The sequence below is a fragment of the Micromonospora taraxaci genome (genome assembly GCF_007830095.1).
Taxonomy (GTDB): Bacteria; Actinomycetota; Actinomycetes; order Mycobacteriales; family Micromonosporaceae; genus Micromonospora; species Micromonospora taraxaci.
In genome coordinates this window covers 5,422,661-5,651,392 of record NZ_VIWZ01000001.1, presented here as the reverse complement: position 1 = coordinate 5,651,392, position 228,732 = coordinate 5,422,661, and the positions used below count along the sequence as shown (strand labels likewise).

Sequence of the window (228,732 nt, the reverse complement as noted above, 5' to 3'; positions counted from 1 at the left end):
CCGACCGCACCCACCGCGCCGACCGCACCCATCGCGCCGACCGCACCGACCATGCCGTGGGTCAGTCCTCGGGTTGCACCGGCGAGGGTTCGGCGGCGAGCCGGGCCGCTCGCATGGTGAGGTAACGCTGCTCGGGCAGGCTGTTCGTGCGCGCGGCGGCGGCCCGGTAGTCGACGATCGCCCGATCCCGGTCGCCGGCCATCTCGTGCAGGTGTGCGCGGGCGGCGGGCAGTCGGTGGTGTCCGGCGAGCTGGGGGTCGTCGGCCAGCGCGTCGACGGCCGCGAGACCGGCTGCCGGCCCGTGCACCATGGCGGTCGCCACTGCCCGGTTGAGCGCCACCACGGGGCTGCCGGCGAGTCGTTCCAGCACCTTGTAGAGCGCCAGGATCTGCGGCCAGTCGGTCGCCTCGGTGCTCGGCGCCTCGTCGTGCAGCGCGGCGATGGCGGCCTGCACCTGGTACGGGCCGACCGGCCCACGCGGCAGCGCCCGGGTGACCAGCGCGACGCCCTCGGCGATCGCCGCCGCGTCCCAGCGGCTGCGGTCCTGGTCGGACAGGGAGATCAGTTCGCCCGAAGGCCCGGTCCGCGCCGGGCCGCGCGCCTCGGTGAGGAGCATCAACGCCAGCAGCCCGGCCGACTCGCTGTCGTCGGGCAGCAGCGTGTGCAGCGCGCGGGTGAGCCGGATCGCCTCAGCCGCGAGGTCGACGCGGCGCAGGTCCGGGCCGGTGGTGCTGGTGTGCCCCTCGGTGAAGATCAGATAGAGCACCTGCCGGACGGCCGTCAACCGGTCGGCGCGCTCGGCCGGCTCGGGCATCCGGAACGGCAGCCCGGACGCGCGGATCCGCTGCTTGGCCCGGCTGATCCGCTGCGCCATGGTCGCCTCGGGCACCAGGAACGCGCGGGCGATCTCGGCGGTGCTGAGACCGCCGACGGCGCGCAGGGTCAGCGCCACCGCTGACGTCGGGGCGAGCGCAGGATGGCAGCAGAGCATCAGCAGGACCAGGGTGTCGTCCCGCTCGGCGGTCAACTCCTCGTCCGCGGCCGGCGCGTGCCGCTGGTCGTCCGGGTCCCGCCGGGCAACCAGGTCCTCCCGGCGGCGTCGGGCCTGCTCACCGCGGACCAGCTCGATCATCCGGCGGTAGCCGACCTGGATCAGCCAGCCGCGTGGGTTGCCCGGCAGCCCCTCGGCCGGCCACTGGGTAGCGGCGGCCAGCAGTGCCTCCTGCACCGCGTCCTCGGCGGTGGCGAAGTCACCGAAGCGGCGGGCGAGCACGCCGAGGACCTGCGGCGCGAGGTCGCGCAGCAGGTCCTCGACGCGGGAATCGGTGGTCAGCGCTCACAGCTCCTGTGGTGGCGCGGACATCACCGGGTGCACCTCGATCGGCATGTTCAGCGGACGGCCACCCGGGCCGGGCGCGGTGGAGATGTGCGCGGCCAGCTCCACCGCCCGCTGCGGGCTGTCGCAGTCGACGATCCAGAACCCGGCGAGGAACTCCTTCGTCTCGGCGAACGGCCCCTCGGTGACGACCGGCGCACCGCACTCACCGGCGCGGACGATCCGGGCCTGCTGCGGACCGCCGAGACCCTGCCCGTCGACCCACTCCCCGGCGGCGGTGAGCTTCTCGTTGACCTCGCCCATGAACGCGATGTGCGCCTGGACCTCCGCCGGGGTCCAGGTGTCGATGCCCGGGAAGTCGGTCCCCGCGGCGCTGAACTGCATCAGCAGCATGTACTTCATCGTCTCGCTCCTCACACCTGCGCACCACCCTCGGTGCTCTCACCCTGAGGTAGAAGCAGACGGCACCGTTCTCGACACCCCGACCAAAGATCTTTCTAACCGGCCTCGACGACCTCCAGCACCAGGCTCTGCTCCGGGTGCAGCGCGGGCATCTGCAACCCCACCCGGGCCAACGCCGCTCCGGTCAGGACGACACCGTCCGCCAACCAGGCCAGCGTGGACCGGTCGATGGTCGCGGGCAACGGCACGTCCGTCACCGGCCGCACCCGGTAACGGCGCTCCGGGTCCAGGCCGGGCAGCCGGACCGCGCCGGGGGACGGCGTGGCGGAGGTGGCCAGCCGCGCCACCGCGTACACCCCCTGGGTCTTGTCACCGCCGACCACGCCGTGTGCCCAGACGGCCGGGTCCGGGTGGTCGACCCGGACCACCCGGCCGGCGTGCAGCAGCGGGCGCAGCCGTTTGTGCAGTGCGACCCAGGCGGCCAGTTCGGTCTGCTCGGCGGCGCTGATCGAGGCGATGTCCCACTCGATGCCGTGGTGGCCGAAGAGCGCGGTGGCGGCCCGGAAGCCGAGGTCGTGCACCCGGTTGGTGGTGTGCGAGCGCTGCGGGCCGATGTGTGTGCCGACGAGTTCCGGCGGCAGTAGCAGCCCGGTCCAGCGTTGGATGCTGAGCCGCTCCAGGGCGTCGTTGCAGTCGCTGGCCCAGACCCGGTCGGTGCGGGCCAGGATGGCCAGGTCCACCCGGGCCCCGCCGGACGAGCAGCTCTCGATCTCCACGCTGGGATGACGGCTGCGCAGCTGGTCGAAGAGCCGGTACACCGCCAGGGTCTGCCCGTGCACACCGGGCCGGCCGTGGTGCCCGGCCTCGGTGAGGTCCCGGTTCTGGTCCCACTTGAGGTAGCTGATGCCGGGGTGTTCGGTGAGCAGGGCGTCGAGACGTTCCAGCACATAGGCGTACGCCTCGGGGCGGCCCAGGTCGAGCACCTGCTGGTTGCGCCACGCCGGAGGCAGCCGCTCCGGTACGGCCAACAGCCAGTCCGGGTGCGCGCGGAACAGGTCGGAGTCGGGGTTGACCATCTCCGGCTCCACCCAGAGACCGAACTGAAGGCCCTGGCCGGTCACGTGGTCGATGAGCGGTTGCAGACCATCGGGCCAGACACCCTCGTCGACGTACCAGTCGCCGAGGCCGGCGGTGTCGTCGCGCCGACCGCGGAACCAGCCGTCGTCGAGCACGAACCGCTCCACGCCGATCTGCGCGGCCCGGTCGGCGAGGGTCCGCAGCCGGTCCAGGTCGTGGTCGAAGTAGACCGCCTCCCAGACGTTGAGGGTCACCGGGCGGGGGGAGCGCGGGTGTCCGGGTCGGGCCCGCAGGTGCGAGTGGAGTACGTCGCTGAGCCCGTCCAGCCCGACGTCGGACCAGACGGCGTAGAGCAGGGGAGTCTCGTACGACTCGCCGGGGCCGAGCCGGATCTCACCGGGGGCCAGCAGCTCGCCGCCTCCGAGGGTCGACTCGCCGGTGGGCCGGCGCTCGGCGACTGTGACGTGGTCGCCGCTCCACGCGGTGTGCACCGCCCACACCTCGCCGTGGCCGAAGCCGAACCCGGCGGTGCCGGCCACCAGCAGCAGCGTGGCGTCGTGCCCGGTCCGCCCGTGTCGACCCTCACGGACCCAGGCGCCCTGCTGCCACGGGTGCCGTTGCGGGGACCGTTCCCGGCACCAGCGGCCGGTGAGGTCGAGCAGTTCGGTGGCGACCGGGGGCACCGGCAGCACGGGGGTCAGCTCCCGCAGCTCGTACGCGCTGTCGCCGTCGTTGTGCAGCCGGTGCCGAACGGTCAGCAGGCCGTACGGGTCGAGCGTGATCTCGATGGTCAGGGTCAGCCCGGCGGCGGGGTCCGCCGCCCGCACCGTCACCCGGGCCGCACCGTCGGCGGGCTGGTCGACGTCCAGGTCGTCGAGGCGGAACGCGGTGGACCAGTCCCGTCCGTCGCGGTGCCCGGCCAGACCCGGGCGACCGCCCCAGCCGGCGCTCGCCTCCGGCAGCAGGGACAGCACGGGCGGCTCGTCGAAGCTGCTCGGCACCACCGGCGGCACTGTCGCGTCGGTGAGCTGGTGCAGGCCGTCGTCGTCGAGGTCGCCGACGTCGCCACCCCAGTGCACGACCCGGGGCAGCCCCGGGCCGCGCGCGTCGAGCACCAGGCTGGTCCGCGCGCGGCGCAGGTGCAGGATCGTCATCCCTTTGAGGCTCCCAAGGTCAGGCCCCGAACGAAGTGTCGCTGGAGCATGAAGAAGATCACGAGCGTGGGGATCGCGACGAGGACGCTGCCCGCCGAGACCAGGTTGTTGTCGGTGAAGAACTCGCCGCGCAGGTTGTTCAGCGAGCTGGTCACCGGGAACTTGTCGCCGGTGCGCATCAGGACGGTGGCCCAGAAGAACTCGTTGTAGATCCAGGTCACCTCCAGCGTTGCCAGCGCGGCCAGGGCGGGTCGGCACAGCGGCATGGTGACCTGCCAGTACTGCCGCCAGATGCTCGCCCCGTCGACCATCGCCGCCTCGTACAGGTCGCGGGGGAGCGCCTTCATGTAGTTGCTGAGCACGAAGACGCAGAACCCGCACTGGAAGGCGACGTTGATCAGGATCAGGCCCCAGTAGCTGTCGTAGAGCAACTCGGAGTCGCTCATGAACTCCGGCAGCGGCACCTCGGTGAACAACCGGAACAGCGGGATGAGCAACGCCTGTTGGGGCAGCAGGTTCGCCGCGGTGAACACCCCGAGCAGGACGATGTTGAGCTTCCAACTGAAGCGGGCGATCACGAACGCCACGCAGGACGCGAGGAAGAGGGTCAGCAGCACCGCAGGCACTGTGATGTACAGCGAGTTGAGGAAGTGCTGGCCGAACTCCGCCGTCCGCCAGGCGGTGACGTAGTTGTCGAAGGTCCAGCCGCCGAACGACACGTAACCGTTGGCGGCGGTGTAGTCGTACGAGCGCAGTGAGGTCAGCACCGCCCAGGCGATCGGGAAGAGCCAGGCCAGCGAGACGGCGATGAGGAAACCGTGCAGCAGCAGCCGCTGCGGGGTCAGCTTGCGCCGACGTACAGGAGTGTCGACGCTCATTCCCGGTTCTCCCTCATCACGGTAGCGAGGTAGACGGTGATGAAGACCAGCGATACGACCAGCATGATCGTCGCCAGTGCCGAGCCGAACCCGATCCGGCTCGCCTCACCCACCACGTTCTGGGTGACCAGCGCGGAGAGCAGCTCCAACCCGTTGCGGCCCTTGTTGACCACCCAGACCAGGTCGAACGCGCGCAGCGACTCGATCACGGTCACCACCAGCACGATGATGTTGATCGGCCGCAGCACCGGGAAGACCACCCGGAAGAAGGTGCGGGTCTCGGAGGCGCCGTCGACCGCCGCGGCTTCCCGCAGCGAAGGGTCGACGCCCTTCAGCCCGGCCAGGTAGAGCAGCATGATGTACCCGACGTGCCGCCAGCCGGAGGCGACCAGGACCGCCCAGATGTTGACGTTCGAGTCGCCGTACCAGTCGACGTTGCTGTTGAACGCAGCGTTGATCAGGCCCTGGTCGCGGGAGTACAGCAGCTGCCAGACGAAGCCGATCAGCGCCAGCGAGAGCACCACCGGCAGGTAGAGCGCGGTCTGGTAGAAGCGACTGCCGCGCAGTTCCTTGTCGAGCAGGACGGCCAGGAACATGCCGAAGGGCGTGGCGACCACGAACAGCGCCGCCAACCAGAGCAGGTTGTTCTGGACCGCCGGCACGAACGGCGGGTAGATGTTCACCACGTCGTCGTAGTTGCGCGCGCCGACGAACTCGATCTCGTTGAGTGGGCCGATGCCGTCCCAGTTGGTGCCGGACAGCAGCACGGTGGCTGCCGCCGGTAGCCAGACGAAGCCGGTGACGAGTAGCAGCGGCACGAGCACCATCAGCGTGATGACCACGCGGTCGGTGCGGGACAGGAGCCGTAGCCGCCGGCGGCGACCACCCGTGGGGGTGGTCGTCGCCGGCGGCGGCACGGCGCGATCCGCTTGGATCAGGGGCTGGTCGGACACGATGTCCTCCCCTTTCCGCCGTCAGTCAGTGAAGATCGACTTCTTCTGGTTCTCGATGGACGAGGTGAGCCCGTTGATGTCCTTCGGGTTCTTGATGAACTGCTGGATCGCCGGAATGATCACCGTGGAGGCGAAGTCCGGCCGGGTGTCCCGGTCGAGGAACTGGGCGATCTCGGTGGCCGACCCGACCAGCTCGGCTGCCTTCTTCTGCAGCGCGGTGTAGCCGCCGACGTTCGCGCCGCTGTTGGCGACGAGGATGGCCGGGTCGTTCTTCAACGTGATGTCCGCGGACTCCTTGCCGCCGAAGTACTCCAGCAGCTTGCGCGCGTTGTCCTCGTTCTTCGGCTTGCGGGCCATCATGTAGCCGTCGATCGGGGCGTCCAGCGCCTTGGCGCCGATCGACGGGTCGATCTCCGGGAAGGTGAAGAAGTCGAGGTCGTCCTGCTCCTCGTTGCTGAACTGCTGGCCGACGAAGAGGCCGAGCAGGTACATGCCGCTCTTCTTCTGCTGCAACGACTGGGCGGCTTCCTGCCAGGTGCGCCCGAGGCTGTCCGGCTGGTGCAGCGGGAGCAGGCCGGCCCAGGTGTCGAAGACCTTCTTGACCTTGTCGGAGGTCCAGGCCTCCTTGCCAGCCATCAGGTCGATGTGGAACTGGTAGCCGTTGATCCGCAGGTTGAGGATGTCGAAGGTGCCCATCGCCGGCCAGCCGTCCTTGTCGGCGAAGGCGATCGGGATCAGCCCGTCCTTCTTCATCTGCGCACCGAGGTTGGTGAAGTCGGTGATGGTCTTCGGCACCTGGTAGCCGTACTGCTGCCAGACCGACTTGCGGTAGAAGACCGCCCACGGGTAGTACGTCGCCGGGACGAAGTACTGCTTGCCGTCGTCGCCGGTGGACGCCTTCTTGAACGCGTCGGAGTAGCCGGAGAGCTTGCTCCACACGTCGCTGATGTCGCTGGCCAGGCCCTTCTGGGCGAAGAAGCGCATCCGGTAGCCGGCGAACCAGGTGAACACGTCGTCCGGCTTGCCCTGGAGGTAGTTGTTGATGTTCTCCTGGAACGTGTTGTGGTCGACCGTGTTGATTCCAACCTGGACCCCGGACGAGGTCTTGAACCCGTCGGTGACCTTGACCAGGACGTCCTTGGGCTTCGGGTCGGACTGGTTCGAGCCCAGCGACACGTCCTTCGAGGACCCGCCGGAGCCGGAGTCGTCGCCGCAGCCGGCGAGCAGACCGGTGCCGAGCAGCGCTCCCGTGCCGGCCGCGCCGGCCAGCAGCGAGCGTCGGTTGATGCCGGCGACGGAGGGCGGTACGAGCCGAGCCAGGTACTCGGCCTGGGATTGGGGACGGGACATCTGTGCCTCCTGCGGATGAAGAGGTGCTAGTCCAAGGGCCATCAGGGGGTGGTGAAGGCGAATGCGTCGTCGCGATCACACATCGGGATCCACCGAGAATCCACATTGGCGAACACGAACGGCCATTGGGGCATCAAGCTACCCGCCCGCAGGCCACTGTCAAGAGGGGTGTTCGCCTCTGATAACCCAGTCGTGACATGGCCGTTACGAGGTAAACGTTGGAAAGAAAGTCGATGTTGGAACCTGTTGACTTGCGTGCTCCACCCGGTGCACCCTCAGCTGTCATGCGGCGATGGCAGGGTGACGGCATCTATTTCGGCGGCGACTACAACCCCGAGCAGTGGCCCGAGCAGACCTGGTCGGAAGACGTCGAGTTGATGCGCCGGGCCGGCGTCAACCTGGTCTCCGTCGGCATCTTCTCCTGGGCGCTGTTGGAACCCACGCCGGGCCGGTTCGAGTTCGGTTGGCTGGACCGGGTGCTGGACCTGCTGCACGACGGCGGCATCCAGGTCGACCTGGCCACCGCCACCGCCAGCCCGCCGCCCTGGCTGGCCCGCGCACACCCGGAGACGCTGCCCCGCCGCGCCGACGGCGCGATCCTCTGGCCGGGTGGCCGACAGGCGTACTGCCCCAGCTCCCCGGTCTTCCGGGAGCGGTCGCTGGAGTTGGTACGGGCGGTCGCCGGCCGGTACGCCGAGCACCCCGCCGTGGTGATGTGGCACGTCTCCAACGAGCTGGGCTGCCACAACGTGCACTGCTACTGCGACGTCAGCGCCGAGGCGTTCCGCGGTTGGCTGCGGGAGCGCTACGGCGACCTGGGCCGGCTCAACGACGCCTGGGGCACCGCGTTCTGGAGCCAGCGCTACGGCGACTGGGCCGAGATCAACCCTCCGCGCACCGCCCCGACCTTCGCCAACCCCACGCAGCAGTTGGATTTCCTGCGCTTCTCCTCCGACGAACAGCGCGCCCAACTGCGCGCCGAACGCGAGGTGCTGAGGACACTGGTCCGCCAGCCGGTCACGACCAACTTCATGATCGGCCTGGGCGTGAAGCACATGGACTACCACTCCTGGGCGCACGACGTGGACCTGGTGTCCAACGACCACTACCTGAACGCGGCCGACCCGCAGGGGCACCTCGGGCTGGCGCTCGCCGCCGACCACACGCGGGGCGTCGCCGACGGCGAGCCGTGGTTGCTCATGGAGCACTCCACCAGCGCCGTCAACTGGCAGCCGCGCAACGTGGCCAAGCTGCCCGGCCAACTGCGCCGCAACAGCCTGGCCCACGTCGCCCGTGGCGCGGACGGGGTGCTGTTCTTCCAGTGGCGCGCCTCCCGGGCCGGCGCCGAGAAGTTCCACTCCGCGCTGGTGCCGCACGCCGGGCCGGACACCAAGGTGTTCCGCGAGGTCTGTCGGCTCGGCGCGGACCTCAAGGCCCTCGCCGAGGTACGCGGCAGTCGGGTGGACGCCGACGTGGCGATCCTGTTCGACTGGGAGGCATGGTGGGGGGTCGAGTTGGATTCGCACCCCAGCGTCGACGTGACCTACGCCGACCGACTCAACGCCCTGTACGGCGCACTGTGGCGGGCCGGCGTGACCGCCGACATCGTGCACCCGTCGACCGACCTCAGCGGCTACCGGCTGGTCCTGGCACCGACCCTCTACCTGGTCCGGGACGCCGACGTCGAGGCCCTGCGCCGCTACGTCGAGGGCGGCGGGATCGCGGCCGTCACCTACTTCAGCGGCATCGTGGACGCCAACGACCACATCCGGCTGGGCGGCTACCCCGGCGCGTTCCGGGAACTGCTCGGCGTACGGACCGAGGAGTTCTTCCCGCTGCGCGAGGGCGAGCAGGTCCGACTGGACGACGGGAGCACCGCCGACGTGTGGACCGAATGGCTGCACACCGAGGGCGCGGAGGTGCTGGCGTCGTACACCGATGGGCCCTTGCCGGGTGTGCCGGCGCTGACCCGGCACCCGGTGGGCGACGGTGCCGCCTGGTACGTCGGCACCCGCCTGGACGAGCCGGCCACCGACCGGCTGGTCGCCCGGCTCGTCGACGAGGCCGGCGTCCGACCGGCCGCGCCGGCGCCGACGGGTGTGGAAGTGGTACGCCGACGCGACGGCGAGCGCACCTGGCTGTTCGTTCTCAACCACACCGACGCGGAGGTACGGCTCCCGGCGACCGGCGTCGAGTTGTTGACCGGCACACCGTGTGCCGGTGAGCTGACGGTGCCGGCCGGTGAGGTGGCAGTCGTCCGAGAGGACCGGGCCGATACCTCCGCTGTGAAGGAGGTTCCCTGAGTTGCTCGCCCAGCAGCGGCAGACCGCCATCCTCGATCTGATCCGCCAACGCGGTGGTGTGCGGGTGAGTCAGCTCGTCAGCCGGTTCGGCGTTTCCGACATGACCATCCGACGCGACCTCGAGGTGCTGGCCGAGCGCGGCCTGGTGGACAAGGTGCACGGCGGCGCGACGCTCGCCGGGCCGGGTTCCGCCGAGGAGCCCGGCTTCGCGGCCAAGTCGATCCGGCAGCAGGCGGAGAAGCGTGCCATCGCCGAGCGGGCCGCGCGGATGGTGGAGCCGGGGATGGCCATCGCGCTCTCCGCCGGCACCACCACCGCCGCGCTGGCGACGCTGCTCTCCGACGTACGCGGACTGACCGTGGTGACCAACTCGATCCCGGTGGCCGACGCGCTCTACCAGAACCCGCGCGCCGATCAGACAGTCGTGTTGACCGGCGGCATCCGCACCCCGTCGGACGCGTTGACCGGGCCGGTCGCCGAGGCGGCGATCAGCGCGCTCAACGTCGACCTGCTCTTCCTCGGCGTGCACGGCCTCAGCCCGCGCACCGGGTTCACCACCCCGAACCTGCTGGAGGCCGGGGTCAACCGATGCCTGATCGGTGCCGCCCGCAGGCTCGTGGTGCTCGCCGACCACACCAAGTGGGAGACCATCGGGATCGCCACCATCGCCCCACTCGAAGCCGCCGATGTCCTGATCGCCGACGCCGGGCTGCCGGCCGAGGCCCGCACCACGATCGGCGAACAGGTCGGCGAACTGGTCGTCGTGGAGGTCGATTAGCCGCCCGACGTTGGGGCCTTGATCGACTCGGTCCGGCCTGAGCCACGCACGGTTGATCGACTCCATGTCGCCGATGTGGCGGTATCCCGCGCGACGGATACCGCCACATCGGCGATCTGGCGCGCGACCGGCGGCGACCTCGCTGAAGGCGTGGCTCAGAGCATGAACAGCAGTGTCTGGTGTTCCACGTCCAGGAACACCACCCGTCCGCCAGACGACGGGAGCGTCTCGTCGTAGGCCTGGCTGTGCAGCCACCGGGACTCGGCCGGGAGGAACGGTACGAGGCCCGGCCAGGCGTCCGCAGGCGTGCGCGAGTGCAGCAACTCAGCCGGCTTGTCGGCGGAGAACGGCACGAACTCGAACTGCTCGGCCAACGTGCGTGCGTCCTGCGGGCGCAGGACGGCAACGCCCTGGTACTCCCAGTCGGTCGGGCCCGGAACCAGGGAACACGGGTTGCCCAGGGCGCGCGCCTGCCAGTGGATCTCCGAATACTCACCGATATGCGGGAGGTCCTCCGGCGACCCCCAGCGGCTGACGCGGACCTTCGCCTCGTCGGCCTGTCGTTGCTCCTGGCATCCGCGCGTCTCGACCACCACTGCCGTGACGCAGCCGACCACCGCCAGCAGCACGACCACCGCACCGAGCACGGCCGCGCGTCGCCGTCTCCCCGTCTTCATCGTCCACGAGGGTAGATGTTGATCTAGGGATCGTCGACAGGCGAGCAGGCGTCGTCGTGGTCGGCCCGCCGCGCGCACCGGCGGCGGTCGGGCATGACCCGGTCGCAGAACACCCAATGTCGTACGTGCTGCGCGTCCTCGGCCGAGACGGTGCTGCCGCCGACGTCGACCTGCGGCATCGAGGCCAGCGCGCGAGCAAGCGTCCGGGCCAGGCTCAAGGCCCCGGCCAGGTCGGCGACCACCACCGGCAGATGAATCACGTACCGGGGCGTCGGCTCCGCCGTTTCGGTGTACGCCTCGACGGCAAAACGTGGCAGCGGCGTGAAGAGCCCGCTGTACTGGTGCTCCCAACCCGGGCTCATGCCTGACGCCGCTCGGACCAGGCGCTCTGCCAGTCGCGCAGCGCCCGCTTGATCCGCGCGTTCTCCTCGCTGAGCCGGGCGACATCGTGGTGCAGCGTCGCCAGTTCCAACGCGACGCGGTGCAGGAACCGCCGTACCTCCCGGGGGTCGAGACCCCGGCGGCCGAAGCCGACGGTGGAGAACTGCCGGTCGCGCACCTGACTCGGGTGCAGTCGCGCCAGCCGCGTGCCGTCGTAGAGCGTGCCTCGGGTCATTCGTCACCTCGCGCGTCGTGAATCGGCGGGCGGGTCAGGGTCGCGGGAGCGCCCTTTCCCGTGGTAGTTATTCGTCAAGTCGGTTCGGAGCCGGGATGGATCCCGACGCTCCAGTTGAGACCCGACGAGAGCCGGTATGCGACTGCCACTCGCGAAGCCGTCTCTCGTCACCTTCTCGGCTGTTGGCACAGCCGCGGTTGCCGTGTTAGCACCGGTTTCCCCGGGGGCCGGCGATCACCCTCACCCGCAGGCCACGTTTCCAGTGGCTTCGGCATTGGTGCAACGACACCAACAAAGTTCGTCATGAGGGTTCGCGAGGAGAGGGAAACTATGCCCGCCAGACGTGAGGCGATCGTTCAGACACTGCGCGCACAGTGGCTCGGTCAGCAGATGCGACAGCTGCGAGAGCGACGCGGCATCACCCTCAAGCAGGCAGCGGAGTTCTTGGAGCGCGACTTCTCGTCCATCGCTCGGTGGGAGCGCGCCGAATGGCCGTTTCGGCGTGGAGTCGTGGTGTCCCTCCTCGATCTGTACGGCGAGCACGACGGGCGTGAGCGGAACCGCTTCATCCAGCTCGCCGAGGACGCCTGGCGGACCGACCGGTGGGACGACGACTATGACGAGTTGGTGGATGCCTCTTTCATCGACTTTCCCTGGCTGGAGACGCGAGCTGAGCAGATTTCTTCCTGGGATGCCTTTCTCATGCCGGGCCTGTTGCAGACGCCTGGCTATGCAGAGGCAGTGATCCGCAACGCCGAGGGGGAGCAGGCGACAGATTTCTCAGTCGCCAAGTGGCTGCAACTGAGGCTTGATCGCCAACGTGTGCTGAGCCGAGAGCCTGCCGTCCGTGTTGCCGCGATCATCGACGAAAGCGTTCTTCGCCGACCGGTGGGCCGTCCTGCCGTGATGCGCGCGCAACTCCAACACCTGGGTGGCCTGATCCAAAGACCCAACATCGACCTTCGCGTGTTGCGGTCGAAGGTTGGCCTGCACGCCGGCCTGGATGGCTCCTTCGTCCTCTTCCGGATGCCCAAGCCTTATCCGGAGGTCGCCTATGCCGAGACTCTGGGCGGGCGCCGCTTCATGGAATCTCCGAAGTCGAAACGCTACGCCCTTGCGTACCATCGGCTCCGAGATGTTGCGCTCGACCAGCGCGAAACGGCCGTGCTGATCTCCAAGATCACGGAGGAACTGCCATGAGCGAGGCTTTGCCGGCGGTGGCCTGGCACATCAGCACGCGAAGCAACAGCAACGGCGGTAGCTGCGTCGAGGCGGGGCCAGTGCTGGATGGGTCTGGTCGGGTGGCGGTACGCGACAGCAAGGATCGCGCGGCGGCCACACTCGTCTACAGCGCCGATCGATGGACCGCGTTCGTCGTCGGGGTGAAGGACGGCGCATTCGCCCGCACCCACCCCTGATCGACTCGGCTTCCTGGAAACCGGGGTGTCCTGGTCGCTCGGACACCGCGGTTTCCAGGAACCCGAGTTGATCACGGCGAAAACGGCCCAGCCGTCGATCACCTGGTGTGGCACCATCCGGCGGTGAAGTCGCACGAGGTGGCGGAGTTGTTCGACCAGGCGGTGCAGCGGCTGCGTGGCGTCGTCGAGTCGGGCGACTCCGACGACGGCGCCACCCCGGCCTGCGCCGCGCCGCCGTCGGGCGACTCCGACGACGGGTCCGACCTGATTCGCCGCGCCGCCGACTCGGGCGCGGAGGCCGTCGGGCTGGCTGTCGGCAAACTCTCGGATCCCGACCGTGTGGTTCGCGCGGCGGCCTGCGACCTGCTTGGCGCGACGAGCAGCCTGCACATGGACGTACGCGAAGAGGTCGCGACCGCCCTGATCCGGTTGGCGGCGCATGAGTCCGACCCCGAGGTGCACTGGTCGATCGCGCGCGCACTCGGCGACACCTTCGACGCCCGAGCCCTGCCGACCCTGGTGGCCCTCGCGGGCAGCCCGGACTCTGACGTGCGTTTCCAGGTCGCGGTGGCGGTGCCGGCGGTGCTCGACGATCCGCCGGTGGCGGCCGGCGAGGCGGTGTTGATCGACCTGTGCACCGACTCCGATCCGCAGGTCCGGGAGTGGGCCACGTTCGGCCTGGGTTTCGTGAGCACCGCCGATGGGGGAGCCGTCCGGCAGGCGCTGTGGGACCGTACCCAGGACACCCGCCCGGCGGTACGCGCGGAGGGCGCGCGGGGTTTGGCGCGGCGGCGGGACCCCCGGGCTCTTCCCCTGGTACGCGACCTGCTCGTCCAGGACGAGGTCCACACGCTCACCTTCCGGGCCGCCGCGTACCTGGGCGACCCGTCGCTGTTGCCACTGCTGGACGGCTTCGATCCCGGCGTGGACGCTGTCGCCGAGGCGCTGCGCGAGTGCGACCCACTGCTGCGCGCCCAGCGTGACGAGTCGGCGTGGTTGCTTCTGGAGGCCGTGCACAGGCGTCGACCCGACCTGGAGGTCGCGGTCTTCGGTGAGCGGTGCGACCTCGGCCTCTACCTCGACGTCACCGACGGAGCGGACCTGTCCGGCCACTGGTGGGTCGACGGGTTGCTCAGGCGAGCCGGGAACGACCCCGAGCGTGCGGCCGACCTGGTGATCGCGGACGTCACCCCGGCGTGAGCCGTGCCCGACGATGATCCACTCCATTTCGCCGATGTGGCGGTGTCCCGTGCGACGGATACCGCCACATCGGCGATCCGGCGCGCGAGGCCCCGCGCGGCGGAAGGCCCCGCGCGGCGCGGGGCTCAGCGCTGGCGCGGGGCTCAGCGCTGGCGCGCGAGGCCCGCCCCGCGCACTTCACAGCCATCTCACAGGGGTTCTGGATAGGGTGCGCGGTGAGTGAACGTCCGACTCCATCCTGGATCGGTCGGCTGTCGCACAGGAGTTCCGATGGTCTTCAAGAAGATGTTGAGCGCGTTCGGCGTGGGCGGTCCCAGCGTGGACACCGTGCTGACCAACCCCAACACCCGGCCCGGCCTGACCCTCGACGGGCAGGTCAACCTCGTCGGTGGCGATGCCGAGGCAGCCATCGAGCAGGTGGTGATCGGCCTGGTCACCCGGGTCGAGGTCGAAGGACACGACGCCGAGTACGCGGGCACCATGGAGTTCCACCGGATGGTGGTCAGCGGCCCGCTCCAGCTCGCCCCGAAGCAGCAGCTGTCGATCCCGTTCCAGCTGCCGATTCCGTGGGAGACCCCGATCACCGACGTGTACGGGCAGCGCCTGCACGGCATGACGATGGGTCTGCGGACCGAGCTGGCCATCGCCCGCGCTGTCGACAAGGGCGACCTGGACCACGTGGCGGTGCACCCGCTGCCGGTGCACGAGCGGATCCTGGAGGCGTTTCAGCGCCTCGGTTTCCGGTTCAAGAGCGCCGACCTGGAGCGCGGTCACATTCGGGGCGTGCAGCAGACGCTGCCGTTCTACCAGGAGATCGAGTTCTTCGCCTCCCCCCAGTACGCGAACACGATCCGTGAGGTCGAGCTGACCTTCGTGACCAGCCAGTACGGCGTCGAGGTCATCCTGGAGTGCGACAAGCGTGGCGGCTTCCTCAGCGCCGGACACGACGCGTTCGGCCGTTACCAGGTGTCGCACGCCGACGTCGACCGGGTCGACTGGGCGCAGGTCGTCGACGGTTGGCTGCGCGAGACCACGTCCCGCTACGGCAGCCTCCGCTCGCAGTACGGCCCGAGTCACGGTCACGGCCACGGCCGGGGCGGCATGGGCATGGGCGGCATGGTGGCCGGCGCGGCCCTCGGCGTCGCGGGCGGCATGATCGCCGGCGAGATGATCGAGGACGCGTTCGAGGGCGACTTCGGCGACTTCGGCGGCGACGAGTAGTCGGTCCACATACGACGACAGTGGCCTCCGGGAGAGTCTCCCGGAGGCCACTGTGAGCTGCGGACCGGTTAGTGCCGGGCCTTACGCTCCTCGCTGCTGCGGTGATTGCTGCCGGCCTTGGCCAGGCCTCGGCTACCGAGGTAGCCCAGCGTCAGCAGGGTGATCAGGAACCAGGCGTTGTCAGCCCGGAAGATGTCCACGCCAGCCGAGTTCTGCCCGACGACCTGCGACGCGCCCAGTACGGCGGCCACCGCGATCAGGTAGATCCAGAACTCGGTGGTCTTGAACGCCTGCTTGGTCTCCGTACCGGGTGCCTGCATGTCGTTGCGGCGCCCGTCATGCATCACCGGCATCTGCTGGGTCTGCATGTCCCGCATCTGAGCGGGATTCTGCGGGTCGTTCATGGGCCGGTTCATCGGCCGGGTGGAAGCAGCCTGCGTGCTCATCTGGTCCTCCTCAGGATGCGATGAGTCGTACCTGCATTCCCTCGCCCCGCTACCGCGTTTCGGCCACGGCACGGTTCGCTTTCGTGGCGGGGACAACCCCCGACTACCCGAGGCCCGGGAGCAGGTAACACCGATCGCCGGCCGGAAAAATCCGGCCGGCGATCGGGTGTCGAGCGGGTCAGCGCAGGCCGTTGCGGATGGCCACGCTCACCAACAGGTCCGGGTCGTCGGTGATGATGCCGTCGACGCCGAGGTCGATGACCCGCTGCATCACCGTGGCGTCATCCACGGTGTACGGGATCACCTTCAGGTCGTCCCGCGTCTGAAGGGTCCGGACGTCCGGTCCGTGGAAGTATGCCGGGTTCTCCCGCAGGTACCAGTCCGCCGAGGCGACGGTGCCCTGCTTCGGGTCGTGCACCTGCCAGTTGGCCGACACCGTGCCGGCGCCGGCGGCCCGGGTCAGCTTGCCCAGGTCCTGGTACTTCCACCAGTCCAGCCCACCGGTCCACGGGCTCTTCACCGACGGGTCGCCGTACGCGGCCTGCAACGAGCACTCGTCGGCGACTGTCGCGCACTCGGCCGGCCCGTACTGCCAGACCAGCGCGACAGTGCCGATCCGCCGGTCGAGCTGGCGGGCGTAGGTGATGGTGCGCCAGTCGAACGACTGGATGGTGGCCCGGTTGGTGAAGCCGGCGCGCTGGATCGCGTCGACCAGCTTGCGGGTGAAGCTGCGGTACGGCTCGGTGTCGTCCACCACCGGGCTGATCTTCGTCTCGATGTTCATCCCGATGTCACTGCGGCCACTGGCCTTCACCAGGGCGAAAACCTCGTCCAAGGTCGGGATCCGGGCACCCGGTGCGGGCACCTGCGCGGGCAGTTCCGGCAGCGTCTTCGTGCCGCAGTCGACGGTCTTGAGCTGGGCGAGGGTCAGTTCGTGCACCGGCTTGCCCACGTACGGGAACATGCGGTCACCGCGGCGCACCGGCTTGGTGTCGACGCAGTGCGACCCGTTGACAGTGCGGTCGTGCAGCACCACGAGCTTGCCGTCGGCGGTCACACCGGTGTCCAGTTCCAGCGTCGAGATGGCCCGGTTGGACAGCGCGTTCGCGAACGCCGGCAGGGTGTTCTCCGGCCGGGTGGCCCGACCGCCCCGGTGCGCCTGGATGTCGAACGGCGACGCGTACGCCTTCGGCAGCCGGTAGCCGCGCTGCGCCAGCAGGCCGCGCAGCCGGTCCGGGTAGTCGGTGATGATGCCGTCCACGCCGTCGTCGATGAGCTTGGCCATGGTCGGCACGTCGTCGACGGTCCACGGGATCACCTTGATCCCGTAGCGGTGCGCCTGGGCGACCATCTCCTTGGTGACGTACGGCTGGTAGCCGGGGTCGGTCACCGTGCCGTTCTGCGGCATGCCGTGCACGGGCGAGAAGGCGCTGGCGCCGAAGCTACGGATCGCCGTGATCGGGTCGCCGCCGAAGTCGTCGATGTCCAGCCCGCCCAGCCACGGCGAGGCACCGGGCTTGCCGGTCTGGAGGAAGTCGTAGTTGGTCAGGGCGACCAGCGGCAGCTTCGGCTCGACCTGACGCATGCGCATCAGCGCGCCCCAGTCGAAGCTCTGAATGGTGACCTGCTTGAGCAGCCCGGCGGCGCGGATCTCGGCCGCGGTGACCCGGACGAACTGCTCGCGGGGCGCGGTCTCGGTGGGCGCTCCGGCCTCGACCTTGGTCTCGACGTTGAGCTTCACGTCCTTCGCCCGGTAGCGGTTGACCAGCGCGAAGACCTCACGCAGCAACGGCATCCGGGCGCCCGGGGCGGCGACCTGCCCCGGCTTGTCCGCGAGGGTCTTCGACCCGCAGTCCAACGTGCGCACCTGGGCGAGGGTGAGCGTGTTGATGTACTTCCCGACGTACGGGAACTCCGCGTCGCCGGCCGTCACCGCTGTGGTGTCGACGCACTTGGCGCCGCTGATCTTCCGGTCGTGGGTGACGACGGCCTGACCGTCCTCGGTGATCTGCACGTCCAGTTCGAGGGTGGTCACCCCGAGCTGGAGGGCGTTGCCGAAGGAGGCGAGGGTGTTCTCCACCCGCAGCCCGAGGCCGCCCCGGTGGGCCTGCACGTCGAATGTCCGGTCCGGTCGCGGCTTCGCCTGGGCGGGCACCGCGAGCCCGGTCGTCACCGTCGCGGCCACCAGGGCCGCGACGGCGGTACGGCGTACTGTGCGCACGCTGTCATCCCCTCCTGCCGGCGGGCATCTCCCACCGGTCGCCGGACAGCATGGACATCTCGCGCGGCGGGAAGGCGGCCAGTGGACGGCGTACCGGTGAACCGCCGTGGACGACCCTTGCCGGTCGCGCCGGGTTTGGCCGGCCGGTGGCCGGGCACGCAGTCAGTTCCACAGCTTCTGCGAGGTGATGGACGTGCGTGAGGACGACATGCGGCAGAACGCCGCCCGCGAGGCCGAGGACCGGATCGCCGGCGGTGTGTACGGCAAGGGCGCCCTCGACGAGGTGACAGTGCCCCGCACCGATGTGGAGAGCCAGATCCAGCGCGACGACCCACTCGACCCGGCGCAGGAACGGATCGACCCGCAGGTGCTGCGCGACGGCGGCCCGGTCGGCGGTCAGGGCGCGGTGACCACCACCGGTGGCACCGCCGGGCCGGCGAGCGTACGCCGGGTGGCCCGCCAGCCCGAGCGGCACCCGGGCAAGGTGGCCCCGACGACCACCGGCGATGCCACCACAGGTGGCCTGAGCACGCCGAGGGGCGGCGGCACCAGCGACCAGTCCACGTCGGCGACCGGCCCGGCGAAGTCCATCCAGGACCGGTCCCCGGACTGACCGGTCGGGCTGCCCCCGTCGACGGACCCGTCGACGGGGGCAGCGCGTACCCGGTCAGTTGGGGCGAAGGACGCCCAGGCGTTGGGTGGCGCGGGTCAGGGCCACGTACAGGTCGCTGCGGCCCCGGGGTGACTCGGCCACCATCCTGTCCGGGTCGACGACCAGCACCGAGTCGAACTCCAGCCCCTTGGCCTGCGCGACGGTCAACACCACCACCCGGCTCTCCAACTCCGGATGCTCGCCGACGGCGGCCTCCGGCAGGGCGGCGGTGACGGCCGAGCCCAACTCGCCCACCCGTCCGGCCGGCACGAGCACGCCGAGCCGACCGTCGGTCAGCCCGGCGGCCTCGCGGGTGGCTTCGGCGACCAGTTCGGCCGCCAACTGCTCGTCGGGCACCGTCCGGTCCCACGGGGGTACGCCGCTCTCGCGCACCGAGCGCGGCGGACGCAGCGCCGGGTCGATCTCGGCCAACACGTCGGCGGCGACCGCCATGATCTCGGCGGGCGTGCGGTAGCTGACGGTCAACTCGGTCAACCGCCACCGCTGCGCGACGTACGGGGCGAGGGCGTCCGCCCAGGAGGGCGTACCGCTGAGCGCGCCGGTCTGCGCGACGTCGCCGACGATCGTCATCGACCGGCTGGGGCAGCGTCGCATCAGCAACCGCCAGGCCATCGGCGACAGCTCCTGCGCCTCGTCCACGATCACGTGGCCGAACGCCCAGGTCCGGTCGGCGGCGGCCCGCTGCGCGGTGGTCAGACGGTCGGCCTCCTCCTGCCGCTCCAGCAGCCGGTCGGCGTCGATCAGGTCGGTCACGCCGAGGATCTCACCGCCCTCGGCCTCGTCCTCGACGTCGATCGACCGGGAACCCCGGGCGATCTCCAGCACACCCTCGGCGTACTCCCGTTCCATCATGCGGATGCGGTCCCGCCGGGCGGCGGCGGCCCGTTCGTCCTCGCCGAGCAGCTCGGCGGCCTCGTCCAGCAGCGGTACGTCGGCCGGCGTCCAGCCACCCGGCTCGCGCCGCAGCAGCGCGCGCTCGTCGTCGGTCAGCATCGGCGCGGCGGCGGCGATCCGGTCCGGGTCGGCGTACAAATCGGCGAGCAGCCGCTGCGGGGTCAGCACCGGCCACAGCCGGTCGAGCGCGGCCTGGATCTCCGACTCCTCCCGCAGCTCCCGCCGGATCTCGGCCCGGTCCGCCTCGTCGAGGAGGTTGTCCCCGCCCAACGGGTCGGCGCCGATCCGTTCAGCCACCTGCTCGGCGAGCGCGTGCACGATCTCCACGTCGAACAGCGCACGGGCCAGGTTGTGCGGCCGGTCGGTCCGGCGTACCCGGTCCCGGGCGGTACGCACCGTCTCCGGGTCCAGGGTCAGCGTCTCCCGCTCGACCTCGATCTCCAGCGGCTCGTCCGGCACCCACTGCCGGTCCCGCACGGCCAGCGCCAGCACCTCGGCCAGCACCGCCCGGCCCTTCAGCGCGGCCGTCTCGGCGGGCTCGGCGCGTTGGGCGCTCACACCCGGAAAGAGATCACCCTGGGTACGCAGCAGCACGCCCGTCTCGGCCAGCGTCGGCAGCACCTGGGAGATGTAGCGCAGGAAGGTCGCGTTCGGGCCGACCAGCAGCACACCCCGGCTGGAGAGTTCCCGGCGGTGCGTGTAGAGCAGGTACGCCGCCCGGTGCAGCGCGACGGCGGTCTTGCCGGTGCCCGGCCCACCCTGGACGACCATCACGCCGGGCAGTTCCGCGCGGATGATCTCGTCCTGTTCGGCCTGGATGGTCTCGACGATGTCGCGCATCCGGCCGGTGCGACCCGCGTTGAGCGCGGCGAGCAGTGAAGCCTCACCGGTCAGCTCCTCGTGGCCACCGGGGGAGGCGGTATCGATGTCGAGCACCTCGTCGTTGATCCCGGTCACCTTGCGCTGCCGGGTGCGCAGGTGCCGGCGTCGGCGTACGCCCTGCGGGTTGGCGGCGGTGGCGAGGTAGAACGGGCGGGCGGCGGGTGCCCGCCAGTCCATCAGCAGCGGGTCGTAGTCGCCACTGGTGTCGAAAATGCCGATCCTGCCGATGTAGTGGCGGGAGTCGTCGTCACCGTCGAGACGGCCGAAGCACAGCCCGTTCTCCACGGCGGAGAACTGTTCGACCTGATCGGCGTACATCGCTACCGAGCTGTCGCGCTGCGAGCGGTCCTGGAGGGTCCCGCCGGTGTTGCGCAGCTCGGCGGTGAGCCGGTCGGCGGCCTGCTCACGCAACCCGTCCAGCCGGTCGTAGAGCATCGAGACGTACTCCTGCTCGCGACCGATCTCGTCGTCGAGCGGCAATTCGCCGGAACCGCCGGAGTGCCTTGACAAGCCGTCTCCCTAAAGATTAGAATCCTTTGCAGGAACGGCTTTTAGCCGTTCTTTTTTGTGCCCTCGAACTGTTGAAGATAGCGCGTCCCGCCGGTTCTCACCAAGCCGGTCGGGCTGGCGCGCCGGCGATCGCGAGGTGGCGGCGGATGATCCTGCGGACCGGTCAACGGGTGGTCTTCATCGGCGACAGCATCACCGATTGTGGTCGACGCGACAACGCCGCGCCCTATGGAAGCGGCTATGTCAGCCTCGTGCGTGCCCTGGTCGACGCACGGCACCCCGAGCTGCGGCTGGAATGGGTCAACCGGGGTGTGAACGGCGACACCGTACGGGACCTGGCCGCCCGCTGGGATGACGACGCCATCGCCGAACGCCCCGACTGGCTCGCGGTGCTGATCGGCATCAACGACATCTGGCGGCGCTACACCGACCGGCCGGACCAGGCCGTCGCCATCGACGAGTACGAAGGCACCCTGCGCGACCTGCTGCGTCGGGCGGTTGCCGCCACCGGCTGCCGGTTGGTCCTCGGCGACCCGTTCCTCATCGAGGCCGACCGCAACGACCCGCAGCGCGCCGACACCGACCGGTACGCGGCGGTGGTGGCCAGGCTGGCCGCCGAGTTCGACGCGGTGCACGTGGCCAACCAGGCGGCGTTCGACCGGGTGTTGGCGGTGAGCCCGGCGAAGCGCTGGGCCGACGACCGCGTACACCCTCACCTGCCCGGCCACGCGGTCCTCGCCGACGCCTACCTCGACGCCCTCGGCGCGACCACCGCCTCCTGACCCGGGCAGCGGAACGCCGGGCCGACCGTCAGGTCGACCCGGCGTTGACACCGCAGGATCAGCTGCGGGCGGCCTCGTACAGCCGCTCCGGAGTGACAGCGCCGGCGAGCACCCGGCCGTCGTCGGTGAGCAGCACGCTGAACAGCTTGCTGGTGAGGAGCCGGCCGCTGCCCCAGTCCCCGTTGACGGCTGTCAGCCCGCCGAGGAACTTCGAGACGTCCACGTCCGGCACCGAGCCAGCGGCCGGCGCCGCCGGCTTCGCCGGGGCCTTCCCATCCGCGAGTGACCCGTCGAGGCGGGCGACCAGCACTGTCGTCCAGCCGGAGCCCACCGCGCGGACCTTCGGGTCGCCCGCCGGGTCGGCGTGACCGGGCTTGCCGGCCGTCGGCGGTACGGCGTGACCCGGCTTGCCGGCGGTCGGCGCCTCGGCCTTCTCCTCGGTGACCGTCACGCCGGGCGGCGGGTTGAAGGTGAACTGGTCGGCGTCCGGGCGACGGTAGTCGACCTCGGTGAAGGCCACCTCGAACGCCGGCCGGTCACTGCCCTTCGCGAGCACCTCGAAGCGCAGCGGCACGTGCCGCTTGGCGTCGATGGCGATCCGCAACTGGTGCACCAGTGATGCCCGGTCCCGCGGTTGGAGCACCAACTCGTACGCGTTTTGGCCGGCGACGGTGGCCGACCGGCCGACGCTGACCTCGGTGCTCGGGTCGACCGCTCCCAACGCCAGGTCGGCGGCCTGCTGCGGGGTTGCCGGGAGGTTGGCTGCCGCCTCGGGAGCCGGTTTCCCGGCCCCGACGTCCCCGCCCAGGGTGCGGTGGGTGGCGGTGTTGGTGCGGCTCTGCCAGGTCCACAGGTCCCGGCCGTTGCGGATCACGTCCTGTTCGCCCAGGGTGTCCAGCAGTGCGACCCGCTGCTGATCCGGGCCGGAGTACCAGACCCGCAGGGTGTGCGTGCCGGTCAGCATGGTGGTCAGCTCGTTGCCGGGGACCAGACCGACGAGGGGCGGCAGGCCGAGGTCGGCGCGCTGCACGACGGTCCCGGACAATCCCTCCAGCCGGGAGGTCTGCAGGTCGACCAGGAGTTGGGCCGCGGTGCGTGGTGGCAGGCTCGGCTCGGCTTCGGCGGCGAACGTACCGACCGCCGCGCCACCGCCGATGACGGCGACGGCTGCGGTGGCCGGGACCAGCCAACGAAGGACGGGACGGCTCCTCAGGACGGACATGGTGACACCTCCTGCGTACATCCTGCCCTCTTGGTCCTGTGAGCGTGCTGAGGAAGCCGGACCGTCACGATTGACCCGGGTGGCACTCTTGGGTGGTGCGCTTGCTGGTGGTGGAGGACGAGGCCCGGTTGGCGGCCGCCCTGCAACGTGGCCTGCAGGCCGAGGGGTTCGCGGTGGACGTGGCGGGGACCGGCCCGGCCGGCCTGGACGCGGCCCGGCACGGCGGCTACGACGCGATGATCCTCGACGTGATGTTGCCCGGCCTTTCCGGCTACGAGCTGGTCCGACGGCTGCGGGCGGAGCAGCACTGGTTGCCGGTGCTGATGCTCTCCGCCAAGGACGGTGAGTACGACCAGGCCGACGGCCTCGACTGCGGCGCCGACGACTACCTGACCAAACCCTTCTCGTACGTGGTGCTGCTGGCCCGGCTGCGGGCGCTGCTGCGTCGGGGCGCGCCGGAACGTCCGACGGTGCTGGCCGTCGGTGACCTGCGACTGGACCCGGCCCGTCGACAGGTGACCCGGGCCGACGCCGAAGTGGCCCTGACCGGGCGGGAGTTCGCGCTGCTGGACTACCTGATGCGCCGACCCGGCCAGGTCGTGTCCAAGACCGAGTTGCTGGACCACGTCTGGGACGCGAGCGTGGAGACCGCGCCGAACGCCGTCGAGGTGTACATCGGCTACCTGCGCCGCAAGCTCGGCCGCGATCGGCTGGAGACGATCCGGGGTGCCGGCTACCGGCTGGCGACGTGACCGCGGACGGCCCGGCGGGTGGCCGCCGGGCGGGGAACCGCTGGATGCCGGTGCTCGGTCTGCGGGGCCGTCTCATGGCGCTCGGAGTGCTCGGCCTCACGGTCGGGCTCGCCCTGGGCGGGGTGGTGCTGCTCGGCGCGCTCGGCTTCGTGCTCCAGCGAACTGTCGACACCGAGGCGTTCCGGACCGCCGACGCGGTTGCCCTGCTCGCCGCCGAGGACGCGCTACCCGACCCGCTGCCGGTGGCCGGCGGTCAGGTGCGTGTCCAGGTCGTCGACGCGCAGGGGCGCATCAGGGCCGCCTCGATCGACGCCGACCGGCTGGTGCCGATGGTGCGCCCGGAACGGCTGGACCACGACCGTCGGCAGCGACTGGAGGTGCCGGCGGAGCGGGTCGGGCTGGCCGGTCCGGTCCGGGTGGTCGCCGTACCCGTCGGCACCGCGGCGGACCCGCTCACCGTGCTGGTCGCCCGCTCGATGGCCGACGTGCGGCACAGCACCCACGTGGTCCGGACCATCCTGTTGGTGGCGTTCCCACTGCTGGTTGCGGTGCTGGCCGCGGTGGCCTGGCGGGTGGTCGGCGCGACTCTGCGGCCGGTCGAGGCGCTGCGCCGAGGCGCGGAGGAGATCACCGGACGGGCCGGCGCCGGCCGGTTGCCGGTGCCCGCCTCCGCCGACGAGATCCACCGGTTGGCGGTCACCCTCAACGGCATGCTGGACCGGCTGGAATCCGCCCGGATCCGTCAGCGGGCGTTCGTCTCCGACGCCGCACACGAGCTGCGCAGTCCGTTGACCAACATCCGGACCGAGTTGGAGGTGGCCGAGCGCCTCGCCGACCGGACGGACTGGACGGCGGTGACCGCCAACCTGCTCGCCGACACCGACCGGTTGAGCCGGCTGGTCGACGACCTCCTGCTGCTGGCCCGCCTGGACGAAGCGCCTCCGAGCCGAGGGGTCGGCCCGGTGGAGCTGGGCGTGCTGCTGGCCGAGGTCGCCGCTCGCTATCCGTCGCCACCGGTCCGGGTGGAGTCGCCGCCCGGCCCGCTGTGGACGACCGGCAACGCCGACGAGCTGCGTCGTGTGCTGGCCAACCTGGTCGACAACGCGGTCCGGCACGCGGACAGCGCTGTCGTGCTCGCGACCGAGGCGACCTCGACGGCGGGGCCGGTGGTCGGGCCGGGCGTCGGGGCGTACCACCTGGTGACGGTGACCGACGACGGGCCGGGGATCCCGGTCGCGGACCGGGAGCGGGTCTTCGATCGGTTCACCCGCCTGGACGACGGACGGGCCCGCGACGACGGGGGCGCTGGCCTGGGGCTGGCCATCGTCCGGGAGTTGGTGCGACGTGCGGGCGGCAGCATCGCCCTGACCGACGGGCCCGAGCAGCGTGGGCTGCGGGTGCGCCTGTTGCTGCCGGCGATAGCCACCGAGAACAGCCGTGGGCCACATTCGGACGGGCCGTGACGACATTGACAGTCCGTGACGGCGGCGGCCCCCCCATCCACCCACCGACGACCCTTTGCTGTGCACCCACGGATGCGACAGCTACGTAGTGTGATGCTCGCTGCGCGTGTGCCGCAATGCCCGTCGCGACGTTTCACCTGATCAGGCCTGGTGGTGCGTATTGGTAAGCACAGCAAAGGCGGGTTGAGGCGTGCGATGGGGTGCGCTGGATGCTACTGGGTGTGACCGCGTGTTCGTCGGCAGGCGCGCCACGCTGAGTGAGGGCGGCAGGGTGTGGTCGCAGGGCGCAGCTGGCAGGGCGTCGCTGGCAGGGCCGGCTGGTGGCGGCTCGGCGGCCGGGTCGGAGGCGGCCGGGTCGGCGGCGGGCGGGCGGCGGCGGGCGGTCGGCGGCCGCCGGTAAGTGCGGCGGGGTCAGCGGCGGCGGGTGCAGACCTGCTCGGAGCTCGCGACGGTATCGGTGGACCAAACGACCGCCACGGTGAAGCAGTAGTCGTTGGTGCGGTTGAGCGCGTAGATCACGTAGTTGGTGGTGCCGGCGGGCAGGGTCGCGAAGACGTTGCGGTCCTGGCCGGTGCGGCCACCCGCGATGACCACCGGGCCTTCGCTGCCGGCGGGGTACGTCCAGTTCAGGACGATGCTGTCCCGGCTGTCGCGCAACGTCACAGTGCCGGGTGGACTGCCGATCGGTGCCGCGGCGGCGCCTGACGTGGGCGGGGTGACGGTCGGGGCGGGTGCGGTGCTGGCCGGTGGAGCGGCGGTGGGGGAGCCGGTGGCCGGCGGCGGGCTCGGCTCGTCGTCGCCACCGACCCGGGCCACCCCGGCGATCACCGCAGCCGCGCCGAGCAGCACCACGACCACGCCGGCCACCAACACCGGCACCAGCCGGTTGCGCTGCGTCGACGGCGCGCGGTGCACCGGCACCGGGAGCAGCCGGGACGGCGTGTACGGCTCCAGTGGCGCGTACGGGTCGGCTGGCGCGGGCGGTCGGCGCAGCCGGTACACCCCGGACTGCTCCTCGGTGCCGCCGGCCAGCCCGACCACCGACGGGGGCACCGGGGCGTCCGTGGGGTACGGCGTGGGCTCGTTCGCCGGCTCCGGTGGCCACTCCGCCGACCCGAAGGGTTCGTCAGCTGGTGTTCGGGGGTTCGGCACGGCCCCGCCGGCCGCCACCGTCGCGGCGTGGTGTGGCGGAGGCGTTGGCGGATGACCGGACTCGGCCGGGCCGTCGTCGTGGGGTGGGACGCGGGCGGCCGGCACGATCGGAGTGTCCCGGGCGGTCGGTGGGTTGTCGGTGCACACGTGGTCGGGATTGGCCGCAGCGCGGGCCAGGGCCGCCACCTGCGCCGCCAGCGGGTCATCGGCCGGGAGGTGCTGCCGGCACAGCTCGCGGGCCAGCGCCAGGTTGTCGTGTGCCTCGGTGAACTGCCCGCAGTCACGCTGCATCGCCCCGAGCCGCGCCAGCATCTTGATGCCGCTGGGATGCCCGTCGCCGTACACCTCGCGGTGCAGTTCCCAGGCGTCCTGGAGCCGGTCACGGGCCACCGTGCACTGGCCGCGCGCGTACTCCACGGTGGCCAGGTCGGCGTGCGCGGCGAGCACCCGCAGGGATTCGGGGCCGTCCTGTGCGGTCAGCTCGATGATGACTTCCTGGTAGAGCCGGGCAGCTCGGGAGTGGCTGCCGACCCGGTGCAGCACGGCCGCCAGGGTCGCCGCGGCGGCCACCGTGCGCGGGTCGGAGCGGCCGTGCAGCCGGGTCGTGGCCGCGTACGCGAAGGCGGCCCAGCCCCGGGCGGCGTGCGGCTCACCGAGGGCGACCAACACCCGCGCCTGGAGGCTGGCGGCCTCGGCCAGCTCGGTGGTGGCGTTGGCCGGGCGGGGGTCGGCGTCGGTGAGCGCGTCGGAGAGGAGCTGCTGCGCGCCGGCCAGATCGCCAGCCGACACGAGGTCGTGCGCCTGATCAGTCAGTTCACCGAAGCCGGAAGACACGCCCCATCGTGCTCATCCGACGACGGTAAGTACAAGACCCGCGCCGGTGTCGATTGGTCAGGATCCGGTCAGGTGCTCGGCCAATGTCTCGCTGATTCGCCGCAGTTGGTCCACCTGGGCGGGGCTCAACGCGTCGAACAGGTGTCGGCGTACCCCCTCGACGTGGCCAGGGGCGGCGGCCGCGAGGGTGGCGAAACCCTCGTCGGTGAGCATCGCGATCTGCCCGCGCCGGTCGGTGGGGCAGTCCTCCCGGCGCACCCAGCCGGCGGTCTCCAGTCGGGCCACGGCGTGCGAGAGCCGGCTGCGTGACGACCCGGCGGCCTGGGCCAGCTCGCTCATCCGTAGTTGCCGACCGGGCGCTTCGGAGAGTCGGACCAGGATCTCGTAGTAGGCGTGCGGCATGCCCGCGTCACGTTGCAGCTCTCGGTCGAGAGTGTCCATCAGCGCCCGCGACGCGGTGAGGTACGCGCGCCACGTGCGCTGCTCGTCGGGGTCCAGCCAGCGCGTCATGACCGCCATCATACCCCCGATAGTTGAACGCTCAACAAAACCGCGCTAGCATCGGGTCATGGGTATTCACCGGCTCAACCACGCGGTCCTCTACGTCAGTGACCTCGCCCGCAGCGTCGCGTTCTACCGCGACGTGCTGGGCTTCCGTGCGGTGGCGATGACCCCGGACGGCTTCCGCGGCGCCACCTTCCTCCAGGCGCCCGACTCCACCAACGACCACGACCTCGGCCTGTTCGAGATCGGGGCCGGCGCCGGGCGGTCCACCGCCGGCCGGTCCACCGTCGGCCTCTACCACCTCGCCTGGGAGGTGGACACCCTCGACGAGCTGGCCGCCACCGCCGAGCGGCTCGCCGCCGCCGGCGCACTGGTCGGCACATCCGACCACGGCACCACCAAGAGCCTCTACGGCAAGGACCCGGACGGTCTGGAGTTCGAGATCGTCTGGCTGATCCCCGCCGACCTGCTCGACGACAGCGCCCTCGCTGCCCGCAAGCAGATCACCCGGCTCGACCTGGACGCCGAGCGGCAGCGCTACGGCGGGCAGACCAAGGGTGGGGTGGGGATCTCCGTCCCGGCGTGATCGGTCGTGAGGTAGAACGGACCGATGTCGACCGACCGCACCACTGACTTCCTCCGCGAGCTGCTGGTCCGCCAGCTGACGACCTGGCTGCCCGCGGCCCTGCACCGCTCCCGGCGGGCGACCGTCGCGATCGCGGGCACGGACGCGGGCAGCGCGGAGGCGGCGCTGCGGCTGGTCGCCGCGCACGGTGACCAGGTGCGCGGCCGACAGGTGACAGTGCTGGTGCTGGCCGACAGCGCGGCCCTGCCGGCCCGACTCGGCCCGATCGAGGCGGAGTTGCCCGCCGAGGTCACCGTGCACCTGCTCACCGGTGACCCTTACCGGCTTCCGGTCGCGGTGAAGGCCGCCGGGGCGGCCGGGGCCCCGCTGTTTTCGTTCGTGGAGCTGCCCGGCGCGGTGACGCCGAAGCTCCTCGCCGCCGCGGCCAACGGCCGGGCCGGGGAGCTGCTGCTGCACACCGGTGACAGCGCTCGCGACGCGCTCGTCTCCGCCGGCTTCCCCCTGGTCGCCGAGGTGGCACCGGTGCTGCCCGACGGCGAAGCCGCCGGTGTGATCGCGTTCGGCAGCCGCTCCGACCGGAGCCTGGAGGCCGTCCGCGACGCGCTCTGGGCGGTCGGCGCGGATCTCGACGTGCGCTACCGCGACCCGCAGGACCCGATGGGCGTCACTGTCGGTGTGGTCGGCGATCCCGAACTCGAACCGCTGGCCCGCGAGCTGTTGGAAGAGCTGCGCCGGGGCGGTTCACGGCCGGTCACCGAGCTGCGGCGGCACACGCTCACCGCCACCGTCTACCGTGCCGCCGACGCCAACCGGGCACTCACGGGTCTGCTCGACGCGGGCGACGTACGCCGTGACCGCGAGGCGGGCAGGCTGGCCGGCGACGAGATCATCACGCTGGCGCGCTGAGCGCGACGCCAGCCCGGTCCAGACGCCGAGCGGGGTGCCGGTGAATCACCGGCACCCCGCTCGACTCCCGGGATGCTACGACCGGGCCTTGTCCTGCTTCCACGACAGCGGACCCGGCAGGTCGACCCGGTGCGCCCGCGCCTTGGAGTTCCAGGACCAGCGCCCGATCTTGATGCTCCACGAGGAGAAGCCGTTCTCGGTGAAGTTCAGGATGATCGGTCCGTACTTCTTGCGCTTGCGAAACATGAGGCCCATCGGAGGTCTCCCCTCGTCACCGTTCCCTGCCGTGTCGAGATTGAACATTCCCGGACCGGCGACCTTTGAAACCCTCTCGCTGTCCGTCCTGGACAGTGCCGGCCACACACTCGCAATCCCTATCCAACAGATAGGTGTTTCGGTGCGGTAAACGCTGTTGAAGGCGCTTCGCAACATCGGCGGCGATCCAAGTCTCATCTTCTGGAAGGGCGTTGACCGCTCGGTCTCGGCCCCGGCAGCATGAGGTCATGTCGCAGCGGGATGAGCTTCTCCTCACCGCTCGTGTGCACGTCGACCTGGTCCGGCACGCGAGCGCGCTCTGTTGAGCTGACCGGTCCATCCGGCTCGGTTCCAGCGCCGCACTCCCACCGCCCGCCCGCTCAACGCGGAGCAGCGTGCCTTCGCGCCCTCATCCGGGCGTCCTCGTTGCCATCGTGGACAGATCAGGAGACTCCTCATGTCCCCACCCCGTCGCGCGATCCTGCGCGCCCTCGCCACCGTCACCACGCTGACCCTGCTCACCGGCGCGACCGGCTGCGGTGGTGACGCCACGGCCGGCGGCAAGCAGACCACGGAGCTGCGCTACCAGGGCTCCGTCGGTCAGGTCACGCTGCCCGAACTCGCCGCCGACCTCGGCTACCTCGGCGACGTCACGCTCAACTGGATCGGCAACGTCACCGGCGGCCCGCAGGACATCCAGGCCACCGCCACCGGACAGAGCGACTTCGGCGGCGCGTTCAACGGCGCCATCGTCAAACTCGCCGCCGCCAACGCGCCGATCACCGCCGTGGTCAGCTACTACGGTTCCGACGCGCAGACCTTCCAGGGCTACTACGTGCTGGACGACAGCCCGATCCGCAATCCTCGCGACCTGATCGGCAGGAAGGTCGGCATGAACACCCTCGGCGCGCACGCCGAGGCCGTGCTCAAGACCTGGCTGGCCCGGGGTGGCCTGAGCCCCGCCGAGGTCAAGCAGGTCGAGTTGGTCGCCCTGCCCCCGGTCAACACCGAACAATCGCTGCGGCAGAAGCAGATCGACGTCGCGGTGCTCGGCGGGGTGATCCGGGACAAGGCGGTGGCCGGCGGCGGCATCCGCACCATCTTCACCGACTACGCGCTGCTCGGCGCGTTCAGCGGCGGCACATACGTCTTCCGCGACGACTTCGTCAAACGCAACCCGGAGACCGTCAAGGCGTTCGTCACCGGTGTCGGCAAGGCCATCGAGTGGGCCCGCACCCAACCCCGGGAGACGGTGGTCGCCCGGATGCGGGACATCATCGGCAAGCGGGGCCGCAACGAGGACCCGTCGCTCGTCGCGTACTGGAAGAGCAGCGGCGTCGCCGGCCGGGGTGGCGTGATCAGCGAGCAGGAGTTCGGCACCTGGATCGACTGGCTCGCCGCCGAGGGCGAGCTCAGGGGCGACCGGCCCAAGCCCGCCGACATCTACACCAACCGGTTCAACCCCTTCGTGGACGGGGGCGGCGCGTGACCACCGACAAGATCCTTTTCGACCGCGTGAGCAAGACCTTCGGAGTCCGCGCCACCCGGCGTGGCGGCGCCGGCGCGGTCACCGCGCTGGACCAGGTGACCCTCGGGGTACGCCCCGGCGAGTTCCTGGTCGTCGTCGGCCCCAGCGGCTGCGGCAAGTCCACCCTGCTCGACCTGCTGGGCGGGCTCACCCAGCCCACCTCGGGGCAGGTCCTCGTCGACGGTCGGCCCGTCACCGGCCCCGGGCTGGACCGGGGCATCGTCTTCCAGCAGTACGCGTTGCTGCCCTGGCGTACCGCAGCCGGCAACGTCGCGTTCGGACTGGAGGCCAAGGGCGTGCCCCGGGCCGAGCGGCAGGCCCTGATCGAACACCACCTGGACCTGGTCGGCCTGCGCGGCTTCGCCGACCGCTACCCGCACGAGTTGTCCGGCGGGATGAAACAGCGGGTCGCCATCGCCCGCAGCCTCGCGTACGACCCGGACGTGCTGTTGATGGACGAGCCGTTCGCCGCCCTGGACGCGCAGACCCGTGACTCGTTGCAGGACGAGTTGGTGCGGATCTGGGCCCGCACCGGCAAGACCGTCGTCTTCATCACCCACGGCATCGACGAGGCTGTCTACCTCGGTCAGCGGGTGGCGGTGCTGACCTCCCGACCGGGACGGCTCAAACAGGTCATCGACATCGACCTCGGTGACCGGGACGCGGTCGAGGACGTCCGCTCCACCGACGCGTTCCGGCACCACCGGCACCAGATCTGGACCCTGCTGCGCGACGAGGTGCGGGCCGCCCAGGCGGCCGAGGGCACCGGCGTACGCCACACCGAGGAGGCCCGCGTTGGTTGACATCGCCGAACGTCCCGCCCGACTGGTGAGCGCGGCCCCCGTACCCGACCATGTCGTTCCTGGGCGGGCGGGCCGGTTGCTCGGCGTCGGCGCGAAGGTGCTGCACCGCAGCGTCGCGATCGCCGCGCTCGCCGCGATCTGGGAGGGGGCACCCCGGCTGGGGCTGGTGGACCGGGTCTTCCTGCCCCCGCTGTCCGAGGTGCTGGTGGCCTGGTGGGAGTTGCTGCGCAGCGGGCAGCTCGCCGAGCACGTCGGGGCGAGCCTCACCCGGTCCCTGGCCGGGCTCGGCCTGGCGGTGCTCACCGCCATCCCGCTCGGGCTGCTGATCGGCTGGTACCGGCCGCTCGCGGAGCTGCTCAGCCCGCTGCTGGAGGTGTTCCGCAACACCGCCGCCTTGGCCCTGCTGCCGGTGTTCGTGCTCATCCTCGGGCTGGGGGAGACCTCGAAGATCGCCCTGGTGCTGTACGCGTGCTCCTGGCCGATCCTGCTGAACACCATCGCCGGGGTGAAGGGCGTCGACCCGCTGCTGATCCGGTCGGCCCGCTCGATGGGGCTGAACCACCTGCGGTTGTTCCAGAAGGTGATCCTGCCGGCGGCGGTGCCGACCATCTTCACCGGCGTACGACTGGCCGGGGCGTACTCGATCCTCGTGCTCGTCGCGGCCGAGATGGTCGGCGCGAAGGCCGGCCTGGGCTACCTCATCAACTACGCGCAGTACAACTTCGCCATCGCCGACATGTACTCCGGGATCATCACGATCTCCGCGATCGGCCTGGTCGTCAACCAACTCCTCGTCGCCCTCGAACGTCGCTTCTCCACGTGGCGCGTCGACGTCTCCGCCGGATAGGACGGACACCAATGACCCGTACCCTGCACCTCAACGCGTTTCTGATGGGCGTCGGCCACCACGAGGCCGCCTGGCGGCACCCCCGCACCGATCCACGGCGGGTCACCGACGTGCGGCACTTCCAGGAGCTGGCCCGCATCGCCGAACGCGGCACCCTCGACTCGCTGTTCCTCGCCGACGGGTTGTCGGTCGGGCCGAACCCCCGACACAACATCCAGGCCGTCTTCGAACCGTTGACGCTGCTCGCGTCGCTCGCCGCGGTGACCGAGCACGTCGGTCTCATCGCCACGGTCTCCACCACCTACAACGAGCCGTTCCACACCGCCCGCAAGTTCGCGTCGCTGGACCATCTCAGCGGCGGCCGGGTCGGCTGGAACATCGTCACCTCAGCCCAGGAACGGGAGGCGGTCAACTTCAACCGGGACACCCACCCCGCGCACGCCGACCGGTACCGGCGGGCCGCCGAGTTCGTCGACGTCGCGATCAAGCTCTGGGACAGCTGGGAGGACGACGCTCTGGTCTTCGACACCACGGCCGGGGTGTTCGCCGACACCGACCGGGTGCACGAGGTGGCCCATCGAGGGCCGGAGTTCCAGGTCCGCGGCCCGCTGAACATCCCCCGCGGGCCGCAGGGTCGACCGCTGCTGGTGCAGGCCGGCTCGTCACCGGACGGCATCGCCTTCGCCGCCCGCTACGCCGAGGCGGTCTTCACCGCCCAGCAGACCCTCGCCGACGGGCAGGGCTTCTACGCGGAGCTGCGCCGGCAGGTCACCGCCGCTGGCCGGAACCCGGACCTGGTGAAGGTCCTGCCCGGCATCGCACCGGTCATCGGCGGCACCGAGGCCGAGGCGCGGGCGCTGGCCGCCGAGTTGGAGGAGCTGATCGTCCCCGACTACGCCCTCGCCCAGCTCTCCGGGATCCTCGGCGTCGACCTCACCGGCCTGCCGTTGGACGGGCCGCTGCCGGAGCTGCCCGACACCGACAGTGTGCAGGCCCACCAGAGCCGCTACCAGCTCGTCACCGACCTGGCCCGCCGGGAGCGGCTCACCATCCGCCAGCTGATCGGCCGGCTCGGCGGCGGCCGGGGCCACCGGGTGGTCGCCGGCACCCCCGAGCAGATCGCCGACCAGATCGAGCTGTGGTTCACCAAGGGCGCCGCCGACGGGTTCAACATCATGCCGCCGCACCTGCCCGGCGGGCTCGCCGACTTCGTCGACCACGTGGTGCCGGTGCTGCGCGCCCGCGGCCTGTTCCGCACCGAGTACACCGGCCGGACGCTGCGCGAGCACTACGGCCTGCCCCGGCCGGTCAGCGCGTACGCGGCGTCGACACTGGTGTCGGCATGACCACCGTGGAGCATCCCGGGACAGGCGTGGCCGAGCCGCGAGCGCTGCGCGCGCCGGACCTGCTCGCGTTGGACCGGGCCGCCCAGGATCTGCTGTTCCGGGAGGCCCGAACAGCAGACACGTTCACCGACGAGCCGGTCACCGACGCGCAGGTCGCGGCGATCCACGACCTCATCCGGTACGGGCCGACCGCGTACAACGGTCAGCCGCTGCGCGTGCTGCTGCTGCGCTCGCCGGAGTCCCGGGCCCGGCTGCTGCCGTACCTGTCCAGCGGCAACCGGGCCAAGACGGCCAGCGCCCCGCTGACCGCGATCCTCGCCGCCGACGTGGACTTCCACCAGCGGCTGTCGGAGCTCTATCCGTACCGCCCGCAGGCCCGGGACTGGCTCGCGGACCGGGCGGCGCGCGTCGAGCAGGCCCGATTCAACGCGACCCTGCAGATCGGCTACCTGATCGTCGGGGTCCGCGCGGCGGGGCTGGCCGCCGGCCCGATGGCCGGGTTCGATGCCACCGGTGTGACAGGGGAGTTCTTTCCCGACGGGCGGCACGAGGCGATGCTGATCATGAACGTGGGCCGTTCCGGCCCGGACCCGTCAGGTGACCGGCTGCCCCGGCTCAGCACCCCGGAGGTGGTACGGACGTTGTGACGCGACGGTCAACGAGGCTCCCACGCGTCGGGCATCGCGGTGAGCTTGCGGACGTGGGCGGGCAGTCGACCGCTGACGATCTCGGCGAGGCTCACCTCGTCGACGACCCGCCGCACGGCGGCACGCACCGCCACCCACAGGCCGGGCAGGTTCTCCGCCGAGCCCTCGTAGCGGGTCTCCTCGGGGCGCAGCCCGCGTACCCCGGCCAACGGCCCCTCCACCGCGCGCAGCACCGCGCCGACGGTCACCTCGCGCGGCGGACGGGCCAGGGTGTAGCCGCCCTCGGCGCCGCGCTGGGCACGCACGATGCCGGCCCGGCGCAGGTCCGCCAGGACCGCCTCCAGGAACTTGCGGGGCATGTCCTGCTCCGCCGCGATGGCCTGGGTGGACAGCAGCGAGGGGTACGCGGTGGCGAGGCTCAGCGCTGCCCGTACCGCGTAGTCGCCGCGCGCGGAGATCTGCACAGTGCCATCATGCCCGGCCGGTGTCGCCCGTCGGTGCGCTGGGCGACCCGCGTCGCGTGGCGTGGCCGCCGTTCGTCGTGCCGACGGCGCGGAACCTGCCGCCGTTGGCGCCGCTGGGCTCGGCCGGAGGCCGGGGCCGGACCACCCGGGCGGCGGGCTGATCCCTGGCGGCGCGGAACGCGCCGGGGCTGACCCCGACCTCCCGGGTGAAGAAGCGGCCGAAGTTCGTGGGTTCGGAGAAGCCGAGGTGCCGACCGATCTGGGCGATCGGCTGGTCGGTCGCGGCGAGTAGCCGGCCGGCCTGCAACGCGACCCGCTCGTCGATGACCTGCTTGGCGCTGCGACCTGTGACGGCCAGGCAGGCCCGGGTCAGGGTCCGCACCGAGCAGCGGAGGCTGGCCGCGTAGTCCTCCACCCGCCGGGTGTGCGGGTAGCCGTGCTCCACCTCCCGCCGGAACCTGTGGAACGTCTCGTCCTCGGGTCGGGGCGTCGACCGGTCGGCGTTCGCCAGGGCCAGCCGCAGCAGCAGCACGGCCAGTTGGTGACGGAGCAGCGCGCGGGCGGTGAGGCTGTCGGGGTGTCGTTGACAGTCCACAGCCAGTTGGCTCACCTCGCTGATCACCGCGTCCTCGTCCTCACCGGCCAACTGCCGCCAGGTCACCGGTGTGTCCAGTTCGACGCCGAAACCGCGCAACGCCTCGGGTGCCCACGCGACCACTGTGGCGTCGAACTGCCGGCCGGCGCAGCGCAGCACCTGGCCGGCGCGGACCCGCAGCAGCGTGCCGGGCCGACAGGGGAGCAGGTGGAAGTCGAGTTCGGCGTCGCCGTGCCCACGCGTGGTGAGGATCAGCAGTTCCCGTTCGACGATCACCGGTCGACGCCAGCCCGGGGAACCGGAGAGGTCGGCCAGCGCGAACGTGGCAATCTCGTCGGGCACGGGTGACGCCGTTCCGATCGATGACGCGGGGGCGGGATCGGTGGAGACCATCGCCTGCGACGGTAGCCCGAACCGCAGGTCATCGCATCCCGGTCGGTCTGCGCGCCGGAGTCAACGCGTCGGCGCGGGCTTGTCGTGGTCCCGTGACCGGGCTACGTTACCCGGCGGTAGCGCTGTTTGGTCCGACGGTCCGGCCGACGCACCGTCGGTCGACCGACCGGCCGGCGGCCCCGCCGACACGCGATGGGATGGGCATGACTCAACTGTTCTCGGTCGAAGGCAAGACGGTCCTGGTCACCGGCGGGTCGCGGGGGATCGGCCTGATGATCGCCCAGGGCTTCGTCCGTGCCGGCGCGCACGTCGTCATCTCGTCCCGCAAGGCCGACGTGTGCGAGGCGGTCGCCAAGGAACTCTCCGCCGAGGGTCGCTGCGAGGCCATCCCCGCCGACCTGAGCGACGACACCGGCGCCGAGACGCTCGCCGCCGCCGTGCGTGAACGCTTCGACCGGCTCGACGTGCTGGTCAACAACGCGGGTGCCACCTGGGGTGCGCCGCTGGAGAACTACCCGGAGGCCGCGTTCGACAAGCTCTGGGCGGTCAACGTCAAGGCCGTCTTCCGGCTCACCACCGCGCTGCTGCCGGCGCTCCGCGCCGCCGCCAACGCCGACGACCCGGCCCGCGTGATCAACATCGGGTCGATCGACGGCATCCGGGTGCCGTGGATGGAGGTGTACGCGTACTCGGCCACCAAGGCCGCCGTACACATGCTCACCCGCAGCCTGGCCCACCAACTGGCCGGCGAGCAGATCACCGTCAACGCGATCGCGCCCGGCCCGTTCGAGAGCAAGATGATGGCGTTCGCGCTCGACGACCCGGAGAGCCGGGCCGCCATCGAGCAGCAGGTGCCGCTGGGCCGCATCGGCCGCCCGGAGGACATGGCCGGCGCCGCCATCTACCTCGCCTCGCGCGCCGGCGCGTACCTCACCGGCGCGGTCATTCCCGTCGACGGAGGCATCACCACGCACGGCTGAGCACCGGCTGGCCCGGGTGAGGCTGTCCGCGTACCCCCAGGTGTGCCAGGGCCGCGCGGACTCGGCAGATCCGCGCGGCCCCGGGTTGGCCGGTGTTGCTCTTTCGGGCGGTCAGCGACCGGCGAGCAGCCGGGTCACCGCCGTGTCGACGTCCAGGTGCTCGGCCTCACGGCCGCGCGGGACGACGACGTACGTCCGTCGAAGGAAACGCACCAGGACGCTGCGCGGCACCTCGAAGAGGGCGTTGCCGTCCGGTGACGAGAGGGCCAGCGCGACGAAATCGCCGCGCGGTGTGGCCCAGGGCCAGACCCGCACATCCCCGATGCCGGCCGGCTCGTCCAGGCCGGTGACCAGAAGTTCGCGAGCGAACGACCAACTCACCGCCTCGCCCCCGGCCGATTCGGCATGGAACAGGACATGGACCGCATACGGGTCAGCAGGGTCGTAACGCAGACTGGCACGCACCGGCAAGGCGGTGGCGTCAGGCGCGACGAGCCTTAGCGACGTCTCGACCTCTACGGTCGTCGGTCGGATGACACTCATGGACGTTCTCCCCCCGGCACCGCTGCGGAACGCGCGTGTCCCGCTTTTCCCATACTCAGGTGCTACTCCTGGCTACGCTCCGCCATACGCTGACTTCACCCAGTGGTGGGAAGGGGGACGGAAAGGCCGCGTGAATGTGAGGATTCATGTAGGATTTCCGGTTCTGCCCAGTGCGTGATCCCGCCCGGCATCGGGTGGCTCAGTCGTCGACTTACTCCGGTAACGTCCAGTCGGGCGTTGCAGTGACGGGCCCGAGCGACACTGGGGGGTGAAATGGTGGCGAAGCGATCCTCAGTGGATCCGGCGACAGCGCCCGGCCCGCCGAACGTCGCGGTCCGAGTAGCCGAAAAGCGGGGGTACGAAGTGCCGATGGAACAGCCCGAACGGGCCGATCGGCCGGGGCTCGATGCCGGCCGTGCCGGTGGGATCCTCGTCGTCGCGGACCGGCCGCGCCGACCACGCTGGCGTGAACGGATCTCGATGACCCTCGACCTCATCCGAGCCAACCCCACCGGCCGCATCGCACTCAAGATCTTCATTGCGATCGCCGGGGCGCTCGTGGTGACCATCGGCATCGCCCTCATCCCGCTACCCGGGCCGGGCTGGCTGCTGGTCATCGCCGGGCTGGGCATCTGGGCCGTCGAATACCACTGGGCGCGCCGGCTGCTCGGCTTCACCCGCCGACACGTCCACGGCTGGACGCAGTGGGTGACGCGACAGTCACTCGGCGTGCGAATCGTGCTCGGCTCCGTCGGCCTCGTCTTCGTCGCCACAGTGGTCTGGCTGTCCCTCAAGTACAGCCTCGGCATCGACGTGATCGCCGAGGCGATGCACTACCTCGCGACGCACTGACCCCGGATTTCCGGTCCGGTTCCACGATCGGGTAGAGTCAGTGTCGCTGAGGGCGATTAGCTCAGTGGGAGAGCGCTTCGTTCACACCGAAGAGGTCGCTGGTTCGATACCAGCATCGCCCACTCTCAGTTTTCGCAGGTCAGAAGCCCGTTACCGGAGTGGTCGGTAACGGGCTTCGCCGTATGTGCGGCTTGCATTGGGAGCAGATTGGGGGCGGCTGCGAAGGTCATGATCAGCTGCCGATCAACGAACCTCGTCCTACACCGTCCATGGATCAGCGGGTGGAACCGCCCAATGAGGAGGACGGGGCGGGCGATTGACGCCATGACGTTCTGGTTGCCGCTGGCGTGCACCCGCGGGCATTCCCCAGCCGCTCGGCTTGGCGAAGTAGGTTCGCGCCGGTGCGGCATCAACGTGCCGTTGACGCCGATCACGGTGTCGGTGACGCTCGCGGCGGTCACCGCCACCGCGATGGTTGCGCGGATCCCTTGCTCATGCCGACTCACCGGCCTGGCTGCGGGTGCGGGTCGTCGAGCACGTCGGCCGCCCGGTGGCGCACATGACGGACGGCACGAGGCTGTGTCCAAGGACACATTGATGTTTGTGCATGCAGGTCACACTGATTCGATCTCTCTCGGTAGCCCTTCGCGCACTTGCTGTTCATGAAATAGCATAGATGTATAACGATTCCTTCGGTAGCTTCACCTCTCGATGGCAGCCGTCGCCGAGCGGCATGAAGACGGCTTCGAGAGCGCCGGAAACGGTTGCTGAACAGGGGGAGTCAGCCGGATGGATTCGTCAACCACAATCCGTTGTCCGAGAAGCCTGAGACGCCTGGGGGCCGCCGCACTGGCTGCGGCCGTCGCAACAATCGCCTTACTCACCGCCCCCGCCGGCGCTCCCGCCGGTGCGGACCCCTCGCCGGCCCGGATCAGCGGCTCCGATCTGAGCACCAGCAGTGCGCCTGCCCCGGTGCGGCTGCCGGGTGACAAAGCGGTGCGCAACTACACGCCCGCACAGTTGAAGTCGTTCGAGCGCACCGGCGGAGACCCCGAGGTGTTGGCGTACTGGACGCCGGAACGGATGAAGGCAGCCAGGTCGCTGGATGCCCCCGGAGATGCGGAATGGGTCGAGAACAAGGCCCGAGCCGTGGCCAGCAAGGCGGCCGAGGTCGCGGCGAAGCCGGTGGCCGCTCGGATCTCGCAGAGTGTGACCAACGCGCCGCCGCCGGTGACGAACTTCTCGATCACCAACGGCAAGTTGTTCATCGGTGGCTACGAAAGTGGCTCGTGGTGCTCGGCGTCAGCGATCAACACGTCGTCCAAGCGGGTGCTGATCACCGCCGGTCACTGTGTCCATGACGGACAAGGCGGCACCTGGCTGCAGAACCTCGTCTTCGTGCCGGGATACAACGCCTTCAACGCCGACCACGACCCGGTCGGCCGCTTCCAGGCGTACTGGCTGCGGACCTTCAACGAGTGGATCAACAACAGCAACCTCAACCGGGACGTCGGCTTCGTGACCACCTACTCCGGCGGCGACTGGAACACGACAGTCGTCAACACCATCGGTGGGCACGGCCTGGTCTACAACGGTGGCACCGAGTTCGACACGTCGATCTTCGGATATCCGAGCAACCGTGACGGCGGCAACGTCATGTGGGCTTGCTGGGGCACTGCCACCGACAACAGCATCTTGGACAACAGGTCCAAGATAACCTGCAACTTCGGAGGTGGCTCCTCGGGCGGACCGTGGACCTGGAATTACGACAACGCCAGCGGACTCGGGTCGGTCCGCTCGGTCATGTCCACCGTGAACAGCGAGGGCGTCAACAAGGGGCCATACTTCGACCAGGCTGTCGTCGACGCGATGAATGCCGCCAACGCTGATTGGTAAGTTGAGTCGATGAGAATGCGGCCACCACTTCCACTGGCTGTCTGGCTGCTGGCTGTGGTGGCCGCACTGAGCGCCTGTGGCTCCGCAGCCGAGCCCGGCAGCGACACGTCGGGCGTCCGAGCGCCGACCGGACCGACACGGCCGAAAGCGTTGCCGACCCGGAGTGACCTGATCGACGCGCAGGTTGTTCAGTGGCGCGACTGGCGCAGTGTCGACGATCGAACCATCGAGGTCACCGTGACGGCCGGACCGGCCGACTGTTACGGCGCCGACCCGGAAGTGACAGAGAGTGAAACGGTGGTGCGCCTCCGGATCCGCGTCGGACTGCTACCCGAGGCGGCCGGCAAGGAATGCCCGGCAATCGCCAAGGAGACGGTGGTCCCGGTGCGACTCACCTCCGCCCTGGGCAACCGCACGGTCGAGCCTCTGAGCTGAGCGCGGGTGTGCCGCTCATCGGTCACGAATCCGCCTTCGAGGCGGGCCTGGCCCTCATCCTCGGCGGTCTCGTCGCCCGAGTGTCGACCACAGGCCGCTGACCGTTGACCGAGTAAAAGGAGCGGGAACGGTCTGCCGGGCCACGGTTCGTCGCGGTAGGGCGGGGTACACCGCCGCCAGTGGCGAGGGGCCCCGGCTGGGTCACCCGGCTTTGCCGCCGAAAATGCTCCGGGAGGGGCCGATGTCGGGTGCATCAGCGCGGTCGAGCGGGCCGGAGATGTCCGACGACGTGGTGGAGCTGCGTGTACACGGGGCTGCCAACACAAGCGCTGGCCAGGTTTTGGAGGTTTCGGAGGTAGAGCAGGTCGCCGGCGACCGCAGCGGGGGTTTTTACCGGCCCCGCCGCCACTGTTCGTGCAGCAGCGGCGAACGGGTGACGGTGGAGGCGTACCGCTGGGCTGATCTGCCCTCCGGAACCGTGGTCCGAACACTCTCGCTGGTGTTCCTACTGCCGTTCATGCTGGCCAACCTGGCGATTTGGATGCGACCGGCGAACCCTGGCTCGGATGCGATAGTCAGATCCCTGTGCCGGTTACTAGCGCTCACAATCACCGCGCTGTATGTGCTCGCCTTTGCCGGCGTCGCGTTGGACCTGGTCGCGTGGAAGTGCATGGGCTCGGCACACTGCCTGGCCGGGCGCACCTGGTTGTCCTGGTTGGGTGGGCAACCAGTGGGCCTGCGCCTCGCGGTGCTCGCGGTGGTTCCGGCCATCGCCATCGGCCTGCTCTGGCGGGCCAGCACGCGACCAGGGAAAATGTTCGACGCGTTCCGCGCTCCCGCGGACGAGGTCTCCGAGCATCGACTCAGCGGGATCGGCCAATGGGACGCCGGGCCACTGGTGGGTCGGCTGCGCTCGATTCACGTCGCGGCGGCGTTCGCGACACTGGACGTCACTCTGCTCGCCGCCCGCGCCGCAACCGGTGCCTCGGCGAGCACCATCGCGCTGGCCGTGGCCGCCGGGACCGTGCTGACCACCTGCGTGGTCCTGCTCTGCGTACCCCCGTTGATCGACCGGGCTGCCTCGAATCAGCGACTGGACCGAATCACCCGCACGGCGCGGACGGTCGCCGTGGCCCTGACCGTTGTGGTGACAGTCCACGTCCTGGCTAGCCCCGCGCCGTGGCATGAGGGGGGCGGATTACCCGGCTACGGCGCCATTCTCACCTCGCTGTTCGTCTCGCAGACGATTCTGCTGGCCATCCTCGGGGCTGTGTTGCTCTGGGGCCGGGACCGGCGGCGGGACGCCATCCCGCTGCTCGGGCTGGGCGCACTAGTGATCGCGGCCAGCGCGGTCAGTCTGGCGGTGGCGGTGTCCGGCGAGCTGGTCTACCGGGTGGCGGATTTCCTGGACCGCGACGCCCCGACCGGAGAGGGCTTGGCCTCCGGTCTGCCACCGGCACTCACCTGGGCGATCTTCGGGTTTTTCCGGACAGTGCTGTTCACGCTGGTAGTAGCCGTTCCGGTAATCCTCATCTCCCGACGCCGCCGACTCCGTGCCGCGGCGGCGGTCGTAGCCTGCGACTACCCGGGCCGCCCGCCCGGAGCAGCGCCCCGACTGCGGCAGGTGCAGAAGGCGATAGCCAGGGCTCGTTTCACGGAGAGACTGATCCCCTTGGCGGTGGTCTACGCCTGTTTGGCCGGGGTCGGTACGGCCACCACCACCCTCGGTCTGCTGGAGTTACTCCCGAACGAATCTGTGCAGCGGTACGCACGGCTGCCCGGCGATCTGATCACCTTCTCCATCGCGTTCGGGAGCTGGGGGATCGCCGCGATCATCCTCGGTCTGATCATCGGCGGAATCTTCGCCTACCGGACAGTCGAATTCAGGCGCCACGTTGGTGTCCTGTGGGACCTGGGCACGTTCTGGCCCCGGGCCGCCCACCCGTTCGCACCACCCTGCTACGCAGAACGAGCCGTGCCGGAGCTGACCCGACGAATCACGTACCTGGTCGGACGCGGCAACCTCGTGCTGCTCACCGCACACAGCCACGGTTCGGTCCTGGCCGCCGCGACAGTGCTCCAGTTACCGCCCCAGGTCAGCAGCGGAGTCGCTCTCCTCACCCATGGGTCACCACTGAGCCGCCTCTACGCGCGACTGTTCCCCGCCTTCGTCGACGACGAGGTGCTGCACGAGATCGGTGCTCGCGTCGGGTGGCGGTGGGTGAACCTGTGGCGCGACACCGACTCGATTGGCGGCTGGATATTCAGCGCCCACCGGAGAGCCGCGCCGGTCACCGCCGGCCAGCCCGCGGCAACAGTGGACCGCCGGCTCCGAGATCCCGCCGATGTGGTGCCGCTGCCTGGCGACAGTGTTCCGCCACCGATTCAGGGACACCGCCCATCTGGATCGGACCGGCGGTACGCCGAGGCCGCCCGCGAGTTGATCGAGCGCCTTCGCCAGCCGATGGGCTCACGGCCGCGCCCGGGCGACCCGCCGACCGGCCATTGACCGACCCGGGGGGGGGGGGGGGGGGGGGTGACGCGGGCGCGCCCGATGTACGTGAGCTCCCTCGGCGAGGTGGGCGCCCCCCGGTTCACAGGGTGGCGAATCCCTTTCGCCAAGAGGGATGGGCCGGTACCCAGCCGACGTGTGTGCGGGCGAACTGGTTGCTCGCTCCCCGCGCCCAGCCGTGCCGCTCGCCCGCCGTCACCGGAGGTGCTGGGACGCCGGCCGCCGCGCAGAACGCGGGCACCCACTGCGAGGCGGCGGCGGGCTCGTCGTCGCAGACGTTGACGACGCCGGCCGGCCACTCCAGTGCCGCGGCCGCGGCAGCGACGGCGTCGTCGACATGCAGCAGGCTGCTCACGTCCGCGTCGGCGGGGACCCTGCCGGCGGCGGCGAACTGGGCCATCAGACCGTCGCGGGCGTACCAGGTGTCAGGGCCGTAGAGGGTGCCGTACCTCAGCACGACCCACTCGGGCACCTCCCGGACGGCGGATTCGAGCGCGGCGACACCGGCCACACTGGTCTGTCGCGGCTCTTCGGCGCCGAGGTCGAGCGGGGTCTCTTCGGTCGCGGGATCGGCGCCCGGCTCGTACGCCCAGGCGATGCTCTGAGCCACGATCCGGCGTACCCCGGCAGCGAGCGCCGCGTCGACCAGATTGCGGGTCCCGTCCCGACGCAGCCGCGCATTGGCGGCGAGGTCGCCCGTGCTCAGACTGGTCAGCTGGTGCATCACGACGTCCGGCCGGGCGTCGCGAACCGCTGCCACCACCGCGTCGCGGTCGAGCACGTCGACAGCGAGCGGGCCGTTGCGGGCCAACCCGATGACCTCATGCCCCTGGGCGGTCAGGAGCGGTTCGAGCCGGCGGCCAATGACGCCGGTCGAACCGGCGAGAACGATACGCATGACTGTGCTTCTCCGTCAGTTCGGCCGGAATGTGCGGCGGTCTTTGCGCTGTTCGAGCTCCTCAGGGCTCACCAGCACCAGCATTTCCCGGCCGGGCGCGCACACCATGACGACCAGGAATTTGCTCACCCGATCGGGCAGGTTGTTGGCGGACCGGTAGTGGATGACGTCGCCGCCAGGCTCCCAGAACGCCTCGCCAGCCTTGATCACCCGTTCGGGCTCGCCCTCCAACTCGAAGATCATCTCGCCCTCGAGCATGTAGCCGAAGACCGGTCCGGAGTGCCGGTGTGGTGGCGTGCCCGGGTCGCCCGGTGGCAGTTCGATCGTCGCTGTCATTACATGCGAGCCCTGGGGCAGTTCCGGCGGCATCGCCGTGCCCAGCAGCACGACCTCGTTGTTCCCGATGTTCATTGTCTGCATGGATCGAACGTATCTCTGACCGGACCAACGGGATGGACCAGTTAGGGAGCAGCCTGTTGGACCAGTTGGCAAAGTCCGGACAGTGCCTCCTGCCACGCATGAGCCGGTGGCGCCGCGTACCCGAGGACCAGGGCCGCCGCCTGCCGCTCATCCACCGGATCGTGCCAGTAGGCGTTGCTGTGCAGGCCGATCAGGTGCAGCCCTCGGCGGCGACCGGCCTGAATCAGCCAGCGCTCCTGTGCCGCGGACGCCAGCGGCAGCAGTGCGTGCATGCCGGCCGCGATGCCCTCCAGTGGGGTCTGCGTCACCTCGGCCAGGCGGCTGGCCAGCTCGGTCCGGCGGCGCCGGTAGGTCAGGCGCATGCGGCGGATGTGCCGGTCGTAGTCGCCGTGCGCGAGCAGGTCGGCCATGGCCAGCTGGTCGATCGCGGAGACGGCGGCACCGGCCTCCAGGATCGTCGTCGTCAGTTCGCGACGCAGAGGCTCGGGCACGACGAACCAGCCCAGGCGGATGCCCGGCGCCAGCGACTTGCTCGTGCTGCCGGCGTACACGATTCGCTCTGGCGCTAACGCCTGCATGGCGCCCACCGGCCGCTGGTCGTAGCGGAACTCGCCGTCGTAGTCGTCCTCGATCAGGATCGCGTCGCGCTCCCGTGCCCAGGCGATGAGCCGGTAGCGGTGGCCGGGAGCGAGAACCACGCCGGTCGGGTGCTGGTGCGCCGGGGTGAGCAGCGCGGCCTGACCCGCCGCGTCGTCGGGGTTGGCGCCGCCTGCGCCGACAGTGAGCGGGGTAACCGTCAGGCCCGCGGCGCGAAGCACCATGCGGTGCGGGGCCAGACCGGGGTTCTCGGTGGCGATGGCGCGTACGCCGCGGCGGTGCAGCGTTCGCGCCAGCAGGGAGAGACCCTGGGTGAAGCCCGCCGTGATCACCACCGCGTCCGGGTCGCAGAGAACTCCACGGGTGCGCGCGAGATAACCGGCCACCGCCATCCGCAACTCCGGCAGCCCCGTCGGCTCGGGGTAGTCCAGCGTGCCGCGGGAAGCCGTTGTCAGCGCCCGGCGGACACTGTCCGCCCAAGCCGTTCGAGGGAACGAACCGAGATCGGGAATGCCCGGCCGCAACTCGATCATCGGGCCGGGCGTGGGCGACGGCCGCGGTTGCCCGCGCGAGACGGGCGGGTCATGGAGCACGTCCGCGACCCGGGTGCCCGAGCCGGGTGCCGCCACCAGCCACCCTTCCGCCACCAACTGCGCGTACGCCTGCACCACAGTGCCCCGGGCCAAGCCCAGGTCTGCGGCTAGGCTCCGGCTCCCCGGTAGACGCGACCCGGCCCGCAGCCGGCCGGTCCGAATGCTCTCCCGTAACGCGCTTTCCAGCGAACGACCCGGGAAACCCGCACCCCGATCGAACTCCAGATGTAGGTCAAGCGACTTCGCCACGAAGCAACGATCTCACCGTCCTACTCGATGGTGCGTTCGGTCAGCGCTGGAACTGGGTTAGTTTCTGTGGGTTGAGGATGATGAACAGTCGTTCGATTCCGGCGGGGGATGCCTCGATGGTGACCAACGCAATCGCTGTTCCGCGCCGTGAGGCGAGGAGCGCGGCCTGGCCGTTGGATTCGACGATCTCCAGTGAGACACCGTCGCCGAACTTCCGCATCAGTCCCAGGACGTAACGCGCGACGTTGTCACGTCCGACGATGGGCACCTGGGCCGCCCGCACGAAGCCGCCGCCGTCGGCGTAGGAGGTGGCTGTTTCGGCGAGCAGTTCCTCAAGCCGGGTCAGCTCACCGGAGCGGGCGGCGGCAAGAATGGCCCGCAGCAGTCGATCGTGGTCAGCGCGCGCGACCCGAACGCGCCGCTGCTGGACCAGGTGCGTGCGGGCGCGTCGACCGAGTTGCCGTGCGTACGCCTCGCTGACGTCGAGCACCTCCCCGATGCGCCGAAACGGGTAGTCGAACGCCTCGCGCAGCACGTACACCGCTCGCTCGGTCGGGGTGAGCCGTTCCAACAGGAGCAGCACGGCGAGTTCGAGTGACTCGGTGCGTTCGGCCTGCAGCGTTGGGTCGGCGGCGGTGTCGACGGGCTCGGGTAGCCACGGTCCGGGATACAGCTCGCGTCGGGCGTGAGCCGAGGTCGCAGCGTTCAGAGCGAGCCGGGAAGTCGTCGTTACCAGGAACCCGACAGGGTCCCGTACCTGGCTGCGATCGGTCTGTTGCCACCGAAGCCAGGCCTCCTGCACGACGTCCTCGGCCTCTGCGACACTTCCGAGCATCCGGTAGGCGATGCCGAAGAGCCGCGGACGGACCGCGCCGAACACCTCCAACGCACCGACCAGCGCCCCATCTGTCCCTTGCCCCACCATGACCGCCCGCCTCGTCGCTTCTGTCCCTGAACATGCAGGTGAGCTCGAACCGAATCCGCTGTTGCCGCTGCCGTTGGGCACCAGCGCAGACGGATACCCCTGCGGCGCCGGACTACAGCATCGGCGCATCGCGCCAGTTACCCCACCGCTGAGGCGTAGGGTCCGCGACACGGGGGCGGCCCGCTGGATCAGCGGTGGGGCCACCGGCTCGGGGCGGCGACGATTCGAGCAGACCGACACAGACCCGAACGAGCGTGCCGACGAGCCAGGTGAAAGGGTTGTCGATGCGATCCCTTTGGTCCTCCGGCATCGTGTACCAACCGGTATACGTCTCTCTCACCGCCTGTTCGGCGGCGCCGACCGAACCGACCAGGTGAAATGCGAGGTTCTTGAGGAGGCGTCGTTCGGCCACGACGACGCAGAACGCACTGGGTAGAGCGTTCGACCGGAATTGCCGGCGATTTTCGGACATCATCGTTCTCCAGTGGTCGACGGCCCGGCTCAGCGCACGGCCCGAGCCGGGGCAGAACCCCGCCGGACCGCTCCGCGGTCACGCAGCACCGTCAGCAGGATGATCAGCAGGCCGGCGAGCGCCACGGCCGCGTTTGCGGTGGTGAGGAGGATCGCCTCGCCTACGGTTGCCCCCACCATGTTCGTCAGGTGGTAGAAGAAGTGCGGCAACGCGAAGACCGAATAGGCGCCAGCGGCCGGGATGACGAAATGGGCCTTGGGTTTGACCGCCGCGATGCCCAACAGCAGGGCGATCGCCAATGATGCCGTGCCGAAGTCCCGCGCGTAGTGCTCGCTGAACGGTGGCGTGAGATCCACCGTCGGGAAGTTCGCGTAGAAGCTGGCCGGCCAGATCGCGTTCCACGCCCCGACCACGAAGTTGTCGACGAACAAGATCGCCAGCGCGATACGGATGCTGAAGGTCATGGATCGGTACTCCTTGCGCTCTGCCGGCTCGGCGTCCAGGTGTCGCCCGCGATGCGCCAGCCGATGTAGCTGCAGACCCTGGATGCCCGCCGTGGTGGACGAGTTTCACCAGTACGGACCAGGCGCGGCTCCGATTCGTGACAGCTGGCTCAGCGGCCAGCTCCGCTGTCACGAATCGGAGGGCCGCTCGGTCCAGTTCGCAGATGCCCCAGTGGTTGGCAACGGAGGAGGCACGCCATGAAGAAGGACGCTCCGGCGCGCGTGACCGGCGACTCAGACAACCGCCGGCTGCCTCGCGCTCGTCGTGCCGGTGCGGCGCTCGCGACAGCGCCCGCCCGGGTCGAGGTGGTGTTCGCCGCCGAGATCACGTCCGGCAGCACGGTCACGATCAGGGACCACACGGGGAAGGACCGGGTACGCGGTCGGCCCGAGGGCTTCACCCATTAGGGCCTCCCGCCCAGTTTGAACCCCGTGAGAAGTGTCGGAGAGGTAGAACCACAGTGACATCACAGCGGTTGACATCCCATTCAACCCGCCGCCCGGGCCGGGCGACGCACCCCAGCGGCGTTACGGCGGACGCGAATCGGGAGGCAGTTCAGTGCGCATCGCGGTAGCCGGCGGGACCGGCTGGGTCGGACGTCTCGTCGTCGACGCCGTACGGGCTGCCGGCCACGAGCCGGTCACACTCGCCCGCTCCACAGGCGTGGACCTGATCAGTGGTTCCGGGTTGGACCAGGCGCTGACGGCCATACCGGTCGTGATCGACGTCAGCAACGTGTCGACGATCAACCGGAGGAGATCGGAAGAATTCTTCGGCACGGCGACAGATAACCTGCTCGCCGCGGGCCAGCGCGCCGGGGTGCGGCACCACGTCGCGCTGTCGGTTGTCGGCGTCGACCGGGTGAACTGGGGTTACTACGCGGGCAAGCGACGCCAGGAGAGGCTCGTCCTGGACGGTACCGTCCCCGCGACGGTGCTTCGCTCGACGCAGTTCTACGAGTTGGCCGCGCAGATGCTCGCCTCCATTCCCGGCCCGGTCGCAGTGGTGCCCCAGATGCGCATCCAGCCGATCGCAGCCCACGAAGTCGCTCGCTGTCTCGTCGACCTAGCCCTGGCAGACCCGGCCGGCCGCGCACCCGACATCGCCGGCCCGCAACAGCTGCGCATGTCGGACATGGCCCGCCGTCTGTTGCGTAGCCGCGGAAGTCACCGCGTTGTCCTGCCCGTCCGCCTTCCGGGAGCGACCGGTCGAGCCATGGCCGGAGACGGGCTGCTGCCCACCGCCCCGGGTCCCCGGGGCAACCAGACCTTCGACCAGTGGCTGGGCAGCCCGGCAGCGCAAAAGACCACCGGTCGAACCCGATGAACGTAGGCCAGTCACCCGTCCCCGCCGCACCACACGCAGCGTCATCAGACGGGCGGGGGTCTGGGCTGACCGTGCTGATCCGGATCGCCCTGGCGGTCCTCTTCGCCGACGAACTCGTCGTCGGGTTCTGGAACCAGGTCTTTCCCGAGAGCTTCTACAACAACTTCCCGACCGTCGCCCTTACTCCGCCGCTCAGCGAGCACTACGCGCGGGACTTCGGCGGCGCCACCCTCGGCCTGGCCGTCGTCCTCGGCATAGCGCTCGTCGCACCACGAGCCGCATTCGCCATCCCCGCAGCGGCGGCATTCTCCACCTTCGCCATCCCGCACTTCTTCTTCCACCTGACCCACCTCGGCCACGCCAGCCTCGGCGAGGCAGTGTTTCTCACGACGGCCAATGCCGTCGTCGCACTGCTCGGCCTTCTCGTCATCGCCCTGACGCTGGTCCGAGACGCCAGACATCGCCGGCATCCGGGCGACACCGCCAGCGGGTGATGGACTGATAGCAGTGCCGGCTGGACGTCCCGGGTCGCGCCGATCCTCGGTGTCCTCTCGTACCTGGCGTACCAGCAGAGCGCGCCATGAGCTGTCCCGAGTTGTTGTCGAACGACGGCTACATCAGCCGGGATCTGGCTTTGTCTAGAGAACGGCGTGATGCTCGACCGGGTGTCCGACTGACTCGTCGTACTCCGTGAGAGCGATGCGGTGATGGCCGTCAGTGGGGTGCACGGTTACGTCGACAGTGCTTCCGTCTTCAAACCGCAGCACGAAGACGGGATCGAGATCGCACAGGAATGCGGACCCCTCGCGCTCATCGTCGTCGTCGCTCAACAGCCGGCCATGCGCGGCCCAACCGGTGCCAGCAGTGACGATCACGACGAACACTTCCTCGCTAACGAGCAACGTGATGGGGTTCGCCCACCAGTCCAGCCAGCAGCGGCCCTCGAAGCGATCCATTCCGTCATCCTTGCAGGCATCGCCAGGGCCTTCTGCGGTGTCGAGTCTCAGGACCTGCGTGACAGGCCGGTTCAAGACCACCGTTGACGCTCCAGCTAGGCGCTCTTGGTTGTCCCTTGTCTTCGGCTACTGGTGCTCAGTCCCAGAAGTTGAACAGCAGTTCCCCGGCTGTGGTCGGCTTCCAGTAGGTGATCTGGTCGTGCTCGTACGGGGTGAGGGCGCGCAGGTCGACCTGTGACAGGGGGGTTTGTAGCTGTGCGGCGGTGAGGGCCTGGGCGTCGGTCAGGGTGGTCAGGGCGGCGGCGAGGCCGGGGCTGTCGAGGAACGTCACCGTGACATCGCTGTTGGTGCGGGGGCGGGCGAAAGCGATGAACGGCAGGGTGGTGTGCCGCACCACTGCGATGCGGTGATGGGCGTCGCCGATATCGACCGTGTGGAAGTTCGGCGTGACGCCGGCGACGGTGGCGCCGATGGTGCGGGCGGCGTGGTGACAAACGGCGGTGAAGGCCCTGACGTCCGCTTGGCTGCCGGGTCGCGGGTTGAAGCCGGTCGCGCCGGGCGGCAGTTTCATGGTCGGGCTCCGTGGTCGTCGCGGTCGGTGCAGGCTATCCGACGCTTTTGCCGTGGATCAGGCTTGCGAACGTTGAACCGGGCGATGGGCTTGATGGTCGTGCGAGGAACTTCGTGAGGAGTTGGCCGCCGTCGTGGACGCGGACGGTGATGTCGACGTCTTCGACGATGTGGTTCCTTCGGGACGAAGCGGTGGCGTCGTCGCTCCGGTGTCCGTCCTCGCCTGATCGATCGAGGCGACCACCAGGCATCTGTGCTTCGATGCGCTCGTGACTCGTTCAAGGTTGGTTCGGTGGGCGACCCCTGGAAGGACAGAGTAGGTTCTGCTTCTACTCGCCGCGTTCGCTGGCTGGCTGGTGTGGAAGGCGGGTGCACCCAAGGGGGCGGGTTTGGTCCTGGCGCTCGGCGTCGCCCTGCTGGTCCGTTCGATGCGGCAACGAGGGCACATCGAACGCGCTCTCGTCCGGTGGCTCTACCGTCGCGAGGGACCGTCCGCGTCTTGATGTGCATTGCGTGCCCGTCTCGTGCCCGCCGGGGCGGGCAACAAGGGGCAACCCGCGTAGGTTCAAGGGCGATTTCACCAGAGCCCGTAGCCGGGACATGGGTGAGACCGCCGAAGGGCTGCATAGATCAATACAGTTCCGACGCTGGCAGGGTCACGGCAGACTGTCGGTGGACCGGTGGCAGAGCTTGGTGATTGCAGCGCTGAAGTGCGGGGTGCCGCGCACACGCGGCGGCGCGAAGGCGTGTGGGGCCACTGGTGTGCCATGCCCCACCGGGGGTTCGAATCCCCTCCGGTCCGTTCGTGGTCTCCCGGCCGGGGGATTCGTGCTGGCAGCGCAACGGCTTCGGCGCCACAGGTCAGCAACCCCGTTGGTCCCCTGGGGCCGACAGTTCACACTGCCGCAGGCCGTACGGACATGCGAATCGGCGGTGACCCTCAGGGTGAGGGTCACCGCCGATTACGTGGTCGAACCGATCAGGCGGCCGAGCAGGCGGTGTCCAGTTCCTTGATGGCGGCTTCGAGGGCCTTCTTGCTGGGCTTGGCGTCGGCGGACTTGTTGTACGCGTCGCTCAGGGCCATCATCTCGTTCTGGATCTTTTCGGAGGCGGCGGTGACTGCCTCGTTGGCGGCCATGGAGTGCGCCAGGATCGCGACCGAGCCGGCGGCCCACTGGGCACTGACCGCGAAGTGGCCGGCCGGCGGGCCGATCTTCTCGGCCTTGGCGATCTTAGTCGCGTTGTCCTTGATGTCCTTCTTGATGTCAGCGCAGGCCTTCACTGTGGCCGCGTCGCTGGCTGCGGTGCTGGCTGCGGTGCTAGCCGCAGTGCTGGTCGGGGCGGCGCTCGAGGCCGCCGGGGACGGCGAGGTTGCGGTGCCCTCAGATTCGGGCTGCGGATCGCAGCCGGACATTGCGATCGCCGCCGCAACGGCCAAGCCAGTCAGGACGAGTCGAGTTCGGTTCATCGATGTTTCCCCCGTGATCTTCATGTTCGGCGCACGCTATCAGCGTTGGTCGAACGGGTGGGGTCAGTTATTGGGGCCGACGAGCACCGAACCCGGGGTCTGGAGCTGGATGCGGGGCGCGCCGTCACTGTGGACGCCGGGTGCCGCGCGGTGCTCGCAGGTGCCGATCCGCGGGCGGCGGAGATTGGTCCGCGTTGGGTACGTCCGCGACCGGACCCGCTCCTGTCAGGGGTAGCCCACGCGATACCGGTCGGTCTACACGGCCGTGGCGACCAACTCCTGTTCGCGAAGGAGGATCCGTACCACTCCTACGAGATGGACGAGTACTGCGAGACCAGCCCAATGCAACGAAGGCTTCCGCAACATTGTGGCTGTGCGGTGTCGGAAATCGGAGCCGCACAGTCACCGGTAGGGCACTTCCGGTGGTGACGTCGGCATGCTTCGGTGAACACATCGCCACCGCACGTCACTGGGAGTAGAGATGACCCGGATCGCTCGGAACAGATTCTTGGTCGTTCTGACCGCTGGCGCTCTCACCGCAACGCTGGGCCTGCCCGGCGTCGCCACGGCCGAGCCGAAGCACCGGACCCTCCCGGTCTGTGCGCTACGACCACTGCCCCTGCCGGCTGACATGAATGGTCGAGCTTTGGCGGTCGACCCGACTGGTCGGTTCATCGCCGGTACCGGCTACCGAATCGATGACGACGACTGGCAGCCGCTACTGCTGCTCTGGGCCGGAACGCCAGGCCGGCCTGGGCATGAGGTGCGGACCGAACCTCGCCTCACTGTCGTCGCCATAGGAGGAGGGCTGCAGGTCGAGGACATAAACCGGTACGGCGTTGCCGTCGGCAATGCCTTCGTCGACAACGTCAACCGCCCCTGGCGCTACCGCAACGGGCGCGTGGAGTGGTTACCCGTTCCGCCAGTGGTCTCCAACACTTGGGCGACGGGTATCAACTCGCGCGGCGACATCGTCGGCCGGGGCGCCGTTGAGCAGACCGAGACGTCCCTGCCGCTGCTCTGGCCCGCCGACCGGCCGGGCACCGTCGAGGTGATCGATGCCCCCTCCGACGCTAGCGCGACGGAGATCCTCGACGACGGCACTATCATCGGCACCGCCGGCAACTCCGGCTGGGTACGCCATCCCGACGCAAGGACCGACCGGCTCACCGCCCCCGGCGCTCGGTGGTCGGGGATTTCCGCGGCCCGGGGCAACTGGGCAGTTGGCCTCATCGGCACCGGCAGTGAGGACGAGGACCGCACCCTGGTGCGCTGGGATCTGCGGACTGGCGTGGCGGCCGCCGTGAACCCCGCGCTGGTGTCAACGCAGGACGTCAACAGTCGAGGCACAGTGCTCGGCGACCGAGCCGTCGAACACGGCGACCGGCTCGTCGCCTAGGTGGCGCCATCCCCGGTGTCCGCGACCCCTTCGGCTGGGCAATCGCCGATAACGGCCTCGTCGTGGGCTCCATCAACGGCTCACGCCTGCGCCCAGCACGCTGGATCAACTGTTGAAGAGGCGGCGGGTCCTCAAGCACCGGCAGCCACGGAGGCGGCTCCAGTAACCGCCGGCTCTACAGTCATGCACGGCACACGACGGCGTCGATCGGCGCTCAACTGCACCCACCCCTACCTACGGCTTCACGTTTCGGGCGAAGGGCATCACTCGCTGTCGGCAGGCTGCATCGCACCTTGCCGGACGGGGAGATGTCCGGCTCTGTTGTTACCTTGCCGTCCGTGAACGATCAACTGACGTGGATCGACCGAATCATCGATGTGACCGGATGGCACCAGGAAATCGAGGATGGCGCGGGCTGGGAGCAGGTCGAGGCAGAGATTGGCGTTGCGTTCCCGTCGGACTTCAAGGACCTGTGCAGACGCTTCGTCCCAGGATCGTTCTACGCATACCTGCAGCTGCTCCGGTCGACTCGCGAACGTGAGCCCGGGGACCTCCTTCGAATGTGGGCCTACTGTCGGAGTGAGTCGTTCGCGGCGGTGTACGCCCCTTATGGGATCTACGGATCCGACAAGGGATCAGGGCTGATCCAGTGGGGCGCCGACCAGGTCGAGGGGCGGTACTACTGGCTGGCGGACCGCACGGTGGAGCCCGAGCGATGGCCTGTGGCTGCTCAGAAGGGCGGCGGCGACCCGTGGCACCTGTTCGACATGTCGACGACGGAGTTCATCTACCGGATGATCGCGGACCCGGAGTTCGAGCCGTTCACGGTGGCTGACCGATCGCGGCGGGCGTTCTACCTGCCGCATGGGCAGACGATCTCCAGTGCTGCGGAGTGGGATGCTCTGACGAACCCAAGCCGCGACAGCTAGAGAGTCTGGTCGACAACCCCTGATGTGCCGCCTGTGTCGCTAGCTTGGCTCTTCGACGTCGCCAACACGGGAGTGCACATGCCCAACGTGGCCCTCATCGCGGGGCCGGTAGTCGAACTGGCCTCCGCTGCGTCGGCTCTGGCAGCCACCACCGGCCTACAGGTCGTCAGCGCAGGCAACGTCTTCCGCGAACACGTGCACCAGCAGACTCCGCTGGGCGAAGAGGCGAACGGCCATATGCAGGCCGGACATCTTGTCCCGGATGAGTTGATGGTCAAGGCCGTCGCCGAAGCCCTGGCCCACGTCGACGGCGGCTGGGTGCTGTACGGCTTCCCTCGCAAGATCCGTCAGGCCGAACTGCTGACGCAGAGCGGTCACGTCCCCGACACAGTGATCGAACTCGTCCTGACTGAGGACCAACTTCGCCTGGCCGTTCACCGCCGGGTGGAACGACGGATAGAACTCGACTCCCAGCAAGCTGGGCGACGCGAGGAACTCCTGCTGATGTACACGCATTCACAGGAGAACCACCATGAGCAGATCGAGCCGCTGCGCGCCTACTACCGCACCCATGGCCTGTTGCAAACCGTCAGCGGGTTCGGCAACTTTGACGACGTGGCAGCCAGACTGATTCCAGTCGCCTCCGATGGCCAACGCCGCCCGTGAGATCGGGCAGGTAGGGCAGTCCGAACCGCGTGACGCTTCAGCGGAAGGCGGCGATGTTGCGCGTTGCCCAGGCGGCGAAGGGGCGTGGTGGTCGACCCAGGACCTCGGCAACGTCTGGGCTGATCCGCTGTTCAGAGTTGGTGGGCGTACCGAGGATCGCCAGCGTGCCCTCGACCACCGGTGGGGGCATGAACAGCAGCATCTGCTCGCGGGCTTCGTCGGGTGTCTGGTTCACGAAGCCGATCGGCTCGCCGAGCGCGGCGGCGAGGTCGGCGACCCGTTCGCGTGGCGTGCTCAGGGCCGGGCCGGTCAGTTCGTAGGTGCGGCCGTCGTGCGAGCGGTCGAGCAGGGCGGCGGCCGCCACTTCGGCGATGTCGGCCGGGTCGACCACGGGCAGGCCGACGTCGCCGAACGGCGCGGACACCATCCGCGAGCCCCGGATGGGGTCGGCCCAGGCAAAGGCGTTGGAGGCGAAGCCGCCGGGGCGCAGGATCGTCCAGCCGAGGCCGGATCGGCGGACGAGGTCCTCGATGGCGTGCAGGGGCGCGTGTGACGGCGAGTCCGGCCGTGTGACGACCGCCTGCGAGGACTGAAGCACGATGCGCTTCACGCCACAGGCTGCGGCGACCCGCAGGATCTCGCGCATGTCGAGATGGGCTCCGGCGCCCTCCACGAGCAGGTACAGCGCCTCGGCGTCGGTGAGCGCCGGGCTCAGGCTCTCCGGCCGTTCGAGGTCCGCGCGGTGGTGGCGGATCCCGTCTGGCAGGGCGATCGGGCGTCGTCCCCGGGATACCGCCGTCACAGCGGAACCCGAGGCCGCGAGAAGTGACGAGAGCGTACTGCCGACATTTCCGGTGGCTCCTACCACGACAAACATCTCTGTGTCTCCAGTTCGACCGCGTCGTTCGCGCGGTTGAAGGAGACGCTAGTGGCGCCGATATAGTAGGTACCTAGAGGATAGTAATGCGTTTGTGACGGAGGGCACGTGCAGCAATCGACGGATCCCGAGCTGGCGTGCCCGGTCGCGCCGGTCGTCGACATCGTGTTCAGCCGGTGGACCACACCGATCCTGTGGGCCTTGCACGAATACGGTCGGCAGCGCTTTGTGGAGCTGGAGCGCCGACTGACCAGCATCACGCCCAAGGTGCTCACGCAGCGGCTCCGCCAACTCGAACGCGACGGACTCGTGACGCGCACCTACCACGCCGAGGTGCCCCCTCGAGTCGAGTACGAGATCACCGAATTGGGTGCCAGCCTCGGCCCGCTCTTCGCGCACCTGGCCACGTGGGCCGACGCCAGCCTCGGAGAGGTGGAACGAGCGCGGCGTGCATACGACGCTGGGCGATGAAGCCGCGCCGACCTGTTCGGGACCTGCGGCAACGCCATCATGGTGCCGCCAGCCGACGCGTCAGCGGTCATCCCGGTTTCCTACCGAGATCGGTTCGGGAGGGTCAGGTGTAGCGGCCATGCTGAGAAGGGCGCGTTCGGCAGCCCGGCACAGTCTTCGGGCACCGGCTCCAGCACCGTGGGTGTGAGGACGTTGACGTCTTCCCAGAGCCGGGCCAGGTGGTAGTCGACGAAGGGATGCCTGCGCACCTGCCGGGGGCGGCGCAGCAGCTCCTGCCCGCCTGCTTCGAGCCAGTACCAGCCGTCGGTGAGCCCGAACCAGTGGAGCGTCGGCCGGTCACCACCCCATGGCGACACCTCGTCCAGTGGGTACAGCTCGAACCGGAACCTGATCATCGAGGCAGTGTCCCGGTGACCTCCGGGCTGGCGTTGACGTTGGCGACCATCGGGGACGGCAGCGGGTAGGCGTGTTCGACAGGCAGGTGAGCCGCTGCCTGCTGTTCGTCGCCGCTACGCAGAAGGTCCCGGACGCGGTGCACGGTGGGGGTGATGTCCGTGACGGTCACCGTCCAGTCGTCGACGTACCGATCGACTGCCTCGCCGGACAACCCGACCTGCAACGACCGGTACGGCAGTGCCTTGAGATGCAGCGATCGTTCCGGATCCCACTGGACCCGTACGGGGCTGGTCTTCAGTTGCCGTGACCAGGTCGCCTTGTCGCCGTGCAGGTCTCGGTCGTAGTGGCTCAGGCAGCCTCGCGCCAGCGCCCACTCGAATCCCTCCCGCGTGATGTCGATGGACAGCACACGCTCCTGCCCTGGCTTGGTGGCCCAGCCGCAGCGGTACATCATCCACAGGAACGACGGTTTGATCCACGTCATCCGGTCCCGCTTGAAGGGGGCCACGAGACGGTTGGCTGCCACCGCCGGCAACGCGATCCGCGCAGGGTACGCCTGGTAGACGGTGATGGTGTCGGCCGAGTATCGGCCGCGGACCTGGCGGGTGGGTACGGACACAGCTTGATCGTCACCGATCGGGACTCGACTGCTCAACCGTGATTCCGCGTCGCCAGGCTCTAGGCTTCCGACGTGGCGGCGCTGATTGAGATCGTGTCTGTCATCGGCGCTGCTCCGACCGTGGTGTTCGACCTGGAACGTGATGTGGATGTTCATGCCGCGTCGCTGCACGGTAGCCAGGAGACGGCCACTACCAGCACAGGTCGGCGCCGACTCGCGCTCGGGGACGAGGTCACTTTCCGCGCTCGGCATCTCGGTCTGCGCTGGCGCATGACCAGCCGTATCACCGTCTACGAACGCCCGTACCGCTTCGTCGACGAGCAGACACAGGGGCCCTTCAGCGCCCTCCGTCACGAACACCTCTTTCGAGACGTCGATAGCGGGACGCAGATGATCGACCGACTGACCGTCACCGCACCTCTGGGGCCGTTGGGAGCGGTGGTGACCCGCACGCTCGTCGCGCCGTATCTGCGACGGCTGCTCAAGCAGCGGGCAGCCCACATCAAGCACGTGGCGGAGGCCCCATGCGGTCGGCCCAATCGATGAGTCGTGCGGTGCGAAGTGCAAGCATCGCACTCAGCGCTAGATCTCCAGCCGGAGCCCGGCCCACCGCTCGCGCCATCCCTTGGCCTTGACGCGGCGCTCGACCGTTGCGCGCCCGGCTGCGTTGTCGAAGGCCGGTGAGGGGCGGACCACCATTCCCACCAGGTCAGTCAGGCCGTGGCAGGCCACCAGGCGAACCGAGTCGCCCCGCAGGGTCACCGCGACGCAGGTCGCCGTTTCGGGCCAACGCGATATCGCGTCCAGGGTGGACGTGTAGGGCTCCTCGCCGTTGCGCAGGTGCATCCGGGCCTGGTTGCGAATCTCCCACGGCATCTCGGGCAGGGCCATTGCTGCTCGGGCTTCGGCGCGGGCGTCCTCGCCTGGGTCGAGCCTCGCCGGGTCGAAGTAGGCGACATCCACGTCGCGCTCCGGCGAGACCGGGAGGTTGCTGATGGCGTCCCAGACGCGGTTGCGTACGAAGCCGGCACCGATCCACCAGTCCGGTAGCCCAAGGCTGGCCGCAGCCCGAAGGACTCTCATCGCTGCGGGGTCTGACTCGACCACGCCCACAACGTCCCGCGCGCTCATGACCATCTTCGTCCCTTCGAGACACGCGTCAGCCGCGGAGCAACTGCTTCTCAGGCGCCTCGGCGACCTGGCGGGCCACGCGTACGAAGGCCGCCACCGCGGGTGAGCGTGACTCGGCTGGCCAGGCCACCTTCAGCGTCACCGGATCGAGTTCCGGCACGGGGCGGAAGGCGGTGCCCGGCCGGGAGTACCGCCGAGCCACCCATTCCGGCAGGAACCACACGGCGGTGCCCACCTCGACCAGGTTGAAGATCTGCGCGAGGTCCAGCGGCCGCCGGTTGCCCACCATGCGGGCCGCCTCGGCCGGTGACCCGTCCGGGAGCCGACGACCGGCCAGGTCGGCCAGTCGGATGGTCGTCCGCGCGGCCAGCGGGTCGGCGGCCGGCAGCGCCACCACGCTCGGCCCGGTCAGCAACAGCTCGCTGTCCAGCCCGTCCTCGTCTTCGAGCGCCGGGATCAGCGCCACGTCGGCACGCCCGTCGCGCAGCGCCGGCACCTGCTCGCCGCGTCCGCCGAGCAGCAGCTCGACCGGCATGACGTCGTACGCCTCCAGGATCAGCGGCAGCAGCCCGCCGTCGTAGTCGGCCTTGAGCGCCAGCCGCAGGGCCGGCGTCTCCTGCCCGGCCCGGCGGGCCCGGCGCTGGGCCGCGCCGATCGCGTCCAGCGCCACCTTGGCGTCGGCCAGCAGGGTCTCGCCGGCCGGGGTCAACGCCACCTGCCGCGTGGTGCGGATCAGAAGCTGGACGCCGAGCTGCCGTTCCAGGTTGCGGATGGCACGCGACAGCGGCGGCTGGGCCATGCCGAGCCGATCGGCGGCCCGCCCGAAGTGCCGCTCCTCGGCGACCGCCACGAAGTAGCGGAGCTGCCGCGTCTCCAGATCACTCATATCGCCACGGTATCAATCCAGAGGGAGACGGTCTTTCCGCTCTGCGGCAGATCCGCGTTGACTGGCTACGTCAGTTTCCCCACCGAACAGGGATGAAAGCCATGATTGTGGTAACCGCTCCGACCGGCAACATCGGCGGCCGTCTGGTCCAGGATCTGCTCGACGTCGGCGCGCCCGTGCGGGTGGTGGCCCGTGACCCCGCGCGGCTGGCGCCGGGCGTCGTCGAGAAGGTCGAGGTCGTCCGGGGTTCGCACGGCGACCCGGCAGTCGCGGCCGAGGCGTTCGCCGGTGCCGCCGCCGTCTTCTGGCTGGTGCTGGCCGACCCGCTGTCGACAAGCCTTGACGAGGCGTACTCCGGCTTCACCCGCCCGGTGCTCGACGCGCTGGCCGCCGTCCCGCGCGTGGTCGGCATCTCGGCGCTGGGCCGCGGCACGCCGTTTGCCGGGCAGGCCGGGCACGTCACCGCGACGCTCGCGATGGACGACCTGGTCGCCGCGACCGGCGTGCCGTACCGGGCCCTGACCATGCCGTCCTTCATGGACAACGTGCTGTGGCAGCTCGCCCCGATCACCCGGCAGGGCGTCCTGTACGGCCCCACCGCGCCGGACCTGTCGGCGCCCACTGTCGCCGCCAGGGACATCGCCGCGACGGCCGCCCGCCTACTGCGCGACGACACGTGGACCGGCTTCGAGGAGGTGCCCGTTCTCGGTCCGGAGGACCTCACCCAGAACGAGATGGCCGCCGTCATCGCCGACGTACTCGGCCGTCCCGTCCGCTACCAGCAGGTCCCCGGGGAGGCCTACAAGGAGGACATGCTGCGGGCCGGCCGCTCCGAGGCCATCGCGCAGGGCTTGCTCGACATGGCCGTGGCCAAGAACGAGGGCCTGGACAACGGCGTGGCCCGTACCCCTGAGTGGAGTACGCCGACCACCTTCCGCCAGTGGTGCCTCGACGTGCTGAAGCCCGCCGCCGACGCCTGACAGGTCGGCTGCCGGCCTGTCAGGCGTCGCAGCGCGGCCTGACAAACAATCGTCGGCGCGTAGCTGGTCTTCAGTGCCACCCACTGCGTACCTCGGATGACGCCGTAGGGCCCGCGCTCGACCTCGCCCGGGTGGCGGGTCGCTCCGAGCGCGGGCCGAGGGCACCCACCCCGGCGGTCATCTCCTCCGTCGGTATCGGGCCGGTCCTGACGTTCGTTCGCGCGTCAGGAGCGACCGCGCGCGGACCGCCGCGTGATGCAGCCACGGGCGGGGCCAGCGATGCTCTCGCCCCAACGGCGGCCGACGACCCGAGGATCTGCCGGAGTGGCCCCTCACGAGGATTGGGTGCGCATGCTGGCCCGAAAAGCTGGCGGCGTAGGCGACCAAGGGCCTGGTGTGGACGAGTTCGCCGTCGGTCGTGACGCGGAACGGCCGGTCGTCGATGCCGGAATCGCAGTGGACGCAGCCGAGTGCGAGCAGCGGGAGCCCTGTGCGCCCGGCGGGCCAGGGAAGCGCGGTATGAGGACGCGTAGACATGATCTCTCCAAAGACCTGACGGAAGGCATGGGAACGAACCGACGGCGACGTCGGCAACCCAGGCGCGGGGAACGTGTCAGGTCTAGAGAGCAGGCGGTGTCACGCGGGGTGAGGTCCTCTCGTGAATGCGTCGGAGGTGGATACCTTGTTGCACGGTAGGCCGGAACGGATCGGCGAGGCCATCCATTTTGGTGCGGTGGTGAGGCAATCGTGCGGGGAAATCGGCGAAACGTCGGCATTGGCGCGTGGTGAACGACGGGTATCCCAGATGGTGGTCGTGCGCCGATCATTGCCCGGAGATTGATATGAGTCATTCTCACCTCCGGGTGGATCGCCCGGGCGCGGAGGGCGAGACGTCGGCACCGTAGCCGGGCGATACCGAACGGCCCTGCTCCGCGTCCCCCGGAGGATCGCCATGCCCCGTACCGCTCTCCGTAACCGGCTCGCGGCGTTCACCGCCGCCACAGTGACCGCGAGCGTCCTGACGGTGATCCCGCCGTCACCCGCGCTGGCCGCCACCACGTTCGCCGCCAACGACTACTGCCTCGGCCAGTGCGCCGACATCCTGCCCCCCGGGCAGAACGGCAACGCCACGCTTGTCGCCATCCTGGCGCACCAGGCGCTCGGCACCCGCCCGGCGCACTCCAGCGACCAGCTCGACGAGTACGCGAACCTGGTCTACAACTACGCCGGGCTGACCGACGAGCAGATCGCCCACTTCTACAACGACGCCTCGTTCGGCGTCCCGGCCGCCCAGGTGGAGAGCACCGTCTCGCCGCGCGCGGACGTCACCATCGTGCGGGACAAGGCCACCGGCGTCCCACACATCACCGGCACCACCCGCGGTGGCACGATGTTCGGCGCCGGTTACGCCGGAGCCCAGGACCGGCTCTGGGTGATGGACCTGCTGCGACACGTCGGTCGCGGCAACGTCACCTCGTTCGCCGGCGGCGCACCGGGCAACCGTGAGCTGGAGCAGAGCGTCTGGGCCAACTCGCCGTACACCGAGGCGGACCTCCAGGCCCAGGTGGAGGCACTGCGCACCAAGGGCGCGCGGGGCCAGCAGCTCTACACCGACGTGGTCGACTACATCGCCGGCATCAACGCCTACATCGACAAGTCGATCGCCGAGGACAACTACCCGGGCGAGTACGTGCTCGCCGGCGCCGGCAAGCCGAAGCACTTCACCATGACCGACCTGATCGCCACCGCCGGCGTGATCGGCGGCCTCTTCGGCGGGGGCGGCGGCAGCGAAATCCAGTCCGCCCTGGTCCGGGTCGCCGCCCGAGCCAAGTACGGCACCACCGAGGGCGACCGGGTCTGGCAGGCGTTCCGCTCGCAGAACGACCCGGAGACCGTGCTCACCCTGCACGACGGGCAGAGCTTCCCGTACGGGGCGACGCCACCGGGTGCGACCAGCGCGGTGCTCCCCGACGCCGGGACGGTGGTCGCCGAGCCCCTCGCCTACGACCAGACCGGCGGGGCAGCCTCCCGAGCCGGGGCCAGCGCCGCCACGAAGGAGCTGCTCGGCGGCCTGTCCAACCTTCGCGCGCACGGCATGTCCAACGCCGTGGTGGTCTCCGGGCGGCACACCACCACCGGCAACCCGGTCGCCGTGTTCGGCCCGCAGACCGGCTACTTCGCCCCGCAACTGCTCATGCTCCAGGAGTTGCAGGGGCCCGGGATCAGCGCGCGCGGCGCGGCGTTCGCCGGGTTGAACCTCTACGTGCTGCTCGGCCGGGGTCAGGACTACGCGTGGAGCGCCACGTCCGCCTCGCAGGACCTCACCGACACGTACGCGGTGCCGCTGTGCACCACCGACGGCAGCGCCCCGACGCTGCGCACCAACCGCTACCTCTACCGCGGGCAGTGCCTCGCCATGGAGGCGCTGGAGCAGCGCAACTCCTGGTCCCCGACGATTGCCGACTCCACCCCGGCCGGGTCGTACACGCTGCGTGCGTTGCGCACCAAGTACGGCTTGGTGGCCTATCGGGGCCTGGTGAACGGGCAGCCGACAGCGTTCACCAAGCTGCGCTCCACCTACCGGCACGAGGCGGACTCAGCGATCGGCTTCCAGGCGTTCAACGACCCGTCGGCGATGGGCAGCGCGGCGGCCTTCCAGGGGTCCGCGGCCAGCGTCGGGTACGCGTTCAACTGGTTCTACGTCAACTCGACCGAGGCGGCGTACTACAACTCCGGCTCGAACCCGGTCCGTCCGGCCACCGCCGACCCGAACCTGCCCACGAAGGCCGAGGCGGCGTACGAGTGGTCCGGCTGGAACCCGGACACCAACGACGCCACCTACACCCCGGCGTCGGCGCATCCGCAGTCGGTCAACCAGGACTACTACGTCAGCTGGAACAACAAGCAGGCGCGGGACTTCGGGGCTGCCGACGGCAACTTCAGCTTCGGCTCCGTACACCGTGGTCAGTTGCTCGACGGCCCGGTGCGCGCCGCGATCGCCCAGCGCAAGCTCGGCCGCGCCGACGTCGTGAAGATCATGGCGGACGCGGCGGTGACCGACCTGCGCGGCCAGCAGGTGCTCGGCGACCTGCTGCGGGTGCTGGACAGCACACCGGTCACCGATCCGGCGCTGGCCGACGCCGTGGGCAAGTTGCGGGCCTGGCAGCAGGCCGGCGCCCGCCGGGTGGAGACCGCGCCCGGCTCCAAGGTCTACCAGCACGCCGACGCCATCCGGATCTTCGACGCCTGGTGGCCGCTGCTGGCCTCGGCGCAGTTCCGCCCCGGTCTCGGGCCGGACCTCTACGCCGCGCTGGTCGACGCCATCGAGGTGAACGAGGCGCCGTCGGGCGGCCAGAACGGCGGGCGCGACGGCACCGCGAACTGGGCGTTGCAGGGCCAGGCGCACAAGGGCTCGTCGTTCCAGCACGGCTGGTGGGGCTACGTCGACAAGGACCTGCGCGGCGTGCTCGGCGACCCGGTGGCCGGAGGGCTGGGCCGCTCGTACTGCGGCAACGGCAACCTCGGCGCGTGCCGGCAGGCCCTGCTCGACACGCTCGGCCAGGCCGCCGCGGTGCCGGCGACCACTGTCTACCCGGGCGACAAGTCCTGCGGGGCCGGCGACCAGTGGTGCGCCGACTCGATCGCCCACTCCGGGCTCGGCGGCATCACCCACCCGGTGATCGCCTGGCAGAACCGACCCACCTACCAGCAGGTGGTCTCGTTCCCGGCGCGTCGGGGTGACGACGTCACCAACCTGGCCCAGGGCCGCCCGGCCACCGCGTCGAGCACCCAGTTCCTGACCAGCAACACGCCGGACAAGGCGGTCGACGGCAGCCTGAGCAGCCGGTGGGCCAGCAGCTACAACGACAACCAGTGGCTCCGGGTCGACCTCGGTGCGGCCCGCAGTGTCAGCCGGGCGGTGCTGCGCTGGGAGGCCGCCTACGGCACCTCGTACCGCATCGAGGTCTCCGGCGACGGCAGCTCCTGGACGCCGGTGTTCACCACCACCACCGGCAACGGCGGCGTCGACAACGCCACGTTCGCCCCGGTCACCGCCCGCTACGTGCGGGTGTACGGAGTCAAACGCGCCACCTCGTACGGGTTCTCGCTCTACGAGTTCGAGCTGTACGGACGGTGACGCACCCGGAGGGTCGGGGGGCATCGCTCGCCGACCCTCCGTGGTGTGCGGAAAGTGCTTGTCGGTAGGGGCTCGGCCTGCCTAGCCTGCTGGCTGTGGACGCCTTTGAATTTTCCCTTCACCTGGTGCGCCGGTGAGCGGTCGTCTCCGTGAGATCGCTCGGCAGACGGTGGCGATCGCCGAGTCGGGGCGTTATCGCAACGGCAGCGGTGCTGAGGTCGTCATCGGCGAAGCGGTACGCGCCGCAATCGCCGGCACCCGTCATCACCTGCCCGACGAGGTCCTCGCGGTGCGGGACGCCGAGCCCGGCGTCGCCACGGTGGAGGTGACACACGAGTCGACGTTGCAGGCGGCCCACCGGCTGGGGCCAGATGCCGCGTGTCTGGTGTTCGCGTCGGCGAAGAACCCGGGTGGCGGGTTCCTGGGCGGGGCGAAGGCGCAGGAGGAGAGCATCGCCCGTGCATCGGCGCTCTACCCGTGTCTCCTTGCCGCGCCGGAGTTCTACGCCTTCCACCGGGAGCAGGGGGATCTGCGCTACAGCGACCGGGTCATCTACTCCCCGCTCGTGCCGGTGTTTCGCGATGACAGGGGCAACCTGCTCGACCAGTCGTACCCGACGTCGTTTCTGACCGCCGCGGCGCCGAACCTCGGCGCGATCGTCCGCAACCAGCCCACGCACGCTACGGACGTGCCTGCTGTGCTGGCCCGACGCGCCCGGCGGGTGCTGGAGGTCGCGGCGACGTACGGGCACCGGACGATCGTGCTGGGAGCGTGGGGGTGCGGCGTGTTCCGCAACGATCCCGCCACCGTGGCCGGCGCGTTCGCCGAAGCGCTGCGGGTGGTCGACCGATTCGACCACGTGGTGTTCGCCATCCATGACGGTCTGCCGGGCACGCCGGTGTACCGCACGTTCGTGGAACGCTTCCCGGTAACCGGCGTGGACTCGCCGCCAGCCTGATCCCCGCCGGTCTGCCGGTGGAAGCGGCGGGCCGGCATTCGCGATGACGCCGAGCCCGATCCTCTGGCCCGGGCGCGGAGTCTCAGAGGCGGTGTCAGGTCGCACTGGCGAATCGGATTGCCTCGGTCTCGTCGTGCCTGCCAGGATCCCCGTCATGTCGATCGCCGAGATGTCCGCCGAGGAAGCGCTGGTCGCGCTGCACGGGTCGCTGGATGAGCGGCGTCGGCCGGAAGAGGTCGCGCACCTGGTGCTGCGGGTCGTCGGCGGCCAGTTGGGGCTCCGCGAGCGGATGACGGTGGGGCGGGTGGCTCGTGCGGCGGCGCGGTGGAACGGCTGGAGTTCCATGTCGACGGACTTCGCGCGGCCGGTCGGTGCCGCTCGTCAGGTCGACGCGGCGGTGCGGTTGTTCGAGCTTCGGGACGGCGGCGTCGACCCGGACGACCCGGCTTCGCTGTTGGATTTCTCGGCCCGTCTGAGCGAATCACTGGGCGCCGTCGATCCGGTGCGGTTGGACTTCCTGCGCGATCGGCTGAACCGCGAGGCCCGCGCCGCGGTGGGGATCGAGCTGTCGAAGCGGCAGTACAACAGGCGGTTCCGGGTGACGCAGCGACTCTCGGCGAAGGCCGACCGGCTGGGGGTCGAGCAGACCAAGCGGCAGTTGACGATGGTCGCTCGGGCCGGATTCGCGGCCAGCATCGACCGGAGCGCGTTCCTGGCCGATCCGTGGGCGGCGTGCTTCGTGGCGTACCTGACCGCCAAGCGCAAGCTGCGGCGGGAGTTCACGCTGGCGGGGCGGGACAACCCGTACGACGACGTGGCCGATCTGCTCTTCAAGCGCTGCGCCGCCGAACCGGCGACCGACTGGTGGATGATCGCGCAGGCCTATCCGACGCCGTCCGTTCTGGCCCGGCTGACCGACGCCCAGCGTGGTGAGCTGCTGGGCCGATGGTGGAGCACCATGCGTCAGGTCGCCGCCCTGCTCAAGCGGGTGTGGTCGGCCAGCGAGTTCGACCAGGCGACCATGGTCGTACGGCGGGGTAACGACTCGTCCACGTGGAACCTGTTGTGCGGCGCGTACAACACCGCGAGGGCGGCGTGGATCGCGACGCTCGACGCAGCAGGGAGCCTCGCGCTGCTGGACGCTTCCTGCCCGGGTAAGTCGATGATGCTGATCGCGGCGGACCTGGCGGCGTGGCATCGGTCGACCGGTGGCGGCCTGCACCCCGACGTCGGCGTGTGGGCGCGGCTGCCGCTGCCGTGGGACGTGCTCGACGGCACGGCCGCCTGCACCCGTGGCGACGTGGAGGCAGCATGCGCCGACAGTGGCGTTGACCCGGTCACGTCGGGTTGGTCGGGGCCGCGGGCGCAAGGTGCCGTCGGGACGTTCCGGCCGACACCCGAGTTGGTGCACGGGGTCTCGATCGCGGACCCGGCGTGGGCGTCCATCCTGCGGGCCGCCGGTGCGTTCTCCGGGAGGAAGATCAAGGGTGGCCTGGAGTCGTCACTGGTCCCGGCGGATGTCGTGGTCAGCGACCTACCCGAACCGGGTGGACACTCCAGACCGTGATCGGGCAGCATGACCGGTGTCGTCGTAGCTCAGTGGTAGAGCGCCCGGCTCTTATCCGGGTGGACGCTGGTTCGAGCCCAGTCGTCGGCGCACGTGGAGATCCGTTGTAGCTCAGTGGTAGAGCACCCGGCTAGGGACCGGGAGGACGCCGGTTCGAGCCCGGTCAACGGATCTCCCGCCGCGACCACCCGGTGCTTAGCATTGACCCGTGATCGAGGACTTCGCGAGTCGGCTCCTGCGCGACATGGCTGGCCTCGACCCGTGCGCGGCGGTCGTCGAGGCTGGCGAGAAGGACATCGACGGGCTTACCGACTACGGCCCGGAGGGCCACCAGGCCCGCGCCGACCTCGCAGCCCGCGCCCTTCGCGAGCTCGATCTCCTGGGCGACGCACTGCCAGCCGAGACCCCGCTGCACGCTCACCTCGTCGAGCGGCTGCATAGCCGTGTCGCGTTTCACGACGCAGGGGAGGACCTGCGCGAACTGCACGCGGCGGCCACCGGTCCGCTCCAGCTCATTCGCCAGGCCGTCGAGGCCGCGGTCCCCGGCCGTGACGCCGAGGGCGCGGCCTTCGAGGAGGGCTGGGCTCGTGTCGGCGCACGCCTGGCCGCGATCCCCGCGGCCCTGGACGGGTACGCGCGCAGCCTCCTCCTCGCCGCCGAGCGCGGCAATGGGCCGGCGCGGCGTCAGGTGGAGCTCGTCACGCAGCGCTGCCGCACCTGGATCGACGACGATGTCGCCCTGGTGGATCGCTACGGCGAGGGGCCTCAGCGGGCGTCGTTGCAAGCTGCGGCGACGGGCGCGGGAAAGGCGTACCGGAAACTGGCCGAGATGCTGACCGCGGACCTGGCACCGCGGGCCGTCGAGGAGGAAGCGTTCGGCCAGCAGCGGTACGCACTCTGGGTGCGCACGTTTCTCGCGGCCCAGCCCGACCTGCGCGAGCTGTACGACTGGGGCTGGGACGAGTTCCGAGCGACAGAGGCAGCGCTGGTCGCGGAAGCGAAGGCCCTGGGTGGAAGCGTGCCAGAGGTGCTCACCTGGCTCGGCAGCCCCGACGCACCCGGAACGCTGCACAGCAGGGAGGCGTTCGGCGCGTGGCTGCAGGAGTTGCTTGAGGCCACCACCGAGCGACTGGACGGCGTGTACTTCGACATCCCCGCCCCGCTGCGGCGCATCGAGTCGCGGTTGACCACGTCGTCCGGCATCGCCTACACCGGGCCGTCGCGGGACCTGACCCGGCCGGGCCGGGTCTCGTGGTCCATCCCCGAGCAGGCAACCAGTTTCCCCACCTGGTACGCCTACAGCACCGCCTATCACGAGGGCGTTCCCGGCCACCACCTCCACCTCGGCTCTGAGGTTTGCCGGGGAGGCCTCGGGCAGCGGCTGAACCTGCTCGGCGGCCTCTCCGGCAGCCAGGAGGGCTGGGCACTGTACGCCGAGAGGCTGATGGACGAGCTCGGGTTCTACGAACAGCCGGGTGCTCGACTGGGGTATCTCTACATGCAGCTCCTGCGGGCGGCCCGGGTCGTGCTCGACATCGGCCTGCACCTGCGACTGCCGAATCCGTCGGCTGACGGAGCACTGTGGACGGCGGACGCCGCGCTGGAGCTGCTGCGGGACCGCTGTCACCAGGGGCCGTACGCGTCCGCCGAGCTCGCGCGTTACCTGGGCCGGCCAGGGCAGGCGCTGGCCTACAAGGTGGGTGAGCGCGTGTGGCTGGCAGGCCGCTCGTCCTTCCCCAGCGATCGGCGCGCATTCCATCGACAGGCGCTGGAGCTGGGTTCGCTGGGCTTGGATCAGTTGACTGCCGCCCTCCAGGGGTGAACGCGCAGAAACACCTGGGCGGGCGCCCCTGACCCGCCAGAGGGAGGCGGGATCACCCTGGCGAGGGAGGCTGTGCACCCGATGGCGGTGCGATCGTCGGGTCACGACCGATGGTCGCCGCAGGGCGAGGACGACGTCGGGCTGTGGCCGTGCAGGAGGCTGGGGTGACGATGACGAAGCATGCTGTCCGGGCGGAACGAGTGTTCGACGGCGAGCGGCTCGTGGATGGCGGGGTGCTGGTCCTGCTCGACGGCGGGCGCATCGCTGATGTGCGCCGGGGTCGGGCCGAGGCGCCGGAGGGTTGGCCGGTGCGCGAGGCCCCGGACGGCACGCTGCTGCCCGGGCTGGTCGACGCTCACGTACACCTGTGCGCCGACGCCGGACCCGACGCGCTCGGCCGGCTCGCGGACCGCGCCGAGACGGACCTCGACGCTGTCGTCGAGGCGTCACTGCGCGCGCACCTGACGGCCGGCATCACGACGGTACGGGACCTGGGCGACCGACGTGACGCGGTGCTCCGATGGCGGGACCGGGGCGTGCGTGACGACCTGCCGTCGGTTGTGGCGGCGGGTGCGCCGGTCACCAGCATCGGCGGGCACTGCTGGGCGCTGGGGGGCGAGGCGAGCGGTGTCGACGGTGTGCGGGAGGCCGTGCGGCTGCGGGCGGCGGCCGGCGCCGACCTGGTGAAGATCATGGCCAGCGGCGGGGTGTTCACCCCCGGTACGGACACCACCCGGCCGCAGTTCACCGACCAGGAGTTGGCCGCCGCCCTGAACCAGGCGCACGATGTGGGCCTGCCGGTGACCGCTCACGCGCACGCGCTCAGCGCTGTCGAGCAGGCGCTGCGCGTCGGGGTCGACGGCATCGAACACTGCACGTGTGTGACCACGACCGGGGCGCGCGTACCCGAGGAACTCGCGGACCGGCTGGCCGCGTCCGGAATCGCTGTCTGCGCCACGCTCGGCACCGATCCGGCCGTGGTCACGCCGCCGGAGGTGGTGGAGATGGCGGCACGGGCCGGGCTCAGCGAGGCCGCGCTGAGAGCCGACACTGCCACCCTGCACCGGGCCGGGGTCCGTCTGGTGGCCGGTTCGGACGCGGGCCTCGGCCCCGCGAAGCCGCACGGAATCCTGCCGGAAACGCTCATCGAGTACGTGGCCTGCGGCATTCCCGCCACCGCAGCCCTGACCGCGGCCACCTCGGTCGGCGCCGAAGTGTGTGGCCTGGGCGGACGCAAGGGCCGCGTCCGCCCAGGCTTCGAGGCCGACCTCCTGATCGTGGACGGCGACCCGACGAGCGACATCACTGTGCTGCGCCGCCCTCTCGCCGTCTACCGTGCCGGTGACCTGGTGAGCTGAGGTGGGCGTGGCCGGATCACCGACGGCGGCGGGCCATCCACTGCCAGATGTGGGTGCCGTTGAGGCTCGGGTCGTTGCGCGCCACGTAGATCCAGGACCAGTGACCGGGGAACTGGTACCCGTCCCACACCACGTTGTCGTACAGGCTCATCAGTGATCCCGGGATGAGGTCGTGGGCGTGGACCGTGTTGGTCTCGGGCGGCACTGTGTCGTCGTCGCGCGAGGTGACCAGCCAGGTCGGGGTGCGGATACCTGCCAGCTCCGCGTCGGTGATCAGCGGCGGGCCGTCCCCGCCGAGCGGCTCGACGACACCGCAGATCGGCACGGACGCGGCGAACAGGCCGGGGTAGGCGACAGTCATCTCCAGGGACATGTAACCGCCGTTGCTGCAACCGGCCACGTAGATCCGGTCGGGGTCGACACGCTTGCGGCGTACGAGGTCCTGGACGATCTCGCGGATCAGCGGGGCGAAGCGGGGGCCGTCCTCCATCCAGTACGAGGTGCTCTGCGGAGCGACGACGTACGCGCCGGAGAAGATCCGCTGAGCCTCCGGGGTGGCGAAGCCCAGCGCCCCGCGGTTGGCGCGCAGCGTGGTCTCGTTGTCGTAGTAGTCGTCGGGCAGTGACGCACCCTCGCCGCCACCGTGCAGCCAGAGGATCAGTGGCCGACGACCGTGGTGGGGGGAACGCTCGGGGGAGTACAACCGGTACTTCATGCCCGAGCCCGAAACGTGGTGGCTGAAGGCGTCCACCTCGGGGTTCGAGAGCCGCCCCTGCACGAAGCGCGTGATGGTGAGCGGCGAACCGCTGCGCCGGACGAGCGGGGTGTTCTGCGTGATGGTGTAGACGAGGTCCAGCTGGACGTTACGGCCCCTGCTCAGGATGTAGCCGAGGGTGCCACCACCGGGTTGACCTTCGGCGTGGCTCAACTCCAGCACGATGTTTCCGCGTCGGTCGAGCCGGGCCGCGGTCACCGTGCGGTCCAGGTCGTACTCGCTGAAGATCAGATCGCCGGGAGCGATCGGGATCGGGCTGGTGGCCTTGGCGTGCACGCTGAACGTGCCGGGGGTGAGCCCGGCGGGGTCGATCGGCCCGAGCCGGCCGGTGTCGAGGGTGACCGAGGTGACCTGCTCACCGCCGTCGAGCGTTCTCGCGTCCAGGGTGAAGCGCACGCTGGTGGAATGGTGACCACCGGCCTGGGCGGCGGAGCCGGGCAGCGCCAGGCCGATGGCGGCGCCGGCGCCACCGGCCAGGACGGTGCGGCGAGTGACAGACGCGGACATGCGGCCCCCGACCTTGCGATGTCGATGTTCATCGATGGCATTTCAACCTAGCGCCGCAAAGATCCGCTGGCAACCGGCACTGCCGGCCGCCGGCGCGGATCATGAAATGCCGTTGTGTTTGTGTCGCGTCCCCACGAGGGTGGTGGACGTGACGGATGTGCTGAGGGTCCAGGACCTCCGCCGGGTTTGCGGCAAGCTGCTGGATGTCGTGGAGGAGCAGTTCGGCGGGGAGATCGACCTTGAACGCATCGATGTGGATTTCTACTGGAGCATCGATCTGCGGTCGGCGTTCGACCTGTACGGCGCTCCGGAGGCGGGGATCGACCTCGGGCAGAGCAGTGACGACGTGGCGGAGTTGCATGCGCTCCTGCGCCGGCCGGCAGACGACGTGCTGGTGCTGTGGCACGACCTGCAGCACCTAGCCGGCGTTCTACGCCTGCTGGCCTACCTCGACCTGCCGAAGCCCGGAGGAGCTGAGACGTCCCCGCAGGCCGGGGCCAGCGGGGACGAACCGTTCGCAGCAACGTGAGATTACTGCTCGGCACCGACAAGGCTGGGCGAGTCGCCCTCTCCCGAGACCTTCGCACTCACCAGTGAGGTGAGCACCGACAGCACCGCAGCACCGGACGCGATGCCACCGGCCGCAGCCCAGTCCGCCTGCCAGGCGTTGAACACGACGTCGGCGCCCCAGTAGAGCAGCAGACCCTGCGCGGCACTCTTCACCGCGCGCTCGGCGGTGGCCTTCCAGAACTTGGTGGTGAACATCGTGGTACCTCCATGGGTAGGTTCCTCGGCTGGTCCATAAGCCAAGAATGCCTGCTCAGGAGGGGTAAGTGCTTGTCGCCTTTCCGGGCTCGCCCCACCGGTGGAGATCCGACGGACGTCACCGCAAGGCGGAGCGCCTACGGTTTGCGGGCGAGGAGACCGACGAAGGTGTGATAGGTGTCGGTCTGCGTCGGAGCGGGTGCATCCGGCTCCGGACGCCACTCGGCCAGCGGCACCAGCCCCGGCTCCAGCACTGTCAGCCCGTCGGCGAACGAGAGGATCTCCTCGTCCGTACGCCAGCGGCCGGTGCCCAACGACTCGTTGAAGACCCGCTCGACCTCGCGGGCCTTGCGGGAGCCCTCCGGGTCTCGCTCAGCCGGGTCACGGAAGTGCGAAATTGCCACGTAGCTGCCGGAGGGGAGCGCGTCGATCAATTCTGCTGCCACCGCTCGCGGGTCCTCGTCGTCGCCGAGGTGGTGCAGGATCGCGAAGAGCAGCAACCCGATCGGCCGGTCGAAGTCGAGGAACCGGCGTACGTCCGGATGGTGGAGGATCTCCTGCGGCGTCCGGATGTCCGCCTGGATCACCGTGGCGGTGCCCTCCGCGGCGAGCAGAGCCCGCCCGTGCGTCAGGACGATCGGATCGTTGTCCACGTACACCACCTGAGCCTTCGGGTTCTGCTCGGTGGCGACCTCGTGCACGTTGCCCTGGGTGGGCAGCCCCGATCCGATGTCGAGGAACTGGTCGATGCCCGCCTCGCTGACGAGGAAGCGGATCACTCGACGCAGAAAGGCCCGGTTGGCCTGGCCGGCTGCCGGCCCGTCAGGCGTGATCCGCAGCGCGTGTTCGGCGACCTTCCGGTCGACCTCGAAGTTGTCCTTGCCACCCAGGAAGAAGTCATAGACCCGTGCCACGCTGGGAATACGGGGGTCGATGCCGGGGGGGACCGCTTTGTCGCGGGTCACAGGCGTCTCCATTCGATTCGGACCAGCGCAGGCTGAGGTCTGTGGGGCAGCGGTGCCGGTGCTGCGGCGAGTGTAGCGATCGGACGGTCTGAATTTTCGCCCCGACTGGTACCGCTCCCAACAAACGTCTTCCCCGCAGCACACTCGTGCCGGACTGACCGTCACGCTCGGGGTGGGGTGAGTTTCGCGGCTATGGCATCGAGCACCCACTCCAAGCCGGTGGCGAAGGACGTCTCGGCATCCACGTCCGTGCCGTCGTACACCGCCCTGGCCAGCGCCGGGAAGCGGCCCGTGGCGAGCATCCTCGTCACATGGGGGCCGGAGGCGCGTTGCCAGTCCTGCTTGGACAGACCCGTGGCGCGCTCGGCCCGAAGGTTCGCGACCTCGCGCCTGATCGCGCCGGTGAAGTAGGCGCTGACGGTCTCCACGGCCCGCATGACGGTGTCGATGTCGGCGAGCCCGTCGAGGGCGGCCAGCGTTGCCTCGGTCACGGCGAGGGCGTTCGGGCCCAGCGCCGGGCGTCCGCCGAGCAGGTCGGCCAGCCAATTGTGTCGAAGGGCGGTCTGCCGCGTGCGGTGCGCGAGGACGCGCAGCGCCTCCCGCCAGTCACCAGGTTGCTCCGCGGGGAGAATCTCGGAGTAGATCTCGTCCACCATCAGATCGAACAACTCGTCCTTGGTGGCGATGTATCCGTACAGCCGCATGGGCCCGGCGCCCAGTCGGGCGGCGACCTTGCGCACGGACACCGCATCGAGGCCGTCCTCGTCGGCCAGCGCGATGGCGGCGGCGACGATCCGCTCCCGATCGAGCGGCACGAGTCGGTTCGGCGGCTCCGGCCGGTCCCACACAGTCATGATCACACCCGTTCTGTTGCCAGGCATCGTATGGCCCGATACGGTGTATCGACATGAGACAGCGTATCGCCGTCGTTGGCGGCGGCCCTGGCGGCCTTGCCTTCGCCCGAGTCCTGCACCGCCACGGTCACCCCGTCGCCGTCTTCGAACGTGATCCCGCCCCCGACGCCCGTCCTCCCGGCGGCACGCTTGACCTGCACGAAGGGCTGGGCCAACTCGCGTTGGACAAGGCGGGGCTGCTGGCGGATTTCCAGGCACTGTCTCGCCCCGAGGGGCAGGCCATGCGCATCCTGGACACCGACGGCACGGTCCTACGCGACTGGCGACCGCGTCCGGACGACCGGGCCAATCCCGAGATCGACCGCAGGCAACTCCGCGATCTGCTGCTCGGCCCACTGGACGTCCAGTGGGGTCGGGGCGTCACCCAGGTGGTGCCAGGGGCCCGGGACGGCGTGCTGGTGCAATTCGCCGACGGACGACAGGAGGCGTTCGACCTCGTTGTCGGCGCTGACGGCGCCTGGTCGCGGGTCCGCCCGGCGGTCTCGTCGGCGACGCCGCACTACACCGGCGTCACCTTTGTCGAGACCTTCCTCGACGACGTCGACACCCGCCACCCCGACCTCGCCCGGCTGATCGGCGACGGGTCCCTGGGTGTGTACGGGGTGAACCGGGCCCTCGTCGCCCAGCGCAACAGCGGCGGCCACGTCAAGGTGTACGCCCAGTTCCGCGTGCCGCTGGACTGGCACACGAACCTGGACCTGGCGGACGTCGAGGCCGTGCGGTCGAGTCTGCTGGCTCTGTTCGACGGCTGGGCCGCTCGCGTACTCGACCTTCTCCGCCACGGGACGGCGTTCGTCAACCGCCCCCTCTACGTCCTTCCCGTGTCCCACACCTGGACCCACACCCCCGGGGTGACGCTGTTGGGCGACGCCGCCCACCTGATGCCCCCGCTGGGGGCCGGCGCGAACCTCGCGATGCTGGAGGGCGCCGAACTCGCCGAGTCCATCGCCGCCGGCGCCGAGGACCTGGACGAGGTCGTCCGCGCTTTCGAGGAGCAGATGTGGGTGCGGGCCGGCCGATGGGCGACGATCACGGCGGCCGGCCTGGAACGCCTCGTGAGCCCGGACCCGGCCGAAGCCCTCGCCCTCTTCGACCAGGTCCAACCGTCCTGACCGCCGCCCGTGCGGACCGGCAGCGCAGGTGGCGGTGCGGGATCAGCAACGGTGCCTCTCCTAAACGCCGCAGGTCACAATGCCGGCATGGGTAGATGGCAGCGCCCGTACTCCCTGGACGCCGCGACCGGCTTCGCGATGATGGGCCTGGTCGGGGTGGTTGGTTTCGCCACGTTCCTGTCGATCATGTACGTACGCGAGCGACCGTTCCCCCTGCCCGTCGCGATCCTGTGCGGGGTGTGGATGGCTGTCTGCATCGCCGTCGCCGTACGGCAGGCGATGCTCGGGGTCTACGTCAGCGCGTTCGGTATCCGGTCCAGGACCCTTCTGCGCACGGCCACGGTGCCCTGGCAGTCGGTGGCGTCCATCGACAGCGGCATCGCCACCATCGCGGGCCTGGACATGGGTCGCTCGGCGATCATCATCGAGCGAACCGACGGCGTGCCGGTCCAGACCGCGCTCCAACGCGGTGACCTGCTGCGGCCGTTCACCTTCCGACCCGAGTTGGGGCGGTTGGCCACCTGGCCGGAGCACTACGACGAGATCCTGGCGACGCTGCGGACTCACCACAGTGACGCGCAGCCCCGGCCTGGCGCACCAATCGGCGGGTCGGCGCTACCTCTCGCTGGCGGTGCCGGACCGACGAGCCCGTCGGCCGGAGTGCGCCGACAGCGCACCGCCAGCGGTGTTCCCGGTACTGATCAGCGGCGGGACATCCACGCGCTGGCTCGGCAACATCAGCGTGGCGCGCTCACCGACGCCGAGTACGCCGCGGCGCTGGCGAAGATCCAGCGCGCAGGCGGTGCGCAGTAGAGGCCTTCGTCAGTCGACGTCGGAGCTACACGTCGGCGAGCTGCGCGGGATCGAGCCGGGCGAGGCGGGCCGCGTCCTGGCCCGGTGGCAGCCCGAACAGTCGACGGTACTCACGGCTGAACTGCGACGCGCTCTCGTAGCCGACCGCGAATCCGACGGCCGCCACGTCGCCGGGCTCGGCGAGCAGCCGAGCCCGTGCCTCCTGTAACCGAATCAGCTTCTGGAACTGGATGGGAGTCATCGTGGTGATCGCCCGAAAGTGGCGGTGCAGGGACGTCACGCTCATGCCGGCGACCCGTGCCACGTCCTCGACCCGGAAAAGGTCGGCGTGATGGTCGCGGATCCAGCGAATCGCCCGCTCGACCTGCACGACGTTGCCGCCGCCCTGCCCGATCTGCCGGACCGTGCCACCCTGGTCGCTGGTCAGCAACCGCCAGACCACCTCGCGCTCCAGGCCCGCCCACAGCACGCGCTGGTCGTGCGGGCGGTCGAGCAGTCGTAGCAGCCGCACCACCGCGTCGAGCAGGTTGTCGTCGGCGGTACTGACCGCGATGCCCGCCGCCGGCTCGCCCCGCACGATGGGCGGTGCGTCCAACAGCAGTTCCGCGATCAGCGGCGGCCGCAGCGTCAGGCCCAGCACCAGGTACGGCTCGTCGGGAGTGGCGCGACTGACGTGGGTGATCACCGGCAGTTCCAGGGACGCGACGACGAACTGCCCAGGCCCGTACGCGAACACGCTCGTTCCCAGGACCGCGCGCTTCGCGCCCTGTGCGACCAGAGCGAAGGTCGGCGCGGTCTGGGCCGGCACCGGCTCGGTGGGGGAGTCGCTGCGGTGCAGGACGAGGCCGCCCGGCGTCGGCCGCCCGGCGTAGCGCTGCACCAGGTCGCGGATCTCGGGCAGGGCGCTCATGGTCCTATCCTGCCGAAATTGGCAGGATCAGGCAACGCGGTGGCAGCATCGATCTACCCGCACGGGCGTCTGCGGGTGTGCACTGGACGCATGCCACTCAACGATTTCGTCACGCTGGGCCGCTCCGGCCTGCGCATCAGCCCGCACACCCTCGGTGCCATGACCTTCGGAGAGGATCATGGATGGGGAGCCTCGGTCGCCGAGTCGGAGGCGATGATCACCGAATACCTGGAACGTGGCGGCAACTCCATCGACACCGCCAACATCTACACCAACGGTCACTCCGAGAAGATCATCGGCGATTACCTGGCTGCTCGGCCGGGGTTGCGCGACCGGATCGTCCTCGGCTCCAAGTTCTTCGGCAACCTGTTCCTCGGCGATCCCAACGGCGGCGGCGCCGGGCGCAAGGCCGTGATGGCCCAGGTGGAGGAGTCGCTGCGCCGGCTGCGCACCGACTACCTGGACATCTACTGGCTGCACAACTGGGACCGGGGTGTACCGGTCGAGGAGACGCTGCGTGCCCTCGACGACCTCGTGACGGCCGGCAAGATCCGATACGTGGGCCTGTCGGATCTGCCCGCGTGGAAGGCCGCCGAGGCGCAGATCGTCGCCCACTTCCGCGGGTGGACGCCGGCGATCGGGTTGCAGCTCGAGTATTCGCTGCTCGAACGGACCGTCGAAGGGGACCTCGTCCCGATGGCGGCCGAGCACGGCCTCGGAGTGCTGCCCTGGAGCCCGCTCAAGAGCGGCTGGCTCTCCGGCAAGTTCGTCCGGGGGAACGACGCCGTCGACACGAAGCGTGGCGCACTGGTGGGCGGTCCGGCGGAGCGTGACTGGCAGGTCATCGACGTGCTGCACCAGGTCGCTGATGACGCCGGAGTGAAACCGGCGGCAGCAGCGCTGGCCTGGGTCGGGGCTCGACCGGGCGTGACCTCGGTGCTGATCGGTGCGCGGCGCCTCGACCAGCTGAAGGCGAACCTGGACGCCGTGGACGTGCGGTTGTCGCCGCAGCAGACGGGGCGACTCGACGAGGTGTCGACGCCCGTGCTGAACTTCCCCGCCGACAACAATCGGCTCCTCGCGCCGGGGCTCGCCTTCGCGGGATCGACAGTGGACGGCCGGCCAAGCAGCGCAATGCCCTGGCTCACCCCCGGCGGCGTCAGGTACTGACACGAACCGACCAATTCGTCGGTGACATGAGGGGTGGATCGGTTTACTCCGACGGGCGAATGGCCTTGCGGATCGTCGGCGCGAGAGGCAGAGCTGGCTGATCGGGGGTCGACGCCGTCCGGCGCTGACGAACGCGTACCAGGTGATGCAGCGCCACCAGGGGAACAACGCCGGCCGGGTACCAGGCCAGGTCGACAGGGTCGAATTGCGCACCCAGCGCCAGCCTCGCGGCCAGGCTCCGCGCCGACAGTTCGGCGGGCACCCCGGTCAGCTGCGCGATCTCGACCGCCCAGCAGAAGACGGTGGCGGCGATACCGGCCGACATCGGTGCCATCTGCGGCCTGACGAACAGCGCCGCGGACCAAACCATCGACGCGTACAGCGCGGTGCCGGAGTATTGCCGCAGAGCCCCGTCGTCGACGGCACGGATCAGCAGTGCGAGACCCAGGAACACCAGCGCGGCCAGCGGCGTGAGCAGCCGTACTCTGCGGGCCGTGATCGGCATTCCGGCAATGCTAGTCACTGCGCCAACTGGAGCGACTCCGCCTGGCGTCGTTCTTCGAGTGCGGCGGGCGTCGGCCGAACGAGTCGTTCGCCGAGGGCCAGCAGCAGAGCGACGACGCCGAGCAGGGCGCCGATCAGGACCGCTGCTCGCACACCGTGGCTCGGTAGGACGAGTCCGCCAACGAACGCGCCGGCGGTGATGCCGACGTTGACCGCGGCGGAGACAGTGGCGGCGGCGAGGTCGGAGCGCCCGGGCGCCACCTGGAGCACGAGGCCGCCGAGCGCCGCGGTGAAAGCGGTGAACGCCAGGCCGGCCAGCGCGATCAGACCGACGGACACCGAGGGTCGTTGACCGAACGCGTACAACCCGAGCAGTGCCGCCGACTGGATCGCGACGGTGATGAGCAACGCGTTCCACGGGCTGCGGTCCAGCAGCGGGCCGATGGCCAGGATGCCGAGCACGCTGGCGATGCCCCGCGCGAACAGGATGGCCCCGACGGACGCGGCGGAGAATCCGCTGACCTCGGTGACGAACAGGGCGACATAGGTGTACGCGGCGATGGCGCCGGCGGTCGCCAGGACAGCCACCGCCACCAGTAGCCAGAAGCGTCGGGCGTCGGGCGCCGCACCTCGGGCGGCGTGCCCCTCTTCCGGCCGTGTCGAGGGCAGCAGCGCGGCCACCACGACGAGCACGACCGCACCGAGCCCGGCCACCGCCAGGAAGGAGGCCCGCCACCCGGCGCGCTCACCCAGCCAGGTGCCCGCGGGCACCCCCAGGGCCAACGCGACGGTGCCGCCGGCGAATACGACAGCGACCACCCGCCCACGTAGCGCGGGCCGGAACAGCTCGGCCGCGGCCGGCACCACCACGGCCCAGAACAGCGCATGCGTCGCCGCGGTGACCATCCTGGCCGCCAGGAGCAGCGTGAAGGTGCTCGTCAGCACCGTGACCGCCGTGCTGAGAACGAAGCCGGCCAGGAGCGCCGACAGCAGCCACCGGCGAGGGACCCGGCGGACCAGGGCCGTCAACGGGACCGAGGCGACCATCACGACCGCGCCGTACGCGGTGACCAGCATGCCCACCTGCGATGGCGAGACGGCCAGGTCCACCGCCATCGGGAGCAGTAACCCGATCGGCAGCGCCTCGGCGGTGGTGTAGAGGAACGTCCCGCCGGACAAGCCGATCAGCGCCCCCACTGCCCGACCACGACCCATCAGACCCTCCCGAAGTTACCGGCTAAACCGTCTACGATGGAAACAGGCTAGTGGCGTCCTTCGATGGTGGTCAACTGGTAAAGTGGGTTTCGATGGAAACACTTGCGGGCGTCACGCGGATGCGCCTGGTGGGCGGCAACCTCGCCCTGGACTTCCTCAACACCCGTGCCGGTCCGCCCGTCGGTCCCCCCGACGACGACGTGCTGACCGGCTACCCGGCGTTGGTCGCCTGGAGCGTGTACGCGGGCGCGCTCAGCGAGCCGGAGGCGAAGGCGCTGCGCCGGCGGTCCCGCGACGATCCGGGTGGCGCTCAGGCCGCCTTCACCCGATCGCTGCGCATCCGCGACGACCTCGACGAGGTGTTCCGGGCCGTGGCTGCCGACCGCGGCCCGAGCACGGCAGTGCTGGCCCGGCTGCGAGACGACGAAGCGGACGCGCTCGGTCATGCACGGCTCGATCGAGGGCGCCTGTTCAGTTGGACCTGGCGAGACGACCAGACGCTCGCCCGGCCGCTGCGGCCGGTGGTGCACGCGGCGGTCCAGCTTCTCACCACCGGCGCACTCGACCGGATCAAGGGATGCGGAGGCTGCCGCTTCCTCTTCCTCGACGAGAGCAAGAACCGCAGTCGCCGCTGGTGCAGCATGGACGACTGCGGAACGTCCGAGAAGATTCGCCGCTACGTCGCCGCCCGGCGCACCCGCGCGTCGGGCTGAGCTGACCCCGTGTCGTCAGGGCGGATGCCCGTTCGACGGAGATCCCGCTGGCGGATCATCGCGAGGGCGTCGCCCATTGTCGGGACCCGAACCGTGCCCGCCCGTGCAAGCCTTACTTTCACGAACTTCGATGCCTCGGGCTCGGCTCGGTGTGGAGCCGCTGTGCGCTGTGGCAGTGACGTTAGGAGGCTCCATGCGCGGACGCAGATGGAAGACCCTGCTGGTGGCGATGGCGCTCGCACTGGGCGGACTGGTCGGAGCCGCCGCCACTCCGGCTGCGGCGGACCCGCCGGGTGGCACGTTGCGGGGCGTCTACTACGACGGCCAGTTCTGCAACAGCTACGGCAGCGAGGGTGCCCGGACCGGCCTGTGGAGCTGGTACTACTGCGAATACCGCCAGTCCGGCCCCACCGGCCCCGGCTTCTACTTCCTCTGGACCTTCACCTACTAGGCAACGCTCCACGCCGGCGCGACGGGCTGCCGGTGGTGTGGAAGCGGACGTACCCCGTCATGGCCGCCTCTGGCGGGCCGCACGCGCCGCCGCCCCGGCGCGTGCCGGCGGCAGCGGCTGACGCTGTGGCGGGCGACGCCTGGCTCAGGCTGGAGCTGCCGGATGGACGCCGCCATGCTTGCCGTTCAGTCGGGCGTCGAGGAATCGAGCCTTGTCGGGCCCCGTTTCGAGGCCGTTGAGCGATTCGTCTTGACGACGGCAACCGTAAGTCGTAGCTTACGTTCGTGGTGACTTACGGAGCGCATCCGGGGTGGGAGGCGCTGGGCGATCCCAGCAGACTCGCCATCGTCCAGCGCCTGGCGGAGCGACCCCTCGCCGTGGGGGAGTTGGCAGACGAGCTGCCGATCAGTCGGCCAGCCGTGTCACAGCACCTCAAGGTGCTCAAGAGCGCCGGCCTGGTCGTCGACCAGGCAAGGGGAACCCGGCGCGTCTACCGGCTCAGTCCGGTGGGATTGGCCGCGCTGCGGGACCAGCTCGACACGTTCTGGCGTCGGGCTCTGGACGGATATCAGGACTTCGTTGAAGAGACCGAGGAGAGCTCATGACGCAATCCGCTACGGCAGTGGTCCGCCGACACGTCGTCGTCAAGGCACCAATCGAGCGGGCCTTCACGGTGTTCACCGAGCGGTTCGGTGACTTCAAACCGCGCGAACACACACTGCTCGCCGTCCCGATCGTCGAGACCGTCTTCGAGCCGCGGGTCGGCGGGTTCATCTGCGACCGAGGCGCCGACGGCAGTGAGTGCCGATGGGCCCGCATCCTCGCGTACGAGCCGCCGACCCGGGTCGTCCTCAGTTGGGACATCGGGCCCACCTGGCAGATCGAAACCAATCTGGACCTCACCAGCGAGGTCGAGGTCACCTTCGTCGCCGAGACGCCGGACCAGACCAGGGTCGAGCTGGAGCACCGGCACATCGACCGGCACGGCCCCGGCTGGGAGTCGGTTCGGGACGGGGTCGACACCGATTCCGGATGGCCTCTCTACCTCGACCGGTATCAATCACTTGTCCTTGGGGCGGCCGACGACGCGTGATCGCTGCTGCGACTCGTTCCCCAGCCGGCGGCAGCGCACACGGTCAGCGGTCTGGACAGCCTCGCGTACTGTTCCCGCCGTGCCAGAACGACCAGGCTCCACGCGCTTTCACTCACCGGCAGTCAACCGTTGAATGTGCTCCAGTCGGGAGCCCAGTCCCGGGCGACGCGCAGGCTGGCCCGGTGGCGGGCGCCGACGAAGACATGGGTGTCATCACCAGGCGTCCCCGCGGTGAGAGCGACCAGTCCGGGTGCGACATGGAGGTACGTCGGGTCGACGGGCACCGCCAGCGGCCGCAGTGGCACCGGAACGAGATGTCGAGTGAAGCGTTCGAGTTGCTCGTCGTCGAGGACGGTGTGTCCGTTCACCGGCGACGTGACCGCCGCCTCCACGAGCGAGAACAACAACAGGTAGGCGCCGAGGGGTTCGCGTTCGGCGACCATCCGACCGTCGCCCGACCCCCGGTAGTAGACAACCGGGTCCGGGTCGTCGCGGTCGACGAGGATCGTCCAGACACCCTGGTTCTCCGCGCCGATGACGATCCGGTCGCCGTCCACGCCACCGATCTCCAACTGGTCCGGCGGGTAGATGGCGTTCTGTTGGCCGAGGACGTCCACGCGCCCAGCGGCAAGGTCGTAGAAGGCTTGCAGCGCGGGCGGGATCCGTACGGCAGGCGGCGGAAACGGCACGGAGGCCGGTACGTCGGCGTACCAGCCGGTCAGGAAGTCCCGCAGCCCGGCACCCGGGTCGGTGGGCAGGTGAGCCAGCCATTCAATGCCTGGCGCCTGTGTGGCCGCCACCGGCCGCGCCCGTTCGAGCAGTTCAGGCGGCAGCTTGGTGTCCCAGGTCAACTCACACCGAAGCCCGTTGCTTCCGAAGGCGGAGAAGCTCTCCGACGCCTCGCCCAACTCCAGGCAGCCCTCGGCGAGGCGTACCCATGCGGAGAGGGGCGGATGCGACCAGCCCGGCGGGCTCAGCCAGTCGAGCACCCCGTCCGGGAACGGCTCGTGCAGCACCATCGCTCGCTCACCGGCGACGGCGTTGCCGTGGGGGCGGTCGCCGGCGTCGACGATGACGACGACAGTGCCGTCCGCGCCCCTGGCGAACGTCACCGCGTCGCCCCGGACGACTTCACGCTCCGCGCCCAACCGGGCAAGAGCCTCGTCCTCCGAGACGACTGTCCACTCGCCACCCACGTCTCGCCCCCTTGGCCGGGGAGGATCCTACGACGCAAGTGTGCCGCTCACCGCCGCGCCTGCGGCGACCCGGTCAGGGCCACCGCAGGCGCGGCCGGCGTCAGAGCCGGGAGGTGAAGGTGGCCAGGAAGCGGTGCGGGGTGACCACACCGGCGTTGTCGAAGCAGATGACGTCGACGTCGGCGTTGGTGGTGTACGTCCAGGGTTGGGTCAGGTGGCAGTAGTTGCTGCCGGCACCCTGCGCCACGACCTGCGCGTGGGTCTCCTTGAGCCCGATCTGCGGGAAGGTCGCCAGGTAACGGCCCGAGGGAGCCAGCGGTGCCACAGTGTTCGCGCCCACGCCGAGCAGAGAGTTGTCGTTGGTTGGACCGCCGACGGCGGTGCCCAGGTAGCCGAAGTACGACGGCGGGCCGAGGGAGCCGATCACCGGCCGCCGACGGTGGTACGAGAGGGCGAAGTCGGTGTTGACGAACGCGCCGGCCTGGTCGAAGCAGAAGACGTACACCTGCACGTCGCTGCCGACCGGGCTCCAAGAGTAGACCTTGCACCGGCGGGGTCCGGCGTTCGGTTGTACGGCGGTCACCTGCACGTTTCCGGCGAGCACACCGGCCAGCCCCACCCCGGGCAGCCGCACCAGGTACTGCCCGACGCCCACCGGCCCGACCGCGTTCACCGCACCCGTGGAGTTGTACGACTGCACCAGCGCTCCGCCGCTCCACTGCGTGTACGCGTGGGAGGTGCCGGCCGGCAGCACACCGGAGCTGGTCGTCCAGAGCACCGTGAACGGGGTGTCGTCGCGCGTGCCGCCAGGCTTGTGGCACTGCACGTCGACGATCTCGTCGGCACCGGACTGGAACCAGCGAACCACCTCGCAGTAGTGCCCGGTCCGGTTCACCGGGGTCACGTGCGGCACGCCACGCGAGCTGGCGCCCACCTGCGGGAAACGAACCTGGAACCGGCCGGGTGCGAGCTTGATGCCGTCGGCCCAGGCGGCCGGGAACGCCGTCTTCCAGCTACCCCACTGCCGGCTGGTGTCCAGCACGGTCCAGACCGCGACGGTCGGGTCCTTGACGTACGCGAACCCCCAGCGGTCGGCGGTGGCCGCCGCGGCCGGTGCCGTTGGCACGAGTGCGCTGGCGGCCAGGACGGCCGCCAGTGTTGCGGTGACGAACGATCGGAGACGCATGTGTTCCTCCATCCCTCGGGAACGTGTCGGGGAGGAGTGTGCTTCGGGTGATGTCACGGTCACAGTCGGCTACCGCGTGAGTCGGTGTCGGGTGTACGCCACGATCGTCCGGACCGTCCTCGGACTCGTAATCGGGGTGACGTGTTCGCCGTGCTCCCCATAGGATCTTGCCCGCGGTGGGCGGCTCCCCGCGGTGCTTCCTTCTCACTTCTCTGGCGAACTAGCGTCGCGACTCTCCGCCCACCGCTTCCCTGGGGAGGACGCGAGCATGGATGCGCTGGCCGTGGTGCTGCTGCGCCGTACCGCCCGGGTCTCGGTGGTGGGCTCGGGCGCCGCTCCCGCGGACGGCGCCGCGTGGGTGGCCTCCCTTGAGGCGGACCTGGCCGATCGTGGCTGGTTGCTGCGGCAGGACCTCCGTGTCGGGGCGACGAGGCTGCCACCGGCGGTGCGGATCCGGTGGGCCGACTGGCTGCTGGCTACCGTCGACGAGCTGGTCGGCGCGGACCGTCCCCTGCTTCCCCTCTACCGTTCGTTCCCCAACACCCCGCAGGACGTCGAAGCGGTCTACGTGCGGCGGTTGCTCACCCACCTGTTCGCCGTGCCCGACGCGCCCTGCGTGCTGTGTGGCCGCGACAACGTGGGCGCGCCCCTCGACCCGTGCGGTCACCTCGTCTGTCCGGCCTGCTTCCCACCGGATCAGGTCACGGGGTGCCCGGTGTGTGGGCGCCGGGTGTCGGCGGACAACACGTACCTCACCATCGTCGAGCCTTCGTCCCCGGTACGCAGCCGCCCGAGGCGGGCCGGCACGCCGACCGAGGACGCGGACGAGCGCACCGTTCGTGACGCGCCGCCGCTCCCGATGCGGATCGCCGGGCTGGAGGTGGACCCGATCGGTGCCGCGATCCGGATCAGGGACCAGCTCGTCGGTCAACCTGCCGCGCTGAGCGACACCGACCGGGCCGACCTGAAGGTGCTCGTCGACGCCACCGCGCCGGGCCGCCTCGACTGGCTGCCCGACGTGGTGCCAGCCCGGGAGACCCTCGCCCAGATCATCGCCTGGGCGCTGCACGCCGCGGCACTCACCCCCGGCTACCGCGACCTGGTCGACGCCGCCGCCCGGCGGTGGTCGACGGCGACGGATGCGGCGCGGACGCTGTGGGCGTACTCCGGTGGGGACCCGGGGCTGGTCCTGCCTCGACGGGACGACGAGCCGCCGGGCGCGATGGGGCGTCCGTCGCGGGAACCGGCCGTGACGGTGCCGGTCGCCCGGGTACGGGCGCTGCCCAGGCCGTTGCGACGCGCAGTTCTCGCACACCTGGACGCGCTCGGTGCCGTGGTCGCGGCCGAGGATCTGCGCCGGCACCCGACGGTGTGGAAGCGCCTCGGCGAGCGGCTGCACCCCTACGAGAACGTCGCCGCGCATCCGGCCGCCGCCGTCGCCTTCGCCACGCTGCGCGGCACCCGCGCCGCCGTGGAGAGCGCCCTCGGCGTCGCGATGGTGACCTCCTGCGCCCGGGCGCCTCGGCACCTCCTTCTCACCGACCATTTTGACGGCACCGCGTCGGTTCGGGTGCGGACCCACGCGTCACTGGTGGAGGAGGCGCTGGCAGCCGGCGACGTGGTCGAGGCCGCGCGGCTGCTCACCGAACGTCCGGGCGAGCTGTGGCGTCGGCTCGACCACCTGCTGCGGGCGGCGGGCGACGACCCGGCGGCGCAGGCGGCCATCGAGGAGGCCGCGCGCAGCACGGCGGCCCGGGTGGCACCAGGTGTGCTCGCCTCGGCGGCAGCCCAGCTTGCCGGCCGCGACGACACGACGAGGGCGACGGACGCTCAGCTCGCGGCGACCGCGCGGGCGCGGGCGGCGGCAGCGCGGGCCCGCGCGTCGGCGAACGCCACCACCGAGTCGGCGGTCGTCGGTGGCCTGGGTGACGCCCTGCGCGCCGCGGCGCTGCGCATACGCGGTGACGGGCCGGCCGTCCTGCGGGAGGTGTTCCGGTCCGGCGTCCGGACGCCCGCCCCGGCCGAGAAGCCAACCGAAGACGATGCCGCCGAGGCGGCAGGCATCGTCGGTGGCCGGCCGGGCCCCGGGATGCCCCGGCGCGTCTTCTTCCCCCGCGGCAGCGTCGCCACGACCTGGACCGAGCCCGAACGGCGGCCGACGCTGCCGACAGCGGCGATCACCGGTGTACGCGACCTCGTCGACAATGAGCTGGCCACCAGGGCCGCCCGACTCGGCCGGTACGACGTGGCAGTGCTCGACGCCGCCCTGGCCGAGGTGCCCGCCCCGATGCGGGAACGGGCCGCCTCGACACAGTTGGCAGGATGGCCCCGGGGCAGCGTGCGGGCGCTGCCCGACGCCGAGGTGCTGCGGTTCTTCCTGCACTGGGAGGAACCTGACGCCACCCGGGTCGACCTCGACCTGTCCTGCGTGTTCTTCGACCAGGACTGGCAACGGGTCGGCCACTGCGACTACACCCAGCTGCGATTCGCCGGTGACGGCGCGATCCACTCCGGCGACCTCACCTCCGCCCCGGCCCCCCTCGGGGCCACCGAATACCTCGACCTCCATCTGACCCGTCTGGTCGAGCACGGCGTCCGCTACGCCGCGCCGACCCTGCTCAGCTACAACGCCGTGCCGTTCGAGAACCTCACCGAGGCGATCGCCGGTGTCATGCTGCCCCTCAGGGGCGGTGAGCAGTTCGACGGTTCCCGGGTGGCGCAGCGGTTCGACCTGCGAGGCAACGCCCGCATGCTGCTGCCGATGGTCGTGGATCTGCGTACCCGACGACTGCTCTGGACCGACCTGACCCTCAACGGCCGTGGCGACAACCACAGCGTCGGTCGGCACGGCGACCAGCTTGCCCGAGCAGCCGCCGACCAGTGGGAGCACTTCTTCGGTGGCCACCGCCCGACGATCCTCGATCTGTTGGCGTGGCACGCGGTCGGACGCGCCGATCGGATCCTGGTCGGCCACGCCGACAACACCTACACCGAGGTGCCGGCGGACGCGGGTGCCATTCGGGCGGCGGCAGTGGCGGAGACGGGAGAGACGCGGCAGCTACCAGACCTGACCGGCCGCACGGTCCTGGCCGGTGTCGTCGATCCGGAGACCCTCGATCGGCTGGTTCCCCGCCTCGGCGGCACGGCTCCGGTGGCGTCCGGCTCGACGGTCGTGACAGTGACCGGCACGCCCGACACATACTGGACGGTGCTACGCGCCGCCGACCTGCTGGGCCAGCTCGGCGCCGGGTGAGGCCGATGCTGGCGGGGGTTGCTGCCAGGGGTCTCCGGATGCCCCGGCGGCCAGGTGTCGCTCGTAGCTGTCCACTTTGCGGTCGATGAGATCGAGGCAGTCGCGCAGGTGCGCGAGCTGCTCGGTGATGCGGTGTTGGTGCTCGCGCAGCAGATCGAGTCGCTCGGCCTCGTTGCCGGCGCCCTCGCGGACGAGCTGGGCCAGGCGGCTGATCGTCGCGAGGGGCATCCCGGAGGTCCGGAACTTCACGCAGTTCGTCAGCCACTCGACGTCCCACTCGCTGTAGACGCGCCTGCCGGAAGCGTCGCGCCGCACCTCACCGGCCAACAGGCCCGCACGCTCGTAGAGCCGAAGGGTGTGCACGCTCAACCCGGTGTGCTGCGCGACCTGCCCGATGCCCAGCCCTTTGCCCGCCATGACATCGACCGTATCTGCTTGACCTAGACCTCGGTCCAGCACCTAGCGTCCGCACCATGACCAGCGACACGACCCACACCATGTTCGGCGCTCACCGCACGACCGGAGACGTCCTCGCCGGAATCGACCTCACCGGCAGGACCGCCGTCGTCACCGGCGGCTACTCCGGCCTCGGTCTCGCCACGACCCTCGCGCTCACCCGGGCCGGGGCCCGGGTCGTCGTCCCGGCCCGCAGGCCGGAGGCGGCGCGGCAGGCGCTCGCCGGCGTCGCCGGGGTCGAGGTCGACCAGCTCGATCTCGCCGACCTCACCTCGGTCCGCGCGTTCGCCGAACGCTTCCTGCACAGCGATTCCGCCCTCGACATCCTGATCGCCAGTGCGGGGATCATGGCCTGCGCGGAGACCCGGGTGGGACCCGGCTGGGAAGCGCAGTTCGCGACCAACCACCTCGGCCACTACGCGCTGGTGAACCTGCTGTGGCCCGCGCTCACCGCGTCCGGCTCGGCTCGCGTCGTCTCGGTCACCTCCGGGCACAACCCGACCTGGCGCATCCGTTGGGACGACGTGCAGTTCGAGCAGGGCTACGACAAGTGGGAGGCCTACACCCAGTCCAAGCTGGCGAACATCCTGTTCGCCCGCCACCTCGACCTGCTCGGCCGACCGCACGGTGTCCGCGCCTTCTCGGTCAACCCGGGCTGGATCCGCACACCCCTGCAACGACACCTTCCCGTCGAGGAGATGGTCGCCGCCGGCTGGATCGACGCGGACGGGACCCCGACGCCAGGTCTGTTCAAGACCGCCGACCAGGGCGCGGCGACCCAGGTCTGGGCCGCCACGTCACCGCACCTCGACGGGAACGGCGGCGACTACTGCGTGGACTGCCGGATCGTCGACGGCAACCCCACCGACAGCAGTGAGGCAGCCCGACTCTGGGCGCTGTCGGCCGACCTGACCGGCGTCGATCTCACTCATTGAGTTCGATCCGACTGGGCTCGTTCATTCCGCCGCACACCTCGCCGAACCTCGTTGCTGTGGCGGTTGCGGACTCGACTGGATCAGCGATCAGTCACGCGAACGGATGCGGGTCGAAGCTGATGCCACCCCGTTCGGCCATCCGGAGCACCCGCCGGCCGTACCTCGGAGGCCTGCGCAGGTGCAGGGTGTAGCGCGACGCCTGGAACCGTAAGTCCATGTCGCGTCCCTCCAGGCGCCAGCAGCGCTCCTCCACGCGCCCGTCGGGCTCCTGGCGCAGGTTGGTCAGCTCCAACGGCAGGCACACCGAGTGCAGGTTTCCGACGAGATCCCACACGTTGTCGAAGATCAACGTGGCCGGCGCGACCCAGTATTCGACGTCCCGCATAGGTTCCGGGTCGCCCCGACCCACGATGTAGTCGATGTCGAGATGCAACCGCAGAGCCGAAGGGGCTGTGGGATCGAGGTCGTCCTGCTCCTGGAACTCCTCCGGGGTCAGCCCTTCAGGCGGACCTTCGTCGTCGGTGACGGCGAGCGCGTGGATCCGGCAGTGATCCCACGAGGTCTCCAGCAACTCCTGATCGGTCAGTGTGGCCTTCCGGAGGCCGGACGCGGGATGCACGACTGTCCCCATCGAACGATTATCGCCACGATGTGCGTCGACAGTCCGAGATGTCAGTCGCAGTTGGCACCCACGGTTCAGCTGCGCACATCCGTCGCGATCCACGCTTGTCGTGGAATTTGTCGAATGTCAGGTCTGGCGTCCGCGAGGTCACGCCGTCAGGCGCTCGCCGGGTGGTCGGCTGCCAGGTCGCGGACGGCCAGTTCCCGTCGGGCCGCCGCGACGAACCGCCGCTCTGCCGCCCAGAGTTCGTCGAAGCGCTCGGCGGGCAACGCATCGGCGTCATGCGTGGCGCGGGCCGCGGCGAGCAGCCGCGCCTGCTGCACCATCGTGCGCGACGCCGCCACGATCTCCGGTCGTCCCGCTATCAGCCGGAGTTCCGTCTTGGTCGCCTCCAACTGCTCCTTGTAGCGGGTGCCCTGCTCGTCGAAGAACGGCATGAGGTCGTGCGGGCTGTGGGGGCGGGGCACGGCGGTGATTCGAGCGGAAGGCAGGAGTACGTAGGCCACGTACTCCCGGAATGCGGTCAGGAACGTGGTGTACGCGGTGAGCCTGATGTCCCGCCACTGCCGCTGATCGTCGCGGCGCCACAGCCGGTCCTGAGCGCGGGTGGTGAGCCAGCCGCCGAGGAGGACGGCGAGCAGCGTCGTCCCGGCGGCGAGACCGGCTTGAGCGAAGTCCACGAAACCTCCCCATCGACGGACTGAGGTTCCTCACTGTCACACGAGGTGCCAAATCGCGAGGGGCCTGGCGCGTGGGACGCGGCCTATTGCGCCGTGCCGGCGAGCAGCCACCGCCGGACGGGGATCTCCAGCAGCACGCGCTCGCCTCCCGGGCTGACCTGCCTGCCGACGTCCCATCCGTCGTACTTGCCGGCGAACGCTTCCACGACCGTGTTCGGGAATCCGTCTCGGTGCACCCGGGCGGTGCCTTCTGCCACCACGGGGGCGTTGCCGCCTTCCAGGGCCAGGGACACCCGTGGGTCGGCCGTGACGTTGCGGACCTTGACGCTGCGGCCGTCGCAACCGATCCACCAGGTGCCGGCGACGTAGACGAACCAGACCGGCGTCAGGTGTGGGGAGCCGTCACGCCGCAACGTGCACAGCCAGACGTTCAACTCCCGGGCCAGGCGTGCCTGGACGTCCGTCGGTGGGGTGGCGAGTGGTTCGGTCACCCCACCAGTCGATCACGACCGGAGTCGGTGGGCCAGCGAAGGTCACGATCGAGGCTGCGGACGCTTGATTGAATAGAGGCCTGTGAATAGATTGGGTGCGGGCACCGCCGGGGTCCGGGTGATCGGGCCGCCGGCGGCTGACAGGTCCAACCCCGAGCCGGGCACTTCGGTCGTACGCGCCGACCAGCCGCTGTGGCGCACCGCTGCGCCGCACCCACGGTGCGTTGCCGCGTCGCGTCCGTCCAGGACGCGCACTGCCGCGCCGCCTTTCCCACAGCTCGATGGCAGAAGGACCTCTCTCATGACGATTCTCCGCGCCCGCCCCGCCCTGACCCTCGCGGTCGTCGCCGGGCTGGCCGCCGCCGTGACCGTGACCGGTTCGGCAGTGTTCACCGGTCCGGCGACGGCCGCCCAGGGCTGCCGGGTCGACTACACGCCCAACCAGTGGCCTGGCGGATTCACCGCCACGGTCAAGATCGCCCCGGGGGACACGGCCGTCTCCAGTTGGACCGCCACCTGGACGTACGCCGGGGACGAGCGCGTCACGAACGGCTGGAACGCCACGGTCAGCCAGTCCGGGTCGACGGTGACCGCCCGCAGCCTGTCGTACAACGGCAGCATCCCGGCCGGTGGCTCGACCGAGTTCGGTGTGCAGGGCACGTACGGCTCCAGCGGCGGCGCGCCGACCGGCTTCACACTGAACGGCGTACCGTGCAACGGCGCCACACCACCCCCGACCACGCCGCCGCCGACGACACCACCCCCGACCACACCACCTCCGACGACGCCGCCCCCGACCACGCCGCCTCCGACGACGCCGCCTCCGGTCGGCTGTGCCGGCGCTGTGCTCTGTGACGGCTTCGAGAACCAGACCGGGTCGACGCCGTCCGGCGACTGGGCCGTGGTGAGCCCGGACTGCTCCGGCACCGGCACGGCCACCATCGACACGGCTACCACGCACAGCGGCAGCCGCGCGGTGCGGATCAACGGCGCGGCGGGCTACTGCAACCACGTCTTCGTCAGGTCCACGAAGAACCTCGGCAGCGTGGGCAGTGTCCGGTACGGCCGGATGTGGATGCGACACACCACCGCCCAGCCCACCGAGCACACCACGATGGTGGCGATGGCGGACTCCGCCGACGGCAACAAGGATCTGCGGCTGGGCGGCCAGAACGGCGCGTTGCAGTGGAACCGCGCGTCCGACGACGCGACCCTGCCCGAGCAGAGCCCCGCCGGGGTGGCACAGAGCCTGCCGCTACCCACCAACCGGTGGGTGTGCGTGGAGTTCATGGTGGACGGCTCGGCCGGTCAGCTCCGTACCTGGGTGGACGGCACCGCCGTCACCGGGCTGACCGCGGACGGCACACCGACGCACGACATCGACGGCCAGTGGTACAACCGCACCTGGCGTCCGCAGCTCACCGACCTGAAGCTGGGCTGGGAGAGTTACGGCGGAGGAGCCGACACCCTCTGGTACGACGACGTCGCGCTCGGGTCCAGCCGCATCGGCTGCTGACCCTCCGCCTCGCACGCTGCTGGGTTCGCCGCCGCTCTGGTGCTGCCCACCGGGTCGATGTGCTGTTGAGCGGTATACCTCAGAGTCATATTCATACCTCTGAGGTATACCGCCCACTACCGCATCCGCCCAGGACGGAGGTGACCGACGGTCACCGCCGGCCGCTGACTGTGCCCACAGCCGCAGCCAGGCTGCCGTCTCGGCGAGGAACCGTGGGTCGTCGTGAGGTGGCTCAAGTGCGAGCGGGTCAGCGTCGTCCGCGATCACCTCGTGGCCGTGCTGGCGGCCGGCACCCAGGGCGCCCGCGACGAGTGGACCAGGTCCGGCTCAGCCGAAGCGGTCCGCCAGCTTCGTCAGCCTGGTGACGTACGCCGGCCAGTCGTAGCCGTCCGGGATGTTGCTGCTGTTCTGCCGTACGCCGATCGCCGCGTCGTGCTGCTCGCGCATGATGTCCATGTGACCCGCGTGGCGGGCGAGGTCGCACGTCACGTGGGTGATGATCCGGTGCAACGTCACGGCCTGTGCGCCAGGCCGCCACCACGACACCAGCCCTGGCGCGTCGAGTGGGAGCTCTTCGATCGTCTGGTCGGCGAACACACCGACCCGGCGATACGTGTCGATGAGGCCGTCCTTCGTCTCGTCGTCGCGCGCGTACCAGTCTGCCTGCGGGTCGTCGTCGAACGCCGCCAAGGGCACGAGCTCCTCGGGCGTCGGGAACTCGCGCCCGAAGGTAGGCCCGAAGTAGAGGGCTTCGACGTTGAGGCAGTGCTTGAGGGCACCCAGCAGATTGTTGCCGGTCGCGGTGCGGGGCAGTCGGGCGTCGCGTTCGCTCAGCCCGTCCAGCTTCCAGATCAGGTCTTCGCGAGTCTCCCGTAGGTAGAGGTGCAGCGCAGCCTTCACATCGCCCAGGTCAACCATGCCGGCCAGTCTTCCCTATGGCACACCAGGTCCGCAGGCCGGTGATCACCGACTCGTTAATGCGGTGGTGTGGTGCCAGAGCGCTGCCTATTGTCCGATGATGCGTACGCAGCTTCTGGCCGTCACCTACGAAGCCCTCGACCCGTTCCGTGCGGCGCGGTTCTGGGCCGCTCTGCTGAATCGGGACGTCATCGAGGATGCCGGCGGCGTGCTCCTGCCCGGCGACGAGACCCAGCTCGGTCTCCGGTTCGTGTCGGGCCGCCCGGGCCAACTCGCCGTGAACCGGATGCACCTGCACCTGACCAGCGCCGATGTCGACGAGCAGCAGCACACGATCGCGACGGCGCTGAAGCTGGGTGGCGACCACCTCGACGTCGGGCAGCTGCCCGAGGAGGGGCACACCGTTCTGGCCGACCCGGCGGGTTACGCGTTCTGCGTGATCGAGCCCGGCAACGCGTACCTCGCCGGCACCGGCTTCCTCGGTGAGCTGACCTGTGAGGGCACCCGGGAGGTTGGCCTGTTCTGGAGCAGGGCGCTGGGTTGGCCGCTGGTGTGGGACCAGGACGAGGAGACGGCGATCCAGTCACCGCACGGCGGCACCAAGATCGCCTGGGGTGGCCCGCCCGTGGCGCCGAAGAACGAGCCGAACCGGGAACGCCTCGAGCTGGTCCCGGCTGCCGACGACCAGCAGGCGGCGGTCGACGAGTTGGTCTCCCTCGGTGCCACCCGACTCGACGTCGCCGAGGACGGCGCGGTCGTGCTGGCAGATCCGGACGGTAACGAGTTCCGCGTGCGGGGTGCCGGTCACCGCCCTGCGTGACAGCGGGTCTGGGCTCAACTGTCTCCCGCGACTGCCGCGAAGGCGGTATGCGGGCGACGGTCGCCCTCCCTGGGCCGTCGGAGGCGTTCGACCTCCACGAAACCGGCGCGGGTGAGTCGTTCGCTGATCTCGTCGACGGGCCAGCGGTAGGCGGTCACGACCTTGTGGTCAAAGGGGCCGACCTCGTCGTGGTCGAACATGCCGAGCACCAACGGTCCGCCCGGGGCCAACGCGCGCCGGAACTCGGCGAGCACCCCGTCGAGTTCCTCGGGCGGCAGGTGGATCAACGAGTACCAGGCGAGGATGCCGTCGACCGAGCCGGCGACGACGTCGAGACTCTCCAGCGATCCGCTGTGAAACTCGACGTCCGGGTGGGCCACCCGCGCGTGGGTGAGGAACTCGGGGACCAGGTCGATTCCCGTCGCGTTGACACCCAGCGAGTGGAGGTAGCCGGTGAGATGGCCGGGGCCGCAGCCCAGGTCGAGCACCGGGCCCGTCCGGGTTGCCAGGTGTCGCCCGATGAAGGCGAGGTCGTCAGGGTCCACCTGCTCGCGCGTGCCGAACAGCCCGATGTACAGATCCGCGACGGAGGCGTACGCCTGCCGAACCTTGTCCCTGTCCACGCCGGCACTATACGAGTCACGCACCGCCTGCTCAGTGTGCCGGGGCCGGTCGGGGTGGTCGATCGGGCGCCGCTGCGGGCCACCAGCGCCGCGACGCCAGCGCGGCCAGCCCCGCCCCGGCGGCGTTGAGCAGCACGTCGTCCACTGACGACACCCGGTCCAGCCGCAGCACGTACTGGGCGGCCTCGACCAGGACCGAACAGGCCGCCGCGAGCAGGAGGATCCGCGGCACCGACGCCAGCGCCGCGAACCGCAGCGGGGCGAAGAAACCCAGCGCCGCGAACACCAGCAGGTTGCCGACCACCTGGACCGTCGCGGTGAGCGGGCCGCCGTCGGCGACGATCGTGAGCAGGTCCCGCAGGGGCACCAGGCTCACCCGGCCGGGGACGACGCCGGCCTGGTCACCCGGCAGCATGATCATCCAGACCCACGGCACCGTGCCGTAGACGATGCCGACCTCGGCCAGCGACATCCGCAACGCCATGCTTCCGGTGGCTCGGCGACGGCGGGCCAGCGCCCACACCACCAGCGCGGCCAACGGCAGTACGGCCATCGTGATGAGGACGACGCCGTTGAACGTACCGAGCCAGCCGTGCCACCCCTTGACCATGCGGATCCCCTTCCCCGACTGGTGAAAGCTACCGGCCCTCGGTCGACATGCGGGCACCGCGCCGGTGAGCCGTTTGCGGGCCCCGCGCGTCGGGCAGAGAAACACCATGACGAATGAACGGGGCAGAGCTGTCGGCGGCTACTTCCTGCGACTTCTCGGTGGTGTGCTGGTCATCCTCGGCATACTGGGGCTCTTCAGCAGTCTGGCCGAGGGCAATCCGGTGGGGCTGATCATCGCCGGCGTCTTCGTCGTCGGCGGAGCGGTCCTGCTCAAGCGTTCCGGCGGGGCCCGCCGACCGGCCTCCACGACACCGGGTACGCGCTGACACCAACGCGGGGAGGATCGTCATGCCGGGACGTACGCAGGTCCTGTTGATCCAGGGCGGCGGTGCCGGCGTGCACGACGACTGGGACGACAAGCTGTTCGACAGCCTGAGTCGGGAGCTCGGGGACGCCTACGAGGTCCGCTACCCGCGTATGCCCGACGAGGACGACCCCGGTTACGCCTCCTGGAGCGTCGTCATCCGGCGGGAGATCGCCGCCCTGGACGACGGGGCGGTGGTCGTGGGCCACTCGGTGGGCGGGACGATCCTCGTCAACATGCTCGCCGAGCGGCCCCCGGAGCGGCGACTCGGCGCGATCGTGCTGGTCGCCGCCCCATTCGTCGGTGCGGGCGGCTGGCCCGGTGGTGAGTTCGAGGCGCCGTACGACCTCGGCGCGAGGCTGCCGCGCGACGTGCCGGTGCACGTCTTCCACGGGCTCCGGGACGAGACCGCTCCACCGTCGCACGCCGACCTGTACGCCGGTGTCATCCCGCAGGCGCGGCTGCACCGACTGCCCGGACGCGACCACCAGCTGAACAACGACCTGAGCGAGGTGGCGACTGTCATCGGGCGCGACGCCCCCGGGGCGACCGACCGGCGTGGTCGCTGACGGCGGCCGATCCCGCCTCAGCCGACCGGCTCGACAGGTGGCGAGCTCACCGTGGATATGCTCGTCGGCAGAGCCTGGTGTGCCCCGCTGTCGGGGCAGGAGCTGATTCGAGGGCGGTCCATGAACATCGGCGAGATCGCCCGCCGGGCGGGAGTGTCCCGCAGCACTGTGTCGTACGTGCTGAGCGGGAAACGGGCCGTGTCGGAGGCGACCCGGCAGCGGATCCAGGCGGTCATCGACGAGCTGGACTACCGGCCGAACGCCAGCGCTCGGGCGTTGAAGGAGGGCCGCACCCGCACCCTGGGGTTGGTGATCCCGCCCGCGAGTCAACGGCTGACCGACATGCAGTTGGGCTTCGTCGCGAGTGTCGTCGAGGCGGCTGCCCGCCACGACCTCGACGTGCTGCTGTCCCCGTCCGGTGGCGACCACGACCGGTCGTTCGAGCGGATCGTCACCGGGCGTCGGGTCGACGGGGTGATCCTGATGGAGATCCGACTGGAGGACGACCGGGTGACCCGGTTGTCCAAGGCCGGGCTGCCGTTCGTCACGATCGGTCGGACGGCCGAGCCGCACGGTATGAGCTGGATCGACATCGACTACGCCGGCCTGATCGCCAGGTGCGTGCACCACCTGGCCGATCTGGGGCACCGGCAGGTGGCACTGGTGAACCGTTCCGCCGAGTTGGTGGCCGCGGGTTACGGCCCCAGCCACCGTGCGCTGGCCGGTTTCCGGGCGGCTGCGGCGGAACGCGGCCTGACCGGTGTCGAGGTCTGCTGCGGCGACGACAGCGCCTCCGGTGAGGCGTGCGTCGAACAGCTGCTCGCGACGCATCCGGACGTGACCGCGGTGGCGACCATCAACGAGGCCGCGCTGCCCGGAATGCAGCGTGCGTTGACCAGCGCCGGGATGTCGGTGCCGGGCGACTTCTCGGTCACCGGGGTCGCCGCCCAGCACTGGGCGGAGGATTTCCGTCCCCCGTTGACCGCCGCCGACGTGCCGATGGTCGAGATGGGTGCCGAGGCGGTGTCGCTGCTGTTGGAGACCATCGCCGAGCGCGGCGCCGTGCCACGGCACCGCCTCTACACCCCGCCCATCTCGTTGCGGTCCAGCACCGGGCCGGTTCCGGCCCGCTGAGTCCGCCCCCTACCCGCCGGTGTCACGCCGTTGCTCCTGGGCGGCCGCCAGGATGAGGTAGCTGCTGGCCGTCCAGGTGTACGCGCGGTCGCGGAGCCCGGCCCCGGTCTCGGCGTCGAAGTTCTCCGCGAACCCGGACTTCTCACACAGGGCGAGGAACCGTCGACTGATCTCGTCGGCGATCCTGGTCTGCCCGGCCCGCCGCAGGCCGTCCTCGACCAGGACGGTGGAGGGTGCCCAGATCGGGCCACGCCAGTAGCCGTCGGCGAGGTAGTGGGCCGAGTCGGTCGGTTCGGTGGCCAGCCCGTGCGTGGTCAGGTGCTTTTCGGCGCCTCGCGCCAGGGCGGCGGCGACCGGCGCGGGCAGGTCGGCGCCGAGGGCGATGGGCATCAGGTCGAGCAGGCTGCGGCTCGCCCGCCGGTGACCGGTGTGCGGGCTGCGGGCCAGGAACCGTTCGCCGTCCCACAGGTCGTGCAGCATGGCCGCGCAGATCCGGTCGGCCTCCCGGGACCACTGCTCGGTGGGCTCGCCCAGTTCGGCGGCGAGGTCGGCCAGGCAGCGGAGCTGCGAGACCAGGAACGCGGCGAGGTCGGCCGTCTGGAGGACCCGGTCGCCGTCGAAGGTGGTCGCGTTGTCCCAGCCGCTGTCGTTGCCGTGCTGGTAGTGGGGCAGGTCCTGACCGGGCGCTCGACGTGCGTCGAGCCAGAACCGGGTCCAGCGGGCCAGCCGGTCGTACGTCTCGGCCAGCGCCGCCCGGTCCGGCGGCTGGGGGAGGAGTCGACGCAGGTGTCGCATCGCCCAGCCGTGGATGGGGGGCTTGACGTAGTTGTGCAGGACCTCGGAGTGGGTGACCGAGTCGGGTAGTGCGCCGGCCTCGTCCTGATGGTCGAAGGGCAGGTGGAACTGGTGCCAGGCCAGTTCCGGTTCGCCGGCGGCCAGGGCGATCGCGTTGAAGCAGTGGTCCCAGCTCCACACCTTGTCCATCCAGTGCTTGGACATCAGGACGGCTGGGCGGGTGACGAAGCCCGCCGGGGCGACGGTCGCCGACCACAGGACGTACGCGGCCAGTTCGGCGGCCGGCGTGTCCGGGCCACGCCACGGCGCGATCGCGTCGACGAAAGCGGTGAACTCCGCCGCCCGGTCGCGGCACAACTGCTCGAACGGAACGGACCCGTCGTACCGGCGGCGGGCTGTCGCGTACTCCTCGATCGCGATTTCCCACTGGCCGTCGGCGGGGAGGTCCACTGACCGGTCGGCGGTGCCGAGCGCCTCCACGCCGTCGGTCCGCTGAAGGGTGCCGGAGAGCACCGTGACCCGGTAGCGGCGACCGGTCTCGTACGAGGTGAAGACGTGTGACCCGTCGAGTGGATCGAGGTACAGGTAGGTGCCGCTGAACGGGGTCAGGGTGCCGGCTGCCGCGGCCACCCGCAGACCGAGCCGTCGGCCCCGGATCCGCAGGGTGTCCGGCCCGTCGTAGACGGCCTCGATTCGGTCGGCGCCGTTGCGCCAGGTCAGCAGCGTGGGTGTGGCGACGATGGTGGTGTCGGCGACGGTGGGGGCGAGACGTAGGACGGGGTGCAGCCCGGTCTGGTGCGAGACCAGGTGCAGATCGTCGGCGTACGTCTTCTCGGCTACCACCGGGGAGATGTTGAACCAGGATCCTCGGTAGCTGAACGGGATGTCCTGGATGGAGAACTCCGGACCGGACGGGGCGACGGTCATGGGTGGCGGGTGCCTTTCTGTGGTGCGGGTGGTCAGTCCTTGACGGCGCCGGCGGTCACGCCCATCGAGACGTAGCGCTGGGCCAGGACCAGCAGCACGGCGGCGGGGATGGAGGCGACGACAGCGGTGGCCATGATGGCGTTCCACTGTTGGTTGTTGTTGCCGATGTAGTGGTAGATGCCGAGGGTGATCGGCTGGTGGTCGCCGCCACCGGTGAGGGTCGAGGCGAAGATGAAGTCCGACCAGGACCACAGGAACGCGAACAGCGACACCGTGACGATCGAGTTGCGGCTGACCGGCAGGACGACGGACCAGAAGGTCCGTAGCCGGCTGGCGCCGTCGACCACTGCGGCCTGGAGCAACTCGTCGGGGATGCCGGACATGAAGGCCGTGAAGATCAGGACGGCGAACGGCACCGCGAGTGTCGTGTCGGCCAGGATCAGCCCGGGCAGTGTGTTCAGGACGCCGAGGCTGAGGTAGATGGCGTAGAAGCCCATCGCCATGATGATTCCCGGGATCATCTGGGCGATCAGCAGCACGAAGCTCAGCGCCGGGCCACCGGGTGGTCGGAGCTTCGCCAGCGCGTACCCGGCGGGGGCGGCCAGCGCCACGGTCAGCGCGACGGTGCCGAGGCCGACCAGGAAGCTGGTGCCGAGGTATGGCAGCTGTTGGTCGAGCACCGCCCGGTAGCCGTCCAGCGTGCCGTTGGTGGGGATCAGGTGCGGGGGACTGGCCCGCATGTCCTGGTCCCGCGTGAACGACACGTTGATCATCCAGTAGACGGGGAAGAGCATCAGCCCGGTCAGCACCAGGCCGACGCCGGTCTTCCACCAGGCCCGCGGCGTGGAGGTGGTCATCGCAGGTGCTGCCTTCGCTCGATTCGGATGTAGACGAGCCCGGCGATCAGGGCCATCACGATGAGCAGGTTGCCGACGGCCGCGCCCGGTCCGAACTCGGGCAGCAGGTTGCCGAAGCCGAGCCGGTACGACCAGGTGGCGAGCGTCGCGGACGAGCCGGTCGGTCCGCCCTTGGTCATGATCCAGATGATGTCGAAGACCTTCAGGGTGTAGATCAACCCGAGCAGCAGCGTGATCGCGGAGACAGGGCGCAGCAACGGGAACGTGATCGACCAGAACCGTTGCCACCCCGTCGCGCCGTCGAGAGCGGACGCCTCGTACACCTCGGCCGGGATCGCCTGTAGGCCGCTGTAGAGCACCACCAGGTTGAACGGGATGCCGATCCAGATGTTCGCGATGATCACCGAGGTGAGCGACCAGCCCGGCGAGGTGAGCCAGTTGACGGGGTCGACGCCCACCACCCCGAGTGCGGAGTTGACCAGGCCCGAGTCGCTGTTGAGCAGCCACGACCAGGTCGACGCCGAGACGATCAACGGCAGCAGCCACGGTACGAGGAACAGCGCGCGCAGTGTGCGCGACAGCGGGAAGTGCTGGTGGAAGAAGAGCGCGAGGGCCATGCCGATGCTGAACTGGAAGGCGAGCGACGCGCCGGTGAAGACCACCGTGTGCGTCAGCGTCGGCACGAAGGCCGGATCGGTCAGCACCGTCCGGTAGTTGTCCAGACCGGCGAAGGGCGCGCCGCCCTGCACGAACGAACGGACGGTGTACTCCCGCAGGCTCAACTCGATGTTGCGGTAGAGCGGGTACGCGTAGAAGGCCGCCAGGTAGAGGGTCACGGGTGCCAGGAAGCCCCAGGCCAGCCACCGGCGCGGCCGGCGAACTCGGGGCGGGGGAGACCCGGGTGGGGCGGTGGTCGCCGCCTCACCCGGGCCCCGTACGTCGGTGGAGGTCTCTGTCGTTTGGGCCATGGGGTCGCTTCGACGCCTTACCTGTTCGTGGCCGCGGCCTGCGCTGCGGTCAGCGCCTCTTGCGGAGACTTCCCGCCGCTGAGGGCCGCCTGCACCGCGGTCCACAGCGACTCGGAGATCTTCGGGTACTTCGTGCCGAGGTTGTCGCCGGTGCGGCCCTTGGCTGCCCGAACCGCCTCGACCCAGACCTTGAGCTTGGGGTCCGCGGTCGCCTGTCGGTCCTGAACGGCGGCGACGGGTGCGACGTAGGAGAGCGTGGTGTCGGTGGTGAGGAGGTTGTCGGCGCTGGTCAGGCAGGTGACGAGCTTCTGCGACGTGTCGTACCGTCCGGTGTTCTTCTGCACCGGGATGGAGACGAACTCACCGCCGGTGGGTGCCGGTGCGGGCCCGCCCGCGCTGGCCGGGATCGCGATGGTGCCGTACGCGAAGCCGAGCTTCTCCGCGTTGGCGAGCTGCCAGGTGCCGTTCTCGGCGAAGGCGTAGTCGCCGGAGGCGAACTCCTGCCAACTCGTGGTCTGGGTGTTGTTGATGACTGAGTTCGGAGCGTGGCCCTGCTTGAGCCAGTCCGTCCAGAGGGTGAGCGCGGCCACCGCCTGCGGGGAGTCCAGACCGGTCAGTTGGGCGCCGGAGCCCCAGAACCAGGGCAGGAACTGGAAGCTGCCCTCCTCGGTGCCGATCGCGGAGAAGGTGATGCCCTTCTTCCCCTTGGCCTTGACCTTGCCCAGCGCCTCGTTCAGCGACGTCCAGTCCTTGACGGCGGTGGGGTCGACACCGGCGGCGGTGAGTACGTCCTTGTTGTAGTAGAGGGCGAGGGTGTTCGCGCCGATCGGCACCCCGTACGTCTTGCCCTCGCTCTGTCCCGCGCCGAGCAGGTTCTTCTCCATGGACGAGACGTCCAGCTTGTTGTCGTCGGTGGTGGTGAGCGCGCCGGCCTCGGCCAGTGTCGAGATGACCGGGTTGTCGACGATCAGCACGTCCGGCGAGTTGCCCTGCTGGGCGGCGAGCAGCGCCTTGTTGGTCAGGTCGGTGGTGTCGTAGCCGGTCCGCTCGACGGTCACGCCCGCCGAGGTGCCGCACTTCTTGAGGAGCGCGACCCACTCGGAGTCGTCGGCGAACTGTGGATAGGGGTCCCAGACGAGGTAGGCGCCGCCGTCGGCGGACTTGTCCGAGGACGACGAGCAGGCGCTGCCGGCCGCTGCGGCGAGGGCTATCACGGCGACGGCGGCCAGGCGCTGCCGACGACTGAGTCCGGTCATGTGGTGCCTCACTTCAAGTCGATCGTCAGGGTGGGTGGTGTGACAGTCGCGGGCCGAGCGGAGCCCGACCATGAGGCGAATCGATTCGACGAATCGGTTCGCACGAAGATAAGACGGTCCGGAAGCGGTGGTCAAGAGATTGACGGCCGAGCGCGGAAACATGGTCTTCATCCGGCTGTCAATTCATTGACACGGTTCAGTGCCCGGTCCTACGATCCGTGCGAATCGATTCGCAAGTGCTGCCCTCCGGAGAGCGTCCCCCACGCCCCACCAAGGAGCCGCCCGTGAAAACCCCGTCCCGCGGCAGGTCAGGACGAGCCGGTGCGATCGTCGCCCGACTCGTGGTCGGCCTGCTCGCCGCCACGACCGCCGTCGCCGTCGCCCCGTCCCCCGCCCAGGCCGCCGACGAGTCGATCAGTGTCAACTTCTCCTCGACCAGCGGTGCGCCGACCTATCGCGCCTCCGGCTGGATCTACGGCATGACCGAGAACGCCAGCGGTCCGGCCGACCACTTCTACCGGGACGTCAAGTTCCAGTACATGCGTGCCGGCGGCGCGCAGCTTCCGGGGAGCGGCTGGGTCGGCGGGACCTACGACCGCCGCTGGAACTCCACACTCGCCCAGGCGCGTCGCACCAACGCCCTCGGTGGGCAGTTCATCATCCTGCCGCACGACCTGTGGGGTGCCGACGGCGCCGGGATCTCCCGCTTCCCCGGTGACAACGGCAACTGGACCGACTACGACAACTTCCTGACCCGCCTGATCGGCGACGTCCGGGCGTCCGGGCTGTCGGTGCAGTGGGACATCTGGAACGAACCCAACATCACCATCTTCTGGAACCGCCCGATCTCCCAGTACCTCGAACTGTGGCGCCGCACCTACCAGCGCATCCGGGCGGAGTTCCCCAGTCAGCTCATCGTCGGGCCGAGCTGTGCCTGCGTACCGTCGACCACGCACACCTTCTGGAACCAGTACCTGGACTTCGTCCGCTCGACCAACACGGTGCCGGACATCGTCAGCTGGCACTCGTTGCCGGGCGACCCGGTAGCCAACGTCGCGGCCGCCAACGCCACCCTCGACCCGCGCGGCATCGCCCACCCGCGTCCGTACCAGATCAACGAGTACGGTGCCCCCGACGAGCAGAACCCGGCCGACGGTGCCTGGTACATCGCGCGCCTGGAGCGGGCCAGGGCGGACGGGCTCCGGGCGAACTGGGCCAGTGGGGGCAGTCTGCACAACGACCTCGGCAACCTGTTGATCCGTAACTCGGCCGGACAGCACCAGCCCAAGGGTGAGTGGTGGAACTACCGCTTCTACGCCTCCCAGACCGGGCAGATCGTCGGGGTGACGCCGAGCCAGTCGTTCGACGCGTACGCCACGAAGGAGACCGGCTCGGCGAAGGTCCTGGTCGGTGGTGGTCGGACCACCGGGAACCTGACCGTCAACCTGCAACGCCTGGACACGACCAGCGGCATCGTGCAGAACAACCAGGTCCGGGTGCTCACCCAGCGCATCCCGCACAACAACGGCGGTGCCGTGCAGGGGCCGGTCACGGTCTCGAGCAGCGTGGTGAACGTGTCCAACAACAACGCCACGGTGACGCTGCCGTACTCCAACCAGACCGACACCTACACGCTCACACTCCTGCCGCCCTCGGAGGGTGGCTTCCAGTCGGTGGCCGTGGCGCAGCACTCCCAGCAGTGCCTGAACAACGCCGGCCTGAGCACCGCCGACGGCAACGTCCAGCAGCAGAACTACTGCGACGGCGGTGACCAGCAACTCTGGAACTTCCGGCCGGTCGCCGGCGTGGCCAACACGTACACGGTGGTCAACCAGCAGAGCGGGAAGTGCCTCGACGTCAGCGGCGTGTCCACCGCCGACGGTGCGGCGGTGCACCAGTGGACCTGCCTGAACAGCTCCAACCAGCAGTTCGCGCTGCGCAAGGTGACCTACTCGGGTAACGACTCGCATGACTACCAACTCGTCGCCCGGCACAGTGGCAAGTGCGTCGATGTCAACGCGGTCTCCACGGCGGCCGGCGCGCTGGTCCACCAGTGGACCTGCCGAGCGGTCAACCAGGGCAGCCCGTTGAACCAGACGTGGCGGCTCCTGGGGCGGTAGATGTCTCGGGGGAGGTGATGCGCTGGCCGCTCGTCCAGCGGTCAGCGCATCTCCCACCGAGCGTATTCATTGACATCAATGAAACAAAGATCCTACCATTCGTTGCGAATCGATTCGCCGACACCACCCTCGCCCGTGGCGCGTCGACCATCCCCCACCTCCGCGACTCCGAGGAGTACCTCGTGCGAACCCCGTCCCCCGGTGGGCCAGGAACGGCCCTCGATCCCATCCCGAGACGCCGCCGCGTGCGACGTCTGACAGTTCTCGCCGCCGCCCTGGTCGGCGTCCTCGTCGGCTACGGCACCACGCCAACCACCTCACCCTTCGCCGCCGAAGCCGCCGCAGCCGTGTCCGCGGCGATCGAGCCCGGGCAGAGCACCACGATCGTCGGCACCCAGTCCGGTCGCTGCCTGGAGGTGCCGAACTCCAGCACCACCAACGGCACCCAGACCCAACTCTGGGACTGCAACGGCAGCGCCGGCCAGACCTGGACCTGGACGTCGAGCAAACAGCTCACGGTGTACGGCAACAAGTGCCTGGACGCCAACGGCCGGGGCACCACCAACGGCACGCAGGTGATCATCTGGGACTGTAACGGCCAGAACAACCAGCAGTGGAACGTCAACAGCAACGGCACCATCACCGGCGTGCAGTCCGGGCTCTGCGTCGACGCCAACGCCGCCGGCACGGCGAACGGCACCAAGCTCATCCTCTGGGCCTGCAACGGCGGCGCCAACCAGCAGTGGACCTCGCCGAGCACCCCGCCGACGACCCCACCGCCGACTACTCCACCGCCGAGCGGCGCGCGCCCGTGCGACATCTACGCCTCCGGCGGCACGCCGTGCATCGCGGCGCACAGCACAACGCGCGCCCTCTACGCGGCGTACACCGGCAACCTCTACCAGGTGCGTCGCTCGTCGGACAACACGACCCGCAACATCGCGGTGTCCGGCGCCGGCGGCACCGCCGTCGCCGCCACACAGGACTCCTTCTGCTCCGGCACGACCTGCGTGATCACCGTCGTCTTCGACCAGTCCGGGCGCGGTAACGATCTCTGGTACCAGGGCTCCAGCGTCGTTCCGGGCTCGCCGCAGAGCAAGCCGGCGATCGCCACGTCGGAGTCGCTGACCGTGGGCGGGGCGAAGGCGTACTCGCTCTACATCAACCCTGGCAACAGCTACTGGCGCGACGGGCACCTCACCGGAGTGCCGACCGGTGCGGCGCCCGAGGGCATGTACATGGTCACCAGCGGCACCCACGTCAACAGCGGCTGCTGCTTCGACTACGGCAACAGCGAGACGACCAGGAAGGCGGACGCCGCCGGCGCGATGGACGCCATCAACTTCAGCAAGCAGTGCTGGTTCGGCGGCTGCTCCGGCTCCGGCCCCTGGGTGCAGGCGGACCTGGAGTGGGGCCTCTTCCCGGGTGGCAGCCAGACCTGGAACCCGAACCAGCGCGCGTTCACCAGCAAGTTCGTCACCGCGACGCTGAAGAACAACGGCACCACCCGCTTCGCCATCAAGGGCAGCGACGCGCAGTCCGGCAGCCTCTACACGCTGTATGACGGCTCGCTCCCGCCGGGATACAGCCCGATGAAGAAGCAGGGCGCGATCATCCTCGGCAGTGGCGGTGACTGCTGCAAGCCCGACGGTGGCGCGAACCTGAGCGCCGGCACCTTCTACGAGGGGGCCATGGTCGCCGGCTACCCGTCCGACGCGACCGAGAACGCGGTGCAGGCCAGCGTGGTGGGCGCCGGTTACCGCTGACCCGGCGACGCCGGAACGAGTCGTGCGCCGGTCACCACGGAGGTGGTGACCGGCGCACGGTTTCGTCGACGCCGGGCCGGTCTCAGGCGACAGTGCAGGACGCGCCGTTGAGGGTGAACGAGGACGGTCGGGCGTTGTTACCGCTGTGGCTGGCCTGGAAGCCGATGGTCACCGAGCCGTTGACGGGGATGCCCCCGTTGTAGGCGACGTTGCGGGCCGTCACCTGCCCGGAATTGGGCGAGTAGGTGGCGTTCCAGCCCGAGGTGATGGTCTGCCCGCTGGGCAGGGTGAAGACCAGGGACCAGCCGTTGACGGCGCTGGTGCCCGTGTTGGTGATGGTGATGTTCTCGGTCAGGCCGTTGTTCCAGGCGTTGACGGCGACGGTCACCCGGCACGCGCCGTTGGTCGGCGGCGGCGTGGTCGGGGGCGGCGTCGTCGGCGGCGGGGTGGTCGGCGGCGGGGTGGTCGGGGGCGGGGTGGTCGGCGGCGGCGTCGTGGGGTTGGTCAGGCCGAAGAACTGCAGGGCAGCGGCGGCCATACCGCCGGACGGCAGGCTGTGCCCGGCTCCCTGGATGCTGTACGCCTCGACCTGGACGGTGCCGCTGCTGTCGGCGTACCGACGCCGGTTCCAGTTGGCCTGGGGTGTGTCGGTGGAGGTGGGGGTCTGGCTCAGGCCGAACACGTTCGTCCACTGCTCGATCGTCTCCTGCAACAGCGAGTACGGCACGAGGGTGTCGTTGGTGCCGTGCCAGAGCTGCACGCGTGGACGAGGCCCGGAGTAGCCGGGGTACGCCTGGCGCACCGCGTCGCCCCACTGTTGCGGCGTGCGGTTCATGTTCCCGCCGGTGCACTGGCTGCTGCCGGGCGGGTAGTCCGCCGCGTTGGCGAAGCAGTTGAACGGCACGCCCATGAACGCGGCGCCGGCCTTGAACACGTCGGGGTAGAGCGCCAGCATGTGGTTGGTCATCATGCCGCCGGACGAGCTGCCGGTGGCGTAGACCCGGTCCGGGTCGGCCGCGTACTGCTGCTGCACGTACCGGATCATGGAGATGATCGAGACCGGGTCACTGCCCCCACCTCGCCGCTTCGCGGCGTCCGACCAGGTGTCGAAGCAGTTGCCGAAGCCGGCCTGCTGGGTGGCGGACGGGTAGATCACGATGTACCCGTAACGGTCGGCGAGGCTGGCGAACTCGCTCCCGGAGTAGAACCCGGGGCCGGATCCGCCGCAGCCGTGCATGGCCACCACTGTCGCCGGCTTGGCCGGGCGGTTGTCCGGCACGTAGACGTGCATACGCATCCGCCCGGGGTTGTCCCCGAAGCTGGTCACCTCGGTCAGCGACGCCGCGTACGCGGGTCGGAGCGTGGGGACCACCAGGCCGGCCGTCACCAGTGGCACGGCGAGCGCGAGCAGCAGTTTTCTCTTGATTGTCAACGGACGACTCCTTCGATTGCCTGTGCGGCTGGGATTGGTAGCGCGATCCGGTGGCGGGTGCGCCCGGTGCCCGCCTGATCACGCCTGCCCGCTACCTGTGGTTTGCCCTGTCCCTGCCCGACTCCGGGCGGCATTGCATGGCAATTAGTGTTCCCCTCGGACCGACAAGTGTCAATCGAAGTCTTTCTATCGTCGATCGATCCCGGGAGCCGGCAGGGCGGTGATCCGTCTACAGTCGTCACACCGTCCCTGAAGAGCACGGAGCGTCTGTGGCAAGCCCGTTCGACATCGACGAGATCTATCCGGACGACGGAGATCATGAGCTCCGGCTGCCCCGGCGGCAGGCGGGCAACTCACCCCAGGGGGTCGCCGTGACCCTGCTGGCGGACTACACCCTGCGGACCCGTGTCTCGCTCCCGTCCGCCGCCATCGTGGCGTTGCTCGGGGAGACCGGCGTGACGACGGCCGGTGCGCGCACCGCGATCAGCCGGCTGGCCCGCCGCGGCGTGCTGGAGGGCAGTCGACTGGGACGCCGCAGCTCGTACCGGCTCAGCCGCGGTGCGGCCGCAAGCCTCTCTGCCGGAGCCCACTGGATCCTCACCTCCACCACCTCAACGGTGCGATGGGACGGGTGCTGGACGGTCGTCGCGTTCTCGCTGCCACAGGAGTTGAGTGGGCAGCGGCGGGCCCTGCGGGCGCAGCTGCGGTGGCTCGGTTACGCGCCGTTGTATGACGGACTGTGGATCTCGCCGCGTGAACTGAACGCCCCGGCTCGTGCCCGTCTCGACCAGCTCACCCTCGGTGCCGTGACGGTGTTCCGCGGGCGGCAGGCCCCCCTCGGTTCGGCCATCCATCGTGCCCCGATCGAGGCCTGGGACATCGACGCGATCAGCCGGAGCTACGACGCTTTCCTCCGGCGCTGGACGCCGCTGCTGCCCGGGGTGGTGTCCGGGGATGTCGACGGCGCCGCCGCGGTGCGGGCCCGTACCGAGGTCATGGACACCTTCCGGCGGTTCCCCGTACTCGATCCGCAGTTGCCCCTGGAACTCCTACCCGAGGGGTGGCTCCGGCGACCGGCGCAGGAGTTGTTCGCGGCCGTCTACGACGGCCTCGCCGCGCCCGCCGAGCGACATGTCCGGGCGGTCGTCGCCCGGTTCGCCGACGGCACGCAGCCCGGCATCCGGGCGCACACCACCGCCGACATGCTTGCCGGGGTACGCGTCGAGGCGAGCCTGGCGGAGCGGGGGCACGGCGGCGCTGCCGGCTGACGGCAGCCTCGCGGGGCACGGCCGCCCGATCGCTGTGAGCGATAACAGAACCACCCTCAGGCGTGTCCTGGTGTCTCGGCGGGCCGGTTCGTCCGCTGCTTTCGCGGCGGGTGCCGGAGATCCCCGCAGGCGGGCGGTAGTGGGCGATACGGGGTGTTCCGGCGCGTCGGCGTGAACGGCTCGTTTCGTCTTGACGAACGGCATGTTATCGCTCACCCTCGATATCGAGGTTTATCGTTTCGTTGGGTTCACCGGGCGAGCCCTGCGGGTCGTACCTCGAATCCGGCGTCCCCTCCGGGCAGGCGGACGTCACCTCAGGGCTCCCGGCAGTGCCGGCGAACGCCTTCCCCAACCGCGTGCGCCGCACCGGGCGGCCGTCCTGATCGACGTGGCACATCACCACCACCGATGCACCCACTGAAAAGGATCGACATGAAATCACGCAGAACGTTGCTGGCGGCGGCGACCCTCGCCGTCGCCCTCACCACCGGCATGACAGTGGCGCTGACTCCCGCAGCCGGCGCCGGCACGACCTTGAAGGCGGCCGCCGCCGAGAAGGGCCGCTACTTCGGCGCGGCTGTCGCCGTCAACAAGCTGTCGACCAGCGCCTACACGACGATTCTGAACCGTGAGTTCAACAGCGTCGTGGCCGAGAACGAGATGAAGTGGAGCTCGACCGAGCCGCAGCAGAACACCTTCACCTACTCCAGTGGCGACCGCCTGGTCAGCCACGCGCAGGCCAACGGCATGAGCGTGCGGGGTCACACGCTGTTGTGGCACGCGCAGCAGCCGGGCTGGGCGCAGGGCATGTCGGGCAGCGCGTTGCGCAGCGCGATGATCAACCACGTCACCCAGGTCGCCACGCACTACCGGGGGAAGATCTACGCCTGGGATGTGGTGAACGAGGCGTTCGCCGACGGTGGTTCGGGTGGGCGGCGTGACTCGAACATGCAGCGGACCGGCAACGACTGGATCGAGGCGGCGTTCCGGGCCGCGCGGGCGGCGGATCCGGGTGCGAAGTTGTGTTACAACGACTACAACACCGACGGGATCAACGCGAAGTCGACCGGGATCTACAACATGGTGCGGGACTTCAAGTCCCGTGGTGTGCCGATCGACTGTGTAGGGTTCCAGTCGCACCTGGGCACGTCGTTGGCGTCTGACTACCAGGCCAACCTGCAGCGGTTCGCCGATCTCGGTGTGGATGTGCAGATCACCGAGCTGGACGTGATGACCGGCGGCAACCAGGCCAACATCTACGGCGCCGTCACCCGCGCCTGCCTGGCTGTCTCACGGTGCACCGGCATCACCACGTGGGGTGTGCGCGACTGCGACTCGTGGCGTGGTTCGGACAACGCGCTGCTGTTCGACTGCAACGGCAACAAGAAGGCCGCGTACACCGCCGTCCTGGACGCCCTCAACGGCGGCTCGACCCCGCCCACCACGCCCCCGCCGGGCTCCGGCGTGGACACCAGCGCCTGGTACGTGTTGCTGAACCGGAACAGCGGCAAGGCGCTGGACCTGTACGCCTCGGCGACCAACGACGGTGCGCGGATCAGCCAGTGGTCGCGGAACAACGGCGTCAACCAGCAGTGGCAGTTCGTGGACTCGGGGAGCGGCTACTACCGGGTGAAGTCCCGGCACTCCAGCAAGGTCCTCGACGTCAGCGGCTTCTCGACCGCCGACGGCGGCGCGATCGTGCAGTGGTCCGACCTCAACGGCACGAACCAACAGTTCCGGATCGCCAATTCGGCCGACGGATACGTGCGTCTGATCAACCGCAACAGCAGTAAGGCGGTCGAGGTGCAGGGCGCGTCCACGGCGGACGGCGGGAACATCGTCCAGTACGCCGACTGGGGTGGCACCAACCAGCAGTGGCAGCTGGTCCGGATCGGATAGCGACCGGACGAGTCAGGTGACAGGACGGCGGCCCGCCCCCACCCGGGGCGGGCCGCTGCTTGTGCCCGCTGGGGAGGTGCCGCTCGCCCGATCGACGCCACCCCATCGTCCATCGACTGTGAGCGATAACAAGAGCTACGTCAAGTCACTGCTCCGTCGCGGTGCGAAGCTCGCAGAGCTGCTACCAGCGCCCATGCTGCCGGCCGTGGAGAAGCTCGTGAAATCGATGCCAATCGTTTGACGTATGACGTGGTTAACGCTAATTTTCACCCGCGGACCACTGGCTGCCCGGAGCCGGATGGGCACCGCGTACCCGGCGCGGGCCTGTTCCACATTCGGTCCGTGGCCTGGGCCACGGTCGCTCGGCGGCGGCCGCATCTCGTCCGCAAACCCCTCAGACGTGCTGACGCCACCACCAGTCGCCGGCACGCACCCCAGGGCACGCGCGTGCGTTCTGCTCGTGGGTTGCCCCGATCGAAGGAGTGGACCATGAAGGTCATCGGTGAGGCCCGTCCCGCCTCCCCACCACGGCATCGCTGGCGATCAGGCCTGGCCGCGGCTGCGGCCGCGGTCATGGCGGCCAGCGCGCTGGTCGCTGTCAACCAGACGCCCGCGGCGGCTGCCACAGTGGACACCAACGCCTGGTACGTCCTGGTCAACCGCAACAGCGGCAAGGCGCTCGACCTCTACGCCTCGGCCACCAACGACGGTGCGCGGGTCAGTCAGTGGACCCGCAACAACGGTGCCAACCAGCAGTGGCAGTTCGTGGACTCCGGGGGCGGCTACTACCGGGTGAAGTCCCGGCACTCCGGCAAGGTCCTCGACGTCAGCGGCTTCTCGACCGCCGACGGCGGCGCGATCGTGCAGTGGTCCGACCTCAACGGGACCAACCAGCAGTTCCGCCTGGCCGACTCGGACGGCGGCTACGTCCGGCTGATCAGCCGGCACAGCAGCAAGGCAGTGGAGGTGCAGGGCGCCTCCACCGCCGACGGCGGCAACATCGTGCAGTACGCCGACTGGAACGGCACCAACCAGCAGTGGCAGCTCGTCCGCACGGACGGCGGCACCACCCCACCACCGACCGGTGGCAGCGGGTGTGGCAAGGCGCCGGCCCTGTCCAGCGGCACGCACACGATCCAGAGCAACGGCAAGAGCCGGACGTTCACCCTGCGGGTGCCGGCCAACTACAACAACAGCAACCCCTACCGGCTGATCTTCGCGTTCCACTGGCGGGGCGGCACCATGCAGGACGTGTCCTCCGGTGGCACGAGCGGAACGCCGTGGTCCTACTACGGGCAGCAGGAGCAGTCGAACAACAGCGCGATCCTGGTCGCGCCCCAGGGCTTCGGCAACGGTTGGGGCAACTCCGGCGGTGAGGACATCGTCTTCGTCGACGACATGATCAGCCGGATCGAGAGCAGCCTCTGTGTCAACCCGCGGCAGCGGTTCGCCCTCGGCTTCAGCTGGGGCGGCGGCATGAGCTACGCCATCGCCTGCGCCCGCGCCACCGTCTTCCGGGCCGTCGCGGTCATCTCCGGCGGGCAGATCAGTGGGTGCAGTGGCGGGACGCAGCCCATCGCGTACTTCGGGCTGCACGGCATCTCGGACAACGTCCTGAGCATCTCCCAGGGCAGGGCGCTGCGCGACACGTTCGTGCGCAACAACGGGTGCACCGCCCAGAACCCGCCCGAGCCGGGGGCAGGCAGCCGCACCCACATCACCACCACCTACTCGGGCTGCCGGTCCGGGTACCCGGTGCAGTGGGCCGCGTACGACAACGGCCACATGCCCGGCCCGGTGGACGGCACCTACGCCGAGAGTGGCATCACGACCTGGACCAAGGGTGAGATCTGGAGGTTCTTCTCGCAGTTCTCCTGATCCCGGTCGCCGGCGAGGCCGGCGCTGACGTCGGCGGCAGCGTCCGCTCCTGTGCCCGGGAGCGTGGCGCTGCCGCTCAGCGTTGCAGTCGAACCGGCTTGCCTGAACCGCTGCGGCGGACCAGCCAGGCCTCGGTGATGTGGGTGAACATCGCCTCGGCGGCGCCCTCGGAATCGTGGGCGGCGATGCGTTCGTAGATCCGCCGGTGACCCTGGTTCGACGCCACGCACAGCGAGCGCTCGGTGCGGCCCATGTAGCTGGCGGTGTTGATGACCTGGCTCTCCAGGGCGCGTACGACGCCGCGAGCGATGCGGTTGCCGGACGCCTGCATGATCGTGTCGTGGAAGGCCCGGTCGTGTTCGTGGTACGTCACGTGGTCGTCGACCAGGTCGTCCATTCCGTCCACCATCTCGCGCAGGCGGTCGATGGTTTCCGCATCGGCGAGCCGGGCGGCGACGTTCGCCATGTCGGACTCGAGCACCCGTCGGGTCACGACCAGATCATCGAGGATCGCGAGGCTGTCGTCCTCGGCGATGGTTGCCGCGAGGACGAGCTCGTCGAGCATGTCCCACTGTGACGGTGGGGTGACCATGGTGCCGGCGCCCTGGCGGACCTGCACCAGCCCCTTCTCCTGAAGGATCTTGACAGCTTCCCGTACGACGGTCCGGCTCACCGAGAAGGTCTCGCAGAGGATCGGCTCCGGGGGCAGGGACGTTCCCGACGGGTGTACGCCACGGACGATGCGCTGCACGAGTTCGGCGGTGACCGCCCGGGCGAGGTTGGTCGGTCGACGGACCCACGCCGGGGTTGCCGGATTGTTCAGGGCTGTCTCCTGAGCTGGCGTCATGTCCCCTCCGAATGACCCGCCGTGGCACGACGTCCTCGCCAGTCTACGGCCGAGTATTGACGTCACACGTCATACGAGTTACTTTCCGATCAACGATGGCAGACGGCACGGCCGTAGGCCACCCCACTTTCAGAGGTGACAACTCATGAGACAGCGCGCAATATGGTCGGCCGTCTTCGTTGTTGGACTGGCCCTGACCGGCTGTGGAAGTGCTAGCGACTCGGGCTCGTCCAAGAAGTCCGACGGCAAGTTGGTGGTGTGGGACTGGAAGTCCGGCGAGCCGTTCGCCAAATCGTATCTGGACAAGGCGAAGGCCGACTTCAAGAAGAAGCACGCGGACGTCGAGGTCGAGTTCGTCGCGCAGCCCTTCGATCAGTACTACACGTTGCTCGGTGCGGCGATCCAGTCCGGCAAGGGACCGGACGTCATGATGTTCAACGGCGGCGGCCAGATTCGCGACCGGGTGGACGCGCTGGTGCCGATCACCGACTACGTGGCCGAGGACAAGCAGCGGCTGGCCGGCTGGGACGCGTTCACCAAGGACGGCAAGGTCTACGGCGGCCCGGTGACGCTGCAGGGCTACCCGATCTACTACAACAAGGACATCTACCGGAAGGCCGGCCTCGACCCGGCCAGCCCGGCCACCACCTGGGACAAGTTCGTCGCGGACTGCGCCGCCGTCACCAAGGCCGGCTCCAGGTGCTTCGCCCTCGGCAACAAGGAGGGTGTCGGCATCCAGTTCTGGCTCTCCAGCATGGGGTCGGTGACCCTCACCGCCGCTGAGTACGACGCCTGGATCACCGGCAAGCGCGACTGGAACTCGCCCAACGTGAAGCGCGTCTTCGAGCTCTGGAAGGAGACCGGGGCCAAGAAGATGAACACGGACGGGGCCAACTCGACAGCGATGTTCAACGACTCCTTCGCGGCCTTCCAGTCCGGCAAGGCCGCCCACGTCATGGGCCTCATGTCGGACGTCGGGCACTGGAAGTCCTTCAACGAGTTCCTCACCCCGGAGAAGCTCGGCGTCATGAAGCCCCCGATCGTCACCGCTGGCACCACGCCGAGCCTGCCGTACGACGGCGGCATCGGCTACGCGGTCGCCAAGTGGACGAAGGACCCGAAGGTGGCCGCCGACCTGGTGCGCTCCCTGACCTCGGCCGAGGCGTTGAAGGCGTTCTACGCCGACGCCGGCGCGATCGCCGCCGACATCACGATCGACGTGTCGCAGGCCGGCCCGGCTGCCTCCACGATCGTCAGCGAGCTGAAGACCGGCAAGCCGGCTCTGCACGTCGCGCTCTCCTCGAAGACGATCGACCTGATGGGGCGCCTCTCCCAGCAGTTGCTCAGCGGTTCGATCACCGTCGACGAGGTGGTGAAGCAGTTGGCCGCTTCCGACCAGGCGGGCTGACCTCGTGCCGATCGGAAACACGCAACCGTCGGTCCGCCTGGCTTCGGCCGGGCGGGCCGGCGGCCCGGCGGTCACACCCTCCGCGCACCGCGGTGGCACCCGTTCCCGTCGCGGCCGCGGCGGCTCGGGGGCCGAGCGCTACGCCCCCTACATCCTGGTCGCTCCGGCCGTCCTGATCATCGTGGCGCTGCGGATCTACCCGCTGATCCTCGGAGTCAACTTCTCCTTCACCGGCGACGGTGACCAGAACGGGAAAGCGGTCGGTTTCGGCAACTACCAGGAGTTGTTCGGGGATCCGCTGTTCCGCACCGCGTTGGGCAACGTCGGTCTGCTGGTGTTGCTGCTCCCGGTGGCGGTGGCGATCCCCGGTCTGCTCGCCACGTTCATCTACCTGCGGGTGCCGGGCCACCGTCTCTACCGCAGCGTCTACTTCTTCCCCGCCGTGCTCTCACCGGTCATCGTCGGAGCGATCTTCAACCTCCTGCTCGCCTTCGACGGCCCCGTCAACGCCGTCCTCGGCTCGGTCGGGGTCGGCCCGGTGGACTGGCTCGGTGACCCGGACATCGCGATGTTCGTGGTGGTGGGCGTACACATCTGGGCCACTTTCGGGATGGCCCTGGTGGTGTTCCTCGCCGGCTTCGCCACGCTCGACGCCGCGCTGCTGGACGCCGCCCGGGTGGACGGGGCGTCACTGCGCCAGGTCGTCTGGCACGTGATCGTCCCGGCCCTGTCGCGGACCATCCAGTTCGTCTTCGTGACCACGATGATCGGGATGCTGACCTCCATGTTCGGGCTGCTGTTCGTCATGACCAGCGGCGGCCCGGAGGGCTCGACGTACCTGCCGGAGTACTACATCTGGATCCAGCAGGGCCAGATGAACCGCCCGGCGCTCGCGTCCGCAGCGTCCACGATCCTCTTCGCGATCATGCTCGTGGTGGGTCTGTTGCAGATCAAACTGCTCGAACGATCGGGAAAGGTGGACTGATGTCCCGCGTCCGACTGGGACGGTGGATGGTCGCCATCCCGATGTCACTGCTCGCGGTGGCGACGATCTACCCCCTGCTCTTCACCGCGAACGTCGCGTTGAAGACCCGCCGGGACTACATCCTGGACCGGTTCTCCCTGACCAGCACCCTGCAATGGGAGAACATCAGCACGGCGTGGACCAGCGCCGGCATGGGCCGCTACTTCGTCAACTCGCTGGTCGTGGTGGCGTCGTCGGTGCTGCTGCTGCTCCTGCTCGGGTCGATGGCCGGCTTCGCGCTGAGCCAGTTGCGGTTCCGTGGCTCGTCGGCGTTGTTCCTGGGCTGCCTCGCGGGGCTCTTCATCCCGTTTCAGGTGATCATGGTGCCGCTCGCGCGGATCATGGCCGACACCGCGTTGATCGACACGTACCCGGGTCTGATCCTCGTCTACGTGGCCCAGTTCCTGCCCTTCACCGTCTTCCTGATGACGAGCTACTACAAGGGCATCCCACCGGAGATCGTCGACGCCGCCCGGATCGACGGCAACACCGTCTACGGCGTGTATCGCCGGATCATGCTGCCCCTGGGCACCCCGGCGCTGCTGTCGGTGGGCATCCTCAACACGCTGTTCTGCTGGAACGACGTCCTCATGGCGCTGGTGATGATGCCCTCGGCCGAGAACCGGACGCTCATGATCGGGGTGACCTCGTTGCGAGGGCAGTACTCCGACAACATCCCGACCTTCGCGTCCGGGGTGCTGATCGCCGCGATACCCGTCCTGTTGGTCTACCTGTTCCTCCAGCGCCAAATTGCCGACGGCGTCGCCGCCGGTTCCACGAAGGGTTGACATGCGGATCACGGGATTTCGGACGCTCACCACGGTCCAGGAATGGGGGCGCCCTGTCGGCGACGCCAACGGCGTGTTCGCCGACGGGGTGGTCCCGATCTCGATCGTCCTCGTCGACACCGACGAGGGCATCACGGGCGTCGGCCTCGGGCCACACGTCGAGATCGAGCGGATCTTCGCTGCGATCGAGGGCGAAGACCCACGTGCGGTGACGACCCTGTACGACCGCATGTTGCGGCACACCTTCAAGGCCGGCCACGCGGGGCCGGTGTTCGGCACCATCGGCGCTCTCGACACCGCGTTGTGGGACATCAAGGCGCAGGCTGCCGGTGAGCCACTGTGGCGGCTGCTGGGCGGACGGGACCGGCGGGTCAACGCCTACGCCTCCGGCCTGGACATCGGGTTGACCGACGACGAACTCGTCGCGGCGTACGAGGTCTACGCCAGCCACGGCCTGCGCGCCGCCAAGCTCAAGGGTGGCCTCGACATCGAGCGGGACCGGCACCGGCTCGGCCTGGTCAGAGACGTCCTCACCGAGGCAGGGCACGGCCGGCGAGCGGGTCTGATGCTCGACGTCAACGAGGCCTGGACCCGAAAGCAGGCCGTGCGGCACGTCGGCGAGATCGAACGCTCCCTCGACCTGATCTGGATCGAGGAGCCCGTCCGGCGGTGGGACGCCGAGGGTCACGCCGCCGTCAGTCGGGGAGTGCGCGCGTCGGTGGCCACCGGGGAGAACCTCACCGGGCTCGAACAGTATCGCCCGCTGATCGCCGCCGGCGCTGTCGACGTCGTCCAGATGGCCGCCGTCTGGGGAGTCACCCACTTCCTGCGGGTGTCCGCCCTGGCCCACGCGCACGACCTGCCGGTCAGCCCGATCGGCAACAGCCCGGTCGGGCTGTTGCACGCCGCGACCTCGGTGCCGAACCACCTGACCAGCGAGCTGCAGGACGTTCACCGACCGGTCGGTGTCTCCATCGACCTGCACGTCGAGGACGGCGCCTTCATCCTCGGCGACTCGCCCGGGCTGGGCGTCCGCGTCGACGAGGAGCTGATCCGGGCCGCCAACCGCCGCCCGCAGGCGCAGACGGCCGACACCCCCAACGTCCGGCCGGAGCTGGCCGGCCGCTGGTTGCTGGCCGGCGTGGACGGTATCGTCGCCGGCCATCCGGTGCCCGTCGTGTCGCTGAACTCGCACAACGAGGTGGCGCCCACCGGGCGGTAGTGAGCTGAGCACCACAGAAGGAGGAGCGTGGGTGCACCGCCGCGGCGGTGCACCCACGACCATGCTCGGTCGGCACGACCGACGTACCGACCGTCGAGACGGAGGATCGATGAAGGTAGTCGTCTACCGGGGGGCGCGTGACCTCGGAATCGAAGACCGCGAACCGGCGCCACCCGGTCCCGGAGAGGTGCGGATCGACGTGGCCTACACCGGAATCTGTGGCACCGACCTGCACATCTACCACGGTGACATGGACGCCCGGGTCGGTGACTCCGCGATCATCGGGCACGAGATGTCCGGGCGTGTCGCGGCGGTCGGCGCTGACGTCGACGGCATGACCGTCGGCCAGCCCGTCACCGTGATGCCGACCCGCCCGTGTGGACAGTGCGCGGCCTGCCGGCGCGGCACCTCGCACATCTGTCACGCCATGAACTTCCTCGGTATCGACTCACCCGGCGCCATGCAGTCCTCCTGGAACGTGCCGGCGGAGCTGGTTCTGCCACTGCCCGAGGACCTACCGCTCGACCACGCCGCGCTCGTGGAGCCGGTCGCGGTCGCCGTGCACGACGTCCGGCGGGGGAAGGTCTCCGCCGACGACCAGGTGGTCGTGGTCGGCGGTGGGCCGGTAGGGGTGCTGATCGCGACCGTCGCGCAGAGCCGAGGCGCGCGGGTGCTGCTGGTCGAGCCGGACCCGTACCGGCGTGAGGTGGCCGGCGGCGTCGGGATCGAGGCCGTCGACCCGGGGTCGACAGACGTCGTGGCTCTCGTCGGCGACCGCACCGACGGAGCGGGCGCCGACATCGCCTTCGAGGTGTCCGGCGCCGCCGCCGGTGTCACCACGGCTGTCGACGTGCTCACCACCCGGGGCCGGTTGGTGATGGTGGCGATCCACCCCAGGCCCCGCGAGGTGAACCTGCACCGGTTCTTCTGGCGCGAACTGGAACTCCTCGGCGCCCGGCTCTACCAGCGGGACGACATGGAGGAGGCGATCCGGCTGGTCGCCTCGGGCGCCATCCCGGCACGACAGCTCATCTCCCGGGTCGAGCCGATCGACGCGGCCGCCGCCGCCTTCACGGCGCTCGAAGGTGGCGGCGTGATGAAGGTGCTGCTCGATCTCCAGGGAGGTAACAAGTGACGGCGCTGTTCGACCTGTCCGGTAAGACCGCAGTAGTGACCGGGGCCCGGCGCGGCATCGGTCTCGCCATGGCCGAGGCCCTGGCCCTGGCCGGTGCTGACATCGTCGGCGTCTCCGCCCAGCTCGAAGCGAGCGGCAGCGAGGTCGAAGCCCGGGTGCAGGCCGCCGGCCGCCGGTTCACCGCGCTGCGGGTCGACCTCGGCGACCGGACCGCCGTGCACGGCTTGGCCCGGGACCTCACCGCTCTCGGGCCCGTCGACATCCTGGTGAACAACGGTGGCACGATCGCCCGTACTCCGGCCGCGGAGCACCCGGACGAGATGTGGGACCAGGTGATCGAGGTGAACCTCAGCAGCCAGTTCGTCCTGAGTCGGGAGATCGGCCGGACGATGGTCGAGCGCGGCCAAGGCAAGATCATATTCACGGCGTCGCTGCTGAGCTTCCAGGGCGGCATCACCGTCCCCGGGTACGCCGCGTCGAAGTCGGGCGTGGCCGGCCTCACCAAGGCGTTGGCCAACGAGTGGGCCGCCCACGGGGTGAACGTCAACGCCATCGCGCCCGGCTACATCGCCACCGACAACACCCAGGCGCTGCGCGACGACCCCGACCGTAACCAGGCGATCCTCGGTCGGATTCCGGCCGCCCGGTGGGGCCGGGCCGACGATCTCGGTGGCGCCACCGTGTTCCTGGCGTCGGCCGCGTCCGACTACGTCAACGGGATCGTGCTGCCCGTCGACGGCGGTTGGCTGGGCCGATGACCGGCGGGCAGGGGCCTCGGCGAGCCGGGATCGTCGACGCACACCACCACCTCTGGGTCCGCGCACGGCACCCCCAGTCGTGGATCGACCCGGTGACGATGGCGGCCATCGACGCCGACTTCGAGCCCGCCGACCTCGCGCCGCTGGCCCAGGCGGCCGGGGTTACCGCGACAGTGGCGGTGCAGTCCATCGCCTCCGAGGCGGAGACGGTGGACCTGCTGGGCATCGCGGCCGGGGACACTCTCGTCCGCGGGGTCGTCGGCTGGGTGGACCTCACCGCCGCCGACGTCGTCGCCCGCATCGACCGCCTGCGGGCGGCACCGGGCGGAGACCGCCTCGTCGGCATCCGTCACCTCGTGCAGAGCGAGACCGACCCGGCGTACCTGGACCGTCCGGACGTCCGTCGGGGGATCGCCGCGGTGGGCGCGGCGGGCCTGGTGTACGACCTGCTGGTCCGCCAGCACCAGCTGCCCATGGCCGCGCGCCTGGCGCACGACCTGCCGGAGGTGGACTTCGTCCTCGACCACCTGGGCAAGCCCGCGCTGGGCCGTCCGGAGATGACGGAGTGGACCCGTGGCCTGCGGGCGCTGGCGGACGCGCCCAACACGACGGCGAAGGTCTCCGGTCTGGTGACCGAGGTCGAGCGGTCGCCCTGGACGACGGGAGACCTCCGACCGGCCGTCGAGGCCGCACTCGACGCGTTCGGGCCGGACCGACTGATGTACGGCTCGGACTGGCCGGTCTGCCTGCTCGCCAGCTCGTACGCGCGGTGGGTCGAGGCGCTGGCGGAGTGGCTGGGCGGCCACGACGAGGCCGACCAGGCGTCAATCTGGGGCGGAACGGCACGCCGCGTCTACGGGCTGGAGGCGTCGTGAGGGCGCGGGCACTGCCGCTCCGTCCGCAGGTACGCCTCACCGAGCTGGGCTTCGGCGCGGCTCAGGGCGGCAACCTGTACCGGACGACGACGGACGAGGAGTTCGCCTCGGCGGTCGACACGGCCTGGGAGGCGGGCGTCCGGTACTACGACACCGCGCCGCACTACGGGCTGGGGCTGTCCGAGCGTCGACTCGGCGCTGCCCTGCGGGAGCGGCCACGTGACGAGTACGTGGTGTCGACGAAGGTGGGGCGACTCCTGGTGCCGTCCCCGCAGGACGCGCACCTGCGGGACTCCGGCGGGTTCGACGTCCCGGCCAGTCACCGGCGGGTCTGGGACTTCAGCCGCGACGGTGTCCTCCGCTCGATCGAGGCCAGCCTGGAGCGGACCGGGCTGGACCGGGTCGACGTCGTGTACCTCCACGACCCGGACGACCACTGGGAGCAGGCCGCACGCGAAGCCGTACCCGCCCTTGTCGAGCTGCGTGACCAGGGCGTCGTGGGCGCGATCGGCGCCGGCATGAACCAGTCGGCGATGCTGGCGCGGTTCGTGCGCGAGACCGACGTCGACGTGCTGATGTGCGCCGGGCGGTACACCCTGCTGGAGCAGGGAGCGGCGGACGACCTGTTGCCGGCCGCCGGAAGGCGGGGCGTGGGCGTGGTCATCGCGGGCGTCTACAACTCGGGGCTGCTGTCGCGGGAGCGGCCACCGGCCGATGCCGTCTACAACTACCAGCAGGCGCCGGTGGAGGTGATCGAACGGGCGCGACGGATCGCGGCGGTCTGCGAGACGTACGGGGTGACCCTGCCGCAGGCGGCGCTCGCCTTCGTGCGCAGGCATCCGGCAGTGGTGTCGACTGTCGTCGGTGTGCGCGACGGCGCGCAGGTGACCGAGACGATGCGGCGGTTCGAGGCCGTCGTACCCGATGAGCTCTGGAACGCGTTGGCGGAGGCGGGGCTGCTCGCCGTACAGCCCGGCCCGGACGAGGCCGCGTAGCGCGGTTGGGAAAAGGGCGTCCCGGCCGGGACCGGCTCCGTTACTCGGATACCGGTCCCGACCGGGACGTCATCTGTTATCGCGACAGCCGCAGGTCAGAGCGCGGTGAACCGCCACTGCTGGTTCGTCGCGTTGGTGCAGTTCCACTGCAACACCCGGGCGCCGTCGGCCGTGGAAGCGCCGTTGACGTCCATGCAGAGCCCGCTCAGCGCACTCTTCACCGTGTACACGCCGGAGGTTCCCGTCGCGGTGGCGGTGAACTTCTGCTGGTTGCCGTTGTTGCAGGTGGCCTGCTGGAGGAAGGCACCCGCCGCGGTCGAGCTACCGATCACCTCGACGCACTTGCCGCTGTGCACGGCCTTGAGGTAGAGCGCGCCGTTACCGGCGTCGACCGCCTGCCACCTCTGGTTGTTGCCACCGGTGGACGCCCACTGGGTGATCTGGGCGCCGTCGGCGGTGGAGACACCGCTGACGTCCAACAGCTTGTTGCTGTGTTGTGCGGCGACCGTGTATGTCTTGCCGGCCAGGCCGGTGCCGGTTCCGGTGCCGGGTGTCCCGACGCCGTTGCCGCCGAAGGTGTGCGAGTCCACATCGAACGAGTTGTTGCTGTTCTTGAACACCATGTAGAGCGTGTGCGTACCGCCGAGGGCGGCGACGTTCACCGGTGTCGTGGACTGGTAGTTGTCCCAGCCACCCGTGCTGGGCACCGTGGTGGTGGCCAGCAGGGTGCCCGTCGGCGAGTCGGCCCGCAGTTCGATCGAGCCGCCGCCGGACGGCGACGACAGCCGGTAGCTGACCGTCGAGATCCCCGACAGGTTCATCGGGTTGAACGCGATCCAGTCGTTCGAGGAGATGTCACCGATGCGCTTGGTGCTCTCCGCGGCCGCCTGGTCGACCACCCGGATGCCGGACTGGCTGCTGAAGTACTCGGACTGCTTGTGCTTCGGTTGCAGGATCGCCTGTGCGGTGCCGGTGAGCGGGGACCCGCCGCCCGAGCCGCCGTTGTCGGTGTACCGCGCGTTCAGCACGTAGAACAGGTTGGCGCCATCGGGGTGCCCACCGAGCAGGTCGGTGGAGATGGTGCCCGAGCAGCCCGGGTACTCGGTGGTCTCGTGGGCGTGGTCGTCGTGACCCAGCGCCGGGTTGAGGAACACCTTCGAGCAGTCGACGGTTCCGCCGTCCGGATCGGTCACGGTGATCTGGTACGACACCTTGTCACCGAAGGTCAGCATGCCGCCGTTGCCCGGTGTGGTGATGGTGACCACCGGGGCGCTGTTGCCGACGGTGATCGGAACGTTGGCGAAGCCGGTCTTGCCGGCGCTGTTGGTGACCTTCAACTGGGCGGTGTAGTTGCCGTTGGAGGTGTACACCTTCGACGGGTTGGCCGCCGTCGAGGTGGTGCCGTCGCCGAACGTCCACAGGTAGCTCAGCGTGTTGCCGTCCGGGTCGGACGTGCCAGCGCTGCTGAACTGGACGGTCAGCGGTGCGCTGCCGCTGGTGGGCGTGCCGGTGGCCTTGACGATCGGTGACCGGCCGCCCTGGTTGTAGTCGATCCGGTAGAGCCCGGAGTCGCTGTTGCCGCCGCCGAAGTTGGTGCCCCACTCCAGCAGGTAGAGCGAGCCGTCCTTGCCGAACTCCATGTCCATCGGCTTGTTGAACCGCACGTTGGGCAGGAACGGGTTGGTGCGGGTGACCGCCGAGGAGGAGTCGAAGTGCACCTCCTTGACGTAGTTGCGCGCCCACTCGTAGAAGAAGTGCACCCCGTCGTAGTAGGGCGGGAACTTCGTCGCGGAGGGGTTCGACGCGTCGTACCGGTAGACCGGGCCACCCATCGGCGCCGAGCCGCCGGAGCCCAACTCTGTGAAGGTCGGCGAGGTGCCGTAGCCATACCAGATATTGGGTGCGACGACCGGCTTCAGGCTGGTCAGACCGGTGTTGTTCGGCGAGTTGTTGACCGGCGAGCTGCAGTTGAACTTGGAGCCGACGACGCCGGTGTCCGGGTTGAACGGCGCGTACGGCTGGTTGTCGCCGTGGCAGAACGGCCAGCCGTAGTTGCCGGCCTGCTTGATGACGTTCAGCTCGACCAGGCCCTCGGGCCCGCGGTTGGTGGTGGGCGGGTTCCGGTCCGGTCCGTAGTCGGCCAGGTAGACCCAGCCGTTGGCCGGGTCGATGGAGAAGCGGAACGGGTTGCGGAAGCCCATCGCGTAGACCTCGGGCTTGGTCTGCGCGGTGCCCTGGGGGTAGAGGTTGCCCGACGGGATGGTGTAGCCACCGTTGGCCGAGGGCCGGATGCGCAGCAGCTTGCCGCGCAGGTCGTTGGTGTTGCCGGCGCTGCGGGCGGCATCCAGGTTGGACTTGCCCGACCGCCAGTCCAGCGGGGCGTAGCCCTGCCAGTTCGGGTCGAGGTTCGGCGGCGTGTCGTCGCCGGTGCCGATGAAGAGGTTGCCGTCGGGACCGAACTTGATGTACCCGCCGGTGTGGCCGGGCTCGGGGAACGTCCGGTCCCGGTACGCCGGGATGTCGATGATCGTCACACCGCTGGACGTGTTCAGCGTGTCACCGCTGACCGTGTAGCGGGAGACCCGGTTGACGTCGGTGCTGCTGCTCGCCGGCGAGTGGTACAGGTAGATGTACCCGTTGGTGGCGAAGTTGGGGTCCAGCGCCATGCCGGTCAGGCCGTCCTCGCCGCCGGTGTAGACGCTGAGCGTGCCAGCGGTGACGGTGCTGTTGGTGGAGGGCTTGAAGATCTTCACCTGGCCGCCGCGCTGGACGTAGAAGACGCGGCCGTCCGGTGCCACACCCAGCGCCATCGGGTCGACGGTGTTGTCGTCGAGGGTGCGCTTCTCGAAGTTGCCCCAGACGGTGCCGCCGCAGTCACCGGCGGCGTTACCGGCCGCCCACTTGATGCCACCGAGCACGTGATTCTGGAAGTTCGCCTCGCTGTAGGAGCCGATCGCGTGGCCCATCGCCGTGGCCCACACTCGCCCGCCACTGGTGTTGCGGCACCAGGAGATCGGATGATCCGGGCCCATCGCCCGGGATCCCGGGTTGTACGTGCGCTCGTCGGCGGTCACCAGCACGTGGACGTTGCCGCGCGGGTTGGCGTCGAAGTTGTACCACTCCTCGCTGCGGGTCCACCGATCCGGCAGGCTGGCCGTCGACGGGTGCTTCTTGTCGGCGACGATGGCGGTGCCCTGGAGCACGCCGGGGGAGTGCTCGGGCATGTGGGCGCCACCGTTGATGGTCTGGTCCCACCACGGGTATTCGCTCTCGATGCCCATGTCGGTGGCATTGTGGATGGCGACGATGCCCTTGCCGCTGGCGAGGTAGCCCTCCACCGCCTGGCGCTGCGCCGTCGAGGTCCAGACCATGCCGGAGGTCTGGAGCATGACGATCACGTCGAAGGTCGCCAGGTTACTGGCGGTGAAGACGCTGGAGTCCTCCGTCGCCACCACCTCGAAGTTGTTCGCGGCGGCCTGCTGTTGGAGCATGCTGATCCCGGCGGGGATCGAGTCGTGCCGGTAGCCGGTGGTCTTGCTGAACACCAGGGCGCGGAAGGCCGGGGCCGCCGACGCGGGTGGGGCGAGTCCGAGCGCCAGCAACAGGCCGGCGATCACTGAGATGAGCAATGTGTTGCGACGCATGCCGTCTCCTAGGTTGGGCGGGCGTGGGGGTGTGACCACGAGCACCACGCAGCGTCAGGTTGTGCCTGGACGCGCGGGTGGGCGCGAGCGTTCTGGTCTGTCCTCATGCCGTTCGCCGCAACGGCAGTCAGACCCGCAGGACATCACCCAGCGTGACGGTCGCCGTGGTTCTCGTCCCGTGGTCCACGAGGTCAGGATGAGCTAGAGATCCATGACTGTCAATTAATGAAGTGACGTCCGACGTTCTGCCCGGTTGACGACGGCCGCCATCCACTTCCCCGCTGCGGCATCGCTGCCGGTCTGGCTGCCGGGCCTGGCAATCGGCCCCGGTCGAGGATTGCGGTCCAGCATCCAAACATCTATCTTCATACGTGTGATGTTTCGTCGATGTCAAGGGAATGTTCGCGATAGAAGAACGTAAGCATCCGCCGCTACCTACGAAAGTTCGATGGCTGGTGCCTCGAAGTCGCCGTAGCGTTTGATCGAACCTTGTTGATGACTACTGTCTGTGAGGGCTTTCGGAATGTCAGACGCACGGCCGGTGCCGTTACTCAACCTCCGGGGCATCGGCAAGTCCTTCCTTGGCGTACGCGTTCTCGACGCTGTCGACCTCGATGTCGCGCCGGGCGAGGTGCACGCCGTCGTCGGCGAGAACGGCGCCGGTAAGTCGACCCTCATGAAGATCGTCTCGGGCGGGTACGCCCCGGACGAGGGCACCGTCGAGTTCGCCGGCGAGCAGCGCACGTTCCGTGGTCCGCGCGACGCGCAGCGGGCCGGCGTCGGGATCATCCACCAGGAGTTCAACCTTCTCCCGGAACGCACCGTCGCGGAGAACGTCTACCTGGGGCACGAGCCGGTCCGCCGCGGGCTGGTCGACCGTCGGGCGATGCTCGACCGCACCACACAGCTGCTCACCTCGATCGGCGAGACCGCGCTGCCGGCGGACGCCCGGGTGGGACAGCTCGGCGTCGCACAGCAACAGGTCGTCGAGATCGCCAAGGCGCTCGCCCTGGACGCCCGCCTGCTCATCATGGACGAGCCGACCGCCTCGCTGGCCGACCACGAGGTGGAGCTGCTCTACGGGTTGGTGCGCCGACTCCAGGAACGAGGCATCGGCCTGCTCTACGTCTCGCACCGGCTCGCCGAGGTCTTCGACCTGTCCAGCCGGATCACCGTCCTCAAGGACGGCCGCCGCGTGACCACCGTGGACACCACGGCCACCAACGCCGACGAGCTGGTGCGCCACATGGTGGGCCGGGAGCTGTCCAGCTACTACCCGGACCGGGCCGCCCCCGAGGACCGCGGCCCGGTGCGGCTCAACCTCCGTGACGCCGGCAACCGCAAGCTGCACGACGTCAACCTCCAGCTGCGCGCCGGTGAGGTGCTCGGCATCGGCGGCCTCCAGGGCTCCGGGCGCTCGGCGCTGGCCCGCGCGATCTTCGGGGTGACCCCGTTCACGACCGGTGACGTCACTGTCGACGACCGACCGGTCCGGCTGCGCTCACCCCGCACCGCGATGCGGGCCGGCATCGCGTACGTCACCGAGGACCGCAAGGGCGAGGGGATCGTGCCCCGGCAGTCGGTGCTCGACAACGCGCTGCTCGCCAGCCGCGCTGTCTTCGCTGCCCGGTCCGGCCGTGCGGCCCGCACGCAACGCCTGCGCGAGCTGCTCGCCGCCGTGGAGGTCCGCTCCGCCGGCGACGACCAGGAGATCCGCTTCCTGTCCGGCGGAAACCAGCAGAAGGTCGTACTGGCCCGCTGGCTCGCGCTCAACCCGCGGATCCTGCTCTTCGACGAACCGACCCGGGGGATCGACGTGGGCGCGAAGTCGGCCATCCACGACCTCGTCCGCAGCCTCGCCCGCGACGGCGCGGCCGTGCTGATGATCTCGTCGGATCTGCCGGAGCTGCTGGGAATGAGCGACCGCATCGTCGTCATGCGGGAAGGGCGCGTCGCGGGCGAGCTGCCCGCCGGCGCGACCGAGGAGGACGTCGTCGCCCTGGCGGTCGGCACCGCACGGGAGGCCGCCGTATGAGTGCCCTGTCGCTCCTTCCGGCCCGCCGTCCCGTGCCGGGCGTCTTCGTGGCCCTGGTCCTCACCCTGGCGATCGGCTGGCTGGTCGTCCTCGTCGACGGCGGTCAGCTGTTCAACCAGTCCACGACGGTGAGTCTGCTGCACGTCGCGGCCGGGCTCGGGCTCGTCGCCGTCGGTCAGACCCTGGTCATCCTGGGCGGCTCGCTCGACCTGTCGGTGGCGTACGTGATCAGCCTCAGCACTCTCGTCGCGGCCGAGACGATGAACGGCAGCGACGGCGCGCTGGTGCCGGCGATCGGCCTGGCGCTCGCCGTGAGCGCGGGCATCGGGCTGCTCAACGGGCTGCTCGTCACCAAGTTCCGGGTCAACGCGTTCATCGCGACGCTCGGCGTCGGGCTGCTGCTCAAGGGATACCTCGACAACGGTTACGACGGCCCGGCCGGCACCACAGCGCCCTCGCTCGTGCAGTCCCTCGGCTACCAGCGCGTCGGTCCGGTGCCGGTGTCGTTCCTGCTGCTGCTCGCCGTGACCGCCGCAGCCTGGTTCGCGCTCTCGCGGACCCGGTTCGGGCACCACCTGGTCGCCGTGGGCGGCGATCCGGAGGTGGCCCGGCTCTCCGGTGTCCGCAACGACCGGATCCTCGTCACCGCCCACATGCTCTGCTCGATGTGCGCCGGGCTGGCCGGCATCTACCTCGCCAGTCGGCTCGGCTCGGGTGCGCCCCGGGTGGGCACCGAGGGCCTCTACGACCTGGAGTCGATCGCCGCCGTGGTGATCGGTGGGACCGCCCTCGCCGGTGGTCGCGGCGGCGTCATCGGCACCGTCGGTGGCGTGCTGCTGCTCGCCAGCATCGACTCCATCTTCAACCAGCTCGAGGTCGACGCCTTCTTCAAGCAGGTGATCCGGGGCGTCATCATCATCGCCGCGGTCGCCGTCTACGCCCGCAGGGCCCTGCGAAAGGCGTCCTAGCCATGCAGACCGTCCAGTCCCGTTCGCTGCCGCTGCGGCTCCCCCGGGTCCGCCCCGGTGGTGTCCTGCCGATCCTCGTGATCCTCGGGGTGCTGTTGGTGCTCGTCGGCATCCGACAGCCCGACTTCCTGGCACCCCCGTCGTTGATGTCCTTCCTCGGCCGTTCGGCGCCGATCATCCTGCTCGCCGCCGGCCAGTACTTCGTGATCGTCTCCGGCGAGTTCGACCTGTCCGTCGGCTCCCTGGTCACCGCGCAGGTGGTGGTCGCCGCCCGGCTGATCGACGGAGACCCGAGCCGTACCTGGCCGGTGGTGCTGCTCCTGCTCGCCTTCGGGGCGTTCGTCGGCCTGGTCAACGGCCTCGTCACGACACGGCTGCGGGTGCCGTCGTTCATCACCACCCTCGGTATGTTCCTGATCCTCTTCGGGGCGGTCTACCTGTGGTCCGACGGCGCCCCGAAGGGTGCGCTCTCCGAGGAGTTCCGTCGGTTCGGCCGGCGGGCCTTCGAGGACGTGCCGCTGCTCGGCCGCGTGCCGTACGCGCTGCTGGTGCTGTTGTTCCTGGCAGTGGTGGCTGTGCTGCTGATGCGCTCCGACTTCGGGCGCACCCTGGTCGCCGTCGGCGACAACCCGCGCACCGCCGAGTTGAGCGGCGTACGCGTCTGGCGTACCCGAACCCTCGCCTTCATCCTCAGCGGCCTCGCGGCGGCGGTGGCGGCGATCCTGCTGGGCGGCTACAGCGGGGTGTCGTTCCAGGCCGGGGCCGGCCTGGAGTTCGGCGCCATCACCGCCGTCGTCCTCGGTGGGGTCGCGTTGGGCGGCGGCCGTGGCGCTGTCGTCGGCGCGATGCTCGGCGCGCTGACCCTCGAGCTGCTGTTCGCCCTGATGAATTTCTACGGCGTCTCCGGCGCCCTCAGGTCGGCCGTCCAGGGCGGGATCATCCTGCTCGCCGTGGCGGTCTCCGCAACGCGTTCTTCGTCGAGATAAAGAGGAGCCATAGTGCGACGTTCCCTAGCGGCGCTGGCCGCTGTCACAGTGCTGTCCCTCACCGCGTGCGCCACCGACGAACCGGCCGCGAGCCCTTCGGGGAGTGCCCCGGCTGCGGGATCGGGCACCGGTGAGCAGTCGAAGTTCTTCGTGCAGGCCGACTACGACGCCGAGCTTGCACTGCTGACCGCCACTGCCACGGGTCCGGCCGACAAGCCGTGGGAGCAGGCGCTCAACCCGAAGATGGTGGACACCGCCAAGTTCAAGAAGAACGGGCCGCACAAGATCTGCTTCTCCAACGCGGCCCTGAACAACCCGTGGCGGCAGGTCGGGTTCAAGACCATGCAGGCCGAGGTCGAGGCGCAGAAGAGCCGCATCAAGGAGTTCGTGCACGTCGACGCCGAGGGCAAGGACCAGAAGCAGATCGCGGACATCAACGACCTGCTCGGCAAGGGCTGCGACGCGCTGATCGTCTCGCCGAACACCACCGCCACGCTCACCCCGGCCGTCGAGGCCGCCTGCAAGGCGGGGCTGCCGGTCGTCGTCTTCGACCGCGGTGTCAACACGAAGTGCCCGGTGACGTTCATCAACCCCATCGGCGGCTACGGGTTCGGCCACGTCGGCGCCGAGTTCGTCAGCCAGAAGATGAAGCCCGGCGGTAAGGTCCTCGCCCTGCGGATCCTGCCGGGCGTGGACGTCCTGGAGACCCGCTGGTCGGCGGCGAAGGTCGCGTTCGACAAGGCGAAGGTCGACGTCGTGGGTGTCGAGTTCACCGACGGCGACCCGGCCAAGACCAAGAAGATCGTCGACGACTACATCCAGCGGTACGGCACGATCGACGGTGTCTGGATGGACGCCGGAGCGACGGCCGTCGCGGCGGTCGAGGCGTTCCAGGACGCGGGCAAGCCCGTTCCGCCGATGAACGGCGAGGACCAGCTCGACTTCCTGAAGATCTGGAAGGACAAGAACCTCACCGCCATCGCACCGACCTATCCGACCTACCAGTGGCGGACGCCGATCCTGGCGGTGCTGCAGATCCTCGACGGCAAGCAGGTGTCCAGCCCATGGAAGCTGCCACAGCCGACCGTCACGCAGGACAACCTCGACACGTACCTCGACCCGAGCATGCCGCCGCTGCACTACGCGATGTGTGGCTGCACCGACCTGCCCGGCTACCCGCAGCGCTGGAAGTAGGTTCCGATGTACGCCATCGGCGTCAACCCGTGGGTGTGGGCCTCGCCGGTCGACGACAAGGCCCTGGCCGAGCTGATCCCACGGATCGCGTCGTTCGGCTTCGACGCGGTCGAGTTGCCGATCGAGCAACCCGGGGACTGGGATCCGGTCCGTACCCGGGACCTGCTGGCCGAGCACGGCCTCGTCGCCGCCGGCGTCTGCGCGGTCACCCCGCCCGGGCGTGACCTGGTGGACGCTCCGCCAGCGGTCGTCGAGTCGACGGTGGCGTACCTCAAGGAGTGCGTGGCGAACGCGGCGGCCGTCGGCGCGGGATGCGTCGGCGGCCCCGTGTACGCCTCGGTCGGTCGGACCTGGCGGATGTCGCCGACGGCTCGCGCCGCCTGCTACGCGGACTTCCGGCGCGCCCTGGCGCCGGTCGCGGAGCAGGCGGGCGAGTGCGGGGTGAGCCTCGGTGTCGAGGCGTTGAACCGCTACGAGACGAGCGTCGTCAACACGATCGAGCAGACGGTCGAGCTGATCGACGGCCTTCCGTCGAGTGTCGGCATCATGATCGACACGTACCACATGAACATCGAGGAGGCCGACCCCTACGCGGCCCTCGCCGTCGCCGGCCGGCACATCAAGCACGTTCAGGTCAGCGGCACCAACCGGGGCGCTCCCGGTGCCGACCACTTCGACTGGCCCCGGTTCTTCACGGTCCTGCGGGAGACCGGTTACCAGGGCGCGATCTGCATCGAGTCGTTCACGGCGGAGAACGAGACCATCGCCACCGCCGCGGCGATCTGGCGTCCGTTGGCCCCCTCGCAGGACCGTCTCGCCACGGACGGCCTGCGCTATCTCCGGGAGATCCTCGAATAACCGCGTGGCACGTGCCCGCCGAGGCACAGCGCCCCACCCACCACCCCCTCACGTCTGGAGTACCCCCGTGTCCTCGTCCCCTCCGCCGTTGCGTCGGCTGCTGGCCGGCGCCGCCGCGACAGCGTTGACCGCGCTGGTCGCGGTCGCCGCCTCGGCGTCCCCGGCCGCCGCGGCCACCACCACCCTCTACGCGTCCCCCGCGGGCACCGGCAGCAGCTGTACGGCCAGCCAGCCGTGTTCGCTGACCGCCGCCCAGGCCGCAGTACGGTCGCAGAACACCTCCATGTCCGGTGACATCGTGGTGGAGTTGGCCAACGGCACCTACCGGCTCACGTCGCCGATGCGACTGACCGCAGCCGACTCGGGCAACAACGGCTACCAGGTGATCTGGCGGGCCGCCGCCTCCGCCCGGCCGACGATCACCGGTGCCCGGGCGGTCACCGGGTGGTCGCAGGTCGACTCCGGGAAGAACATCTGGCGGGCCAACGTCGGCGCCGGGCTCGACGCCCGTCAGCTCTACGTCAACGGGGCCGTCGCCACGCGGGCGCGTACCGCAGTGAACCGGGCCGACTTCACCTTCACCACGAGCGGCATGCGGTTCAGCAACAGCGCGCTCAACTACCTCAACAACCTCGGCAACCAGAACCGGGTCGAGGTGGAGAGCGTCGGCTCGTTCACCGACCGGTACTCGCCGGTGCAGAGCATCAGCGGGAACTTCCTGACCATGCAGCAGCCCGCGTGGAACAACAACACCTTCGGGTTCGACACCCTCTCCAGCCCGCACCGCGCGGGCCCCTTCTACCTGACCAACGCGTACGAGTTCCTGGACTCACCGGGGGAGTGGTACCTCAACCCGAGCAACGGCCAGCTCAACTACATCCCGCTCTCGGGACAGAACATGAGCTCCGTCAGTGTGGAGCTGCCGCAGCTCCAGTCCCTCGTCAACGTCGGCGGCACCTACGACGCGCCGGCCCACCACATCTCGTTCAGCGGGATCACCTTCACCGGCACCAGCTGGCTCGGCCCGAGCAGCAGCAACGGCTTCGCCGATCAGCAGACCGGCGCGCACATCACCGGCACGTGGTCCCGTCCGTCCGACGCGTTGACCTCCTGCCAGGCCGGCTGCCCGCAGTTCGAGGCCACCCGGCCGAACTGGAACCAGATGCCCGCCGCCGTGCAGGTCTCGGCCGCGAACACCATCACCTTCAGCGACTCCCAGTTCGTCAACCTCGGGCAGACGGCCATCGGCATCGGCAACGACGCCAACGCCCACGCCAGCGGCGTCGGCCTGGGCGCCAGCAACATCACGGTGACCCGCTCCGAGATCGCCCGCAACTCCGCCGGGGGCATCGTGGTCGGCGGCGTACGCGCCGACGCCCACCACCCCAGCGACCAACGGATGGTCAACCGCAACATCACCATCAGCAACAACCGCGTGCACGATCTGGGCCTGGAGTACCGGGGTGTGGTCTCGATCCTGACCACCTACGTGAACACCGCGCTGGTCTCGCACAACGAGGTCTACAACATGCCGTACACCGGTCTGTCGGTCGGCTACGGCTGGGGTGCCAACGACGCCGGCGGCAGCCAGCACTACGCGAACCGGGGCCTGTACAACTACCAGCCGCGCTACACGACGGCGACGGTCGCCGCCAACAACCAGGTCATCGGCAACTACGTGCACGACGTCATGCAGCAGATGACCGATGGTGGGTGCATCTACACGCTGTCGGCGAACCCGGGCGGGACCATCAACGAGAACTACTGCCTGCGGACCAACGGCTGGTTCGGGCTCTACTTCGACGAGGGCTCCCGCTACTACACCGCCCGCAACAACGTCTTCTCCAACACCGGCACCTGGGCCACCGCCAACTACTGGTACGCGGAGAACATGGGCAACTTCACCGTCACCAACAACTGGGCGACGAACAACAGCACGAACGTGACCAACGGTGATCGCGGCAACGTGGTCAACGGCAACGTCACGGTCTCCGGAGGCAACTGGCCGTCCGGCGCGCAGACGGTGATCAACGCCGCCGGTGTGCAGAGCGGCGGCAGCACCAACCCGCAGAACGTGCAGATCGTGGGCGTCCAGTCGGGCCGCTGCGCCGAGATCGGCAACTCCAGCACGACCAACGGCACGCAGGCCCAGATCTGGGACTGCATCAGCGGCGCCGCCAACCAGCGGTGGACGCACACCGCCAGCCGGCAGCTGATGGTGTACGGCACCAAGTGCCTGGACGCATCCGGCCAGGGCACCAGCAACGGCACCCAGGTGGTCATCTGGGACTGTAACGGCGGTGCCAACCAGCAGTGGAACATCAACGCCAACGGCACGATCACCGGCGTGCAGTCGGGTCTCTGCCTGGACGCCAACGCCGCCGGAACGGCGAACGGCACGAAGTTGATCCTCTGGTCCTGCAACGGCGGGACCAACCAGCAGTGGCAGCTGCGGAGCTGAGCTGACTGCGAGCTGTTCACGGTCCGGGCTGGGGCGAACGCCTCAGCCCGGATCCGTGTGCGCACCGGTCGGCCTCGCCCCGGTGGCCGGGTCGACGCACTGTGCCGTGTCCGGTCAGGTCGCGGCGAGCGTGCGCGCCGGGTCCAGCACCAGCCCGGTCGAGGCGTCGAACCGTACCGGGATGGGGTCGGTGAGTTCCCCGACGAACGTCTCGTCGACGTGGTCGAGGAAGCCGATGAGTGACCAGTCGTCGGCAGGTCCGGACACCAGTCGCGGTGCGTACAGGTGCGGGTGGGTGAACGGCCGGGCGGACGCGATGTCCCACGGGCCGCGGACGGTCTCGCCGGTCGCCACCCAGATCCGGTGGTCGTCGCGTCGAGCGCTGCTGGTGGCATCGGTGGAGAACAACAGCAGGGGCTGCCCGTCGACGACAGCGACCTGGGGCACCTCCAGGTGACCGAAGCCGGCCGGCGTCGACAGCGGCGGCTGGACGGTCCAGGTGAGGAGGTCGGGGGAGGTGGCGTGGCCGACGACGCCACGGGTGTTCGTCGGTCCCGTGTTGGCGCGCGCGGTGATGAGCATGTGCCAGCCGTCGCCGTCCGGGTCGGGGAACACCCACGGGTCACGCCAGGCCTGCTCGTACCACAGGTCCTTGTCGAGCAGCTCGTACCAGGTCGGGTCGGCCTGTACGACGGGCTCGGTGCCGTGCCGGTGCCAGGTGGTCAGGTCGGTGGAGACGGCGAGGCCGATGCGTTGCACGAGACCGTCCTCGGCGCGGCCGACCCCGGTGTAGAACAGGTACCAGCGTCCGTCCGGGCCGCGGACCGTGCAGCCGGTCCAGGTCGCCAGGTCGTCCCAGGCGGGAGTGTCGGCGGGGACCACGGCGTCGGCGACCAGGTGCCACGAGTGCAGGTCCGACGAGACGGCGTGGCCGATCGTGGCGCGGCGGTGACGGCGGTGCGGGTCGTGCAGGGCACGGGAGGCGCGGAGGAAGAACACGTGCCAGAGGCCGTTGTCGTCCCGCGCGTACCAGCTGTCCCACACCCAGTGGTCGGGTAGACGTAGCATGGCCGAAAACCTAGCACTAAACCGTTTTAGCGTCGGGCTGGGCGGGTTCGGTGCAGCGCTCGGGCGGCCCGCGGCGGGCGCGTGGTCATTCCGCCGGCGGGGCGAGGGACTTTCGGCGACGCAGGGGCATCGGCACGAGCGACGGCTCGGTGTCGGCGCCGTCCAGGAGCAGCTCGACCGCGCGCCGTCCCATCTGTTCGTGCGGCAGCGCCGTGGTGGCCAGGCCGGGGCGCAGCCAGGCGGCGATCGGATCGTCGTCGAACGAGATCACCGAGATGTCCTCGGGGACCGTCAGCCCCGCCTCGCCGAGTGCCTGGTAGGCGCCGAAGGCCAGGCGGTCGTTCATGCAGATGACCGCGCTGGGCCGCTTGGACCGGTTCAGCAGACCGCGCATGGCGGCGTACCCGTGCTCGGGCAGCCACTCGGTGCAGAAGCACTCGGCCAGCAGCGAGACGTCGGCGTCGCCCAGCGCCTGCCGGATGCCGTGCAGACGCGCCCGCGCGGCGAGCGAGACCTCCGGGTCCTCCTCCTTGAGCCGGTTGCGGCCGATCAGCGCGATGGCGTCGTGGTGGCCGAGTTCGAGCAGCGTGTTGGCGGCGGTGCGGCCGGCCCGGTCGTCGTCCGGGAGCACGCTGGGCAGGCCGTCGGAGCTGGTGGCGTTGAGCAGCACCACCGGACCGCCGAGGATGGCCGGAGGCACCGTCAGTCGTCGGGTGGCCATCGCCGCGTAGATCACCCCGTCGACCTGCCGGTCCAGCATCGCCTCGATGGCGTACTGCTCGAACGTGGCGTCGCCCTGCGTCTCGGTGATGAGCAGCACGTGGTCCCGCTCGCGGGCCGCGTCGAGGGCGCCACGGATGAGGTCGCCGGCGAACCGGGTGGTGGCGACGATGTCGGAGACGAACGCGATGGTGGCGGTCTTGCGGGTACGCAGGCTGCGCGCGGCGAGGTTGGGCCGGTAGCCGAGTTCCTCAGCGGCGGCGAACACGCGCTGGTGCGCCTCGGCCGAGAGTCGGGTGCCCTCCCGGCCGTTGAGCACCATCGACGCGGCGGTCTTGGACAGCCCGGCTCTCCGCGCGACGTCGGCGAGTGTTGCTCTGTTGCTGCCCATCAGTCCTCCGAATCAGGCGCGGTGCCCTAGGCGCTGCTCCTGCTCATCATGATGCGTCGCCGCCCAAGATCTCGCGTCGGTCACGCCCGGAGTGGTGTGAACCCGACGTTTCCGCCCTGTTGCCAGGTTGTCCTTGACAGCTTCCCGTGCCACGCGCATGCTCTGCTAAATCAGTTTAGCGACCACTTCTGGTGCATCCAGAGGCGCCTTCGATGGCCGTGCCAGGGCCTCGTGGTGACAGGTGCGGTGTCGTGCTCGATCCACGGGCCGCGACGCGCACGTCGTCGCCGTCACTCCGGCGCGGTGGTTCCGGTGGAGCTGTCGCGCGGTCGTGGGGCCGCGTGGCGGATGAATAGTCGAGGAGTCATGAAATGGCAGAATTGCTGACAAATCTCGCGCGACGGAGAACCGTGCTCCTCGCGTCGCTGCTGTCGGTCGGAATGGCCGCCACGGCGTGCAGCGCGCCAGGGGAGGACCGGTCGTCGGCCCCGAAGTCCGACGCCGCCGTGAAGACCGACCTCGGGACCGCTCCGATCACCCTGGAGATGTACGCGGAGACCGGCTTCCCCCTGGCCAAGGCACTGGCCGACGAGTTCTCCAAGCAGCACTCCAACGTCACGTTCAACATCCGCGAGGACCAGTTCACGGTAATCGTGGAGAACGCGCCACGGGTGATGGCGTCGGACAACTCACCCGACATCATCCGGCTCCCCACAATGGTCGACCTGGTCAAGGACGACCTGCTCAAGAACCTGGACCCGTACTTCACCGCGTACGGGTGGGACAAGTTCCCCGCCTCGCAGCTCATGCAGTTGCGCGTCGGTGAGAACACCCGGGGCACCGGGTCGCTGTACGGCATGGGGCTCGGCTACAGCGTCACCGGCGTCTTCTACAACAAGAAGCTGGCCGCCCAGGTCGGCATGACCCAGCCGCCGGCCACCGTCGCCGACTTCGAGCAGCTGTTGGCGAAGGCGAAGACCGCCGGGGTCCAGCCGATCATGCAGTTCAACAAGAACACGGCGGGCATCAACTTCCCGCACCAGGCGTTGCAGAACCAGTTCGGAGACCCGACCCAGGTCGCCGACTGGATCTTCCAGAAGCCGGGGGCCACGTTCGACACTCCGGCCGCTCTGAAGGCCACCCAGACCATCCAGAAGTGGGCGCAGGCCGGCTACTTCCCCAAGGACGCCAACGCCATCGACTACGCGGGGATGGTGGGGGAGTTCCAGAAGGGCAACGGCCTGTTCATGTTCAACGGCGACTGGGAGTCGGCCAACCTGGACAAGGGGATGCCCGGCAACGTGGGGTTCTTCCTGTTCCCGACGGAGGCCCCCGGCGGCAAGCACGTCGCGATGTCCGCCCCGAACACCTTCGGCGTCTCCGCCAAGGCCAAGAACCCCGACGCCGCAGCCTTCTTCCTGAACTGGGTCCACACCAACGACAAGGCGCGCGAGATCGCGGTGACGGTCGGAGGCTCCAGCCCCGGCGGCCCGAGTGACCTGCCGGTGCCGGCCGCCGCCCCGAACACCGTCCTGGCCGAGACCCTGAAGGCGTCGCAGCAGCTCGGCGCGGAGAACGGCGCGGTGGACTTCACCGCGAACGCCACCGGTGGCATCTTCGCCGCCGCGATCACCCCGGAGATGCAGAAGCTGGTCGCCGGACAGCAGACTCCCGAGGGGTACGTGAAGGCCGTCCAGGCCGAGTACGCGAAGGAACTGTCCCGATGACGTCTGCCCTCGGCAGCGCACCAACCGGGCGGGACGACCAGGTGTCGTCAGCGGATCGTCCCGCCCGTCCCACCCCCACGCGGGCTCACCGACTTCGGTGGGCCCGCGCGGCCGGGACCGGCTGGTTGTACGTCCTGCCCGCCCTGGTGATGTACGCGGTGTTCGTCCTCCGCCCGCTCGTCCTGACGTTCCAGTACTCGCTCTACGACTGGAACGGGATCGGGGTGGCCCGCTGGGCGGGTCTGGACAACTACGTCACCGTGTTCACCGACAGCGACCTGCTCAAAATCATCGGCAACGCCGTCGTCCTGATCGTCTTCTTCAGCTTCATCCCCGTCGCGCTCGGTCTGTTGGTGGCGAGCATGGTTCGGCGGATCACCACCGGCGCGTTCGGGACCGTCGTGCGGACCATCCTGTTCCTGCCGCAGGTCATTCCCCTGGTGGCGGCCGGCATCGCGTGGAGCTGGCTGCTCTCGTCGAACGGTCTGGTCAACCAGGCGCTGCGCGCGGTCGGCCTGGGTGGCGTCGCCCGCGCGTGGCTCGGCGACTTCGACACGGCCCTGCCCGCCGTGGGCGTGATCGGGGCCTGGGTACTGCTCGGCCTCTGCACGATCCTGCTGGTCACCGGCATGAGCAAGATCGATCCCGCGCTCTACGAGGCCGCCCGCCTGGACGGCGCGGGCCCGGTCCGTGAGTTCCTCGCCGTGACCCTGCCCAGCCTGCGCCAGGAGATCGGCGTCTGCCTCACCGTGACGATCATCGCCGCCCTGGCCAGCTTCGACATCGTCTACATCTCCACCAGCGGCGGTCCCGGTCTCCAGACCACCGTTCCGGGACTGGAGATCTACCGGCTGGCCTTCTCGCAGCGTCAGGTCGGGCTCGCCTCTGCGCTCGCCGTCGTCCTCATGCTGCTGGTGCTGGTCTGTGTGCTGCCGATCCAGCGACTGACCCGAGGGGAGAAGCCGTGAACCTGAGCCGTCGTGAACAGGTGACCGGTCGCGTCTTCCTGATCGCCCTGATCCTCGTCACCCTGTTGCCGTTCGTGAGCATGCTCTCGGCGGCGTTGCAGCCACGCGGCACCGTGCCCACCGGTCTGGCCTGGCCGTCCGACCCGCAGTGGGGCAACTTCGCCGACGCCTTCACCGCTGCCAACATGGGCGCTCTGCTGCGCTCCAGCCTGCTCATCGTGGCCGGCGTCGTGCCGGTGTCCGTACTCATCGCCACCATGGCCGGGTTCGGGCTCGGTCAGCTCCGGGTGCCCGGCGGTCGACTCGTCTTCGGCCTGCTCCTGCTCGGCCTGACGTTGCCGTTCGAGGCCGTGGTCACCCCGCTCTACTACCAGATGCAGGACTTCGGCCTGCTCAACACGCGCTGGGCGATCATCCTTCCGCTGATCGGCCTCTACATGCCGTTCGCGGTGTTCTGGATGCGGGCGCACTTCACCAACGTGCCGGTCGAGTTGTCCGAGGCGGCCCGGGTGGACGGCAGCAGCACGTGGCAGATGTTCTGGCGGGTCCAGGTGCCACTGGCCCGGCCGGCCATCGCCTCGTTGACGATCCTGATGTTCCTCTGGACCTGGAACCAGTTCCTCCTCGCCATCGTCCTCGTCGACGACGCCACCAAACGCACCATGGCCGGGGCGCTCGGCGCGTTCCAGGGTCAGTGGGGCACGGACCTGGTGTTGCTGTGCGCCGGATCGCTGCTGATCCTCACGCCCACCCTCATCGTGTTCCTGATCTTCCAGCGACAGTTCATCAAGGCCCTGATCCAGGGGTCAGTGAAGGGGTAGGCAGTGCTCACACAGCCGCAGATCCACGGCCATGCCGACGAGGGCTACGGCCGCGTCGCCGACGTGTTCCGCGACAACTTCGCCACCCAGGGGGAGGTCGGCGCCGCCGCCACCGTCTACGTGCGCGGCCGCAAGGTCGTCGACCTGTACGGCGGGGTGGCCGACACGCGCACCGGACGCCCCTGGGCCGCGCACACGCCGGTCGTCGTCTTCTCCTGCACCAAGGGAATCCTGGCGATCTGCGCCTACCTCCTGGTCCAGCAGGGCAGGCTCGACCTCGACGCTCCGGTGACGCGCTACTGGCCGGAGTTCGGGCAGCACGGCAAGGCGGACATCCCCGTGCGGTGGCTGCTCACCCACCAGGCCGGCGTGCCCGCGTTGGACCGGCCCCTGGCCCTCGATGAGGTTCTGGCGTGGGATCCGGTCATCAAGGCGATCGAGGCGCAGACCCCGTTGTGGCAGCCGGGCACCGCGCACGGCTACCACTCGATGACCTACGGCTGGCTGGTCGGCGAGGTGATCCGCCGCATCACCGGCCAGCTGCCCGGCGCGTACTTCTCCGAGGTCGTCGCGGAGCCGCTCGGTCTGCGTACCTGGCTCGGGCTTCCCGCCGCCGAGAGTGACACCGTCGCCTGGGGCCTGGCGCCACCTCCGGACGCCGACCCGTTCGTCGACCCGGTCGCCGAACGCGGAATCACCATGGGAGGCGCCTTCGCCTTCCCCGCCGACGACGATGGTCTGGTCAGCTTCAACGACCCGGCCATCCGGGCCGCAGGCGTTCCCGGCGCGGGCGCGGTGAGCACCGCGGACGGCCTCGCGCGCCTCTACGCGGCCTGCGTGTCGGACATCCAGCACGGCCGCCTGCTGACGGCCGCGTCGGTGGACGACGCGGTGGTCGTCCGTTCGCGGGGCCAGCAGCGGCACGGCCCGCCGGACACCGGGCAACGCTGGGGGAGCGGCTTCCTGCTGCATTCACCGCCGGCCCGGCCACTGCTGGGCGAGCGTAGCTTCGGCCACGACGGCGCGGGCGGCAACCTGGCCTTCGCCGACGCCCAGCACCAGGTGGGGTTCGGGTACGTGGTCAACCAGATGCGTGGGATGGGCGACGAGCGCGCCAACCGGCTGACCGCCGCCCTCCGCACCTGCCTGAACTGACCCCCGGACCCTCTCCGGCCGGACGCCGGGCGACGCCTCGCGATGATCACCGGGCGCTGGATCAGCGCTGCCGGATCAGCGGCGAGACGTCGCCCGGCTCAGCACCGTCAGTTGCCAGAGGTGGCGGGCTTCGCCTGGCCGAGGAGCCACCGCAGGATGCTGCTGTCCTCGTAGGTCGGGCCGAACGCCGCGTGGTAGTCCGGCAACGAGAACGCTGAGTCGGCGTACTCGGTGTAGCGCACGAGGTCGGCGGCCTGCTCGGGGCTCTTGCCCCGGGCCTCGTACGCCTGCCGCAGCAGCGTCGTGGAGTTGCGCGCGCCCGACACGTTGAGCAGGTGGTCGTGCTCGCCGTGCGTGATCCACACCGGCACCTCGGCCGCGGCGATGGCTGTCGCCTGTGTGGTGTTGACCGGGAAGCCACCGGTCACCAGACCGCCGGCGAACAGGTCCGGCCGCTTGGCGAACGCCGCCCAGAGCAGTTGGGAGCCGTACGAGACAGTGGTCGCGTACACCCGGCGGGTGTCCACCGCGAACTGGCCGACGAACTGGTCGAGCAGTTTGATCAGCAGGTCCGCCTCGGCGGCCCCGCCGACCCGCTGGTGTTGGGGCGCCAGGACGATGACGTCCTCGGAGGTGCCGGTCCACTCCGGCTGCAACCAGGCGGTGGCCGGGATGTCGGCGGCGAGTTGGACACCAAGGTTGTCGCCGTCCCAGCCCATCCCGTGACCGGGCAGGACGACCATCAGCGGGTACGTGCGGCCGGGCTGGTAGTTCTTCGGCAGGTGGTAGTGGTACGGCAGCACCATGCCGCCACTGAGGTATGAGCCGTAGGTGAACTCGTCGACCAGTTGGCTGACCGGCTTCTCGGTCACCGGCCGGGACTCGCGCGGGGTGGCCCGGGCGAGCACCGGGCCCTTGCCGACGCCTCGGCCGGGCTGGGCGTGCACGTCCTTGCGTTGCACGACCCGGGTGGGCAGTTCGGGGTTCACCTTCACGGTGCAGAGGAAGGTCGGGCACTTGGAGACGATGACCGTCGAGCCGCCGGTGTCGGCGGGGTCGAGTTCGACGATGACGTACCTGCCCGGCGCCGACCGGTGGTCGCTGCGCGTGCCGGGCACCCCGTTGGTGTAGGTGCGGGTGACGGTCCGGTCGGCGAGCTTCGGCAGGTCCTCGATGGGGTTGAAGCGGAAGTTGTAGACGGTGTCGCTCACCGAGAACGTGCCGGTGTCGAGGGTGCGGGGATTGACCGTTGCCCCGTACTCGATCGCGACCGCGGAGACCTTCTGGCCGTACGTGTAGACGGTGGTGATCGGGGTGATGCTGCGGATTCCGTCGTCGGCGCCGGGCTTGCCGCTCGCGCTGCCGTACGCCGTGCCGGAGGCGCTGGCCAGCACGAGGGTGGCGGCGAGCGGGATCAGTCCGTTTCGGAGTCTCATGCGAGTCCTTTCTCGGTGGTGGTGCGCTCAGCCAGCGATGTCGGAGAGAGATGAAGACCGTCGCTAAACTGATTTAGCAGAGCATCGATGGCGCGCCCTGCGGTGTCAATACTCGGAGGCGCAGGGCTGGCCGCCCGGGGTTGGGTCAGGCCGGGCCTCCCGGCACTGCAACAAACCTGCAAACGTCAACCCTTGCCTTTGCGGAAACCGCTTTCCTACGATTGCGTTACATCGATGTTTCCGTTAGAGGCCGGGCGGTCAGTGCCGACAGTGGCGCTGCGAACGCCCGGTGAAACCCTGCTTCCACCAGGGCTTATGCGACTTCGATGAATTCTTCTGTGATTCACGTCCGCCTATTCGTAAAGGTGTGGCGGTGTGGTCGCGACGACCGTCGAGGCGACGCCGTGGGCGGAACGAATGCGAAGGTGAGGCGAGATGAGACGACCAGTCGCGTTGCGACTTCAGGCGGCGCTGGCCACGGCAGCCGTGGGGATCGCGGTCGGGGTGGCCCTGCCCACCCCCCAGGCGTCGGCGGCGGTCGGCAGCGCCACCGGTTACGCCACCCAGAACGGCGGGACGACCGGCGGCGCGGGCGGTCAGACCGTGCGGGCCACCACGGGGACGGCGATCCACGCCGCCCTGTGCGGCCGGGCCAGTAGCAGCACCCCGATCGTCATCGAGGTGTCCGGGACGATCAACCACGGCAACACCAGCAAGGTCTCCGGGCCGAGCTGCAACACCGCGGCGGGCGTGATCGAGCTCAAGCAGATCAGCAACGTCACGATCCTCGGTGTCGGCAGCGGGGCCGTCTTCGACCAGCTCGGCATCCACATCCGCGACTCCAGCAACATCATCATCCAGAACGTGACCGTCCGGAACGTCAAGAAGTCGGGCTCACCCACCTCGAACGGCGGGGACGCCATCGGCATGGAGAGCACCGTCCGCAACGTCTGGGTCGACCACGTGACCCTGGAAGCCTCGGGCGGGGAGTCGGAGGGCTACGACGGGCTCTTCGACATGAAGGACAACACCCAGTACGTCACGCTCTCCTACAGCATCCTGCGTAACTCCGGTCGGGGCGGCCTCGTCGGGTCCAGCGAGAGCGACCTGTCGAACGGCTTCATCACCTACCACCACAACCTGTACGAGAACATCGACTCGCGTACGCCGCTGCTACGCGGCGGCACTGCCCACATCTACAACAACCACTACGTGAGCCTGCACGAGTCCGGAATCAACTCCCGGGCCGGCGCCAAGGCCAAGGTGGAGAACAACTACTTCCGCAACTCCAAGGACGTCCTCGGCACCTTCTACACCAGCGAGCGCGGCTACTGGCAGGTCAGCGGCAACATCCTCGACAACGTGACCTGGTCCAGCGCCGGCAGCGAGACCTACCCGGCGGGCCCCAACCTGACGTCCACCACCACCGTCGGCATCCCGTACCCGTACAGCCTCGACGGAGCGAGTTGCGTGCCGGAGATCGTCCGGCAGACGGTGGGCGCCAACACGGGCCTGCGGGTGTCGAACGGCAGCTGCTCTCCGCAGACCCCGCCGCCGACCACGCCTCCGCCGACCACGCCTCCGCCGACCACTCCGCCGCCGACCACGCCTCCGCCCACGACGCCCCCGCCGACCACCCCACCGCCGTCCGGCGGGACCAACCTGAGCCTCGGCGCCGGTGCCGACGGTTCCAGCAAGGCCAGTGGGACGAGCTACGGCAACGTGCGCGACGGCGACATCACCACGTACTGGTCACCGGCCGGATCGACCGGCACCATCTCGATCAAGTGGGGCTCGGCCACCCGGGTGTCCCGGGTGGTCATCCGGGAGCCGTCCGGCACCCAGGGCTCGATCGGGTCCTGGCAACTGGTCAACAACGACAACGGCGCCGTTCTGGCCTCCGGTAGCGGGGCGGGCTCGATCACCTTCTCCGCGACCTCGCTGAGCAAGATCAATTTCAAGATCAACAGCTCCGGTGGTACGCCCCGAGTCGCCGAATTCGAGACGTACGCCAGCTAGTGCGGTGACGCGGGCGGGGGTGGCCTCCGGTGCTGCCCCCGCCGGCGCTCGTCAGGAATCGGCGGACGGCAGGGTGTCCATGAAGGAGCTGACCGAGAAGACGGCTCGGCCGGGCCCCGCCGGGCCGTACCCGGGTGGGCTGGACAGCCCGTGCGCGTCCATCGTCGCCCGGTAGGCCTCCAACAGGCGGACGTGGTATTCGAGCGGTGCGCCTTCCGGGTTGGTCCGCCCGAGCGGTGTGGTGGGCTCCGGGCACCAGGTGGTGAACCTCGGCGTGATCCCGCGCGACATGAAGTACTCAAGCCCTTCGGTGGTGGAGTCGATCGCCTCGCCCACGCTCGTGAAGCCGTGCGGGGCGGCCATCTCGACGCCCGCCACGAAGTTCGGGATCACGTTGCGTGGACCGAACACCTCGGCGGAGTCGAGGATGCGGCGGTGCCACTCCTCCCGGCCGACGTAGCGCTCCTTGCCCGGGCAGTACAACTCGAACAGCCGCTTGTCCCACACCTCGTAGTTGGGGTGGTAGATGCGGATCCCGTAGTCGTGGAAGCGCTGCACGTCGGCTCGGGGCAGCGCCTGGGCGACGACCTTTCCGATCCACCGCCCCGGAAACCGCTCCTCGATCGCCTGCGCGTACCGGCCGTAGAAGTCCGCCTCGGCCAGCCCGTTGACCTGCGAGGTGATGCTGCCGCCGGTCAACGTGTACGCCTGCGAGGCATGTTCGGTGTCGTACCGGTCGATGATCTCCAAGGCTTCCAGCACCTCGTCGACGGGTTTGACACCGGTGTACGGTCGACCGGCCTGTTTGTGCTGCCGCCAGTTGTGGTTGATGTCGCAGTACTGGCACTCCTCCTTCGCGCCGAAGTACTGGCAGACCCGGAACGCGGTGAGATAGATCAGATAGCCCCACTGGATCGTCGGGGCGACCTCCATCACCGACTTTCCGTTGGCGAGCGTGTGGCGGTAGTAGGCCGGCATCGGGGGCAGCCCGACGTCGGCGATCGCCCGCCCGTCCAGGAACAGGCGCAGCCGGCCGTCGCTGTCGGTTCCGACGCGGTACGGCGAGCTGGGGTTGGTGCGGACCGACACGACCGTACGACGAAGCTCGTACGGGCCCCCGGTGAGCACGATCTCCTCGGGCGGTCGGCGCAACGCGGCCGTCCCCAACTCCGGGAGCGTCCGGTGGTCGAAGGAGAAGATGAAGTACGACTTCGGTTTGACGTTGCCGTTCTCGTTGTCGGTCAACGCCGCGTCGTCGAAGGCGAGCCCGCCGCGCAGCAGGTCCTCCTTGATGACCGCCTCTCGCGGCACCTGCGGATGACGGCTCATCAACTCTTCGACGAGATCGGTGCGCGACGCCATGCGGTCCTCCTGAAACGTGGTGCGCCGAACCGGGTGGCCGACGCCACCCGGTTCCGCTGGGTCAGCTCTGCTTGGTCTCCCAGAAGATCTTCGAGATTTCCTCGATCTTGCCGAGGAGTCGCTCGGCGACCTCCGGGTCGGCGGCGCCCTTCGCGCCGCCGGCGCCGGCCAGTTTGGTGGCCTCGTTGAAGAGGTCGTGCAGCTGGGGGTACTTCTCGAAGTGCGGTGCCTTGAAGTAGTCGGTCCAGAGGACCCAGAGGTGGTGCTTGACCAGCTCGGCGCGCTGCTCCTTGATGACCAACGCGCGGGTGCGGAACTCCGGATCGTCGCTGGCCTGGTACTTCTCGGAGATCGCCTTGACCGACTCGGCTTCGATCCGAGCCTGGGCCGGGTCGTAGACGCCGCAGGGCAGGTCGCAGTGTGCGCTCGCGACGGTACGCGGGCGGAGAAGACGTGGCAGGTGCATCAGATTCCCTCCGACAACAGGCTGAGGTGACGGACGGGAGGCTAAGACCTCAACCGTACTTCATGTCAAGCGTCACGTCGTCGCGGTGCGTTGCCTCCGGACGAGGGTCAGCAGGGCGGCGTGGGTCCGCTCGTCGGCGGCGACGATCAGACCGTTCCCACCGGTGTGCAGCGGTTCGCCGTCGAGCCCGGTGACCACGCAACCGGCTGCTTGGCAGAGGGCGATTCCGGCCGCGAAGTGGACGCTGCGGCTCAGGTCGCGGCGGTCCGTCACATAGGCGGCGCGGCGACCGGCGGCGACCCATGCCACGGCCAGGCTGGTGGAGACCACCCGTGGATGGAACTGATCGATGAAGTCGTCGTCGGCGAGCATCCGCGCCGCCAGGAAGACGTCCCTGCTGGGGAACGGCGGGTCGAGGTTGACGTCGACCAGCTTCGACTCGGCCGACGGGACAAGTCGCTCGTCCGTGCCGGCGCAGCGGAGGTACGCGGCGCTGCCGTCGGTCCAGAACACCTCACCGCTGAACGGGTCCGCCGACGCGGCAACGGCGCTGCCCGTCCCGGTGTGCAGCGCGACGTTGACCGAGACCAGCGTGGTGCGGGCGGCGTAGTTCACAGTGCCGCAGAGCGGGTCGACCAGCCAGGTGCGTCCGTTTCCGTCAGTGCCCGTGCGCCCGCTCTCCTCGCCCATCACGACGTCGTGCGGACGCGCCCCGCGTAGGACGTCGAGGATGGCCTTCTCCGCGTCGATGTCCACGGTGGTGGCGAAGTCGTTTCCGATCTTCATGAAGCGCGTGAGCGACGACCCGTATCGAGCACGGACGACCGCGGCGCCGGCTTCCGCCGCCGCGATGGCCAAAGCGTGATCAGTGATCGGCACTCGTCACTCCGGCAGTTCGGTGATCGCGAACCGACTGGCCACCGCCGTCATGATCATCGGGGCGTCGCCGTCGCACTGGTTGACCGAGACCGCGACCCATCGACCATCGGCCGTCGTCGGGCCCCAGACCGCGAGGTCGCCGTAGCAGTCCATGTCGGACAGCGATTGGAAGAGCACCGGCATCGGTGTGCCGGCCTGCTTCCGGAACATGGGTACGTGCATGGACACCCTGCGGTGCGGCCCCCAGCGGCGGTCCAGCTCACCTGTGACGAGGGCCAGGTTCGCCATCGCGGCATCCTCGGCCTCGTTCCAGTCGGCGCCGTACACACCAACGAGGTCGTCGCTCTCCCAGAGCGGAATGATCTGGAAGCCCGCCCCCCGGGTGCCGGCCCACTCCCCGGTGGCCGGGTCTCCCTCACTGACCGGGTCGCCGTCGGTGGGCAGTTCGACGGCGAGCAGCGACTCGATGTCGGACACCGCCCGACCGATGTCGAACGCCTGGCCTGCCTTCGCCGTCACCGAGTGACTCGTCTCGCCGCTCGCCCGCGCCCCGTCGTCCGCACTGTCCGCCTCCCTCAGCTCCGATCTCGATCATCGCTCACCTCAGGCCGGTCGTGCCAGGGCGGTTGCCCCGATGCCCGCAGAGATCAGGAGACCGCAGCCCGCACCAGAGCGGTGATCTTCTTCTCCACCTCGGGGCTCCAGTTCTGCAGCGCGTACGCCACCGGCCACAGGTCCCCGTCGTCGAGGTTGGCAGGGTCCTGGAAGCCGAGCGTCGAGTACCGGTAGTTGAACTTCCCGGAGTCCTGGAAGAAGACGACGATTTTGCCGTCCTCGTTCGCGTAGGCGGGCATGCCGTACCAGGTCTTGGGCGACAGCTCCGGGGCGGCTGCGGTCACCGTCACGTGTACGCGCTCGGCGAGCGCGCGATCTTCCGGCTCCATCTGTGCGATCCGGTCGAGGACTGCCTGCAACCCGTCGGCCTTCTTCGCGCCCTTCCTGCCCTCGGCGCGCAGCTCGGCGGCGCGCTCCTTCATCGCGGCGCGCTCCTCGGCGGTGAAGCCGTCGGAATCGGTGGTGGTGGTCTTCGCGGCCATGCTCGGGCTCCCTCTCGTCGTCCGGCTCGGTGTGCTGCCGGCTGCCTGGAAAAAGGCTAGGCCGGACGTGCGCCCCGGGGCTTCTTGATTCCTGATCGGTGCGGCGCGTTACGAAGTGCCCGGATCGTCACGTTTGCTCACGTAAGAGGTCGCTGGCTAGGTTGGCGTTCTGGCAGGACGACCGTTCGATGGGGGAGACCAGGCATGAGCACCACCGCCGACCGGTTGGCGACCGCGTACTTCGACGCCATCGCGGCCCTCTGCCAGGTGACCCCGAAGGGCTGGTACGCCGAGCGGGGCACCGCTCGCGCGGGGATCACCCACGCCGGCCTCTCGTCGCTCAACGGGGTCTTCGACCTGACCACCGACCCGGATCTTGAGTCGCTCGACGAGTTGGCGACCGAGGTCGCCAGGCACATTCCGCACTGGTCGATCATTGTTCGGGGTGAGGCGGGCGCCGCGGTCGTCGACCTCGCGGCCCGGCACGGGCTGAGGGGACGCAGCGTCATGCCCTTCCTGGCCTGCGCCACGGATGACATCGCGTTCCGGCCTGACCCGCCCCAGCAGCGGACTCCGGTGCGTCGGGTTGGTGCCACCGAGAACGACACGTACACCGACGCCCTCACCGAGAGCTTCGAGGCGCCCGAAGGCGCCTTCGGCTCGTTGATGGGCGGTGCGGTGCTCGACACCGACGGTGTGACCGGCTATCTGGCCGAGGAGTCCGACCGTCCCGTCGGCACCGCCCTCGGGATGATGACCTCCGGCGTGATCGGCGTGTTCAACATCGGCGTCGTACCGTCCGCCCGGGGTCGTGGCCTCGGCCGCACGCTCACCGAAACGGTGCTGCGCGATGGCATCGCGGCCGGCGCGGACGCCGCCTACCTGCACACCAGCCCGATGGGCCGGCCGCTCTACGAGTCGATGGGGTTCGCGCTCGTGGAGAACTGGACGATGTTCGCGACGCAGTGACGGCGCGATCGAACTGTTTCCTGATGGGGGAGAAGGCCATGAGCTTCAGCGAGAACGTACGTTCGGCCTTCCGCCGAGGCGAGACCGACGCCGTGGTGCGCATGAGCGAGGCCGAGATAGAGCGGGCGCAGGCGGCCGGCGACCCGGCAGGTGAGGTAGAGGCCCGCTACAGCCTGGCCCGGGTCGCCATCCGCGGAGGTGACCTGCCGGGCGGGGAGGCCCGCGCGCGGGAGGCCCTGGAGGTGGCGCTGCGCTCCGGTGACCGCAGCCTCGAGGAACGGCCGAGGCACGTGCTGGCCGGCGTCGCGCGGATGTCCGGTGACCTGGTCCGCGCCCGGGACCTGTATCGGGAGAGCATCGCGCTCAACGAGACGCTGGGCCAACCCCAGACGGTCAACTCCGAGTACCACAACCTGGCGTTCTGCGAGCTGGGGCTGGGCAACCTCGAGGTGGCGAGGACACTGTTCGCCGAGAACCGCGAGCGGGTGTTCCGCAACGCCTGGGCCGACTTCGTGCCGTACGTCTGCGTCGCCGGCGCCGCGCTCGCGTCGGCCGAGGGCGACCACGCGCGGACGGCGCGGATGATCGGTGTCACGGACGCGGCGTTCGCGGCGATCGGCCAGGTGCCGGACCCGGACGACGCGGCCGATCTCGCCACGATGCGCGCCGCAGCGACCGAGGCCCTCGGCGCCGCCGCGTTCGACAAGGAGTACGCCGAGGGACAGCGCCTCGACCCGCAAAGGGCCTTCGGGTACGACAACCGCTGACCGAACGCACGCGCCTCGCGCCCAAGATCCGCCCAACTTCATGGATAGTGCTGCCTCCGGAGCTTGGGAGACACCAACATCCCTGATGTTGCGCGGATCGTGTTTGCGCGGATCGTGGCGACGGCCGCCGGGACGGCTAGGACTGTTCTCGGGCGTCGGCGATGATCCGTCCACGCTCCGACTCGGGGAAGCGGTCGAGCATGGCCCGCGCGTCGTCGGCGCTCACGTTCGCGCCGAACAGCTCGCTACCGGGTTCGAGGCGTACCCCCTCGCCCAGCGGGCCGGCGACGACCGGATCGAAGCCGAGTGCGTCCACCAGGGACGCGACGGCGCTGACGTCGGTGGCGTCGTCACCAGCGATCACGATGGCCTTGCGGTCGGTCGTGCCCGCCGGCCGGGCCTCGTCCTCGAGATCGTGGTAGCCCATGTGGTTGAACGCCTTGACGACGCGTGAGCCGGACAGGAAGGCCTGCACTGTCTCACTCGACGAGGTACGCGGGTCGGTGAGGTCGTCGCGGATGCCGTCGATCTCCCACCAGTAGTTCATGGCGTCGACGACGAGCTTGCCGCGGAGTGTGTCAACGGGGACGCTGCGGTACTTGCCCAGTGGCAGGGCGAGGATGACGACGTCGGCGCGTGCCGCAGCGTCGAGGGCCGTTGTGGCCTCCGCCCCCGGGGCGAGGACCTCGACGGTGAGCGCGATCTTCGCCGGGTCGCCGGAGCCGGCTACCAACACCCGGTAGCCGGCGGCGACGGCGAGGCGGGCCAGCACCGTTCCCACCTTGCCGGCCCCGAGGATGCCAAGGGTCGTGGGCCGGCTCCGGTCGTTGTCGTTCATGTCGTCCTCTCGGTGTGACGGGCTGATCAGGCCAGGATGTCGCGGACCATGGGGATCACCCTGGAGCCGTACAGCTCCACGGCGCGCATCCGGGCGCTCGCCGGTTGTGCTCCGGCCGAGTAGATGAGGTCGAACCGGCCGACACCGAGGCTGCGGATCGCACGGGCCATCCGGCGGGCCACGGTCTCCGGGGAACCGATGTAGAGGGAACCGTTCTCCACCTCGGAGTCGAACTCCTGCCGGCGGATCGGCGGCCAACCACGCAGTTTGCCGATGCGGTCCCGCATGACCCGGTAGTGCGGCCAGTAGATCTCCTTGGCCTCCTCGTCGGTGTCGGCGATGAAGCCGGGCGAGTGCATCCCGACCGGGTGCGCGGTCGTGCCGAGCTGGTCGGCCGCCCGGCGGTACAGGTCGATGTAGGGCGCGAACCGCTCGGGGGCGCCACCGATGATGGCGAGCATGAGCGGGAGGCCGTACTGGGCGGTGCGGACGACCGACTGCGGCGAGCCGCCGACGCCGACCCAGGTGCTCAGGTGACCCGACTCGGTCTTCGGGAAGACGTCGGCGTTCTCCAGCGGCGCCCGCAGGGTGCCGCTCCAGGTCACCGGCTTCTCGTCCAGCAGCTTCACGAAGAGTTCGATCTTCTCCTCGAACAGCGTGTCGTAGTCGCGCAGGTCGTAACCGAAGAGGGGGAACGACTCGGTGAACGAGCCGCGACCGAGGATGACCTCGGCCCGACCGTTCGACAGCGCGTCGACGGTGGCGAAGCGCTGGAAAACCCGGACCGGGTCGTCCGAACTCAGCACTGTCACGCCGGAGGCCAGCCGGATCCGGGAGGTACGGGTGGCGATGCCGGCCAGGACCGTCTCCGGCGTCGACACCGAGTACTCCGGCCGGTGGTGCTCGCCCAGGGCGATGACGTCGACGCCGAGTTGGTCGGCGAGCACCGCCTCGTCGACGACCTGCCGGATCGCCGCGGCGTGGGAGACGAGCTTGCCGGAGTCGTCGTTCGGTACGTCGCCGAACGTGTCGAGGCCGAACAGAACGTCAGACATTGGTGGGCTCCTTTGCCAACAACTCGCGGACCCGCGGAGCGACCTCGCTGCCGAGCAGTTCGATGGTGCGCGCGCGTGCGTCGCGGGGGAGGTGCATGATGTCGTACTTCAGGTCGAAGCGGCTCAGCCGCAGGTCGCGGGCGACTCCGGCGATCTTCTGCGCCACCGTCTCGGGCGATCCGACGAAGAGCGCCCCGTGGCCGATTTCCGCCTCGTAGCGTGCGCGGTCCGGTTTGTAGAAGCCACGCTCCTTGGCGAGCGCCGCCGCGACCGGCTGCCAGTACCGCCACCACGTCTCCACCGCCTCCTCGTCGGTGTCGGCGACAAGGCCGAGAGAGTGCTGCCCGATTGGCTGCGGGGTATGCCCGAACTGTTCGAGCGCCTTGGTGTAGAGGTCCACGTGGCCGGCGAACCGCTGGGGTCGCCCGCCGATGATCGCGAGCATGAGCGGGAGGCCGTGCCGGGCGGCGCGGACCACCGAGTTCGGGCTGCCCCCGACGCCGATCCAGGTCGGGATGCCGCCGGGCTGCATCCGGGGGTGCAGGCGCTGGTCGACCAGAGCGCTTCGCACCGTCCCGGACCAGGTGACCGGTTCGTCGCGCTGAAGTCGCAGGAAGAGATCCAGCTTCTCCTCGAACAGTCGCTCGTAGTCGGCCAGGTCGTAACCGAACAGCGGGAACGACTCGGTCGCCGAGGCGCGGCCGAGGACCATCTGGGCGCGGCCGTTCGAGACGGCGTCGAGGGTCGCGAACTCGTGGTACAGGCGTACCGGATCGTTCGTGCTGAGCACCGTGACCGAGGTGCCGAGGCGGATCCGCTCGGTCGCCGTCGCGGCTGCCGCGAGCAACACGGGTGTCGCGGAGTCGTTGTGACCCTCCCGGTAGTGCTCACCCAGGCTGAACACGTCGAGTCCGACCGACTCGGCGAGTCGTGCCTCGGTCACGAGCAGCCGTACGGTCTCGGCGTCGCTCAGGACGCGGTCGCCGTCGGTGGCCACCTCGCCGAACGAGTTGAGCCCCAGCTCGAAGTCTGCAGCTGCCATCGTCTCCTCCTCGGTGCTCTCGCAGCCGGCGATCCACGGAAGTAGACCTACCGGTTGACGTGTCAATGATGCTAACTTGGCGATTGACGCGTCAATTCCCGGGAGAGTGAGATGACGGAGACCACACCCGGCCGGCGGGGCGGCCGCCAACTCCCGACCGCCGAGGAGTTGCGGATCTGGCGGGACTTCATCGAGACGACGGCAGCGCTGAGCTCCCGACTCGAATCCCGTCTCCAGAGCGACTCCTCGCTCTCGACCGGGGACTACGCCGTGCTCCTCGCTCTCAGTGAGGCGGAGGGTCAGTCGATGCGGTCGTCCGAACTCGCCGCACACATCGGCTGGGAGCGCAGCCGCCTGTCGCACCACCTGGGGCGGATGGAGCGACGTGGTCTCATCCGCCGTCAGGAGTGCGCGACAGTGCCCCGAGGGGCGGAGGTGTTGCTCACCACGACCGGTGCCGAGGCGTTCGGAGGGGCCACCTTTCCGCACCTACGCGCCATCCGCGAGCTGTTCGTCGACGCCCTCACGCCGGATCAGATCGTCGCGGCGGGCGAGATCGCCGCAGCGCTGCAGAGGAATCTCGACGTCCTCCGCGAGGGATGACCGACGGTCACCGGGTGAACGGCTCACTGGAAACAGCAGACGTCAATAACTGTCAGTGATCATCAGATTGCCCACAGCAACATTGGGGTGGTCCAATCCTCCAGAAACCCGCCACTCCGACCGCCGACCGGCGGACTGGCGACGGCTGCGCCGCTCGGGAGGTACGCCCATGATCGAGACCGCCACCGCAGGGACCCGACCGACTCCACCAAACCAGCGGGCGGAGTCGGTGCTGCCGGAGTTACGCGAGATGTGGTGGGAGACGGGAGTGCGGGCGCGGGCGGAGGCCGGCGTCTTCGCCGTGTTCGCGGAACTACCCAGGCTCGTCCGGACAGCGCTGGGCATCAGCTGGCGCGCGGACCGACTTCGTACCGGCGTGGTGGCCGCCGCGACGGTCGGCGCGGGGGTGATGGCGGCCTTCGGGTTGTTGGCCACGCAGCGGGTCCTCGTCGAGTTGTTCGCCGGCGGACCGACCGCCGACAAGGTGCGGGCGGCGCTGCCCGCGCTGGCCGTGCTGGCGGCGACGGTTGCGCTCCGCGCCGGCATGGGCATCGCCACCGGGTACGCGCAGAACGGGCTGACGCCCCGGGTGAGCCGCGAGGTGGAGCGGGGGCTGTTCGAGGTGTCGACGGCAGTGCGGTTGGAGGCGTTCGACGCTGACGCGTTCGCCGACGACATGGAACGGGCCTCCCGGGGGACCGAGTCGACGATCGGGTTGGTGCAGGCGTCGATGAACCTGCTCGCCGGACTGGCCGGGCTCCTGGCCGTAGCGGCCGCCGTCGTCATCATCCACCCGTTGCTGCTGCTGGCGCTGGTCGTCGCCACGGTGCCCAACGCCTGGGCGTCGCTGCGGTCCGGGCACCTGCGGTACCGGACGTACACCGCCGGGTCGGTGCGTCGGCGTCGACTGTGGCTGCTGCACAAGCTGATGGCCGAACGCGCCTCAGCGCCGGAGCTGCGCTCGTACGGGCTACGCGGATTCCTGCTCGACCAGTACGACCGGGTGATGCGGGTGGAGACCGACATCCAACTCGCCCTCGCCCGCCGGGTCACCACGACCACCACCGTCGGTGCACTCATCGGCGGTCTCGGCACAGGCACCGTGTACGTCCTGCTCGGGTTGCTGCTCCTGGACGGGCAGATCCCTCTCGCCGCCGCGGCGACCTGCGTCATCGCGGTGCAGTCCGCCCAGCGATCCCTGGCCATCGCCACCTTCCAGGTCGACCACGTCTACACCGAGGGGCAGCACTTCGGTGACTACACGGGCTTCATGGCGCGGGCCGTCGCGTACCTGCCGAAGGCCACCCGACCCGGTGCCGGTGCCGAACGGCTGCGGGAGTTGAGCGTCCGGGGGGTGAGCCTGCGCTACCCCGACCGGGACACCCCTGCCGTGGACGGCGTGACGTTGCGGATCACCGCTGGGCAGACGGTCGCGTTCGTGGGGGAGAACGGCTCGGGCAAGACGACCCTCGCCGCGATGATCGCCGGCCTCCGCGTACCCAGCGACGGCACGATCGAGTGGAACGGCCGACAGTTGTCGGACTGGGACGTCGACGGGCTGCGCGCCCGGATCGCCGTGGTGACGCAGGAGTACCACAAGTGGCCGTTCACCGCCGCCACCAACATCGCCATCGGCGACGTCGAGACCGAGGCCCGGCAGGAGCGCATCGAGGCCGCCGCCGCCCGCGCGGTGGCCCACCACATGATCAACGAGCTGCCCCACGGGTACGAGACACTGCTCGACCGCACCTTCGCTCGTGGCCAGGACCTCTCCGGTGGGCAGTGGCAGCGCATCACCGCAGCCCGTGGCTTCCTGCGTGACGCCGAACTGCTGATCATGGACGAGCCGTCCTCAGCGCTCGACCCCCGCGCCGAGGACGCCCTGTTCCAGGCCATCCGTGACCGGAGAGGTCGAGCCACCACGATCCTCATCACGCACCGGCTCGCGAACGTCCGTCACGCCGACCGGATCTTCGTCCTGCACCACGGCCGGCTGGTCGAGGCCGGCACGCACGACGGCCTCGTCGCCACCGGCGGTCGGTACGCCGAGCTGTTCGCCCTCCAGGCCGCCGGTTACGACACCAGCCCGGCCGGGGATCCTCGGCCGCCCTCGGCCTCCCGCTGACCACCAACGCCGGCGCGGACGGGCCGTTTCATCGGGCTCACCCAGCGGTTAGGCCGTTCTCCGCCGGTCGTGGGGAGGTTAGGCTGCGGTCCATGTCGGTGTCGCGATGGCGTGGTCGACCGGCGGACACAGCCCTGGTGTTCGCCGTCGGTCTGGTCGCCCTCGTCGGCCTGGTGGTGCAGTCGCGGGGCATCGACACCGTCGCCGAATGGGCGGCACTTCCGGTGGTGCTGGCCTCCTCCGCCGCGCTGTCCGTCCGCCGTCGCCACCCGGTGCCGGTGGGCCTCGTGGCGCTTGCCGCCGTCGGCGCGTACGGGGCGTTGCTACACAAGCCCGGCCCGATCATGTTGGTGTTCGTCGTGGCGCTCTACACAGTCGTCGACGAGGGCCATCTCCGGGTCGCCGTCGGTCTCGGTCTCGCCTCGGTGATCGCCTTCGCCGTCGCGGACGGCTACAACCGATCCCCGGACACCATGAACGGGGCGACGCTGCTGCACGCCGGTTGGCTCGTCGCGGTCATCGTCGGGGTCACCCGCAACCGCCGGGCCTACCTTGCCGAGGCGCAGGCCCGGGCAGTGGCAGCCAAGCAGTGGACGGAGGAGGAAGCGCGGCGACGCGCCACCGAGGAGCGACTGCGCATCGCGCGCGACCTGCACGACATCCTCGGCCACCACCTCTCGCTGATCAACGTCCAGGCCAGTGCCGCACTGCACCGACCGGACCCCACCCGGTCCGAGCAGGCGCTCACCGCGATCAAGGAAGCCAGCAAGGAGACGCTGCGTGAGTTGCGAACGACGCTGGGGGCGCTACGGCAGGAGGGCGAGGCGCCGGTCGTGCCCGCGCCGGGCCTGCGCCGCCTCGACGATCTGATCACGACGGTCGGGCGTTCCGAGGTGGACATCCGAACCGAGTTCGCGGAGGTCGGTTCGCTGCCGCCGGAGGTCGACCTGGCGGTGTACCGGATCGTCCAGGAGGCGCTCACCAACGTCACCCGGCACGCCAGGGCCGCCACCGCTGTGGTCCGGGTGCGATCCGACAGTGACGACGTGCTGGTCGAGGTGGAGGACGACGGCACCGGCGCGCCCGGCGCGCCGGGCAGCGGAATACTCGGCATGCACGAGCGGGCCCGCGCGCTCGGCGGCTCACTGACCACTGGTACGCGGCCGGACGGCGGATTCCGGGTCCACGCCCGCCTGCCGCTGCGTCCCCGCCCGGCGCCGACGTCGGAGCCGGCATGATCCGGCTGCTGATCGTCGACGACCAGACCCTGGTGCGCGCGGGCTTCCGTTCCATCCTGGACGGTGAGGACGGCATCGAGGTGGTCGGCGAGGCGGCCGACGGGTCCGAGGCGGTGCGCCTCGCCGCGCAGCTGCGGCCGGACGTCGTCCTCATGGACATTCGGATGCCGGTGCGGGACGGCCTCGCCGCCACCGGGGAGATCGTTGCGAGCACCGAAGCCCGTGTGATCATCCTGACCACGTTCGACCTGGACGAATATGTCTACGGTGCGTTGCGGGCCGGCGCGAGCGGCTTCCTCGTGAAGGACACCGAGCCGGCGGAGCTGATCCACGGGGTCCGGGTGGTCGCCCGGGGCGACGCGCTGATCGCGCCGTCGATCACCCGCCGACTGATCGCCGAGTTCGCCACCCGGGCGACGCATCCGGACCCCAAACCGCGGTTGAGCGTGCTCACCGAGCGGGAGCGTGAGGTGCTGGCCCTGGTCGCCGCGGGCCTGTCCAACGACGAGATCGCCGCACGGCTGGTACTCAGTCCGGCCACCGCCAAGACGCACGTCAGCCGGATCATGACCAAGTCGCAGGTGCGGGACCGGGCCCAGTTGGTGATCCTCGCCTACGAGTCCGGCCTGACCGTGCCCGGTTGGCTCGCCCGCTCCTGACCACGGTCTCCGGCTGGGCGGCAGAGCCACGACCGGCGCCTGCGCCGGAACGGTCAGCCCGTCACCCGGTCAGGCGGCCGGTGCGGCGGGCGCGAACCAGGGCCAGCCCGCCGAGAACCACTCCGACCAGTCCGACTGCCAGAGCAACAAAGGCCCCGCCTCGCCCGTTTCCGGTGCCGATGCCGCTGTCGGAGGTGGCCACCACCAGACCACCGAGCGCCATGCCGACCAGCCCTGTCGCCAGGGCCAAGAGGGCTCCGAGGCGCCCCGAAGCAGCGCCGATGCGACTGGCGGGGCGGGCCAGAGCCAGCCCGCCGACGATGGCGCCGACCAGCCCCAGCAGGACGGCCGCACTGGCGCCGAAACGCCCGGAACTCATGGAGAGAGCAGCGGCGGCGATCGGCTGGGCCGAGACGTGCGCGGCTGCCGGGGCCGCCGGTTCGATGCCCCCCAGCGGGGCGACTACGGCGGCGGCGAGCAGGTGACGGATGGACATCGTGGATCCCCTCGGTCGCGTGACGGGTACGGGTGGCAGCCTAGGAATCAGACCGCTGGTGAGTCGTCATGCCGGAGTTGCCGATAGGCCTACCACCCGGGATGTACGGGCTCGGGGGCGTCGTACCGCAGTGGTTGTCTCCCGGGCTGGTGCGGGCCACCGTCCGGCACCCCTGACTCGCGCACGACGTGGTCTTGAAGAACGCCTCTGACCTGCGGTTTTGTCGGATTCCGGCAGTGGTGTTCGGCGCCCGCAAGTGGTACGACTGATGCATCGACCGGGTGGTGCGGGTCAGTAGGAGGTGGCGTTGATGAGTCTCACGAGCACCATGCATCCACAGTGACAAGCCCGGAGAACACCCCGGAGAAGGCGGCCGCCTACGCGCGTGGTCAGGACGCGGGCCGGATCGAGCAGCGTCTGCAGGGGCATGATGAGCACCTGCGACAGATCAATGGCTCGATCGACTCGATGACGAAAGCACTCGGGTCCCTCACCGAGGAGATACGCGCCAACGCGTCTCTGCTCAGCGCCAACGTGACCTCGAACCGCCGTGACACCAGTGAGCGCGACAAGATCGCGGCGATGCGGGTGGAGGAGGCGGGCATCGTCGAGTCCGAGCGGACGGTCCGGTGGACGGCATGGCAGCGCTGGTTCGCCGTCGTCGGCGCGATCATCCTGGTCGTGAACTTCGGCCTGGGTCTCTATCTGGCGTTCGGCCGTTGACCCGCGGGGCAGCCGGGTGATCTACCGCTGCCAGGCGTCGATGGTGCGTACGCCGTCGCGGACGACCCGGTCCAGGATGGTGGAGTTGCCGCTGGTGCCCTCCCACCCCTGGTCGTTGAAGACCGTCACCGCCTTGCCGACCCGGGCGACGGCGATCTGGCTGGACGCGGTGTCGCCGGTGCGTTCTCCGTTCAGGCTCGTCTCGGCCCAGGTGCGGGTCAGCAGCAGCGCCTCGTCGCCGACGCCGGTCAGCGGCTCGCTCTTGACAGTGACCCGGTTTCCGGACTGGTCGTAGGCGGGGCACGCCTGCACGTCGGTACGCAGACGTCCCAGGTACGCCGACGCGCCGTCGCCGTCGAAGGTGAAGATGACCTGGTGGATCAGGCCCTGCGGCACGTCAGCCTCAGTAGCGCCGGCCTTCTGGTAGGTGTTGGTCATCGCGGCGCTCGCCGTGACCTGCCGACCCCCGGTCCCGAACTCGTTGCCGCACATCGTCGGTAGGGCGTCCGTCACCGGCGTCGTCCGCCGGGGGGACTTCCGCAACTCGGTCGGCAACTCGACGAAGGCCGACGTCGGGATGGTCGCCGGGGTGCTGGCCCCCGGCGTCGGCGCGTCGGTCGGATTCGCTGATGCCGAGGCGACCGTCGGGGCCGCCATCGACGGGGTCGAGCCCGGCGGGTCCTCGGTGGACGTGCAGGCGGCCAGTGCGACGCTTCCCACCAGCGGAATCAACGCAAGGACGCCGCGCGTACGGGCGGTCGACGTCGGTCGGTGTCGGCTCATGATCCTCCCTCGGTTGTCCCGGGCAGTTCCCTGCTACGAGTCGGCCGAAACGACCACACACCGCCATCGGACGGTAACCGGACCTGCCGAAACCGGGGTGCCGCCACACCGGACCAGCCGTTAGGCTGCTGCCATGACCAGCGTGATCGTGCCCTGCACCGGAGCGTCGTGTGACGTCCTGGTTGGTGCGCGACGCCGGCGATCCGTCGCCCGCCCGCGCTGACCTGTTCTCCTGCGACCGGCGGATCGAGCCGCCGGTCACCGACTGGTCGTTCCCGGTCCGCCCGCATCTCCCCGTTGAACGGCTCGCGTGACAGCGCGGGTCCGAGTGAGATCGGCGTACTCATGGATCTTGAAAGGTTGTTGTCCGACCGGCTGGCGCCAGCGTTCGCGGAGGTGGCCGGTGGCCCGGTCGACCCGCTGGTGCGGCGGTCTCCGCGCGCGGACTTCCAGTCAGACGCGGCGCTGGCGCTGGCCCGGCGGCTCGGTCGCCCGCCGCGCGACATCGCCGCCGCGGTGCTGGAGCGCGCGGTGCTCGACGACGTCTGCGCGTCGGCGGAGGTCTCCGGGCCGGGTTTCCTCAATCTGACCGTCGCCGACCGGGCACTGGCCGACCTGGCCGCCGGGCTGGCCGGCGACGCCCGGCTCGGGGTGCCGTCCACGACCGCGCCGCAGACCGTGGTGGTCGACTACTCGGCGCCGAACGTGGCCAAGGAGATGCACGTGGGGCATCTGCGGTCCACGGTCATCGGCGACGCGGCGGTACGGCTGCTGGAGTGGCTCGGGCACCGGGTGGTGCGGGTCAACCACCTGGGTGACTGGGGTACGCCGTTCGGCATGCTCATCGAGCACCTGGCCGACCTCGGCGGGGCGGAGGCGGCGCACGAGCTGTCGATGGGCGACCTGGACACCTTCTATCGGGCGGCCCGGCTGAAGTTCGACGCCGACGAGGCGTTCCGGGAACGGTCGCGGTCACGGGTGGTCGCACTGCAGGGCGGCGACGAGCGGACGTCACGGCTGTGGCGGCTGCTGGTGGAGCAGTCCGAGCGGTACTTCCTGACCGTGTACGACCTGCTCGACGTGACGTTGTCCGAGGGCGACTTCCTGGGCGAGAGCGCCTACAACGACCTGCTCGCCGGTGTCGTCGACGACCTGGACGGGTTGGGGCTGTTGACGCCCAGCGACGGGGCCGACTGCGTGTTCCCGCCTGGGTTCGTCGGTCGCGGCGGGGACCCGTTGCCGCTGATCGTGCGTAAGCGTGACGGCGGGTACGGCTATCCGGCAACCGACCTGGCCGCGTTGCGGCAGCGCACCGGCGAGTTGGGCGCGACCCGGCTGGTGTACGTCGTCGGGCTGCCGCAGCGGCAGCACTTCGCGATGGTGTTCGCCGTCGCCCGGGCCGCCGGTTGGCTGAGTCCGCCGGCTCACGCCGAACATCTGGGCTTCGGTTCGATCCTCGGCGCCGACGGGCGGATGCTGCGCAGCCGGGCCGGTGAGTCGGTGAAGCTGGTCGGGCTCCTGGAGGAGGCGGTGGCCCGCGCCAGCGACCTGGCGCTGAGCCGGAACCCGGAGCTGGACGCCGAGGCCGCCGCCGAGATCGGTCGCGCCGTCGGCATCGGCGCGATCAAGTACGCCGACCTGTCCACCGATCGGACGAAGGACTACGTCCTGGACTGGGAGCGGATGCTCTCGCTGGAGGGCAACACCGCGCCCTACCTCCAGTACGCGTACGCCCGTGTCCGGTCGATGTTCCGGCGGGCCGGCACGGATGCCCGGGTGGACGCGCCCCTCGTGCTCGCCCTGCCGGCAGAGCGGGCCCTGACAGTCGAGCTGCTCGGGTTCGCCGGGGTGGTCACCGAGGTGGAGCGGACCCTCGAATTCCACCAACTCGCCGGTTACCTGCACCGGCTCGCCACGGCGTTCAACGCGTTCTACGAGCACTGCCCCGTGCTACGCGCGCCGGACGACCTGCGGGAGAGTCGGCTGCTGCTGGCCGAGCTGACCGCCCGGACGCTCCGGCAGGGGTTGCACCTGCTCGGCATCCGAACCCTCGATCGAATGTGACGAGGCAGCGCCCGGTCAGCGGGCCTTCTTCGTCGCCCGCTTCCGGGGCGGCGTCAGCAGGTCGGCGATCTGCGCGATGGCGGAGGGCACCAGGCGGTAGTACGCCCAGACCCCGCGCTTGTCGCGCTCCAGCAGGCCGGCCTCGGTGAGGATCCGAAGGTGATGACTCACTGTCGGCTGGGAGAGGTTGAGCGCCCCGGTGAGGTCGCTGACGGAGGCCTCACCGTCCGGCGCCGACTGGATCAGGCTGAGCAGCCGGAGTCGCGCCGGATCGGCGAACGCCTTCAGCACCCCAGCGAGTCGCTCGGCATCGGCCCGCTTGATCGGATCGCCGGTGAGCGGCGAGATGGCAGGCATGGCAGTTTTCGCAGTTCCCACGCCTGCCATAGTGACACCAAAACCATCAATAAACCGGTAGAACCGGCACCAGCACCTCCGATGGCGTCCGGATGGCGGAACGGTCCAGCCGAACGTGAGTCGAACACCGACGTCCGTGGTGACGTAGGGACCGTGTGGGGCTCCGCCGCGCCCCACACGGTCCCTACGCCGACGCACGCGTCGCCGGATCAGCCGGGCCGTCGGGTCAGCGGCGCGGCTTGGGTGCGATCCGAGGCAGCACGTACGGCGGCCCAGCAAAGATCAGGTCGGACTTCAACTCGTTGTACGCCCGCTTGGGCTGGTAGTTCTCGTCGTAGATGGTGGCCAGGCCCTCCGGCGGGTCGTTGAACCAGTCCGGCACCCAGGAGTACTTGTCGCTGAAACCCCAGACCGTGTACGACAGGCAGCTCCGCACGGCGAGGCACGCCTTCATCAGCACGCTGAAGTTGGCGGCCGACGCCTGCAACCGTGGGTTGATCTCCTCCGAGTTGCCGGCCCGGACGGCCTCCGTCATCTGACTACGGACGTCGACCTCGGTGAACGCGGTGGCGACGCCGAGCCCGCTGAACTTCTTCAACGCGGCGGTCACCTGGAGGGTGTCGAAGTTGCCGTACTGGGTGCCCAGGTGGCCCTGGGCGCCGACGCCGTCGATCGGGACACCCTGGGCGCGCAGGCCCTTGGTCATGTCGTAGACGAACTGCGTCTTGTCGTCGGCCGGGTTGCCGGAGCCGAAGGCCTCGATGTTGTAGTCGTTGTAGAACAGCAGGGCCTTGGGGTCGGCCGCCCGCGCCCAGCGGAACGAGTCGGCGATGTAGCCGGGCCCGAGGTTCTGCGCCCAGAAGCCCTTGTAGTGCAGGGTCGACGGGGTGTCCCACGGGTCGCTGACGGCCTCGTTGACCACGTCCCACTGCCAGATCTTGCCCTTGTAGCGGTTGACGACGGTGGTGATGTGCTTGCGCAGCAGCTCGCGCAGCTCCTGCTTGCTGATCGAGCCGTCGGCGACGCCGCTGGTCAACCAGGCGGGCAACTGGTTGTGCCAGACCAGCACGTGACCGCGCACGCTCTGCCGGTTGCGCTTGGCGAACTCCACGAACTGGTCGGCCGCCGCCCAGTTGTAGGTGCCGCGGGTGGGCTCCAGGACCTCCCACTTCATCACGTTCTCGGCGGTGACCGAGGCGAACTCGGAGGAGGCCAGCGCGCGGTACTGCGGGTCGCCGGCGTCGTTGAGAGCATCCATGTTCACCGCGGTGCCGACGTGCAGGCCGTGGCGGAGACCCAGGGCGCCGAGGCTCTGCGCCGTCGGGTCATACGGCCGGCTCGCGGTGGCCGGCACGGTGTTCAACGCCGCGACGGTCGCGACGGCGACCACTCCGACGGTGGTCCACTGTCTCAGCTTCATGTGCCTTCCTTTCCAGACCCTTGATCGACAACTGTCGATCAAGAAGGTGCGGGTCCGGTTATGGCGGATAAGGAGCGGATTCGGGGCGGAGCGGCCGGGTGCGGCCGGAGGGCCGGTAGTTCCGGCCGGTGACCGGAAACCTGCTCGAAACGTTAAGGCCGTCTATGTCCGGGCGTCAACGCTGAAAACTTCCGGAAATTCGTCATATGACCTGCGCGGTCTTGCGCGACAGCACCGCGAAACTTTCGGCGGCCGGGGACACGCTGCTCTCGGCGCGTTATCGGTCGGGTCCGATGCCGTCGCCCACGTGATCGAGTAGCGCAGGCAGGCGTGCCGGCCGGGTGGCCGACACGCCTGGCGTCGCTACGGGAGCTGATCCGCGCAGTCAGCGCAGGCCGGCGAAGAGGTCGTCCTCGGGGGTCGGCGCGCCCGTCCGGTCGCGGACCCGCAGGAAGGTCTCCACGCCCATCAGCTCGGTGAACCGGTCGCGGCCCAGTTGCAGGAAGAAGATGTTCTCGGTCTGACTGGCGTGGGCGGCCAGCGCGTCGAACTTCTGCCCGCCGTAGCTGTTGGCATCGACCCAGGTGGTGATCTCGTCGTCCGGCAGGCCGAGCTGCGGCATCGGCTCCGCCGCCTCGTCCGGCTCGGCCCAGTCGACGCCGAGCTCCCGCATGATGCGGCCGAACTGCTCGAACGCCGTACGCGGCACGGTGGTCCAGTAGACCTTCGCCGGGCTGTCGGTCAGCTCGACGGCCGCCATCGTGATCCGGTGCGCCTGGATGTGGTCCGGGTGGCCGTAGAAGCCGTTCTCGTCGTACGTGACGATGACATCTGGTTGGTACTGCCGGATCAACTCGGCGAGCCGGCCCGCCGCCTCCGCCACCGGCGTCGTCCAGAAGGCGCCGGGCTGGTCGTTGGTCGACCATCCCATCATCCCCGAGTCGGCGTAACCGAGCGTCTCCAGGTGGCTGACCTTCAACACCGCGCAGCTGGCCTCCAACTCGGCCCGACGCATCGCCACGACGGCGGCCGGGTCGTGCCCCGGGTCGCCCGGCTTGACCCCGCCCGGGCCATCACCGCACCGCCCGTCGGTGCAGGTCACGAGCACCGTCGTGATCCCTTCGTCGGCATAGCGGGCCAGCACGCCGCCGGTGCTCGTCGCCTCGTCGTCGGGGTGGGCGTGCACCGCCATCAGGGTCAGAGGTCGCTCAGCCATGCCATCACCCTACGGTCAGGCTCCGACGGCCCGCCGGGACCCTGTCCGACCTCGCCTGGAAGCGGGGCCCGCATCCTACCCAGCCCGGCATCGGCCCAGCGAAGCTTGGGCAATCCGCCGTCCGGCACGGCGCCGGCTCCTACATTCGACAGGACCAGCAGGTCACAACAGCTCGGGACGGGAAAGAGGTCGATGACGGTGGCCGGTGCGGGATCGTTCACCGACGTGAGACAGATCGATGCCGGTGTCCTGAACGTGGGGTACGTGGACGCCGGGCCGCCCGACGGCCCCGCCGCGATCCTGCTGCACGGCTGGCCGTACGACATCCACAGTTTCGTCGACATCGTGCCGCTGCTCACCGCCGCCGGTTACCGGGTCGTCGTGCCGTACCTGCGGGGCTACGGCAGCACCCGCTTCCTCTCCGACGACGCCGTGCGAAACGGCGAACCGGCGGCCATGGGGCTCGATCTCATCGCGCTCATGGACGCCCTGCACATCGACAGCGCGAAGCTGGCCGGGTTCGACTGGGGTGCGCGGACCGCGGACGTCGTGGCCGCGTTGTGGCCCGAGCGTTGCCAGGGCCTGGTCTCGGTGAGCGGTTACCTCATCGCCGGCCAGGAATCGGGCAGGGCGCCGTTGCCGCCAAAGGCGGAACTGGCGTGGTGGTACCAGTACTACTTCGCCACCGAGCGTGGCCGGGAAGGCTACGACAAGAACCGCCGTGACTTCAACAAGCTGATCTGGCACACCGCGTCACCACAGTGGACGTTCGACGACGCGACGTTCGACCGCAGCGCGGCGGCGTTCGACAACCCCGACCACGTCGACATCGTGGTGCACAACTACCGGTGGCGGCTGGCCCTCGCCGACGGCGAGCCACAGTACGACGAGGTGGAGAAGCGCCTGGCCGCGCAACCGAAGATCACTGTACCCAGCATCTCCCTGGAGGGGGACGCCAACGGCGCGCCGCACGTGGAGCCCAGCGTCTACGCCAAGCAGTTCACCGGGCGCTACGAGCACCGGACCATCGGCGGCGGTGTCGGGCACAACCTGCCGCAGGAGGCGCCGCAGGCGTTCGCGGACGCGGTGCTGGAGGTCTGACGGAGCCCGTCAACGCGGGCGGCCCGGCCGCTGCGGCTCCGGACGCTCCACGCGGACGGGATCGCCGCGGACGAGGTCGTCGTGGATGCGCCAGCGGGCGGTGGTGACGGCACGTCGTGCCACCTCGTCGCCATGCTCGACGCGTTGCCGCAGCAGGTCCAGGGCGATTCGCCGATTCAGGCTGAACTGCCGCTCCTCGTCCACGACCACGACGATGCCCGAGGGGCGGTGCGTCGCCCGTACCGCAGTGCTGGCCTTGTTCCGGTGCTGGCCGCCGGGCCCTCCGGTGCGGCAGCCGACGATGTCGACATCCGCCTCCGAGAACATCGTCGGCACCGCGTCGAGGCGGGGTCGCTGGGCGGTGACGTACCAGTTCTTGCGACCGGTGCTCGTCCGGTAGGGGCTGGGGGCCTGCCAGCACAGCGTGCCGGTCCACGAGGCGGCGAACGCCTCCGCGTCGACACCGGAGATCTGGATGAGCACCGACCGGTGGGTGCCGGGCCGATCGCCGGGCACCGCCTGCACCTGCTCGATCGTCACTCCTCGACGGGTGCCCTCCGCGGTCAGGCGGTACAGGAGCTGGGTCAGCGCCCAGGCGCATTCCCGTGGGCCGCGCCCGGCGGACAGCAGCAGGAGCACGCTCACGACCGCCCCCGCCCACCACGGTGGCCCCGCCGGTCGGTCCGGGTCGTCGGCCCGAGGTCGGCCGTCTTGTAGGTGACCAGCGGAATCGTGCTGGCGACCGGCGTGGCCAGTCGGTGCTCGACGAGGTCGGCGATCACCTGCTCGATGCGCTTGTACGCGGTGGGCGCCTCCTCGAAGAGGAGCTGACGGTCACCACACACCACAAGTGAACCCAGCGGCGTGCGGCGTAGCTCCTCGACCGTGTGCTTGGCACGACCCCGCCGCAGCGCGTCGGAGCGCGACATCTTGCGGCCGGCGCCATGTGCGACGGAGAAATTGGCGTCCGGACCGGCATGGGCGGCCACCAGGTAGGACGGTGTTCCCCGGGTGCCGGCGACCAGGACGTCGCGGCCGTCACCCGGTGCTGCGCCCTTGCGGTGCAGGTAGACCCCGTCGCGGATCTCGACCAGGTTGTGGCACTGGTCGACGATCGGATCGGCGGGTTCGGCCCCCAGCGCGTACGCGACCCGGGCGGCCAGGGACCCGGCGGTTGAGCGAACCCCAGCGCACAGCGTCGTCGTGCATCGCCAGGTAGGCGGCGGGATCGGGAGCGGCACCGGCGCCATGGGCCTCGGTGTGCGTCCGCAGGATCCGCTCGCCCAGACCACGGGAACCGCTGTGGACGACGAGCACCAGATCGTCCGCGTCGACCCCGAGACGAGCCGCGTGGCCCGGGTCGAGGACAGGCCCGACCCGGGCCAGCTCGACGAAGTGGTTGCCACGGCCGACCGTCCCGAGACCGTCGAGGTGACCGGCCGGGACGTCGCCCTCGACGACCGCCCAGGCCGGGTCGTCGGCGTCGAGCGTCCGATCGAGGTCGGGGAACCGTGCGGCCAGCCGCTCCGGTACGGCCCGCTTGAGCTTGATGGGGAACACGGCGATGCCGCAGCCGATGTCGGACCCCACCAGGAACGGGTACAGCACCGTCGACGCCATGGCCGCACCGATGGGGGCGCCCTTGCCCGGGTGTAGGTCCGGCATTCCGGCAACGTGAATCATGCCGTCGAGGGCGGCCACCTGCTGGCACTGGGCGAGCGCGTCCGACTCGATCCAGCTCGTGGACGACGCGAACACCGTGACGGTGGCGGGGTTGGACGAGGGCAGAGACTGGTGCTGGATCAAGGAGAGCTCGCTTCTGACCGAGAACGTGGCAACGGACGAGTCACGCCGCCCGGGAAGGTGTCACCGGGGGGCGGAGGGGGAGTGGGTCCGTCAGTACGTCATGGAGGTCACTCTCGCGGAGCGCGCCGCGTACGACAAACGATTTTTCCTCGCGTCGTACGCTGCCGCGATGAGCGCACCGCGTCGCATCCTGATCTACGGGGTGTACGGCTCCGGCAAGTCCACCCTCGCCGCGCGGATGGCCGAACACCTCGGGCTGCCCTGCTATCCGGTGGACGACCTGCTCTGGGAGCCGGGCTGGGTCGAGGTGCCCGTCGCGCAGCAACGTAGCCGGATTGAGGAGATCTGCCGGCGGGACCGCTGGATCGTCGACGGGGCGTACCACGGCTGGCGGGACGTACCGTTGGCCCGCGCCGACCTGGTCGTCGGCCTGGACTACCCCCGGTGGTGCTCGTTCGGGCGGTTGCTGCGGCGCACCGTCCGCCGGGTGCTGACGGGCGAGGAGATCTGCAACGGCAACCGGGAGACGCTGGGCAGCGTGCTGTCCCCGGACTCGATCCTGGTGTGGCACGTGACGGCGTTCGGTCGGGCGCGACGGCGGATGCGCGCCTGGCAGACCGACCCGTCCGCGCCGCCGGTGGTGTTGCTGCGCTCACCGGCGGAGCTGGACGACTGGATGACCAGCCTGCCCCGCCGGTGAAGCCGCGCGAGGGCGTTGATCAGGGCGTCGCCTGACATACTCGCGAGTCTGGGCATCCGGAGGGACCGCACATGAAGTCTGCGGAAGCATCCGTACGCGAGTCGATCGAGAGGTTCCTTCGCGGTTACGCGCGAGCCGTCGAGGCCGGCGACAGCGGCACCATCGCCGCGAGCTACGCCGAGTCGTACATCGAGGGGGACCCGAGCACGTCCGCCGTCGTCACCAACGACGCGGAGTACCGCGCGGCGCTCGACGCGCGCCACACCGCGATGACCGAGCAGTTCGGCCTGACCGGCGCCCGTGTGGTGGTCGACGATGTGCTCGATCTCGCGCCGGGTCACGTTCTCGTCCACACCCGGTGGACGCTGGACTTCGCGCCGTCCGCCGGCAGGGCCGGCAGCGCACAGTTCGCCCAGACCTACGTCGTGCGCGTCGGCGGCGACCGGCCGCAGATCCTGCTCTACCTCTCGCACGAGCGCGAGGACGAAGCTCTTCGCAAGCTGGGGCTCGTCGGCTGACCGTGGGTCCAGGTAGTCGTCGTCGGCCCGCTCCCGTCTGGGAGCGGGCCGACGACGGTGGTGCCCGACGCGGCCCGGCCGGCAGTCAGCTGCCGGCCGGACCACCGATCAGGATTCCTGGCGTCGACGCCGTGCGAGGACGAACGCGAACGCGCCCAGCACGACCATCACACTTCCGACGCCTGTCATGGCCGGGACCACCCCGCCGCCGGTAACCGGCAGGATGGGGACCTTGCCACCCGGGCCGCCGGGTCGACCGGGAGGTCCGGGAGGCCCGGACGGTCCAGGTGCGCCAGGGCTACCGGGTGCGCCAGGTGCGCCAGGGCTACCGGGTGCTCCGGGCGCCCCAGGGCTGCCGGGTGCTCCGGGTGCGCCAGGGCTACCGGGTGCTCCGGGCGCCCCAGGGCTGCCGGGTGCTCCGGGTGCGCCGGGGCTGCCGGGTGCCCCAGGACTGCCGGGTGCGCCGGGGCTGCCGGGTGCCCCAGGACTGCCGGGTGCGCCGGGGCTGCCGGGTGCCCCAGGACTGCCGGGTGCGCCGGGGCTGCCGGGCGCCCCAGGACTGCCGGGCGGGCCGGACGGGCCCGGAGGGCCGGTGGGGCCGGGAGGACCGGTCGGTCCGGGCGGGCCGGTCGGCCCCGCGCACACCGGCGCGGTGATGACGTTGGTGTCGAGGGTGACGGCGGCGGTTCGCGCCAGCGCGCGGCCCTGGAGGGTCGCGCCCGTGGCCATCGTGATCGCCGCCTGAGCCATGATGGTGCCCACGAAGGTGGTGCCGGTGCCGATCGTCGCCGAACTGCCGATCTTCCAGAACACGTTGCAGGCTGAGGCACCGTTGATCAGCACGACGCTGCTGTTCGACGCCGTCGTCAACGAGGAGTCGACCTGGAAGATGAAGACGGCCGACGGGTCGCCCTGGCCGTTGAGGGTCAGCGCCCCGGTCAACTGGGCGGCACCGATCCGATAGACCCCCTCGTTGAGGGTATTGCCGCCGAGCTCCGCAGGAAGATTGGTGAACGGAGTCCGACCGGCGGCGTCGTTGAAGGCGATGGTCAGGTCGCTCTGAGCCTGAAGAGCGACCGCGTCACCGAGGTGCACCTCGCCGCCGATGGTCGCCGTTCCGAAGCCGGCCGCGGTGTTTCCGGGGAACCGCCCGAGGCTCTGGGCCAGGAAACTGGGGCCGGTGTTGGTCGGCTCGGCACCGGCCAGGACGGAGAAGTCCGCCGCCGTCCCGAGGTTGACGGGTGCTTCCTGCGCGTTGGCGGCGGTCGAGCTGAGGAGCAGGCTGACCGACACGGTGACGGCTGCGGCAGCCGCGAGGGCCGGCAACACCACCCGCCGCCGTAGACGAAGTTTGGGTTTAGCTGTCACAGAACATCCTCCGGGTATTCCTCGCAGGAGACGTCTCGTGAGCAGCGTCCTGCGCGATACGGCCGATATGTCGCCGACAAGCGGCGGTGACCACCACATCACGCCAGCCCGGCAAATGCTGTCAAAACGGAATAATGCCCCTGCCCTCCGGGCAAAGTGGATCGGGCCTCGCGTTCGCGTTTGGTGCTCTCGCCGTTTGGCCTGTCCCTCGACTCAGGGCAGGCGACCGGCTGCCGTCCCTATCGGCGGTCCGCCGTCGCCGGCCAGATCGCGCGTCCGTGGACGCAGGGCGAGGAGGGGCTGTTGCTGGTGGCCGGGAAACGGAAGCGGTTTAGTTCCTCGATGACGAACCCTGCGGTCGTGATGGCGGCGACGGTGTCGCGGTTGGTGTGGCACCCGGCGAACAGCTTCGGCCACAGTGTCGCGTCGACCAGTCGCTGGGCTCGGTGCAGACCGCCGGGCTTCTCGGCGGCGACGTGTTCGAAGAACCGCAACTGGCCGCCCGGGCGCAGCACCCGCCCGACCTCGGCCAACGCGCTCGCCTGGTCCGGCACGGTGCACAGCACCAGCGCGACCACGGCGGCGTCGAACTCGTCGTCCCCGGCCGGCAGCCTCTCGGCCAACCCGTCGACGACCGTGACCGGGACCGGCGCGCTCGGTGCCGCGCGTTCGGCGGCGGCCCGCAGACGCCGTTCCGGTTCGACAGCGACGACCTCGGTCACCGACGGCGGGTAGTGCGGGAACATCCGCCCGTTGCCCGCACCGATCTCGACCACCCGGCCGGACAGGCCGGCGACCAGGTCCCGCCGGTAGGCCGCCGTACCGGCCCGGTCCATGGCGACGCTCAACCGTTCGTAGACGCGGGCGAACACCGGGTGCGACACCTCGGCCACGGCCACCTCCAGGTCTCCGTCGAACTGTTCTCCGGCGATTGTCCTGCATCGGTGCACGCTTTCCGTCTTACTGGGTGGCAGCACGACTCAACCCATGCGGAAAGGACGTGGTTCGACCATGAAGATCGTCGTCATCGGGGGCAGCGGCCTCATCGGTTCCAAGCTCGTGGATGACCTCCGCGCCCAGGGCCACGAGGTGGTGCCGGCATCACCGAAGACCGGCGTGAACACCCTGACCGGCGAGGGCGTGGCCGATGCGCTCACCGGTGCCGACGCCGTCGTCGACGTGTCGAACTCGCCGTCGTTCGAGGACAAGGCCGTGCTGGAGTTCTTCGAGACGTCCACCCGGACGCTCCTTGCCGCCGCGTCGGACGCCGGGGTGGGCCACTACGTGGTGCTCTCCATCGTGGGTTGCGACCGGATCCCGGACAGCGGCTACATGCGGGCGAAGGTCGCCCAGGAGAAGCTCGTCGTCGCGTCCGGAACCCCGTACTCGATCGTGCACGCCACCCAGTTCTTCGAGTTCCTCCAGGGGATCGTCGACGCCGGCACGGACGGCGACACCGTGCACCTCGCCCCGGTGCTCATCCAGCCGATGGCCGCCGACGACGTCGCGGCCGCAGTGGCCGAGGTCGTAGTCGGTGCGCCGACGAACGCCGTGGTCGAGATCGCCGGCCCGGAGCAGTTCCGCCTCGACGACCTGGGCCGAGACCTCCTCGCCGCCCAGCAGGACCCTCGGTCGGTGGTGGCCGACCCGGACGCCCGCTACTTCGGCGCGAAGCTCGGCGAACGCTCCCTCGTTCCCGCCGACGGCGCCCGCCTCGCCGGTACGCGTCTCGACGACTGGCGGGCGCGGGCGAAAAGCGGACGGTGACACGGTCCGCTACGTCGCCGTGCCGGGCGGGTCGGCCCGCTCACCGAGGCGCCGCACCAACTCCCGGGCCGCCGCCGTGAACGGCTCTTCGGATTCGCCCAGCCAGTGCCCACGGATGGGTGGGGGGACGCTGTCACTGGGCGGCGTCACCACGTCGCGCGGATCACGGTACCGGCGATCCACCCGGGCGGCCGGGCCGCCGACATCGCCCGGCGCCGGTGTGCGGTGCGCCGAGAAGATCCAGCCGCCGATGGGGTCGGTGTCGCTCCACAGGTTCACCCACCGCCAACCGACCCGGCGGCCGATCTCGTGCAGCGCCACGTCGTCGACGTACGCGGGGAAGAGCCGCGCGTAAAGGCGGTGCAGCGGCGACCCGTGGGTGAGCAGAGCGATTCGGTCGCCGACGTGCGGCGGCAACTGGAGCACCGTCGCGGCGAGCAGGACCGAACCGTGGCTGTGCCCGGTGAGCAGCACGGCGTCCCCGCGCTCGACGAGGTACGTGATGCGACGGGCCAACTCCGGCACGGCCCGCTCGGAGTAGCAGGGCGGAGCGAACGGGTGGGCGGCCCGAGGCCAGAAGGTGCCCAAGTCCCAGAGGACGCCGATGTGCCGGCGGAACGGGACGGTCCGGTAGGCGAAGATCCCCCCGATGATCAGACCGAGGATGACCGCCGCGATCACCCAGCTCCCGAACGCGATGCCGAAGGTGGTCGCGTCCGCCGGCAGCCCGAGGTTCCGTTCGAGGATGTCACTGGGAAACTCACCCAGCAGGCCGATGGTGGTGGTGGCCGTGGTGAGCCCGGCGAGGCACCCGTAGAACACGGCCAGCGGCACCAGCTTCTCGGTGAAGCGGGCCCGGGCTATCGCGTCCCGGACCTGCCGCAGTCGGGGTTCGGCCTCCGCTGGGGCCTGCGGGTAGTCGTGTGCCACGATCGCCGCCGCGGCGCGACGCCGACCGCGACGCGTGAGAAGGACGACGAGGCCGGCGACCACGACTGTGGCCAGCAACGCTCGGATGAAGCCGTAGATCACCCACGTGTACGCCCGGGGCGGGCCGGTGGCGATGCCCTCCCCGGTCGGCACGTCGCGGTCGAGGAAGTCCGCCACCCGGTAGACCAGCTCGGCGGAGTACGCCACGGCCAGGCTGATCCCGGTTGCCGCGATGACGAGGGCACCCAGCCCGAACAGCGGGGTGCCACCGCGTTGCCGGTGGCAGAGCAGGACCACGCCCAGCACGACCAACAACGCCGTCTGTACGGCGAACAGAGCGGCCAGGGTCGTCTCGTACCCGGGAAGCCCGTGTCCGTTGTCCCACCGGCGTGGCCCGGTCAGCAGGTGAGCCAGGACGGCGACGGTCACGACGACGGCGACGGTCCGGAGCGTGCGGGTGACCCGGTCGAGCCGGTGATCGTCGGCGGCCCGGTCGATCAGCGGCGGCGTGCACAGCAGGCCCACGCAGCACGCCAGGATCACACCGGTCGCCACCGTCAGCGTGACCGTGACCCCGGTGGCGCCACTCGCGCTCCGGGCCAGCAGCACTGTGAGGTCCAGTGTCGCGAACGCGGCAGCGACGTGGATGGCGCGCAACCGGCCCACGAGCGGCTCGGCGTCCCACTGGCCGACCGTGCCGAGCCGTGACCCGCCGATCCCCTGATCGGGTGCGCGAAACGCCTCGAACGTCCGCCCTGGGCGGTTGCTGATCCGCCAGATCAGGCCGATCGCGGCGACCGGCGCCAACGCGACCAAGGCCAGTTGCGCCCCGACCGGCCGCCCTCCCAACCAGGACAGCCAGCTGCGCCCCGCGAGACAGCGCGTCGAGGGCAGGCACTTCCAGCCCACCAGATCCAGGGCGACGCCGGCGACGGCGAGCACGTACAGCACGGTGAGGGTGAGCGCCAGCAGTCGGCACAGGGACTTGACCACCGCTTCGGAACCGGGGCTCGCCGGGCGCATCCAGGTCGCGACGTTGACGAGCATGAACGGCAGCAGGAAGACCACGGCGAGGGTGCGGGCGACGGTCCCGGAGGGCAGATCACCCCAGCGGTACGCCTCCAGGGTCACGCCGCGCGGGGCGGTGCTGTCCGGGTCCTGTGGTCGCGGCCGGTAGAAGCCTCCGTTCTGGTCACCCGCCACCTGCGCCGTCTGCTGCAGGTCCAGCACCTGTGCGGCGCTCGCGCCGGAGACTCCGTGCACCCGCAGCTCCACGACGTCGCGGGGACCGTCCGGCCCGCTCAACCGTGCTGATCCATGCGACGTCCCCCCGCAGGCGCTCGGCCGCCGCCCCGACGACGGCGGACGGGTCTACCCGATCCGGACGGGATCAACCGCAGCGGGTGAAGAGGAGTCGCCGCTCACTCGACAGGCCGGCCGGTCGCCGCCGGTTCGCGTCCGCCGGTCTGGGCCGTCCTCGCCACCTCGGTGCGGTAGGCGCGTGGCGAGAAACCGGTGGCGCGTTTGAACGCCACGCTGAGGGCGCTCTCGGAGCCGTAGCCGACAGCCTGGGCGATGCTGGCGACAGTGTCGGAACCGCGCCGGATACGGTCCGCCGCCAGTTCGATCCGCCAGCCGGTCAGGTATTCCAGCGGTCCCACGCCGACGACCCGCTTGAAGCGGGCGGCCAACGTTGACCGGGAGACGGCGGCGGTCCGGGCGATGGCGTCCACCGTCCACGGCTGCGCGGGCCGCGCGTGCAGCGCCCGCAGCGCGGGGGCGATGACCGGGTCGGCAAGGCCGGCCAACCAGCCGGAGGTGAGTTCGGGGTCGCGGGCCAGGTGCAACCGCAGGACCCGGATCAGCAGGACGAGCGCCAGGTGCTCGGCGACGAGCGTGGACCCGAGTCGTGTCTGCCGTAGTTCGGCGTCGATCTCGCTGAGCGCCCACTGGACGGTGGCGGCCTCTGGGGTGTCGGCGGGCACGTGGATGACCGGCGGGAGGCTGTCGAGCAGGAGGCTGCGCGCCCGCTCGCCCAGGGAGAACGCGCCGCCGATGAGGAAGACGTCGTCGCCGTCACCGACGTGCGCCACACCGCCGTCGGCGGCGGCGAAGAGGGGGTACGCGGGCTCGACGGGCACGTCGGGATCGCTGGAGAGGGTGTAGGCCACCGGTCGGGTCAGCAGGAAGCAGTCCCCTTCGCCGAGGCTGATCGACTCGACGTCACCTGCGACCCGCAGGGAGCACCGGCCGCGTCGGACGGCGTTGAACTTGGCCCCGGCCGGTGCGTCGAAGGCGACGGCCCAGCGCCCGCCCGCGACCAGGCCGGCGGAGAGGTGGCTCGTCGCGTCCAGCAACGCCAGGACATCTTCGAGGGGATCCATCCCGACCTCCTGGACGTTCACTAAAGTATGAAGGATCCTAGGCTATAGGCAGTCCGAGTCTGATGTTCCTAGCCTGGGTTTCATGACAGCGAACTCACGCCTCACCACCCCGTTCACCGCCCGCAGCACCGCCGCCGAGATCCTCGACGGTGTCGACCTGACGGGGCGTCGGATGATCGTCACCGGGGGCGCCTCCGGCATCGGTGTCGAGACGGTGCGCGCGCTGGCCAGGGCCGGTGCCGAGGTCACCATCGCGACCCGTGATCCGCGACGCGCCGACGCGCTCGTCGAGGAGTTCGCCTCGGGTGCTACCCGGGGCGTGGTCAGCGCTTCCGCGCTCGACCTCGCCGACCTGGCGTCGGTCGATGCCTTCGTCGCGGGCTGGCAGGGCCCGCTCGACGTGCTGGTCGCCAACGCGGGGATCATGGCGATCCCGACCCGTCAGCTCACCGCCCAGGGCTGGGAGCTTCAGCTCGCGACCAACTACCTCGGCCACTTCGCGCTCGCCCGGGGGCTGCACGACAACCTGCGGGCCGCCGAGGCGGCTCGGGTCGTCGTGGTGAGCTCCGGAGCACACCTGGCCGCGCCGTTGGACTTCGACGACCCGCAGTTCGAGCGGCGCCCGTACGACCCGTGGTCGGCGTACGGCCAGTCGAAGACCGCCGAGGTCCTGCTCGCGGTCGGCATCAGCCGCCGGTGGGCGGAGGACGGGATTACCGCGAACGCCCTCAACCCCGGCTACATCTTCACCAATCTCCAGCGCCACATCGACGACGACACGATGCGGGCGATGGGTGCCATGGACGAGGCGGGGAACCTCATCGAGGCGGACTACTACAAGAAGCCCGACCAGGGCGCGTCGACCACAGTGCTGCTCGCCGGCTCGCCCCTGCTCGACGGCATCGGTGGCCGGTACTTCGACGACAACCAGGAGGCGGAGGTCGTGCCCGGCGGCCCAGACGCCACCGGCGGGGTGGCCGCCCACGCCCTGGACCCGGCCGCCGCCGACCGCCTCTGGGCGTACGCCGAGAAGACGCTCGCCGCGCGCTGAGCGTGGCCGGCGGCGGCAGGATTGATCCGACCAGGGCGGGGTAGGTGCCGCCATGGTCGCTGCCGGTCGGCGCGGGGCGGACGGGGGTGCTCCGGCCCGCGCCGGCGACGACGCCCCGGGTGGTCTGGCGGCCACGATGGCCCGGTTGCGGGGCCGGGCGGCGGCCACGGTGCGGGACCGGTCCCGTCGGGTACGGGCCGTGGGTGGTCTGGCGGTGCAGGCCGGGCTGGCGGCGGCGCTGTCCTGGTTCGTGGCGCACGAGCTGCTGCACATCTCGCAGCCGGTGTTCGCGCCGATCTCCGCCGTCTCGACCCTCGCGGCGTCCGTCGGTCAACGGCTGCGTCGGACCGTCGAGCTGATCCTCGGTGTCACCGTCGGGGTGCTGATCGGCGATCTGCTGCTCGCGGTGATCGGCACCGGGTGGTGGCAACTCTCCCTGATCGTCGTGTTGGCGATCGTGGTCGCCCTGTTCCTCGCCGGCAGTGCCGCGGTGGTGATCCAGGCCGGTGCGACGGCGGTGCTCATCGCCACCCTCAGCCCGTCGATTCGTGACCTGGAGATTCCTCGGTTCGTGGATGCGCTGGTCGGGGGAGGGGTGGCGCTGCTGGTCACCGCCGTGCTCCTGCCGTTGAATCCGCTGCGGGTGCTCAACCGCGCCGCGCGGCCGGTGCTCGACCTCCTGGTCACCCAGCTCGACGCCACCGCCGGCGCGTTGGCCGATCGTGATGCTGCTCGTGCCCGTACCGCCCGCCGTGAGCTGCGGCAGAACAAGGGCCCGCTGAAGGCATTCGTCGAGGCGACCCAGGGCGCCCGGGAGGCCAGCACCCTGTCGCCGGTGCACTGGCACCAGCGGCGCGGGCCGGTGGGTCGCTACGCGCAGGCGGCGGAGCCGATCGACCGCGCGATGCGCAACAGCGGAACGTTGATCCGTCGAGCGGTGACCCTGATCGAGGACGACGAACCGGTTCCGGAGCCGCTGCCGCGGGCGGTGGCCGATCTCGCCGAGGCCGTACGCGTGCTGAAGCGGCAGTTCGCCGCCGGTGCTGAGCCGGACCGGGCGCGGGAGCAGTCACTGCGGGCGGTGCAGATGGCCGGTCGGGCCTACCGGGAGGGCGTCGGCTTCTCCGGTGCGGTAGTGGTGGCACAGATCCGTACCACTGTCAGCGACCTCCTGGTGGCCAGCGGGTTGACCCAGGATGAAGCGAACCTCCTGGTCAGACGCAATTTCGGTGATCTTTGAGGTACGGCTCAGGCCGCTCGTCGAACAGTTTGGCACCGTCCTGAGCCATGAAGGGTTGCACCTTGAGCCAAAGTGGTGCCATGATGGTGCCATGGAGCTGAGGTCATACGTCGAGAACCTGCGTAACGAGTTCGCCGTGGCCGCGGAGGGCGTCGACGCGGACGGCCGAGCGCTGGCCGAGCGGCTCTTCACCCAACTGGAGGCGGCCACCCGTCTCACCCTGCTGGAGGCACTGTCCGACGCGGCCGACGAGATCACCCGTGACCTCGCGCCGGGCTCGGTGCACGTCCGCCTGCGTGGGCGCGAGCCCGACTTCGTGGTGACGCCGGCCAGCCCGCCGATCGACGAGGTGCGCGAGGTCAGCGCCCCGCCGACGCTGCCGGCACCACCGCCGGCGCCCGAGGGCGAGGACGGTGGCACCTCGCGGATCAACCTCCGCCTTCCCGACCACCTGAAGGCCAGCGTCGAGGAGGCCGCCGGGCGCGCCGGGCTCTCGGTCAACGCCTGGCTGGTGCGCGCCGTCGCCGGCGCCGTCGGGGCGGGCGACACCGAACGTCGGCCACCCCGCCGGCCGGAGCCGCGCTCCGGTCAGCACTTCACCGGCTGGGCGCGCTAGCCCCTTCGTACCCCCTTCTTCCTCCGCGCCGCCGACCAGCGGCGACAGTCACCGACCACCTTTCGGGAGACCACCATGCCTGTTTTCGAGACGCCAGAGCCCATCACCGTCCAGATCGAACTGCCCGTCGGGGACGTCTGGATCAGCGCGACCGACCGCACCGACACGGTGGTGACGGTGCGACCCCGGGACCCGTCGAGCAAGGCCGACGTGAGCACCGCCGAACAGGCCGTCGTCCAGTACGACGCCGGAAAGCTGCTGATCAGGGTGCCCAAGACGTGGCGGCGCTACGGCTTCGGGTCCGGACCGTCGGTCGACGTCCTGATCGAGCTACCGACCGGGTCACGGGTGCACGCCGAGTCGTCGTGGGCGGCGTTCCGCTGCGAGGGCCAACTCGGCGAGTGCCGCATCAAGACCGGCAGCGGGATCCGCCTCGACGAGACCGGGCCGCTGGACATCGACAGCAGCCACGGCGAGGTCGCCGTGGAGCGGGTCGCCGGCTCGGCGCGGGTGAAGGCGTCGTCCGGCAAGGTGCGCCTCGGCGCGGTCGACGGACCCGTCGAGATCAAGAACTCCTCCGGCGACTGCTGGATCGGCCGTAGTGGCGGCGACGTCCGGGTCAACACCGCGTACGGCGACATCACCCTCGACGCGACGACGGGCTCGGTGACGGCACGCACCGCATACGGCAACCTCCGGCTGGGTGAGGTCGTCCGGGGGGCGATCGACCTGAACACCTCGTACGGGGCCATCGAGGTCGGCATCCGCCGCGGGACCGCTGCCTGGCTCGACGTCAGTTCCAAGCACGGCCGCGTGCACAACGCCCTGGAGAGCACCGACAGCCCGGCGCAGACCGACGAGACGGTCGAGGTCCGGGCGAACACCTCCTACGGCGACATCATGATCCGCCGCGCCTGACCCGCCACCCACCGACCGCAAAGAGGAGACCATGACCAGCTCCACGAAGCCCGCGATCGTCGCGACCGACCTGCGGAAGTCCTACGGCGACAAGGTCGTGCTGGACGGCATCGACCTGATGATCACCGAGGGAACCATCTTCGCGTTGCTCGGCCCGAACGGCGCCGGCAAGACCACCACCGTGCAGATCCTCTCCACCCTGGTCAACGCCGACGGCGGGCAGGCCCGCGTCTTCGGCCACGACCTGCAGCGGAATCCCGACGCGGTCCGCGAGTTGATCGGCGTCACCGGCCAGTTCTCCGCCGTCGACAACCTGCTCACCGGTCGGGAGAACCTGAACCTGATGGCGGACCTGCGCCACCTGGACAAGGCGTCCGGCCGGCGACGGACCGACGAGCTGCTCGACCAGTTCGACCTGGCCGACGCGGCGGACAAGCCGGTGTCGACGTACTCCGGTGGGATGCGCCGACGGCTCGACCTCGCCATGACCCTGGTCGGTGAGCCCCGCGTCATCTTCCTCGACGAGCCGACCACCGGCCTCGACCCGCGTAGCCGCCGCGCCATGTGGGAGATCATCCGCAACCTCGTCGCCGAGGGCGTCACCATCCTGCTCACCACCCAGTACCTGGAGGAGGCCGACCAACTCGCCGACCGCGTCGCCTTCCTCGACCACGGCCGGCTGATCGCCGAGGGCACGCCGCGTGAGCTCAAGCGGCTCATCCCGGGAGGCCACGTCGTGCTGCAGTTCGCTGACCAGGAAGGGCTCGCCTCGGCCGCCCGTGCGCTGCCGGTCGCCAGCCGGGACGACGCCGCGCTCACCCTCCAGGTGCCGAGCGACGGCGGGGTCGGGGCGCTGCGGTCCCTGCTCGACCAGCTCGACCGCGCCTCGATCACGGTGGCCGGGCTCTCCGTGCACACCCCCGACCTCGACGATGTCTTCCTCACCCTCACCGGTCAGCCCGACACCCGCGCCGGCCGACCCGACCACGAAAGGGCCTCCGCGCGATGAGTACCCTCTCCCTCGCCGTCCGCGACTCGAGCACGATGCTGCGGCGCAACCTCCTGCACATGCGCCGCTACCCGTCGATGACCTTCCTGCTCATGGGCATTCCGGTCATCATCCTGCTGCTCTTCGTCTACGTCTTCGGCGGCACGCTCGGCGCCGGGCTCGGGCCGTCCGGCGGCCGCTCGGAGTACGCCAACTACGTCACCCCGGGCATCCTGCTCATCACGGTGGTCAGCGCGGCGCAGGGCACCGCCATCTCGGTCGCGATGGACATGACCGAGGGCATCATCGCCCGGTTCCGGACGATGGCGATCTTCCGGCCGTCGGTCCTCACCGGTCACGTCCTGGGCAGCCTCGTGCAGACTCTGCTCAGCCTCGCGGCCGTCATCGGTGTGGCGTTGCTCGTCGGGTTCCGACCCACCGCCAACCCGGTCGAGTGGCTGGCCGCGGTCGGTGTCCTCGCCATGGTCACCTTTGCGCTCACCTGGTTGTCGGTCGCTCTCGGCCTGGTCAGTGACAGTGTCGAGACGGCCAGCAACCTGCCCATGCCACTGATCCTCCTGCCCTTCCTGGGCAGCGGGTTCGTCCCGACCGACTCCATGCCCACTGTGGTCCGGTGGTTCGCCGAGTACCAGCCCTTCACTCCCGTCATGGAGACCCTGCGCGGCCTGCTCCTCGGCACCGGGATCGGTGCCAACGGGATCATCGCGGTCGTCTGGTGTGCCGTCATTACCGTCGCGTGCTTCTTCTGGGCCAAGACCCTCTACAACCGCAACCGGGCTGCCTGATCAGACCGGTGCCCGACGTTTCGGCAGCGCGCCGACAGCCGGCGGTTCGGCCCACCGGGCCGGGCCGCCGGCTGTCCGTGTCCGCGGCATGCTGTCCTGCGCGCGTGCCGTGCACGCGCCGCGAGCGCATGATCGACTCGGATTGCAGGAAATCGGCCTGTCGACGCGCCTCGGACCCCGCGACTTCACAGAACGCGAGTGGATCAACCCGGCCCCGCGGCACGGCGGCTTCCGAAACGTCGAATGTTATCGATAACACGACTGTCGCGCTGCCCCGCGGGATCCGCCGAAATGCTCAGCTATGAGCCAACGCGGTCGGCTGCGGCCGTTTCGCGGATCTGGCCGTCGAAGCGGGGTGCCTCGATGATGTTATCGCTGACATCATGATCGGGCGCGACACTGTCGCAGTCGGATGATCGACTCGCGACGTCCGACGGGCTGTGCCTGTCGCCCGGCCTGCCGAGGTGCCTCCGGTCGACGCTCGATCCGCGCAGCACTCCGTGAGAGGCCTGCGTGCCGTGGTCGGCACCACATTTGCGCGCTTTGTGCCGATCCGTTATCGACGCGCCCCAGTTGGCCCGCCTTCGCTGTTCCGTTACGGAGCTGTTGCGGGTGGATGTCTTGACGGGGGTTGATGTGAGCGTTAACACTATCCCCGTTAACGGTGGAGGTGAACATGAACCGTGTGGACGGAGCAGGCGACCGCTATGTCGTCGGTGTCGACTACGGCACCCTGTCCGGGCGAGCTCTGGTGGTCCGTGTCGGTGATGGTGCCGAGTTGGGGACCGCGGTGCACGAGTACGGCGACGGAGTTATCAGCACGGCGCTTCCGGGAGGTCGACAGCTACCCCCGGACTGGGCCCTGCAGAACCCGGAGGACTACCGCGACGTGCTGCGGTACGCCGTTCCGGCGGCGTTGTCTGCTGCCGGGGTGGATCCTGCCGCGGTCGTCGGCATCGGCATCGACTTCACCGCCTGCACGGTGCTGCCGACCAGCGCCGACGGCACCCCGCTCTGCGAGGACCCTGAGCTGCGCGATCGACCGCACGCCTGGGTGAAGCTGTGGAAGCACCACGCCGCGCAGCCGCACGCCGACCGGATCAACGCGCTGGCCCACGAGCGGGCAGAGCCGTGGATCGGCCGGTACGGCGGCAAGATCTCCGCCGAGTGGCAGTTCGCCAAGGGGCTCCAGATCCTGGAGGAGGACCCTGAGGTCTACCACCGTGCCGAGCGTTTCATCGAGGCGGCCGACTGGATCGTCTGGCAGCTCTGCGGCACCGAGACCCGCAACGTCTGCACGGCTGGTTACAAGGGCATCCTGCAGGACGGCCAGTACCCTTCCGAGGATTTCCTGACCGCGCTCAACCCCGGCTTCGGCGACTTCGTGGCCAAGTTGGACGGCCCGTTGCTGCCCCTCGGTGCCCGAGCCGGCTCGCTCACCGCACGCGCCGCCGCCTGGACCGGCCTGCCGGAGGGGATCGCGGTGGCCGTCGGCAACGTCGACGCGCACGTCACCGCCGCGTCCGCGCAGGCGGTGGAGCCCGGCCGACTCGTCGCCATCATGGGCACCTCGACCTGCCACGTGGTCAACGGCGCGGAGGTCGCCGAGGTGGCCGGGATGTGCGGTGTCGTGGACGGCGGGATCAGCCCCGGCGCATGGGGTTACGAGGCCGGGCAGAGCGGTGTCGGGGACATCTTCGGCTGGTTCGTCGAGCACGCGGCCCCGGCCGGCTCCGACTCGCACGAACGCCTCACCGAGCTGGCCGCGAGCCAGCCCGTCGGCGCGCACGGCCTGATCGCGCTGGACTGGTGGAACGGCAACCGGTCCCTGCTGGTCAACCACGACCTCAGCGGGATGATCGTCGGGATGACCCTGGCCACCCGGCCGCAGGACATCTACCGGGCGCTGCTGGAATCCACCGCGTACGGCACCCGGATGATCATCGAGGCCTTCGTCGAGGCCGGCGTCCCGGTGAACGACCTGGTGATCGCCGGTGGTCTCACCAACAACGCGCTGCTGATGCAGATCTACGCCGACGTGACCAGGCGACCGTTGAACATCATCGCCTCGGCGCAGGGGCCGGCACTGGGATCGGCGATCCACGCCGCCGTCGCCGCCGGAGAGTTCCCCTCGGTCCACGAGGCGTCGCAGGCGATGGGTCGGGTGCACGAGGCCGTCTACCGCCCGGACCCCGAGCGGGCCCGCGCCTACGACGCCCTCTACGCCGAGTACCGGGCGCTGCACGACCACTTCGGTCGCGGTGGCAACGACGTCATGATGCGCCTGCGGGCGATCCGCAACGCGGCGGTCGACAGCGCCGCGACCACACCCGAGACCGTGTTGGAGGTGGTCGCGTGAACGCCGAGGTGACCCGACAGATCCGTGAGCTGCGCGAGACCGTCGCGCGCCTGCACGGCGAGCTGACCCGGTACAACCTGGTCGCCTGGACGTCCGGCAACGTCTCCGCGCGGGTCCCCGGCCAGGACCTGCTGGTGATCAAGCCGAGCGGGGTGAGCTACGACGACCTCACCGCGGACACGATGGTGGTGTGCGACCTCGACGGCGTACTCGTCGAGGGCGACTTCGCGCCGTCCAGCGACACCGCCGCCCACGCCTACGTCTACCGGGCCATGCCCGAGGTCGGCGGTGTGGTGCACACGCACAGCTCGTACGCCACCGCCTGGGCCGCGTGCGGGGAGTCGATCCCCTGCCATCTCACCGCGCAGGCCGACGAGTTCGGCGGGGAGATCCCGATCGGTCCGTTCGCGCTGATCGGCGGCGACGACATCGGCAAGGGCATCGTCGCCACGCTCTCCGGTCACCGCTCGCCCGCGGTGCTGATGCGCAACCACGGCGTGTTCACCATCGGCCGCGACGCCCGCGCGGCGGTCAAGGCGGCGGTCATGTGCGAGGACGTGGCCCGTACCGCGCACCTGGCCCACACCCTCGGCCAGCCGGTTCCGATGGCACAGGCCGACATCGACGCTCTCTACGACCGCTACCAGAACGTCTATGGTCAACAACCAGTCGCACCGGCGGGTTCCTGACTCTTCCCCGATCATCGGGACCCGCCGGTCTGCACCACCACGCACCAGCACGCACCACCCGCGTACGCCGTTCTTCGGGTTCTTCGACGGCCGACGCGGTTACCCACCACATCCAGCCAAGGAGATTCGATGGGAAAGATGCGAACGCAGTCCGTTCGGTGGCGCGCTGTCGCGGTCCTCGCCAGCGCGTTGCTGGTCGGCGGCGTGGCGGCCTGCGGCAACAGCGACACCGGGGGCGGCGGGTCCAAGGACGACGGCAAGATCACGATGGGCTTCTCCCAGGTCGGTGCGGAGAGCGGGTGGCGTACCGCGAACACCACCTCGATCAAGGAATCCGCGACCGCTGCGGGCATCGAGCTGAAGTTCGATGACGCGCAGCAGAAGCAGGAGAACCAGATCAAGGCGATCCGCAACTACATCCAGCAGAAGGTCGACGTGATCGCCTTCTCGCCGGTGGTGGAGTCCGGCTGGGACACCGTGCTCAAGGAGGCCAAGGACGCCGGCATCCCGGTCATCCTGACCGACCGCTCGGTCGACTCGGCCGACAAGACGCTGTACAAGACGTTCCTCGGCTCGGACTTCGTCAAGGAGGGCCGGCTCGCCGGTGAGTGGCTGGTCGAGCAGAAGAAGACCGCCTCGGGCCCGGTGAACATCGTCGAGTTGCAGGGCAACACGGGTGCGGCGCCGGCGAACGACCGCAAGAAGGGCTTCGGTGAGGCGATCGCCGCCAACCCGAACCTGAAGATCATCGCCTCGCAGCCGGGTGACTTCACCCGGGCCGGCGGCAAGCAGGTCATGGAGCAGTTCCTCAAGGCCAACCCGAAGATCGACGTGCTGTTCGCGCACAACGACGACATGGGTCTGGGCGCGCTGGAGGCGATCACCGCCGCCGGCAAGGTGCCGGGCAAGGACATCACCATCATCACTGTCGACGCCGTCAAGGACGGCATGCAGGCGCTCGCCGACGGGAAGTTCAACTTCATCGCGGAGTGCAGCCCGCTGCTCGGCCCACAGCTGATGGACCTCGCCAAGAAGGTGCACGCCGGCGAGACGGTCCCGGCTCGGATCGAGACCGAGGAGACCACCTTCACCCAGGAGCAGGCCAAGGAAGCGCTGCCCAACCGTAAGTACTGATCGACGCCGGGGTCGCCGCGCTCGCGTGGCGGCCCCGCCGCGTCGTCCCCTTACCCGCAACGGACCGGGCATGGCCCGCGACCACCCCGTGCCACGCCCGCCCGGATGACCGGGCGGGCGCACGGGAGCGCAGCGGCCCCTCCGTGTCGACGACCCAGAAGAGGTCTGATGGGATGACGGATAGCCGTCCGGTTCTGACGATGACCGGGATCAGCAAGTCCTTCCCCGGGGTGCGCGCACTCCACGACGTCAATTTCCGGCTTTTTCCCGGCGAGGTGCACGCCCTGATGGGCGAGAACGGCGCCGGTAAGTCGACCCTCATCAAGGTGCTGACCGGCGTCTACGACACCGACGGCGGCACGATCACCCTCGACGGGCAGCCGGTGTCCTTCAGCGGACCGATGCAGGCGACCGCCGCCGGGGTGAGCACGGTCTTCCAGGAGGTCAACCTCTGCACCAACCTGTCGGTGGCGGAGAACATCTTCATCGGCCGCGAGCCCCGGCTCCTCGGCGCCGTCCGCTGGGGAGAGGTCCGCCGCCGGGCCCGGGAGCTGCTGACCCGCCTCGACCTCGACCTCGACGTCAGCGCGCCACTGGGCTCGTACTCTTTGGCGATCCAGCAGATGGTCGCCATCGCCCGCGCGATCGACATCAAGGCGCGGGTGCTGATCCTGGATGAGCCGACGTCCAGCCTCGACGCCGGTGAGGTGGCGCAGCTGTTCCGCATCATGCGGCAACTGCGCGACGAGGGCATCGCGATCCTGTTCGTGACCCACTTCCTCGACCAGGTCTACGAGATCGCCGACCGGATCACCGTGTTGCGCAACGGTGGTCTCGTCGGCGAGTACCTGACCGCCGAGCTGCCCCAGCTCTCCCTGGTCGAGAAGATGATCGGCAAGGAGCTCGACGTCCTCGAGGGTATCGAGGAGCACTCCCGGCGGGACCTGGCCGCGGTGGAGGAGGGCACCCCCCTGGTGTCGGTGTCGAACTTCGGCCGGGCGGGCGCGGTGGAGCCGTTCAGCCTCACCATCCACGCCGGCGAGGTGGTGGGCCTGGCCGGACTGCTCGGCTCCGGGCGTACCGAAGTGGCCCGGTTGTTGTTCGGCGCCGACCGGACCGACGGTGGTCAGGTCGCTGTCGACGGCACGGCGAGCAGTCTGCGTACCCCCGCCCAGGCCATCGAGCAGGGCGTCGGTTTCTGTTCGGAGAACCGCCGCGCGGAGGGCATCGTCGGGGACCTGTCGGTCCGCGAGAACATGATCCTCGCCATGCAGGCCGCCCGTGGCTGGCTGCGACCGGTCCCGCGCCGCCGTCAGGACGAGCTGGTTGACAAGTACATCAAGGCGCTCAGCATCCGGCCCGCGGACCCGGAGGTGCCGGTACGCAACCTGTCCGGCGGCAACCAGCAGAAGGTGCTGCTGGCCCGGTGGCTGATCACCGAGCCACGGCTGTTGATCCTCGACGAACCGACGCGGGGCATCGACATCGGCGCGAAGACCGAGATCCAGAAGCTGGTGACCCAGTTGTCCGACGGCGGGATGGCGGTGCTGTTCATCTCCGCCGAGCTGGAGGAGGTGCTGCGTCTCAGCCACAAGGTCGCGGTCATGCGGGATCGGCAGATGGTCGCTCAGTTCGCCAACGACGAGAGCCTGGACGCCGATCGCATCATGCAGACCATTGCCAGTGGGTCCCACCAGGAGGCAGACCGATGAGCGCCACCATGGGCCGCTACCGGGCGGTGACCGGTCACCGGCTGTTCTGGCCCGCCGCAGTGCTGGTCGTCATGCTCGCCGCGAACACGATCTACCGCCCCGGGTTCCTGTCCATCGAGCTCAAGGACGGGCACCTGTACGGCACACCGATCGACATCCTGCGCCTGAGCGCACCGTTGATCCTCGTCGCGCTGGGCATGACGCTCGTCATCTCGACCGGGGGCATCGACCTGTCGGTCGGCTCGCTCTGCGCGATCAGCGGCGCGGTCGCCTGCATGTACATCAGCAAGCAGCCCGACCAGAACAGCCTCACAGTGGTGCTGACCGCGCTGGCGTTGGCGTTGGCGATCTCACTGGTGCTCGGCGCCTGGAACGGGGTGCTGGTGGCCGTGATCGGGATTCAACCGATCATCGCCACGCTGATCCTGATGGTGGCGGGCCGTGGCCTCGCCCAGCTGATCACCCAGGGTCAGATCATCACCATCAACTCGGGGCCGTTCCGGGCGATCGGGCTGGGCCACCTGCTGACCCTGCCGCTAGCCATCTTCATCGCCCTCGCCGCGGCGCTCGTCGTCGCCGGGTTCACCCGACGCACCGCCCTCGGCATGATCGTCGAATCGGTGGGCGGTAACGCGGAGGCGAGTCGACTCGCCGGCATCCGTTCCGGCCGGGTCATCTTCCTCGCGTACGTGATCAGCGCCGCCTGCGCCGCGGTCGCCGGTTTCATGATGACGGCCAACGTCTCGAGTGCCGACGGCAACGCGGTCGGTCTCTGGGTGGAGTTGGACGCCATCCTCGCGGTCGTCATCGGCGGCACGTCCCTCGCGGGAGGCCGGTTCTTCCTCAGCGGCACGATCCTCGGCGCGCTGATCATCCAGACCCTGACCACCACCGTGTACGCCATGGACATCTCGCCGCAGACCTCGCTGCTGTTCAAGGCGGTCGTCGTCATCGTCGTCTGCCTCGTCCAGGCGCCGGCCTTCCGGGCCCGGTTCGCCCGCCGTCGGCGCAGCGTCCCGCCGCCCACCACCACTGCCGACAAGCCGAAGGAGCAGGTGCCGGCATGACCACTGGATCGCTCACCGCTGGGCGTACCCGGTTCCGGCTGCCACGGCGGCAGATACCGGTCCTGGCCACGCTCGCCCTGCTGCTGGTCATGTACGGCATCGGCGTGTCCCAGTACACGGCGTTCTCGAACGTCCAGGTCATCTTCAACGTCTTCATCGACAACAGCTTCCTGCTGGTGGTCGCGATCGGGATGACCTTCGTGATCCTCACCGGCGGTATCGACCTGTCGGTCGGTTCGGTCGTCGCGATGACGGCCATGGTGTCGGCCTGGCTGCTCCAGGAGGGTCTGCCGGCGGCGCTGGTGCTCGTCATCGCCCTGCTCATCGGGCCGACCCTCGGCCTGCTGATGGGCTGCGTCATCCACTTCTTCGAGATCCAGCCGTTCATCGTCACGCTCGCCGGGATGTTCTTCGCCCGGGGCATGTGCACGTTCATCTCCGACTCGTCCATCCCGATCACCGACGGGTTCTGGACCAGGATGTCGCAGGAGCGTATCGGCGATCCTCGGGGCAACTTCGTGTCGATCAGCGTGCTGATCGCCTTCGTCGTGGTCGCCGTCGCCGCGTACACGCTGGCCTACACCCGGCTCGGACGCAACGTGTACGCCATCGGGGGCAATCCCCAGTCGGCTCTGCTGATGGGCCTGCCGGTGGGGCGGACCCGGATCGCGGTCTACACGATCAGTGGTCTGTGCTCGGCGATCGGCGGAATCCTGCTGTCCTTCTACACCCTGTCCGGCGCGCCGTTGATCGCGGTGGGCATGGAGCTGGACGTCATCGCCGCCGTCGTCATCGGTGGCACGGTGCTCACCGGGGGCGGCGGCTACGCCTTCGGCACTGTGCTCGGCGTGCTCGTCCTGGGCGTGATCCAGACCCTGATCACCTTCGATGGGAGCCTGAACTCCTGGTGGACCAAGATCGTGATCGGCGGCCTGCTGTTCGCGTTCATCCTCCTCCAGCGCCTCATCGGAATCCGTTACAAGTGACCGTTCCTCTCCTGGAAGGCAACCCCATGGCACCACACAACGCACCCGAGATCTGGTTCCTCACCGGCAGCCAAGGCATGTACGGCGAGGAGACGCTCCGGCAGGTCGCCGAGCAGTCTCGCCAGATCGCGGCCGCGCTCGACGACTCGCCGCAGATTCCCGCCCGGGTGGTCTGGAAGCCCGTCCTGACCAACAGTGGTGAGATCCTGCAGGTCTGCCGGGACGCCGCCGCACAGGGCGCCATCGGGGTCATCGCGTGGATGCACACCTTCTCGCCGGCGAAGATGTGGATCTCCGGGCTCGACGCGTTGCAGACGCCGCTGCTGCACCTGCACACGCAGGCCAACGTCCTGTTGCCGTGGAACGACATCGACATGGATTTCATGAACCTGAACCAGGCCGCCCACGGCGACCGTGAGTTCGGGTACATCCAGACCCGTCTCGGTGTGGCCCGCAAGACGGTCGCGGGGCACGTCAGCGACCCGCGGGTGAGTGCCCGGGTCGGTGCGTGGGCCCGTGCCGCGCTCGGCTGGTCGGCGATGCGGTCGCTGCGCCTGGCCCGCTTCGGCGACAACATGCGCGACGTGGCGGTGACCGAGGGCGACAAGGTCGAGGCGGAGCTGCGGTTCGGGGTGTCGGTCAACACCTACGGCGTCAACGACCTGGTCGAGGTGGTCGGTCAGGTCACCGACGCGCAGGTCGACGACCTCGTCAAGGAGTACGAGGACACGTACCGCGTCGCCGCGGAGCTGCTGTCCGGGGGCGAGCGGCACGACTCCCTGCGGTACGCGGCCCGGCTGGAGCTGGGCATGCGGGCCTTCCTGGACGAGGGTGGGTTCCGGGCTTTCACGACGAACTTCGAGGACCTCGGTGGCCTGCGTCAGCTGCCCGGCATCGCCGTGCAGCGACTGATGGCCGACGGTTACGGCTTCGGTGGCGAGGGGGACTGGAAGACCTCGGTGCTGGTCCGGACCCTCAAGGCGATGTCGGTGGGCGTGGACGGCGGCACGTCGTTCATGGAGGACTACACCTACGACCTCACCCCGGGCGAGGAGCTGGTGCTCGGCGCCCACATGCTGGAGGTCTGCCCGACGATCGCGTCCGACACGCCGAACGCGGAGATCCACCCGCTGAGCATCGGCGGTCGGGAGGACCCGGTCCGGCTCGTCTTCGACGCGGCACCCGGCCCGGCGGTCGTGCTCGGCCTGGCCGACATGGGGGAGCGCTTCCGGCTGGTCGCCAACGAGATCGACGTGGTCACCCCGCCGCAGCCGCTGCGCCGGTTGCCGGTGGCCCGCGCCGTCTGGCGCCCGCGACCGGACCTGCCCGCTTCGGCCGAGGCGTGGATCACCGCCGGCGCACCGCACCACACGGTGCTGTCGCAGGCGGTGGGGGTGGAGGAGTTGCACGACCTGGCCGAGATGAGCCGTACCGAGCTGGTCGTCATCGACGCCGAGACCCAGACCCGCCGCTTCGCCGACGAGCTGCGCTGGAACCAGGCCTACTACCGGCTGGCCCGCGGCTTCTGAGGCCCTGCCGCCGGGGCGTGATCGACCTGGGCCCGACGGGCCCAGGTCGATCACGCCAGTGCTCCGCCTCCGCGCACCGCTGAGCTGCCACTGATCGCGCGCCCCGACCGCGCCACACGCACGTCCCGCGCCCTCTCGCGCCCTTCGGCGTCGAGCTCCTCGCCCTTTGAGTCGAGCTCCTCGCGCCCTTCGGCGTTGCCGCCGTCCGCTCGGACCGCCGACTCATGTTTCGTCTTGACTACGGTCTTGTTATCGATAACAGTAAGCATCAACGTAGCTCTATTCCTGCGCCATGCCGGCTCTGATCCGCGCCTCCCCGTCGAGGTCGAACGATCTCCGGGACGTGGCGGAGGGTGCTGTTAGCGATCACATCGACAGTCTGGCCAACGTGCCGACCAGCGATGCGGATGCCGGCTGAGATGGTCCGGCGCCTCAGGCCAGCGAAGGAGGATCATGATTTCCATTGGACGGGTTCCCCGGGGAGCGCCGCGCCGACGCGGAAGATTGTCACTACTCGGCGCGGCCGTGGTGGCGGTGGTGGTCGGTGCGGCCCTCGCTGCCGTCGCCCCGTCGCCGGCCTCGGCGGCGACCGTGGACACCAACGCCTGGTACGTGTTGGTCAACCGCAACAGCGGCAAGGCCCTGGATGTGTACAACCTGGCCACGAACGACGGTGCCCGGATCACGCAGTGGACCCGGAACAACGGCAACCAGCAGCAGTGGCAGTTCGTCGACTCCGGTGGTGGCTTCTACCGGGTCAAGTCGCGGCTCTCCGGCAAGGTGCTCGACGTCTCGGGCTTCTCGACCGCCAACGGCGCGAGCATCGTGCAGTGGAGCGACACCAACGGCACCAACCAGCAGTTTCGGTTGGCCGACTCCGACGGCGGCTACGTCCGGCTGATCAACCGGAACAGCAACAAGGTGATGGAGGTGCAGGGCGCCTCGACCGCTGACGGCGGCAACATCGTGCAGTACGACGACTGGAACGGCACGAACCAGCAGTGGCAGTTCGTCCGCGTCGGCGGCGGGACCGACCCCACCACTCCGCCGCCGACGACCCCGCCGCCGTCGAACGGCACGTTCTCGAACCCGGCCATCTGGCAGGACTTCGCCGACGTCGACATCATCCGGGTGGACAACGTCTACTACCTGACGTCGTCCACCATGCACTACTCGCCCGGCGCACCGGTGCTGCGCTCGTACGACCTGGTGAACTGGGAGTTCGCCGGTCACGCCGTGCCCCGGCTCGACTTCGGCTCGAAGTACGACATGAGTGGCGGTAACGCGTACGTCGACGGGATCTGGGCGTCGACGTTGAACTACCGGCCGAGCAACCGGACGTACTACTGGGCCGGGTGCATCGACTTCGCGCAGACCCACATCTACACCGCGTCCGCCGTCGACAGCACCTGGAGCAAGCACACCACCATCCCCAACTGCTACTACGACGCCGGCCTGTTGTTCGACGACAACGACACCCCGTACATCGCGTACGGCAACGGCACCATCAGCGTCGCCCAGCTCTCCGCCGACGGGAAGTCCCAGGTCCGAGCCCAGCAGGTGTACCAGACGCCGTCGAGCATCGGCACGCTGGAAGGTGCCCGCTTCTACAAGCGCAACGGCGCCTACTACATCTGGCTCACCCGCCCGGCCAACGGCCAGTACGTGCTCAAGTCGACGAACGGCCCGTTCGGCCCGTACGAGCAGCGGCAGGTGCTCCTCAACCTGCCCGGCCCGATCTCCGGTGGCGGCGTGCCGCACCAGGGCGGGCTGGTGCAGACCCAGAACGGCGACTGGTACTACATGTCCTTCGTCGACGCGTACCCCGGTGGTCGGATGCCCGCCCTGGCGCCGATCACCTGGACCGGCGACGGTTGGCCGGTGCTGCAGACGGTGAACGGCGCGTGGGGCAGCACGTACCCGAAGCCGAACCTGCCCGCCCCGCCCCGGGCGGTCAAGCCGCTGACCGGCACCGACACGTTCGCCGGCACCACGCTCGGCCCGCAGTGGGAGTGGAACCACAACCCCGACAACAGCAAGTGGTCGGTCAACAACGGGCTGAACCTGCAGACCGCCACCGTCACCGGTGATCTGTACAAGGCGCGCAACACGCTGACGCACCGCATCCAGGGCCCCACCTCGACGGCCACCATCGAGTTGGACTACTCCACGATGCGCGACGGTGACCGCACCGGTCTGGCGGTACTGCGCAACTCGTCCGCCTGGATCGGAATCCGACGCGACAACGGGTCCACCCGACTGGTCATGCAGAACGGCCTGACGATGGACGGGAGCTGGAACACCACAAGTACCGGCAGCGAGGTGGCGAGCACCGCCGTCTCCGGTGGTCGGATCTGGTTGCGGGCCAACGCCGACATCAGACCGGGATCCGGCCGGCAGGCCCGCTTCTCGTACAGCACGGACGGGGTCAACTTCACCTCGTTCGGCAACGCCCTGACCTTGGCGAACAACTGGCAGTTCTTCATGGGCTACCGGTTCGCCATCTTCAACCACGCGACCCAGGCGCTCGGCGGTGCGGTCACCGTGCGCCGGTTCGACCTGACAACACCGTGACACCGCTCACACAACCAATGGTCTGACCAGCGGCGCTGGCAGACACGTGCCCGCCGGCACGTCGAGTCGGCGCCACCGCTGGTCCTCGCCGGCCTGCTCCGCGCTCTGTCCAGGGGCGTAGGGCAGGTCGGCGTGCCATCGCGCATCGACGGAGTACGACACTCGGTCGCGTACTCCAGGCGGGGGTTGGGATTGTGCGTCACTGCTGCGTTGCGCAGCCCACCGATAGGCATGCCGTGTTTGGGGCAGTGGCTGGCGTAGACTGTCGGCGATCCAGCGCTGGTCACCTGGGATTCAGCACCGGCGTGGTGGCTGAGCGAGGGGGATCGGGCCGGGCCGCTCCAGTCGACGTCGACGGGCCGCGGGCCGGAGATGTAGCGGGGGGAGCGAAATGGCCGTCCACGGTCCCGCGATGACGGATGTTGCTCGTCTCGCCGGTGTCTCCCATCAGACGGTGTCGCGGGTGCTCAACGGGCACCCCAACGTCCGTGAGCAGACCCGGCTCCGTGTGCGGGCGGCGATCGCCGAGCTCGGCTACCGCCCCAACGGCGCGGCACGCGCGCTGGTGACCGGTCGATCGCAGGTCATCGGCGTGGTCGCACAGAACACCACGCTCTACGGTCCGGCATCCCTGCTGGCAGCGTTGGAGCAGACCGCCGCCCAGGAGGGTTTCGCGGTCAGTGTCGGCAGCGTCCGCAACCTCGACCACCGGTCCATCTCGGCCGCCGTCGAGCGGCACCTGTCGCACCGGGTCGCCGGCATCGTGGTCATCGCGCCTGTCGAGTCGGCCGGTGAGGCGCTGGAGCGTCTGCCGAAGGACGTCCCGCTGGTCACCGTCGACGGTGACCCGAGCCGACCGGTGCCGTTGGTGACCGTCGACCAGGTGGCGGGCGCCCGTGCGGCGACCCAACATCTGCTCGATGCGGGGCACCGCACCGTCTGGCACGTCTCGGGGCCCTCCGACTGGTTCGACAGCGTCGGTCGGATCGACGGATGGCGGGAGGCGCTGCTGGCCGCCGGCCTGGTGCCGCCGCCGCTGATGCCCGGGGACTGGTCAGCGTCCTCCGGTTACCGGTGCGGGCAGATGTTGGCGCGGATGCCGGAGGTCACTGCGGTATTCACCGCCAACGACCACCTCGCGCTGGGCGTGCTGCGGGCGTTGCACGAGTTCGGCCGGCGGGTGCCCGACGACATCAGCGTGGTCGGCTTCGACGACGTGCCGGAGGCGGCGTACTTCATCCCGCCGCTGACCACCGTCCGTCCGGACTTCGACGCGGTCGCGCGGGCGAGTCTGCAGATGCTGCTGGCGCAGATCGAGTCGGGCACCGGTGGCGCGTTGCGGCAGACGGTCGCCCCGACCCTGGTCTCCCGCGAGAGCGTCGCCCCACCGCGTCGCTGACGTCCGGGTCCACCGCGTCGTCGACGTCCGGGTCCACCGCGTCGCTCCGGTCGATAAGACCGCACTCAATCGCTGGGCGATCTTAGTTATCGATGAGCGGCAATGCGGTGCGGTCAAGGTATTGAACCTCGTGAAATGTGACCGTAACATGATGGACGTCTCTGTTAACGCTAACAACAATTGGCGTCCAGCTATCGGCCCATCGACCGGAGATCGTAGTCAGGGGCGGGCGCCACCGACAAGGAGGCTCGATGAACCGCATCACTCGAGGTCGACGCTGGGGGAGCGTACTGGCAGCCGGTCTGCTCGTCGCCGGCGCCTTGGTCGGCCTCCGCGCCCCCGCGGCGCAGGCGCTCGACAACGGCGTGGCGCGTACTCCGCCGATGGGTTGGAATTCGTGGAACTCGTTCGGCTGCAACATCAACGAGGCGCTGATCCGCAGCACGGCCGATGCGATCGTCAGCAGCGGGATGCGCGATCTGGGCTACCAGTACGTCGTGGTCGACGACTGCTGGTTCAACCCGAACCGGGACTCCTCCGGCAACATCCAGGGCGACCCGACCCGGTTCCCCAGCGGAATGAAGGCGCTCGGCGACTACCTGCACGCCCGGGGCCTGAAGTTTGGTCTCTACCAGGTGCCGGTCGACAAGACCTGCGCGCAGTACTTCGGCTCCTACCCCGGTGCCACCGGTAGCCGGGGCCACGAGGTGCAGGACGCAAACCAGTTCGCCGCCTGGGGTGTCGACTTCCTCAAATACGACTGGTGCTCGCCGGAGGGCAGCATCAACGACCAGGTGGCCACCTTCGCCAAGATGCGCGACGCGCTGGCCGCCACCGGCCGACCGATCGTCTACAGCATCAACCCGAACAGCATCCACGCCAAGACCGGCCCGCAGCGCAACTGGGGCGACGTGGCCAACATGTGGCGGACCACCGAGGACATCACCAACGCGTGGGACACCGGCCAGACCAACGGCTACCCGATGGGCATCCAGAACATCATCAACGTGACAGTTCCACTCGCCTCCTACGCGCGCCCGGGTGGGTTCAACGACCCGGACATGATGGAGGTCGGTCGTGGCGGCATGAACGACACGGAGATGCGCAGCCACTTCGCGATGTGGGCGATCATGGCCTCGCCGTTGATCGCCGGCAACGACGTCCGGAACATGAACGCCGCGACGCAGACCATCCTCAAGAACGCCAACCTGATCGCGATCAACCAGGACTCCCTCGGGTTGCAGGGAACGCAGGTGTCGTTCGACGGTACGCGTCGGGTGCTGGCCAAGCGGCTCGCCAACGGTGACGTCGCCGTCGCGCTGTTCAACCAGGGCTCCTCGACGACGACCATCTCGACCACGGCCTCCGCGATCGGCAAGTCCGGCTCGTCGTTCACCCTGGTGGACGCATGGACCGGTGGCACCAGCTCCAGCAGCGGAACGATCAGCGCCAGCGTCCCGGCGCACGGCACTGTCGTCTACCGGGTCAGCGGTGGCGGGACGACCCCGCCGACGACTCCGCCGCCGACCACGTCGAGCGCGTACGCCAGCGCCGCCTCCAACCGCTGCCTGGACGTGCCGAACAGCAACACCACCAACGGCACCCAGCCGGTCATCTGGGACTGCAACGGCGCGGCCAACCAACGCTGGACGCGTAACGGTCAGACCCTCCAGGCCCTCGGCAAGTGCCTGGACGCACCGACGAACGCGGCGGCCGGCTCCAAGGTGCAGATCTGGGACTGCAACGGCGGGACCAACCAGCAGTGGAACATCAACGCCAACGGGACGATCAGCGGCGTCCAGTCCGGGCTCTGCCTGGACGTCAACAACAACGGCACGGCCAACGGCACCACGGTGATCCTGTGGAACTGCACCGCGGCGGCCAACCAGCGGTGGTCGCAGCGGTAGTTCCCTGAACCGCCGCTTCTGTCGGTGCCCGCGGACGACTAGCGTCGTCCGCGGGCATCGGCGTGTGGAGCGTCGGACCGACCTCGGAGAGTTGTCGTACCCTCACTCCGGGCCGATTGACCGCATGGCTACGCTCGCCTGGATGCTCCGTTACGAGACCGTGACACCGGTATTTCGAACCAGGTGTTGACGCAACCTATGTGAGCGCTAACACTACCCGAAAGATGACAGTTGCCCCGGCAGTCGGCGGGGGAGTCCAGAGAGGAGAACCCCGTGCGCAGGAAATTCCTGGTTGCTCTCGGCAGCGCGGCGCTGGCGCTGAGCCTTGCGGCGTGCAGTGGCGAGGGAGCGGGCAGCGGCGGCGACAAGAGCGGCGAGAAGCCCAGCGACCTGACCATCGGCGTGTCGATGCCGACCCAGACCTCGGAGCGGTGGATCGCCGACGGCAACGCGGTGAAGTCCAAGCTTGAGGCGAAGGGCTACAAGGTCGACCTCCAGTACGCCGGCGACGACATCCCCACCCAGTCGCAGCAGGTCGACCAGATGATCACCCAGGGTGCGGATGTCCTGGTGATCGCGGCGATCGACGGCACGGCGCTCAACAGCCAGCTGCAGGCCGCCGCGGCCGCGAAGATCCCGGTCATCTCCTACGACCGGCTGATCCGCGGCAGCAAGGACGTCGACTTCTACGTCAGCTTCGACAACTACAAGGTCGGCGTCGCCCAGGGCACCGCCCTGCTCGTCGGCCTCGGCCTGCTGAACAAGGACGGCTCGAAGGGCACGGCCAAGGGCCCGCTCAACGTCGAGCTCTTCGCCGGCTCGCTGGACGACAACAACACCCAGTACTTCTACGGCGGTGCGATGGACACGCTGAAGCCGTTCATCGAGGCCGGCACGCTTGTCGTCAAGTCCAAGCAGACCACGCCCGAGCAGATCGCCACCCTGCGGTGGCAGCAGGAGACCGCGCAGAAGCGGATGGAGAACCTGCTGACCTCGAGCTACAACGATGGCGCGAAGGTCGACGGGGTGCTGTCCCCGTACGACGGCATCTCCCGGGGCATCATCACCGCCCTGCAGAACGCCGGCTACGGCACCGGCGCGAAGAAGCTCCCGGTCGTCACCGGCCAGGACGCGGAGATCGCCTCGATCAAGCTGATCAACGACGGCGTGCAGAACTCCACGGTCTTCAAGGACACCCGACTGCTCGCCGAGCAGGCCGTCAACGCGTCCGAGGCGTTCCTGCAGAAGAAGCAGCCGCAGGCCAACGACACCCAGACGTACAACAACGGCGTCAAGGTCGTCCCGTCGTACCTGCTGCCGATCGCCACGGTCTACAAGGACGACATCAAGGCCACGCTGATCGACTCGGGCTACTGGACGGCGGAAGAGGTCGCCGCCGGCCAGGCCAAGAAGTAAAGCCACTCGTCGGGCCCGGCGGTCTCCGCCGGGCCCGACGCCGTGGCGTACCGCGTCCGACCTGACAGAGGACAGTGACCATGGACGACACCATCCTTGAGATGCGCCGCATCACGAAGACCTTCCCCGGCGTGACCGCGCTGGAGGACGTCACCCTCGCCGTCCGGCGCGGAGAGATCCACGCCATCTGCGGGGAGAACGGCGCCGGCAAGTCAACCCTGATGAAGGTGCTGTCCGGCGTCCACCCGTCCGGCTCGTACGACGGTGAGATCCTCTTCGACGGCAAGCCGATGCAGTTCCGGGGCATCCGCGACAGCGAAGCCAACGGCATCGTCATCATCCACCAGGAACTCGCCCTGGTGCCGTACCTGTCGATCGCGGAGAACATCTTCCTCGGCAACGAGCGGCGTGGCCGCAGCCGGCTCATCGACTGGAACCTGGCTAACGCCGAGGCGGCAAAGCTGCTGGAGTCCGTCGGGCTGCACGAGAATCCCGTCACCCCGGTCATCCAGCTCGGCGTCGGCAAGCAGCAGCTGGTGGAGATCGCCAAGGCGCTGTCGAAGCAGGTGAAGCTGCTCATCCTCGACGAGCCGACCGCCGCGCTCAACGACATCGACTCCGCTCACCTGCTCGACCTGCTGCGGGCACTCCGCGACCAGGGCATCACCTGCATCATGATCTCGCACAAGCTCAACGAGATCATGGCCATCGCCGACGCGACGACCGTCATCCGGGACGGACGCACCGTCGAGACCCTCGACATGAAGTCCGACGACGTGACCCAGCAGCGGATCATCCGAGGCATGGTCGGACGGGACCTGGACAGCTTCTACCCCGACCGTGAGTCGTCCCCCGGCGAGGAGGTCCTCCGCATCGAGGACTGGACGGCGCGGCACCCGGTCCAGGACCGAATGGTCGTCGAGGGCGTCAACCTGTCCGTGCGCGCCGGTGAGGTCGTCGGCATCGCAGGCCTGATGGGCGCCGGGCGCACCGAGCTGGCGATGAGCGTGTTCGGTCGGTCGTACGGGCGCGACATCAGCGGCCGATTGTTCGTGCGCGGGAAAGAGGTGCAGGCGCGTACCGTCGCCGAGGCCATCGACAACGGCATCGCGTACGTCACCGAGGACCGCAAGCACTACGGCCTCAACCTCATCGACGACGTGCGGCGCAACGTGTCCGCCGCCGCGCTGGACCGCCTGTCCCGGTTGGGCTGGGTGAACGGCAACGAGGAGATCAAGGTTGCCGAGGCGAGCCGCCAGGAGATGAACATCCGGACGCCCAGCGTCATGGCGGTGGTCGGCAAGCTCTCCGGCGGCAACCAGCAGAAGGTCGTGCTGTCGAAGTGGCTGTTCACCGACCCGGACGTGCTGATCCTGGACGAGCCCACCCGCGGGATCGACGTCGGGGCCAAGTACGAGATCTACACGATCATCAACCGGCTGGTGGCCGCCGGCAAAGCAGTGATCGTCATCTCCTCCGAGCTGCCGGAGTTGCTCGGGATGTGCGACCGCATCTACACCCTCGCCGCCGGCCGGATCACCGGTGAGATGCCGGTGGCCGAGGCGACTCAGGAGAGCCTCATGGAGCTGATGACCAAGGACAAGGAGCTCGTCGGATGACCGACATCAAGACCCCTTCGACGGAGCGCCCGACGCCCCCGGACAGCGCGCCCGCCGCCGCCCTGCACAGCGGGACGAGCGACCTACGCGCGTTGGTGTTGAACAACCTGAGGCAGAGCGGGATCTACGTCGCCCTGGTCGTCATCGTCGGGCTCTTCGCGATCCTGACCGACGGGGTGCTGCTGAGCCCCGGCAACATCACCAACATCGTCCTCCAGTACTCGTACATCCTGGTGCTCGCGATCGGGATGGTCATCCTGATCATCGGCGGCCACATCGACCTGTCGGTCGGATCGGTCGTCGCGCTCACCGGGGCGGTCTCCGCCGTCCTGGTGATCCAGCAGGGCCACCCCTGGTGGATCGGCGTCCTGGCGGCACTGGCCGTCGGCATCGCAGTCGGCGCCTGGCACGGCTTCTGGGTGGCGTACGCCGGCATTCCGGCCTTCATCGTGACCCTGGCGGGCATGCTGCTGTTCCGGGGCCTCACCCTGCGGGTGCTCGACAACATCTCGCTGTCGCCGTTCCCGGCTGAATACCAGAAGGTCGCGGCGGGCTTCCTCAACGGCCTGCTCGGCGGAAACGGCTTCGACGCCTTCACCTTGCTGATCGGCGCCGTCGCGGTGGCCGGCTACGCGGTGAGCGGTTTCCGCACCCGCGTGGCGCGTATCCGCTACCAGCAGCACGTCGAGTCGTTCCCGCTGTTCGTCGCCCGGGTCGTGCTGGTCGGCGCGGTCATCATGTACTTCGCCTGGCAGCTGGCCCACGCCCGCGGTCTGCCGATCGTGCTGATCATCCTCGCGGTCCTCGTGCTGGTCTACGGCCTGGTCACCCGGCGTACCGTCTTCGGTCGCCAGGTCTACGCGATCGGCGGCAACCTGTCGGCGGCGGCGCTGTCCGGGGTGAAGGTCCGGACCGTCAACTTCTGGATGTTCGTCAACATGGGCTTCCTGGCCGCCGTGGCCGGTGTCATCTACTCCTCGCGGTCCAACGGCGCCCAACCCGCGGCTGGCAACATGTTCGAGCTGGACGCGATCGCCGCGGCTTTCATCGGCGGCGCGGCGGTCACCGGTGGCGTGGGCACCGTGGTGGGTGCGATGGTCGGCGGTCTGATCATGGCGGTGATGAGCAACGGCATGCAGCTGATGGGCATCGACCAGTCGACCCAGTCGGTGGTGAAGGGCCTCGTCCTGCTCGTCGCGGTCGCCTTCGACGTCTACAACAAGCGTCGGGCCGGCACGGCCCGCTGACGCCTGGACCGTACGCACGTGTGCCCCTGCCCGTTCCGCGGGTGGGGGCACACGTCGTTTGGCGGGGTGTCGTCCCTTGCGGTGCCGTTCCTTCAGCGGTGCCGAGGCCGGCCGCCCGATCCGTTTCGACCGCGGGCGTCGCCGGCAGCCGTTTGCTGGCCGTGGGATGCCGGAACTGGCTCGCCGGGTTCGGGTCCACCCCTCCCGGTGCGGCGCTGTAGAGCTGCCCCACATATGGGGCCGCGACCCCGCGCGAAGGGCTTGACCGGGACCGGCCCTGCAGTTGTGTCGCGGTCGTCGCGCGTGCGGCCGGCACACCTTCGGTGTGGGTGACATTCCTGTGCTGTGGGCGGGTGGTCCTGGTCCTCGTGGGGCGCCGACCCCCGTGCGGTGGTCCGGGGCTGGCCCGTCGCGCGTTTGTCCGGGGCTGGCCCGTCGTGCGTGCGTCCGGGGCTGGCCTGCCGTGGTCCGTCCGGGGTGACCTACCGCGCGGCAGTCGGGCCGACCCGCCGCGCGGCCGTCGCGGCCGACCCGCCGTCCGGGTATCCGTGTACGGGCCCACCGTTTCGCCCTGAGTGGCGCGGATGACCGTGATCGAGGGGGCCATTTCGATTGGCTGCCTGGTATATCCCTTTCCGGAGCGACCGCCAGTTGAACCGCAGCCGCCCCACATGTGGGGCAGGTCTACAGCGAGCCGCGCAAGTCATCACCGCCCACCGCTACCCCGGTGTGGGGCGCTCGCCGGACTCCCGCGCAAGGGCTCGAGGTCATGCGGCCCGAGGGCACGTCGTGGGCCGCAGGGTCACGGGGTCACGGGGCCCTGTGGTCACAGCGCCGCAGGGCCGCGGGGCCCGGCCCGAGAGCCGGAGCCGGGGCCGCGGGCGTGCGCGTGGAGCGCGGGCGTGGGGTGCGGGCGTGGGGTACGGCGTCCAGGGTGGGCTTGGGTCGTGGGGGAGGGAGCGGGCGGGACGGGTGGGAGGGGATCCCGCTGCACCGCGAACGGTGCAGCGGGATCGCGCGGTCAGTGGCAGTTGCCGGTGCCGCTGTCGCTGTAGGTCTGCCCGGCCACCGGCACGAACTGCCAGTCGTAGCTGCCGGAGTGCAGGGTGAACTTCAGAACGCCCCACGCCGAGCTGTTGCGGGCCTCGCTGTTGGGCTGGATGGTGCCGAAGCCGTAGTGGCTCGCGCCACCCATGCCGGCGACGAAGCTGCGCAGACCCCGACTGGCGTCGGCGCCGCCGGAGGGGTTCATCGGCGCGAACCGCTCGTACACGTGGTTGTGGCCCCACACCACGACGTCGGCGTTGTAGTCGTAGAGCGCCTGGTACAGCGGGCGCGTCGACGTCGACGGCGCGTGGTTGGAGCTGGACGTGAACAGCGGGTGGTGCCAGTACGCCAATGTGCACGGTTTGCTGGTGGCGGCCAGGTCGGCACGCAGCCACTGCTCCTGCGTCGAGCCCGCCGACATGCTGATGTTCGAGTTCAGCGACACGATGTGCCAGTTGCCGAGGTCGAACGAGTAGTAGCCGCGGCCGCTCGGGCCGGCGGACGTACCGAAGTAGTTGTAGTAGCCGGTCGCGCCCGACGTGTTGTAGTCGTGGTTGCCCGGCGACGGGCGGGTGCGGCTCTTGTGCCGCCCCCAGGTGGGCTCGTAGTAGTTGCTGAACTGCGATGCGGTGCCGCTGTCGTACACGTTGTCGCCGGTGGTGAAGACCGTGCCGGAGATGGTGTCGAGCAACGCGGCAGTGGCGCTGTCGCCGGAACCGGAGTCGGCGATGTCACCAGCGCCGACGAACACCGGGTCGCCGGACGGAGGGGTCGTGGTCCCGGTGGTGACCACCAGTTGCGGGGCGTCCGCGCCGCTCTCGCGGGTGTCGTAGTACGCGCCGTCACCGCTGGTGGAGGTCGCACCGAAGCTGTACGTGCCGTTGCCGGTCACCGCAGCCGTGACGTCGACCTCGTACCAGGTGTTGCCGCTGACCGCGCCGACCGTGCCGAGCGTGGCGCCGTCGATGGTCGGCTGGTTGTTCCAGGTGGTGCCGGTCTCCGACCAGGTCGTGTTGGACATCCGGCGGAACGTGCCGCCGGCGTCGCTGCCGCTGTTGCCGCTGATCGTGCGCAGCCGCAGCTTGGCGCTGGTCACCGTGCCGCTGACGCCGCTCACCGTGAAGCGCAGGAACGAACGCCGTACGGGGGAGTTGTCGACCACGATCTGCGTGGACGTGCCGTAGTTGGTGGAGGCCGTGTCGCTCTGGACGTAGGTGTCGGCGACCGGCGTGAACGTCACGCTCGCCGCCGACGCCGAGCCAGCGCCGGTCACGACGACGGCGGCGGTCGCGGCGAGGACCACCGTGACCACCCCCAGCGTCACCGACGGACGGGGGAATCGAATGTCCATCCAGGACTCCTTCACATCGTGGGAAGAGCGCAAGGAATGTAGGAGAGTCGACGGTCCGAAGGGCCACGGTCGTATGAACAGTACGCTCAGGCAGTGAAACATCTCGATGTTTGTCGTATGTTCACCCGACGCACGTCTGGCTGTCCCCGACGGACCCTTGCCGCCTCTCCGCTCAGTCGCCACGATGGCTGACCGTCAGCTTCCGACCTGAGGAGATGCTCGTGTACCTGACGACCGTCTCCCGACCGGTCGCCGACCGACCGGAATCGGGGTCACCGGAATCGGGGCCGCGGCGCCGGCGGTTGGCGATGGTCAGCGGCAACGTCGTAGCGCTCGGCACGGTCAGTCTGATCACCGACGTCTCGGCCGAGATGGTGGCCGCCGTCCTCCCGCTCTATCTGGTGCTGGGCCTGCAACTTAGCCCGGTGGCGTTCGGCGTGCTCGACGGCGTCCACACTGGCGCGACAGCGCTGCTGCGGGTCGTCGGTGGCTACGCCGCCGACCGGTTCCAACGGCGCAAGCTGATCGCGGGCCTCGGGTACACCCTCTCGGCGGTCGCGAAGCTCGGGCTTCTGCTCGCCGGCCGGTCGATACCGGCGATCGGCGCCGTGATCGCCGTCGACCGGCTCGGCAAGGGTGTCCGCAGCGCCCCGCGCGACGCCCTGATCACGCTCTCCACCCCACCCGAGGCGTTGGGTCGGGCGTTCGGGGTGCACCGGGCGATGGACAGCTTCGGAGCGTTCCTCGGGCCGCTCGCCGCGTTCGCGGTTCTGCTGGTCGTCGGGCAGTCGTACGACGCGGTGTTCGTCACCAGCTTCTGCGTCGCCGCCCTGGCGGTGGTCGTCCTCGTGCTCTTCGTCCGGGAGCGGCCACCGGGCGCGGTGAAGGGCGAGGTGAAGGTCTCCGTCCGGGAGGCTCTCGGGCTGTTCCGTGGCGGACCGGCCCGTCGACTCGTGCTGGCCGCGGCGATGCTCGGGCTGGCCACCATCGGCGACGGGTTCGTCTACCTGCTATTGCAGCGTCGGGAGGACCTCGGCCTGCGCTGGTTCCCGTTGCTCGCGGTGGGCACCAGCCTGGCCTACCTGCTGCTCGCCGCCCCGCTCGGTGTCCTCGCCGACCGGATCGGCCGACTGCCCGTGGTGATCGGCGGCTACACCGCCCTCGGCGCCACGTACCTGCTGCTGGCCGGCCCGGTCGACGGTTGGCCGCTGATCGTGCTGACGCTGACGCTCTACGGCGCGTTCTACGCGGCCACCGACGGCGTGCTCATCGCGCTCGCCGGGCCGGTCCTGCCAGCGCGGCTGCGGACCACCGGGATCGCTCTCGTGCAGACCGGGCAGGCCCTGGCGTACCTCGTCTCCTCGGTCCTGTTCGGTCTCGCCTGGCAGGCGTTCGGGCCGGACACCGCGATTCGCGCGGCGGCCGCAGCCGTCGCCGGGGTCCTGGTCCTCACGCTGCTTCTGCTGATCTCCCCGTCCCGCCTGACCACTCGGAAGGTGCCCCGATGACCGCGATGTCGACCCGGGCGAAACTCGGCGTGGTGATCGCCTCGGCAGTGCTGCTGGGCGGTGTGGCGGCCGGCTACGTGGCCACGGCGGCGGAAACCGCACCGACGCCGCCTCCCGCCACCGGCGACCAGGCGGTCACCCTGACATCCGGCCCGCGCCTGCTGGCGATCACCGACCGGCACGTCTCGACCGTCGCCGCGGCCGACCCCAGCGGGCCGCGTACCGTCGCCGGTCTGGAATGCCTCCGGGTGTACGCCGCCGCCGGCACCGGCGTCTGCCTGAAGCCGGAGACCGCGTGGTCGTACCAGATGGTCGTGCTCGACGCCGCGTTGCGCGAGACCCGGACGATCAGCGTGCCGGGTCTGCCGAACCGGGCCCGGGTCTCGGCCAGCGGACGGATGGTCTCCTGGACGACGTTCGTCGGCGGCGACTCCTACACCTCCAGCGGCTTCTCCACCCGCACCGGAATCCTCGACACCCGCAGTGGTGCCACTGTCGCCTCGCTGGAGGAGTTCGCGATCACGAAGGACGGCCGGCGCTACCGCCACCCGGACGTCAACTACTGGGGTGTCACCTTCACCGCCGACGACAACCGCTTCTACGCGACCATGTCGACCGGGGGCAAGAGGTACCTCGTCCGGGGTGACGTCGCCGCCCGCACTGTCGAGACGATGAAGGAGAACGTCGAGTGCCCCTCGCTGTCACCGGACGGCACCCGGCTCGCGTTCAAGGAGGCCGTCGACGCCGATCCGGTGAAGGGCTGGCGGCTCTCGGTCCTCGACCTGGCGACCATGCGGGTCACCGCGACAGCCGAGACGACGAGCGTCGACGACCAGGCCGCCTGGCTGGACGGCGGCACGCTGGCCTACACGCTGCGGCAGGACGACGGTCGGCCGGACGTGTGGAGCGTCCCGGCGGACGGGTCCGGCGCGCCGAAGCTGGTGATCCCCGGCGCCGAGTCGCCGTCCCCGCTGACCTGACGGTCCGGCCTCGTCGGGCGGTCAGGACACCTGACCGCCTTGGCGCGGACAGCATTCCGTCATGTGGGATTCCGCGCCGCACCCATCGCCGTTCATCGACGTTCTCGAGGCTGCTGACCATGACAAGGCTCAGCCGTCGCATCTTCGTCCTCAGTGGACTCGCCGCCGCCGGAGTGGCGGTGACACCCCGTCAGGGTGCCCGCGCCGCGGTGCCGTACCCCTTCAAGCTCGGTGTGGCGTCCGGTGACCCGGCGCCCGACAGCGTGGTCCTCTGGACCCGGCTGGCACCGTCGCCGCTCAACGCCGACGGGCAGGGCGGCATGGCCAACGCCGACGTGACAGTCGAGTGGCAGGTGTCCACTACCGACCGGTTCACCTCGCTGGTCGCCTCCGGCTCGGTGGTCGCCCGCTACGCCGACGCGCACTCGGTGCACGCGATCGCGGGAGGGCTCGCCGCCGACTCCGACTACTACTACCGGTTCCGGGCCCAGGGCCAGATCTCGCCGGTCGGGCGGACCCGGACCGCCCCGGCGCCCAGCTCCTTCGGCCGCGACCTGGTGATGGCGTTCGCGTCGTGCGCGCACTACGAGGCCGGCTACTACACCGCGTACCGGCGGATGGCCGAGGACAACCCCGGGCTGATCCTGCACCTCGGGGACTACATCTACGAGGGAGGTGTCAACACCTCGGCGGTGCGGCAGCACGTCGGCGCCGAGATCGTGTCGCTGGCCGACTACCGCCGCCGGTACGCGCTCTACAAGTCCGACCCGGACCTGCAGGCAGCGCACGCGGCGGCACCCTGGCTGGTGGTGCCGGACGACCACGAGGTGGAGAACAACTACGCCAACATGGTCCGCAACGACAGCAGCCCCACGCTGACCGCCGCGCAGTGGACCGCACGGCGGACCGCCGCGTACCGGGCGTACTACGAGAACATGCCGCTGCGACCGGCCTCCGCTTCGAGCGGCAACAGCATCCCGCTGTACCGACGCGTCCGGTGGGGACAGCTCGCCACCTTCCACATGCTCGACACCCGGCAGTTCCGCGACGACCAGGCGTGCGGCGACGGCTGGAAGGTGTGCGCCGACGCGGACCTGACCTCCCGGTCGCTGACCGGGGCTACCCAGGAGGCGTGGCTGCTCGACGGGTTGGCCCAGCACTACGGCACCTGGGACATCCTCGGCCAGCAGGTCTTCTTCGCCCGTCAGTTCGACGCCGCAGGGGCGGCCAGCATGGACGCCTGGGACGGCTACCGCGCCTCCCGCAGCCGCATCCAGACCGGCTGGCAGCAGCGCGGGGTACGCAACCCGCTGGTGCTCACCGGCGACGTCCACAAGTCGTGGGCGAACGAGCTCAAGGCCGACTACGCCAACCCGTCGTCCGCGACCATCGGCACCGAACTGGTCTGTACCTCGATCACCTCCGCCGGCAACGGCACCGGCAGCACCACCATCCCGAACGCGGCGACCAACCCGCACCTGAAGTTCCACTCGGACCGGCGAGGCTACGTGCGTACCACGATCAGTCGCAGCCAGGTCCGCGCGGACTTCCGCGCGCTGAACACGGTGACCGAGCACGGCGCGGCGGCGTCCACGGTGCGTTCGTTCGTGATCCTCGACGGCCAGCCCGGCCTCCAGGCCGGGTAAGGGAGAGCCACCATGACCGCGATCACCGCACTGCTCACCGCATCCCTGCTGGTCCCGAACCTGGCACCGGCCCCGACCGCCATGACCGCCGAGGCGGTCACCTGGACCACCGCGAACAGCGTCGCCACCGGCGACCAGGACCTGCCCTCCATCGCCATGAACCGCAACGGTCAGGTCGCTGTGGTGTGGGAGGACGACCGGGACAGCAGCGCGCCCGAGGACGACACCCACAGCGAGATCTACCTGCGACTGTTCCGCGACGGCACCCCCGGCTACGAGCTGAAGCTCTCCAACGGCGGCACCAGCGGGGCCGCCTGGCGGCACATCAGCCCGGACGTCGGGCTCGACGACAAGGGCAACGCCGTGGTGGTCTGGGCCGCCGACGGCGACGGCAACGGCGTCTACAACATCCAGTACCGCGTGGTCTCGCCGACCGGGGCGGTGCTCGGCTCGGGTCAGGCCAACGCCTCCGACGCCGGGCAGCAGATCTGGCCGAAGGTCGGCGTCGACCCGGACGGCTCGCCCACCACCGCCGCCATCGGCTTCACCGTCGCCTGGGAGGACGTGCAGGGAACCGCACCCGCCACCGTCAAGGCCGCCGGTTTCACCGCGCCCACCACCAAGGGGTACGAGGTGACGGCCTCACAGACGACCGGAACGCACCACCGCCCCGACGTGACGGTGTCGGCGTCCGGGGAGGCACTCGTGGTCTGGGACGAGGACGCCGACGCGAACGGGTCGTACAACATCGGGCTGACCCGCCTGGCCCGGTCCAACGGCGCGGTGGTGCTGTCCCGGCGGACTGCCAACGCGCAGAGCGGCGGCCAGCAGCAACGTGCCTCGGTCGCGGCGAACTTCGCCGGTGACTTCACCGTCGGCTGGGAATCCGACCACACCGGCACCCGGGGTGTCTGGGCCCGGTCGTTCACCGCGGCCGGTTCGGCCCGGCACGGGGAGGTCGAGGTCTCCACAGGTACCGGCGCCATCGTGCCCAGCGTGGGCATCGACGACCAGGACAACGCCGTGGTGGGCTGGACCGTGTCGGGCGCCAACCCGGACGTCTGGGCCCGGGGCCTCAATCCCGACGGCACTGTCGACGGCCGGCTGGCCGCCCAGGCACTGAGCCAGACCACGACCGGGCGCCAGGAACACGTCGCGCTCGCCGCGTCCCCGTGGGGAGAGGTGAGCGTCTGCTACACCGACGACAACGACGGGAACACCTTCGACCAGGTGCTCCTCGGCCTCGGTACGACGAACTCCACCTGGCTGATGTCCGCCGACGAACTGCGCCGACTCAAGGCGCGGGGCACCCCGACCCACTGAGCCGGCCGGGCCCGTTCAGCCTGCGTGGTCGGGCTCGTCGCCGACTCTCGCCACCCCGTCGTCCGCGCCGCCGGACGACGGGGTGGCCACGGCGCGCAGAGTCACCAACTGGTCGGTGTGGTCGACCTCGAAGAGCGTTCCGGCCGGGAAGCCGGCCAGCGTCTCGGGTGGCAACTGGATCGTGCCGTCGCCGGCCACCACGGCGAAGTCCCGCCCGTCCCGCCCCTCGGCCCCGACGCGACCGTCCCGGATCGTGACGGCGCGGCCCAACCGGGCACCCACCTCGCCGTCATGGGTCACCACGACCACTGTGGTGCCGCGCTCCGCGTTGACGGTGGCCAGCGCCGCGAGCACCTCGTCGCGACCGGACGCGTCGAGCTGGCTGGTCGGCTCGTCGACCAGGAGCAGCCCGGGCCCGGCCGCGAGCCCCTGCGCCAGAGCTGCCCGCTGACGCTGCCCCGGAGTCAGGTCGCCCACCCGCCGCGCGCTGGCGCCGCCGAGACCGACGAGGTCCAGGATCGCCTCCGGCGGATCGAGCCGGCGTCCGGCGATGCGTGCCGCAGGTCGCTGCGCCAACCAGACGTTGCGCGCCAGCGACACGTACGGCAGCAGGTTGCGTTCGGCGCCCTGGAGCACCGTGCCGACCGTGGCCCCGCGAAGGGCCGCCAAGCCCTTGGCCGAGAGCCGGGACAGCTCGTGGTCGCCCACGTGCACGCGCCCGGCGGACGGTTGCATGAGCCCGCCGAGGATCGCCACCAGAGTGGACTTTCCCGAGCCGGACGGCCCCACCAGCGCCAGCATTTCGCCCGGTGCGATCCGCAGGTCCACACCGGAGAGCGCGACGACGTCACCGGTGCCGGTGGGGTAGATGTGGATGAGCCGGTGGCAGGTGACGGCCACGCCCCCGGCCGGCCGCACGGCGGTCGGCGGCTCCTGCGGCTCGATGGTCATCGGCTGCTCCGGCGGCGCACCGAGGCGGCGACGACCCGACCGAGCACGAGCGCGGTGAGGGCGAACAGCGTGATGGTCGGCACCGTGAACAACAGCAGCCGGCCGACGTCCGGCCAGTCGGGCAACGGAACCGGCGAGCGGCCGTCACTGAACAGGCGCTGCCCACCCCGGGTGAGCAGCCAGATCATCACTGTGACGAGACCGCCCGACACTGCGGCGACGGCGACCGGCCACCCGTAACCGCCCCGCACCGCTCGTGGCGGCAGCCCCTGCCGGCGCAGCGCCACCAACATGGCCACCCGGGTACGCTGCTCGGCCGCCGCCATCGCGACCAGGCCGGCCGCCCCGATCAGCACCCCGGCCAGCGCGGCGAACAGGTTGAAGCGCAGGGCCAGCGCGGCACCCTGCCGGTCGAATTCCTGTCGTACGGCGGCGGTCGTCCGATCGGCTGTGATGACCAGACCCTGGGCGCGAAGCCGGTCGAGGACGTCGGCGGGTGCCGACGACGTCAACCAGACCTCCTCACTGCCGTTCTGGCTGGCGACGGCGAGGCGATCCGCGTACTCCAGGTCGACGACCAGACCGGTGCCACCAAGTCGCGGCAGCCGATCGGCCAGGCCCTGGACGGATGCCGTGGTCGGTGTGCCGTCGACGCCGTCGTACGGGTGGGCCCCGCCGAGCGGGGTCCCCGTCGATCCGGTCAGGTAGCCCGGCAGCGGAAACGGCGCGTCGACGACACTGATGCCGGCCGGTGTCGCCCGCCGGTTCTCGTCCACGGTGAGGACCATCGCCGTGGTCGTCGCGCTCGCGCGGGTGGTGCTCGTGTCAGACAGCCGCCACCGCGTCAGGTCGGCGAACTGCGCGCCGGTCAGCACCACCATCTCGCGTCCGCCGTCCTCGTCGCTGCTGCGTAACTCCTCGAAGTGGACCTCCAGTTGGCGGGAGACCACTGGAGCGACGATCTCGATCTTGATCAGACGGCATTCCTGCGCGCACTCGGGCACCTGGAATGGGTAAGCCTGGCGGACGGGCTCGACGTCCTTGAGGGAGGCGACCACCCGGGTGCCGTTGGCGCTGGCCACAGTGACCGCGAGGCGAACCTTGTTACCGGCGAAGGCCTCGGCGTCGAAGCTGGCGGAGAGGACCATGTCGAGCAGTTGCCCCCGGAAGTACACCGGCTCCCCGGGCGCGGCCGGGTGGATCTTCCGTGCGACGTCCGTCAGGGACACGCCGTAGGACGGATGCGGCGCTGCCACCGTCGCCAGCCGGTCGGAGTCCACAGCGAGTAGCGGTGTGCCGGCCGCGGAGGACACGCTCGTCACCACTGCGGCCATCGCGAAGCGACCCTCGGGATCGGCCGTCCGCACGGCCTTCAACAGGTGCGAACGGGACGTCGCGTCGACCTGGACCACGCGCGGCGCGCCGACCTCGACAACTGCCCGGTCGGTGTAGGCGGCCGAGGCGACCTCGCTCGTCGCGGCGGTGAAGGCGAGCATCGCGACGACCACTGTGAGAAGCGCGATCAGGGGCCGGAAGCGGGGTTGTCGGGCCACCTGCACCAGGGCGAGACCGGTGGCTGTCCGCCCGCGCGCCAGGAGCGCCGCGCCCGCCGCCGCGCCGATGATCATCGCGACCCGGGCCAGCAGCACACCTGCGGCAAGCGCCCCGGCGACCGGTGCCACCAGGGCCAGTCCGGTGGGCGATCCGCCGGAGCGTAACTGCACCACGGCGGCCACGGCGACGGACACCGCGACGACGTCACCGATGGTCGCCCGCCAGCCGCGGGTCCGTGCGGGAACCCGACGCAGCAGGTCGACGACCGAACCGGACAACATCCGAAGCTGGGCAAGCAGCACCGCGGCGAGCGCGCCGACCGCGCCGACGGCGGCGAAGCCGATCACGGTGGCGTCCACTGCGACGTCGGCCCGGGCCGGAAGGGTGTGCGCGGCGAGCAGTGTGGCGGCGGCGACGCCGCCCAGGCAGCCGAGGGGGATCGCGATCAACACGGGTACGGCGTGCTCGCCGATCGCCAGCGCCCACAGCCGTCGGCGCTGCACCCCGCGAAGCAGGAGCAGGCCCTGCTCCGGTCGGCGCTGATCCGCCGCCGAACTGACCGCGACGAACAGGACCAGCCAGCAGAGCAGGACGAGCAGCCCGGCGCCCAGCGTCACGCCGTCGGCCAACTGCCCACGTTGCAGGGCCACTCGGTCGAGTAGAAGGGACAGGCTGCTGCCGCCCCCGAGGCCCGCGCTGCTCCCGTCCCGCGTCACCACCGCGACAGCGGTCCGCAGGTCCGAAGCGGAACGGGTGTCGAGCAGGTGCTCGGTGACGTAGAGGTCGGCAATCGAGCGATGCAGGATCGCATCGTCGTCGGTCAGGGGCGCGGCCTCGGCGGTGAAGATGGCGTCCTCCGCGCTCCCCACGGCCGGAGTGCTGGACGGGCCCGCCGCGGCGGGCCGAATGTATTCCGCGCCCAGCCAGAACGGATCTGTCACGTCCAGTGGTTGGTAGACGCCGGCTACCCGCACCGGCACCACGCCGAAGGTGAACTGGTCGCCGACGGCGACACCGAGACGCGCGGCGGTCTGGGTGCTGACCATGACCTCGGGGGCCTGCCCCCGTGGAGTGGCCCGGGGGCAGGCGCCGGACAGGGTGACCCGCTCGCAGACCCCCGCGCGGAAGACCAGGCTCGAGGTCACCCTTCCGGAACGGCCGGCGGCGACGCCGCTGCTCTGCGCACCCAGGACGACCTCGAACCCGGCTGGCGTCAGCTGCCTCACCTTGTCGGCGAACGGGGTCCGCGCGGGGTCGCCGGGCATCCCCGGATATTCGACGGGTTCGGCGAGTCGCAGCCGAAGCTCGTTCGGCGTTGCCCTGGACGCCTCGTAGCGGGCCAGGGCCTGGCCGGCGGCGGCGACATAGCTCGGCGCGGCCGCGGCGGCCGCGCTCGCGAGCACAGTGAGCAGGAGCACCGCCAGGGCCTGCACCCGGCGGGCCGCGATCGCGCCCCAGATGACGGTCAGCATTGGTGCCGAGGGTATCGGCCGGGCCGACGGCCCGCCGTCCCGTGCGAACGCACCGAGCCCTGTCGGTTGTCGGGGCTCCTCAGTCGCGCAGGACCTCCGCCCGACCCTCGACGAGGTGCAGCTCCGCTTCGCAGGCGGCGGCCACCTCCGGGTCGTGGGTGGCGAACACGACGGCCGCGCCCCGCCGCGCCTCGTCGTGCAACAGGTCCAGAACGCGTTGCCGGTTGCCCGCGTCCAGCTCGCTGGTCACCTCGTCGGCGAGCAACACGCCTCCGCGCAGGGCCAGGCCGCGGGCGACCGCGGTCCGCTGCTGTTGGCCACCGGACAGCTCTTCGACGAGTTGGTCGGCCTGGCCGGCGAGGCCCAGCAGATCCAGCATCGCGGTGGTCTGCCGACGGGCCTCGGGTGGCGTCACGCCGTCGGCCACGAGCGCCACCTGAAGGTTCTCGGCGGCGGTGAGGATCGGGGCCAGACCGTTGTCCTGCGGGACGAGGACGATCCGGTGCTCGACCGCGTGGTCGCGATCGCGCAGCGGCTGCCCGTCGACGCGCACCACTCCGTCGCGTGGGCGCAGCAGCCCGGCCATCGCGTTGAGCAGGGTGCTCTTGCCGGCACCGGACGAACCGGTCAGCGCCAGGATCCGGCCGGGGCGGACCGTCACCGACACGTCCCGGAGAACTGTTCGATCCTCGCCGTAGCCGACAGACATGTCGTGGATGGTCAACATCTGCACCCGCCCTCCCCGTACCGCGTCCGCAGAGTGCCACGCCCGACGGAATCGCACAATCCTCGTCGAGGCGGCCCGCGCTGCACGGGCTTGCCTCGTCGTCAGCCGGTCCGTGCCCGTCCCGCCAGCCTCTCGTAGCTGACGATCGTGGTGAGCAGAGCCGCGAGCAGCCCCAGGGCGGCCAACGCGGGGAGGACCCGGGCCACGGGCACCAGCAGGAGCAGCACGATGACCGCGACGAGTTGACTCGGCGGCGTACGCACTGTCAGCCGGAGGAACAGGAAACGGCCGACAAGATAGAGCGCTACCCCGCCGTAGAGCACTGTCGCCGGGGCCCAACCCATCGAAACGGCGTTGTCGTCGCCTGGTCGTGCCTCGTCGGCCAGACCGTCGAGACACAGGTGGATGCCCAGGGCGAAGGAGACGACCCCGGCGACCATCGGCAGGTGCGCCAACGTGTACGCGTCCGACGCCAGCTGTTGGCGGCGTCGGGAGCGCGGTGAGGCCGCCGTCAGCGCCTCGGCGGCGGCCGGTGCGCCGCCCACGAAGTAGAGCCACCACAGGCACACGGTCGCGGCGAAGCTGAGCACCGAGGCCAGCAGCACCGGCCAACCGATCACGACGGAACCCACGCCCGCGCCGGCCGACAGCAGGGACTCACCGAGCACGATGATCAGCACCAGGCCGTGACGTTCGGCGAAGTGTGACCCGCTGCGGACCTCGCCGAAGCTGGCGGCGGTGGCGATCCGGCCGCCGCCGTAGTCGACGAGGAACGCGACGGTCCACAGCACGGTCTGCGCGGTCCCACCGAGGACGGCTCCCAGCAGCAGCGGGATCCAGGCGAGGGTGGTCGTCACGGCGAAGCGCCAGGCCTGCCGGCGGTACTGCGGGTTGCCGGATGAGGCGTAGAACATCAGGGTGAGGTGCAGGCCGCGGACCACGAGGTAGGCGATGGCCAGGGTGAGCGGTGGGCTCAACGTGCCGTCGTGGCGCTGCCAGGCCTCCGGGATCACCAGCGCGGCCACGAAGATGGCGGCCATCGCCGCGAGCATCCCGGCCAGCACGAGCCCGGTGTCCGCGCGTACCTGGTTGCCGAGCCACGCGTAGCAACTCCACGCGTACCAGAACCAGAGCAGGAGCAGCAGCCCCTGGTACAGGGTGAGCGGCCCCAGCGACTCCGCCATGAAACCGATCAGCCGGGTCAGCGCGAACACCAGGACCAGGTCGAAGAAGATCTCGAAGGTCGTGGCCCGGTGCGCCTCCTCGACCGGCACCGGCCGGGACCGAAGGGCGCGGCTCATCGGCTCATCCTCGCCGGTCGGTCACCCTGCCCGGCGGACGATGCGCGAAATCGGGGTCTGTAGAAAACCTTCGACAGCCGCGTTGACTTCGATGATTTGCTACACAACAATCGGCGTCAACATTTACGTTCGTCTCTTTATTGGGAGGGCGCGATGAGACACGGTCGACGACTGGCCGGCGGCACAGCCGCAGTCCTGCTGATGGTCACGGGCCTGATCGGGGCCGCGCCCAGCGCCGCCTCCGCAGCCGTCACCCCGGCGCTCACCGACGCGGTGACCGCCAAGCTGCTCGGCACCGTCCAGATGTCCAGCGCCGCGCGACCGGAGACCCGGGTCACCGTCAGCCGCACCAGCGGCCGGTGGGCGTTCGGCACCGCCGTCGCGCTCGCACCCCGCCAGGAGGGCGCCCACCCGACCGGCTCGATCTTCATCGCCCGATCCGAGCCCGCCGGCTGGCGAATCGCCTTCGACGGCGAGGCCGCCTTCGGCGCACTGGCCTCCGAGTCGCCCCTGACGACCAGCCAGGAGAGGGACGTGCTCACCACCACCCCCACCCCGATGTACGCGGGCGGGGACTACCGGACCGGCATGGCACTGCCCTTCGGTGTGGGCCAGACGTGGACGCTCACCAGCGGCCCACACGGCTGGGGTGGAAGCGAGTCGCCGTACAGCTCGGTGGACCTGGCCGGTGGTGACCAGGTGGTTCGCGCCGCCCGGGCCGGAGCCGCGTACACGATGTGCCAGGGGTGGATCCGGGTCATCCACGACCGGGGCTACTCGACCGACTACTACCACCTCTGGAACAGCATCTCCGTCAACGGTGCCAGCGTCGGCCAAGGTGCCGTGCTGGGCAACACCGGCACCGACGTCACCTGCGGCGGAGCCGCCTACGGCCGGCACGTCCACTTCGGGCTGCGGCAGAACAGCGCGTACGTGCCGATCGCCGGGCACGACATCGGCAAGTGGGTGCTGGCCAACGGCGCCGCCGCCTACCAGGGCGGGGCGCGGCACGGTTCGGCCTGGGCCGGTGCCGGTGCGGGTATTTACAACTACGGCGCGCTCGGCTTCAACCAGGGGGTCGTCGACGCCAACGGCGGCGGGACGCTCACCCGCCGTGCAGGGCCGGGGACCGGCTACGGCTCGCTCGGCTCGGTGGCCGACGGCGCCACTGTCACCATCTCCTGCTCCGCCAACGGCACCTCCCACACCGGGCGGTATGGCACCACGGCGCTCTGGAACCGGTTGAGCGACGGCAGTTGGGTGTCCGACGCCTACCTGTCGACAGGTGTGAACGGTCCGGTCAACGGCTGGTGTTGACGAGCCCGCCCCCGAGGTCGGCGGTCTCCACGGGCCGCCGACCTCAGTCACCGCAAGGAGCGCTGATGTCCGTTCGAGCCCTGCTCACCCTGACCACCGCCCTGACCGGAGTCGTCGTGGGCGCGTCACCAGCCATCGCCGACCCCGTCGGGACAACAGCGTCGGCCGCCCCGCTGGCCACCGCGTTCGACACCGCCGCCGCACGGTACGACGTACCGCGGGACCTGCTGGTGGCACTCGGGTACGCCGAGTCGCGCCTGGACATGAACGGCGGCGCACCGAGCGCGGCCGGCGGCCTGGAGCGCGTCGTAGTGCCCGGCGGGGTCGGCACCCTCAGCACGGACTACGGGCCGGCCGCCTGGGCACCGGCCAGCACCAGCAACTACACGGTGGCCAGTCGACCGGGCAGTCACCAGGTGAACCGCATCGTCATCCACACCGCGCAGGGCTCGTACTCCGGCACCGTCGGCTGGTTCCAGAATCCGGCCGCCCAGGCCAGCGCGCACTACACGTTCCGGTCCTCCGACGGGGCTGTCACCCAGTCGGTGCGGGAGAAGGACATCGCCTGGCACGCCGGCAACTGGACGTACAACACCCAGTCGATCGGCATCGAGCACGAGGGGTTCGTCGACAACGCCGCCTGGCTCACCGACGCGATGTACCGTGCCTCCGCCGCGCTCACCCGCAGCCTCGCCACGAAGTACGGCATCCCGAAGGACCGGGCGCACATCATCGGGCACAACGAGGTGCCCGGCGCGACCCACACCGACCCGGGCCCGAACTGGAACTGGACCTACTACCTGCAGTTGGTGAACGGGATCACCGGAGTCGGGTCCGGCACGGTGAGCACCAGCGCGAGCACCCTGAACGTCCGTTCCGGCCCCGGAGCCAACTATCCGGTCGTCGGATCCGTCGCCGGCGGTGCTGCCGTCGCCGTCTACTGTCAGGCCGTCGGCAGCACTGTGACCGGCCCGTACGGCACGACGGCAGTCTGGAACCGGATCGGCACCAACCGCTACGTCTCCGACGCGTACGTGCTCACCGGCTACGACGGGTACATCCCGAACGTGCCGCGCTGCTGAGGCGCGGTACTCCCATGACCGCTCAGGCGGGCGACGAGCCGAAGAGCAGGTCCAGGTGGGCGTCGAGCGCGCCCAGCGCCTGCTCGGCGGTGTACTGCCCGCCGAGCAGGTAGACACCCAGCCCTTCCATCAGCGCCAGCAGGCCGGCCGCGGCGGCGTCGCCCCGGCCGGCGGGCAGGACGCCGGCGACGAACTCGGTGAGCTGCCGGGTGCCCTCACGGAGGCCGGTCGCGGCGGCCGGTCGCACCGCGGTGTACGCGAGGAACGCGAGCGCCACCCGCCCGTCGTCGCGGGTGTGCTCGTCGAGGGGCAGCAGGGCGGCGAGCAGGGTCCGCAGCAGCAGCCGAGGCGGCGGGTTCTCGCCCAGCCGGGCCACCGCGTCGGTGACCCGGACCTGGCTGCGCTCGCGTACGACGCTCAACGCGAACGCCATCATCTCGTCCTTGGTCCGGAAGTAGTGCTGGACCATCCCGGCGGACACGCCGGCCGCGGCGGCCACGTGTCGGAGGCTGACGGCCTCCAGCCCTTGGTCCGCGGCGACCCGCATCAACGCGTCCGCGATGAGGGTGCGTCGCTCCTGGTGATCGACCTTCTTGGGCATGGCCTCGATCGTTTCACAGTGGGTGACCCGGACACCCCGCCAGCGGCGGTGGTTACCGGCTGACGGTGTTGCTCGTGGGGGTGCCCCGGGCGCTGCGCAGGAGGCCGTCGGGGTCGTCGGCGTACAGTCGCAGCTCGTTCGTCGGCACGGATCCGCCCTTCGGCAGGTCGAAGGTCATCGGCCGGCGCAGCAGGACGTCGATGCTCGTCTGGCTGCCGACCGAGATGGACACCACCCGCCGGTCGCCCTCCTGCTCGACCTGCACCGACCTGCTCGACGGCAGCGAGCGGTAACGCTTGCGCAGCGCCTCGACGTCCGTCCACGGGACGAAGACGTCGATGCCGGAGCTGAGCCGTACCCGCAGGCCCCGGTCGCCCACGACGTGGGGGTGGATGGTCATGCTGGCGTACAGGCCGATCATCCAGAGCAGACCCCAGACGCCGAGGCCGAGCACGATCCAACGGGCGGGCCGCCAGGGCACCACGTGGGTGACGACGACATCGAAGATTGGGATCTCCACTGCCGACAGGCCGATGAAGATGCCCAGGATCGGCTTGACCACGCCGAGGTAGCCGAACGGCTCGTCGCCGGGAGCCAGCGGCAGCGGGCGGCGTCGCGCCCACACGTACAGGCTGCGCCACGTCGCCGCCTCGGCCCGCGCCGCGCGACGCAGCAGCGGGCCCACCCGTGCCCTGGTCGGGGCCTTCGTGTCGCTCATGGTCGTCCTTCTCGGTAGCTGTCGACGGTCAGTGGAGCGTGACGGTGCCGGCGGCGCCGTCCACTGTGACGACCTGCCCCGTGCGGATCGTCCGGGTGACGTCGGGGACGCAGATGACGGCGGGGATGCCGTACTCGCGGGCCACCGTCGGGCCGTGCGCCATGATCGCGCCGGTCTCGGTGACCAGCGCCGCGGCGGTGAGGAACAGCGGCGTCCAGCCGGGGTCGGTGGTCGCGGCCACCAGGACGTCGCCGGGCTCGATGTGGGCGGTGCGCGGGTCGTGGACGACCCGTGCGGGGCCGGTCACCCGGCCCGCCGACGCGCCCACGCCGGTCAGCGTCCCGTCGCCGGAGGGCGCCGCCGGCAGGACGGCCTCGACATCCGTGCCGTCGGAGAGCAGCGCCACGGGCACCGCCGCGCGCCGTAGTTCCCGCCGGTGCACGGCCCGTCGGGCGGTGACTGTCGCACGCGGATCAACCCCCTGGTGTACGGCGCTGTGCACCTCGTCGAGAGTCAGGAACATGATGTCGTCGGGCTGGTCCAGCATCCCGGAGTCGCGCAGGTCGGCGCCGACGAGCAGCAGTTGACGGCGCGTCTCGCGCAGGGGGTAGAGCCCGGCGAACTTGCCAGCCTCGCGCAGGCCGGCCAGGGACCGTGCCCGGCGCAGCAGGAAGGCGGCGATGGTGCCCCGCACCGGCCGCCGGCGGCGGGCCCGCCGGGTCAGCTCCTGCAGAGCTGTCTCCGCTGCGGAGGCGGCCCGTTGGAAGCGTCGGTCGGGGCCCTGCTGTGGATCGGTGACCCGGAGGTAGTTCGCGACCGCAGCGAAGACCGGAGTGGGGTCTTCCTCCCAGCGCGGTACGCCGAGGTCGACCTCGGCGACGCCCCGGTGACCGTAGACGTCCAGGAAGGCGGTCATGCCGATGTCGGGCAGGGTTCCGCGCAGGTGGCGCGCGGCCAGCTCAGCCGGCGGTGTGTCGAGGAGGAGCTGACGGTGGTCGCCCGCGCTCTGGGCGAGCCGCCACAGTGCCAGGTCCATCTCGATGGTGACGTTGTGCGGCATGCCGCCCAGCACGGTGTGGATCTCGTCCGGGCCGGCGATGCCCTTGAGCAGCGCGGCCGGCAGCGCGGCGGCGAGCATCCCCGCGACGATCGGCCACATGATCGCGTCGGCGCTGTCGTCGGCGTCGGCGTGCCGTGCCTGTACGAAGCGCAGCCGGTCGGCGGCGGAACTCAGGTCGGCCGGGGCGGCCGATCGTGTCCTCATCTGCTCGATCGCCTCGAACATCCGGATCCGCGCGGTGTCGGGACGGGCCAGGGACCGCAGGATCCCCACCACCGCCCGCCGGGCCGTCCGCAGCGACGCGGCCGTCGGCGCTCCGCCGCGCCGGGCGCCGCCGCTGGTCGGGGCGAAGCGGGGATCGGCAAGCACGTGCTGCATCACCGCCTGGGCGCGTGGCCCGAAGTCGACAGCCAGGAGCTTGACCAGCCGCTTGCGGGACGACCGGTCCCGAGCCAGGTCCGTCAGGTCACCGTAGAGCCGTCCACCGATGTCGACGATCTCGACCCGCACCCCCAGCGACGCCAGCATGGCGGCGATCTGTGTCCGCAGGGTCGCCATGCCCATCGGGGTGACCGGCTGCCGCATGCCCTGGACGTGACCGAACTCGAGGTAGACCCGGGGGAGAGGTTTGTCGGTGGCGGGCGGCTGTGGAAACAGGCTGGTGATCGGTCGGCACTGGAGGAGCCACTGGACGTCGTGCGCGTCGATCGCCCACTCGATGTCCTGCGGGCAGCCGAAGTGGGCCTGGAGTCGCTCGCCGGTGGCGCGCAGGTCGGCCAGGTGCGCGGACGTCAGGCATCCGGTGTCGTCCCGGACGACACCGTCGAGGACGTAGTGGTCAACTGTCGCCGCGCCGTCCACCACTGTCGTACCGACACCCGGAGCCGCATCCACAGCCATCTCGTCGCGACGTCCGGTGAGCGGGTTCGCTGTGAACAGCACCCCGGCCGCCCGGGGCGTGATCATGCGTTGCACCACGACGGCCATCCGCACCTGCCGGTGGTCGATCTGGCGGGCGTCGCGGTAGGCGGTGGCGCGGTCGCTGTGCAGCGAATCCCAGCACTTCTCGATGGCGGCGATCAGCTGGGTGGTGCCGACCACGTCGAGCACTGTGTCCTGCTGTCCGGCGAAGCTCGCGTCGGGCAGGTCCTCAGCTGTGGCGCTGGAACGCACCGCGACCGGGCCCGCCCCGAGCCGTTCGTAGGCGGCGGCGACCTCGGCGGTGGGTATCACGCCGAGCCGGTACGCCTCGGTGGTGACGCAGAAGCCCTCGGGAACCCGTTCGCCCCGCCGGATCAGCTCGCCCAGCCCGGCGGCCTTACCGCCGACCAGGTCGAGCATCTCGGTGGTCACCTGGGACAACGGGATCACGTGCATCGGGGAGCCCACTCTCGTTGCAATACGACTGCATTGCGCTCGACCGTAGCTCGTTTACGATGCGACTGCAATGTCTCCGATTCGGGGGCGACCCATCTGGGGGCGACCCGGAGCCGCGACGTTGTCGGCGTCTGCCATGCTCGGGCCGGTGACGACCGGCCGCCCCGCCAGAGCCCGCACCCACCGCCGCCCGCGAAGCCGCATCCTCCTCGTTCTCCTCGCGCTCGTCGCGGTGGCAGCCGTCCTCGGCGTCGCGTTGGTCGTGGTGCCGATGCTGCGACCGGCGGGTCCGCGTCCGCTGTTCCAGATGCCGGTCGCCTGCGACGAGACCTGGCAGCTCAGCACCTATCCCGGCCACGACGACTACGACGTCGACTTCTTCCCGATCGAGGGCGAGGCGTGGGGGCGTCCGGTCCTCGCGTCCTATGCCGGAACGGTCACCGTGGCCGGCATCAACGGGTCGCTCGGTGGTCGTACCCCGGAGAACCCAGAGGGTCCACGCGGGCGCGGCGGCGGTTACTGGGTGAAGATCGATCACGGCGGCAAGTGGGAGACGCAGTACCTGCACCTGCTCGAACCGCCGCTGGTCGCTGTGGGTCAGAAGGTCGCCCAGGGTGAGCAGATCGGGAAACTCGGCAGCACCGGCAACTCCGGTGCCCCGCACCTGCACTACGAGCAGCGGCGCGGCTGGGAGAAGGTCGAGACCTACTTCGACGGTGAGCCGTCGGGGATCACCACCGACGACCGTGAACAGATTCTGCGGCGGGTGAGCAACAACTGCCCGGCCGTCTCGTGAGGACGGCGGTTTGCCCGGCGCGTCTCGGGGCACTGATTCGGGGAACAGTTCGGACGCGCAGGGAGGAGCTGGCCATGGCTAAGGGTGACGTCGACACGTACCACGAGGACGGGCAGTGGAAGAACAAGCCGGAGGGCAACGAGCGGGCCAGCAGCACGCATGACGTGAAGGCCGACGCGCAGGCCCAGGGCCGCGAGATGGCGGCCGACCGGGGCGTCGAACACGTGGTCAAGAAGCAGGACGGCACGATCGGGGAGAAGAACACCTATCCCCGCAGCCGCGATCCCCGGGACATCGAGGGCTGACCGCCCTCGTCCGTGTTTTCTGCGGACCGATCCCCTCGGCAGGCGCCGACGGGGGTCGGTCCGTTTTCGTCGAGGTGTCGTCGGTGTCCGGCTGTTTCCGCGTACCGAAAATATGGGTGTTTTGGGGGGTTATAGTCCGAATCGGGACTGGAGTGAAAGCTGGGAGTGGGCATGTCGCTGTGGGGCCGGCGTCGTCCGGCCAGTGCCGGTGCGCTGGTCGTCGTCCTGATCGCGGGCGTGCTCGCGTTCGGACCACTTCCGGCGTCGGCGGCCGGCTCCGTCCTGTTCGACCAGCCATTCCACAACAACACCGCGAACGGCATCGGTGCCGTGGCGGTGCCAGCCGTGCCCGGTGTCTCCGCCACCAACGCCGCCTGCCTGAGCGCCGCCGGCAACTCCACGATCGGTCCGCTGCTGAGTTGCACCACCTCCACCGATCCGCAGGGCGCGGGCAAACTGCGCCTCACCCCCGCCACCGTCAACCGGCAGGGTGGGGTGTTCAGCGCGGTGAGCGTGCCCACCTCACAGGGCCTGCACCTCACCTTCAACACCTACCAGTACGGCGGCACGGCCCCGGGCGCGGACGGCCTCGCCTTCGCGTTGGCAGCTGTCGACCCGGCCAACCCGAGGTCGCCGTCGACCCTTGGCCCGTCGGGCGGCTCGCTGGGCTACTCGGCGGCGTTCAACGGTGTGTCACCGGGCCTCTCCAACGGCTACCTGGGCGTCGGGCTGGACGTCTTCGGCAACTTCAGCAACAGCACCTACCAGGGCACCGGCTGCACGAACCCGCCGTACATCTCGACCACGAACGGGCGCGTCCCCGGCCAGGTCGTGGTCCGTGGACCGGGCCGGAACGGCGTCGGCTACTGCGCGCTCAACAGCACCGCCGGAAGCACCTCGGCACCGGCCATCCCGTTGCGGGCCAGCACCCGGGCCGCTTCCGTGGTGCCGGTCGAGGTCGTCATCAACACCACCTCGTCGCCGTACACCACCGACACCGGCATCACCACTCCCGCCGGCCAGTACCGGATCAGATTCACCCCGGTCGGCGGGCAGGCACGACTTCTGGAGGGCACGCTCCCGGTGGTGTCGCCCAGCCTGTACCCGTCGCCGACCTGGCTGAACGCCAACGGCTACCCACGGCAGCTCGCCTTCGGGTGGGTGGGCTCCACCGGCTCGGTCACCGACTTCCACGAGGTCGACGAGGCCCGGGCGGTCAGCTTCAACCAGGTGCCGGACCTGAACGTGTCGCAGACCAGCGCGGTCGGCGCTTCCACGCAACCCGGTGACCCGGTCACCTACTCGATCACCGCGGGGGTCGACGCCGGGGCCACGGAGACGGCACCGATCTCGGTGACCCAGACCCTCCCCACCGGTGTCGCGCCGCGCGCCGCCTACGGGTCCGGCTGGGTCTGCGGCGCACCCTCCGGGCAGACCATCACCTGCACCAACAGCAACGGCCCGTTCCCCGGCGGCACCTTCCTGCCACCCATCACTGTCGTCGCGACAGTCACCGGCACGGGCGTGACCCCGGCGCAGATCCAGACCGCGACCGTGGCGACCTCGTCGTCGATCGACGCGAACCCGGGGCTCGCCACCGGCACCACCCCTGTCGCGCCGGCGACCGCACCGACCGGCGTCACCGTCACCCCGGGCCAGAGCTCGATCTCCGGCGGCATCCCGGTCACCGTCGGCGGCAGCAACCTCACCGGCGCGACAGCGATCACCATCGGTACGGCCGCCGAACAGCAGGCCGGCACCTCGGTGCTGCTGGTGCCGTGCACCTCCGGCCCGGCCGCCGGCTGCTTCACGGTGAACGCGAACGGCACGCTCGCCATCTCCGCCATGCCCGCCCGGTCCGGCCCGGCCACCGTCACGGTCACGGTCGTCACCCGAGGCGCCGCCGGATCGGCGAGCTACGTCTACGCGTCCGCCCCGGGCACACCGGCCACGCCGACCGCCGTCGCGGGCTTCACCAGCGCCACAGTGACCTGGATCGCGCCGGCCAGCAACGGCAGCCCGATCACCAGTTACCTGATCACCCCGATCCGGGACGGCGTCACGCAGCCGACCCTGACGTTCGACGCCTCCACCACCAGCCGCACCCTGACCGGCCTGACCGCCGGCTCCTCGTACGCCTTCCAGGTGGCGGCGGTGAACGCGTACGGCACCGGCGCGGCCAGCCCGGCCTCGGCGGCTGTGGTCCCGTACACCCTGCCCGGCGCCCCGACGATCACCTCGGTCACCGCCGGGACCACCGCCGCCAGGCTGAGCTGGACCGTCCCGGCCAACGGCGGGTCGCCGATTACCGGGTACACAGTGACGCCCTACCTCGGCGCTGTGGCGCAGACCCCGCAGACCTTCACCGGAACCGCAACGACCCAGATCGTCACCGGGCTGACCGGCGGCGCCAGCTACACCTTCCGGGTGGCGGCGATCAACGCCGCCGGTACCGGCCCACAGTCGGCCGCCTCCGCGTCGGTGACTGTCAACCCGGCGCCGACGCTGACCTTCGCTCCGCCGCCGCCCGGCAGGGTCTACGACCCGTACCAGCACCAGCTCACAGTGACCGGCGGCACGGCTCCCTTCGCCTGGTCGGTCAGCGCCGGGAGCCTGCCCACCGGGTTGACCCTCGACCCGGCCACCGGCCTGCTCTCCGGCACACCCACAGTGTCCGGGACGTTCCCGTTCACCGTGCGGGTGACCGACTCGTACAACCAGTCCGCGACCCGACCGGTCGAGCTGGTCGTCAACCCGCTCGGTGGGCTCTCCATCAGCGTCCCGGCGATCTCCGCACTGGGCACCGTCACCTCGGGTACGACGGGCGTCTCGGGCCAACTCGGCCCGGTGACCGTCACCGACGACCGCGGACCGTTCTCCGGGAACTGGGTCAGCGTCGTCTCCAGCACGAGCTTCACCACGGGTTCCGGCTCGGGCGGGGAGACCATCCCCAACAGCAGCATCACGTACGCCTCCGGGGCCGCCCTCGCCGCCAGCGGCGTCGGCACCTTCGTCCCGCAACCCGGCGCGGTGTTGAACACCCCGCGTACGGCCGCCCAGTGGACCGGCCAGGCCGGCGGTCCGAACTCCGCCACCTGGAACCCCACCCTGTTGGTGACGCTCCCGTCCGGGGTGGTGGTCGGCGACTACGTGGCAGTCGTGACGCACTCGGTCATCTGAGGAGCCCGTCGTCGGAGACGACGCTGCCCGGCCGTTTCGCAGCGGAACGGCCGGGCAGTCCGTGCGGGCTGGAACCTCAGGCGAGCCGGGGCCGTTGCCGGCGGACGAGATACCAGCCGCCGAGGGTGACCAGCACCAGCAGGGCGATCGCGCCGACCGTGTAGACCAGCCAACTCGGCCCGGCGGACGTCGCGACAGTCATCGGCGCGGCGACGGGCAGGCTGATCGTCCCGGTCGCGGTGCGTTCCACGATGCCGCTGGCGAGTTTCGCCTGCACGTCCCAGGTCCCTGCGGGGAGCGCCTGGTTCACCTCGATCCGGACCTGGCCGCTCTGGCCGGGCAGGATCGTCACACCGTTTGTCACCTTGAACGGACCGGCCCGGACCGCCTGCCTGCTCAGCGACAGGGTGCCGGTCATGTCCAGCGCCCGCTGGCCGGTGTTGGTGACCTTCGCGGTGACCACCGGGAACTCACCGATCCCGGGTTCGGCGGCCAGCCCGTCGATGCGGAAGTCCGTCGGTGGTTCTCCACCCGGACCGACGTCCAGGTAGACCCGGATGCCCACCCGGTGGATCTGGGTGACGTTGCCGGTGCGTTCCTTCGCGCTGGTGACCTGCGCCCAGATCGCGGCGTACCGCTCGCCCTTCGAGGCCTTCTTCGGCACGGCTATCTCGACCTCGACCGGCCGTCGCTCGCCTGGGTCCAGCACCATCGTGGCGGTCTTCAACCGGATCCATCCACTGAGTTCGTTTCCCGTGCGCCCCTCCGGCACGGTGAAGGCGTTGTTCTCCACCGACGCCGCCCCGGAGTAGAAGTCGATCTCCTGCGACTCGCCGGAGGAGTTCAGCACCTCGACCCGGCGGTTGATCGTGGTCCCGGGCTTCAGGTGATCCACGATGTAGACCTGGGCGCGGGGATCCTGCACGCGGCTGGCGGGGATGTCGAGCATGCGGATGCTGATCGCGGCTTCCTCGGCGGGTTCCTGTCGGTGCTCCCGCACGGCGACGGCTGGCGCCGCCGAAACCCCGAGCGCCACGAGGGCGACCGAGGCCAGCAGCGCCAGCCGGCCGAGCGGGTCAGACCACCGAATGTGTCACCGTCCCGGTGTAGACACCCTGGACGGTGCCGACCGGTACGTTCACCACCAGGGTCGGGTTCCAGCTGGCGAAGTTGTTGCCGGTGCCGCCGGTGTGGGTCATCGCCGTCCGGGGGACGTTGATGATCACCTGCTGGGCGGCGGTCGGCTGGCCGGGCGTGAAGGTGCCGCCGCCGGCCGTCGCTGTCGCGGGACCCGACCAGTAGAGGACGTTGATGTTGGGGATCGTCTCTCCCGAGCTGCCGCCGCCGGTGACGAAGTCGGTGGAGATGACGCTGGCCGTCCAGTTGGGGGTGAGCGACCCGCGCTGGTCGAGCACCGTGACCGGGCCGAGCTGCCCGGTTACGGTCGAGCCCTCGACACCGTGTCCGATGTTCGCCGTCGCCGGAACGGTGATCGACAGACCGCCGGCGGCGTCGACGGTCAGGGTCACGATCGTGTCGCCAGTCGTGTCCGCGGCGGCCGGTCCGGCGAGCGCGACGACGGCGGCGACGCCGGCCAAGCCCGCGAGAAGTTTCCTGCGCATCGAATCTCCTTATCCTCGAATCGCCCATACAGAGCTCTCGAAGACTAACTACGCGAATCGCCCATAAATGGGCAAACAGCCCGTAGATCACCCGGTCGTCTGGCAGTCGTGAGCTGGGAAAAGTCGATCGCCCGCCGGTCGTTACGACAGCGAGCGATCGCGACTGGGTCGACAAGCCGATCCTGCAGAGAGACCGGGCCCTCGGCATGCGGCCGAGCGTCGGCTACTGGAGCCTGGCCCGCTGCGCTGCGGACCCTCAGGCCGGCACGACGTAGGGGAAGCTGCTCGCGCGGGCGGCCTTGGTGACCTCCGGGGTGAGGCCCGAGGTGGTGCCGGTGTTGAGGACCAGCGAGAACATCACCTCGGGCGCGTTGTCGGCCAGGGCGCGTCCGTTGCGGATCGCGAAGCCGTAGTTCGCGGCAGTGCCGACCGTGTACGACAGGAGGTCGGGATAGAGCTGCCGGGCGACGCTCCAGCCGTACGCCTGCGGGTCCGGTGCGGTGCCGTTTGCCGCGACGACACCCGCTACCGCGTTGGCGATCTCCTCACCGTCCTCGGCGAGGTCGCGACTGGGGTGGCGGAAGTTGGCGGGGTCCGAGAAGTCGGTGTCGTGCGGCCAGAAGATCGGCCACATCATGGGGTGGCCGGCGCGGTTGATCTGGCGCCATCCTCCGGCGTCGGTGGCCAGGAGGGTCCGACACCACACGCCGATCTCGGTGCCGTCGCGCAGCAGCGGCTCGTCGTGGGAGACCTCCAGGACGATCGACTCGACGGTCGTGCCGGCGAAGCTGTTCTTGGCCTGGTCGACGCGCCACGCCGAACGGTCCACAGTCGACCCGTCCTTGACCGCGCCGTTGATGGTGGCGAGTTCGTCGAGGTCGACGAAGAACGGGTCGGTGATCCGCCCGGCCCAGATCCGGACGTTGGTGCCGGTCGACATCTCACCGGTCCGTCCCTCGGCGATGGGAGTGCCCATCGCGGCGTCGTCGCGGGCGTCCGATCCGGTCAGCTCGTACAACTGGAAGGCCTGCTTGCCGTCGCCGTCGAGCTCACCGAAGGCGAACCGGTAGGTCAGGTCCTCCATCTCCGTGCCGTTGACGTGGATCTTGAATTCGTACCGGCCCTCGGCGTGGAAACCACGCTTGATGTCAGCCTTGGTCACCGAACTGTTGACGTCCATGACGAACACCGTGGCGCGATCGCCGTTGAAGACGAAGAGGTCGTCGATGTAGAGCTGACCGCCCTGGGCGGCGAGGGGGGTGTCGAGATGGTGCGACATGAACTCACTCCCGGAACGGCCGGATATCTGGATTGATCCGAACGTAGTGGGCGTGGGCTGGACCGGAGCGAGGGTTGGCTCGCGATTCACCCGGGCGGCGGAGCGGTCCGCGCAGGGCGGTGGGCCGCCCGAGACTGTGCTCGAACGGCCCACTCGCGGTGCCGGCGCCTCAGATGCGAGACCACTTCTGGTTGGCCGCGCCCAGGCAGTCCCACAGGTGCAGCTTGCCGCCGTTGTTGGGGTTGGCTTCCCGCACGTCCACGCACTTGTTGGCGTTGAGGTTGACCAGGTCGCCGGACCCGTTGAGGGTGAAGCGCTGCGCCGTGTTGCCGTTGCAACTGACCAGGTTGACCTCGGTGCCGTTGGCGGTGCCGGCCCAGGCGGGGTCCATGCACTTGCCCATCGCGCGGACGGTTCCGTCGGAGGCGAAGGTCCACGCCTGTGCGGCGCTCGTGTTGCAGTCCCAGATCTGCAACTTGGCGCCCTCGACCGGGTTGGCGCTGGGGATGTCGATGCAGCGACCGCTCTGCGCGCCCCGGATTCGGCTGGTGCCGGGGGCGGGGTCGCCTCCGCCGGAGGTGTAGCTGGACACCCGGACGTAGTCGACGAGCATCTGCTGCGGGAACTGCGTCGATCCGTCCGGGTAGCCGGGCCAGTTACCGCCGACCGCGACGTTGAGGATCATGAAGAAGGGGTGGTCGAACACCCACCGGTTGCCGCCGAGCCGCGCGGGGTCGACCCGGTGGTACTGCACGCCGTCCAGGTACCAGGTGATGACGTTCGGCTCCCAGTCGACCCGGTAGGTGTGGAAGCCGTCGGCGAGAGGGCTGCCCAGGGTGCGGCTGCCGGTGATGCCGCCGCCGCCGGAGTAGCCGGGCCCGTGCACGGTGCCGTACACGGTGTTGGGCTCCCGGCCGATGTTCTCCATGATGTCGATCTCGCCCGCGTCGGGCCACCCGCCGCCGGTGCCGAGCATCCAGAACGCCGGCCAGATGCCCTGACCACGCGGGATCTTGATGCGTGCCTCGAACCGGCCGTACGTCTGCGTGAAGGTGGCCGCCGACAGCAGTCGGGCCGACGTGTACTCGCAGCGCCCGTAGTGGCACTGGTAGTTGGCGGGGTTGTCCCGGCGGGCG

At 69.9% G+C, this 228,732-nt stretch carries 206 protein-coding genes, 4 tRNA genes and 2 pseudogenes (2 of these 212 only partly in view); 121 read left to right on the top strand and 91 right to left on the bottom strand.

What is annotated here, in order from left to right:
• The 7 genes from FHU34_RS33130 to FHU34_RS25530 form a co-directional block, all read right to left on the bottom strand.
• Positions 1–53: the beginning of a hypothetical protein gene (locus FHU34_RS33130; RefSeq protein ID WP_167524903.1), read on the bottom strand. It extends 184 nt beyond the left edge of the window; 53 of the gene's 237 nt are visible here — the first part of the coding sequence; it begins with the start codon at positions 51–53; the stop codon falls past the left edge of the window.
• Positions 54–61: 8 nt separating this feature from the next.
• Positions 62–1,273: an RNA polymerase sigma factor gene (locus tag FHU34_RS25555; RefSeq protein WP_425280551.1), complete on the bottom strand. Its 1,212-nt coding sequence runs from the start codon at positions 1,271–1,273 to the stop codon at positions 62–64.
• Between the two features lie 63 nt (positions 1,274–1,336).
• On the bottom strand, positions 1,337–1,738 hold the full coding sequence (locus tag FHU34_RS25550; RefSeq protein ID WP_145784787.1) for a YciI family protein: 402 nt from the start codon (positions 1,736–1,738) through the stop codon (positions 1,337–1,339).
• A 95-nt stretch (positions 1,739–1,833) separates the two neighbouring features.
• Positions 1,834–3,969 (bottom strand): alpha-galactosidase, encoded by a 2,136-nt coding sequence (locus FHU34_RS25545; RefSeq protein ID WP_145784786.1) that lies wholly within the window; start codon positions 3,967–3,969, stop codon positions 1,834–1,836.
• Positions 3,966–4,847, bottom strand: coding sequence for a carbohydrate ABC transporter permease (locus FHU34_RS25540; protein ID WP_145784785.1), 882 nt, complete (start codon positions 4,845–4,847; stop codon positions 3,966–3,968). The genes FHU34_RS25545 and FHU34_RS25540 overlap by 4 nt, the downstream gene beginning before the upstream one ends.
• The gene (locus FHU34_RS25535; RefSeq protein ID WP_145784784.1) at positions 4,844–5,800 is read right to left on the bottom strand and encodes a carbohydrate ABC transporter permease; all 957 of its coding nucleotides are present in this window, start codon (positions 5,798–5,800) and stop codon (positions 4,844–4,846) included. Before FHU34_RS25535 ends, FHU34_RS25540 begins: the two co-directional genes overlap by 4 nt.
• 21 nt (positions 5,801–5,821) lie before the next feature.
• Positions 5,822–7,150 carry an ABC transporter substrate-binding protein gene (locus tag FHU34_RS25530; protein ID WP_145784783.1) on the bottom strand — a complete coding sequence of 443 codons (1,329 nt, stop codon included), beginning with the start codon at positions 7,148–7,150 and terminating at the stop codon, positions 5,822–5,824.
• 284 nt (positions 7,151–7,434) lie between these two features.
• Between FHU34_RS25530 and FHU34_RS25525 the strand changes: the two genes are divergently transcribed.
• Together FHU34_RS25525 and FHU34_RS25520 are read left to right on the top strand one after the other, a co-directional pair.
• Positions 7,435–9,453, top strand: a complete 2,019-nt coding sequence (locus FHU34_RS25525) for a beta-galactosidase (protein ID WP_145784782.1) — start codon at positions 7,435–7,437, stop codon at positions 9,451–9,453.
• A gap of 1 nt (position 9,454) precedes the next feature.
• Positions 9,455–10,231: a DeoR/GlpR family DNA-binding transcription regulator gene (locus tag FHU34_RS25520; protein ID WP_145784781.1), complete on the top strand. Its 777-nt coding sequence runs from the start codon at positions 9,455–9,457 to the stop codon at positions 10,229–10,231.
• 155 nt (positions 10,232–10,386) lie between these two features.
• Here the strand turns inward: FHU34_RS25520 and FHU34_RS25515 are convergent, their stop codons facing one another.
• From FHU34_RS25515 to FHU34_RS25505, 3 genes are all read right to left on the bottom strand, one after another.
• Complete coding sequence (locus FHU34_RS25515; RefSeq protein ID WP_145784780.1) at positions 10,387–10,908, bottom strand: hypothetical protein; 522 nt, start codon at positions 10,906–10,908, stop codon at positions 10,387–10,389.
• 23 nt (positions 10,909–10,931) lie between these two features.
• Entirely contained in the window at positions 10,932–11,168 is a 237-nt protein-coding gene (locus tag FHU34_RS25510) for a hypothetical protein (protein WP_145785801.1), read from the bottom strand.
• A 98-nt stretch (positions 11,169–11,266) separates the two neighbouring features.
• Positions 11,267–11,524, bottom strand: a complete 258-nt coding sequence (locus FHU34_RS25505; protein WP_145784779.1) for a DivIVA domain-containing protein — start codon at positions 11,522–11,524, stop codon at positions 11,267–11,269.
• A gap of 330 nt (positions 11,525–11,854) precedes the next feature.
• Here FHU34_RS25505 and FHU34_RS25500 point away from each other — a divergent pair, with 330 nt between their 5' ends.
• From FHU34_RS25500 to FHU34_RS25485, 4 genes are all read left to right on the top strand, one after another.
• Positions 11,855–12,724: a helix-turn-helix domain-containing protein gene (locus FHU34_RS25500; protein WP_145784778.1), complete on the top strand. Its 870-nt coding sequence runs from the start codon at positions 11,855–11,857 to the stop codon at positions 12,722–12,724.
• Entirely contained in the window at positions 12,721–12,942 is a 222-nt protein-coding gene (locus FHU34_RS25495; RefSeq protein ID WP_145784777.1) for a DUF397 domain-containing protein, read from the top strand. Before FHU34_RS25500 ends, FHU34_RS25495 begins: the two co-directional genes overlap by 4 nt.
• A gap of 123 nt (positions 12,943–13,065) precedes the next feature.
• A complete protein-coding gene (locus tag FHU34_RS25490) occupies positions 13,066–14,142 on the top strand; it encodes a HEAT repeat domain-containing protein (RefSeq protein ID WP_167524902.1) in 1,077 nt (358 codons plus the stop codon).
• Between the two features lie 270 nt (positions 14,143–14,412).
• Complete coding sequence (locus FHU34_RS25485; RefSeq protein WP_145784775.1) at positions 14,413–15,363, top strand: sporulation protein; 951 nt, start codon at positions 14,413–14,415, stop codon at positions 15,361–15,363.
• Between the two features lie 68 nt (positions 15,364–15,431).
• On the opposite strand, the gene FHU34_RS25480 is transcribed toward FHU34_RS25485, so the two are convergent.
• Together FHU34_RS25480 and FHU34_RS25475 are read right to left on the bottom strand one after the other, a co-directional pair.
• A complete protein-coding gene (locus tag FHU34_RS25480; protein WP_145784774.1) occupies positions 15,432–15,809 on the bottom strand; it encodes a hypothetical protein in 378 nt (125 codons plus the stop codon).
• A 178-nt stretch (positions 15,810–15,987) separates the two neighbouring features.
• The gene (locus FHU34_RS25475; RefSeq protein WP_145784773.1) at positions 15,988–18,030 is read right to left on the bottom strand and encodes a glycerophosphodiester phosphodiesterase family protein; all 2,043 of its coding nucleotides are present in this window, start codon (positions 18,028–18,030) and stop codon (positions 15,988–15,990) included.
• 193 nt (positions 18,031–18,223) lie between these two features.
• Between FHU34_RS25475 and FHU34_RS25470 the strand changes: the two genes are divergently transcribed.
• Positions 18,224–18,643, top strand: coding sequence for a hypothetical protein (locus FHU34_RS25470; RefSeq protein ID WP_145784772.1), 420 nt, complete (start codon positions 18,224–18,226; stop codon positions 18,641–18,643).
• Between the two features lie 54 nt (positions 18,644–18,697).
• Here FHU34_RS25470 and FHU34_RS25465 read toward each other — a convergent pair whose 3' ends face one another.
• Positions 18,698–20,989, bottom strand: coding sequence for a HelD family protein (locus FHU34_RS25465; protein ID WP_145784771.1), 2,292 nt, complete (start codon positions 20,987–20,989; stop codon positions 18,698–18,700).
• A 146-nt stretch (positions 20,990–21,135) separates the two neighbouring features.
• Between FHU34_RS25465 and FHU34_RS25460 the strand changes: the two genes are divergently transcribed.
• Positions 21,136–21,771 (top strand): SGNH/GDSL hydrolase family protein, encoded by a 636-nt coding sequence (locus FHU34_RS25460; RefSeq protein WP_145784770.1) that lies wholly within the window; start codon positions 21,136–21,138, stop codon positions 21,769–21,771.
• A gap of 58 nt (positions 21,772–21,829) precedes the next feature.
• On the opposite strand, the gene FHU34_RS25455 is transcribed toward FHU34_RS25460, so the two are convergent.
• Positions 21,830–22,993 carry a LolA family protein gene (locus tag FHU34_RS25455; protein WP_145784769.1) on the bottom strand — a complete coding sequence of 388 codons (1,164 nt, stop codon included), beginning with the start codon at positions 22,991–22,993 and terminating at the stop codon, positions 21,830–21,832.
• A 95-nt stretch (positions 22,994–23,088) separates the two neighbouring features.
• Here FHU34_RS25455 and FHU34_RS25450 point away from each other — a divergent pair, with 95 nt between their 5' ends.
• Positions 23,089–23,745, top strand: coding sequence for a response regulator transcription factor (locus tag FHU34_RS25450; protein WP_145784768.1), 657 nt, complete (start codon positions 23,089–23,091; stop codon positions 23,743–23,745).
• Between the two features lie 74 nt (positions 23,746–23,819).
• On the top strand, positions 23,820–25,208 hold the full coding sequence (locus tag FHU34_RS25445) for an ATP-binding protein (protein ID WP_145785800.1): 1,389 nt from the start codon (positions 23,820–23,822) through the stop codon (positions 25,206–25,208).
• 411 nt (positions 25,209–25,619) lie between these two features.
• Here the strand turns inward: FHU34_RS25445 and FHU34_RS25440 are convergent, their stop codons facing one another.
• The gene (locus tag FHU34_RS25440) at positions 25,620–27,194 is read right to left on the bottom strand and encodes a tetratricopeptide repeat protein (protein ID WP_145784767.1); all 1,575 of its coding nucleotides are present in this window, start codon (positions 27,192–27,194) and stop codon (positions 25,620–25,622) included.
• A gap of 57 nt (positions 27,195–27,251) precedes the next feature.
• Entirely contained in the window at positions 27,252–27,713 is a 462-nt protein-coding gene (locus tag FHU34_RS25435) for a MarR family winged helix-turn-helix transcriptional regulator (protein WP_145784766.1), read from the bottom strand.
• A 49-nt stretch (positions 27,714–27,762) separates the two neighbouring features.
• On the opposite strand from FHU34_RS25435, the gene FHU34_RS25430 reads away from it, so the two are divergent.
• On the top strand, positions 27,763–28,284 hold the full coding sequence (locus tag FHU34_RS25430; RefSeq protein WP_145784765.1) for a VOC family protein: 522 nt from the start codon (positions 27,763–27,765) through the stop codon (positions 28,282–28,284).
• Positions 28,285–28,308: 24 nt separating this feature from the next.
• Entirely contained in the window at positions 28,309–29,190 is an 882-nt protein-coding gene (locus FHU34_RS25425) for a hypothetical protein (RefSeq protein WP_145784764.1), read from the top strand.
• 75 nt (positions 29,191–29,265) lie between these two features.
• Here the strand turns inward: FHU34_RS25425 and FHU34_RS25420 are convergent, their stop codons facing one another.
• Positions 29,266–29,445: a DUF4236 domain-containing protein gene (locus FHU34_RS25420; RefSeq protein WP_088990736.1), complete on the bottom strand. Its 180-nt coding sequence runs from the start codon at positions 29,443–29,445 to the stop codon at positions 29,266–29,268.
• Between the two features lie 248 nt (positions 29,446–29,693).
• On the opposite strand from FHU34_RS25420, the gene FHU34_RS34305 reads away from it, so the two are divergent.
• From FHU34_RS34305 to FHU34_RS25395, 6 genes are all read left to right on the top strand, one after another.
• Positions 29,694–29,771: a putative leader peptide gene (locus FHU34_RS34305; protein ID WP_349881247.1), complete on the top strand. Its 78-nt coding sequence runs from the start codon at positions 29,694–29,696 to the stop codon at positions 29,769–29,771.
• A 131-nt stretch (positions 29,772–29,902) separates the two neighbouring features.
• Positions 29,903–30,934 carry an ABC transporter substrate-binding protein gene (locus FHU34_RS25415; protein WP_145784763.1) on the top strand — a complete coding sequence of 344 codons (1,032 nt, stop codon included), beginning with the start codon at positions 29,903–29,905 and terminating at the stop codon, positions 30,932–30,934.
• A complete protein-coding gene (locus FHU34_RS25410; RefSeq protein WP_145784762.1) occupies positions 30,931–31,776 on the top strand; it encodes an ABC transporter ATP-binding protein in 846 nt (281 codons plus the stop codon). Before FHU34_RS25415 ends, FHU34_RS25410 begins: the two co-directional genes overlap by 4 nt.
• Positions 31,769–32,623 carry an ABC transporter permease gene (locus FHU34_RS25405; RefSeq protein WP_145784761.1) on the top strand — a complete coding sequence of 285 codons (855 nt, stop codon included), beginning with the start codon at positions 31,769–31,771 and terminating at the stop codon, positions 32,621–32,623. Before FHU34_RS25410 ends, FHU34_RS25405 begins: the two co-directional genes overlap by 8 nt.
• An 11-nt stretch (positions 32,624–32,634) precedes the next feature.
• Positions 32,635–33,969: an LLM class flavin-dependent oxidoreductase gene (locus FHU34_RS25400; protein ID WP_208745076.1), complete on the top strand. Its 1,335-nt coding sequence runs from the start codon at positions 32,635–32,637 to the stop codon at positions 33,967–33,969.
• Entirely contained in the window at positions 33,966–34,616 is a 651-nt protein-coding gene (locus FHU34_RS25395) for a malonic semialdehyde reductase (protein ID WP_145784760.1), read from the top strand. Before FHU34_RS25400 ends, FHU34_RS25395 begins: the two co-directional genes overlap by 4 nt.
• Positions 34,617–34,624: 8 nt before the next feature.
• On the opposite strand, the gene FHU34_RS25390 is transcribed toward FHU34_RS25395, so the two are convergent.
• Positions 34,625–35,080, bottom strand: a complete 456-nt coding sequence (locus FHU34_RS25390; protein ID WP_145784759.1) for an RrF2 family transcriptional regulator — start codon at positions 35,078–35,080, stop codon at positions 34,625–34,627.
• A 7-nt stretch (positions 35,081–35,087) separates the two neighbouring features.
• The gene (locus FHU34_RS25385; RefSeq protein WP_145784758.1) at positions 35,088–36,068 is read right to left on the bottom strand and encodes a helix-turn-helix transcriptional regulator; all 981 of its coding nucleotides are present in this window, start codon (positions 36,066–36,068) and stop codon (positions 35,088–35,090) included.
• A 203-nt stretch (positions 36,069–36,271) separates the two neighbouring features.
• Here FHU34_RS25385 and FHU34_RS25380 point away from each other — a divergent pair, with 203 nt between their 5' ends.
• Entirely contained in the window at positions 36,272–37,048 is a 777-nt protein-coding gene (locus tag FHU34_RS25380) for a glucose 1-dehydrogenase (protein ID WP_145784757.1), read from the top strand.
• Positions 37,049–37,159: 111 nt separating this feature from the next.
• On the opposite strand, the gene FHU34_RS25375 is transcribed toward FHU34_RS25380, so the two are convergent.
• On the bottom strand, positions 37,160–37,591 hold the full coding sequence (locus FHU34_RS25375; protein WP_053653619.1) for an SsgA family sporulation/cell division regulator: 432 nt from the start codon (positions 37,589–37,591) through the stop codon (positions 37,160–37,162).
• A 273-nt stretch (positions 37,592–37,864) separates the two neighbouring features.
• Here FHU34_RS25375 and FHU34_RS25370 point away from each other — a divergent pair, with 273 nt between their 5' ends.
• From FHU34_RS25370 to FHU34_RS25345, 5 genes are all read left to right on the top strand, one after another.
• Positions 37,865–38,443 (top strand): TIGR02611 family protein, encoded by a 579-nt coding sequence (locus tag FHU34_RS25370; protein WP_208745075.1) that lies wholly within the window; start codon positions 37,865–37,867, stop codon positions 38,441–38,443.
• A gap of 50 nt (positions 38,444–38,493) precedes the next feature.
• Positions 38,494–38,565 (top strand) — tRNA-Val (locus FHU34_RS25365).
• 874 nt (positions 38,566–39,439) lie between these two features.
• Positions 39,440–40,339, top strand: a complete 900-nt coding sequence (locus FHU34_RS25360) for a trypsin-like serine peptidase (RefSeq protein ID WP_244311829.1) — start codon at positions 39,440–39,442, stop codon at positions 40,337–40,339.
• A 57-nt stretch (positions 40,340–40,396) separates the two neighbouring features.
• Positions 40,397–40,774 carry a hypothetical protein gene (locus FHU34_RS25355; RefSeq protein ID WP_244311828.1) on the top strand — a complete coding sequence of 126 codons (378 nt, stop codon included), beginning with the start codon at positions 40,397–40,399 and terminating at the stop codon, positions 40,772–40,774.
• Positions 40,775–41,396: 622 nt separating this feature from the next.
• The gene (locus FHU34_RS25345; protein WP_244311827.1) at positions 41,397–43,283 is read left to right on the top strand and encodes a hypothetical protein; all 1,887 of its coding nucleotides are present in this window, start codon (positions 41,397–41,399) and stop codon (positions 43,281–43,283) included.
• A gap of 85 nt (positions 43,284–43,368) precedes the next feature.
• On the opposite strand, the gene FHU34_RS25340 is transcribed toward FHU34_RS25345, so the two are convergent.
• From FHU34_RS25340 to FHU34_RS25315, 6 genes are all read right to left on the bottom strand, one after another.
• On the bottom strand, positions 43,369–44,184 hold the full coding sequence (locus FHU34_RS25340) for an NAD-dependent epimerase/dehydratase family protein (protein ID WP_145784753.1): 816 nt from the start codon (positions 44,182–44,184) through the stop codon (positions 43,369–43,371).
• 15 nt (positions 44,185–44,199) lie between these two features.
• Positions 44,200–44,604 carry a cupin domain-containing protein gene (locus tag FHU34_RS25335; protein WP_145784752.1) on the bottom strand — a complete coding sequence of 135 codons (405 nt, stop codon included), beginning with the start codon at positions 44,602–44,604 and terminating at the stop codon, positions 44,200–44,202.
• Between the two features lie 41 nt (positions 44,605–44,645).
• On the bottom strand, positions 44,646–46,043 hold the full coding sequence (gene pdxR, locus FHU34_RS25330) for a MocR-like pyridoxine biosynthesis transcription factor PdxR (protein WP_145784751.1): 1,398 nt from the start codon (positions 46,041–46,043) through the stop codon (positions 44,646–44,648).
• A 40-nt stretch (positions 46,044–46,083) separates the two neighbouring features.
• Positions 46,084–46,968, bottom strand: coding sequence for an RNA polymerase sigma factor SigJ (gene sigJ / locus FHU34_RS25325; RefSeq protein WP_145784750.1), 885 nt, complete (start codon positions 46,966–46,968; stop codon positions 46,084–46,086).
• 112 nt (positions 46,969–47,080) lie between these two features.
• The gene (locus tag FHU34_RS34300) at positions 47,081–47,440 is read right to left on the bottom strand and encodes a sigma factor (RefSeq protein WP_167524901.1); all 360 of its coding nucleotides are present in this window, start codon (positions 47,438–47,440) and stop codon (positions 47,081–47,083) included.
• Positions 47,441–47,469: 29 nt separating this feature from the next.
• Positions 47,470–47,904 (bottom strand): hypothetical protein, encoded by a 435-nt coding sequence (locus tag FHU34_RS25315; RefSeq protein ID WP_145784748.1) that lies wholly within the window; start codon positions 47,902–47,904, stop codon positions 47,470–47,472.
• Between the two features lie 237 nt (positions 47,905–48,141).
• Here FHU34_RS25315 and FHU34_RS25310 point away from each other — a divergent pair, with 237 nt between their 5' ends.
• The 3 genes from FHU34_RS25310 (at position 48,142) to FHU34_RS25300 (ending at position 49,764) form a co-directional block, all read left to right on the top strand.
• Positions 48,142–48,351: a hypothetical protein gene (locus tag FHU34_RS25310; RefSeq protein WP_145784747.1), complete on the top strand. Its 210-nt coding sequence runs from the start codon at positions 48,142–48,144 to the stop codon at positions 48,349–48,351.
• Between the two features lie 151 nt (positions 48,352–48,502).
• The gene (locus FHU34_RS25305; protein ID WP_145784746.1) at positions 48,503–49,270 is read left to right on the top strand and encodes an SDR family oxidoreductase; all 768 of its coding nucleotides are present in this window, start codon (positions 48,503–48,505) and stop codon (positions 49,268–49,270) included.
• 71 nt (positions 49,271–49,341) lie between these two features.
• Positions 49,342–49,764, top strand: a complete 423-nt coding sequence (locus FHU34_RS25300) for a hypothetical protein (RefSeq protein ID WP_145784745.1) — start codon at positions 49,342–49,344, stop codon at positions 49,762–49,764.
• A gap of 144 nt (positions 49,765–49,908) precedes the next feature.
• Here FHU34_RS25300 and FHU34_RS25295 read toward each other — a convergent pair whose 3' ends face one another.
• Positions 49,909–50,226 carry a hypothetical protein gene (locus tag FHU34_RS25295; RefSeq protein ID WP_145784744.1) on the bottom strand — a complete coding sequence of 106 codons (318 nt, stop codon included), beginning with the start codon at positions 50,224–50,226 and terminating at the stop codon, positions 49,909–49,911.
• A gap of 136 nt (positions 50,227–50,362) precedes the next feature.
• On the bottom strand, positions 50,363–50,797 hold the full coding sequence (locus FHU34_RS25290) for a hypothetical protein (RefSeq protein ID WP_145784743.1): 435 nt from the start codon (positions 50,795–50,797) through the stop codon (positions 50,363–50,365).
• A 673-nt stretch (positions 50,798–51,470) separates the two neighbouring features.
• Here FHU34_RS25290 and FHU34_RS33125 point away from each other — a divergent pair.
• Positions 51,471–51,598: transfer RNA gene (locus FHU34_RS33125), tRNA-OTHER, on the top strand.
• Positions 51,599–51,775: 177 nt separating this feature from the next.
• On the opposite strand, the gene FHU34_RS25285 is transcribed toward FHU34_RS33125, so the two are convergent.
• A complete protein-coding gene (locus FHU34_RS25285) occupies positions 51,776–52,288 on the bottom strand; it encodes a hypothetical protein (protein ID WP_145784742.1) in 513 nt (170 codons plus the stop codon).
• A gap of 622 nt (positions 52,289–52,910) precedes the next feature.
• Here FHU34_RS25285 and FHU34_RS25275 point away from each other — a divergent pair.
• From FHU34_RS25275 to FHU34_RS25265, 3 genes are all read left to right on the top strand, one after another.
• Positions 52,911–53,663, top strand: a complete 753-nt coding sequence (locus tag FHU34_RS25275) for a hypothetical protein (RefSeq protein ID WP_145784740.1) — start codon at positions 52,911–52,913, stop codon at positions 53,661–53,663.
• A gap of 338 nt (positions 53,664–54,001) precedes the next feature.
• A complete protein-coding gene (locus tag FHU34_RS25270; protein ID WP_145784739.1) occupies positions 54,002–54,592 on the top strand; it encodes a hypothetical protein in 591 nt (196 codons plus the stop codon).
• A 78-nt stretch (positions 54,593–54,670) separates the two neighbouring features.
• Positions 54,671–55,258 (top strand): nucleoside monophosphate kinase, encoded by a 588-nt coding sequence (locus FHU34_RS25265; protein WP_145784738.1) that lies wholly within the window; start codon positions 54,671–54,673, stop codon positions 55,256–55,258.
• Between the two features lie 37 nt (positions 55,259–55,295).
• On the opposite strand, the gene FHU34_RS25260 is transcribed toward FHU34_RS25265, so the two are convergent.
• The gene (locus tag FHU34_RS25260; protein ID WP_145784737.1) at positions 55,296–56,135 is read right to left on the bottom strand and encodes an NAD(P)H-binding protein; all 840 of its coding nucleotides are present in this window, start codon (positions 56,133–56,135) and stop codon (positions 55,296–55,298) included.
• A gap of 108 nt (positions 56,136–56,243) precedes the next feature.
• Between FHU34_RS25260 and FHU34_RS25255 the strand changes: the two genes are divergently transcribed.
• Positions 56,244–56,606, top strand: a complete 363-nt coding sequence (locus FHU34_RS25255) for a winged helix-turn-helix transcriptional regulator (RefSeq protein ID WP_088990720.1) — start codon at positions 56,244–56,246, stop codon at positions 56,604–56,606.
• Positions 56,607–56,686: 80 nt separating this feature from the next.
• Here the strand turns inward: FHU34_RS25255 and FHU34_RS25250 are convergent, their stop codons facing one another.
• Both FHU34_RS25250 and FHU34_RS25245 read right to left on the bottom strand, forming a co-directional pair.
• Complete coding sequence (locus FHU34_RS25250; RefSeq protein WP_145784736.1) at positions 56,687–57,001, bottom strand: DUF5984 family protein; 315 nt, start codon at positions 56,999–57,001, stop codon at positions 56,687–56,689.
• Entirely contained in the window at positions 56,998–57,621 is a 624-nt protein-coding gene (locus tag FHU34_RS25245) for a DUF4291 domain-containing protein (protein ID WP_145784735.1), read from the bottom strand. The genes FHU34_RS25250 and FHU34_RS25245 overlap by 4 nt, the downstream gene beginning before the upstream one ends.
• Positions 57,622–57,693: 72 nt before the next feature.
• Here FHU34_RS25245 and FHU34_RS25240 point away from each other — a divergent pair, with 72 nt between their 5' ends.
• Positions 57,694–58,167 (top strand): SRPBCC family protein, encoded by a 474-nt coding sequence (locus FHU34_RS25240; protein ID WP_244311826.1) that lies wholly within the window; start codon positions 57,694–57,696, stop codon positions 58,165–58,167.
• A gap of 36 nt (positions 58,168–58,203) precedes the next feature.
• Here FHU34_RS25240 and FHU34_RS25235 read toward each other — a convergent pair whose 3' ends face one another.
• Positions 58,204–58,704 carry a nucleotidyltransferase family protein gene (locus tag FHU34_RS25235; protein WP_244311825.1) on the bottom strand — a complete coding sequence of 167 codons (501 nt, stop codon included), beginning with the start codon at positions 58,702–58,704 and terminating at the stop codon, positions 58,204–58,206.
• Between the two features lie 76 nt (positions 58,705–58,780).
• The gene (locus FHU34_RS25230) at positions 58,781–59,638 is read right to left on the bottom strand and encodes a LysR family transcriptional regulator (protein ID WP_145784733.1); all 858 of its coding nucleotides are present in this window, start codon (positions 59,636–59,638) and stop codon (positions 58,781–58,783) included.
• A 101-nt stretch (positions 59,639–59,739) separates the two neighbouring features.
• On the opposite strand from FHU34_RS25230, the gene FHU34_RS25225 reads away from it, so the two are divergent.
• From FHU34_RS25225 to FHU34_RS25190, 8 genes are all read left to right on the top strand, one after another.
• Entirely contained in the window at positions 59,740–60,618 is an 879-nt protein-coding gene (locus FHU34_RS25225) for an NmrA family NAD(P)-binding protein (RefSeq protein ID WP_145784732.1), read from the top strand.
• A gap of 952 nt (positions 60,619–61,570) precedes the next feature.
• Positions 61,571–64,756, top strand: a complete 3,186-nt coding sequence (locus FHU34_RS25220) for a penicillin acylase family protein (protein WP_145784731.1) — start codon at positions 61,571–61,573, stop codon at positions 64,754–64,756.
• A 133-nt stretch (positions 64,757–64,889) separates the two neighbouring features.
• Positions 64,890–65,714, top strand: a complete 825-nt coding sequence (locus FHU34_RS25215) for a TIGR02452 family protein (RefSeq protein ID WP_145784730.1) — start codon at positions 64,890–64,892, stop codon at positions 65,712–65,714.
• 154 nt (positions 65,715–65,868) lie between these two features.
• Entirely contained in the window at positions 65,869–67,281 is a 1,413-nt protein-coding gene (locus FHU34_RS25210) for a hypothetical protein (RefSeq protein ID WP_145784729.1), read from the top strand.
• Positions 67,282–67,299: 18 nt separating this feature from the next.
• Positions 67,300–67,371: transfer RNA gene (locus FHU34_RS25205), tRNA-Lys, on the top strand.
• Between the two features lie 10 nt (positions 67,372–67,381).
• Positions 67,382–67,453, top strand: a tRNA-Pro gene (locus FHU34_RS25200).
• Positions 67,454–67,489: 36 nt separating this feature from the next.
• Positions 67,490–69,103 (top strand): DUF885 domain-containing protein, encoded by a 1,614-nt coding sequence (locus FHU34_RS25195; RefSeq protein ID WP_145784728.1) that lies wholly within the window; start codon positions 67,490–67,492, stop codon positions 69,101–69,103.
• Positions 69,104–69,273: 170 nt separating this feature from the next.
• On the top strand, positions 69,274–70,461 hold the full coding sequence (locus FHU34_RS25190; RefSeq protein WP_145784727.1) for an amidohydrolase family protein: 1,188 nt from the start codon (positions 69,274–69,276) through the stop codon (positions 70,459–70,461).
• Between the two features lie 16 nt (positions 70,462–70,477).
• Here FHU34_RS25190 and FHU34_RS25185 read toward each other — a convergent pair whose 3' ends face one another.
• Entirely contained in the window at positions 70,478–71,743 is a 1,266-nt protein-coding gene (locus FHU34_RS25185) for a prolyl oligopeptidase family serine peptidase (protein WP_145784726.1), read from the bottom strand.
• A gap of 148 nt (positions 71,744–71,891) precedes the next feature.
• Here FHU34_RS25185 and FHU34_RS25180 point away from each other — a divergent pair, with 148 nt between their 5' ends.
• Positions 71,892–72,272, top strand: coding sequence for a hypothetical protein (locus FHU34_RS25180; RefSeq protein ID WP_244311824.1), 381 nt, complete (start codon positions 71,892–71,894; stop codon positions 72,270–72,272).
• Positions 72,273–72,274: 2 nt separating this feature from the next.
• Here the strand turns inward: FHU34_RS25180 and FHU34_RS25175 are convergent, their stop codons facing one another.
• The 3 genes from FHU34_RS25175 to FHU34_RS25165 form a co-directional block, all read right to left on the bottom strand.
• Positions 72,275–72,508, bottom strand: a complete 234-nt coding sequence (locus tag FHU34_RS25175; RefSeq protein WP_088990712.1) for a holin — start codon at positions 72,506–72,508, stop codon at positions 72,275–72,277.
• A 137-nt stretch (positions 72,509–72,645) separates the two neighbouring features.
• Entirely contained in the window at positions 72,646–73,485 is an 840-nt protein-coding gene (locus tag FHU34_RS25170; protein ID WP_280116497.1) for an SAM-dependent methyltransferase, read from the bottom strand.
• A 149-nt stretch (positions 73,486–73,634) separates the two neighbouring features.
• Entirely contained in the window at positions 73,635–74,327 is a 693-nt protein-coding gene (locus FHU34_RS25165) for a TetR/AcrR family transcriptional regulator (RefSeq protein WP_145784724.1), read from the bottom strand.
• A 53-nt stretch (positions 74,328–74,380) separates the two neighbouring features.
• Between FHU34_RS25165 and FHU34_RS25160 the strand changes: the two genes are divergently transcribed.
• Positions 74,381–75,499 (top strand): FAD-dependent oxidoreductase, encoded by a 1,119-nt coding sequence (locus tag FHU34_RS25160; RefSeq protein WP_145784723.1) that lies wholly within the window; start codon positions 74,381–74,383, stop codon positions 75,497–75,499.
• An 87-nt stretch (positions 75,500–75,586) separates the two neighbouring features.
• Positions 75,587–76,312 (top strand): hypothetical protein, encoded by a 726-nt coding sequence (locus FHU34_RS25155; RefSeq protein WP_145784722.1) that lies wholly within the window; start codon positions 75,587–75,589, stop codon positions 76,310–76,312.
• A gap of 25 nt (positions 76,313–76,337) precedes the next feature.
• On the opposite strand, the gene FHU34_RS25150 is transcribed toward FHU34_RS25155, so the two are convergent.
• Positions 76,338–77,222 carry an AraC family transcriptional regulator gene (locus tag FHU34_RS25150; RefSeq protein WP_145784721.1) on the bottom strand — a complete coding sequence of 295 codons (885 nt, stop codon included), beginning with the start codon at positions 77,220–77,222 and terminating at the stop codon, positions 76,338–76,340.
• Positions 77,223–77,312: 90 nt separating this feature from the next.
• Here FHU34_RS25150 and FHU34_RS25145 point away from each other — a divergent pair, with 90 nt between their 5' ends.
• Complete coding sequence (locus FHU34_RS25145; RefSeq protein WP_145784720.1) at positions 77,313–78,392, top strand: aldo/keto reductase; 1,080 nt, start codon at positions 77,313–77,315, stop codon at positions 78,390–78,392.
• Positions 78,393–78,435: 43 nt separating this feature from the next.
• Here FHU34_RS25145 and FHU34_RS25140 read toward each other — a convergent pair whose 3' ends face one another.
• Both FHU34_RS25140 and FHU34_RS25135 read right to left on the bottom strand, forming a co-directional pair.
• On the bottom strand, positions 78,436–78,897 hold the full coding sequence (locus FHU34_RS25140; RefSeq protein WP_145784719.1) for a ribosomal maturation YjgA family protein: 462 nt from the start codon (positions 78,895–78,897) through the stop codon (positions 78,436–78,438).
• 14 nt (positions 78,898–78,911) lie between these two features.
• A complete protein-coding gene (locus FHU34_RS25135; RefSeq protein ID WP_145784718.1) occupies positions 78,912–80,111 on the bottom strand; it encodes an MFS transporter in 1,200 nt (399 codons plus the stop codon).
• A 92-nt stretch (positions 80,112–80,203) separates the two neighbouring features.
• Here FHU34_RS25135 and FHU34_RS33420 point away from each other — a divergent pair, with 92 nt between their 5' ends.
• The 4 genes from FHU34_RS33420 (at position 80,204) to FHU34_RS25115 (ending at position 82,368) form a co-directional block, all read left to right on the top strand.
• Positions 80,204–80,824 (top strand): CGNR zinc finger domain-containing protein, encoded by a 621-nt coding sequence (locus FHU34_RS33420; protein ID WP_145784717.1) that lies wholly within the window; start codon positions 80,204–80,206, stop codon positions 80,822–80,824.
• A gap of 193 nt (positions 80,825–81,017) precedes the next feature.
• On the top strand, positions 81,018–81,275 hold the full coding sequence (locus FHU34_RS25125) for a hypothetical protein (RefSeq protein WP_145784716.1): 258 nt from the start codon (positions 81,018–81,020) through the stop codon (positions 81,273–81,275).
• 284 nt (positions 81,276–81,559) lie between these two features.
• Positions 81,560–81,880 carry an ArsR/SmtB family transcription factor gene (locus tag FHU34_RS25120; protein ID WP_208745074.1) on the top strand — a complete coding sequence of 107 codons (321 nt, stop codon included), beginning with the start codon at positions 81,560–81,562 and terminating at the stop codon, positions 81,878–81,880.
• The gene (locus FHU34_RS25115; protein WP_145784713.1) at positions 81,877–82,368 is read left to right on the top strand and encodes an SRPBCC family protein; all 492 of its coding nucleotides are present in this window, start codon (positions 81,877–81,879) and stop codon (positions 82,366–82,368) included. The genes FHU34_RS25120 and FHU34_RS25115 overlap by 4 nt, the downstream gene beginning before the upstream one ends.
• 122 nt (positions 82,369–82,490) lie before the next feature.
• On the opposite strand, the gene FHU34_RS25110 is transcribed toward FHU34_RS25115, so the two are convergent.
• Together FHU34_RS25110 and FHU34_RS25105 are read right to left on the bottom strand one after the other, a co-directional pair.
• Positions 82,491–83,564, bottom strand: coding sequence for a hypothetical protein (locus FHU34_RS25110; protein ID WP_145784711.1), 1,074 nt, complete (start codon positions 83,562–83,564; stop codon positions 82,491–82,493).
• Positions 83,565–83,664: 100 nt separating this feature from the next.
• The gene (locus FHU34_RS25105; RefSeq protein WP_145784708.1) at positions 83,665–84,750 is read right to left on the bottom strand and encodes a hypothetical protein; all 1,086 of its coding nucleotides are present in this window, start codon (positions 84,748–84,750) and stop codon (positions 83,665–83,667) included.
• Positions 84,751–85,018: 268 nt separating this feature from the next.
• Between FHU34_RS25105 and FHU34_RS25100 the strand changes: the two genes are divergently transcribed.
• Positions 85,019–88,003 carry an MXAN_6230/SCO0854 family RING domain-containing protein gene (locus tag FHU34_RS25100; RefSeq protein WP_145784706.1) on the top strand — a complete coding sequence of 995 codons (2,985 nt, stop codon included), beginning with the start codon at positions 85,019–85,021 and terminating at the stop codon, positions 88,001–88,003.
• On the opposite strand, the gene FHU34_RS25095 is transcribed toward FHU34_RS25100, so the two are convergent.
• The gene (locus FHU34_RS25095; RefSeq protein ID WP_145784703.1) at positions 87,962–88,420 is read right to left on the bottom strand and encodes a MerR family transcriptional regulator; all 459 of its coding nucleotides are present in this window, start codon (positions 88,418–88,420) and stop codon (positions 87,962–87,964) included. The two genes, FHU34_RS25100 and FHU34_RS25095, sit on opposite strands and share 42 nt — an antisense overlap.
• A gap of 56 nt (positions 88,421–88,476) precedes the next feature.
• On the opposite strand from FHU34_RS25095, the gene FHU34_RS25090 reads away from it, so the two are divergent.
• Positions 88,477–89,394 (top strand): oxidoreductase, encoded by a 918-nt coding sequence (locus FHU34_RS25090; protein WP_145784701.1) that lies wholly within the window; start codon positions 88,477–88,479, stop codon positions 89,392–89,394.
• 91 nt (positions 89,395–89,485) lie between these two features.
• Here the strand turns inward: FHU34_RS25090 and FHU34_RS25085 are convergent, their stop codons facing one another.
• From FHU34_RS25085 to FHU34_RS25075, 3 genes are all read right to left on the bottom strand, one after another.
• Positions 89,486–90,025 carry a hypothetical protein gene (locus tag FHU34_RS25085; protein WP_145784699.1) on the bottom strand — a complete coding sequence of 180 codons (540 nt, stop codon included), beginning with the start codon at positions 90,023–90,025 and terminating at the stop codon, positions 89,486–89,488.
• A gap of 146 nt (positions 90,026–90,171) precedes the next feature.
• Positions 90,172–90,696 carry a hypothetical protein gene (locus FHU34_RS25080; RefSeq protein ID WP_145784696.1) on the bottom strand — a complete coding sequence of 175 codons (525 nt, stop codon included), beginning with the start codon at positions 90,694–90,696 and terminating at the stop codon, positions 90,172–90,174.
• Between the two features lie 83 nt (positions 90,697–90,779).
• The gene (locus FHU34_RS25075) at positions 90,780–91,187 is read right to left on the bottom strand and encodes a pyridoxamine 5'-phosphate oxidase family protein (protein ID WP_145784693.1); all 408 of its coding nucleotides are present in this window, start codon (positions 91,185–91,187) and stop codon (positions 90,780–90,782) included.
• A gap of 301 nt (positions 91,188–91,488) precedes the next feature.
• Between FHU34_RS25075 and FHU34_RS25070 the strand changes: the two genes are divergently transcribed.
• Positions 91,489–92,703: a cellulose-binding domain-containing protein gene (locus FHU34_RS25070; protein WP_145784691.1), complete on the top strand. Its 1,215-nt coding sequence runs from the start codon at positions 91,489–91,491 to the stop codon at positions 92,701–92,703.
• A 327-nt stretch (positions 92,704–93,030) separates the two neighbouring features.
• Here the strand turns inward: FHU34_RS25070 and FHU34_RS25065 are convergent, their stop codons facing one another.
• Complete coding sequence (locus FHU34_RS25065; RefSeq protein ID WP_145784681.1) at positions 93,031–93,621, bottom strand: DinB family protein; 591 nt, start codon at positions 93,619–93,621, stop codon at positions 93,031–93,033.
• 100 nt (positions 93,622–93,721) lie between these two features.
• Here FHU34_RS25065 and FHU34_RS25060 point away from each other — a divergent pair, with 100 nt between their 5' ends.
• Positions 93,722–94,441: a VOC family protein gene (locus tag FHU34_RS25060; RefSeq protein WP_208745073.1), complete on the top strand. Its 720-nt coding sequence runs from the start codon at positions 93,722–93,724 to the stop codon at positions 94,439–94,441.
• Positions 94,442–94,455: 14 nt separating this feature from the next.
• On the opposite strand, the gene FHU34_RS25055 is transcribed toward FHU34_RS25060, so the two are convergent.
• Positions 94,456–95,064 carry a class I SAM-dependent methyltransferase gene (locus tag FHU34_RS25055; RefSeq protein WP_145784677.1) on the bottom strand — a complete coding sequence of 203 codons (609 nt, stop codon included), beginning with the start codon at positions 95,062–95,064 and terminating at the stop codon, positions 94,456–94,458.
• Between the two features lie 31 nt (positions 95,065–95,095).
• Positions 95,096–95,674, bottom strand: a complete 579-nt coding sequence (locus FHU34_RS25050) for a VanZ family protein (protein WP_145784674.1) — start codon at positions 95,672–95,674, stop codon at positions 95,096–95,098.
• Positions 95,675–95,780: 106 nt separating this feature from the next.
• On the opposite strand from FHU34_RS25050, the gene FHU34_RS25045 reads away from it, so the two are divergent.
• The 3 genes from FHU34_RS25045 (at position 95,781) to FHU34_RS25035 (ending at position 97,740) form a co-directional block, all read left to right on the top strand.
• A complete protein-coding gene (locus FHU34_RS25045; RefSeq protein WP_145784671.1) occupies positions 95,781–95,999 on the top strand; it encodes a hypothetical protein in 219 nt (72 codons plus the stop codon).
• A 22-nt stretch (positions 96,000–96,021) separates the two neighbouring features.
• Positions 96,022–96,606 carry an alpha/beta fold hydrolase gene (locus FHU34_RS25040; RefSeq protein WP_145784669.1) on the top strand — a complete coding sequence of 195 codons (585 nt, stop codon included), beginning with the start codon at positions 96,022–96,024 and terminating at the stop codon, positions 96,604–96,606.
• Between the two features lie 120 nt (positions 96,607–96,726).
• Entirely contained in the window at positions 96,727–97,740 is a 1,014-nt protein-coding gene (locus tag FHU34_RS25035; RefSeq protein WP_145784667.1) for a LacI family DNA-binding transcriptional regulator, read from the top strand.
• A 9-nt stretch (positions 97,741–97,749) separates the two neighbouring features.
• Here the strand turns inward: FHU34_RS25035 and FHU34_RS25030 are convergent, their stop codons facing one another.
• Genes FHU34_RS25030 through FHU34_RS25015 form a run of 4 tightly spaced genes read right to left on the bottom strand, consistent with a single transcriptional unit; the run spans position 97,750 to position 102,543 of the window.
• The gene (locus tag FHU34_RS25030; protein WP_145784665.1) at positions 97,750–99,462 is read right to left on the bottom strand and encodes an amylo-alpha-1,6-glucosidase; all 1,713 of its coding nucleotides are present in this window, start codon (positions 99,460–99,462) and stop codon (positions 97,750–97,752) included.
• Positions 99,463–99,494: 32 nt separating this feature from the next.
• The gene (locus tag FHU34_RS25025; RefSeq protein ID WP_145784663.1) at positions 99,495–100,319 is read right to left on the bottom strand and encodes a carbohydrate ABC transporter permease; all 825 of its coding nucleotides are present in this window, start codon (positions 100,317–100,319) and stop codon (positions 99,495–99,497) included.
• Entirely contained in the window at positions 100,316–101,287 is a 972-nt protein-coding gene (locus FHU34_RS25020) for a carbohydrate ABC transporter permease (RefSeq protein ID WP_167524900.1), read from the bottom strand. The genes FHU34_RS25025 and FHU34_RS25020 overlap by 4 nt, the downstream gene beginning before the upstream one ends.
• A 17-nt stretch (positions 101,288–101,304) precedes the next feature.
• Positions 101,305–102,543 carry a sugar ABC transporter substrate-binding protein gene (locus FHU34_RS25015; protein ID WP_145784661.1) on the bottom strand — a complete coding sequence of 413 codons (1,239 nt, stop codon included), beginning with the start codon at positions 102,541–102,543 and terminating at the stop codon, positions 101,305–101,307.
• A gap of 284 nt (positions 102,544–102,827) precedes the next feature.
• On the opposite strand from FHU34_RS25015, the gene FHU34_RS25010 reads away from it, so the two are divergent.
• Both FHU34_RS25010 and FHU34_RS25005 read left to right on the top strand, forming a co-directional pair.
• Positions 102,828–104,663, top strand: coding sequence for an RICIN domain-containing protein (locus FHU34_RS25010; RefSeq protein ID WP_145784658.1), 1,836 nt, complete (start codon positions 102,828–102,830; stop codon positions 104,661–104,663).
• Between the two features lie 245 nt (positions 104,664–104,908).
• Entirely contained in the window at positions 104,909–106,429 is a 1,521-nt protein-coding gene (locus FHU34_RS25005; protein ID WP_244311822.1) for an arabinofuranosidase catalytic domain-containing protein, read from the top strand.
• 82 nt (positions 106,430–106,511) lie between these two features.
• Here FHU34_RS25005 and FHU34_RS25000 read toward each other — a convergent pair whose 3' ends face one another.
• Positions 106,512–107,861 carry an extracellular catalytic domain type 1 short-chain-length polyhydroxyalkanoate depolymerase gene (locus tag FHU34_RS25000; protein ID WP_145784656.1) on the bottom strand — a complete coding sequence of 450 codons (1,350 nt, stop codon included), beginning with the start codon at positions 107,859–107,861 and terminating at the stop codon, positions 106,512–106,514.
• A gap of 269 nt (positions 107,862–108,130) precedes the next feature.
• Between FHU34_RS25000 and FHU34_RS24995 the strand changes: the two genes are divergently transcribed.
• The 3 genes from FHU34_RS24995 (at position 108,131) to FHU34_RS24985 (ending at position 112,906) form a co-directional block, all read left to right on the top strand.
• Complete coding sequence (locus FHU34_RS24995; protein WP_145784653.1) at positions 108,131–109,129, top strand: PaaX family transcriptional regulator; 999 nt, start codon at positions 108,131–108,133, stop codon at positions 109,127–109,129.
• A gap of 432 nt (positions 109,130–109,561) precedes the next feature.
• Positions 109,562–111,028 carry an endo-1,4-beta-xylanase gene (locus FHU34_RS24990; protein WP_145784651.1) on the top strand — a complete coding sequence of 489 codons (1,467 nt, stop codon included), beginning with the start codon at positions 109,562–109,564 and terminating at the stop codon, positions 111,026–111,028.
• 489 nt (positions 111,029–111,517) lie between these two features.
• Positions 111,518–112,906: an RICIN domain-containing protein gene (locus tag FHU34_RS24985; RefSeq protein ID WP_145784648.1), complete on the top strand. Its 1,389-nt coding sequence runs from the start codon at positions 111,518–111,520 to the stop codon at positions 112,904–112,906.
• 76 nt (positions 112,907–112,982) lie between these two features.
• Here the strand turns inward: FHU34_RS24985 and FHU34_RS24980 are convergent, their stop codons facing one another.
• Positions 112,983–113,753, bottom strand: a complete 771-nt coding sequence (locus FHU34_RS24980) for a FadR/GntR family transcriptional regulator (protein WP_145784646.1) — start codon at positions 113,751–113,753, stop codon at positions 112,983–112,985.
• 145 nt (positions 113,754–113,898) lie between these two features.
• Between FHU34_RS24980 and FHU34_RS24975 the strand changes: the two genes are divergently transcribed.
• The 8 genes from FHU34_RS24975 to FHU34_RS24940 all read left to right on the top strand — a co-directional run bounded on the left by FHU34_RS24975 (position 113,899) and on the right by FHU34_RS24940 (position 121,958).
• On the top strand, positions 113,899–115,161 hold the full coding sequence (locus FHU34_RS24975) for an ABC transporter substrate-binding protein (RefSeq protein ID WP_145784644.1): 1,263 nt from the start codon (positions 113,899–113,901) through the stop codon (positions 115,159–115,161).
• Positions 115,162–115,165: 4 nt separating this feature from the next.
• Entirely contained in the window at positions 115,166–116,146 is a 981-nt protein-coding gene (locus FHU34_RS24970) for a carbohydrate ABC transporter permease (protein WP_167524899.1), read from the top strand.
• Positions 116,146–116,973 (top strand): carbohydrate ABC transporter permease, encoded by an 828-nt coding sequence (locus FHU34_RS24965; RefSeq protein WP_145784642.1) that lies wholly within the window; start codon positions 116,146–116,148, stop codon positions 116,971–116,973. Before FHU34_RS24970 ends, FHU34_RS24965 begins: the two co-directional genes overlap by 1 nt.
• A 1-nt stretch (position 116,974) precedes the next feature.
• Complete coding sequence (locus tag FHU34_RS24960; protein WP_145784640.1) at positions 116,975–118,195, top strand: mandelate racemase/muconate lactonizing enzyme family protein; 1,221 nt, start codon at positions 116,975–116,977, stop codon at positions 118,193–118,195.
• A 109-nt stretch (positions 118,196–118,304) separates the two neighbouring features.
• A complete protein-coding gene (locus FHU34_RS24955) occupies positions 118,305–119,330 on the top strand; it encodes a zinc-dependent alcohol dehydrogenase (RefSeq protein ID WP_145784638.1) in 1,026 nt (341 codons plus the stop codon).
• Positions 119,327–120,088, top strand: coding sequence for an SDR family NAD(P)-dependent oxidoreductase (locus FHU34_RS24950; protein WP_145784635.1), 762 nt, complete (start codon positions 119,327–119,329; stop codon positions 120,086–120,088). The genes FHU34_RS24955 and FHU34_RS24950 overlap by 4 nt, the downstream gene beginning before the upstream one ends.
• On the top strand, positions 120,085–120,963 hold the full coding sequence (locus FHU34_RS24945; RefSeq protein ID WP_145784633.1) for an amidohydrolase family protein: 879 nt from the start codon (positions 120,085–120,087) through the stop codon (positions 120,961–120,963). Before FHU34_RS24950 ends, FHU34_RS24945 begins: the two co-directional genes overlap by 4 nt.
• Positions 120,960–121,958: an aldo/keto reductase gene (locus FHU34_RS24940; RefSeq protein ID WP_145784631.1), complete on the top strand. Its 999-nt coding sequence runs from the start codon at positions 120,960–120,962 to the stop codon at positions 121,956–121,958. Before FHU34_RS24945 ends, FHU34_RS24940 begins: the two co-directional genes overlap by 4 nt.
• A gap of 95 nt (positions 121,959–122,053) precedes the next feature.
• Here FHU34_RS24940 and FHU34_RS24935 read toward each other — a convergent pair whose 3' ends face one another.
• Positions 122,054–125,602: a ThuA domain-containing protein gene (locus FHU34_RS24935; RefSeq protein ID WP_145784629.1), complete on the bottom strand. Its 3,549-nt coding sequence runs from the start codon at positions 125,600–125,602 to the stop codon at positions 122,054–122,056.
• A 523-nt stretch (positions 125,603–126,125) separates the two neighbouring features.
• Here FHU34_RS24935 and FHU34_RS24930 point away from each other — a divergent pair.
• From FHU34_RS24930 to FHU34_RS24905, 6 genes are all read left to right on the top strand, one after another.
• The gene (locus FHU34_RS24930; protein WP_145784627.1) at positions 126,126–127,637 is read left to right on the top strand and encodes a sugar ABC transporter ATP-binding protein; all 1,512 of its coding nucleotides are present in this window, start codon (positions 126,126–126,128) and stop codon (positions 127,635–127,637) included.
• Positions 127,634–128,605, top strand: a complete 972-nt coding sequence (locus FHU34_RS24925) for an ABC transporter permease (RefSeq protein WP_145784625.1) — start codon at positions 127,634–127,636, stop codon at positions 128,603–128,605. Before FHU34_RS24930 ends, FHU34_RS24925 begins: the two co-directional genes overlap by 4 nt.
• Positions 128,606–128,607: 2 nt before the next feature.
• Positions 128,608–129,591, top strand: coding sequence for an ABC transporter permease (locus FHU34_RS24920; RefSeq protein WP_208745071.1), 984 nt, complete (start codon positions 128,608–128,610; stop codon positions 129,589–129,591).
• A 12-nt stretch (positions 129,592–129,603) separates the two neighbouring features.
• Positions 129,604–130,785 (top strand): ABC transporter substrate-binding protein, encoded by a 1,182-nt coding sequence (locus FHU34_RS24915; RefSeq protein WP_208745070.1) that lies wholly within the window; start codon positions 129,604–129,606, stop codon positions 130,783–130,785.
• Between the two features lie 6 nt (positions 130,786–130,791).
• Positions 130,792–131,643: a sugar phosphate isomerase/epimerase family protein gene (locus FHU34_RS24910; protein WP_145784623.1), complete on the top strand. Its 852-nt coding sequence runs from the start codon at positions 130,792–130,794 to the stop codon at positions 131,641–131,643.
• Positions 131,644–131,710: 67 nt separating this feature from the next.
• The gene (locus tag FHU34_RS24905; RefSeq protein ID WP_208745069.1) at positions 131,711–134,104 is read left to right on the top strand and encodes an RICIN domain-containing protein; all 2,394 of its coding nucleotides are present in this window, start codon (positions 131,711–131,713) and stop codon (positions 134,102–134,104) included.
• Positions 134,105–134,218: 114 nt separating this feature from the next.
• Here the strand turns inward: FHU34_RS24905 and FHU34_RS24900 are convergent.
• Both FHU34_RS24900 and FHU34_RS24895 read right to left on the bottom strand, forming a co-directional pair.
• Positions 134,219–135,196 (bottom strand): annotated as a pseudogene (locus FHU34_RS24900) (family 43 glycosylhydrolase); the annotation flags it as partial.
• 61 nt (positions 135,197–135,257) lie between these two features.
• A complete protein-coding gene (locus FHU34_RS24895; RefSeq protein WP_145784618.1) occupies positions 135,258–136,283 on the bottom strand; it encodes a LacI family DNA-binding transcriptional regulator in 1,026 nt (341 codons plus the stop codon).
• 371 nt (positions 136,284–136,654) lie between these two features.
• On the opposite strand from FHU34_RS24895, the gene FHU34_RS24890 reads away from it, so the two are divergent.
• Genes FHU34_RS24890 through FHU34_RS24875 form a run of 4 tightly spaced genes read left to right on the top strand, consistent with a single transcriptional unit; the run spans position 136,655 to position 140,954 of the window.
• Positions 136,655–138,010, top strand: a complete 1,356-nt coding sequence (locus FHU34_RS24890; RefSeq protein WP_145784615.1) for an ABC transporter substrate-binding protein — start codon at positions 136,655–136,657, stop codon at positions 138,008–138,010.
• Complete coding sequence (locus FHU34_RS24885) at positions 138,007–138,978, top strand: carbohydrate ABC transporter permease (RefSeq protein WP_145784612.1); 972 nt, start codon at positions 138,007–138,009, stop codon at positions 138,976–138,978. Before FHU34_RS24890 ends, FHU34_RS24885 begins: the two co-directional genes overlap by 4 nt.
• Complete coding sequence (locus FHU34_RS24880) at positions 138,975–139,799, top strand: carbohydrate ABC transporter permease (RefSeq protein ID WP_145784610.1); 825 nt, start codon at positions 138,975–138,977, stop codon at positions 139,797–139,799. The genes FHU34_RS24885 and FHU34_RS24880 overlap by 4 nt, the downstream gene beginning before the upstream one ends.
• Before the next feature lie 3 nt (positions 139,800–139,802).
• On the top strand, positions 139,803–140,954 hold the full coding sequence (locus FHU34_RS24875) for a serine hydrolase domain-containing protein (protein ID WP_145784608.1): 1,152 nt from the start codon (positions 139,803–139,805) through the stop codon (positions 140,952–140,954).
• Positions 140,955–141,061: 107 nt separating this feature from the next.
• Here FHU34_RS24875 and FHU34_RS24870 read toward each other — a convergent pair whose 3' ends face one another.
• Entirely contained in the window at positions 141,062–142,390 is a 1,329-nt protein-coding gene (locus tag FHU34_RS24870) for a prolyl oligopeptidase family serine peptidase (protein ID WP_145784605.1), read from the bottom strand.
• A 435-nt stretch (positions 142,391–142,825) separates the two neighbouring features.
• Between FHU34_RS24870 and FHU34_RS24865 the strand changes: the two genes are divergently transcribed.
• Positions 142,826–144,409 (top strand): pectate lyase family protein, encoded by a 1,584-nt coding sequence (locus tag FHU34_RS24865; RefSeq protein WP_145784603.1) that lies wholly within the window; start codon positions 142,826–142,828, stop codon positions 144,407–144,409.
• 51 nt (positions 144,410–144,460) lie between these two features.
• Here the strand turns inward: FHU34_RS24865 and FHU34_RS24860 are convergent, their stop codons facing one another.
• The 5 genes from FHU34_RS24860 to FHU34_RS24840 form a co-directional block, all read right to left on the bottom strand.
• Positions 144,461–145,771, bottom strand: a complete 1,311-nt coding sequence (locus tag FHU34_RS24860) for a radical SAM protein (protein WP_145784601.1) — start codon at positions 145,769–145,771, stop codon at positions 144,461–144,463.
• Positions 145,772–145,832: 61 nt separating this feature from the next.
• Entirely contained in the window at positions 145,833–146,237 is a 405-nt protein-coding gene (gene sodN, locus FHU34_RS24855) for a superoxide dismutase, Ni (RefSeq protein WP_145784599.1), read from the bottom strand.
• A gap of 72 nt (positions 146,238–146,309) precedes the next feature.
• Positions 146,310–147,116 (bottom strand): inositol monophosphatase family protein, encoded by an 807-nt coding sequence (locus tag FHU34_RS24850; RefSeq protein ID WP_145784597.1) that lies wholly within the window; start codon positions 147,114–147,116, stop codon positions 146,310–146,312.
• Positions 147,117–147,119: 3 nt separating this feature from the next.
• Entirely contained in the window at positions 147,120–147,635 is a 516-nt protein-coding gene (locus FHU34_RS24845; RefSeq protein WP_145784595.1) for a hypothetical protein, read from the bottom strand.
• 128 nt (positions 147,636–147,763) lie between these two features.
• Entirely contained in the window at positions 147,764–148,213 is a 450-nt protein-coding gene (locus FHU34_RS24840) for an iron chaperone (RefSeq protein WP_145784593.1), read from the bottom strand.
• A 204-nt stretch (positions 148,214–148,417) separates the two neighbouring features.
• Between FHU34_RS24840 and FHU34_RS24835 the strand changes: the two genes are divergently transcribed.
• Both FHU34_RS24835 and FHU34_RS24830 read left to right on the top strand, forming a co-directional pair.
• Positions 148,418–149,182: a GNAT family N-acetyltransferase gene (locus FHU34_RS24835; protein WP_145784591.1), complete on the top strand. Its 765-nt coding sequence runs from the start codon at positions 148,418–148,420 to the stop codon at positions 149,180–149,182.
• A gap of 38 nt (positions 149,183–149,220) precedes the next feature.
• Positions 149,221–149,949, top strand: a complete 729-nt coding sequence (locus FHU34_RS24830) for a tetratricopeptide repeat protein (protein WP_145784589.1) — start codon at positions 149,221–149,223, stop codon at positions 149,947–149,949.
• A 136-nt stretch (positions 149,950–150,085) separates the two neighbouring features.
• On the opposite strand, the gene FHU34_RS24825 is transcribed toward FHU34_RS24830, so the two are convergent.
• Genes FHU34_RS24825 through FHU34_RS24815 form a run of 3 tightly spaced genes read right to left on the bottom strand, consistent with a single transcriptional unit; the run spans position 150,086 to position 152,884 of the window.
• A complete protein-coding gene (locus FHU34_RS24825) occupies positions 150,086–150,787 on the bottom strand; it encodes an NADPH-dependent F420 reductase (protein WP_145784587.1) in 702 nt (233 codons plus the stop codon).
• A gap of 26 nt (positions 150,788–150,813) precedes the next feature.
• Positions 150,814–151,842, bottom strand: a complete 1,029-nt coding sequence (locus FHU34_RS24820; RefSeq protein ID WP_145784585.1) for an LLM class flavin-dependent oxidoreductase — start codon at positions 151,840–151,842, stop codon at positions 150,814–150,816.
• Positions 151,835–152,884 carry an LLM class flavin-dependent oxidoreductase gene (locus tag FHU34_RS24815; RefSeq protein WP_145784583.1) on the bottom strand — a complete coding sequence of 350 codons (1,050 nt, stop codon included), beginning with the start codon at positions 152,882–152,884 and terminating at the stop codon, positions 151,835–151,837. Before FHU34_RS24815 ends, FHU34_RS24820 begins: the two co-directional genes overlap by 8 nt.
• 111 nt (positions 152,885–152,995) lie before the next feature.
• On the opposite strand from FHU34_RS24815, the gene FHU34_RS24810 reads away from it, so the two are divergent.
• The 4 genes from FHU34_RS24810 (at position 152,996) to FHU34_RS24795 (ending at position 157,509) form a co-directional block, all read left to right on the top strand.
• A complete protein-coding gene (locus FHU34_RS24810; protein WP_145784581.1) occupies positions 152,996–153,487 on the top strand; it encodes a MarR family winged helix-turn-helix transcriptional regulator in 492 nt (163 codons plus the stop codon).
• Between the two features lie 169 nt (positions 153,488–153,656).
• The gene (locus FHU34_RS24805) at positions 153,657–155,612 is read left to right on the top strand and encodes an ABC transporter ATP-binding protein (protein WP_145784579.1); all 1,956 of its coding nucleotides are present in this window, start codon (positions 153,657–153,659) and stop codon (positions 155,610–155,612) included.
• A 92-nt stretch (positions 155,613–155,704) separates the two neighbouring features.
• Complete coding sequence (locus FHU34_RS24800; RefSeq protein WP_145784577.1) at positions 155,705–156,850, top strand: sensor histidine kinase; 1,146 nt, start codon at positions 155,705–155,707, stop codon at positions 156,848–156,850.
• On the top strand, positions 156,847–157,509 hold the full coding sequence (locus FHU34_RS24795) for a response regulator (RefSeq protein WP_145784575.1): 663 nt from the start codon (positions 156,847–156,849) through the stop codon (positions 157,507–157,509). The genes FHU34_RS24800 and FHU34_RS24795 overlap by 4 nt, the downstream gene beginning before the upstream one ends.
• Positions 157,510–157,570: 61 nt before the next feature.
• On the opposite strand, the gene FHU34_RS24790 is transcribed toward FHU34_RS24795, so the two are convergent.
• The gene (locus tag FHU34_RS24790) at positions 157,571–158,005 is read right to left on the bottom strand and encodes a DUF6223 family protein (protein WP_145784574.1); all 435 of its coding nucleotides are present in this window, start codon (positions 158,003–158,005) and stop codon (positions 157,571–157,573) included.
• Positions 158,006–158,344: 339 nt separating this feature from the next.
• Between FHU34_RS24790 and FHU34_RS24785 the strand changes: the two genes are divergently transcribed.
• Complete coding sequence (locus tag FHU34_RS24785; protein ID WP_145784572.1) at positions 158,345–158,728, top strand: hypothetical protein; 384 nt, start codon at positions 158,345–158,347, stop codon at positions 158,726–158,728.
• A 21-nt stretch (positions 158,729–158,749) separates the two neighbouring features.
• On the opposite strand, the gene FHU34_RS24780 is transcribed toward FHU34_RS24785, so the two are convergent.
• The gene (locus tag FHU34_RS24780; protein WP_145784569.1) at positions 158,750–159,511 is read right to left on the bottom strand and encodes a hypothetical protein; all 762 of its coding nucleotides are present in this window, start codon (positions 159,509–159,511) and stop codon (positions 158,750–158,752) included.
• A gap of 170 nt (positions 159,512–159,681) precedes the next feature.
• Between FHU34_RS24780 and FHU34_RS33115 the strand changes: the two genes are divergently transcribed.
• Positions 159,682–159,825, top strand: a complete 144-nt coding sequence (locus tag FHU34_RS33115) for a hypothetical protein (RefSeq protein WP_167524898.1) — start codon at positions 159,682–159,684, stop codon at positions 159,823–159,825.
• Between the two features lie 31 nt (positions 159,826–159,856).
• Complete coding sequence (gene argS, locus FHU34_RS24775) at positions 159,857–161,575, top strand: arginine--tRNA ligase (RefSeq protein ID WP_145784567.1); 1,719 nt, start codon at positions 159,857–159,859, stop codon at positions 161,573–161,575.
• Positions 161,576–161,590: 15 nt separating this feature from the next.
• Here the strand turns inward: argS and FHU34_RS24770 are convergent, their stop codons facing one another.
• The 3 genes from FHU34_RS24770 to FHU34_RS24760 form a co-directional block, all read right to left on the bottom strand.
• A complete protein-coding gene (locus FHU34_RS24770; protein ID WP_088990648.1) occupies positions 161,591–161,932 on the bottom strand; it encodes an ArsR/SmtB family transcription factor in 342 nt (113 codons plus the stop codon).
• Positions 161,933–162,158: 226 nt separating this feature from the next.
• Positions 162,159–163,352 (bottom strand): endo-1,4-beta-xylanase, encoded by a 1,194-nt coding sequence (locus FHU34_RS24765; RefSeq protein ID WP_145784565.1) that lies wholly within the window; start codon positions 163,350–163,352, stop codon positions 162,159–162,161.
• 385 nt (positions 163,353–163,737) lie between these two features.
• Entirely contained in the window at positions 163,738–164,568 is an 831-nt protein-coding gene (locus FHU34_RS24760; protein ID WP_145784563.1) for a PIG-L family deacetylase, read from the bottom strand.
• A gap of 225 nt (positions 164,569–164,793) precedes the next feature.
• Here FHU34_RS24760 and FHU34_RS24755 point away from each other — a divergent pair, with 225 nt between their 5' ends.
• Entirely contained in the window at positions 164,794–165,669 is an 876-nt protein-coding gene (locus FHU34_RS24755; protein WP_244311821.1) for an alpha/beta fold hydrolase, read from the top strand.
• A gap of 9 nt (positions 165,670–165,678) precedes the next feature.
• Here the strand turns inward: FHU34_RS24755 and prfH are convergent, their stop codons facing one another.
• On the bottom strand, positions 165,679–166,314 hold the full coding sequence (gene prfH, locus FHU34_RS24750; protein WP_145784559.1) for a peptide chain release factor H: 636 nt from the start codon (positions 166,312–166,314) through the stop codon (positions 165,679–165,681).
• Positions 166,311–167,475 (bottom strand): annotated as a pseudogene (locus FHU34_RS24745) (RNA ligase RtcB family protein). The gene prfH and the pseudogene FHU34_RS24745 overlap by 4 nt, the downstream one beginning before the upstream one ends.
• 169 nt (positions 167,476–167,644) lie before the next feature.
• Here FHU34_RS24745 and FHU34_RS24740 point away from each other — a divergent pair.
• On the top strand, positions 167,645–168,175 hold the full coding sequence (locus FHU34_RS24740; protein ID WP_145784557.1) for a P-loop NTPase family protein: 531 nt from the start codon (positions 167,645–167,647) through the stop codon (positions 168,173–168,175).
• A 71-nt stretch (positions 168,176–168,246) separates the two neighbouring features.
• Entirely contained in the window at positions 168,247–168,693 is a 447-nt protein-coding gene (locus FHU34_RS24735) for a Cif family virulence factor (RefSeq protein WP_145784555.1), read from the top strand.
• Between the two features lie 108 nt (positions 168,694–168,801).
• Here FHU34_RS24735 and FHU34_RS33415 read toward each other — a convergent pair whose 3' ends face one another.
• Both FHU34_RS33415 and FHU34_RS24720 read right to left on the bottom strand, forming a co-directional pair.
• Positions 168,802–170,061 carry an ice-binding family protein gene (locus tag FHU34_RS33415; protein WP_208745068.1) on the bottom strand — a complete coding sequence of 420 codons (1,260 nt, stop codon included), beginning with the start codon at positions 170,059–170,061 and terminating at the stop codon, positions 168,802–168,804.
• Between the two features lie 239 nt (positions 170,062–170,300).
• Entirely contained in the window at positions 170,301–171,011 is a 711-nt protein-coding gene (locus FHU34_RS24720; protein ID WP_244311820.1) for a class I SAM-dependent methyltransferase, read from the bottom strand.
• Between the two features lie 61 nt (positions 171,012–171,072).
• On the opposite strand from FHU34_RS24720, the gene FHU34_RS24715 reads away from it, so the two are divergent.
• Positions 171,073–171,828, top strand: a complete 756-nt coding sequence (locus FHU34_RS24715; RefSeq protein WP_145784552.1) for an SDR family oxidoreductase — start codon at positions 171,073–171,075, stop codon at positions 171,826–171,828.
• Between the two features lie 9 nt (positions 171,829–171,837).
• On the opposite strand, the gene FHU34_RS24710 is transcribed toward FHU34_RS24715, so the two are convergent.
• Both FHU34_RS24710 and FHU34_RS24705 read right to left on the bottom strand, forming a co-directional pair.
• Positions 171,838–174,063 carry a hypothetical protein gene (locus tag FHU34_RS24710; RefSeq protein WP_145784550.1) on the bottom strand — a complete coding sequence of 742 codons (2,226 nt, stop codon included), beginning with the start codon at positions 174,061–174,063 and terminating at the stop codon, positions 171,838–171,840.
• 116 nt (positions 174,064–174,179) lie between these two features.
• Positions 174,180–175,142, bottom strand: a complete 963-nt coding sequence (locus FHU34_RS24705; RefSeq protein ID WP_145784548.1) for an AraC family transcriptional regulator — start codon at positions 175,140–175,142, stop codon at positions 174,180–174,182.
• An 82-nt stretch (positions 175,143–175,224) separates the two neighbouring features.
• Here FHU34_RS24705 and FHU34_RS24700 point away from each other — a divergent pair, with 82 nt between their 5' ends.
• From FHU34_RS24700 to mmsB, 19 genes are all read left to right on the top strand, one after another.
• Entirely contained in the window at positions 175,225–176,193 is a 969-nt protein-coding gene (locus FHU34_RS24700) for an SDR family NAD(P)-dependent oxidoreductase (RefSeq protein ID WP_145784546.1), read from the top strand.
• Positions 176,194–176,329: 136 nt separating this feature from the next.
• The gene (locus tag FHU34_RS24695; RefSeq protein WP_244312004.1) at positions 176,330–177,433 is read left to right on the top strand and encodes an FUSC family protein; all 1,104 of its coding nucleotides are present in this window, start codon (positions 176,330–176,332) and stop codon (positions 177,431–177,433) included.
• A 91-nt stretch (positions 177,434–177,524) separates the two neighbouring features.
• A complete protein-coding gene (locus FHU34_RS24690) occupies positions 177,525–178,049 on the top strand; it encodes a hypothetical protein (RefSeq protein ID WP_145784542.1) in 525 nt (174 codons plus the stop codon).
• Between the two features lie 75 nt (positions 178,050–178,124).
• On the top strand, positions 178,125–178,967 hold the full coding sequence (locus FHU34_RS24685) for a DUF4097 family beta strand repeat-containing protein (RefSeq protein ID WP_145784540.1): 843 nt from the start codon (positions 178,125–178,127) through the stop codon (positions 178,965–178,967).
• Between the two features lie 31 nt (positions 178,968–178,998).
• Complete coding sequence (locus tag FHU34_RS24680; RefSeq protein ID WP_145784538.1) at positions 178,999–179,976, top strand: ATP-binding cassette domain-containing protein; 978 nt, start codon at positions 178,999–179,001, stop codon at positions 179,974–179,976.
• A complete protein-coding gene (locus FHU34_RS24675; protein WP_145784536.1) occupies positions 179,973–180,761 on the top strand; it encodes an ABC transporter permease in 789 nt (262 codons plus the stop codon). Before FHU34_RS24680 ends, FHU34_RS24675 begins: the two co-directional genes overlap by 4 nt.
• 676 nt (positions 180,762–181,437) lie before the next feature.
• Entirely contained in the window at positions 181,438–183,120 is a 1,683-nt protein-coding gene (gene araB / locus FHU34_RS24670; protein ID WP_145784534.1) for a ribulokinase, read from the top strand.
• The gene (locus FHU34_RS24665; protein WP_208745067.1) at positions 183,117–183,809 is read left to right on the top strand and encodes an L-ribulose-5-phosphate 4-epimerase; all 693 of its coding nucleotides are present in this window, start codon (positions 183,117–183,119) and stop codon (positions 183,807–183,809) included. The genes araB and FHU34_RS24665 overlap by 4 nt, the downstream gene beginning before the upstream one ends.
• A gap of 138 nt (positions 183,810–183,947) precedes the next feature.
• Positions 183,948–184,943, top strand: a complete 996-nt coding sequence (locus FHU34_RS24660) for an ABC transporter substrate-binding protein (RefSeq protein ID WP_145785786.1) — start codon at positions 183,948–183,950, stop codon at positions 184,941–184,943.
• 173 nt (positions 184,944–185,116) lie between these two features.
• Positions 185,117–186,655 (top strand): sugar ABC transporter ATP-binding protein, encoded by a 1,539-nt coding sequence (locus FHU34_RS24655; protein WP_145784532.1) that lies wholly within the window; start codon positions 185,117–185,119, stop codon positions 186,653–186,655.
• Positions 186,652–187,722 (top strand): ABC transporter permease, encoded by a 1,071-nt coding sequence (locus FHU34_RS24650; RefSeq protein WP_145784530.1) that lies wholly within the window; start codon positions 186,652–186,654, stop codon positions 187,720–187,722. The genes FHU34_RS24655 and FHU34_RS24650 overlap by 4 nt, the downstream gene beginning before the upstream one ends.
• Positions 187,719–188,708 (top strand): galactofuranose ABC transporter, permease protein YjfF, encoded by a 990-nt coding sequence (yjfF, locus tag FHU34_RS24645; RefSeq protein ID WP_145784528.1) that lies wholly within the window; start codon positions 187,719–187,721, stop codon positions 188,706–188,708. Before FHU34_RS24650 ends, yjfF begins: the two co-directional genes overlap by 4 nt.
• A gap of 26 nt (positions 188,709–188,734) precedes the next feature.
• A complete protein-coding gene (gene araA, locus FHU34_RS24640; protein ID WP_145784526.1) occupies positions 188,735–190,237 on the top strand; it encodes an L-arabinose isomerase in 1,503 nt (500 codons plus the stop codon).
• 453 nt (positions 190,238–190,690) lie between these two features.
• Entirely contained in the window at positions 190,691–192,811 is a 2,121-nt protein-coding gene (locus FHU34_RS24635; protein ID WP_145784525.1) for a family 43 glycosylhydrolase, read from the top strand.
• A 412-nt stretch (positions 192,812–193,223) separates the two neighbouring features.
• On the top strand, positions 193,224–194,210 hold the full coding sequence (locus tag FHU34_RS24630) for a LacI family DNA-binding transcriptional regulator (RefSeq protein WP_208745066.1): 987 nt from the start codon (positions 193,224–193,226) through the stop codon (positions 194,208–194,210).
• Between the two features lie 251 nt (positions 194,211–194,461).
• Positions 194,462–196,117, top strand: a complete 1,656-nt coding sequence (locus tag FHU34_RS24625; protein WP_145784521.1) for a glycoside hydrolase family 27 protein — start codon at positions 194,462–194,464, stop codon at positions 196,115–196,117.
• A 273-nt stretch (positions 196,118–196,390) separates the two neighbouring features.
• On the top strand, positions 196,391–197,533 hold the full coding sequence (chvE, locus tag FHU34_RS24620; RefSeq protein WP_145784518.1) for a multiple monosaccharide ABC transporter substrate-binding protein: 1,143 nt from the start codon (positions 196,391–196,393) through the stop codon (positions 197,531–197,533).
• A gap of 80 nt (positions 197,534–197,613) precedes the next feature.
• Positions 197,614–199,152, top strand: coding sequence for a multiple monosaccharide ABC transporter ATP-binding protein (mmsA, locus tag FHU34_RS24615; protein WP_145784516.1), 1,539 nt, complete (start codon positions 197,614–197,616; stop codon positions 199,150–199,152).
• On the top strand, positions 199,149–200,399 hold the full coding sequence (gene mmsB / locus FHU34_RS24610) for a multiple monosaccharide ABC transporter permease (RefSeq protein WP_088990622.1): 1,251 nt from the start codon (positions 199,149–199,151) through the stop codon (positions 200,397–200,399). The genes mmsA and mmsB overlap by 4 nt, the downstream gene beginning before the upstream one ends.
• A 1,021-nt stretch (positions 200,400–201,420) precedes the next feature.
• Here the strand turns inward: mmsB and FHU34_RS24605 are convergent.
• Positions 201,421–202,797: a CBM96 family carbohydrate-binding protein gene (locus FHU34_RS24605; protein ID WP_145784514.1), complete on the bottom strand. Its 1,377-nt coding sequence runs from the start codon at positions 202,795–202,797 to the stop codon at positions 201,421–201,423.
• Positions 202,798–203,018: 221 nt separating this feature from the next.
• Here FHU34_RS24605 and FHU34_RS24600 point away from each other — a divergent pair, with 221 nt between their 5' ends.
• The 4 genes from FHU34_RS24600 to FHU34_RS24585 all read left to right on the top strand — a co-directional run bounded on the left by FHU34_RS24600 (position 203,019) and on the right by FHU34_RS24585 (position 208,254).
• Positions 203,019–204,305 carry an MFS transporter gene (locus tag FHU34_RS24600; RefSeq protein WP_244311819.1) on the top strand — a complete coding sequence of 429 codons (1,287 nt, stop codon included), beginning with the start codon at positions 203,019–203,021 and terminating at the stop codon, positions 204,303–204,305.
• Positions 204,302–205,285, top strand: coding sequence for a TolB family protein (locus tag FHU34_RS24595; protein WP_145784510.1), 984 nt, complete (start codon positions 204,302–204,304; stop codon positions 205,283–205,285). The genes FHU34_RS24600 and FHU34_RS24595 overlap by 4 nt, the downstream gene beginning before the upstream one ends.
• A 119-nt stretch (positions 205,286–205,404) precedes the next feature.
• Positions 205,405–206,931 (top strand): alkaline phosphatase D family protein, encoded by a 1,527-nt coding sequence (locus tag FHU34_RS24590; RefSeq protein WP_145784507.1) that lies wholly within the window; start codon positions 205,405–205,407, stop codon positions 206,929–206,931.
• 12 nt (positions 206,932–206,943) lie between these two features.
• A complete protein-coding gene (locus FHU34_RS24585; RefSeq protein ID WP_145784505.1) occupies positions 206,944–208,254 on the top strand; it encodes a hypothetical protein in 1,311 nt (436 codons plus the stop codon).
• Between the two features lie 15 nt (positions 208,255–208,269).
• On the opposite strand, the gene FHU34_RS24580 is transcribed toward FHU34_RS24585, so the two are convergent.
• The 4 genes from FHU34_RS24580 to FHU34_RS24565 form a co-directional block, all read right to left on the bottom strand.
• On the bottom strand, positions 208,270–209,205 hold the full coding sequence (locus FHU34_RS24580) for an ABC transporter ATP-binding protein (protein ID WP_145784503.1): 936 nt from the start codon (positions 209,203–209,205) through the stop codon (positions 208,270–208,272).
• Complete coding sequence (locus FHU34_RS24575; RefSeq protein WP_145784501.1) at positions 209,202–212,231, bottom strand: FtsX-like permease family protein; 3,030 nt, start codon at positions 212,229–212,231, stop codon at positions 209,202–209,204. The genes FHU34_RS24580 and FHU34_RS24575 overlap by 4 nt, the downstream gene beginning before the upstream one ends.
• Before the next feature lie 79 nt (positions 212,232–212,310).
• Entirely contained in the window at positions 212,311–212,958 is a 648-nt protein-coding gene (locus tag FHU34_RS24570) for an ABC transporter ATP-binding protein (RefSeq protein ID WP_145785785.1), read from the bottom strand.
• Positions 212,959–213,059: 101 nt separating this feature from the next.
• Positions 213,060–214,259, bottom strand: coding sequence for a low temperature requirement protein A (locus FHU34_RS24565; RefSeq protein WP_145784499.1), 1,200 nt, complete (start codon positions 214,257–214,259; stop codon positions 213,060–213,062).
• A 153-nt stretch (positions 214,260–214,412) separates the two neighbouring features.
• On the opposite strand from FHU34_RS24565, the gene FHU34_RS24560 reads away from it, so the two are divergent.
• Both FHU34_RS24560 and FHU34_RS24555 read left to right on the top strand, forming a co-directional pair.
• The gene (locus FHU34_RS24560; RefSeq protein WP_244311818.1) at positions 214,413–215,576 is read left to right on the top strand and encodes a peptidoglycan DD-metalloendopeptidase family protein; all 1,164 of its coding nucleotides are present in this window, start codon (positions 214,413–214,415) and stop codon (positions 215,574–215,576) included.
• 65 nt (positions 215,577–215,641) lie between these two features.
• Positions 215,642–216,658, top strand: a complete 1,017-nt coding sequence (locus FHU34_RS24555) for a peptidoglycan recognition protein family protein (protein ID WP_145784496.1) — start codon at positions 215,642–215,644, stop codon at positions 216,656–216,658.
• 22 nt (positions 216,659–216,680) lie between these two features.
• On the opposite strand, the gene FHU34_RS24550 is transcribed toward FHU34_RS24555, so the two are convergent.
• The 3 genes from FHU34_RS24550 to FHU34_RS24540 are packed head-to-tail and all read right to left on the bottom strand — an operon-like array spanning position 216,681 to position 220,414.
• A complete protein-coding gene (locus FHU34_RS24550; protein ID WP_145784494.1) occupies positions 216,681–217,259 on the bottom strand; it encodes a TetR/AcrR family transcriptional regulator in 579 nt (192 codons plus the stop codon).
• 52 nt (positions 217,260–217,311) lie between these two features.
• Positions 217,312–217,977: a hypothetical protein gene (locus tag FHU34_RS24545; RefSeq protein ID WP_145784490.1), complete on the bottom strand. Its 666-nt coding sequence runs from the start codon at positions 217,975–217,977 to the stop codon at positions 217,312–217,314.
• Between the two features lie 28 nt (positions 217,978–218,005).
• On the bottom strand, positions 218,006–220,414 hold the full coding sequence (locus tag FHU34_RS24540; RefSeq protein ID WP_145784485.1) for a PEP/pyruvate-binding domain-containing protein: 2,409 nt from the start codon (positions 220,412–220,414) through the stop codon (positions 218,006–218,008).
• Positions 220,415–220,562: 148 nt separating this feature from the next.
• On the opposite strand from FHU34_RS24540, the gene FHU34_RS24535 reads away from it, so the two are divergent.
• From FHU34_RS24535 to FHU34_RS24525, 3 genes are all read left to right on the top strand, one after another.
• Positions 220,563–221,210 (top strand): M23 family metallopeptidase, encoded by a 648-nt coding sequence (locus FHU34_RS24535; RefSeq protein ID WP_244311817.1) that lies wholly within the window; start codon positions 220,563–220,565, stop codon positions 221,208–221,210.
• A 74-nt stretch (positions 221,211–221,284) separates the two neighbouring features.
• Positions 221,285–221,515: a DUF2188 domain-containing protein gene (locus FHU34_RS24530; RefSeq protein WP_088990612.1), complete on the top strand. Its 231-nt coding sequence runs from the start codon at positions 221,285–221,287 to the stop codon at positions 221,513–221,515.
• A gap of 171 nt (positions 221,516–221,686) precedes the next feature.
• On the top strand, positions 221,687–224,695 hold the full coding sequence (locus FHU34_RS24525) for a fibronectin type III domain-containing protein (protein WP_145784483.1): 3,009 nt from the start codon (positions 221,687–221,689) through the stop codon (positions 224,693–224,695).
• A 76-nt stretch (positions 224,696–224,771) separates the two neighbouring features.
• Here the strand turns inward: FHU34_RS24525 and FHU34_RS24520 are convergent, their stop codons facing one another.
• The 4 genes from FHU34_RS24520 to FHU34_RS24505 all read right to left on the bottom strand — a co-directional run.
• Positions 224,772–225,731 (bottom strand): COG1361 family protein, encoded by a 960-nt coding sequence (locus FHU34_RS24520; protein ID WP_145784481.1) that lies wholly within the window; start codon positions 225,729–225,731, stop codon positions 224,772–224,774.
• A 40-nt stretch (positions 225,732–225,771) separates the two neighbouring features.
• Positions 225,772–226,317: a hypothetical protein gene (locus FHU34_RS24515; protein ID WP_145784479.1), complete on the bottom strand. Its 546-nt coding sequence runs from the start codon at positions 226,315–226,317 to the stop codon at positions 225,772–225,774.
• 256 nt (positions 226,318–226,573) lie between these two features.
• The gene (locus tag FHU34_RS24510; RefSeq protein ID WP_145784477.1) at positions 226,574–227,596 is read right to left on the bottom strand and encodes a DUF4331 family protein; all 1,023 of its coding nucleotides are present in this window, start codon (positions 227,594–227,596) and stop codon (positions 226,574–226,576) included.
• A gap of 169 nt (positions 227,597–227,765) precedes the next feature.
• Positions 227,766–228,732 carry the 3' portion of a glycoside hydrolase family 16 protein gene (locus tag FHU34_RS24505; protein ID WP_145784475.1) on the bottom strand. Its footprint extends 290 nt past the window's final position, so 967 of the gene's 1,257 nt are visible here — the last part of the coding sequence; its start codon lies off the right edge, out of view; it ends in the stop codon at positions 227,766–227,768.

Excerpts from the sequence above, each read along its gene's own strand:
- FHU34_RS25550 (WP_145784787.1), bottom strand. The coding sequence starts at position 1,738 with ATGAAGTACATGCTGCTGATGCAGTTCAGCGCCGCGGGGACCGACTTC.
- FHU34_RS25545 (WP_145784786.1), bottom strand. The coding sequence starts at position 3,969 with ATGACGATCCTGCACCTGCGCCGCGCGCGGACCAGCCTGGTGCTCGAC.
- FHU34_RS25540 (WP_145784785.1), bottom strand. The coding sequence starts at position 4,847 with ATGAGCGTCGACACTCCTGTACGTCGGCGCAAGCTGACCCCGCAGCGG.
- FHU34_RS25530 (WP_145784783.1), bottom strand. The coding sequence starts at position 7,150 with ATGTCCCGTCCCCAATCCCAGGCCGAGTACCTGGCTCGGCTCGTACCG.
- FHU34_RS25525 (WP_145784782.1), top strand. The coding sequence starts at position 7,435 with ATGCGGCGATGGCAGGGTGACGGCATCTATTTCGGCGGCGACTACAAC.
- FHU34_RS25515 (WP_145784780.1), bottom strand. The coding sequence starts at position 10,908 with ATGAAGACGGGGAGACGGCGACGCGCGGCCGTGCTCGGTGCGGTGGTC.
- FHU34_RS25505 (WP_145784779.1), bottom strand. The coding sequence starts at position 11,524 with ATGACCCGAGGCACGCTCTACGACGGCACGCGGCTGGCGCGACTGCAC.
- FHU34_RS25500 (WP_145784778.1), top strand. The coding sequence starts at position 11,855 with ATGCCCGCCAGACGTGAGGCGATCGTTCAGACACTGCGCGCACAGTGG.
- FHU34_RS25495 (WP_145784777.1), top strand. The coding sequence starts at position 12,721 with ATGAGCGAGGCTTTGCCGGCGGTGGCCTGGCACATCAGCACGCGAAGC.
- FHU34_RS25485 (WP_145784775.1), top strand. The coding sequence starts at position 14,413 with ATGGTCTTCAAGAAGATGTTGAGCGCGTTCGGCGTGGGCGGTCCCAGC.
- FHU34_RS25480 (WP_145784774.1), bottom strand. The coding sequence starts at position 15,809 with ATGAGCACGCAGGCTGCTTCCACCCGGCCGATGAACCGGCCCATGAAC.
- FHU34_RS25460 (WP_145784770.1), top strand. The coding sequence starts at position 21,136 with ATGATCCTGCGGACCGGTCAACGGGTGGTCTTCATCGGCGACAGCATC.
- FHU34_RS25455 (WP_145784769.1), bottom strand. The coding sequence starts at position 22,993 with ATGTCCGTCCTGAGGAGCCGTCCCGTCCTTCGTTGGCTGGTCCCGGCC.
- FHU34_RS25445 (WP_145785800.1), top strand. The coding sequence starts at position 23,820 with ATGGCGCTCGGAGTGCTCGGCCTCACGGTCGGGCTCGCCCTGGGCGGG.
- FHU34_RS25435 (WP_145784766.1), bottom strand. The coding sequence starts at position 27,713 with ATGGCGGTCATGACGCGCTGGCTGGACCCCGACGAGCAGCGCACGTGG.
- FHU34_RS25430 (WP_145784765.1), top strand. The coding sequence starts at position 27,763 with ATGGGTATTCACCGGCTCAACCACGCGGTCCTCTACGTCAGTGACCTC.
- FHU34_RS25425 (WP_145784764.1), top strand. The coding sequence starts at position 28,309 with ATGTCGACCGACCGCACCACTGACTTCCTCCGCGAGCTGCTGGTCCGC.
- FHU34_RS25420 (WP_088990736.1), bottom strand. The coding sequence starts at position 29,445 with ATGGGCCTCATGTTTCGCAAGCGCAAGAAGTACGGACCGATCATCCTG.
- FHU34_RS34305 (WP_349881247.1), top strand. The coding sequence starts at position 29,694 with ATGTCGCAGCGGGATGAGCTTCTCCTCACCGCTCGTGTGCACGTCGAC.
- FHU34_RS25415 (WP_145784763.1), top strand. The coding sequence starts at position 29,903 with ATGTCCCCACCCCGTCGCGCGATCCTGCGCGCCCTCGCCACCGTCACC.
- FHU34_RS25400 (WP_208745076.1), top strand. The coding sequence starts at position 32,635 with ATGACCCGTACCCTGCACCTCAACGCGTTTCTGATGGGCGTCGGCCAC.
- FHU34_RS25395 (WP_145784760.1), top strand. The coding sequence starts at position 33,966 with ATGACCACCGTGGAGCATCCCGGGACAGGCGTGGCCGAGCCGCGAGCG.
- FHU34_RS25385 (WP_145784758.1), bottom strand. The coding sequence starts at position 36,068 with ATGGTCTCCACCGATCCCGCCCCCGCGTCATCGATCGGAACGGCGTCA.
- FHU34_RS25380 (WP_145784757.1), top strand. The coding sequence starts at position 36,272 with ATGACTCAACTGTTCTCGGTCGAAGGCAAGACGGTCCTGGTCACCGGC.
- FHU34_RS25375 (WP_053653619.1), bottom strand. The coding sequence starts at position 37,591 with ATGAGTGTCATCCGACCGACGACCGTAGAGGTCGAGACGTCGCTAAGG.
- FHU34_RS25370 (WP_208745075.1), top strand. The coding sequence starts at position 37,865 with ATGGTGGCGAAGCGATCCTCAGTGGATCCGGCGACAGCGCCCGGCCCG.
- FHU34_RS25340 (WP_145784753.1), bottom strand. The coding sequence starts at position 44,184 with ATGCGTATCGTTCTCGCCGGTTCGACCGGCGTCATTGGCCGCCGGCTC.
- FHU34_RS25335 (WP_145784752.1), bottom strand. The coding sequence starts at position 44,604 with ATGCAGACAATGAACATCGGGAACAACGAGGTCGTGCTGCTGGGCACG.
- sigJ (WP_145784750.1), bottom strand. The coding sequence starts at position 46,968 with ATGGTGGGGCAAGGGACAGATGGGGCGCTGGTCGGTGCGTTGGAGGTG.
- FHU34_RS34300 (WP_167524901.1), bottom strand. The coding sequence starts at position 47,440 with ATGTCCGAAAATCGCCGGCAATTCCGGTCGAACGCTCTACCCAGTGCG.
- FHU34_RS25315 (WP_145784748.1), bottom strand. The coding sequence starts at position 47,904 with ATGACCTTCAGCATCCGTATCGCGCTGGCGATCTTGTTCGTCGACAAC.
- FHU34_RS25310 (WP_145784747.1), top strand. The coding sequence starts at position 48,142 with ATGAAGAAGGACGCTCCGGCGCGCGTGACCGGCGACTCAGACAACCGC.
- FHU34_RS25295 (WP_145784744.1), bottom strand. The coding sequence starts at position 50,226 with ATGGATCGCTTCGAGGGCCGCTGCTGGCTGGACTGGTGGGCGAACCCC.
- FHU34_RS25290 (WP_145784743.1), bottom strand. The coding sequence starts at position 50,797 with ATGAAACTGCCGCCCGGCGCGACCGGCTTCAACCCGCGACCCGGCAGC.
- FHU34_RS25285 (WP_145784742.1), bottom strand. The coding sequence starts at position 52,288 with ATGAAGATCACGGGGGAAACATCGATGAACCGAACTCGACTCGTCCTG.
- FHU34_RS25265 (WP_145784738.1), top strand. The coding sequence starts at position 54,671 with ATGCCCAACGTGGCCCTCATCGCGGGGCCGGTAGTCGAACTGGCCTCC.
- FHU34_RS25260 (WP_145784737.1), bottom strand. The coding sequence starts at position 56,135 with ATGTTTGTCGTGGTAGGAGCCACCGGAAATGTCGGCAGTACGCTCTCG.
- FHU34_RS25250 (WP_145784736.1), bottom strand. The coding sequence starts at position 57,001 with ATGATCAGGTTCCGGTTCGAGCTGTACCCACTGGACGAGGTGTCGCCA.
- FHU34_RS25235 (WP_244311825.1), bottom strand. The coding sequence starts at position 58,704 with ATGAGAGTCCTTCGGGCTGCGGCCAGCCTTGGGCTACCGGACTGGTGG.
- FHU34_RS25230 (WP_145784733.1), bottom strand. The coding sequence starts at position 59,638 with ATGAGTGATCTGGAGACGCGGCAGCTCCGCTACTTCGTGGCGGTCGCC.
- FHU34_RS25225 (WP_145784732.1), top strand. The coding sequence starts at position 59,740 with ATGATTGTGGTAACCGCTCCGACCGGCAACATCGGCGGCCGTCTGGTC.
- FHU34_RS25220 (WP_145784731.1), top strand. The coding sequence starts at position 61,571 with ATGCCCCGTACCGCTCTCCGTAACCGGCTCGCGGCGTTCACCGCCGCC.
- FHU34_RS25210 (WP_145784729.1), top strand. The coding sequence starts at position 65,869 with ATGTCGATCGCCGAGATGTCCGCCGAGGAAGCGCTGGTCGCGCTGCAC.
- FHU34_RS25190 (WP_145784727.1), top strand. The coding sequence starts at position 69,274 with ATGACGAAGCATGCTGTCCGGGCGGAACGAGTGTTCGACGGCGAGCGG.
- FHU34_RS25185 (WP_145784726.1), bottom strand. The coding sequence starts at position 71,743 with ATGTCCGCGTCTGTCACTCGCCGCACCGTCCTGGCCGGTGGCGCCGGC.
- FHU34_RS25175 (WP_088990712.1), bottom strand. The coding sequence starts at position 72,508 with ATGTTCACCACCAAGTTCTGGAAGGCCACCGCCGAGCGCGCGGTGAAG.
- FHU34_RS25170 (WP_280116497.1), bottom strand. The coding sequence starts at position 73,485 with ATGGAGACGCCTGTGACCCGCGACAAAGCGGTCCCCCCCGGCATCGAC.
- FHU34_RS25165 (WP_145784724.1), bottom strand. The coding sequence starts at position 74,327 with ATGACTGTGTGGGACCGGCCGGAGCCGCCGAACCGACTCGTGCCGCTC.
- FHU34_RS25160 (WP_145784723.1), top strand. The coding sequence starts at position 74,381 with ATGAGACAGCGTATCGCCGTCGTTGGCGGCGGCCCTGGCGGCCTTGCC.
- FHU34_RS25155 (WP_145784722.1), top strand. The coding sequence starts at position 75,587 with ATGGGTAGATGGCAGCGCCCGTACTCCCTGGACGCCGCGACCGGCTTC.
- FHU34_RS25150 (WP_145784721.1), bottom strand. The coding sequence starts at position 77,222 with ATGAGCGCCCTGCCCGAGATCCGCGACCTGGTGCAGCGCTACGCCGGG.
- FHU34_RS25145 (WP_145784720.1), top strand. The coding sequence starts at position 77,313 with ATGCCACTCAACGATTTCGTCACGCTGGGCCGCTCCGGCCTGCGCATC.
- FHU34_RS25140 (WP_145784719.1), bottom strand. The coding sequence starts at position 78,897 with ATGCCGATCACGGCCCGCAGAGTACGGCTGCTCACGCCGCTGGCCGCG.
- FHU34_RS25135 (WP_145784718.1), bottom strand. The coding sequence starts at position 80,111 with ATGGGTCGTGGTCGGGCAGTGGGGGCGCTGATCGGCTTGTCCGGCGGG.
- FHU34_RS33420 (WP_145784717.1), top strand. The coding sequence starts at position 80,204 with ATGGAAACACTTGCGGGCGTCACGCGGATGCGCCTGGTGGGCGGCAAC.
- FHU34_RS25125 (WP_145784716.1), top strand. The coding sequence starts at position 81,018 with ATGCGCGGACGCAGATGGAAGACCCTGCTGGTGGCGATGGCGCTCGCA.
- FHU34_RS25115 (WP_145784713.1), top strand. The coding sequence starts at position 81,877 with ATGACGCAATCCGCTACGGCAGTGGTCCGCCGACACGTCGTCGTCAAG.
- FHU34_RS25105 (WP_145784708.1), bottom strand. The coding sequence starts at position 84,750 with ATGCGTCTCCGATCGTTCGTCACCGCAACACTGGCGGCCGTCCTGGCC.
- FHU34_RS25100 (WP_145784706.1), top strand. The coding sequence starts at position 85,019 with ATGGATGCGCTGGCCGTGGTGCTGCTGCGCCGTACCGCCCGGGTCTCG.
- FHU34_RS25095 (WP_145784703.1), bottom strand. The coding sequence starts at position 88,420 with ATGGCGGGCAAAGGGCTGGGCATCGGGCAGGTCGCGCAGCACACCGGG.
- FHU34_RS25090 (WP_145784701.1), top strand. The coding sequence starts at position 88,477 with ATGACCAGCGACACGACCCACACCATGTTCGGCGCTCACCGCACGACC.
- FHU34_RS25085 (WP_145784699.1), bottom strand. The coding sequence starts at position 90,025 with ATGGGGACAGTCGTGCATCCCGCGTCCGGCCTCCGGAAGGCCACACTG.
- FHU34_RS25070 (WP_145784691.1), top strand. The coding sequence starts at position 91,489 with ATGACGATTCTCCGCGCCCGCCCCGCCCTGACCCTCGCGGTCGTCGCC.
- FHU34_RS25065 (WP_145784681.1), bottom strand. The coding sequence starts at position 93,621 with ATGGTTGACCTGGGCGATGTGAAGGCTGCGCTGCACCTCTACCTACGG.
- FHU34_RS25060 (WP_208745073.1), top strand. The coding sequence starts at position 93,722 with ATGCGTACGCAGCTTCTGGCCGTCACCTACGAAGCCCTCGACCCGTTC.
- FHU34_RS25050 (WP_145784674.1), bottom strand. The coding sequence starts at position 95,674 with ATGGTCAAGGGGTGGCACGGCTGGCTCGGTACGTTCAACGGCGTCGTC.
- FHU34_RS25045 (WP_145784671.1), top strand. The coding sequence starts at position 95,781 with ATGACGAATGAACGGGGCAGAGCTGTCGGCGGCTACTTCCTGCGACTT.
- FHU34_RS25040 (WP_145784669.1), top strand. The coding sequence starts at position 96,022 with ATGCCGGGACGTACGCAGGTCCTGTTGATCCAGGGCGGCGGTGCCGGC.
- FHU34_RS25035 (WP_145784667.1), top strand. The coding sequence starts at position 96,727 with ATGAACATCGGCGAGATCGCCCGCCGGGCGGGAGTGTCCCGCAGCACT.
- FHU34_RS25030 (WP_145784665.1), bottom strand. The coding sequence starts at position 99,462 with ATGACCGTCGCCCCGTCCGGTCCGGAGTTCTCCATCCAGGACATCCCG.
- FHU34_RS25025 (WP_145784663.1), bottom strand. The coding sequence starts at position 100,319 with ATGACCACCTCCACGCCGCGGGCCTGGTGGAAGACCGGCGTCGGCCTG.
- FHU34_RS25020 (WP_167524900.1), bottom strand. The coding sequence starts at position 101,287 with ATGGCCCAAACGACAGAGACCTCCACCGACGTACGGGGCCCGGGTGAG.
- FHU34_RS25015 (WP_145784661.1), bottom strand. The coding sequence starts at position 102,543 with ATGACCGGACTCAGTCGTCGGCAGCGCCTGGCCGCCGTCGCCGTGATA.
- FHU34_RS24990 (WP_145784651.1), top strand. The coding sequence starts at position 109,562 with ATGAAATCACGCAGAACGTTGCTGGCGGCGGCGACCCTCGCCGTCGCC.
- FHU34_RS24985 (WP_145784648.1), top strand. The coding sequence starts at position 111,518 with ATGAAGGTCATCGGTGAGGCCCGTCCCGCCTCCCCACCACGGCATCGC.
- FHU34_RS24980 (WP_145784646.1), bottom strand. The coding sequence starts at position 113,753 with ATGACGCCAGCTCAGGAGACAGCCCTGAACAATCCGGCAACCCCGGCG.
- FHU34_RS24975 (WP_145784644.1), top strand. The coding sequence starts at position 113,899 with ATGAGACAGCGCGCAATATGGTCGGCCGTCTTCGTTGTTGGACTGGCC.
- FHU34_RS24965 (WP_145784642.1), top strand. The coding sequence starts at position 116,146 with ATGTCCCGCGTCCGACTGGGACGGTGGATGGTCGCCATCCCGATGTCA.
- FHU34_RS24960 (WP_145784640.1), top strand. The coding sequence starts at position 116,975 with ATGCGGATCACGGGATTTCGGACGCTCACCACGGTCCAGGAATGGGGG.
- FHU34_RS24955 (WP_145784638.1), top strand. The coding sequence starts at position 118,305 with ATGAAGGTAGTCGTCTACCGGGGGGCGCGTGACCTCGGAATCGAAGAC.
- FHU34_RS24945 (WP_145784633.1), top strand. The coding sequence starts at position 120,085 with ATGACCGGCGGGCAGGGGCCTCGGCGAGCCGGGATCGTCGACGCACAC.
- FHU34_RS24935 (WP_145784629.1), bottom strand. The coding sequence starts at position 125,602 with ATGCGTCGCAACACATTGCTCATCTCAGTGATCGCCGGCCTGTTGCTG.
- FHU34_RS24930 (WP_145784627.1), top strand. The coding sequence starts at position 126,126 with ATGTCAGACGCACGGCCGGTGCCGTTACTCAACCTCCGGGGCATCGGC.
- FHU34_RS24925 (WP_145784625.1), top strand. The coding sequence starts at position 127,634 with ATGAGTGCCCTGTCGCTCCTTCCGGCCCGCCGTCCCGTGCCGGGCGTC.
- FHU34_RS24920 (WP_208745071.1), top strand. The coding sequence starts at position 128,608 with ATGCAGACCGTCCAGTCCCGTTCGCTGCCGCTGCGGCTCCCCCGGGTC.
- FHU34_RS24910 (WP_145784623.1), top strand. The coding sequence starts at position 130,792 with ATGTACGCCATCGGCGTCAACCCGTGGGTGTGGGCCTCGCCGGTCGAC.
- FHU34_RS24895 (WP_145784618.1), bottom strand. The coding sequence starts at position 136,283 with ATGGGCAGCAACAGAGCAACACTCGCCGACGTCGCGCGGAGAGCCGGG.
- FHU34_RS24890 (WP_145784615.1), top strand. The coding sequence starts at position 136,655 with ATGGCAGAATTGCTGACAAATCTCGCGCGACGGAGAACCGTGCTCCTC.
- FHU34_RS24885 (WP_145784612.1), top strand. The coding sequence starts at position 138,007 with ATGACGTCTGCCCTCGGCAGCGCACCAACCGGGCGGGACGACCAGGTG.
- FHU34_RS24870 (WP_145784605.1), bottom strand. The coding sequence starts at position 142,390 with ATGAGACTCCGAAACGGACTGATCCCGCTCGCCGCCACCCTCGTGCTG.
- FHU34_RS24865 (WP_145784603.1), top strand. The coding sequence starts at position 142,826 with ATGAGACGACCAGTCGCGTTGCGACTTCAGGCGGCGCTGGCCACGGCA.
- FHU34_RS24860 (WP_145784601.1), bottom strand. The coding sequence starts at position 145,771 with ATGGCGTCGCGCACCGATCTCGTCGAAGAGTTGATGAGCCGTCATCCG.
- sodN (WP_145784599.1), bottom strand. The coding sequence starts at position 146,237 with ATGCACCTGCCACGTCTTCTCCGCCCGCGTACCGTCGCGAGCGCACAC.
- FHU34_RS24840 (WP_145784593.1), bottom strand. The coding sequence starts at position 148,213 with ATGGCCGCGAAGACCACCACCACCGATTCCGACGGCTTCACCGCCGAG.
- FHU34_RS24835 (WP_145784591.1), top strand. The coding sequence starts at position 148,418 with ATGAGCACCACCGCCGACCGGTTGGCGACCGCGTACTTCGACGCCATC.
- FHU34_RS24830 (WP_145784589.1), top strand. The coding sequence starts at position 149,221 with ATGAGCTTCAGCGAGAACGTACGTTCGGCCTTCCGCCGAGGCGAGACC.
- FHU34_RS24825 (WP_145784587.1), bottom strand. The coding sequence starts at position 150,787 with ATGAACGACAACGACCGGAGCCGGCCCACGACCCTTGGCATCCTCGGG.
- FHU34_RS24820 (WP_145784585.1), bottom strand. The coding sequence starts at position 151,842 with ATGTCTGACGTTCTGTTCGGCCTCGACACGTTCGGCGACGTACCGAAC.
- FHU34_RS24815 (WP_145784583.1), bottom strand. The coding sequence starts at position 152,884 with ATGGCAGCTGCAGACTTCGAGCTGGGGCTCAACTCGTTCGGCGAGGTG.
- FHU34_RS24810 (WP_145784581.1), top strand. The coding sequence starts at position 152,996 with ATGACGGAGACCACACCCGGCCGGCGGGGCGGCCGCCAACTCCCGACC.
- FHU34_RS24805 (WP_145784579.1), top strand. The coding sequence starts at position 153,657 with ATGATCGAGACCGCCACCGCAGGGACCCGACCGACTCCACCAAACCAG.
- FHU34_RS24800 (WP_145784577.1), top strand. The coding sequence starts at position 155,705 with ATGTCGGTGTCGCGATGGCGTGGTCGACCGGCGGACACAGCCCTGGTG.
- FHU34_RS24795 (WP_145784575.1), top strand. The coding sequence starts at position 156,847 with ATGATCCGGCTGCTGATCGTCGACGACCAGACCCTGGTGCGCGCGGGC.
- FHU34_RS24790 (WP_145784574.1), bottom strand. The coding sequence starts at position 158,005 with ATGTCCATCCGTCACCTGCTCGCCGCCGCCGTAGTCGCCCCGCTGGGG.
- FHU34_RS24780 (WP_145784569.1), bottom strand. The coding sequence starts at position 159,511 with ATGAGCCGACACCGACCGACGTCGACCGCCCGTACGCGCGGCGTCCTT.
- argS (WP_145784567.1), top strand. The coding sequence starts at position 159,857 with ATGGATCTTGAAAGGTTGTTGTCCGACCGGCTGGCGCCAGCGTTCGCG.
- FHU34_RS24770 (WP_088990648.1), bottom strand. The coding sequence starts at position 161,932 with ATGCCTGCCATCTCGCCGCTCACCGGCGATCCGATCAAGCGGGCCGAT.
- FHU34_RS24765 (WP_145784565.1), bottom strand. The coding sequence starts at position 163,352 with ATGAAGCTGAGACAGTGGACCACCGTCGGAGTGGTCGCCGTCGCGACC.
- FHU34_RS24760 (WP_145784563.1), bottom strand. The coding sequence starts at position 164,568 with ATGGCTGAGCGACCTCTGACCCTGATGGCGGTGCACGCCCACCCCGAC.
- FHU34_RS24740 (WP_145784557.1), top strand. The coding sequence starts at position 167,645 with ATGAGCGCACCGCGTCGCATCCTGATCTACGGGGTGTACGGCTCCGGC.
- FHU34_RS24735 (WP_145784555.1), top strand. The coding sequence starts at position 168,247 with ATGAAGTCTGCGGAAGCATCCGTACGCGAGTCGATCGAGAGGTTCCTT.
- FHU34_RS24715 (WP_145784552.1), top strand. The coding sequence starts at position 171,073 with ATGAAGATCGTCGTCATCGGGGGCAGCGGCCTCATCGGTTCCAAGCTC.
- FHU34_RS24705 (WP_145784548.1), bottom strand. The coding sequence starts at position 175,142 with ATGGATCCCCTCGAAGATGTCCTGGCGTTGCTGGACGCGACGAGCCAC.
- FHU34_RS24700 (WP_145784546.1), top strand. The coding sequence starts at position 175,225 with ATGACAGCGAACTCACGCCTCACCACCCCGTTCACCGCCCGCAGCACC.
- FHU34_RS24695 (WP_244312004.1), top strand. The coding sequence starts at position 176,330 with ATGGCCCGGTTGCGGGGCCGGGCGGCGGCCACGGTGCGGGACCGGTCC.
- FHU34_RS24690 (WP_145784542.1), top strand. The coding sequence starts at position 177,525 with ATGGAGCTGAGGTCATACGTCGAGAACCTGCGTAACGAGTTCGCCGTG.
- FHU34_RS24685 (WP_145784540.1), top strand. The coding sequence starts at position 178,125 with ATGCCTGTTTTCGAGACGCCAGAGCCCATCACCGTCCAGATCGAACTG.
- FHU34_RS24680 (WP_145784538.1), top strand. The coding sequence starts at position 178,999 with ATGACCAGCTCCACGAAGCCCGCGATCGTCGCGACCGACCTGCGGAAG.
- FHU34_RS24675 (WP_145784536.1), top strand. The coding sequence starts at position 179,973 with ATGAGTACCCTCTCCCTCGCCGTCCGCGACTCGAGCACGATGCTGCGG.
- araB (WP_145784534.1), top strand. The coding sequence starts at position 181,438 with ATGAACCGTGTGGACGGAGCAGGCGACCGCTATGTCGTCGGTGTCGAC.
- FHU34_RS24660 (WP_145785786.1), top strand. The coding sequence starts at position 183,948 with ATGCGAACGCAGTCCGTTCGGTGGCGCGCTGTCGCGGTCCTCGCCAGC.
- FHU34_RS24655 (WP_145784532.1), top strand. The coding sequence starts at position 185,117 with ATGACGGATAGCCGTCCGGTTCTGACGATGACCGGGATCAGCAAGTCC.
- FHU34_RS24650 (WP_145784530.1), top strand. The coding sequence starts at position 186,652 with ATGAGCGCCACCATGGGCCGCTACCGGGCGGTGACCGGTCACCGGCTG.
- yjfF (WP_145784528.1), top strand. The coding sequence starts at position 187,719 with ATGACCACTGGATCGCTCACCGCTGGGCGTACCCGGTTCCGGCTGCCA.
- araA (WP_145784526.1), top strand. The coding sequence starts at position 188,735 with ATGGCACCACACAACGCACCCGAGATCTGGTTCCTCACCGGCAGCCAA.
- FHU34_RS24635 (WP_145784525.1), top strand. The coding sequence starts at position 190,691 with ATGATTTCCATTGGACGGGTTCCCCGGGGAGCGCCGCGCCGACGCGGA.
- FHU34_RS24630 (WP_208745066.1), top strand. The coding sequence starts at position 193,224 with ATGACGGATGTTGCTCGTCTCGCCGGTGTCTCCCATCAGACGGTGTCG.
- FHU34_RS24625 (WP_145784521.1), top strand. The coding sequence starts at position 194,462 with ATGAACCGCATCACTCGAGGTCGACGCTGGGGGAGCGTACTGGCAGCC.
- mmsA (WP_145784516.1), top strand. The coding sequence starts at position 197,614 with ATGGACGACACCATCCTTGAGATGCGCCGCATCACGAAGACCTTCCCC.
- mmsB (WP_088990622.1), top strand. The coding sequence starts at position 199,149 with ATGACCGACATCAAGACCCCTTCGACGGAGCGCCCGACGCCCCCGGAC.
- FHU34_RS24605 (WP_145784514.1), bottom strand. The coding sequence starts at position 202,797 with ATGGACATTCGATTCCCCCGTCCGTCGGTGACGCTGGGGGTGGTCACG.
- FHU34_RS24595 (WP_145784510.1), top strand. The coding sequence starts at position 204,302 with ATGACCGCGATGTCGACCCGGGCGAAACTCGGCGTGGTGATCGCCTCG.
- FHU34_RS24590 (WP_145784507.1), top strand. The coding sequence starts at position 205,405 with ATGACAAGGCTCAGCCGTCGCATCTTCGTCCTCAGTGGACTCGCCGCC.
- FHU34_RS24585 (WP_145784505.1), top strand. The coding sequence starts at position 206,944 with ATGACCGCGATCACCGCACTGCTCACCGCATCCCTGCTGGTCCCGAAC.
- FHU34_RS24580 (WP_145784503.1), bottom strand. The coding sequence starts at position 209,205 with ATGACCATCGAGCCGCAGGAGCCGCCGACCGCCGTGCGGCCGGCCGGG.
- FHU34_RS24575 (WP_145784501.1), bottom strand. The coding sequence starts at position 212,231 with ATGCTGACCGTCATCTGGGGCGCGATCGCGGCCCGCCGGGTGCAGGCC.
- FHU34_RS24570 (WP_145785785.1), bottom strand. The coding sequence starts at position 212,958 with ATGTTGACCATCCACGACATGTCTGTCGGCTACGGCGAGGATCGAACA.
- FHU34_RS24565 (WP_145784499.1), bottom strand. The coding sequence starts at position 214,259 with ATGAGCCGCGCCCTTCGGTCCCGGCCGGTGCCGGTCGAGGAGGCGCAC.
- FHU34_RS24560 (WP_244311818.1), top strand. The coding sequence starts at position 214,413 with ATGAGACACGGTCGACGACTGGCCGGCGGCACAGCCGCAGTCCTGCTG.
- FHU34_RS24555 (WP_145784496.1), top strand. The coding sequence starts at position 215,642 with ATGTCCGTTCGAGCCCTGCTCACCCTGACCACCGCCCTGACCGGAGTC.
- FHU34_RS24550 (WP_145784494.1), bottom strand. The coding sequence starts at position 217,259 with ATGCCCAAGAAGGTCGATCACCAGGAGCGACGCACCCTCATCGCGGAC.
- FHU34_RS24545 (WP_145784490.1), bottom strand. The coding sequence starts at position 217,977 with ATGAGCGACACGAAGGCCCCGACCAGGGCACGGGTGGGCCCGCTGCTG.
- FHU34_RS24540 (WP_145784485.1), bottom strand. The coding sequence starts at position 220,414 with ATGCACGTGATCCCGTTGTCCCAGGTGACCACCGAGATGCTCGACCTG.
- FHU34_RS24530 (WP_088990612.1), top strand. The coding sequence starts at position 221,285 with ATGGCTAAGGGTGACGTCGACACGTACCACGAGGACGGGCAGTGGAAG.
- FHU34_RS24525 (WP_145784483.1), top strand. The coding sequence starts at position 221,687 with ATGTCGCTGTGGGGCCGGCGTCGTCCGGCCAGTGCCGGTGCGCTGGTC.
- FHU34_RS24515 (WP_145784479.1), bottom strand. The coding sequence starts at position 226,317 with ATGCGCAGGAAACTTCTCGCGGGCTTGGCCGGCGTCGCCGCCGTCGTC.
- FHU34_RS24510 (WP_145784477.1), bottom strand. The coding sequence starts at position 227,596 with ATGTCGCACCATCTCGACACCCCCCTCGCCGCCCAGGGCGGTCAGCTC.